Here is a 182,166-nt window from a genome sequence, read left to right as displayed (position 1 = left end):
GGAGCGTTCGTTTGTAGTAACCATTTCGACTGTTGTGCGGTCCGTCTTGATTCTCCTCCAGATGCGATTGGATCTCTGCTCGCATGATGGTCTCCAGCGTGTTTTTCACGAAGTCAGTAACAAGATTTTCAACTAGCTCATTCAGTGTGCTTTGGGTTATAGTAGTCATCGAGAAGGGTCCTTTCTTGGTGGTTTCGTCACTCCCGAGAATACCCTTCTTTTTTATGCTTTGGATAGACTCCAAATCATGGTACACAAACTACTGTATATCATCAGGTAACCAATGGTTAGTTGGCCAATAACGGAACAAATGCTCCGTAAATCTGGCAGAACCCCCGATATGCAGCGGATAACGGAATATATGCACCATAACAACATCTTACCCTAATCCTTATCCCCGCTGGGCATACGCTTGAATACTTGGGGTTCAAGCACCCCATCGACCATTCTTCCTACGATCTATAAGCCGTCATCTGTGGCAAGTAGTGTCCGAACACCATCGCCGTCAACGCTACCGTCCATAATAGCCGAAGCCATCAACGTAAGGTCGACAACATCGACCTTGCCGTCTCGGTTCAGATCAGCTTGGGCATGCTGCTCCCACGCTTCATCGTCGGCATCCAGTCCGTAGGCTGCGGCAACGATTGCCAGATCGCCTACTGACAGGACTCCGTCTCCGTTAAGATCATAGTCGACCTCCTCTGCCAGCACTTGCACCGCATCGTCCTCGGCGAGCCCTTCCTCATCCGCTTCAGACGCTTGCTCTTCTGCAGCATCCGTTGGCAGGCTACCTTCCGCTTCATTATTCTCGCGTGCTTGCACATCCTCTACTGTTCCCTCTTCCCCCGTAACCTGCGATTCCGGCCCAGCGTCCTCTTGCTGTTGTCCGAAAGCGACGGGCAGCTGCTGCCACGGTGCAACCGCGACTAGTGCCGACAGTCCGAAGGTTAGCACCCCTTGGTGCCATGTGCGTTTCATCGGTTCATCGCCTCCCTGACTGTAAGAATCAACTTCACCGCTTCGGCGCGGGTCGCATGCGCGGTTGGCGCGAACTGGCCTTGGCCGCGACCTTCTATATAGCCTGCTTGCTGCGCATAAGCAACCGCCAGCTGAGCCCAGGCTGGAATGCTCGCTACATCCGTGAAGGTCGGCTTCGCTCCGTCTACCAGCTCAGCACCCCTACTACGGGCGATCATGACGGCCAACTCCGAGCGGGTAATCAGCTGCTGCGGCCGGAAGGAGCCGTCCTCATAGCCAGTAACGATGCCAGCTATCTGTACTTGGTCAATGTAAGATTTGGCCCAAGCCGGAATCGCCGCTGCATCCAGCCACGCTGCATCCGTGGAGGCCTCGGGAAGCTGAAGCGCCCGGGCAAGCATGGTGACGAACTCAGCCCGCGTCACGTGTCCGTTCGGACGAAACGTGCCGTCCGGATAGCCGCTCACGAATCCGATAGCCGCTGCCTGCCCAATCAACGACTCAGCCCAGTGGCCGTCTGTATCCGTGAACGACACCGGCATTTCCGGCTCTGGTTCTTCAACAGCCGTAACTGCGATGGTCTGTGTAGCATTCGGGGTGAGCGTAACCGCCTGCTTGGCGCTGTCTACCAGCTTGGCCCGAATCAGCTGCACTTCCGTGTCACCCGCCGCCAAGGGCTGGAAGGTGAATGTTGCCAGATCCTTGGAGCCATTCTCCCCTGCGGAGTTGCCCAGCTTCGTATGGGCGAACGTCAGCACACCCTCCTCATTCAGCGGCACACTGAAGCCCTGCCAGTTCGCCTCGGCGCGGACATAACGCAGCTGTTCCTCATCGTACGCAAGCTGCAGCTCATAGCCGTACAATTGCTGTAATTGCTCGGCCCGCACGGTGACCTTCACTTCGGCGCCCGTCGTTGTCGAGGTCTGCCCTGTCATGAACAGCTTGGTGTCTTCTGCCGCCATTGCTGCCGTCCAAGGCAGGGCTGCTGCCACCAGCAGGATGCACAGGCTCATCAGCCCCCATTGTCGTCTCATCATCCGTCATCCCCTATCCCTCCAGATATGTAGACGAAGGAAGACGGCTCGTCGTCCGTCCTCCCCCGTAGGTTGTGTTACCTTACCATTTCAAAATGCGTTTGGCCATCTCTACGAGATCCTCGATGTCGATGATGCCGTCGCCGTTGAGATCGGCGCTCTTGACGCGATCCCAGTCCGGATCGGTACTCGTCATGCCGTACGATTTAGCAATGATCGCCAGATCGCCGACTGTCAGTTGGTGATCCTGATTCTGGTCGCCGCCGACGCTGGTGATCACCGTAGCCGAGAAGGTGCGGATCGCTGCACTGAGATCTGATTCGGCCTGTGTGATCTGTGCACCTGTCGAAGCATCGTCAAGCGCTACCGCTTTGGCTGCATCAATTGCCGCTTGCAGTGCCGCCTTCGCACCTGCCCGGTACTCGCCAACCCGGTTGCCTTCGCGCGCTACGTCATGCGCAGCCTGGGCCTGACTGATCAGGGCTTCGAGTGAATCTCGGCTCGGTCTGGAAGACTCGATGCTGAGACCGAGCGTGCGCGCTTCGTGCGTCCGCTCCACGCCTGCGCCGTTAGCTACAACAGCGGAGGCAGATACTGGCGCTGGGCCTGAGGCCGCATCGGTCTTGGCCTGCAGCGTCAGCTTCAGCAGCTTGCCGTTGGGATCCGCCTGCTTGCTGCCCAGATGGACGGCCAGCAATCGCACCGTACCCGGTGTCTCCAGATCGTAATCCACAATTTTGACCTGATCCTCATCCAGCGAGCTTACGCTCACGAAGTCGAACCTGTCCGCATCATACGTAAAGGTTACATCTTGCGCCAGCACCTCCGGGTTGGAGAGCAGCCCGTAGCTCAGATCCACCAACCCCCCTGGGGCCACTTGGAGACCTGTCTCTGCTTCGAAGATCAGATGATTCTTCAGGTACAACGGCTCCGACTTGTTACCCGCGTTGTCTTCCATTACCACATACACGGTCTGGGCATTGGAGACAAAGCTCAGGCTCGCCTTCATCGTGCGGCCGCGATGGATATACGGACGATTGCCCAAGCTGTAGGTGGTCGGGAACGAACGGATGACCCCATCTTCATAGACATACATATACCGCCAGTCGCGGGTGTTCGGCATTGGCAGGTTCAACCGGCTGCCATCCCACGACCAATTCTCGGCGTAAGGGGCAATGAATTTGTCGATAAAGTTGCCGCTGACGGAGGCATGATGCCCGCCCGTCGACACCGTCACGATATAATCGTCGCCATTGATCGGCATGCCGGAGAATGCAGCAGTGGTCGAGCCCGCAGGCATAATTACGTGCCGGACCACAGGGCGCTCCGTCGTCGTCCAATTCAGCGAACGGATCGATACACTAATCGGTCCGGACTGTGCTGTCGGATTCGTCCAGGACACCATCAACTGGCCATTCTCCTGTGAATTCACCTGGAGTCCTGACACGGCAGCATTCAGGTCATAGGCGATGGTAGCTGCTTCGCCTTCCACACCATCCGCGCCTACTGCGGCGACTCTTACCTGTCCGGAATCTGCCGGCAGGTTCTTGATGTAGAACACTTCGTCATATTTGCCACCAACGAATACATCGTTCACATAAACATTGTAGTTCTTCACCTGTTCATAGTTGGCATCCAAATTCCAACGGATCACCATTTCATCGGTATCCGTATACGCTTCGCTGATTGTCAAACCGCTAGGAGCAGCCGGACGTACCGCAGAACCGTCGTGAATACGAATTTGGCCTACATTCATCTGATAATCTGCAATGGCACTGTCACCTGGTTGGAAGACAAGACCCATAGCTGCGATCGTCTTGCCAGCATAAGCGCTCAGATCCAGCTCGCGCGTCACCCAGCCATCAGTCTGCTTGCCGCTCTCCGGCACAGCGACGTGCACGACATTCGTCGGATCGTCTGCCAGGATGAGGCCGACCTGCATGATCGAGCTGTCGTCTGCGGACGTTTTGTTGTAAGCAATGGACAGCTTGGACGCGGCGTTCACATCCAGGTCCGTCTTGTAGAGACGCAGAAAGTTGTCCGCATCCAAATTTCCGTTTACGACCAGCGAGCTGCCGCCTTCATAGCCACCGATCTGCTCATAGTCAAACCTCGTCGTGTCGTCAATGTTGTATTCCGGTCCATAATCAAAATCCACCGTAAGGCGGCTGCCCGCCGTCTCCTGCCACCACTGCCAGGTAACCGGCACGTCCTGCAAGCTCATGTTGGACCACTCTTCCGCATTGGACAATTCGCCGTCGACATAGTAAGACAAGCCGTGTCCCGTGTTGAAGCTCGTGTAGAAGTTGGTATCACCAATGACAGAACGCTCAGCCATCACCGATGCAACGCCAGGCCAATACCGATTGTCTGCATACACATCTGTGACAGTGTTCGTTGCTGCTTTAGCTGTGTTCTTGGGATCCAGGTTAGGTCCTGACCACCACAGCTGCTCGCGAATCTTGGTCATCCACTGGTAGTCATTCTCCGCCCGGTGACGGTTCGGCCACGGCAGATTCATGTCCTCATCCAATCCGGCATGCACAAAATCCGCACCCAACGAGGCAATGCTGAGTCTTGGCAAGCCGTTATTGTCCAGCTTATTGGTCAGCGCCGTGCCTTGGACATTCTTGAACCGGTCGCGTCCCGCCTCCAGACCAGCGAACCCAACATCGAACAGATCATAGCTCGTGCCGTATTCAGCGTTAAGATTGGTCAAATACGTGTTGGCCGTGTTGATCTGGTTATTGCCGACGCCGTAGTCGAAGAAGAACGACTGAGATACTTTTTCCCCTGCTGCCCGGTCATACAGGAACGATACATTGTTGTTATTAAACGTGCGGGCGAACTGGTTGGCGCCTGTGCTGGTGTTGAGCGAGTCGTACCATTGGACGTACAAACCGCCCTCCTGTAGCGTTTTCATAAATCCGATGTAATCCGGAATATCTGCCACAGCTACATTGGGATTCTGCTCTTCCTGATTAATGAAGTACCCGTCGAAGCCAAAATAATTGGCCATCTCGATCATCTTCTCGGCCACCGGGTAGTTGCCGTCTTCATCCTTGATGATCATCTGCTTGTAGGTTTGCTGACCGCGGTCATTATTGGAGAAAAACACACCAGCCAGTGACCTCACGCCATTTTTGTGCGCTGCGTCCGTGTAGGTCGGATTAGGAATATTCAGCATGCCGAATTCAAACCATTTCTGCTGCCAGTCCCGCTGGGCCAGATCGTCATAATATTCCGGCGGCGTATAAGCGGTTGCGGTACCGTGCCAATAGGAATAGTAGTCGATGTACTGCCAGAAGTTGAAGTGATATTGTGCAAATTTGTTCGTGTACGGCGCGTTCTCAATGAAGGCGTTCCCATAATCGCCCGCAACGTTCATGTATTGTACCTTCGAGCTCAGATTGGGATTGGCCTGCGTCGCCGCGAAGGGTTCAATCCGCTCCTGCAGCGGCACACGCGAACGCAGCATCTCGGATCCCCTGTCCCGCTCCGGGGACCAATTCAAGATATGATCGCTGGTGTAGCCATGCACATTGGGCTGGTTGGTACCATGGGCGCTGTCGCCCTGGAACGGCCACGTATCGCCAGCCTGTGCCGTCAGTGGCAGGACGCCCACCACCATTGCAGTAGCCAGCAGCGTGGCCGTCGTCTTGCGAACCGCAGCTTTGCTTCTCTTCTTCATTCGCTCAACTCTCCTTATTATGTATGATTTCTTCCCTCCGCATCTGTGCGCAGTTCCTGATCTCCACCCCCGTAACTGACTTGGTACGCAACGTATTGTCCTGTTCCTTCTAAACGATACCCTATGAAAGCATTTTCAATAAGAAGAGAAAGTAAAGATCCAGTGTTCAAAGTAAAGAAATGCATCTAGTGAAGCTATTCCATTAGTCCTCATAAGAAAAAAGCTGGCGCGAAAACGTCGTGTTTTCGTTCCAACTTTTCTTGGGCTGCTGCCAGGGGTAAAATGTTACTTGGATCGCATCATGAGGCAGAATTCCACCCAACCAGGGGTAAAATGTTACTTGGATCGCATCATGGAGCAGAATCCCACACAACCAGAGGTAAAATGTTACTTGGATCGCATCATGAGGCGGAATCCCACACAACCAGAGGTAAAATGTTACTTGGATCGCACCGCTGGAGAGGCACCCGTCTCAATCGAGATATTAACATGTATACTAATCTACACACGAAACGCTACAATGAGCTCAATCTCCACCGGGGTGTCGAAGGGAAGCTCGTTCGTACCAACAGCCGAGCGGGCATGCCTGCCGCACTCACCGAAAACATCGATGAATAGCTCTGAAGCACCGTTGATGACTGCTGGCTGCTCATTAAATCCAGGGGCGCTGTTGACGAAGCCGAGCATCTTGACCATCCGTTCGATTCGGTCCAGATCGCCAAGATGCTGCCGCAGAATTGCCAGCAGATTAAGAGCCGTCTGCCGGGCGGCCGCTTGGCCCATCTCCATTGTAATCTCATCGCCCAGCTTGCCCCTGTACATGAGTGTTCCGTCGATACGGCAATCTGCTCCCGAAGTGTAAACCAGATTACCTGTCGTCACCGCGGGAATATACTTGGCTACTGGCGGTGGCGGCTCAGGCAAGACGATGCCAAGCTCTGCCAGCCTCTGTTCAATGGTACTCATACTCTCTCCTCCGTTCTGTTCCTCCCTATGCTACTGTTGCGCCAGCAGACCGCCGTCCAGCACTAAGGTCTGACCGGTGACAAAACCCGAGACGTCCGAGGCCAGATAGGCGCATGCCCAACCGATATCCTCCGGTTTGCCGAAGCGCTGTTGGGGGATGTGTTGGCGAAATTGCTCTAAATAATCGGGGTCCCACCCCGAATCCTTCATATTCAACTCCGTTGCGATCGAGCCGGGACAGACGCAGTTAGCACGGATTCCCTGTGTAGCAAATTCTACAGCCAGTGTCTGCGTGAGCGAGACCAACGCGGCTTTACTGGCATTATAATGGGCCATCGTCGGCTGCCCGCGCATACCATTAGTCGAGCCCATATTGAGGATGACTCCGCCACCATGTGACAGCATCCCTGGCAAGAGGGCCTGCGTGCAGTAAACGGCTCCCTTGAGATTGACGTTCATGACGCTGTCCCAGATGGCATCCGTTAACTCCAGGAATGGTGTGCTGGCACCGATACCTGCATTGTTCACAAGGATATCAGCTGGTTTGCCGCCGTACGCAGCCTCAAGTTCACGTGCCAGATTATCCACTGCCTGTCGGTCGCTCACATCCAACTTCTTACCTTGTACATGGCCAAGTGGCTGCAACTGCTCCAGCGCTTCCTGTAGTCGCTCCTCATGAATATCGCACAGAATCACCTCAGCGCCCTCCATTAGAAACCTCGATGCTATGGCCAGCCCGATGCCGCGTGCACCGCCTGTGACGACCGCGCGTTTATTTTCCAGCAGCATACGTATCCCCCCTCACGATAAACGATGATATAAAGGTCTGCAGTCGGCCAGCAATCAGTTCAATGAGCGCTTCGCCCTTCTCTCGGCTAGCTTGCGTCGCATCACCCAACGAACCGTCCGTCGTCAGATATTGCCACGGGTACGGATAGTCCACCTTGGGTCCCGCCTCCAGGCCGGAGTAGGGCATCGGGTATTCATGCAGTGTGGATGTCCTTAACTTGTCGCTTCGTACGATCGATGAATCAAGGTAAAGCCCGAATGACGCTTCGATCTCGCAGGCATGTCCGTAGCGTTCGGTAACCGCCGCTTGCTTAATCTCTTCGGTCGCCAGATTCCAGTAGAAGACATTAACAACCTCGACCTCCAACTCATGCAGCGCAACAGTCGCTGCCGAGGACAAAGCGCTCTGGTTGCCGCCATGGCCGTTCATCAGGATGAAGCGCTGTACCCCATGCTTCTTCATACTGCGGATATAGTCGAAGAGCACCGCCTGCAGCGTCGCCGGTGATAGCGTCATGCTGCCGGCAAAGGCCATATGATGATAGGAGATCCCTACCGAAATCGGTGGCAGGACGACCAAGTCGGGATACATTGCCGCGCCAAGCTTAGTGCACATCGCTTGCGCCAGTCGGGTATCCGTGTTCATCGTCATGTTGGTGCCATGCTGCTCCGTGGAGCCGATCGGAATCAGGGCAGCCTTCACGCCCGATAGCAAAGCCCGGGCCTCCGCGGTCGTCATCGTCTCCAATTCGAATCGTCGGTGGTCGTTATCGTTCATGCTTACCCTTCCCCTTTCTTCAGCTGCTCTGATGGGAACAACATCTCGAAGGTTCCCGAGAACAGCCGCTCCCTGTCCAATTCGGATATTCGCAGCTTGTTCACCTTGCTTATCTCCGCCTGCGGGCTCATGCCCGGCCAGCCCGACCCGAACAGGATGCGCGATGCGCCTAGCTTGGCGACGGCATCCTCGAGGATGGTCGTAATATTGCATCCCGAGGTCTCCAGGAACAGATTATCACTTCGCAGGGCAGATGCCGTCGCATGCTGATACACCTCTGTCTTGGCCATATGACCCATGATGATTGGGAGATGCGGGTACCGCACCGCCATATCGGCTATCTGTGCGGGCATCGTGTAGGGGATATCGCCGGAGTAGATGAGCACCGGCACTTCATAATCCGAAGCCAGATCGAAGATCGGCTCCAACATCCCGCTATTAGCCACATATACGTCCCAATGCGGGTGCAGCATCAAGCCGCTGATTCCTGGCGTGCGCAGTGCACGATCCATCTTCTCCAGTGCATCCACCTGACGCGGCAGCACACGGTAGAGCCCAACGAAGCGTTCCGGCCGCTCTCTTACTGCCTCGCAGATGTGAGCCCAATTGACCTCGACCTCCTCTGCCCGACCGCCCGGGACCAGCACGGAGCGGCCGATGCCGCAGTCGTCCATTGCAGCCAGCCGCGCGCGGACCGAGTATTCCCGCAGCTGATGAAAGTACGTGTGGTAATCCGGGCCTATGTAGGCATGGGCATCGTGAATAACGCGCCTCATTCTCCCCCCTCCTTTTTACCTGGCGTAAGCTTTAACAATTTGGCGGCATTGCCGCCGATAATCTGTCGCTTCTGGTTCTCAGAAATCATCATATGCCGGATTTGCTCCAGACCGTAGGCCTGGCCTGGCCCCGCGCCGAACTCATCAGAGCCATACAAAAACTTGTGTGCCCCGAGATTCTGAATGCCCCACTCCAGAACGCCCACCAATGGATTGCCAGAGAAATCGCAGTACAGATTATCCACCTCTCGCATCACGGTAAGACAGTCGTAATAGAGTGTGGTCTTGCCCATATGGCCGATGATGACTGGGACGCGCGGATAGCGCTTGGCCAGATCGGCGATCAGCACAGGCGTCGTATAAGGCGGCGTACCGGAGTGAAAGACGACCGGAATCTCATAATGCGAAGCCCTCTCCATGATCGGGTAGACGATCGGATCATTGGTAGGGAACATCTGAAGCCACTGATGCATCTTGAGTCCGCGAAACCCCCATTCTTGGACCGCGCGGTCAATCTGGTCGCAGGTAATCCCGGGATCCTCATGGGGATCAACGCCGAGGAAGCCGACAAAACGGTCCGGATGCGCATCCACCGCCTCGCGGATCTGCCGATTGTTGTCAGCCAGTCCCTCGGCGTCAAAACCGATGCCGAGCAGCACAGACAGATCGACGCCCGCCTCGTCCATCTCCTGCAGCGCATGCTCGACAGGATTGTCATTAGCGTCGTCTGTGTATAGTCCGCCATCCATCAGGTGGGTATGGATATCAATGACGATTGATTTGTCTGCTGTCATGATTGCAACTCCTGTGTCAATGTAGTCAAATGCTCCCAGTGGGATCTGGCAACCTGTCCGTAATTGTACAAAGAAAACCCAACGAGCCAGCGGTCCTCCACCATCTTCGTCAGCACACGTGTCCGCTCCACCAGCTCAGCAGGCGAGGCGACATCCGGAGCAACAGCGCGCAGAACGAGCCTTAGTTTGCCAGGGGTGATGAGCGGTGCATAGGCGGCAGCCAGCTCTAGCGCTCCCGTCGTACCGGGAGCGTAGTGATAGCTCTCGAAGCAGTCGACATACGGATCCAGTTGCGCGTGGTCCACCCCGTACAGCCATCCCGTAGCGGGATGACCACTGAAGTAAATGAGCGGCTTGCCTTGCACTGCCTCCGCAGCTTCCCGAACCAATGCGGTCACTGCCGACTGTCGCATGGCCAAGTAGTCGGACCATCCCTGGGACTCCAGCCACTCACGAGCAGCAGCCGAAGAGTGATCGTCCGGCTCTGCACCGGCCGTGCAAGCTTCTGCCTCGGCAGCCACCCCGGCGCGCAAACCCTCCATATCGATACCAAGCTGGCTGCCGGCCTTCATGCAGGCCTCACAGAAACAGAGCGACAACAGCGCCTTGGCATATCCACTCAACGGCACACCTGTCATCTCATGATGATAGCCATGCTCGAAATCCATGTACTGAAAAGATTCCAGGAAGAGCTCGTCGATCGCCGGATGCACCGCCAGCTCTCGCAGCAAAGCCGACTGGTAGCTGCGCACGCCGACATGATTGGGACAAAGGCTAAAATAGTAGGGGTCACCGTAAGCGTTGTGCACGGCCCACTCTGGATGAAGACGGCCAAGCGGACTATTGTGCAGGCCAATTGTCCATGCCGTAACCTTCATGCCGCAGCGATCCGCCGCCTCTCGCAGCTCGTCCCAGAAGGACGGATGCTGCTCCGCCCAGAGGCTATTCCGAGATCGCAGAGCATCCCCCTCGCCGGGGAGCGGCAGATAGAAACAGCCGTCCTCAGGAAAGTATACTTTGCGCTTGGGATTGTGCGGCAGATACAGCTTGGCTGCATGATAATTAACGGCAACCGCGATGGAGTCGAATCCCCAGCTGCGGATCGCTTGCAGGGTCTTGTCAATGCCTTCATCCTGCAAATCCCAGGGATAGATAAACAGTCTCATGGTTACACCTACCCTTTCACTGCCCCACTAAGCGTACCGGCATAGAAGTAATGCTGGAGCAGCAGGAACAAAATGACTGTAGGAAGCGTAGCAATGATGGAAACGGCAGAGATATGCTGCCAGTTCGAGGTCATCATTGACATAAAGTATTGGATGCCGACCGGCAACGTGAAGCGCTCAGGGTCCTGCAGCACGATAACCGGCCAGAGGAAGTCGCTCCAGGCAGCAGTAAACGTGATAATCGCCAGGGTCGCAAGCGACGGCTTGATGAGCGGCAGCATGATTTGATACCAGATTCTGAAATCCGAGCAGCCGTCGATGCGGGCCGCCTCCTCCAGCTCGTAAGGGATGGCCATGAAGGCCAGTCGAAGCAGGTACACACCTAGAGCAGTGATGGCGGTCGGCAAGACGACACCGATTGGCGTATTGACGATCCCCAGATGCTTGCAGATCAGGAAGATCGGCAGCATGATCGACTGAAAAGGCACGACCATCGTCGCCAGGATGGAAAGGAACAGCACCTTTTTCCCGCGGAATTGCATCCTTGCCAACGGATAGGCGACCAGTGCAGAGAGCAAGAGGTTCAGGAACACCGACAGCACCGCGACAACCATACTGTTACCGAGATAGAGCGGTACATCAGCCGATTGCAGAACATACTCATAGTTAGCAAGCGTCGGATTGTCCGGCAACAGCTTGGGCGGTGTCGCAAATACCGTTTCTCCGGTTTTGAATGAAGTGGACAGCAGCCACAGGATCGGCGCCGTCATCACAATGGCCGAGCTCACGATGAGCAGCATCACCAGAATCGCATAGATGAGCAAGGAAGATTTACTATGAAACCGCATCTAGTATTTCACCTCATCCTTCTCAAAAAAATTGAGCAGCAGCATCGTGACAGCTGTCACGATCACCAGCAGGATGACAGCCATGGCACTGGAGTAGCCAAATTTGAAATTGACGAACGCTTCTTCATAGATGAAGTAGGATGTGGTCTTGGTCGAATTGACAGGACCACCACGCGTCAGGATGAAGATTTCGTCAAAAATTTTCATCGCGTTGATGAAGGACACGATTGTAACGAGCGCAATCGTATTGCGCAGCAGCGGCAGCGTAATCAACACGAAGGTCTTCCACCTGCCTGCACCGTCGACGGAAGCCGCTTCATACAACTCCTTGGGGACACCAAGCAGTCCCGAAATATAGATAATTAAATAGAAGCCGAATGAACGCCAGAAGATGACCATCAGAACACTCCAGAGCGCGACTGAAGGATCGGTCAGCCAGCGGACCGGCTCACCCAGAATGCCGATGCTGACAAGCACCCAGTTCAGAATTCCTTCCTCCGTCAGTATCCACCGCCAGGCCACTGCCGAGACGATAATCGGCGTAATGACCGGCAGGTAGAATAACGCTCGCACCCAGCCCAGGCTCCGAATGTTGCGCTCAATCATATAAGCAACCGGAATCGGCAGTACCGTCAACGTCAAGACGATACCTGCCGCCAGCAGTGCCGAGTTCACCAATGACTTGCGGAACACATCGCTGGATAGCAGCTGGTTATATTGGTCCAGAAATACAAAGGTCGGGGCATTCAATGAGTCGTACTCTGTAAAGCTGATGATTATGGTCACTACAATAGGGATCACAAGGAACAACAAAAATACCGCTAATCCCGGCAGCATGAACAGCCATGCCTTCCAGCGTCTCATCATCGCCGTACCAGTCACCGCAGACCAACCTCCTCTCCTCCCCGCCCGGAAGCGAGGAGTTGAATCATAGGCTTGTGCATCATTGTGCCAGGATGGAGGTCCACTGCTGCGCTGCATCATCCAGCGCTTGCTGTGGCTCCTTGCGGCCGAGTGCCGCCTCCTGGAATTCGACCCGCAGGGTTTCCAGCAATTCTGTCAGACCAGGAACGAGTGGCCAGTAGAACTTGGCGAGCGGCAGCCCTTCCGAGATAATCTTCAGTTCCTCCGGTCCTTCCGTAAAGTACGGATCGTCCAGCAGCTCTGTAATTCCCGGTGCCACAGGTGCTTGCTTGATCAGTTCGATGGTCGTACCGGAGAAGAAGACAGCAAAATCAAGCGCCTCTTGCTTATGATTCGATGCCTCGGGGATAACGAAGGTTTGCAGAAAGGAATTCAGATGCCCGTCCTCGCCAACAAACCCGGGATGCACCTGGAAATGATCAAAGGTCTCTGCCGAGGTATTGTCCTTCAGCCAACGCAGCATCCATGGTCCAGGAAAGATCATCGCCACCCGCTCTTCGGAGAAACGTGCGGCTGCATCCATCATGGAGCCAGTAATCGAGTCGGGATGAAGCGCACCAGACTGGTACATCTCAACATACTCGGTCAATACCGCCACGCCTTCGGGGGTGTTGAATGCAGCCTGCGTGCCGTCCTCCGAGAGAATCGGAACGCCTCGGCGCGCCAGGATGTCGATCGGGTTGCCGGAGTCGGCAAAATTGTCGATGGTCTGCATATTGCCGGCAATGCCGGTCTGTGACTTGATCGTCTCGCTCATCTCGGCAACCTCGCTCCAGGTGGTGGGCAGGATGGCAGGATCCAGTCCTGCTTCCTCGAACAGTCTCGTATTGATGAACAAGCCTGGTACGCTGCCATAGAATGGTATGCCGTAGGCATGGTCTCCGACTACGCCTGCTTGCCAGAAGGCATCGACGAACGTCTCCTCTACGCCTGGCTGCAGCTCATCAATGGCGGTGAGCGCACCGCTTTTCACAAATTTGGGGATCATAAACGGCGTCAGGTTGACGACATCCGGCGCATTGCCGCCGGAGAGCGCCGCCAGCAGTCTGGCATCCGTCTTCTCGATATCTGGCACGTCTACCCATTTGATTTTCACTCCGGGATGATCCGCCTCATACTGTGTGATCTGGCTGGTAATATACTCGCTATAGCCTTCCTTGAGGTTGATCGTCCAGAACTCCAGCTCCACCTCACCGCCTGTCTGACTGGCAGCATTCCCATTGGTGCCTGTTCCTGTCGTGCGCTCGCCATTCGGACCGCCACAAGCGGACAAGAGCAGTAAGATGCTGAGTAACAGCAACACTGACTTTCTCATGGTTTGTTCCTCCCCTTTGTTCCTAGTTGACGCTATAATGGCGGAGCTTCTCTTCATCAATCGTCACGCCAAGTCCCGGGCCCTCCGGCACGATGACTTGGCCGTCTCTATAATGTGTCGCGGTAGTGATGATATCGTCGGTATGGTATAATGGGCCTATGATGTCTGACGGGTAGGTCAGGTCATCGATTGTCTCATGGGCAATGCCGAGATGGGCCATAGCTGCGGATCCGATTCCCAACTCAAGGTTGGATCCCAGCAGGCCTGTTTTTTTTGCCATGCCAGCGGCACTTAAGATTTGCATGCTTTTGTAGATACCGCCGTTCTTGGCCGGATAAACGGAATAGATATCTGCCGCCTCGGCCTGAAGTGCGCGCCATGCCTGCCCTGTTGTGAAGATACTCTCGTCCATGACGATCGGGCAGGAAGTGAATTGGCGTAGCTCCCGGAACCCGCCGTAGTCCTCACGTGCCAACGGCTGTTCGATGAACAGAAGCTCGTACTGCTCCAGACGCTTAATCATTCGCTTCGCTTCATCCAGCCGCCAGGCGTTGTTGGCATCGATAGCCAGCGACAGCTCTTTGCCGTATGCATCATGCAGAATCCGCAGCCGCTCCAAATCCTGCTCTGGCGTCATCCCGACCTTCACTTTGATCGTGCGGATCCCCCGTTCCATCGCATAGTCGACAATGGTCCGCAGCCGAGCCTCGTCATTGATGGCCGAAATGGAGAATTTGACAGGAATGGCCTCCCGCACTTTACCTCCCAGCAGCTTGTACAGGGGCACGCCAAGCGTCTTGCCCATCAGATCCAGCACCGCCATCTCCACAGCAGCCTTGCTCGCATGATGTCCATAGATCGCCAGATCCATAGCCGCCAGCATCCGCCGGATATCGAATAGCTCATACGGCAGAATAGCCGGAATCAGGACCCGCTGGATCACCTCTACGGAGCCTGCTTGCCGCTCACCTGACCACACATCCGTGAAGCACGCCTCGCCGATGCCTTCCAGTCCTGCCTCATTTGTGATTCGAAGCACGACGTATTCCGATGTCTGCTTCCAGCCATAAGCATCCTTAATTCGCATCGATTCCAGGATGGGCATGTGCACTGGAATAACCTCTATGCTAGATAGTTTCATTTTTTTCACCTCCTTTCATGGTTCATGTAGCTATATCTGTTGCTGCTCAATTTGGGCTAGACGATAAATTTTGCGTGGTCGCCCCTTGGGATAAGGTCGCTCCATACCCACTTCATGCAAGTAGCCCGCATCGGCCAGCTTCTTGAAGATGTTGCGGATGTTGCGGGTGGTCACTCCCAACACACTCGCAAGCTCATCAGCGGTAAACTGACCCTTAATACGGGAGTACGATTGCAGCTTGGTCACGGTGTCCATGCTCAGATTGGCTCGTTGAGCCATCTCGCCCAGCAGTGGATTCTGCGATTTATAGCTGTATTCTAATGTTACACTGCGGCCAAGCGGGCCAATTACCTTACCGTCGTCCCGAATCAGAAAAGCACATCCAGATGGTTGTTCTTTTGCACGCTCCAACCCGGACTTGGCATGATGCTGTGCCGAGAGCGCCGTTCGTCCGGCTCCGAAACCGGCGTATACCCGGGCGGACAGCTCTTGCTCAAGCTCTTGTATGACCATCGTCTGCGTCCACAAGCGGGTCAATTCCTCCAGCAGCCCTCGGTTGGTATAGAGCAAGAACTCATACCCGCCCAAGGGTAGAATTGATGCATTGACACGCTGAGCGATATCGACCAACCAGCGATGAAAATCAAGACTTAGCTTCTCTTGTGAATAGTCTCCTGCGGTTCCGCCTGTAGCTTCGGGAGTAATTTGAAAATGCCCGATTGCGATCTGGGAGCTGGTGTTTTGCATATTCTCACCCATTAGAATCGCTTTGGCTATTGAGTTCCGGATATTGAACAAGGAGGGAAGAATCTTGGTGGTCGGTACGCCTAGTTCCTGCAAACCGTTGTAGACCGAACGCCTGCAGGTCAGCACATGCTGGATTGCGCCCTCCTCCCAGAGCGCGTGGTGGAATGCAATAATCTCTTCGGGTGATTGCTCCTGGCGGTAAGGTCTGACATAGGTGTCCAGATGCGGGTATCCCGTCTCTGCCAGCACTTCATGCACGGTCTGCTGAGAGAACGTATCTAGTGAAAGTCCTCGAATCTCTTGATTACTGCCAAGTGAGAGCTGAAGCAGACCCATTAACAGTTCAGTCTCCCGGTATTCAATACTGAGCGCCGGCATATCCTCGCGGACGTACTTTTTGTTCATGTAATAACTGAGCGGCCCCCCGAACAGAATCACATCTACCTCCTGTTGGTGCTGCTCGATCATCTCCCGGATTTCCTCGTCACGATGATAGATGATCAGCCGGCCCTCTGTCCCTCCGAACTCCTGCAACACGTTTTGGAAGACCCCCTTTCCCTCGGGGGAAGTGATAATGCCGATACGAATGGTCGAATGTGTCATATAGGTTTAGCCACCTTTTTAATTAAGGAAATTTCCTTTAATGTTCTTTATATAAAGATAGCAAGCCTCAATGCCTACGTCAATAGATTTCATGTCAATTAACTTAACACAAAAAAAAGCCTGTGCTTGTCGCATAGGCTTGTTCGATATCATAATTAGGGTAAACGATAGGCCAGCTCATACTTGTTTCCATATGCATCCTCGAAGTAGAAGCCATAGTAGGTTGGGCTGATAGGAAATGAGCGCGGGCCCTCCGTAATTCTTCCTCCATGCAACGCAAGCTGCTCCGCCATCCGATCCACCTCCGATTGGCTGCTCGCCCAGAAGCCGATGATCTCTTCCTTGGGCTTCTTATACCCCGGCTCTTCCATAATTGCGAAGAAGGATGCGCCCTGCTGTCCTGCAGTGGCAAACACTTTCCATTTGTCCGTTTGATGCTGCAGCTTGTAGCCCAGGGACCCTAGCAGCACCTCGTAGAAAGAACTCACTTTGTCCCAAGACGTCACCCGCACATCGACTCGGCTCATCTGGCTCATCCGCTCCCCGCCTCAAATACGAATTGTAGTTATTGTACTACAATAAGGCCAGGAACCAAAACGAGTAGAATCATTCAAGATGAATTCCCTCCAAGAAAGCTTAACATGCTATACTATGAAACAGAAAAAATAAGCAGGGAACAGGAGCAAACGAGATGGAATTTTCACTTAGCCGCATTGAGAACAAGGTTGAATTTTTTCAGGCCTACGACCTGAGATCGCTGGAGCAGCGCATCGATGTCCAGATTGAGAACAACAAAGCACTGATGCTCGACGTCGCGTCTGTCCAGCATCAAACGGTGTTTGACCCTAACGCCAATAAAATGCTGTACACGGCAGTTGTACATTTCAAAGCCAAGCTGTAGCCCTTGAAACTGACGTAGCGTCATCTTGTATACTGGTACGTAGGAAGGAAGTGATCCTATGATACCCATACATGAACTTGCACGACAGACGGGCATTACCGTACGCACACTACGCTATTATGATCAAATCGGCCTGGTGGAGCCGGGCGGGAAAACCGAGGGTGGACACCGGTTGTATGGCGAGCAAGAGATCAAACGCCTGCAACAGGTGCAGTTTCTCAAATCCGTTGGCTTCCGGCTGCAGGAGATCGCTACCATCCTGAGCGACGCCAAATGGGACTGGACACGTGGACTTAAAAAGCAGATGGCTTATATCCGGGAAGAGCAAAAAAAGTTATCCATGATGGAGAATGCCGTACGGGGGCTGATGCATAGCGAAACTATCGAAGGTGGCGTCAAGCTGTCCACGATCGAGCAGCTGATTCAACTGTCCGGTCAAAGCGCCGAGCAAAAACGCCGTTATCGCAGTCACATCTTTGACGAAACGGAGCTGGAGCTGTGGGAACGGCTGCCCAATGTGAGCAGCGATGATCCCGATTCACTGGAATGGATTGCGCTGATCGGCCAATTGAACCGGCTCCAAGCCCAGGACGTACCACCGGCGGATGCTCGCGTTCAGCGCATTCTTCGCCGGATGGATGAGAAGGCGCAGGAGACCTTTGGAGACGCGCCTGAATTTTTGGATAAGCTGTGGGCAGCACGCATGTCCCCCGATGAGTCGCAGCGATTGCAGCTGTATCCGCTTGATCCACCGCTGCTTGCCTTTGTGGAGACGGCTTATGCGGTCTACGAGCAGGAACGCCAGCAAAGGGGGGAATGAGCTATGATGCTACCAGCCCCCTATGTGTGGATGACTGTTCTGTCCCTTCTGGTCATCGCCGTGTTGTTCGTGCTTCAGCGCTGGCCGAAACCTGCGGTTGTCGTGGGGCACATCAGTTGGCTGGCGCTGAGCCTTTATTTTCTTATAGAGTATCTGGTCATCCGGGCAACCACCCTGCCCTATGACCCGCTCCATCAGCCGATGAGCGATCTTGGCGTAACAGGCTGCGGCGAATCGTTGTATGAACTGTCAGGACATGCCATTTGCTCGCCCCTGCATCTGACCATGAACTGGACCTTCACCATTGCGGGCTTGGCGACAATTGCCGGAGCCTTGAGCTTGCGGTTCTGGCTGCCGCCCGGACGGAAAACCCGCGCTGCCACAATTCTATGGATCATCCATGGCCTGAGCAGTGTCGCAGCCGGCGTCGTGCCGGCCGATCTCGATTTCTGGCTGCATACGCTGGGTTCGATTCCGAGCATGGTGGTTCAGATTCCTGCGCTCATCCTGATCGCGCTGCTTGTCAGAGGTTCCAGACCCGCGCTGGCTGTATGGACCTGGACCGCGGCTGCTGTGACGACAGCTGCTCTCCTGCTGCTGTTCGTGCAGGCGGGTCCGCTCAATGTGCCAGGCGGCCTGCTTCAGCGTATCCTCTACGGCTCGGTCTATGTGTGGATGAGCGTCACCGCAATTGCAGTATGGCGGGGGCCGCGGAGCTGACTGGATTGACGGGCAGTGGTAGATGGGCGGAATAAGTGTGAAAAAACGAATACATTGGGTGCGGGCGAGCTACTGTGGCGCAATGGATATGAAATTTCGTGCTTATTCGATGGTTGTGAGCCGGGATGAGCTCAATAAGGTTGAAAAAACGAATACATTGAGTGCGAGGCAGCAACTGTGGCGAATTGTATATGAAATTTCGTGTTTATTTGGCGCTAGAAGGCCGGGATGTGCTGAATAAGGTTGAAAAACGAATACATTGGCAGCGAGGCAGCAACTGTGGCGAATTGTATATGAAATTTCGTGTTTATTCATTGGTAGATGGCACTCGGGGACGGAACGAGGGTCCCGGGGATGATCCAGCGAGAAAACACTAACGAGCAAACGCCCGCTCCCGGCCATGAGGCCGAAGAGCGGGCGTTGTTTCTTCTTGCGTTGTTACTTTTGGTTTTATTGGAATGCAGGTACAACCGCACCTTGATACGTTTCTTCGATGAACGACTCCACCTCTGGCGAGTGCAGCGCCTCGATCAGCTTGCGAATCGCTTCGTCGTCCTGATTGTCCGGACGGGTGGCGATAATATTCACATAAGGAGACTCTTCGTCCTCAATAAACAGCGCGTCTTCCGTTGGATTCAGATCGGCTTCGAGCGCATAGTTGGTATTGATTGCCGCCAGAGCGACCTCATCCAGGATACGCGGCAAGGTAGCTGCCTCAAGCTCGACAAACTCGAAGTTGCGCGGATTGTCGGTAATCTCCGCTACCGTGACATTAACGCCAGCCGCTTCATCCAGCGTAATCAGTCCATGCTGGGCCAGCAGGAGCAAAGCCCGGCCGCCGTTGGATGGATCGTTAGGAATCGCGATCTTGGCGCCGTCCTCCAGCTCATCGATGGATTGCAGGCTATCAGAGTAGACGCCAAATGGCTCGATATGAACACCTGCCACGCTTACCAGATCATATCCGCGTTCTTCATTGAAGGTCTCGAGGTACGGGAGATGCTGGAAGAAGTTCGCATCCAGATCGCCTTCATACAACTGAACATTGGGGAGCACATATTCCGAGAATTCGATAATATCGAGCGTGACACCCTGCTCTTCAAGCGCAGGCGCAATGGCCTCCAGAATCTCAGCATGCGGCGTTGCACTCGCACCAATCTTCAGCGTAACGGGATCTGCCGACGGCTCTGCAGCCCCATTGTTTTCTTGCTGCGCAATGTTATTGTTCCCTGCATTCGGTGTGTTAGCCCCGCCCTGTGTATTATCCGGCGTATTGCCTTGTCCGCAGCCTGCCAGCACCAGAAATGCCGCGAGTACAAGTCCACTTACTTTTTTCATTATGAATTCCTCCATCCAATTTGATATAATCTCTATCTACTTGCGGCTATACTTCCTCACCAAGGCGTCTCCAATCATCTGAAGTCCCTGAACCAGAATAATGAGCAAAATGACCGTTATAATCATGACGTCCCACTGGAATCGCTGGAAGCCAAATCGAATCGCGAGGTCACCCAGACCACCGCCACCGATCGTACCAGACATCGCCGTGTAGGACACCAGTGTTACGGCAGTAATTGTGGTCCCGGCCAATAGCCCTGTACGCGCCTCCCTCAGCAATACATGCCAGACAATCATGCCTTTGGAGAACCCCATCGCCTGGGCGGCCTCCAGCACGCCCTTGTCCACCTCACGCAGCGCAGCTTCTACCAGCCTGGCAAAGAACGGGGCTGCAGCGATAACGAGGGGTGGAATCGCACCCTTCACACCGATGGAGGTGCCAACCATGATTTTGGTCAACGGCATGATCAGAATCATCAGAATAATAAAAGGCACCGAGCGCAAAATGTTGACGACTAGCGATAAAATCCAATAAACAAAACGGTTCTGCAGCATTTGCCCTCTGGACGTAAGAAACAGCAAGATGCCGATGGCAAGTCCGAGGATTACCGTGAAGAACATGGAAGCCCCCATCATGACTAGCGTTTCCCGCGTCGCTTTGTTGATGGCATCCCAACGGATATTCTCAAAAAAGCTCAATACCTCATTCATCACAGCACACTCACATCCAATCCTCGGTGCCGGAGCTGCTCAATAATCTGGCTCGTGTCCCGGCTATTGCCACGCAGCTCGACGATCAGCTGCCCATAGGGCGTATCCTTCATGCGGGATACCGTCCCCTGGAGGATGACAAAGCTTGCTTCCGTACCTTTCACCGTCTCGAACAAGATCGGCTCGTGGGCCAGGTCTCCCTGATAATTAATTCGGACCACGACTCCCTCCGGCCGCAGGCCCTGCGCCTGCACATCCACGGTCTCCGCGACCTGACTGACAAAATCACGGGTCGTCTTGTGGTGCGGATTGAGGAACACCTCCAGCACCTCGCCCAGTTCAATAATGCGGCCGCCTTCCATGACAGCGACCCGGTCGCAAATTGAGCGAATGACATTCATCTCATGCGTGATGAGTAGAATCGTAATGCCCAGCTTCTGATTGATATCCTTCAGCAGTGTCAGGATCGACTCGGTCGTATGCGGATCCAGCGCAGAGGTCGCTTCGTCGCACAGCAGCACGTCGGGATGATTGGCCAGTGCTCTGGCGATGCCCACCCGCTGCTTCTGTCCGCCAGACAGTTGAGCCGGATAGCTCTGCTCATGCCCTCGCAGACCGACCAGATCGAGCAGCTCATCGACACGTCGTCTGACCTTTTCCTTGGACAAGGTCGACATCTTCAGAGGAAAAGCAATATTATCCCGGACGGTTGCTGTGGAGAGCAGATTAAAATGCTGAAAGATCATGCCAATCTTCTGACGGCGCTGCTGCAGCTCTTTCTCGCTCAATATCGTCAGCTCATGTCCGCCGACAGAGACACTGCCCAGCGAGGGCCGCTCCAGAAGATTCACGCAGCGCAGCAAGGTGCTTTTGCCGGCGCCTGAATGCCCGATAATGCCGAAGATTTCACCTTTCTCTACGGTCAGGTTGACATCCGACAGAGCATCCACGGTCGTCGCGGCTGTCTCGTAGGTTTTGGCTACACCTCTCAGTTCAATCAGCGCGACTCCCCCTCTCTCTCATTTCTTTAAATCCTATTGGAATAGTCTAATATAAACGTTTGCGTATTTCAACACCCAATGAAAGTAAATTTTGGCGGAAGTGTGGCGGCTGGCACATGGACAACAAAAAAACACCCGACCGCCAGATTGGCCAGTCAGGTGCCGAAACGTTATTATTTTGCAGCAAGATGCTCGTCCAGGCGATCCCATGTTTCGGAGATGCCCTGCTCCATACCCATATCGAGCACAGCTTTAAGTCCCTCAGCAGATGCATATTCTGCGCGGTTGATCAGCTTGGTCCCGCCTTCGTGTTCTACAAAGCTAAGCGTAACTTCGGTTGCAGGCATCTCAGGATTCTCGTTTCCTTCGGCATCCGAGAAATAGTCCGTGTACACAATCTTCTCATTCGTAACAATCTCGTGGTAGACCCCCTTGCCCCAAGACTCCATGCCATAAAAATCACCTTGCTCGCGGTCCTCACACTTCATACAGTAATGCCATACGCCACCAGGACGAAAATCAATGTTACATACGGTAAGCGCCCAACCGCGCGGGCCCCACCACTGCTTCAAATGCTCGGCTTCGGAGAAAGCTTGAAACACCAGCTCGCGCGGGGCTTGAAACTTTCTCTCCAGAATAAGTACATTTCCCTCTACACGGCTCGTCATTTTGTTCGTCATCTCTCATTCCTCCTATAAGTTAGGTTGTCTATAATCTCAGGACTCTTCCGGCGTCGGTTCCGATGTCCTGTCATTGCTCTGATCCTGCAGACGCTTCAGATAGATGTCCAGATTGTCGAATCGTTCTTCCCACAGGTCCCGGTAGGACGCTAACCAAGTGGTCAATTGTCTAAAAGGCTCCGGCCGCAACCGGTACTCTCTTCGATTGGCAATCGCCTCTACTTCTACCAGTCCTGACTCCAGCAGTACCTTCAGATGCTTGGAGGCTTGCGGCTGACGTATATCCAAACGCTTGGCTATCTCGCCTACCGTCAACGGTCCCAGTAAAAGCAGCTCTACAATGCGCAACCGATTCGGTTCGGATAATGCACTGAACGTCGTCGTTTCCATACTCACCATCCTCTTGAGCCGTTATATCCACGCTTCGCTAACTGCGAAGGCCGGCCCGGATTCTCACCTCGCCTTGCTCATTTTGTTCTTTATGAATTAAATATACCACACATGGAATATTCCTGTAAAGGAATATTCAAAATACACTCCGCCTTCTCATGCTATACTGAAGTCAGGAACAACTGTGCTCAGAGGAGGGGAACAAATGCTGTTTAAGAAGAACATTCTTGAAGGAATTGCCGCAGGTAAGGTAACCCAGGCCTTTCGCCGCTGGCGGCGACCCAGTGTAAAATTAGGCAGCCAACTGCATACATCTGCCGGGTTAATTGAAATCGTAGCGATGGAGGAAATTCAGGAGTCTGTCATTACGGAGGAAGACGCAACCAGGGCAGGGTATGCTTCATTGCCAGATCTCCTAAAAGAACTGAATGGATTCAGCATGGAAGGCATTGTCTACCGTATTGCGATTCGCCGGATCGGAGATGATCCCAGGGAAGCGCTCCGGGAAGACACGGCGCTTGACGCGGAGCAGTTCACGGAACTGCGAGAACGGCTTAGTCGCCTGGACCGTGCCAGTCGGCAGGGCCCTTGGACGGCTAAGTTTTTGCATGTCATCGTCCAGCACCCAGCCGAGCGAGCCGCCAATCTGGCAACCCTACTCGGCTGGGATACAGACAAGCTGAAGCTGAATGTTCGCAAGCTCAAGAACCTCGGACTGACGGTGAGTCTGGGGACTGGATACCGCATTTCACCACGGGGGGAGTCGTATTTGCGTCAATCTGGACTTGCCCCTGCCACAGCGGACGACGATCCCCCTACTCCTGATTCCAAAATATAGCGGTTCCACTTGCGCTGCCAAGCGACATCCTGCCAGAACGGATGATGAGGTGCACAGTTGGAGCATAACGTCATTCCCCAGAATCCCAGTGCTATCCCCTTGCGGATCGCGTATTCGGCAATAAATTTCCCAACAGGTCCCTCTTCAAAGCCTGCATGCAGCGGCGTATAGCCGACATATCCCTCACCAATTACGATGGGCAGCTCTGAGCGGCGCGCCCACTCCCAGGCTTCATCGAAGCGGAGGTCGGCTTTTTGCAGCATGGCCAGCTTATGTGCGCCATACCGTTCATACAGGTACAAGTCCCAGCGGTCAGGGTCGGCCCAGTCATGCAGGTAGATGAGTCGCATCCCTACCGGATTTCCCTCCATCCGCCATTCTTGTCCGGCCGGTAGCGTCCAGGACGTGAAGGGCGGCGCGTCATCACGGAGCAGGGATTGGACAAAATGATTAGGAAATTCCCCTTCGCCGTACAAATCCGCCTTGTCCATCAGCTCCTGCAGCACACCCTTAATGTACAAATGAAAATGTGCGACCTGCAGATTATTAGCCATGTAAGCCTTCGGATAGGCTTCATTGAGCGTGTAGCTTGCGGTCATCAAAATATCTGGGTGCTCGTCACGCAAGTAGCCGACAGCTTCCTCAATATACGGCTGCATTGCTTCTACAAGGGCAGGCGTATCCGTTGCCTCAATCCCACGACTCGTCCCCACCTCGGTCAGTTGGCCGAATTCCACCTCATTATGCAGCTCGGCGTAAACAATCTGACTGCCATACCCCGCCGCCTTGACGTAACGAATTAATTGATCCAGCGAGCGGGCAAGCGCCATGAAGCGATCCTCGGGTGGAATCGCTTGCAGAAGATCGCGTAGTTCTGGATCGGCCAGAAAGCTGGGGCTCTGCTGGTACTCCCAGGACGAGAGCATAATGTAGCAGTCATGCGCCTGAGCCTGTCTGAATAGCTCGAGCAGCTGGGCATGACCGTCCAAGGCTGCGCCGCCCTCGCAATTGTACCAGCGTGTCCGCTGTCCGACCTCGCCGAGATTGCCGAAGCGAAGCGGCCCCGGGCGTGGGCCCTCCGCCATAAACAGCATGAACGGCATCGCACAGATACGGATCGTATTGTACCCCCGCTCCACCGCCTCCGCAAAGCGAGCTGCCAAATCATGATACGGCTCCCCGGGCTGCGTCATCGTATACCAGGAGAAATCCCACATGGTGATCGTCAGTTTGTGCGGAAGATGATCCATCCTTGTTGCCATTCGTTCGCTCACTCCATTCCCCATTAAATACCCCCAGCGTAGCGAACATCCCTGAGGCATGGCAATAAACAATTGTCGGGAAATGATGGAGAATAACCTTATTTCTCTGCAAACCAGGCGTCGATTTGTTTCTGTACCTCAGCCTGCACTTTCTCAATGCCTGCCGCCTTGAACTTGGTGTTGCGCTCATCAATCAACTGCGATGGATTCGGAATGGCGCCCGAGCTGATCGTTTTGTATTCGTTGATGATGGCTACCAACTGGGACAACTCGTTTTTAACTGACGCATCATCGAAGACGAAACCAAGCAGTGGCGAACGTGTAGCATTGTCATTGAACTCCTGCCATCCCGTGTACAAGTCATCCGGCTGGCCGGGCTTCAAGTAGTTCAGCAACTGGTTGCCGATGACCCAGAACAGCGCTGTGGAGCCGTAGCCGGAATCCGCAATCGGTTCAATGCGGTTGTCGCCCACCTTTTTATAATGCTGATCCTCAATGCCGTTAACGATTAGGTTGATCAAATACGGATCGGTGTGCAGGTAGTTCAGCACCATCATGGCGCGCTCCGGGTTTTTGGACGTACGGGCGATAGACATCATCGATCCGGTCGCGAGATCCGTGGTGACAATTGGCTCTTCGACTACATGAGAGACAAAATCGTATTGATTGTCTGTTGCGATCTTCAGCTCGATATCCGCTCCTGGCTTCCACACGGCGCGCTGCATCCAGATCTTGCCCTGCTTGCGCAGGTCCGAGACGTTCGTCGTTGTCGTCGCAGCGTCGCTGTTGATATAGCCTTTTTCATAATATTTGCGGTAGAGCTCATATTCTTTCTTGTTGATGTCTACAATCTCCGGGTCCAGCACAGATTTAACCTCAACGTCGCCAGTCGATGTGTAATCGTAGAGGAACAAGGTCATTTTCTCCGGTGTCGGGCCGATTGGACGGTAGTTGGATTTGGTCTCATACATCAGGTTATCGCCGCCGCCAGCCACGTAATTCAGAATCAACTGCGGCTCCTTCTCCTTGAGCAGCTCGAACCACGGCTCCAGATCGTCCATCGTATTAATGTCTTCAATAGGGATGCTGTATTTGTCGACGATGTCCTTGCGATACGTCAGCGACAGACCTTGCGTAATTTCTTTGTTTGTTGGAACCGCATACAATTTACCTTTGTAGCGTGGAGCTTCCAGGTAGAGCGGGTGGATGGTTTCCTTGATGCCCTGGCCATGCTGGTCTAACAGTTCATCCAGCTCCAAGAAGGCGCCCTTGGTCACGTTGCTGGTGAAGCCCAGCCATGAGGCCGTGAACATCAAGTCGACTGCTTCGCCAGTATTCAGCATCAGCTCCGTCTTCTGCTTGTATTCACTGGAGGCAATTGGACGCAGGTCGACAGTGGTGTTGATTTTCTCCTTCAGATACTCGTTAATCTTCTCTTCGACCAAGGCATCATCGCGCTGCGGGGTGCCAAAGTAAACGATCGATACCTCATACGGCTCCAGCTCTTCCGCCTCGGCTCCGGTTGCCGGAGGCTCCTCCGTGCCGCTTGCGGCCGGTGGATTGTTGGTGCCCGCATTAACCGGTTCATTGTTCGCCGGACCGCCGGAGCAGCCCTGCAGCAGCAAGGCCAGCAGTAGCGTCAGCACCATTGTTCCTTGCCATCCCCATTTTGTTCGTCTCATGTGAACCCTCCTGTACATGTAAGTTCTATATAGAACACTCCGTCCCCTGCAGGCCGAAGAGGCTCTAACGGTATTCGCAAAGCATTAGCCCTTCACGGCGCCAATAGTCAGACCTTTGACAAAATACTTCTGGAAGAACGGGTACACCAGCAGGATTGGCCCCATGCCGATGACCGCCATCGCCATCTGCAGCGATTCGTTGGGCAGGTTGCGCAGCAGCTCCGGATTTTGTGCCGCCAGCTCGACGTTGCTCCGGAGGAACTGGACATCGCTGAGCACCCGCATCATCAAGTATTGCAGCGGATATTTGTGTTCGCTGTTGATGAACAGCAGCGCGTTAAACCAGTCGTTCCAATAGTTAATGGTGCTGAACAGTCCCATCGTCGCCAGCACGGGCAGCGATAACGGCAGCACGATCCGGAAGAAAATGCGCAACTCGCCAGCTCCGTCGATCCGGGCGGACTCAATGAGCGCCGGGTGGATGGTCGTCTGGAAGAAGGTCCGCATGATGATGACGTTGAACGGAATGATCAGCAGCGGCAGTAGCAGTGCAATGTATGAATCCCGCAGTCCAAGTAATTGGGTATAGACGAGATAGCGGCTCACGAGTCCGCCATTGAACAGCATGGTGAAGAACAAAAAGAAGGTGAAGAAATTCCGGTACGGATAATCGCTGCGCGAGATCGGATACGCATACAGCGCCATCAAGATGACACTGGCCACAGTGCCCACAATCGTGAGCAGGATACTCACCGTGTAGCCACCCAGAATCATGCCGTAGTCTTTGAAGATGGACGTGTAGGCGATGAGCGAGAACTTCTCGGGAAAGAAGCTGTAGCCTTTGTTCAGGATAGAATCGCCATCGGTAAAGGAAACGATCGTGACCAGCACGACCGGCAACACACAAGCCAGGGACAGCAGGACAAACAGCGTATGAAGGATGGTATTCGGCAGCATCGCAATGCTGTTGTCCCGGCGCGAGACACGGCTACTCATAGGGATCACCTCTTCTGGATATGGACTTGCAGCTGGCAGTTCGGGTCAAAAGAGTGCCTGCTCGCGGTTGATGCGCCGAACCGTCGCGTTGGTGGCCAGCACCATGATGAAGCCGACAACCGCCTGAACGAGCGCCGCAGCGGAGGACATGCCGATGTCATTCATCTTCATGAGCGCCCGGTAGACGTAAGTATCGACCACGTCCGTCACCGGATAGAGCGCGCCGGAGTCCAGCGGCACCTGGTAGAACAAGCCGAAGTCGGCGCTAAAGATACTCCCCATCGAGAGAATGGTCATGATGATGATGACGGGCTGGATGGACGGCAGCGTGATATGCAGCAGCTGCTTCCATTTGGATGCGCCGTCGATGACCGCTGCTTCGTAATACTCCGGATCAATGCCGGCAATCGCCGCAATATAGATGACCGCGCCGATGCCGATGCCTTTCCAGGCGTTGACCAGCACGAGAATGTACGGCCAGAACGATTTTTCGGTATACCAGTACACGGGGTCCTTGCCCAGTCCCTCCAGCACGAACGCATTGATCAGACCATGCTCGGGATGCAGAAAGGCATACACCAGGTAGCTGACGACCACCATGGACAGAAAATGCGGCATAATGATGAAGCTCTGATAGCCCTTCGCCAGCAATCGGCCCCGCAGCTCATTGATCGCCACTGCGATTCCTACCGACAGCAGCAGATTGACGATCATGAACACCAGACTGTAAAGCACCGTGTTGCGCGTGATGCGCCAGAGCGAGCCCGAGGTAAACAGGAAGTTGAAATTGTCGGTGCCGACCCACGGACTCCCCCAGATACCATCAATATAGTTGATGTTCTTGAAGGCAATGAACACGCCGAACATCGGCAGATAGCTGTGCACCAGGATGATCAAAGCCGAGGGCACCAGCATCAAGGTCAAATAACGATATTTCAAAAAAAGTCGCATCACGCAGCCTTCCTTTCCTCTCGACCGGGTATAGTTCAAGTATAGGACCGCCCCCCTCCGATAGCGATGATCTATTCCTGTGCAAGTGTGACGTATAGTGATGGGGTACGACAGCGAGAATTAGGCGGCATCGGGGGCGCCTGCAGAGGAAGAATGGTGCGCTACTGTGGGCACGTGGCGGGGATGCGAGCAATTAGAGGAAGAAAGGTGTGCTACTGTGGGCGCGTGGAGGGAATGTGAGCAAACAGAGGAAGAAAGGTGTGCTGCAGTAGGCGCGTGGAGAGAATGTGAGCAAACAGAGGAAGAAAGGTGTGCTGCAGTAGGCGCGTGGCGGGAGTGCGAGCATTTAGAGGAAGAAAGGTGTGTTATAGCGCGCAAATGTGTGGCAATGGCGCCCCAGCGAGAAAAAGGGAGCTGCCCGCATCGGGCCCGCCCTTCTCTCTCCACATCCATGTCCTGCCGAGCAGCGCCCGCCTGTTCCATAACGCCTCAATCCATGCCGCCTGCAACCGAGGCTACCTCCCACTACTCCCCCCTGCAACCATGCTCGCTCACGACTCCGCCTTCCGCGCCGGGAGACGAACCATGGCCTTCAGCCCCCCGCCCTCGCGGTGGCTGTAGCTCAGGCCGTAGCTCTCGCCGTAATGCAGCTGAATCCGCTGATGCACATTGCGAATGCCATAGCCGCGCTCACTGTCGGAACCGGAGAGAATGGCCGTCAGCCGCTCCAGGTCGACCGGGAGAAAGCCGTTGTCCTCCACTCGCACGCAGAGGTCCTCGCCTTCCAGCGCGACGCGCACCCAGATGCAGCCTTCACCGTCCATATGGCTGACCCCGTGGAAGATCGCGTTCTCCATGAGCGGCTGGAGGATGACCTTGGGCATCTCATAAGCCAGCGTCTCCGCTTCAATATCCCAATACGCCTCGAACGTATCCGGATAACGCTTGGCCTGGAGCCGGCTATACGCCTGCACATGCTCAATCTCTTCAGCGACCGTAATGATGGTCTTGCCCTTGCTGAGTCCGATCCGCAGCAGCTTGGAGAGGTCCTTGACCATCTCGCCGACGTCGGTGTTGCCGCTCTCCAGCGCGTACCAGTAAATCGAATCGAGCGTGTTGTAGAGCAGGTGCGGCGTAATCTGCGAATGTAGCGTTGAGAGTTCGTTTTCTTTTTGCTTGATCTTCATGAGGTAGTTCTCTTCAAAGGTGCTATCCAGCCGCCTCATCATCTTGAGGAACGCCCCATGCAGAATGCCCAGCTCATCCGCGCGGGGCGGCTGCTCCGCGGGCTCCAGCTGCTTGCCCGGCTCGTAAATTTTGGTCCAGGCCACGAGCTGGGACAACGGCTTGACCACCACCCGCAGCAGCACCAGCACGAAGAACAGCACCAGCGCCAGATAGATCGCCGATACCACCATCATCGTCACCTGAAAATTACCCTGACTGCCCGCCAGCGTCTCAACGGGAATCCGGTAGATCAGACTCGTACCGAACAACGAGCTGCGAGAGTACGCATACAGCCACTCGGTGCCGCCCTTGGCATTGAAATAATATCCCTCCTGGCCAGGCGGCAGCGAGGCGGGATCCACGATTGGCGCATCTGCCTCGCCGCTGTGCATCAGTTGCTCGCCCCGCTCGTTATACAGATAAATATTCGCGTGGTCCTGGAGCTTGACCGAGACCAGATCGCGCGTCAGCAGCACCTCCAGCCTCGAGACAACCAGCAGCCCCAGCGTGTCATCGTAAGCATCCGGATTAAGTATGCTGCGCATGTAGCTGACCGTCTCGTTGCCATTGGCATCTGGAACCACGCGCAGCGTGCCCCGTCCGCCCTCCGCCATGACCTCGGACGCCCATTCAGGGACAACCTCCCCTCGCTCATCCATATACTTGAAGCCTCTGGTCTTGTACGACAAATCCATCGGCGGCGGCAGGCCGGAGCGGTTATGCATATAGAGTGTATATTCGGTGCCGTCGCTGGACCAGCGCTCCAGTATCGCATCCGCCTCCAGCATCTGACCGAGCGTCCGGATCCCGGTCCAGAAGGCGTAATTCCGGCTGTCGCTAAAGAAGTAATTGTCCAGCAGCGTCACCGTCTTGTCGTTGACCAGAGAGAGCGTCTTCTCCAGCGTCAGATGATTCTGCCGCACTAGCTGCTGGGTTGTCCGGCCAAGCTCATCCTTCATGGCGTTCGAGGCGGTATAAGCCGAAATCCAGCCGACGATCAGGAACGGCCCCACAATGAACAGCAGAAACGCCAGCGTCACTTTGTACTTGAGCCTCAGTCCGCTCCCCTCCGTTCCTCCTTGCGGAAATCGGCGGGACTGAGACCAGCATAGCGCTTGAACATCCGGCTAAAATGCTCCGGCGATTCATAGCCGACCTCATAGGCGATCTCATACCGCTTCTTGTCGGTGCCCGTCAGCAGCCGGCGGGCCTCCTCAATCCGTTGCTCCGTCACATAATCCCAGACGTTCTTGCCGGTCTCCCGTTTGAAAAGCGCGCTTAAGTACGCCGTGCTGAAATGCACTTCACTGGCGATGTCCTGAATCTTCAGCGCAGGATTGCGGAAGTGCTGGCGGATGTAGCCCGTAATGCGGGAGAGGATCGTCTGATCCCGCTCCTTGGCGAGCATGCGGGCCATCTCTGTTGCTTCACGAATGTACTCCGGCAACCGACCCAGCCGATCGCGGCCCTCCGACGAGCGGAAATAGACCGACGGATCGAAACGCTGCAGCGACAAGCCTCCGTCCAGCCCATTCTCCAGCAGCCAGCCATACAGACGGTAGACCAGCATACCGAAGCAGCTGTTGAACAGCTCCTCCGCCGGCAGTTGCTCAGCAAGCGTTGAGAGAAGCGGCGAAGGATCGGCGGCTTCCCCTGTCCCTAGTCCGGTCTTGAGTGCCTCCATGAAATCCCCTACCTGGACGATCCAGGCCGAGATGCCACTGTTCTCCCGCTCCAGCACATCCTCGTAATAGAATACCTTTTGACCCGGGTGCAGGCGCCACCACTCGACAGCGGCATTGGCCTCTTCCAGGAGCTTGGGCAGCATGGGCAAGTCGCGGTGCAGTGTGCTGATGCCGACAATGGCTTCAATATTGAGATACTGCTTCATATTCATCATAATCATCTGTCCAATCAGATGCAGCTGCGACTGCGTATCGAGCCGTTGTCCGGAGACCGTCTGGTCGCTGAGGCGGATCAAGCCAATGAGCGTATTGCCGAGACCGCTCAAGGTTAGCCCCTGCCATTCATACAGACTTTCCTCTACAATATTCATGGCGGCATACTTGAACAGCTTGCGGTCCGCCAGCGAGATGCCACGGCTGCTGAAGCCGGCGTGACTCAGATCAAGTCGGACGGAGACAATGCCGAACGGCTCTCCCTCCAATAATCGACTCAGCTCACTTGTCAGCTCCTCGTAATCCCGCCCGCTCACATGCTGCTCCGTCATCAGCTCCAACAGCCATTCATGATGCCGATCGCGCCGGGGCGCTTCGCCAGCTCGTCTGGTCAGCTCCAGCGAACGGCTTCCGGCCTCTCCCCGCTCCTGCAGCACCTGGCCCACGACACGTAGCATCTCCTCCAGCTCTACCGGCTTGACCAGATAGTCCCGAGCCCCCAGTTGAATCGACTTCTTGGCAAAATCAAACTTCTCATGCGCTGAAATCACGATGATAGGCAGCTGCGGCTGCTCGAGATAGATCGTCTCCATTAGCTCAAGCCCGTTCATCCGGCTCATCTGGATATCTGTCAGCAGCAGATCGTACGTGTCCATGCGCAAATAATCGATGGCTTCAAATCCGTTGCACGCGGTCTCGACATGGCTAATCTGCAGGCTCGATTCCAGAAGCACCTTTTTGATACCCATACTAACGCGGGGCTCATCATCGACGACCAGAATTTTATACATAGCCAGCCTCCGTTACCCAAATAAATTAACCGCTTACATATCCATCCTCTGTGAAGTGCACGAACTTCACCGGTCCGGTCGGTTTCATAGCTTCAGTATACTACACTGGCCATAAGCCAGGATGATGTTTTCTGCGACGATTGTGATGTATTGCCAAGGTAACGAGAATACATCACAGATTGCTCGGGATAGATCATCGCCGCGCCTCAGACGATCCTCTATGATCAGTTTTGTAAGCGAATACAAATTGTGAAGGAGGATCTTTATGCTGTCATGTGTTTCCGGATGGACAAGTGTCAGGCGGATGCTCTGCGCAGGACTCAGTGCTCTGCTGCTTCTGCAGGTGCTTGCCATCTCCCCTGTGCCCGTCGCTGCGGCCGCGCCCCCCTTGCCTGGACCAGGCACACCGCTGATCTATGATGATTTCGGGGGCGGCGGTGTATTCAAGCAAAACTGGATGAACTGGTTCAATCAGGCCGGCGGCACCGGCGCATTCTCGCGAACAACGGCAGATGGACGCAGCGTAGGCGTGTTCAGTCAGACGCCCGCTACCGCCTCGTCATGGGCCAAGTTCCAACCGTGGAATGAGCAGGTTGATCTCTCGGGTTACCGCTATGTCAACATCACATTGAGCAATCCCGATTACCCGGATGCCCGGTTGCGAGTTGCGGTACAGGACGGGACCCGCAGCGTCAACTTGACGGATGGCTGGGTTGCTGTAGACGAGGACTGGACCACCCTGACCCTGGACCTCGATACCCTCTCTCCCGCACTCGACAAGAAGAAAATCCGCTTCGAGATTTGGCTGCGCCAAACCGGCGGCGCATACGGCGAGATTCTCGTCGACGAGCTTACCGCAACTACCGCGCAGAGCGGCTCAGCGCCCGTCCTCTCGGATTACGGCGTCACCGCAAACACCAGCGGCGCCTACACGCAGAATACGAACTTCTCCTTCCATGCTACCTATACCGACGCAGACAATGAACCTCCTTATGCCATACAAGTCGTTATTAATGACACTCCCTATCCCATGAGAGAAGCGGACCCTGGTGATCTGGACTATACCGATGGCAAAGCTTACACCTACACCACGCAGCTGCCGCCTGGCGGACATGCGTACTACTTCCGCACCACCGACACCACTTCAGATGGCGATCAGACAACGATACAGCCAGGTCTCACCGTTATTCACGCCGAGCAGACCATTGATGTCGTCGTCAGTCAGGCCGGCTACAACGCCGGCGACCTGAAGACCGCCCAAGTGATCGCGTCCCAGCCGCTCACCGATGAGAGCTATGAGGTGCGCAGCGGCGGCACGGCCGTCCATACCGGTACCTTGAATTATCAGGGCATCGTCTGGGACAAGCATGTCTACACTGCCGACTTCTCGGCGCTTTCCTCCGCGAGCGGCAGCTTCACAGTGGTCAGCAATGGCATCTCCTCGTATGCCTTTCCCATCCAGAGCAATGTATGGGACAACTACCGCGACGAGATGACAGCCTTCTACCGTCTGTTGCGCTCCGGTGTCGCTACGGAGGATGCTTATCCGGCAGGCTACAGCACGGCAGCCCCCTCAGCCAAGCTGTACCACCCGGCCGGTCATCTGGATGACGCGGCTTCTACCGACGGATCTCAGCATTACGATCTGACTGGCAGCTGGTACGATGCAGGCGACTATGGCAAATACGGCGGCAATCAATGGGTCGGGGCCCAGATTGCACTGGCCTACATTAGGCATGCCGGTGATGCGGCTGTCAGCTACGACCTGGATGGCAACGGCATCCCGGATCTGATCGACGAGGCGGTCTTCGGCAGCGAATACCTGATCAAGTTCGCCGATCAGCTGGACGGTGCAATGTTCAATCTTCGCAACAATGCCAGCTTCGTACATCCGCACAAAGCGACCGACAACATCCCCGGTACCGCCGACGACCGGCGGCTGACCGATCCCGGCGTCGGCGGCTCGGCCAAATCCTCTGGCACGCTCGCCGCAACCGCACGGGCGATCCGGATCGCCATTGTCAATGGCGACATTCCTGCCAGCTTGGCAACGGAGATGGAGGCTTTTGCCCAAGCAAGTGAGGAAGCAGCGCTTGTATTCTATGATTATGTGCTGGCCAATCCAACCGCCCCCATCGGCAGCTACAGCACGCAGGGCGGTATTGCGAACTCTCGGCTGCTCGCCGAGGTCCAGCTCTACCTGCTCACCGGTGACACGGATTACCGGGACGCCGCCTCTACCCAGATTAATAGTCTGACGCTGGCGGATCTGGCATCCACAAACTACTGGGATATGCGACCGATGTCGATGGCCGAGCTCTATCCCCAAGCCGATAGTACCACCCAAGCCCATATTCAGGATTTGCTGAGACAGCAGGTGGACTATTTCCTTTCGCTGGCCGACGATACGCCCTATGGCGTACTGAACCGTTTTGGCAACTTCGGGGTTAACGAGCCCCATGTTTCGTACCTCGGTGATCTGATGCGCTACTATGAGCTGTTCGGGGACGAGACCGTGCTAGAAGCCATTCATCGCGGATTGTATTGGATATTCGGCCAAAATCCGTGGAATATCAGTTGGGTGTCCGGCATCGGAACCGACTACACCCGCTTCCTGCATACGCGTTATGATGAAGAGGCCAACACCGCCGGTGGCCAGGGCATCGTGCTTCCGGGCGCCATGGTCAGCGGTCCCAATATGAAGGATCCGGCGAACCGGCAAAGTGTCAGTCCTTGGTATGAAGACCGTTCGATGTACGCCGACAGTATTAACCAATGGCGTTACAACGAGTTTAGCATCAGTATTCAAGCCGGCTTGCTGTATACCATCATGGCATTGAGCGCAGCCGACACCTCGACCTCAACACCTGGCACGCCGCCGACCGCGCTGCCGATTCTCACGCCGGGCTTCGGCGACTATGTGCGGGGGCAAGTTACTGTACAGGTGCCTGTTGTCGCCGGATTAAGCGATTATGCTTTCTTTACGCCAGGAGCGGCTTATACCCCCATGACACTGGAGGGTGACGTCTATACCGCGGTTGTCGACGAATCAGCGACTGCCGCATACACCAACAAACGTGTCGAGGTACGGGCCCGGGATAGCGCAGGCCGCTATACCTATAGCTCCGTGCAGTATACCGTCGCACCGCCGCTGCCAGGACCCTCCTCGCCTCTTGTCTATGACGACATGGGCGGCGGTGGCTGGTGGGGCACCGTTGGCGGCAACAATCAGTGGGTCAACTGGTATACGCAAAATGGCGGCAGTGCCACGTTTGCCAAGGAGACGGTTGACGGTCGTACCGTGGGGCGCTTCACGCAAACACCGGGCTCCGCAACCTCGAATGCAAAGTTTCAACCGTGGCATGACACCGCCGACTTCTCGGGCTACCGCTATATCCGTCTCACCGCCAAAAACCCGGGCTACTCCGACCTGCGCATGCGTGTCGAGCTATCGGATGGCACCCGCACGCACAACCTGACCGGCGGTTGGGTACCAGTGCCCGACACCTGGACGGACCTGCAGTTTGATCTGAATGCATTGGCGCATCCGGTCAACAAGAAGACCTCCAAGCTGTCCGTGTGGCTGAACCAGTCAACCGGAACGTATGGCGAGCTGCTCATTGATGACATTCGGGCAGTCAACGCAGCCAGCGGAAGCGCGCCTGTGCTGTCCGATGGCACGGTAACGCCAGCCACCGGTGATGCAGAAACGGACTATACCTTCGCTGTGACGTACACGGATGCTGACAATGAAGCCCCCTATGCGGTTGAATTGAATGTGGGCGGCGTCTTGCATCGGATGAGTGCTGCCGATCCAGGTGATACGAATTATGCCGATGGCAAGAGCTATGCCCTGACGACAAAACTGCCGCAAGGCATGCATACGTACACCTTCCAGACCACAGATACCACCTCGGATGCTGTCGCTACCCTACCGGCCAGCCTGACGGTCAGCGCTGACGGAGATGGCGAGCCTGAACCGGAGCCTGGGACAGTCGTGCTATTCGCTGATGACTTCAGCGCTGGCGACGGTGCCTGGACAACAACCAGCGGCACCTGGAGCATCCAGGACGGCGCCTATGCGGGCCAGGCTGGCAGCGGCATCTCACTGGCTCTCGCAGGGGATGGCACGTGGAGCGACTACACCTACGAAGCCCGCGTCAGCATTACCAATAATGCCGGTGGCAACAAGGACGCGGGACTGGTCTTCCGTCACACCGATGCGGACAACGGGTACATTCTTTACCTCAAAAACAATGATCGCAGCGGCCGCAAGCTGGAGCTGGTGCGCAACGTTGGCGGGGTCCGGACGACCCTTGCTTATGCGAACCCGAGCATTGCTGGGGACACCTTCTATGCGTACAAAATCGTGGTCGAGGGCGACTCCATTGAGGTGTACCAGGATGACGTGCTGCAGGTAAGCGCTACGGACAGCACCCATGCCACCGGCTCCATCGGTCTTCGGGTCTACGCCAATACCAAAGCGTTTTTCGATGATATCGTGGTCACGGAATTAAACAGCTAAAGTAAGAGGCCCTGCAGCGGATAGTCTCCTCCACTGCAGGGCCTGCTCTTATTCTTATCTATTAGTCTGAGGTGTGCGGCCGCTGCGGTTCTCCGCATCGGCTGTCCCTCTTTTGTCTGCTCGGGACTTGCCTTGCTGCGGCGAATGCGCCGCCTGCTTGCGCTGTGCCTCCCTCGCAAGCGAGTCGTAATACGACTCGAGATCATCATGATGCGTGCGCTTGTCAAGCGGAACCCGGGTCCTGTAAGCCGATCGTGCGATCATCAGGGCAGCGACGGGCGTCGTCAATGCCACGAATATAATAACGAGCAGCAGCTTCCAGACGGCCCAGCCATGGCTGTAGGCAAAGTAAATAAATGACGCTCCCATTAGAAAGACAACGGCGGTAACTGAGCTCTTGCCGGTCGCATGCAGCCGGGAATAGACATCCGGCAGCCGAATCAGGCCAATCGCAGCCACGATGCTGAACAAGCCGCCGATCACAGCCAGTACGGCAATCAACCATTCAGTCGCGCTCAAACAAATCCCCCCTCTCCAGGAAGATCGCCAGCGCCGCCGATCCGGCAAAAGCCAGCAAGCCGACGACCAGAATAATCTCGGTGTAAGCCGTTGTGTCCTGGATGATCATAAGAATTCCTATAAAGCCAATCAATAGCATGCCCAGCGTATCCAGCGCAGCCACACGATCAGGCAGCGTAGGTCCGGCAAAAACACGGTAACAGCACAGCAGCGCCGACAGCACAATCATCATGAGCACACCTGTCAGAATGGTGTTAAGCATGGCCTCGCGTCACCTCCAGGATCCGCTTCTCGAACGTATCTTTCACTTCCATAATGGCAGCTTGCCGGTGACGAACATCCAGATAATGCACGAATATCCGGTCGCCTTCCCGTGAGAACTCCATGGACAGTGAGCCTGGCGTCAGCGTGATGCATGCCGCGAACAGCGCACGCTCCAGCGAAGACTTCAGACGCGTCGGCACCTCCAGAATGGCAGGCTCAATGTTCAGATTCGGGCGCAGCACGATTTTCATCACGACCCAGTTAGCAACTGCCATCTCGCGAATCAAGACCACCAGCAGCAGCCAGGCTGCCCAGACGCGGCGAAGATACAGCTTGTGCCCGCGCCATCTTACCACCACCATGACCACCAGCAAGCCTGCCAGATACCCCATCAGGGCGCTACCTGTGCCAAAGCTGTTGCTGAGCAGCATCCACGCGGCGGTGATACCCAGGTTCAATACAATCTGATACAGCATGGGCCTCTACTCCTTTAACACAGTTTGGATGTAGCCTGCAGGATTAAGCAGCTCCTCGGCGACGGTCTCGGCATAGGTGAAGAACGGCTGAGCGCCAAAGCCCAGAGCAATCGTCAGGATCACCAGCACGCTTGCCGGAGCCAGCAGCTTGCCCACCCGCACCTGGGCCTGATCTCCCGTATGCTTCTGCTGACCCCAGAAGGCGTACATGAAGATTTTCATCATGGAGATGAGCGTCAGTAAACCGACGACCAGTGCGACAATCGCAATGACATAGCTCTGCTCCTGGAACGCTGCAACGATTAGCGGGAACTTGCCGAAGAAGCCGCTCAGCGGCGGAATGCCAGCAATGGACAGGGCCAGAATCAGGAAGAACCAGGCCATGTAGGGATGCGTCCGCAGCAGCCCGCCCATCTTTTTCAGATCCGTCGTTCCTGTCACCTTCTGAGCCGCTCCGGCCATCAGCAGCAGTCCTGTCTTGATGATAATATGATGGGCCATATAATAGATGGCCCCGGCCAGCGCCAGCTTGGTGAATAGCCCCAGGCCCATAATCATGTAGCCCAACTGACTGATAATGTGGTAGGCCAGGATTTTTTTGAAATCGTATTTGGACACCGCACCCAAAACCCCGAGCAGCATCGTCAACCCGGCTGCCGCCGCAATCAGAATATGATGGGTAAACGCAATATCGTGATTGAAGATCAGCGTAAATACGCGAATCATGGCATACACGCCAACCTTGGTCAGAAGCCCACCGAAGAGGGCTGTAATAACCGCCGGAGGTCCATAATAGGAGCGCGGCAGCCAGAAATATAACGGAAACAATGCTCCCTTGATCCCGAAGACGAGAAAGAACAGGATCGCGATGACCTGCAGAATGCCTGTCTGCTCCAGCTCCCCTACCCGCTGGGCCAGATGGGCCATATTCACCGTACCGGCGACGCTGTACAGATAGGCAATGGCGACCAGAAAGAGCAAGGAAGAGAACACATTAATGACCGCATATTTCATCGTCTCCCGAAGCTGATACTTGGTTCCCCCAATCACCATGAGCGCGTAGGAGGCCAGCAGCATCACCTCGAAGAAGACGAAGAGGTTAAACAGGTCACCTGTTAAGAACGAACCGTTCACCCCGGTAATAAGAAAGAAATAGAACGGATAATAATAATGGCGCTCCCGCTCGGTATGAATCGTTGCGAATGAATAAAACAGACAGACCAGTCCCACGATACAGGTTAGTACAACCATCATGGCCGCGAGATTGTCAGCAGCTAGGACAATGCCGAAGGGAGCCTGCCAGCCGCCCACAGCCAAGGTTTTCATACCGTTCTGGTAGATGTCTGCAGCCAAGTATAAAGAGAAGCCCGTTAATATGATCATCATCAGGCCTGCCACTATTCGCTGCAGCATCGGTCTTTTGACAAACAAAATCAGTACAGCACCTGTAATAAAGGGAAGCAGCACCGGCAGCATGATACTATTACTCATTTGGTTCCCCCCTCAGCTGCTCCAGATCTTCTGTGTCATGAGCTTTGTACGTTCGGTAGGCCAGCACGATCAGGAACGCCGTCAGACCGAAGCTGATGACAATGGCCGTCAGAATCAGCGCCTGCGGCAGCGGATCGGTCGCGCCTGTGCCACTCTCGTCCAGCAGGGGCGGCGCCCCTTCGCGAAGCCCGGACATCGTCAGAATGAGCAGATGGACGCCATGCGATAGCAGCATTAGCGATGCCACCACCTTCAACAAGCTTCGGGAGAGGAGCAAATAGGTGCCGACTCCGAACAAGACAGCAATAACGATCAACATCAGCAGTTCCATTAGTCCTCATCCTCCGATATCGTGACGATCGCCGCCATCGTCGCGCCGACGACAACCAGATACACGCCAAAGTCAAATGGGACTGCAGTTGTCAGCTCAATCTCCCCCACCAGCGGCAGCGTCACATAGTCAAAGTACTGGGTAAAAAACGCGTCGCCGGCGAGCAATCCGATCATACCGACAACGACAGCCACAAGCAGGCCAAGCGAAATGACAACAGGATAGGATAGACGCATGACGCGGCCCGCTTCTTTTGCGCCAAAAAACATATACATCAGGACGATCGCACTGGCGGTCATAAGCCCGCCGATGAAGCCCCCGCCCGGCCGGTTATGACCGGCGAAGAAGAGATACCAGGAAAACGCCAGCAGCAGACAGATGACTACGGTAATCCAGACCCGCTGCATTACATCATGTTCACGGGTGAACCTCATACGTCCTCTCCCCCTTTGAACCGGTGCTTCACCAGCATGATAATGGCAAGGCCAACGATGCCCAGGACGAGCACTTCCAGCAGCGTATCCAGGGCGCGGAAGTCGACCAGGATGACGTTAACCATATTTTTGCCGCCACCCAGCTCGTACGTGTTCTCTTTAAAAAAGTCTGAAATCGAGGCGAAGCCTGTCTCATTCCGGAAATGGAAGGCACTGACGCCGACAAGAAACACACCGATAGCTACCGCGCTGGAAATCACGAGCTTCACAATCCGGCTGAACACCGGAATTCGCTCGGGTGTGATCTCTGGCAAGCGCCGGAAAGCGAGCAGCAGCAGGATGACCGTCACGGTCTCGACCAGCAGCTGGGTAAGCGCCAAATCCTGACCGCTGAAGATGGTAAACAGCAGCGACACCATTAAGCCGATTACACCAAGCACAATGATGAACGAAATGCGGTCCTTGATACGCAGCAGCGCTACGGTTGCCAGAATCATCAGGAAGGCTACGCCATACAGATAAAGCGGCGCATCACCTGCTATGGCCGAAGGCGCCACGAGAGAGTCGGAACGGAAGAACACATACGTGGCCAATCCGATCATGAAAATAAGCATGTACGCCAGATAATCCCGGAGTCTGCCGGTCATCTGGATTCCAGTCACTTTCTCCGATCCAACAGCTAGTGCATCCAGTCCGCCGTCATAGAGTTTATTAAGCGGATCGCGCTCACGGCTGAAGAACCACCATCCGGACACCCCTGGCAGACTTCTGTACAAGAGCACCCCGAAGACGATTACGCCAATGGACATCCATAGTTCCATGTTGAAGCCGTGCCATAAATATAGCCGGAAGGAATACAGCTCTGGATCCAGGGCCGGCAGAATCGAAGCCACCGCCGGTTCAATCAGGCTTGGCACCATCAGGTTCGGGAACAAGCCAAGTAGCAGGACCAGTGAGCCAAGGATAATTGGAGAGATCAACAGGCCGATCGGTGCCTCGTGCACTTCCTGATCAAAATTGAAACGCTTGAACTCGCCGGTGAATGTCCGGAACAGCATCAGCGCACAGTATCCGAATGTAAAAATACTGGCCAGCCAACCGATCACGGGCACCCAGAGCATCGCTGAACCCCAAGAGAGCTCTTGCAACGAGATCATTGCGGTAAAGAACATTTCTTTACTAATAAAGCCGTTAAAAGGCGGCAAACCCGCCATTGCAGCCAGTCCGAACAAAGCCACGGTAAAGGCAATCGGCATGACTGTCATCAGGCCGCCGAGCCGCCGGATATCCCGTGTGCCCGTCTCATGGTCAATAATCCCGACAATCATAAACAGACTGCCCTTGAAGGTAGCATGGTTGACGAGATGCACCATCGCCGTCGTTATGGCAGCGGCATACACACTCTCCATGGCGTCTCCCCCCACGAACATCGCCGCAGAACCAATGCCAAGCAGCATCATCAGCAAGCCTAGCTGACTGATCGTGGAGAAGGCTAGAATCCCCTTAAGATCATGCTGCCTGATTGCCGAGACGGAGCCCCAGCACATGGTAACAAGTCCGGTCAGCAGCAGGATCCAGAACCAGGCCTCCGACGCCCCGAAGACGGGGATCATGCGGGCCACTAGGTAAATGCCGGCTTTGACCATCGTAGCCGAGTGTAGATATGCACTGACTGGCGTCGGGGCTTCCATTGCGTCCGGCAGCCAGATATGGAACGGGAACTGCGCCGATTTGGTGAACGCACCGAGCAGTACGAGTACCATGGCAGGATAGAACAACGGACTACCCAGCAGGCTGTCTGCCTGGGCAATCAGCCCCTGGATGCTGAAGGTCCCAGCTTCGATGTACAGCAGGATGAAACCCGCCATCATGGCGAAGCCGCCGAATACGGTAATGAGCATCGACTTGCGAGCACCGTAGATGGAACGGTCGCGATCATACCAGAAGGCGACCAGCAGAGATGAACTCAGGGAGGTCAGCTCCCAGAAGATATAGAGAATAATCAGATTATCCGAGAGCACGATACCAAGCATCGCACCCATGAACATGAGCAGATAAAAATAAAAATGATGCAGCTGTTCCTTGCGTTTATCCAAATAAAAAATCGAATACAGAACAACCAATGTGCCTACGCCTGTAATGAGAAGGGCAAACAGCAGACCGAGCCCATCCACATAAATATCAAAGGAGATGCCCAGGGAAGGCACCCACGACATCTCGCGGGAAATCGACTCTCCCCGTCCAATCGCAGGCAAGTAAGTCGCAAAATACGCAAATAGCGCAGCCGGGACCAGCAGCAAGCCCCAGCCAATCTGTCTCGCACGTGTCCATCTGAACAGCACAGGGAGCAAGAGTGCGATGAAAAAAGGCGCTAAAATGGCTAAGTACAGCACAGATGAAACTCCCCCTTATTCCAAAATAAATGGTACGAAAGCAGCCTCCTTCCTCATATAGGAATATCCGATAGAATACCCCTATTTCTCTAAAAAAACACAAAAAGAGCCCGCTGTTGGCAGGCTCCTCCGGTCATGCAATTATGCAGTTTGTTTTTTGCTCATTTCTTAATGATACACGCTGGAGCGATTGATGTAAAGAGTAAAACCTCATCCCACGCTGGAATGTCTCCGATATCCATTGACATTTGTAACTCATTTCGTTACAGTTGCTTAATGCGTTGTTCTTATATATAGAGTTTTAAGTGGAAGGATTGCTGCACCTCATGACCAAAAATCCACATCCGATCCGGTTTGCCCTGCTGCTCGGCATGATGTCCGCGCTCGGGCCGCTTACGATTGATATGTATCTGCCCGCCTTTCCGGCTCTGGCCACAGACTATGACACCAGCGCCTCGCTGGTTCAGTTCAGCTTGACGGCCTGCTTGCTCGGACTTGGCGTGGGCCAATTGTTTACCGGACCGCTCAGCGATGTGAAGGGCCGACGCAAGCCGGTACTCCTCTTTATTTTCTTCTATATGCTGGCATCCGTCGCCTGCGCCTTCGCGCCGACGATTGAATGGTTTATCGCTGGCCGCTTCCTGCAGGGACTCGCGGCATCTGCTGGTATCGTGATCTCACGGGCAATCGTGCGTGACGTCTATCACGGCAAAGAGCTAACCACCTATTTCTCGCTGCTCGTGCTCGTCGGCAATTTGGTGCCGATTCTGGCGCCGATGTTCGGCAGCGGGGTGCTGCTCTACACTGACTGGCAGGGCATCTTCCTGGTGCTCAGCGTGCTGGCCCTGTTGCTCCTGATCGTCGTGACCTTGCGCCTGGAGGAGACGCTGCCGCAGGAACGCCGTGTACCAGCCAATCTCGGGCAGACGTTCCGCAACTTCGGCGACCTGCTGCGGGACCGGGAGTTTGCCGGGTACGCCCTGACCCAGGGCCTGATGATTGCCGGGGTATTCGCCTATGTGGCAGGTACGCCATTTGTCTATCAATCGATCTATGGCGCCTCGCCGCAGTTGTTCAGCATTCTGTTCGGCATGAATGGCATCGGGCTCATCATCGGCAGCCAGATGGTCGGCCGGCTGGCTCACCGTATCTCAGAGCTGACCTTCATGAAGACCGGCTTGATGATAGCCGGCGTCTCCAGCGGCTTGATGCTGGTAGCCGTGCTGCTGCACGGTCCATTGTTCATGATTGTCGTGCCGATGTTCTTCTTCGTCGGCTCCATCGGCATGGTGGCCACTTCTTCCTTCGCCTTGGCGATGGCTACCAAAAGCCACGTTGCTGGCAGCGCGTCGGCCCTGCTCGGCCTGCTCCCGTTCGCCCTCGGTTCGGTGGTCTCACCGCTGGTCGGTATCGCTGGCGAGTCAACGGCAGTGCCCATGGGCGCGGTCATCTTCGGCACCAGTCTACTGGCGCTATTCGCCTTCTATGGACTGGCAAGACCGGGTTCCCGCTCCATCTCTGCGGACTAATTGCTCCTGAAATAACGTTCCTATGGCCGTTACGAGGAAAGGGGACTTACGATCGCTGTTGTCCCTTTCCACACCTAGGTACGATGCTCTCCTCCGAGCACGGTTGTCTTCTGCGCCAGCCCCAGCAGGTCGCGGACATCCTGCTCGGTCAGAGCACCTGAAGCGTTCTCGCCGGGTTCCATGATTTCGGCGACGAGCGCTTTTTTCTTCTGCTGCAGCTCGTACATCTTCTCTTCCACCGTTCCCCGCGCCACCAGTCGAATGACCTGCACCACACGTTTCTGCCCGAGCCGATGCGCCCGGTCCTCTGCCTGCTGCTCCACCGCCGGATTCCACCACAAATCGTAGAGGACCACCGTATCCGCGCCCGTCAGGTTCAGCCCGGTGCCACCGGCCTTAAGCGAAATCAAGAACACGTCGCGCTCACCTGCATTATAGCGGTCGCACAGCTCAACCCGTTCCGCTGCAGGCGTATTGCCATCGAGATAGAAGTAGGGCACGCCCCGGTAACCAAGCTCCCGCGCAATCATCTCCAGCATCCCCGTAAACTGTGAAAACACCAGCAGTCGCCGACCGGAGCGTCCGCACTCTTCAACAATCTCCAGCAGCTGATCAAACTTGGCAGAACCGCCCTGATAATCCTCCAGGAACAGGGCCGGATGACAGCAGAGCTGGCGAAGCCGAGTCAAACCGGCCAGAATCCGGATGCGGCTCTTCGCAAAATCCTCCTCATCCAGATGCTTGAGCGTATCATGCCGAAGCTTGGCCAGATATGCGGCGTAATGCTTGCGCTGTTCGGGCAGCAGCTCGGACACATGAACGGACTCGATCTTCTCCGGCAGCTCGCCGAGTACCTCTCGCTTCATCCGGCGAAGCAGGAAAGGCCGAATCAGCCGGGCTACCGTCTCACGACTTAGTTCGCCGAATGCCTTGCGCTCCGGGAACAACCCTGGCAGAATCGCATCCATAATCGACCATAGCTCTTCAAGTCGGTTCTCCACCGGGGTGCCGGTCAGCGCAAACCGATACCGTGCAGCGATGGCTTTAACAGCCTTGGCTGTCTGGGTGGTATCATTCTTGATCATCTGCGCTTCATCGAGAATTAGTGTATGCCAGCCCAGCTCTGCATATCGTCCGGCATCCCGGCGCAGCAGTGGGTACGAGACAATAACCGCGTCATATTCGCTGGAACGGTCCAGCAGGCCATGCCGGTCGCTGCGGCTGCCATCGGCAACAACGACGCGCAGCTCTGGGGCAAACCGTCGCAGCTCGCTGAGCCAATTGTACATCAGCGAGGCCGGTGCCACGATGAGCGCAGGTTGACGATGCTCCCGAATCTGTGGCAGGACGGAGACGAGATACGCAATGCTCTGCAGCGTTTTCCCAAGACCCATATCATCGGCCAGAATGCCGCCAAGCCCATAGTGAGCCAACGTTTTGAACCAGCGATACCCTTCCACCTGATAATCCCGCAGTACGGGCTCGACCGTCTCCGGCACCTCGACGTCCAGCGCGTCAGGATGACGTAAATGCTCCAGCAAGAGTCGCAGCGACTTGTCCATACGAAGTGGGGAGTCTGACTGGGCATCGCTGCTCTCCATGAGATGAATGCCCCTGACGAGCGGCAGCCGGAAGACCGGCTGGCTCAGCTCTGGGAGTGGTAGGCCCGTCGCGTTGAGCGTCTGGACGATGCGCTGCATCTCCTCCGTCTCCAGCGGCATCAGCGCACCTGTCGGGAGGCGGTGGTATTTGCGTTTTTCGACTAGGGACCGGATGACTTCGCGGATCTGATCCTCGGGGATGTCATCCATCCGGAAGCGGAACTCCAACCAATGCGTCCGCTCATCGGCTTTGACTTCAATTCGCGGCGGTGGATGCTCTACAAACAGCCGCTCTTTGACTGCTGACGTGGCATAGATCCGGGCCAGCTGCTCCAGCTGCGGAACCACCCGGTACAGGAACTCATACTCCGCCTCCTCATCCTGCATAATGTAGCCGCCCTCTGTGCTGACAAATCCGGACGAAGCCATCAGCTCCAGAATCTGCGCCTCCCGCTCGCCTTCGCGGACTAAAATGCGGCCCTCGCCCCGCCGGTCCTCACGCTGCTCCAGCGGGTGAATCACAATATCGCCATACTGGAATTCTAATCCGGCCAGTAGCCGGTCACGCACCCGGTCCAGGTACACCCGAGCAGCCAGCTTGGACTGCATGACGCGATCGTTAATAGTCTGGGCAATCCTCACCTCGCCCAGCTGCATTAGTCCCGGGATCACCCGCTCCATGAACGGACCGATCTGCTGTTGCGGCACACGAATGGCATCCGCTTCCCCGCTGCTCTTCAGTACAGCTTGCAGCTCTGTCAACCTGCGGCATGCGGCTGGCTGGAGCCGGACAAGCTTGCCTTCCGCTACTGCCAGTCCGTACGAAGGCAGCACCAGCAGCTCGCGCAGCCCATCGGCAACCAGCTGGCACCCCTCCTCCTGCGTCTGCTCGAACACGAACCGGATCGGAAGTGCATCGTCCCATCGAAGCGGATGGAGCCGCTCGCCGCTCTTTAGTTTGGCATGCGAGGCAGTGGCCAGCTTGGGTCCCAGCAGCTCCCAGGCTGCCGGGGGTACGGGAAGCGTCCTCGGATCGCCAACCTCACCGGTGTACAAAGCGCCTGCCGCCTCCCGCTGGAGCCGCTCGCTGCGCCAGATCTCCAGCAGCTGCCGGAACACCTCATCCTCGGCGGGGCCGAAGCACTGAAGCGTCGGATCATAGGTGAAGTGCCGCGAAAAATCATACGCTTCCCCCCGCTCGAAATGCCGCAGAAACGCCCGCAGGTCGGGGACGACGTAACGGCTCTCGTCCCCCACCTTAAGCTCGACGCCCAGTAGGCCACTGCGGCTGCCCTGCGTGTAGGGCACAACGAGGAATTCCGCCGCGATGGGGCGGCGCGTCTCAATTAATCCGCGTTCGCCGCTGCCGGCTCGCGCCTCATACCGGAAGGCATCCAGCAGCCGGCTGACCAGCTGGAGCTCACCGGATTCCGCTATGGCTTCCTTGCTTCTCGGCTGTATCTGTGATTGTGGCGTCTCATCTTCATCTTGCTGCATGAGCATAATCTGCCGCAGGGCGGCGGCAACATGCTTGCAATATTGGTCAAATGCAAAATGGATGGAACAGGGGCAACTGGCCGCCACGGCACCGTCCGCCCGTAATTCCACCCTCACCCGGCTGCTGCCGCGGTCTTGCACCGCCGCCTCATAAACCACCCAATCCTCATCCATTTCGATCAGCGCCACGGTCACTTTGCCCGCCCGACACAGCGCCTCGCCCTTGCGGAGTGCGCTCTGCCCGCACAGGGACTGAATATTGCGCATCGTCAGCTGAACCTTCATCCGTTCCTCGCCCTTCTCTCCAAAGTAACGCCATTATAGCATACTCGCTCCCCCCATCCGATGGGTGGTCATGGCAGAGGGGCAATTCAAGTAACATTTTACCCCTGGTTTGGCGCACCCGTCGGCTTTTGCCCGATTCAAGTAACCTTTTACCCCTGGTTTGGCGCACCCACCGACTTTTGCCCGATCCAAGTAACCTTTTACCCTTGGTTTGGCGCACCCACCGACTTTTGCCCGATTCAAGTAACCTTTTACCCTTGGTTTGGCGCACCCACCGACTTTTGCCCGATCCAAGTAACCTTTTACCCTTGGTTGGCTCATCCGCCGACTTTTGCCCGATTCAAGTAACATTTTACCCTTGGTTGGCTCATCCACCGACTTTTGCCCGATCCAAGTAACATTTTACCCCTGGTTTGGCGCACCCGTCGGCTTTTACCCGATTCAAGTAACCTTTTACCCTTGGTTTGGCGCACCCGTCGGCTGTCGCCCGATTCAAGTAACCTTTTACCCCTGGCATAAAAAAAATCATGTCCTCATTCGGAAAGTGGTTTACTTACCCGAATAGAACATGATTTTGTCTTTATGGTGCATGCGTGTTGCTCCAAGGTAACCGTTACTAGAGAGCTTGACGTTCCTGCCTCCCAGCAGCTACCTACCTATAACCCAGCGCCGCCAAATTGGTGTAGCTGGTCTGGAGCGAATCGAAGGGGCTGCCCTGGCAGGTGTCCTGCTCGATGAGCAGATACTTGGTGGAGCCTGCCTTCTCAAGCGCTTTCAGAATGGCGTGGAAATTCATGTTGCCCTCCAGCACCGGGGCCATCAGTTGGGTCATGCCCTGGACCGTCATATCCTTCAAATGCACGCAAGGCAGCCGATCGCCGAGCTGCTCGATCCACTGGACGACATCCGCACCACCCGCATGCACCCAATACGTATCCAGTGTGAAGCCCATCTCGTCAGCGGCAAAATCTTCAGCCAGCCGCTCGATCAGCCGCTTCCCGCCAATTTTCTCAAACTCAAAATTATGGTTGTGATACATGAACAGCTTGCCTGCGGCCGCCAGCTTCTTGGCCGGCTCCCGGAAATCCTCGGCAAAGTGGCTGTACCACTCCGCTGTCCGGTATTTGTCCGGCATGCCGCCAATTCCGATGTAGTCGCAGCCCAGCACCTCATGCTCGCGAATCACTTGCTCGGTTTCGTTTAGCAGCCGGTCGGCGGGGATGTGAGTGAGGACAATCTTCAGAGATAATTCATCGCAGATCTCGCGAAGCCGCTCCGGGGCAATTGGCCCCAGTGCCGATGCCTGTACGGTGGTATAGCCCATTTCGGCGATTTTCCCCAGCGTATAGCGGATGTCCTGTTCCGTCTTGACGTAATTGCGAACCGTGTACAATTGAGCGCCCAACAGCATATGCATGCACCATCCTTTAGGAATCTATACTTGCTTCTTCCACTATACCGGATGGCAGACCGTTGTACATGGCTATAAGCCAGAAAGCGAAGGAGAATTAAATCTCGTATAAGGTTGCCCAGTTAGAGTCAATAAGCCCAGCCGCAGAAGTGCCTGCCAATGCCACTCTCTAGGCTGTCACACTGTCTTAAAACAGCTTAAGCAGCAGTGTCACAGCCTCTGCCCGAGTCGCTTGTTCGAGTGGCGCGAAGCGGTTGTTACCCCTGCCTTGCACCATGCCCGCATCGACCGCAGCCGCTATATGTGGCACTGCCCAGCCAGGCACATCGCCCGCATCTGCAAACGACAGCACTGCCTCCTGCGGCAGCTCAAGACCGGCGGCTCTGGCTACCATTGCAGCAATCTCTGGACGGGAGATCGGCTGATTCGCCCGGAACGTGCCATCCGCATACCCTTGGATATAGCCGGCCTCCACCGCCGCAGCTACAGCGTCACTAGCCCAGGCGGGGATGACGTCCGAGAATGGCGGGGGAGTCGCTGCATGCTCCTGATCCAGCCCCCTCACCAGCATGGCGGCAAATTCCGCACGTGTTACCTGCGACTGGGGCTTGAAGGTGCCGTCCGGATACCCGGTTACCCAGCCCTTGCCTACAGCCTGTATAATCTGCTGCTCCGCCCAATGGCCTGCAATGTCGGTGAATGCAATCCGGTCACCGGCAAGAGCCCGGACATCCAGCGTCAGACTGACCTTCTCAATGTCGGAATCGACCAGTTCTGCCTTGTACAGTCTGATCTCCGTCTGGCCCGGCGCAATCGGCGCAAAGACGAAGCGGGCCAGCTCTGCTTGCCCGTTCATACCAGGCGTGCTGCCCACTTTGGTCAGCGCATACGAGACATTGCCCTCCGTCTCGCTGCCCACGAAGCCGAAGCCCTGGACCGAACTATCAGCGCTGACGAACCGCAGCTTGCTCGCATCGTAGGCCAAATAAACCTCGTACGCATACACATCGCTGAGCTGCTGTCCCTCCACGATGACGTGAAGCTCCTCTGTTGACTGGGGTTCTACATGCAAGTGAAAGACAGCCGCAGCCGCCGCACGGGCTGAATACGGATGGAGCCACGAAGCCAGAACCACACATACGAGTATCAGGGGAATCATGTTCTTCCTCATCAAGTCTGCTCACCCTTCCATAGTATAGGGCAATGGAGACGTATCCCCATTGCCCCGTATTTGTTATTGGTCCATCCAAACATCCAGAATCAGTCGGGCAATACCGGCCAGCACCTTAATGTCGATCCGGCCCTCACCCGAGAGATCCGCTGCCTCAATTTCGTTCCACTTGCTGTCACCGGAGACCGTTCCGTAGTATTGCATGACAATGGAAAGATCCCTGATGGTAATGCGGGTCGCACCCGGAACGAGTGATACCAGACTCCTCGTAAAGACCTGAACGGCCGATTCGAGCGCGGCTGTCGCCTGATCAATGGTCGCCTGCGACGCATAGCTCTGGTTTCTAACCGCCGCAGCAGCCTGAATGGCCTGTGTCAAAGCATTCTTCGAGCCCACGGCATACTGACCGACCTTGCTGCCTTCGACCGCATTATCCAAGAGCGCCTGCGATTGTTGGAGCAGGCCGATCAGCGCAGTCTTGTCGCCTGGCACCGGCTGGACAACAATAACACTCGCTCTGAAGGTTGCCACCGCCTGATTCAAGGCTACCAGCGCAGCGTCAATCTGCGCCTGGGTGGCGCCTCCATTCTCGCTTACCGCCTCTGCAGCGCGGATAGCAGACAGCAGCGTTGCCTTGGCCCCCTGCGGGTATTGTCCAGGCGAGACGCTCTCTGAGGCACCGTCGTGCAGGGAGCGAGCGGCTCGGATCGCTTCGCTCAGCTGACTGGCATCCGCTGCGGCGATCTGGATGACATGCTGCGCCAGATCGGTATCGACCGGGATCGACTCGCCCTCCAGCGACAGCTCGGCACTGGCTATACGCACCACCGTGTCTCCAGGCTCGGCGCCTGCTCTAGCATGACCTTGCAGCTTGAACCATTCGCCATCCCCGGAGAGCGGGGTGGACTGGCCCAGAATAACCTTGATTCTGCCTTGCTCCGGCTTGATGGCTGTACCCAGCACAGCCAGTTCAGGGTGCAGCGGCTGCACCACATCCTGGGCCAGCTCCTCTCCATCATGCTGGAATTCCAGCGCAGCCGGATCATAGTGCACCTCGACCTCCACTACAGTGTAGCTGACGCTAGGCAGCGTGACTCCGATCCGTAGCTCCACCGGAACGCCGGCCCGTGCAGTCTCCGTACCCGATACCCATGCGGCAGGCACCAGGAGAACCAGGCCTTCGATGGCCTCCCGCAGCTGTCCCGTCGCCTCGTCAATCTCCGCTTGGGTCGTATCATCGCTCTCCAGCGTGGCTTGGGCGGCACTCACTGCGGCTTCCAGCAGGGCTGCGGTTTCTGACGTATACAGCGACAGGTCGATGGCTGCCGCGTCCGCCAGTGCGTCCCGAAGAGCCGAATCATCCACTTCTTCGGCTCCAGACGCCTGAACCTTGCCATAGAGCTTCAGCTCGCCCAGATTCCCGAACCAGTTGCCCGGATTGGTCAGTCTCAGATAGCGGTAGGCCGTCTCATCCGAGACGTCGAATACCTGCCACGGCGCAATGCCTTGCACGCCGGAGATCAGATTCGTCCAGTTCTCCTGGTCGTTGGAGCCCTGGAGCAACGTCCCGCTGGCACGTCCGAGCTGATCCTGACGCGCAATCAGCTTCACCTGGGACAGCTGCACCGTGCGCTCCTGAAAGTCCATGATGACCCAGCCGGCGCCGTTGTTGCCCGGACCGCGGAAGTCGGAGTTGGTCCGAATATTGCCATCGAACAGGTAGCCGACCTGCGTCAGCGTCGCCTCAGGCGAGCGGCTCGGCGTCGAATCGATGAAGCGGGCAAGTGAGGTTACCTCCTCGATGAAGCCCGGCTCCTCCAGCACCTCCACTGCCGTACCGTCCGTCGTCTCCTCAATTGGCCACCCATCCTTGTAGTTAATCGTGAAGGAGACGGGGCCAGGCATATCGGTTTTGCTGACAGTAAAATCTGCCTTCCAGTTCAGTCCATCCTCGGATTGTGCCGGGGCCGCCCGATCGAAGAGGACGACACTCACATCCTCCAGGACATTGTCCGCCACAAAGGAAAGGGTGACCGTATCCCCCACCTCTGCAATACCCGGATCGGCTTCATTGTCGGAAGCCAGCGAGGCGGTGTGAATATCCTTGCGCAGGTCCAGATCCGTGAATGTACCATACAGCCTGAGCTCGCTCAGGTTGGCATACCAGCCGCCGGAGTTGGCTGCGCGGATATAGCGGCAGGCCGTCTCCGTGTCCCGGCTGAAGAACTTCTGCAAGGCATCCGTGTTCGCTGCCGGGTCCGTCAGTTGTGTCCACTGGGTGCCATTATTGGAGCCCTCAATGCGGACGCCGGCAATTCTGGAGCCCCACTGCGGCCTGGCCAGAATCTTCGCGCGATCCAGCGTGAAGGTCGTCCCCACGCCAAAATCGAACATCGCCCACTGATTGCTGCCCTGCCATTCGGTATGGGTGGTTGGCTTGTCGTCGAACCAGACCGAGATGATATTTTTTGCCGTCTGTCCCGTATTGCCATTATTCAGCGTGACATTCACGCTCTTGCCGAGAATATCCGCCGCTGGAATCGGCGTTACGGTGTCCAGCGCCTGCTTCAGGTTGTAATATGCAGTTCCCGCTTGTGCCTGCGTAGGTGAAGGCAGGGCGACGATGGCCTGGGATGCGGTAAGCGCATCTATGATGATGCTCCAGCCCTCCGGCGTGTAATCGTCCTCTTCGAGCGCCTCGGCGACCGGGTGCAGAGCGCGAGCCTCCTCGATGAGTCTCGCAATGTAGGCGTCGGACGCCAGCACCGTATAGTTCACCATGAAGACGGACGTATCGATTCCGTCTGGAGCAGTGGCTGCCAGCGTGATATAGCCTTCACCCGCTGGCTGCTCCGCAGGCACCTGCCAGGTCAGCTCTCCCGAGTTGGCGTCATAGGTTGCCGTACCGGGGAGACTCGTCGGCACCAGCTCGAGACGGCTGCCGGACGCATCGAACGCTTGCACCTTGTTCTCATACGTCGCGCCCGGATAGAGTAGAATTTCGCGTTCACTGTGCTCAAGCTCCAGACGCGGATAGTCCCCGCCCTCGCCAAGCAGGAAATCCTGCAGCTCTACCGTTCCGCTGTCTGTGCTGGAAGCTGTGAAGCGCAAGAAGTTGGTGACTCCCGCCTGAGTTTCATACCTGCTGTCGGCAAGATGGTATTGAATCGTAATCCAGCCGTCCTCACCCAGTCCATCGGTCTTCGGAATACTGTACTCCGCAACCTGACCCACCGGATTGCCCAGCATATTCACCTGCAGCCTCGCGTCGGTATCACTTTTCACCTTGATGCGCAGCGCGGGACTGCCAGTTTTGAAATCCACATTGCTGTACGTGATGGAACTGCTGGAGCTAGGGGCTACGCCCAGCTTGACAGAGCCTTGTCTGCCCTCCTCCCGCACCGCCTCGCCTTCAAGATGATAGGTGTAGTTGCCGCCGCGCACGGGTACAAAATCGTTGTTGCTCATCTCCGGCATCGCGACAAACGTATCAATCGTGATGGAGCTGTCTCCCTCGTATACCAGGTACAGCTCATTGTCGCCGCCGTTGCGTCCGACCACTTGCTCCGCTTCACTATGGGTGAACGTGAGCCCGCGCATCAGCTCGCCTGTGCTCTGCAGCTCGTAGGTCTTGAACGGTGTCCCTTCCGGCGAGCCGAGCATCAGCTTCAGCGAACCGCCGCCCGTGCGGGCGTTCACCAGGAAGCGACTGATGCCCCTGTCAAAATCCATGTTCTTGAATCCAATGTAGCCTCCGTTGGTCAACGTCACTGTGCCATCCGGCCTTTTCTCCGAGGCCGCCCGGCTGAACACCTGGGCATCCGCAGCTCGCGTCTCGAAAGCCAGTGTAGACGGAGCAAACTTGAACCACATCGTATTGCCGTGGAAGTTATATCCGTTAGCTGAACCGTAGAAGTAGAAGTAGACGGTCTTCTTGCCTGTCAGCAGCTCCGGCCGAGTCGTCAACTGGCCGACATTGGTTCTGAAGATGTTGTACCAGGTCGAGTTGATGACCTGAATCGACCCAGCCAACAGAGAGCTGTTGTAATGATTGACGGTTGGCTTCTCCACATAGGGGCCAACCCGGACATCGATGCTGCCGCCGATATTGGAATTCATGCCGAAGCTGATGACCAATTGATCCGCCAACTGCTGCGGAGTAGAGCCAAACTGGTCAAAATCGACCGTATAGGCTGTCCAGGCGCCATTTTTGACATTACTCGTGGCAAACCGCGTGACCCCATCCTCGTCTACGAAAGGCTCCGTAATGACGCCGCCTTCCGTACCGCCGGTCGCAGTGTAGCTGTAGCCTGGAATTCGATTCCACAGCTCATAGGAATCGTCTGCCGGCTCCGGCGCTGCAGGAAGGCCTGTTCCGGTCTGGCCAAGGCTGACTGTCCAGGGTGTCGTCAGCATCTCGTCGATGCCTACCGTGCCTGACGCTTCATAGGCGGCATCAATATAGTTATACAGGCTGCCGTATGTATTGCCGCCGTACAGCTGCAGATATCTCCCGTCCTCATGGTTCATATAAAGGTCGTTTCTGACATCTTCAGCCTCGTACCCTTGCTGGTGCTTGTAATAATTGACGAGACCTCCGTAGGCATAGAAGATTCTTCCTCTCCCATCGGTCGTAATCTTGTCGAAGGGCGCCTGATCGCCTGTGCCGTTCATATTCGGCTGCCAGATGACATCGCTGCCCAGATTGTACTTGGCGAAGTAGGCGGCATACTTCAGCAGCTTCTGGTCATGCACCTCAAACAGATTGACGCCGCCCGCCTCGGCAGGCGTGAACTCGCCTTCTTCATTGACCAGCGTGCCCTGAATGTACGATGTCCGTGCCATGGCCGCCCATGGCCGCATGCTGTCCTGCGCATGAGGAATATCCCGGCCCATCTCCACCTGCTGCCCGGAAGGCAGAATCATGGCGTTGAGGGAGTGGTTGTAGGTCATGCCCGAGACACCGACCTGGGCCTTGTTATGGACGATGCGTTCAATCGCTTTTTTGTACATCTCCAGATCGTCGAGATAGATGGCAATCGCCATGTAAGCCTCCGTACCGAAGTTGCCCTGGTTGAAGTAGCCGTCGGTCCGGTCAACTCCGGGAATCAGAAGCCGCAGCATCCGCTCGAAATTGGCCAGCTCGGTTTCGCTTCCCCATCCCGCGCTCGGCGTGTAACGGAGAATTTCTGCTGCCATCACAAGCATCGGGCCTGCTATGCCGTTACGGATAATATCCCGCTTGGCATCCGCCTCCAGCGTGCTAGCCCAACTGTTCAGAATGGACTTGGCCTTCTCTGCGTAGGCGTCATCGCCGGTAATATACCACATTAAGGATAAGTTGTAGGCGGCATTCCCGTCGCGAATCAGCGCATAGGTTTCCCTGTCGCTCGTCAGCGTCGTGAACGGACCGCTCATGACATAATCCAGACTGGCAAACGCGCTGTTGCGGAACACCTCGAAGGATTCCTTCCACGGCGACATCCCCTGCCAGATCATATCGCGCATCACGTTCAGATCCTCCCGACTGATGTAATAGCCGGGGTGGACAAGTCCGGAGTCCGAACGAACGACCAGATCGTCGTAGTCTCGATTGTAATCTGGATTAATCCAGCTGCTATTCTGCGGAGTCGGTACTGTGGATGTATACCCCTCACGCGGCGTATCCGGCGCGGCTTGCGCCTTGCTGCCTCCAGTAAACGACAAGCTCTGTAACAGTAAGAGGACGGCCAAAACGCATGCGCCTGTTTTGTTCAGACGATTTCCCATTTGCTGTTCATCTCTCCTTCTGAATGAATTTTTGAAACGCTTTCAAATGTCCATTCACACTCTATCATGCTTCCTCTTTCAACAAAATGAAGTTTTTTAAGGCGGAGGTCAGGTTTTTTAGGCATCTCTGCTAGGCATTACAAACTCCCTGCAGACTAAACTGCAGGGAGTTTCTTAACGATTTACAGATGCAGCAGCAGCTCAAGAATGACTGCGGCCTGGGCCCGGGTCGCTGTGGCCCGCGGCGCGAATTCACCGCCTGGCAGACCATTGACGATGCCAGCTTGCTGCATGGCACTGACGGCCTGGCGCGCATAATCTGCAATGGCATCCGCGTCGCCGAAGGCGGCCGTCCCTTGATTGGTGTCCAAGTGGCGGCCTGCAGCCTGCAGTGCGCGATAAGTCATCACCGCCAGATCCTGACGGCTAATCGAATCATGGATACCGAATGAGCCGTCCTCACGGCCCTTGACGATACCGAGTGACGATGCAATTCCAATTGCCTCGGCATACCATGCCCCGTCTTGAATATCGTTAAAGGCGTTAAAGGTACCCGTACTGGCTGCTTGTTCCTCCAGATCCAGCAGACGAACCAGCAGCTGTACGAATTCAGCGCGAGTGACCGCCTTGGCAGGGTCGAAGCTCTGCTCCGTTACGCCTTGGACCACGCCTCGCGCGGCTAATGCGGCAATCGCGTCAGCTGCCCATGGGGCAGCGTTCAGATCGGTAAAGGACACATCGACATGCAGGGCTAGGAAGCTACCCAGTTGCCTGGTGTCGAAGGTGATGAGACCTGTCCCGGCGTCATAACGACTATTCTTGATAAGATAGCGCTGGCCGTTATCCGCCAGCTGATAGACCACGATCTGTCTGGCGTGCTCCCCATCCTGCAGAGAATAAGGATAGGACACACGGATTGGGCCGTATTCAGCAGTATTCCTAATCGTCTCGTTGCCGACAAAGATACGGAGGTCGATGGCAGCTCTATTCGTCTTGCTCACTTCGATGACCGCATCCGCCCCATCGGCGTCCAGCAGGGCGATCGGCAGGTCAAGCGAGCCCTGCTTCGTACGTATATGGATGAAGGCAACCTTGGCTTCCACAGCCGCTCGGATCTGGTAGGCCTTCAGGTAGAGGGCTACCACGGCGGCGGTCTCCGCGCCAGCCACTTCAATGACGAGCCGGTTGCTCCGAGCGTCGGACAAGGCCTTCTCATAATCGGCTTCGCCGATAATGACAGACGCCTTGCCTTCCTCATCAATCGTCACTTCGGTCACCAGATCGGGCTGCTGCTCCTTGTCAGGAGGAGTTGGAACGCTGCCTGTTCCATTGCCATTGTTGCTGCCTGTGCTGCCTCCGGTTCCTTTTACAGTGAGAACAAAGAGCTTGGTATCCGTGATCGTGCCTGAGGACAGGGTTGCGGTCAGCGTCACTTGCTGATCCTGTGCTCCGCGTGTCACCTTACCCGAATTGGATACCGCAGACGGTTGACTGGAGGACCATGCGATGCGGCTACCCTGCTCCCCTTCGCCTGGTAGCTCCAGATTGCCAGTGACGGAATCGGCCCGGTCCCCTGTTGCATATCCGAGCTGCAGCGCGGCCTTGTCAGCGGCGATGATTGTCGAGCGGTCCGCTACATAATCCCCGAACATCTCCAGCTCCGAAAGATTGCCGAACCAGGAGCTGGGATTGATGATCCGGATGTAGCGGTAGTAGGTCGGATCATCGATCAGCAAGCCCTGCCAATCCCATACCAGGCGAGTCCGGGGCGAGATGACGTTGAAGTTTACCCCGTCGTTTGAGCCTTCGACATAGGCGCCCATCATGCGATCGGCCAGATTGGTCGTCATTCTGGGCACGACTTCGACACTGCTCAGCGAGACGCCGCCGTCGCCAAAATCAAACCGATAGAAGACGCCATTGCCTGCGCTCGCGTTATTGCGGATGTCGATAAACGTGTTCGGATTCTTATCAAACAGATTCGGTCCGATCACCGAACCGAGGTCCGTAGACCGGTTGAAGCTGAGCGTCGCTTTGTCCAGCACGTGATCGATCCGGCGGCTGACATCCGACACCAGCACAGTTGACAAGTCTGTGGTGTCTACCATCGGCAAGCCTTCAGTTTCCGCCCCGCCGTTCTTTCCGTCCAAGTACGAATAGTTGATCTCAAAAGCCGCATTGCGGCTTGCATTCCCTCTCGCTGCGGCCTCGGTCAGTGTGACTGTTGCCTTATAGTTGAGCTCATCTACCTGCACGACATCGGCATCCAGCCCGGCGATCGTCACATGTATCGAGGACAGCGGTTGCTTCGTTCCGATATCGAGCGTAATGGCATCCCCTGCAACTGCCTTCTTCACCGGCACCTGCGTGTTGGCGCTATTGGAGAGATGCTGTGTAAGCGGAGCAGCATCCGTTCCGATCGATACTCGCTCCAGACGGCTGGGAATCTCTGACCGGTCGCCGAAGATACGAAACTCGCCGACGCTCAGGATGTTGTTCGCCCGGCCATAACGGTCGGTCGTGTCCAATGTTGATACCTTGAAGTACCGATAGGCCTCTCCCATATACGCCTCACGTACCTCAAGCGTCTGCATCTGGGAGCTGTAGGCCGCTTCGCCTGTCAGCTGCACCCAGCTTTCTCCATCATGCGAGCCGTAGACGATCGCGCCTGACATGCGGTCCTGCCAGTTATTGCGCGGCTGCATGGCAAACGCCGACGGTGAAACGCGAAAGTTTGGCCCGAAATCCATCGTGAAGTATTTGTTCGTCAAGTCGCCGCTAAACGAGACGGTATTGTTATCGATTAGATAATCGTCGTACCCTGTCCGCAGGGACGTCGTCACGTTCGCGGCAACAAAATTCAAACTGTCGTCGCCAAGTCTCGGATTAAGCAGCCGCAGTCCATGGACTGCGCGCGCCAGCCGGTCCAGTGCTGCATAAAATACCTCGTCCGAGCTGTCATCGGCAATCGCCCCCAACTCCTCGTAGACTTGCTCGAAATATTCCAGTGAGGTCGACTCATAATCGGTGTCTTCGTCATAGCCGGAAATGACATCCGCAATCGCTTCCCCCCGACTGCCGGACACCTGGATCGTCAGACGAACTGTTGTCACTGCTGTTCCGTCCCCAGCTACCACGAGCGCTTCATAGCTGCCGGCATGCGCAGCTTCAACCGTCCAGTTTAGCCTGCCCATAGATGGATCGAGCACCGCGCCAGGCAATGAATCGCCTTGTAGCTCGTATGTGATCGTATCCGCGCTGCTGCTGTCTGTTGCAGAGAAGTCGTATTCGACTGTACTGCCGGCGAACAGCGACAAATTCATCCGGTCTTCCGTGATGTTGTTGAAGGTCGGCGGCGTCAGAAACTGGTCGGCCCGGATATCCATATAGTCGATATCGACCTGGGTGCCATCCCCTACAAGATTGAAGTAAGCCAGGAAGGTCCGGTTGGAGAATTCACCATAGGAGACCTGGCTCTGCCCCATGTCAAACGAGATATACTGCCATTCTCCTTTTGTATCGGGGAGGTCCAGCGTCTGGAACGGTGCCATCTCGCGCTCGCGCTTCAGCTCCAGCTCGGCCCGACCGTTTGTGCGGATCTTCAGCGCAACGCGGGCAGTATCATTGCGGTTGATGAAGAATAGCTTGTATGCCGCAAACAGCGTGTGATTGTCGCTGGCCTCCGCCCGGATGAAGCTGCTCTCCCCTTCTGTCACGGTACGAATAAGATCCGTGTCGTACACCACTGCATTGGATCCGTCAAGAATACTGTAGCCTTCCTCCAATTGGATCTTATAGCGATTCTCATGAGCGACAGGCTCTCTTACGAATCGGACCATGCTGTCCTCAGCCTCATCGGCGACGGCCTCAGGAATGTGCAGCCACCAATCCGCACCGGTCGCTCGCCGGGTAACATCGCTATCAGATCCGGAGCCCGCAAAATAAAAATTTGGCGCGACCCGCTCCTTGAAGCCTTTCATAAAATAAGGAGCGATCGCCTCCAGCTCTTCATCCGAATAGCCGAGTTGATACCTGTACACGTAGTAGAGATTCCACCCCGTTTCGGCCGTATACATGATACGTCCTTTGTATTCATCTGAGACGATTGCATATATGCGGGCCGGATCAGCTGCCGTCTCCATGGCCGTGATTGCTGGCGTCCATTGAATATCGTACCCTTGCTGGAACTGGAAGAAATAATCGACTCCCGCAAGAATCCGATGATTGAGAAAGGCATAGACCGACACCCCTTGATCGTCCTCGGTTACGGTGCCATCTACCGGATGGACACGTGTTCCCTGTGCTTCGATCATCCGGGACAGCGCGATCATATTGGATACGTCCCCGTCACTGTGGGCCAGGTCGCGCCCCATCTCCACCAATTGGACATGCGGCTCTACCGGCTCGCCTGTCTCGTCGTTTTGCGTCATTTCCCGGAACAGCCAGTAAATGGAGCCGGTATAGGTTTTGTCAGGCGCCGTATCATTGACCGTAAACCATTCAATCGCTTTGTCGTAGTTCGACTTGTCATTCTTGAAAATATACGAAGCGATTGAGCCGTATAACGGATAATTATGCTGGTTCATGAACTTGTCGTTGAAGTCCAGGAATGTCCGAACCGTCGGGTCGATGACGTTGTCCGTAAATTTCTCTGTATCTTCCTCTGTCCACTGCCACTCTTCGGAGGAGGTTGTGTAACGCAGAATCTCTGCCGCCATCACCATGTAATAGAGTGGAATCCCCGTATGAATATGTGCATCTGCAAAATATTGATATTGGTTAGGGTCCATCTGCTGCCAGATGCGGAGAATCCGCATCGCATTGGAGCGGTAGACCTCATTGCCTGTAACATAGTACAAGAACGCTTGCGTAAAGGCCCGCTTACCGTCGGCAAATGCCATATCCTTGACGTTGCTCGCATTGTAGCTATTCTGTCGGACGGTTACGCCATCCAGCGAATTACTCATGGTGAAGCTCGTTTTGGCCTGATCCGTCTCCAATAAAGCTACGTAATAACTGTACCAAGGCTCCTGCTGATTATCGATCTGATGCCGTACATTCTCCAGCACCTCCTTCGTGAAACCGACTCCTGGGTGGATGAAGCCCGTTTCGCTCACGACGCTAATAATCTGCACCTCTTGTTTTAATCCGCTGATGGCTTCCTGGACGGCAGCGGTCAATCGATCCAGTTCCTCCTGTGTGATACCTGCTCCATGCTCCCCTTCCAGTTCATCGATGGCCGCCTGCCCTTCCAGGCAGGCTTGCATTAGCAGGTTCCAAGCTGCTTCAGCATATGCCCCTTGACCACCCTGGACGATTTCCTGCGCACGGCCCAGTTGATAGAGCAGATCGTCCGTGAAGAGCTCGCCTGGCTGCCGCTTTGCGCCATAGAGCTTTAACTCGGCTACATTGAGATGCCAGCGGTTGTCGTTGGTCACCTTCAAATACCGATATGTCCCGCGTTCGGTCATCGTCAGTGTCTCCCACTGTCCTGTCGCTGCAGCGCTGCTGCTGATCTTATGCCAGGTCAGGCCATCATGAGAGCCTTCAAGATAAGTACCCGCGAGTCTGCCAACCTGGTCTGCTCTGGGCAGGATGTAGGCGCGCGAGGGCGATACGGCCCGGCCTTCGCCCATATCAATGACGAGGTAGGGTCCGAACCCGGTATTGTCCGGACCATTCCAGTTCGCATGCGTGCCGGTGTTGTGGTCCATCATGGCCTGTGCCAGCGATAATCCGGATGGTGTGGCATGCGTGCTGTAGTCCACCGTGAGTGTGCCATCCGTCCCTTTCACGGGAATTCCAAAACGTGAAGCATCGGACAGGAGGTCAAGATAGTCTGCCGGCTCCCGTACCACGACGGCGCTCCCATCCGTTGTCGCGGTAGCGGGAACGCCTACATTGCCGGCTTCATCCGTATAAGTAATCGCAAAGCTGACCGGCTGTGCAAAGGCATACGGGCTCACGGTATGACTCACTGTCCATGACAAGTTGTCCGAACTCGTCGCCTGTGCCGTAGTCCCACTTATGATTGCGTTTACATTTTGCAACGGAGTCATTGCTTGAAACGTCAACGTAACCGTATCGCCGGCTATAGCCATCGCCTGATCGGCATTGCTGCTCGAAATCGATACACTCTGAATCAAATCAGGTATCGCTTCCAATTCACCGAACAAACGAAGCTCGCTAAGATTGAAAATATTATTGTGTCCATCAGCCGTTATTTTCAAATAGCGGTACGGAGTTGTCTTATACCCTTCGCCCACTGGCAGAACCTGTTTATCCATCGTCGACACTGCACGACTGGTTGTAATCTCCGTCCATTGCAGCGCGTCCTCCGATCCTAACACCCGTGCGCCATTAATCCGCCCCGGGAAGCTCTGAGTCTCGCTGTTGCGGCGAGCCTGCAGATGAACCTCCGTGAGCTTGACGCCGTTGCCTGCCCCAAAATCAAGGGAGAAGGAACGTTCGGATTGCTCCCAATACAGGTCTCCGATATGCGTGATATCGCTTCCATCTGTCAGATTGCCAATATTAGCGATCGGACCAACAGGGTTGCGTGAGATGCTGCCGGTCGCTGCAGCGAGCAACGGATAGTTAAGCGACCCGTCAGACAGATAGGTCTCTTCAGCAAAGGCCGGGGCTGCCGGCAGCATTGGCACCAGCATGGCGATTGCGAGCAGCAGGGCTACCCATTGCCTTGACCTGAAACCCTTTGCGTTTTTGTTTCGCTTCATTTCATCATTCCCCTTTATGGCAAGTTTGACGTTCCCTGAGCGCAAAGAGCGAGCTCTTGCAAACCTAGCAAGAGCCCTTAATCCCACTCACTTATCCTTTAATCGCGCCCGAGGACACACCTTTAACAAAATACTTCTGCAGCGTCAGGAAGGCGATCAGTACCGGGATAAGCGACATGGTCGTACCCGCAAAGATCATATCCCAACGCGAGGAAAACTCACCGACATAGTAGAACAACTCGACGATCATCGTCTTCGGCTGACCGGACGGCAGCACGAGCATCGGCATCAGAAAGTCGTTCCAGATTCCCAGGCCCTGCAGCACCACCATACTTGCCGTAACCGGGCCAAGCAGCGGGAATACGACGCGCCAGAAGATGCCCATTCGCGAGCAGCCATCAATCTGTGCCGACTCCTCGATCTCCCGCGGCACGCCCTTGAGGAAGCTCGTGAACAAGAGAACGCCGAAGCCGACCGAGCCTGCAATATAGATCATGATTGGACCGGCAAGGTTGCCGAAGAGCCCCATCGCCTTCAACTGCCTGAACAGCGGAATCATATACACCTGGAACGGCACCATCATGCCAAACAGGAAATAGATGTAGACGCCGCTGGTCCATCGATTGCCCGTCCGCTCGATAGCGTAAGCCGCCATCGGGATAATGACAATCATGGCGATAATGGAGCCGATCGTCAGAATGGCACTGTTCAGGATCGCGCGCGGATACTCCGTCTCTGTCAGCAGGTAAGTAAAGCTCTCCGTATAAAAACCCTTCGGCAAGGCAATGGCATCTCGCAAAATCTCCCCATTGGTCTTGAAGGCCGACATCAGATTAAAGAAGATTGGGAACGCAAAGATAACAGCAATAACCAGCGTGACAGCAAACAGAATGACATCGGAAGCCTGGATTGGTTTTTTGATTCTTGCCATCTACATTTGCACCTCCCTCTTGCGGAGCACACGAATCTGAATTAAGGAGATGATTACGATGATGAAGAACAATACGATACCCAACGCTGTACCGAAGCCCTGTCTTCCCTCACCAAATGCCACCCGATATATAATGTACGTTAACGTCTCGGTCGCAAAGCCGGGACCGCCGTTGGTCATGACAGCAATCTGGTCGAACAGCTTGAGCGAGTTAATCATCGCCAGCATGATGCAGACGGTCATCGCTCCGGCAAGCAACGGGAAGGTAATATGACGGAACTGCTTCCATCTCCCGGCACCGTCAATACTGGCCGCTTCCAGCAGCTCCTGCGGAATGCCTTGAAGGCCTGCCAGATAAATGATCATATAGTAGCCTGCGGATTTCCATACCGTTGACAAGATAATCGAAGCCATCGCATAATCCGGATTCCCCAGCCAATCGGCCTTGATGGCGCTCAGCCCCGTCATGTCCAATAATTGGTTGACCACGCCGAAATTATAGTTCAGGATAATCATCCAGATGAAGCCCATGATGATTCCGCTCATAAGAACGGGGAAATAGAAAATACTACGAAACAAATTGCGGAACCATCTAACTTTATCTACAAGTATTGCTAATCCCAGTGCAACGACATTTTCCAGTACAACTAGCGCAATGGCCAGCAGAATGGAATTCCAGATGGCATTGTGCACCCGGGGACTATTCCAGATTTCGCGAAAGTTCTCCAGCCCGATGTAACGGATGTCGGGATTAATCCCGTCCCACGAGGTAAAGCTTAGGCTTATACTGCTGAATGTCGGCCACATCACAAATGTGGTGTACAGTACAAACGCCGGCAATATAAACCAGAAAGCATAACCTAGCCGCCATGTTTTCTTTTTTTTCTTTTCCAGTGTGGCGTCCATGTTCTCTCCTCCTGCCTTCCATTAAGAAATCCCACAAATGAAGACAACCTCTGCCACTCGGGCAGAGGTTGTCTTCATCATTACTCGCCTGAGTCACTCAGTTGATGTTAAAGCGCATTGGCTCTGACGTTGTTGTCATATTCGGTATCCGCTTGCTTCATGTACTCTACGATATCACCGTCTTTGACAACGAGATCCTGCAGCTGTTTGTAGAACCAGTTACGGAATTGCGGCGGAATCGCATTCTCGCCAAACCACTGATTAATCATCATTGATTTCTCAATCGAAGAGTCCGCAACAATATCCAGAACCTGCTGCATCTCTTCACTCGTTTCAATCTGAATCTTCTCGGCAGTCGACGGAATGCTGCCGCTTGCTTCAAGGAACGGCTTGTAGTTCTCTGCATCGAAGAAGAACTGGACAAAAGCCGTGAACGCTTCAACCTTGGCCGGATCCTTGGCTGCTTCAGCCGACAGCGACCAGCCTGCCAGGGTAGGCAATCCATTGACCGTTACTTTGCCCTCTCTGTCCGGAATCGCGTAGAAGCCAAATTCAAAGTTAGGATCGGCTTCCTTGATCTGCGTGATCATCCACGGACCGGAGAACAGCTGAGCCGCCTTGCCCGATACCAGAATGGATGCGGTCTGATTGTCGGCCGTGCTGAGCCAGCCTTTATCTACATACGTGGTGAACAGATCCTTGTAATCGGTAATCGCCGCTACGACCTGCTCATCTGTGAAGCTTGCCGTCTGAGCCGTGCGCTTCGAGTTCCAGTCCGGGTCGTCAGCATAGACATGGTTGATCAGGAAGTAGTTGACCCAGAAGCCCATATGGAACAAATCCTTACCGCCGACCACGATCGGCGAGATGCCGGTTGCCAGCAGTTTCTCCTGAATCTCCAGGAATTCATCGTACGTTTGGGGCAGCTCGGTTACACCAGCATCGGCATAAGCTTGCTTGCTGTACAGGATGCCGTTAGGCGCATTGGCCGCAATCGGTGCGTTGTAGAATTTGCCCTCGTACTCCGGCAGGTAAGCAAAGAGATCATGCAGTTCCTCCGGCAGCTCGGCCAGCTTGCCAGCATCGACAAACACCTTGGTGTCGCGCATCTCGATGATGTCCGGGAACTCGCCCACCGCGTCCTTCGTCTTCAGCCAGTCAAGATATGAATCGCTTGTCGTTTCGCTGTAATTGGTAATCGTGATGTGCGGGTATTGCGCATTAAAGTCGTCCAGCATGTCTTCGAGCGCTTTTTTGCCTGCCGGGTCTCCGGTTGCATAGCCGATGGAGATCGTGACCGGATCTGGGCTGTTGTCTGGCGTTTCGGCGCCTTCCACAGGCGGATTGTTCGTCCCCTGATTAGCTGGCGGATTGTTCGTGACGTTATTGCCGCCGCAGGCCGACAGAACCAGCGATCCGGCTAACAACAGCGTACCCAGTTGCACAGATTTCTTACTCATCTGTTTGTGTGCCTCCCTTTTAGTAAACCTTTAGTTGATGTGATTGCCTTGATACAAGATTACCATTACAACTGGTGGCGTTGAATGAAGTTTTTTAAGCCTTGTGTGCGGCATTTTTAAGCATTCCCCAAGGTGTAGCACCAGGAGACTTTCCAGGACGCCATAATTCTAAAAAAAACAGACCTAGTCCCTTAAAAAACTTCATGCCGGTTTTAACAGCGCTATGATACGCTTGCTTCGACTCCGAACTTACTGATGGCAACGCAACTGCACCCTTTTGACGGAGGATCCTTCAAGAAAGGAGGCCATTGGAGTATATTATTTTGTTAACGCTTACAATATTTAAGGAGGTTTAATAAACCATGAAACATCCCGTACATCGATGGATTTCCCTCCTCTTAACTGTCGCATTACTCGCAGTGCCTTGTTCTTTCTTCATTCTGCCTTCCGCCGCAGCAGCTGCAACGATGACCATCTCCCCCAATCAGAGCATACAACAAGCGATGGATCAGCTAGCCAGTCAAGGCGGCGGCACGCTTTACCTTAATCCGGGTACGTATACCGTAGGCTATGGCGTCAAGGTCTGCAACAATTGCACCTTGCAAGGCGTTTCTGCCACGAACCGTCCGATTGTCAAACTGGCCTCGGGTAAAGACGAGCCTGTCATTACGACAGCGACTGTGCCTTTTACTAATGTTGGTGTCCGCCATGTCATCGTAGACGGAGGGCTGGCCGCAACCGAGCAAAATTACCCAGAATACTTCCATAAAGGTTCGGATGAATACAATCAGCGAATCTCCAGCGGCGCCGAGTCCAAAGCTGCCCTGGATGCCCGAATTGAAGCTGCGCGAATCAATGTCGTTGGCATTGACTTCTCCGATCGACACGCAGGTGTCATGAGCAGCGGGGCGACGATCGAGAACGCGCGGGTCCAAAACAGCGCTATGGGCGTAATTATTGGGCGTACGCACCAAGTCACTATCAAGGACAGTCAAGTGACCAACAACGGGGGGATAAACAAGTATTTCCACGGGCTCTATTTAAGCATTGTGGACCATGTGCTGGTGGAAGGATTGGATGCCTCCAATAACAAAACGGGGATGGGACTTAAGGTCACCGACTTTTATGATACCAACAACGAAGCGAGCATCATCATCCGCAACAGTAAGTTCAACAATAACTATGATCGGGGAATGACGGTCTACCACATGCAGAATCTTGTCGTGAACAATAATGAAGCGAAGGATAACGGCAAATCAGGCATTAATTTGATTAATTGCAAAAACGGTTCGTTAACGAACAACACCGCGTTGAACAACCCGCTGGTCGTCAATGTATCCTACGATATCTGGCTGAATACGACGACAAACTTTACAATTAGCGGCAATGTGTTCGGCTCTAAGAGAGGCTTCTAGAGCTTAAGCAAAAAGGGGAACCTGCAGTGGCCGCATGCCGGTTCCTTTTTGTTTATCTCAATCTCAATTCCTTCCAGCGTCCTGCCCCGCAAGCGGTATAAAACCCGAACGTCCCCGGTACCATCGCCCTTCATCCAGCAACCGGTGAGCACCTCGCTGAAGCGTGGTCACCGCCTCATGTGACTTGTACGACTCCCGCTCCTTGTCCATTCCGAAAATCCATCGATAGATCAGGCTGTGCTCGCCCTCTCCTCCCGCACATCGGGTGAACAAGGCGGAGAATCTCACCAGATTGGACTCTGGCGATAGTGTCTCTGCCAGCTCGTCGCTCAAAAGCCAGCTTGCGCATACGAATCCCTTATAGGCGATCTCCGGATAATATCGCTCTGCAAAAGCCAGGGCTTCGTCCAGGGAAGAACGGCAAGCCGCCATATCCAGCTTGCCCTCGGCCGGGATGTGAATGTCGATCACTGGATCGCCGTCCCGCAGCAGACACTCATATTCCTGTAGATCCAGCACCGTCTGGTCGCGGAGTACGTCGCCGTGCACGTTGATCAGATGGGCAGTAATCCGCTCTTCGTTTTCTGTTAAGACCGTATGGAACGCCGGGTCCACATCAGAGATGAAGCCTCGGCAATTAACCGGCTGCCCCCCTTCCGCTACGACAACCAGCGAGCCGTCCCGTCTGCTCCGGTAGATGCGTGTTCCGTAATTGGCGTGCTTGTCGAAAATAAACTGCAGCCGGCCCAATTGCACAAGCGATGCTGTCATATGCAGGGTCAGCCAGTTGTAATCGTCGATACCGGCATATCCGTACATCCCCCAATAATTGTGCACACGTATATTGAAATCGCGCAGTGTTGCCGCCAGGACCTGTTCTGAATAATCACGCTCCCGATAGCGAGCAACCAGCTTGGGATACGCACGCTCGTACACATAGGCCAGATAGCAGTCGGCGTCTTTCCCAAGGGCGTGTCCTACTTCTTCACGCCTGGTTGAATAATGCGTCCAGAAGGTGGTAGCTCCTCCCTGCCTATACAGAAGATCGATGAGCTCCTCGGCGAGCATACCCAGCCAGGGGGTTGTCATAGCTGCCGCCTCAACCCGCGCCATCGCCTCCAGCATGGCGGGATCAGTAATGTGGTCGGATAGCTTGTTCATCCTTTCTCGCCTCGCATTCCTTGTCAAGTTGCGGTAATTTTACCAGAACGGCGGCCCCCTGCGCCAGCATAATTTGAGCACAAAGAAGAGGAACTCGCCAGCAGGCAAGTTCCCCAGGTCCATCTACAGGCTAATCGTGTTGTTCTGCGTACTCAAAATAATCAAAGTCGGCATGCTTGCGGAAGCCGGTCAGATCCTGGCAGCACAGACCAACGAAGGCCCCGGTAAACCACCCTTCCCGGCACGCTTCATCAGAGAGCGTACTCGCGTCCAGAACAGGCCCGATCGGCTCATACTGGTTCTCACCGCTGGTGGAATAGTAGAATTGCAGCTTGTCATTATCGACCTCGGCCCGCAGCCACACCAACGACGCGTCCTCTGGCAGCGCCACATAACCGACCGGATCATTGTATACCTTGTTCACCGCCGACAAGATGCTGATGCACTTGCCCTTGTCCTCATGGTGGGTGACATGGAGATAGTAATAGTTCTCCGTATCATAGAGGCAGATCAGGCCAGCCAGATGCTTGTAGCTTGTCGGTTCGAACGCCAAGCAAGTGCTTGCGCTAAACTCGAATTCCTGCCAACGCCTGGCGATCAGGCTCTGACGATACTTGGAGCCTAGCCCCTCCCTGCCATAGAGCCGCAGATGACCTTCTCTGGCAGTGAGGGAATAGAAGGTTTCATCCAGCGGAATACGCAGCGACTGAAAATGGATATCCAGTGTCTTGCTATCAAAATCATCGCGCGCCGGCCGGCTCGGAAACGGATGCAGCGGCAGGTTCGGAGCCGGCACCTGTGTATCCGGCAGCACCGTCCCATTCGCCAGCCGCAGCCAGCCGTCCTCGGTCCACTCAACCTTCTGAATGGCAGTCTCCCGGCCAAGCGTGTACTTGCGGTCGCCCTTCTCTGTCCGGTTCTCCAGTGCCCGGCCGCACAGATGGATCATATACCACTCGCCGTTTTGAGTCTCCACCAGGTCCCCATGCCCTGACTTCTGGAGCAGCAGCTCCGGATGCTCACGCGCGGTCATCAGGGAATTCCCGTCATAAGCCTCATAAGGTCCGAAGAGCTCTCGGGAGCGCAGGATGGATTGACCATGCCCCTCGCCCGTGCCCGTATCGGCGGCGAACAGATAGTAATAGTCGTCCCGCTTGTAGATGTGAGGACCCTCCAGATAGATGTCCTCGCTGGCATAGATGGTGACCGGCTCGTCAATCATTTGCTGCTCCTGCACATCATATTCCTGGAGGACCAGATGGCCACGGTAGCGTTTCGGTATCCGGTGATCAGTCACCATGCTGACGATATACTTACGTCCGTCATCATCATGGAAGAGCGACGGATCGAAGCCGTAGCTGTTCAGATAGATGGGCTCCGACCATTCACCCGAGATATCGTCTGTCGTCACCAGATAGTTGGGCGTATCGTACATGTTGACATAAAAAGAATTGACGACCGTGTAGACCAGATAAAAAATGCCGTTGTCGTACGTAAGGCAAGGCGCCCAGATGCCTTGTGAAGCGCCGACGCCCCTGAGATCAAGCTGTGACACCCTGTTCAGCGGACGGGTCAGCAGCTGCCAGTGCACCAGATCCTTCGAGTGATGAATCTGGACGCCGGGAAACCATTCAAAGGTCGAGGTCGCAATATAATAGTCGTCTCCAACGCGGATGACCGAGGGGTCAGGGTTGAAGCCGCGCAGCACCGGGTTCTGAATCGTATGGCTTGCTTGCGGGCACCGTCCTACCATAGGTACAGATCACCGCCTTTGAGCTTGAATATCGCTTCCATAAAGTAGTAATCCCCATAAATAATCGACGTATGACGGTTCGGGTTATGGTACGCTGCCGAGCCATGCGTCAGGATTGCGTCACTGCTCTCGCTCCAATCGGCACGGGACTCGTCCAGTCTGCGCAGCAGCTTGAGCGCCGGGCGCAGATACATGTCGCGCTCCAGTTCCCCGACTGCGTTCGCAATCTCGATCAGACCGCAGGCCGCAATTGCCGCAGCCGTTGAATCCTCATACGCCGGCTCCTTGGGCTGACGGAAGTCAATCGGGATAATGCCGCTCTCCGGGATGTTCGCAATGAAATAATGGGCAATCCGCTGGGCGGTCTGGAGGTATTTCTCGTTGCCCGTATGGCGGTAGCTCATCATGAAGCCGTACAATCCCCATGTCTGCCCGCGCGTCCAGGACGAGCCGTCGCCATAGCCTTGACCGCCGTGGGCGCGCACGAAGCCGCCATGGAACGGGTCAAATTCAACTATATGATGCACCGAGCCGTCCGGGCGGACAAACGTCTCCATCACCGTGTCGGCATGCCGTTCGGCAATCTGGCGATACCGCGGATCGTTCGTTTCCTTGCTAGCCCAGTACAGCAGAGGAATATTAAACATGCAGTCGATGATCGCCCAGCCGCGCGTGTCACCCTCCTCCAGGTCGTCCCAGGCCCGAATGAAGCTACCGACAACATTGAAGCGCCCCGCCAACAGGCTAGCCGCATGGAGCGCCCGCTTGCGCGACTCCCGATTGCCTGTCACCCGATAGTTGGCTACGCTCGTGGGCAGCCACATGAAGCCTACGTCATGATGCAGGCCGTGAAACTGTTCGAAGCAGGCATCCAGCTTCGCCTCGGAGATTTCGGCAATCTCCCGGTACCGCTCCTCTCCCGTCTCGTGATGCATCAGCCACATCATGCCGCCCCAGAAGCCGTTGGTCCACCAGCAGATGCCATCCGCATCATAACCACTCGGGTTATCTGCAGACCGGTCATCATGCGTGCCGTCCTTTGTGGTGTAGGGAATTTTCTCCCGCGACTTCTCACTTACCCAGTTCATCTTGTTTGATAGTTTCTGTATGACGCTCTCCACCCAGAGTCGATCTTGTTGTTCCAGCATTTTGTGCTCCCTGCTTTCTTAATAGACTTCCTCTATCTTTTCACAGAGAGCAAAGGAACAAAATGATCTTTCTTTAGATTGAAGTGCGGTTTTTTTAACTTATTTGCGTATCTCTTGCCGATAATCATTGGGCAGCTGTCCGTAGAGCTTCTTGAACATGTCGCTGAAATGCCGGGCGTTGTTGTACCCCACCCGTTCTGCAATCTCATAGACCTTCAGGTCGGTACGCGACAGCAGCAAGAGGGCATGCTTCATTCTCACCCCGGTGACATACGACTTGAAGTTGTGACCCGTATGCTTCTTGAAGAACGTACTGAAATAGTAAGGGTTCATATACGCTTGGCTCGCCATCGACTCCAGTGTGATCTCCTCAGCATAATGCTCCTCAATGTGCTGCTTGATTCGGGCAAGCACCAGATTTTCCCGATGACTGCCATCGGTATGAATGGCCTCGTGAACTGCACGAAACATAGCCTTGAACTCCTGTCCTAGCTCCTCGAACGTCCGGCTGGTTGCTAAGCGCTGCTGGAGCGTGCGTTTGTCCAGCGTCTCCTCAGGCAAGGTGAGACCCGACTTGGCCAACTCCTGAATCATAGTGACAATCGAAGACAGGCAAGCACTAATGGCCAACTGCGGGTGCCCCCATGTCTCATGTCCAAGCTCCTGCAGCCAGCCGTTGAGGGCAGCCTCAAGCTCCGGCCACCCGGTCGACGTCAAATCACCAAGCGCCGTCCAACGCAGCTCGTAAAGCGGCTTGTCGGTGCGACCTGAAGGCGCCTGCGCCGTATAACGCAGAACCTTGCCCAAGCCGGCAAAAAATTTCAAATGCAGCATTTGCTCTGCCTGAGCATAAGCCTCCTCCAACCGATTAATACCTGCTGCCGCTCCGCTCACAGCAACCGTCGCCTCCAGCTTGAGAATGGCAGAAATTTGCTTGCGAATGTCCTCGGCAAGCATGCCGGCAGAGGTCTCTGTCCGGTGATGGACGATCAACACATGCCGCTCATTCTTCTGAAAAACAAATCCCCTGTTCGCCGCCGTCACCATTTCCTCCAGGATGTTGCCGATGGCAAAAGCAATCAAACGGCTCTCCTTCTCTCCCCAGCGCTCCGTACTGTGATCCATCTCCGCTTCCAGTAACAACACATTCAGATACGGTCCTGGCAAAAGTGTCTCCAGACGCAACCGCTCTTCCGTATTGCGAAGGGGGACCCCGTCAACAAGCTGGCCAAGAGCCGCCTGGAGCTCCTCATGCCGATGCTTCCGCTCCAGATGCTCCAGCTTGCCCCGACGCTGCTCCTCTTGCAGGTCCTCATCGATAAGCGAAGCGGCATGATGCAGAGACTTTTCCAGCTGCTGCTTGACGACCGGTTTAATCAGATAATCGATCGCCCCATAAGCAATCGCATCCTTGGCATACGTGAATTCCTGGTAAGCACTTATGAAGATCACCTTGACGGACAGTCCCCGCTCTTTGACCTCCCGAATGATATCAATTCCACTCCGGTGCGGCATACTGATGTCACTAATGACAATATCCGGCTTCAAGGTCTCGATATGCTCCATCAGCTCCGCTCCGTCATACGCGCATCCGACAATCTCCATTCCAAACGCAGACCAGTCAATCAGCTTACGCAGTCCTTTGATAATGATGGGCTCATCGTCCGCCAGCACGACCCTGATCATCGCTGTTCCCCCTCCCTCAGCGAAAAAAGCATAATCACTGATGTACCGGTATGCGCCCGGCTGCTCACACTGAGCCCGTATCCCTCACCGCATACGGAACGGATTCGCTCATGAACATTCTTCATTCCTACATGACCCGCAGGCGGCCCGGGATCAGCAAGCGTCTCATGAAGCCGCTGCACTTCCTCCGCCTCCATACCGACACCGTCGTCGTAGACCGTCACGCAGAGGGCTTCCTGCTGTCTCTCCATACTGACACGGACCGTTCCTTTCCCCTTGGGACGAAGGCCGTGCTGAATGGCATTCTCTACAATCGGCTGCAGCGACAGCTTAAGAATTCCCCAGTTTAAATCGACCTCCGGCGCGATATCCAACTGAAACATAAACCGCTGCTCGAAACGGACCTCGATAATATAGAAATAATCCTTCAGGTGCGCTAGCTCTTCCTGAATCGTTACCCAGTCCTCCCCGTAATCAATAACATACTTTAATTGATTGGAGAGCGACAGGATCATATCGGCTACCTCGTCGGCATCACTATGAACGGCATTCATGCGAATGACCTCCAGCGTATTATATAGATAATGCGGTCGGATCTGGCTCTTCAGTGCATTCAGCTCCGTCTGCTTCTGCTTGATTTCGGCGACATACGCTTCATTAATAAACGTCTGCAGGCGGTCAATCATGCGGTTGAAGCCGTGCGCGAGCCGGCCCATCTCATCCTTCCCCTTCACTTCCACCTGAATCTCCAGATTGCCGGATTCCACCTTGGCCATCTGACGGATCAGACTGCGGATTGGCGCCGCCAGCCGGCGCGAGAACCAGGTGCCCATGACAATCAGAACCAGCGAGCAGATTAGAATCGCCAAATAAACGGCCGAGCTGGTCGTCTCCAACTGCTCGTACAGTTCGTCAGTAGCCAGCTCCACTGTAAGATCGCCGCGGATGAAGGGAATGGGCTCCTGCAGGACGAGCCGGTTCGGTTGAGGCTTGCCTGTGAGACGCTTGTTCGCCTCCTCCAGCTCCAGATTACTGAAATAGATTTGCCCCTCCCCATCCCTTACAAATAACTCATCCCGCTCTCCCAGTCTTAGCTCCTGCAGGAACTGGTCCGCCACAGCTGCCTCGACATCAAAGAACAACGTCCCGACAACTTTGTGCTCTGGCATCAGGATACCTGATGTGTCAATGAGATTACGGCCGATTGTAATGACCTGTTCATCTGAGTTGAAATAGTAGGTATTGGCATGCGTCGGGTAGATTTTCAGCTGATTGGGTTGCTCTGCCATCCCCGCAAGCCACTGCTCCAGTGGCAACTCTTCCTGCAGCAAAATCATGTTCTCCTTGGCCTGGCTGTAGAGCTTGCCGTCAGAGCTGCGTACAAAGTAAGCACTGCGAATATAGCTGTCGCTATAGGCAATCATCTTCAAAAATGCATCGATGGGCACCGAATTAATCTGCTCCAGCTCGTTCACATTACGCGTTTGGTTGTTGGCGAAGCTCTCCAGCATGCCCTCATAGCGTCCTGTATACATGAGCATTGATATTTCGTTATAGTTGTTAAACGCCGAATTGAGATTATAGCTGGCGTAAAGCACCATCTGTCGCAGATTGTCCTTGGTATAGCTCTCCACATGGCCCTTGAACGTCTGAACGGAGAAGAAGCTCAGGGCAAACAGCGGGACAAGCCCGACAAGGATAAAAGCAGCCGAAAATTTGACAAAAACACTGTTCCAGCGCTGACTCCACAAGCTCATCCCACAACGCTCCGTTTCTTGTTGATATGGCGTTAGTATACTAAACAATAGTCAAAAACGCCCATAGCGGGCGTTTTTGGAGTCTTTGCAGTTAGCGTACCACGGATCGATTGCTGCGCCTATGAAGTTTTTTAAGACTAAGGTGCGGCTAACTTAAGATGGTCTGGGTTCCACCCGGAAATAAACACCATACGGCTGATCCACCACATCCATCAGTGGGATAAAGCGCAGGCCCACCGCTTGTCCCCGCGTCCGGTAGCTGCCCGTCCTCCACCAGCTATGGTGCCGCTCTCTGTCGGGAATGAACAGCACATTCGGTTCGTCGGGGTCACCGTACAGTGTGCGGTCCTCCTCGGTCAATCCGACCAGCACTAGCGGTCCATCCAGCAAGGCGTAACGCGCCTCGCTGCCCGGCAATCGTTCCATTGAGAGTCGCTTCGGCAGTTCAATGCGCAGCTCGTGGGTTTGCTCCCAGTGTCTATGCAAATGAATGAAGGAATCGATAACCGCCGCTTCCACAGCTTCCCCGTCAATGGATACGCTCGGCGTACCTGCAACCCACCACGGAATGCGCAGCCGCAAGTCGAACTCAGCCGCCTGACTCACCGTCAACTGCAAGGTATACACCTTCCGATCTGGGCGATGTGCAGGAATTGCCGGGATATCAAGCTTGGTAATCTGATGCATTCCCCTAACCGACCAGCCATCCGCCGGCTGGACGCCATGCTGGCCATCCTGCTGGAGTGACAGCTTGACCCCCGTGCCGGTCTTGGTTTCCAGTTCAACGTCGGCTGGCAGCCACTGGCTTACGACAAGGCCTGCCTCATCCTTCAAACAGATCTGCTCGTCATAGCCGGCATGCGCCTGCATCAGAGTCCCGTGGCAGCACCAGAAGTGCCGGGTCCGTGTGCCCCACTTCTTGCGGCTGCCGGGTGCAACGCCAAGGAAATAACTAACCATGCCGTCCTGTCCTGACTGCTGGGCCATCGCGCCATTCCAGAAGCGCCGCTCCCAATAATCGGCGTACTGGGCTTCTCCAGTCCAGCGCGTCAGGACATGAGCAAGCCGCATCATATTGTAATTGCAGCAGTGCTCTTGTCCGACACCCAGCCGCTCGGCCATATCTTGCGGCGGCATCCACAGCTCCCCATCATCAGCCGCACCGGTCGCTACAGATCCCCGCTCCGTCACCGCGCATCTCCAGAAGGCCTCCACGATGTGCCGGAATCGCTCGTCGCCGGTCACTTCCCAGGCCCGGGCCGCGCCCAGGATTTCAGGAATCTGCGTGTTGGCATGCTTATTCGTCAGCACATCCTCACCCGCCAGCAGCCGGTCGAAGAAGCGGCGCCGATCATACCGGTAGATCAGCTCCCGATGCGTGGCATCCCCGGTAACTGCGTACAGATCAGACCAGGCCTCCAGCATGCCCCCCGTTTCCATATCCAGTACCTCGTCCATTTGCTCCTGCGAGAGTGTCCCGGTCCACGCATGGAACCAGGATGCAATACCTGTCATGATCTGCAGGGCCTGCGCGTTATCAGCCAGCGTGTGCATCTCGTGCAGACCCATGAGCAACTTATGGATGGTGTAATGCGGCGCCCATACCCACTTTCCCTTCGTCAGCCGGTGCATCGCCGATTCGGAAAATGCCGCCAGCCACCTGCCACCCATGGCCTCCTGGCAGCGCGCTAACTCCGCTACGATGGTATCTGCCTTGGCCTTAACCATCGCATCACCGCTGCGCGCATAGATCCGCGCTGCAGCCGACAGCCAGTGTCCCATGATATGCCCCCGCAGCTCGCAGGTCGGCGCCTCCCACCCCCAATGCCAGTGCTCCGGGCTATCGGATACCGTGGACGTTTCCGTTGTCGTGCCCCCGTCACCGCTATAACTCCATAGCCCTGCCTCCAGATAGAAGCTGCGCAGCAGATTCTGGTTGGTCAGACTCATGATGTAATCGGTGTTCAGCTTCTGTCTCGCTTGCAATGCCGGGGCGGTCACATTTACCTTTCCTGATGGGATGGTCTTGAACTTGATCTTCATATCAATCTCCTCCTCACTACTACACTTTATTTGGCTCATGAGTTCATTGTATATATGCTATGATGAGGATGAAATGCAGGAAATATCATTTACCTGTCTTTTTTTTGGGTTCTAATCGGAGGAGGGAGGCACGTTCGTGGATACTGATATCTATCTGGCCGCCGACCGCCTGCCGCTGGTCCAGGATATCGGCTGGAATCTGAGCGAGGAGCGGTATACGCATCCTGATCGCAGGCTTGCCTTCGACGTCTTCGTATTTGTCGTATCGGGCCGGATGCAGGTGATTGAGGAAGGTGTTGAATATTGGATAGGTCCGGGGGAGCATCTATTTCTCAAAAATGGGGCGCATCATTACGGTCTGCCCCGCTCGGATCCGGGGACCGGCTGGTACTGGATTCATTTTCGCACCCCGGGGCTGGACGCCGAGGCGTATGAAGGAGCCGAGCCCCTGCCCGGCTTGGATTTCTATTATCCAGAGCATTACCGCTACCGGCTGGCGCTTCCCAAGCACGGCTCCACGCCGTGGCATGTGATCATGGCACAGCGTCTGGAGCAGCTGCTCCGCCAGAGCCGCGACCGCAGCCTCCCGCATCGCATGACTTGGCTCAGCGTTCAGACGCATGCGATGTTTCTGGAGCTCCAACGTGCGGCTGCGAGTACAACCAGCGAGGTGGCGCAAGGGAAAGCTGCCTCGCTTCCTGGCAGAGTGATGAGCTACCTGAGGCAGCATGCCTGCGAGGAGCTCGATGCCACGCAGCTGAGTGCCGAGCTCCAGCTCAATTACAGCTATATCTCGGCCACCTTCAGTAGGCTGACCGGTCAGACCATCGTCCAGGCACACACCAAGCTGCGGGTCGAGCAAGCCATCGCCTTGATGCGGGATACCAGCCTCAACATCGGAGAGATTGCCAAGCGCGTCGGCTATGCCAACCCGTTTTATTTCAGCCGAATCTTCAAAAAGACGATGGGCGAATCGCCATCGTCTTATCTGAATCATTTTTATCGGACCTAGCAGGCGCGCGTGATCCGGTAGTAGAGACTTAACGGGAAATCGCATGGTCAGCGGGCTGGTCACTGCCGCCGAAGATCAGCCGCGAGGTCCAGTCCCGATTCGGGGCTGACCAGAACGGGTCGGAGGACGGAAGGCCGAGCGGCAGAAAGACGGCCATACATAGATAGAGGCTGCCCGTATTGATATACCCCTCAGCCAGGGAAGGCTGATGCCCGGCTACACCTGGCTGCAGCCAGCCCTCGGCATCCAGGGTGCCTGGCGCTGCCATCGTTCGGCGCATGACGGCAGTCAGAGCGCAGCGCACCTGCTCAGGCGCCAGCTCCGCGGGCAGGAAGTGCTGGAGTGCGGCTTGGGACAAGAGCTGGAAGGCTCCGAACCGGTACGTGAGCGAGCGGCCGATCGGCGGATACGTGCCTTCCGGAGAGATCATCCGCTCCAGCACACCCGCGTAACGCTGGGCCCGCTCCATGACCACCGGCTCCAGCGCCCGCAGATCGCCCATCTCACTGCCGAAGAGGCGAATCAAATCGACCAGCATCGGCTGAATGACGAAGCTGTTGTAATAATCCCAATGGAACGGTTCCCCGTCACCGTATACGCCGTCGCCCTTGTACCATTTCATGAACATATGGACGGCGTAAGCCACCCGCATCCGGTCATAGGTCTCGTCGCCCAGCACATGGAGTCCCGCCTCCACCATGGCGCTGAAGAACAGCCAGTTGCTGCCGTGCGGGACCTGCCGACGCGTCTTCCGCAGAGCGGCAATGACGCGCACTCTGGCCCCTGGCGACAGCCCTCCCGCCAGACGGTTGGGAGCCCGCAGCAGTGCGTGCGCCAGAAAGGCTGCATCGACCAGCGGCTGGCCCCCGCTCTCGAAGTTCATCGCATCCGGCGAGTCCAGGTCCGTGGCCGAGTCGATTCCTTCCAGCAGCTGACGCGTGGCCTGCTCCCGCAAGCGCTCCTCTGCCTCAGGCATGCCCTCCAGCTCCAGCCAGGGCGCGATGCCGCAGGCCAACCTTCCCAGTGCCTCCAGCGGAGCGAACTCGCTGCGGTCGGCATGGAATGCCGGGAGCCGCTGCTTCAGCTCCCTTCGGGACAAGGCCTCCAGCACCGGGCGAGCGATGCGCAGCATCGTTTCCACCCAATATGCCCTCGTATGCAAGTGTTCCGTCATCGTATTGCCCCCTTGAAGTGATCCCGTATCGCGCCTCTTCTCTTACGGACGATAATCGCTGCCTGTTGTAATGCCCACACCCGATCCCAATTCCTGCACGGATGCTGACTTCTCATAGAAACGCGGTGCCTGAGCCACGATGCCCTCGGCAGTATAACATGGATCCTCAGGAGCAATCGGCAGCGTCACGGTGCGTTCCTCGAAGCCGGCCTTGTAGATTGCCGTAATCAGCTCCAACGTCATTCGTCCGCTCTCTCCTGTCACCAGTGGCTCGCTGCCCGTCTCGATGGCCGTCAGCACATCGTCGATCTGCCCCTTATGCCCCATGTGCTCGACGACCGGCAGCTTCGACCGGTCCAGCTCCAGCTCGGCCTCCAGATCCGGATTGCGCTCCGGAAAGCCATTGCCCAGCGATTGCGAGGCATAGACCTTCCACGGGGCAGAGATACGGGCATACTCGCCCTGGAAGATGATCTGCTGCTCCTCGCCATGATGAATGACCGAGCTCGTAATCTGGGCCATCCCTCCGCCCGGATACTGCAAGGCCGCCACGGAGATGTCCTCGACCTCGGCATTGTCATGCGCAGCATTGCTCAGCATCGCAGATACTTTGGTCGGCAGCCCCATCATCCAGCCCAGCATATCGATATGATGCACAGCATGGTTGAGTGTCGGGCCCCCGCCCTCCTTGGACCACAGGCCGCGCCACCATAGATCATAGTAGCAATGGCCCCGCCACCAGTAGGAATCGACCTGGGCATGGACGACCCGGCCGATCTTCCCCCCATCCAGCAGCTGCTTGAGCTGCATGATCGGATCGCGGAACCGGTTCTGGGCGACCACCGACAATACCTTGCCGCTCGTCTCGGCAGCACGAATCATCCGGTCGCACTCGGCAAGCGAGGCCGCCATCGGCTTCTCTACCAGCACATGCTTACCGTCCCGGAGCAGCGACTCCGCCAGATCGGCATGGGTGAAAGGCGGCGTACAGATGCTTACCAAATCGATGTCTTCCCGCCCCAGCAGGGCATCGTATTGCTCCAGGATGTCTACCTCGATGGCATGCTGCTCCGCGGCAGCCGCTGCCTTGCCAGGCTGGATATCGACGATGGCGACAATTTTGCAACGTTCCGGGAACGCCTGATAGGCCTTAATATGGGCGGATGAAATATTGCCTGCTCCAATGATGGCTACATTGATCATGATTACGCCTCCATTTCACGAACTTTTGGCTTCATTATATCACCGGCTTTCTGCCTGCTTGAATGGAGCAATTACAGGATATTTGTGCAAATTAAAGATTGCCATCTTGCTTCAGTACAGGGTCTTGCGGTAGATCCTGTATCTGGATATTGCCTCTGGTGCCTGCTATACTGAACGCATACGCAGTAACCCAGAGCAACTCCCATGCAGGAGGGATATGTCCATGCAAGATTTACTACAGCCTTTTCTCAGCTATTTCGTCGTGAAAACGTGTACACCCAACTGGCGCTTGGCGAACCCTTTTATCCCTTTTCACTCGCTGACTTTTGTCCTTGAAGGTGAGGCCAATTTCCTCGTGCACGAGGAAGAAATACGGGTGCAAGCGGGAGATATCTTATATATCCCCGCTGGCAGCGACCGCTGGGCCACCACCTCCGGCATGCGTTGTGCGGCGATGAATTTTGACCTGGCGGACGGCCAGCGATTACCATTGCCCGCGCGCATCTTGGGCCGGGAGATGGAGGAATTCGAGACGCTGTGCCGAGAGATCAACTATGAATGGCTGCAGCGCCGCAGCGGCTATCAGTTGAAGTGCCAAGCGCTGTTCGCGCTGCTGCTGCACAAGCTCATCTATGAGGAGGAAGCGAATCGTCCGGGCAACCTGCACGTGGAGCGGATGAAGCGTCATATTGCCGAGCATTATGAAGGCGTCATTACAGTACGGGTACTGGCTGAACTGGTTGGGCTGCATCCGGTCTATTGCGGCGCCCTGTTCAAGCAGACCGAAGGATGTACGATTGCCGAATACATTCACCGGGTACGGCTGAACAAAGCTGCCGCCCTGCTGGTCAGCGGTGAATACACCGTAGGCGAGGCGGCGGAGCGAGCGGGGTTCAGTGACCCTTACTATTTCAGCACCCGCTTCAAACGGCATATGGGCGTGACTCCGAGTGAATACCGGAACCGGCGAGGCGTGGATGCGTTATAGCGAGGACAGATCATCGATAGAGGAAAGGTGACTATGGAATATATAAAGGAAGATGAAGCGCTGGCGGTATCTCTTGTACAGGCCATTCAAACGGGCAATACGCGATCCCTAGAGCAGCTACTCATTAATCATCCAGGCCTGGCAAGGGTAAGAATTGTGCAAAAGGACAACAGCAGCCATGGGACCGGGATCACCCGGACACTGCTGCATGTGGCCACCGACTGGCCGGGGCATTTCCCGGGCGGTGCGGCTACTGTGAACCTGTTAGTCCAGTTCGGCGCAGAGGTGGACGCCCCGTTCACTGGTCCACACACCGAGACGCCGCTTCATTGGGCTGCGAGCTGTAATGATATCAGCGTGCTGGATGCGCTCCTTGATGCCGGTGCCGACCTGGAAGCTCCAGGTGCAGTCATCGCTGGCGGTACGCCGCTGGACGATGCCGTCGCTTTTGGACAATGGGACGCGGCTCGCCGATTGGTGGAACGAGGAGCGCGGATGGCACTGTGGCATGCAGCAGCTCTTGGGCGGATCGATGTTATAGAGGCCCATTTTGCCGGAAGCCGTCTTGAAGAACGTTATCCTTGGGGAGCCTCCAGTGATTCTCCGCCGGATAAGGTGACCGTTGCTTTCTGGTGCGCTTGTCACGGAGGACAAACGGACGCAGCAGCATACCTTCTCCAACAGGGTGCGGAGCTGAATTGGCGAGCGGTATGGGATGGACTGACGCCACTGGACGCGGCGAAGCGGAGTGGTGCCACTGACACAGTGTCGTGGCTGGTGAGCCAAGGAGGACAATCGGCTCAGGATGGAGGCGTGCCTCGCTCCTGATGCCCGCGGGGTGGCATCATCGTTGGGCTAATTACAAGATAGGAGGCTGGATTCATGAACCAAACTGTTGCATCATCACCGGGATTAACCGCCGTCGTTGCGGGAGCAACTGGACTGGTGGGCCAGGAACTCGTGCAGCTGCTGCTGGAGGATCCGGCCTACAGCCGCGTAATTGCACTTGTGCGGCGGGAGCTGGGGCTGACGCATCCGAAGCTGGACGAGCGCAAGATTTCCTTTGACCGGTTGGGAGAGGAGATAGATGGCGCGTGGCTGCGGGACGCTGACGTCTACTGTACGCTAGGCACGACCATCAAGAAAGCCGGCAGCCAAGAGGTCTTCCGGCGGGTCGATTACACGTATCCGGTCGAGCTGGGACACATCGCCAAGCGCTCCGGCGCGGCCCGTTACCTCATTGTGACGGCCATGGGTGCCAATGCGCGCTCCAAGGTCTTCTACAGCCGGGTCAAGGGAGAGGTGGAACGCGACTTGACTGCGCTCGCCCTCCCCCGCCTGGTCATCCTGCGGCCGTCCCTGCTGCTGGGCGAACGCGGCGAGCGCAGGCCCGCCGAGCGGTTGGCCTCTGTGCTGGCGCGGCCGCTCGGCGCCCTCATGGTCGGTCCGCTGGCCAAGTACAAAGCGATCGAAGGCCGCGACGTGGCGCGCGCCATGATTGCGGCAGCACGCAAGGACGGCCCCAGCCTTGAAGTGCTGGAGTCGGATGGAATTGCCCGGCTTGCGGCGTCAGCCCAGTAGACAGGTTCGTGAGCCCCACGGGTAAGTGGCGTTCGCACGGATAGTTGGCCCGCCGACCGTTCCCCGGCGCATCCAACTGCCGGTTCGGCAGTTATTTCGGAGCGCTCCCCACTATCTAGTATAAAAAGCTGCCCCAGAACTTCATAGGCTCCGGGACAGCTCTTTTGGCATACAATGTTCTTTCATTAGGTCAGCGTAAAGGTAATCGTCACTTCCTCTTGATCCGCCAGCTCGCAGCGAATATGAGCGGATCTGCCCTCCCCTTCCACTTGGACAGTACGACCGTTGACCGCAGCCCCGGTCCAAGGGACACCCGCACGAATCCGCACAGAGTTATCCGCCTTGCCGGAACGAATTACCAGCTCCGCCGTCCGTCGCTCCACGTCCCACGAGAGGCTGCGCACCTCGATCAGCGTCCGGGTGAGCAAGCCGCGAATGCTGCCCGCGGTCCAATCAGATGGCAGAGCGGGCAGAATCTCGATTACTCCGGTATGGGAGAACACCAGCGCTTCGTGGACAGCCGCTACCAAGCCAAAGGACGTGTCCGTACAATACGTGTGGTTGCGCCGATTGGTATCATGGTCGGTCATGAGAGACGGATAATACGCAGTTCCCGCCATCATCGGCAGCAGTGAAGCAACGACGCCTTCGCCATCCTTCAGCCTAGCCTCCACGAGCGCCTGATGCATCCAGCCATGACCCGCTGTCGCATCGCTCCTATTGTAAGCCTTGCGGTTGCGAATGGCCTGGGCGGAAGCTTCGGCAAGCGCCGCATTATGCTCTGTCTCATAAGCCGGCCAAGCTACATAAAGGTGACTCAGGTGCCGGTGATCGTTGTTCTCCTCATATTCGCTCATCGCCCATTCGCGAAGCGCGCCATCGGCATCGTATTGATAATCAGGCAGCAGCGCCAGCAGCGCCTCCCACTTCGCGATGGCCGTCTCATAGCCTTCCCGTTTCACAGCCCGCTCCATCGCGATCACCATGCCGAGTCCATCCCGTGCTGCCGAGATGTCCATTGTGGCGTTAGCCGTGATCGTGCTGCTATAGCCAATCGGGTGGTTCTCCGGCGAATAAGTTGGGATAAGGATGTACTTCTCTCCTGGCAGCAACTCGGATTTGCCCCGCTCGTAACGTGCGTTGCCCTCCACGTCTGTATAGTACTCCGGCGTACAGAGCTGTTCCCAGAAGTTCGCCTGCTTCGTCAGCAGCGGCAACAGGATATCCCGCTCCAGATCGAGGAAGCCCTTCGCCTTCAAACTCGCTAGCTCGTCATCCGTCAACCCGCCATCCCGCACGGAGAGAATCGGCTGCAGTTCACTTACCCGCATCTCCTCGCGAATCGGGATCTGGCGGTTCCCGTTGCACTGCCAGAATTCAAAGATCGGCAGCAGACACCAGCTCGCGCCTGCATTCCAATATTGAAACGGATAGTCATTGTCATATTCAATGTGCATGCCCCGGTCACCATCCGAATTAACCGACACCTGCAAGGCATCATGCATCCCATAAGCCATCCTGGCGTTGTCTGCAAAGTCCGGCGTATTCCGCAGAAAAAAGGTGATGTAGCCCAGCGGCGCATGCGTCAAATGTCCCGTGTTCATCGCGGCGACCTGAAGGTTCACATTGGCGTCGAGGGTATAGATCCCGCGCCATCCCGGATTCCACTCACCGGTCCAGAGGCCGCACAAGCGTGGCGCGCTGGTTCCGCCAGTGCACACCATCGCATATCGGCCCTGGTGGTAAATCTGCTCCAGGAAGGCCTGATTAATCCGGTCTGGGGAGCTCTGCTGCAGCCTGATCAGCGACTCATTATCCAGTCCTTTGTCAGTGTCATCGCCAGCCAGGCTCAGCTCGACCGCGTTGAATTCCACTTGATGGAGTCGGGCATGGGCCCCTACAGCAGAGTCGTAATCCAGCCCTCCTGCCTCATCAGCATAACGGTCCATAACGGCTTCCGTCTGCGCGAGCAGCCCGTCCAGCAACGCGTATTCGTTCATTCCGGCGAATGCCTCAAGCGGTCCCATGTCATGCGTTCGCCCGCTGCAGCTGATGAGATATACCGCATCGGCGTCGGTAATCTGTACGGCAGGATTTCGCGTATCCCCTTCCCCTACATTCATCCGTTCCCCGCTATCCTCCAATTTGATTCTCTCTTTTGTCCCACCAACAGTAACGACCCGCGTCACACCAGCATACCCGCCCTCTGCTAGTTCACTTCCCTCGTAAGATGGGTAATGAACGACCTGAGCAATATAGTCCGCACTGTCATTGACCAGCTTCTTGTAGCGCAGCGCATCGACCTCGGACATACCGTTCTGAGCCCGGCTCATTCCCGCAATATCGTCAATGGAGATCACCAGGTTGAGCTTGGCCCCTGTCGAGGAGCGGCTCAGTCGGGTGATCGTCACATGATCAGCCCGGGATGTAAAGGACCTTCGCTCCCATGCTCCATACTCATCGGTGTAAGCTACGCCGGTCTCGGCTGTCTCGTAATTGGTCCAGCGCTCATAAGCAGCCAGACTGCCCCGGCGCTGCATCGACAGTCTGAGCTGATGGCCCGGATGATAACTATAATAGAAGGGTCGACGACGGCGTCCGCCTTGCTCATCTTGGATCGTCCACTGGTCATCCAGCGCGAAGACGTGACTTCTGGCCTCTTCCAGCTGACCTGTCAGCTCCTCCGGGATAAACCTGGGATCACCAGACGGGAAGTTATACCACATATATTGAAAGATAAACGTATCGGAATAGGGTGAGCCCGATGTGATGTATCCGTTTTCACCATTGCCGCTAACCATCCCGTCCCGCCAGGCATACCCTGGATTGGTTGGCGGCACCTCCGTCCAAGTGAAGGCGTGATTGCCCTTGTGATATCTATGATTCATATTCCCTCTCATCATCTGCTTCCTCCCTGTTACCTCTAATCTGGGCGACGCTGTGTGCCTCTCCCTCCCCCCGCTTTCTGCGCAATAAATACTTGTTAGCCATCCAGAATCATTCATGCTATCCTATCCAGTATAACGCCACGCAATCCTTTCCGTTAGGCAAGAAGACGACTAGACGCATACTCGAGGTGTCGCATGATGATAGATAAACGACAGGGTTTGAAGCTACCCGACATTGACATTGGCAATCTGGATATCAAGTTTCCGCTGGACGGGCTTGTCCTGAACGTATTGTACGTGAAATATGGGGTATTCCATAGGTCGATGCGAGAGCATAGTCATAGTCTCGGAAGCTATGAGCTCCACTACATCCCCAGCGGCCAGGGCACGCTGCTCGCCAATGGGGCACGATACCCGATCGAACCCGGAACGTTATTTATGACCGGTCCCGGAGTCTTGCATGAGCAAATTACAAACCCAAGCGATCCCATGGCAGAATACTGTATCTTCTTTGAGGTGCTCTCTACAGATACGAAGCCTGCAGATGTCCACTACCCTGGTGATTCATCAAGCACCCTTGCAGATCGACTATGCGGTACACCGTTCTGGATCGGCCAGGACAAGGAAAACTTGATGCCCTTGTTCGAATTGCTGGCCGGAGAGCTGGCGAACAAAAGCCTGGGATACCACCGGATGGCGACCAGCATTCTCGAAATGATCGTGATCCGAGCCATCAGACAGTATGAGGCTCATCCCCCTCTCGAAGACGCCGTACCCACAAAAACGCTGGATGACAACAGGCTGTTAACCATTGAAAATAGCTTCCTGTATGATTATGCTTCGATCTCGCTCCAACAGCTTGCTGACAAGCTGGGACTCAGTACGCGACAAACGGAACGAATGGTGCACAAGCAATATGGCGTCTCTTTTCAGGAGAAAAAAAAGCAATCGAGGATGAGCGCCGCGGCAGAGCTCCTTGCAGCCACGGAAATGCCCATCGGCTCGATTGTCGAACGCGTCGGGTTTGCCACACACGAGCGCTTCAGCCATTCGTTCAAACAGCAGTACGGCATGACCGCTTCCCAATATCGGTCACTCCGGAGAAGATGAAGCGATTCCCCCTGCTTGACGCTCACGATACTCGCCTGGCGTAACTCCGCACTGCTGCTTGAACACCTTGTAGAAATGGCGATGGTTCTCATAGCCTACGCATTTCGCTACGGTTGCAAGAGGCAGCTGACGGGCCTGAGTTAGCAGCTCCTTCGCTTTGGTCATCCGCAGCTGGGTCAAATACTGGACAAAGGTTGTGCCCGTCTCCTTCTTCAACAGCTGGCCCATGTAACTGGGGTGGAGTCCGAGGTACTCCGCTGCCGACGACAACGATAGATCCTGCGCGTAGTTGTTCTCCACATACTCCTTCAGCAGGCGGATATATTCGTTGTTGGGGCGGGCAGGAGGCGAGCTCTCGCTCCTGATCTGAGGTCCCGCCTCCTCCCGCTTGCGCTCCAGCAGGTCCACTGCCATTGACTTCAGGAGCCGCCCAAGCTCGGCCTGATGGACAGGCTTGAGCAAGTAATCCTCTACATGCAGCCGAACGGCCTGCTGCGCATATTCGAACAGATCATAGCCCGACAAGATGATGACATGCGTCACCTGCTTCTTGCGCGCCTCGCGAATCAGCTCCAGTCCGTCCATCTCCGGCATCTCGATATCTGTAATTAGCAGATCCGGCAGAAAATACTCCATTTTGTCCAGCGCTTCCCTGCCGTCAGAAGCCGTGACGATGTGAGTGAACGCCGATTTCTCTTGCTCAATCATATCCAGAATCCCGTCACGGATGATGGATTCGTCATCGACGAGCATCAATTTCAACATCGCTTATCGCCTCCGCAGCCATTTTCAGTGTGCAACAGGTTCCTTCGCCAGGGGAACTCTTGATGGTAAGACCTGACCCGGCACCATAGAAGGCCGCCACCCGTTCATGAACATTGGCTAGACCGATGCCCGAGCCTGTCGAGCGGTAGGCTTCCGGCGCACGCGTACCCCATAGGGTCTCGTTCACTTCGACCAACCGTTCAGCCGTAATCCCTGCCCCATTGTCCCAAACCTCTACATAGACATATTGTTCTTGTTCATAGACGCGAATCACGATTTGTTTCGCTCCCTTTTTCTTGGACAAGCCATGGAGGATACTGTTCTCCACTAACGGCTGCACGATGAGCCGCGGACACTTCAAGACGAGCAGCGATGCTTCAACCTCCCATGTCATCTCCAGCCCATCCAGGCGGATCTGATGAATCGCAAGATACCGCTCGGCATTCTCCAATTCCTCAGCCAGCGTGACCTCGTCCTTCCGGGACAAGCTGTAGCGCAGCAGACTGCCGAGCGAGAATGCCATCTCCGATACGGTGTGGGCTTTCTCTTTCCTGGCCAGCATTCGCATCGTTTCCAACGTATTGTACAGAAAATGGGGATGGATCTGGGCCTGAAGCATCTTGAAATCGGCTTCCTTCTTCAACCGCTCCACCTTCTGAACCCGGCTGACGAGCTCGTCAATGCGCTGCAGCATGGCATTGTAATTGCGTATCAGAAATCCAACCTCATCCGTTCCCGTAGGACCTGTATATTGGCCGGAAACCGTATCGTCACCGATCCGCCGCATATGCCTGGACAGCAGGATGACACGGTTGGTTAACGACGAAACCACCAGGTAATAAAGTACGGAGAACAGCAGCAACAGCGCGAGGCCAGCCCCTGCCATCAGCTCCTTGCTCTGCAGCGTATGGAACAGCGTACCCATCCGGTTGACCTCTACCACCCTCAAACCGGCCCGCTCCAGCTCCGCAATATTGACCATCCAGGACTGTCCATCCATCTTGATGAGATGTGCTTCCTTGCGGTCAGCGTGACCTAGCAGTTGCTCCACCTGGTTGCTTGTGAAGTCGGACTGGAGCCGACTCAACAACAGGCTGCCGTCGGTTCCGGTCAGGAGGAGGTCGTTATCGGGATGAACGTTGCGCAACCCCTGCATCAATTCATGGAGCAGCTCTGGCCCCAGGTCGACGCGCAGAATTCCCAGCTCGGTCGTGTAGCGATCATTGTATAGTTTGTGATAATACGAGAGCGTTAGCTCATTGCCTCCAGGCCCTGATGGCTGATGGACCCATAGTCCCCGAGTCGGAGTCAGCCGGGCCAGCTGTTCGCCGCTCAATCGTTCGTAGATCTCTTCATATGGAGGAAACACGGTGACCGTCGCGAGACGGTCTTGCAGACGGGGATAGACCATTACCTCCGAGATCATGGGATCCCCCAGATACGCAAATGAAAAAGCCGGGCTAATGTCTTTGTTGAATGCATAGATGAGATCCCTGTCTTCGATGTAGTCATCATTCAAAAAGCTAATTAGGGCCGGATTATTTTGAAACACCGAATAAACGGACTCTACTTTCAGCAGACTGGTATCGACATTGCTCGTAATCTGCTCAATGCTCTGCTGATTAGCCAGCTGATATTGAGTAATCAGCTTGTCGTACAATTGATAATAGGTGAAGATGCCGAACAGGACAAAGGGAAGAAACACGATAACGATGTAGCCCAGCACCATCTTGGTACTGATCCGCAGGTTGAACCGGTTCTCGGAGAGCAATCTTGTTAGTCTGGACATCATGATGGGCTTCGCCTCGCTTCTCTTCATCCCCGCTAGTCATGAGCCAAGCGGAACCGAGGCATGGCCACGATTCCGCTTGGGGGTACAACTAGTTTACCATACCATCGTATTGCTCTTTATACTCGCCATACTGCGAGTTGGCCCACGCCTCCAGCTTCTCCATCCCGATGTTGTCCGCCTTGGCGATGATTTCCTCATACGCCTTCACCGCCTCTTCCTCGGTTGGCGCCAGATAAATCTTGGTGATCTCGTTGCGGAGCATGTTGTCAATATTGGTGCGGATAATTTGTTCGTCCGAGTCATTCTCTGGATTGACCATTCCCAGTGCCGGATTGTATTCTACAATTTCCCTGTACTTCTCGCCCACACGTGTCGTCTCCGAGCCCGGGTTGTAGGCTGATAACGACATGCCAACTCCAGTCTCGGTAGGTACGCCCCACCAGTAAACGCCCAGCTCCTTCATGACTTTCTCGTCATTATTATCATAATTGAACACCGGGTACCCCTCTTCATGCATTTCCCAATGCTCACCCTCAATCCCCCACTGAGCAGTCTGCCAGCCTTCTTCGGAGAACAGGTAGGAGACCAGCTTCATCGTTTCCTCCAGATGCTTGTTGCTCTTGGTCACATACAGTCCGAAGTATCCGTTGCCAGAGTTGTGGATTTTGGCATCGGGGCTGAGCGGATCGGCGAGCTCGGCGAAGGTCATGCCACTGTCGCCAACTGCCGCATTGAGACGGTCGGCCCCCTGGCTGGTCCACGTGTACGCGAATCCTTTGCCGCCGGTCATCATCTCTTGCGTCTGAACTTCATTCTTATAGGCAAAATTCTCTGACGTCACCAGCCCCTCTCTGTACAACCGGTTAATGAACAGGAACGATTGCATGAGCTCCGGCTGTCTCAAGTGGTGAATTAATTGCCCTTCTTGATCAGCAAATCCCGACGTCACTGCACCAAACTGGGCGGAGAAGAACGGATGCGTCCAGTTCGGATTAAGAACCAACGGCGTCATGTCAGGATACTGAGACTTCACTTGCTGGAGTACCCCAACCAAGTCGTCCAGCGTTTGAATCTCGGGATTCCCCATCTCCTCCATCAGATCTTGTCGCACCTGCAAGCCAGGGGTGATTGGGAAGGCATGAGGTGCAGCCTGCCACTCGGCTTCGGTCGAGAAGTCATTACGAATCGTATAGTAATTGCCGTCCTTCGCTGTGTTCACAAGTTGCTTAATGGGGTCAAAAGACAGCTCAGGTGCGTATTCAGGAATGAGATCATTAAACGCATGGCTGAGATTGGCATCGGACATCAGCTGCCAGTTCGGCGACAGCACCAGATCAGGCAGGTCGCCGGAGGATACCATCAGCGACAGCTGCTTGTCATCGGTTGCCACAGAAATCTTCGGTCGTACGCCAGTTGCGGCTGTAATGGCCTCTGGAATCGGGCCTGTCCAGTCCTGGTACGGATACCAGGTCGCATCTACGAATAAGGTAATCTCGGTCGGACCCGCGGATCCTCCGGTTTGTTCGGTAGTGCCACCTTCGGTCGGCGCGTTGCCGCCGTTGTTGGAGCTGCAGCCTGTAATGGCAAGTGCTGCTGCCAAGGGCAGCGCCAGCCATCGGGTATTGAAGTGGTTTTTAGGTGTTGCTGTCATGTGAGTTCCCCCTCTTAAATTCCTAGTTTAGCCCTTTACAGAGCCGATCATCATCCCCGAGACAAAATAACGCTGCAGGAATGGATAGACACACAGGATCGGTACAATCGAAACCACCATTGCAGTTGCTTGCAGTGATAGCGGTGTTACACTGAGCCTGGCCATCGAGGCGGTTGCATCCGCGCTCCCCGTCGGCATCATGCTCTGATTAATGACCTGCATCATACGATAGGTCAGGGTACGCAGCTCCTCGCTCTGGACGAAATAGGCTGAATCCAGCCAGGAATTCCATTGTCCTGCACCCAGAAACAGACTCATTGTTGCCATGAGTGGGAGCGACACCGGCACCATGATCCGGGCGAAGATCCGCAGTTCACTCGCTCCGTCGATGCGGGCCGATTCTGCCATCTCCTCCGGAATCTCCCGGAAGAACGAAATCGCGATGAGCAGGAAGAAGATGTTGAGCATGGACGGGATGACATAGACACCAAACGAATTGATCAAGCCCAGACTGCGGAGCACCACATAGAATGCGATCAGCCCACCTGAGAAGTTCATCGCAATGATGACAAAGATAAAATAGGCGTTGCGCAAGAGCAAGTCTTTTTTGGCCAGCCCGTAGGCTACCATACTTGTAAAGCCCACTCCGAGCGCGGTGCCGATGAGCGTACGCAGCACCGTTACGCCAAATGCATTCATCCAGCGGGCATCATCAAAAAAGTAAATATAGTTATCGAGTGAAAAGGATCGCGGCCATAAATATACCCCGCCAAAGCTCGTGTCGGTTCCCGCGTTGAACGTCATGATCAGGATATAGTAGAACGGATACAGGGTGACAAATGAGATGATGATGAGTAAGGTGGTGATTCCGGAATCCAGAATCCAATCTTCTGTCGTTCGTTTCCTGCCTCGTCGCATTGTTGTACGCCTCCCTTCTAGGTGTTAGAACAGGCTCGATCCCGAAACCCGCTTGGCAATATAGTTACTGCTAAAGATGAGAATGACCGAGATGACAGATTGCATCAGATCAATCGCCGTCGCGAACGAGAATCTGCCTTCTGCAAGCCCGACATTAAACGCGTAGGTCTGTATAATCTGCGAGGTATCACTGTTGAGAGGATTGCCAAAAAGCATCGCTTGCTCGAAGTTGGAGCCTACCAGCCCACCGCCCAGGATACTGCCGATTGTCAGAATCAGCACCACAATGCTGGCGCCTTTCAGGCCAGGCAGCGTGATGTACCAGATCCGCTTGATCCGGCTCGCCCCGTCAATCTCAGCCGCTTCGTGCAGCGCAGGATCAATGCCCGTAATGGCAGCCAGGAAAATAATTGTCCACCACCCCGCTTCTTTCCAAATGGCACTGGATACAGCGAATCCCCAGAACGAATCGGGATTGGTCAAAACATCGAGCGGCTGATTGATTATACCGGTGGAGAGCAGCAAATCGTTGACAATGCCATAATCTGCGGAGAAGAACGTATAGGCAATGCCCGATACGACGACCCAGGAGATGAAGTGTGGCAGATAACTCACCGTCTGCACGAAGCGCTTGAAGAAGGCGTTTCTCACTTCGTTGAGCAAGATAGCCAGCAGAATCGGGATCGGATAGGAGAAGATCACCTTCAAGAAACTGAGTGCCAGCGTATTACGTACCAGGTTGTTGAAATTGTAATCATTGAAGAACGCCTCAAAATGCTTCCAGCCTGCCCAGGGGCTTGAGAAGATTCCCTGAATGCCTGTAGAAATTCGATAGTCCTTAAAGGCGATGATGATGCCGAACATCGGCAGGTAATGGAACAGGAGTAAAAAGAACAGGCCGAGCCAGACAAACATTTGAAAGGAAAGCTGTTTTTTGAACTGTTGGAAAAACCCTTGTTTTTGCGTGGTCGATGTTCCCGTGACCGCTTTCATTTGTCTCCACCCCCTCGTTGACTTATTTGGTGTATCCAAATTATAAACAGCGGGAGGATGCTATGAAAACGGTTTATTTTCTAGGTTTAAGGGTCATTTTGCAAGGTCAATCAAGAACAAAATCACCCTGCGGATGATTCTAAGAGACTCATCCCCTTGCTCTAACGACCGACCAGCGGGTTGCCGAGCAAATAGAGGAACAAAGGTGCGTTACAGCTGGTGCTGAGTGGGGATTCGTGCAAATAGAGGAAGAAAAGTGCGTTGCAGCGGCCGAGCAGCGGGTTGCCATGCAATTAGAGGAACAAAGGTGCGTTACAGCTGGTGCCGAGTGGGAATCCGTGAAAATAGAGGAAGAAAAGTGCGTTACAGCGGCCGAGCAGCGGGTTGCCAGGCAAATAGAGGAACAAAGGTGCGTTACAGTGGCCGACCAGCAGGTTGTCAGACAAATAGAGGAACAAAGGTGCGTTGCAGCGGCCGAGCAGCGGGTTGCCATGCAATTAGAGGAACAAAGGTGCGTTACAGCTGGTGCCGAGTGGGAATCCGTGAAAATAGAGGAAGAAAAGTGCGTTACAGCGGGCGAGCAGCGGGTTGGGACACATCTTATCCACAACATAAAAAGCGACCCTGAGGGTCGCTCCATACTTTTCATGCTCTGCTAACGATAGGACTGGTACAGCGCAGCCGTATAATACGGCACCGGCTTGATCTCATGAAATACAGCGATCTCGACGCCTTCGAACCGTTCAACGAGCGCCTGATTGACAAAGGTGTGTACCGTGCCTTTGCGCAGCGGCGTAATCGACAGATGCAGCTGTTGCCCCTCCAGCTCCTCGCGGAACTGCTTGAGCCCGATGGGCCAGGATTCGCCATAATGAATATGGTCGGTAAGCATCCGATCACCCAGGTAAGCCGCCGCCACATCGCCGTCATAGGCAACATGCAAGAACACATCAGATACCTGTTGCGGCCACTCCGTGTCAATCGTCAGCAGAGCGCTGCGCTCCATAGGATGCTCGACCTTCACTTCGGGCGCATAGTCCGCAACCTGCAGCTCCAGCGTCTGAAAGACACCTTCCGTGCCATGGCTCACTGTGCCTGTACTTGTCTGCACTCTCTCCTCCGGGAGTCCCGGCCATAGGGAGACCTGCCACAACGACGCGCCTTCCGATGTACTGATCAGACGCTCATCCTTGACATAGATCCGGCTGGAGCTGATCACCAGGCGCTCCTGGCCCCAAACCTCCACCTTGTAGGTCTGCAGCGCCTCTTGCCGGCTCAGTACAATGACATGAATTTCCTGACCATTGGTTAGCTCCAACACAAGTCCATGCTGCTTGCCGATTGCCGGCTTGATGACCCAGCGCTGCTCCGTGGCAGTCACGTCTGCGGAATCACTGTGAATGGCAGCAACCGTGCTCCGGTCCCACACGAGCTCCGGCGCCAGTCCTGGTTGTACATAGAACACCAGCGTAGGATCATTCTGCTCCAACCGAGTGAGGGGCTGCACGGTGGCCGATATAAGATGCGCGCCATACAAGTCGAGGTGGAACGGCAGCACGGCACTTACGTCCCGGCTGAGCGTGAAGGTCCCTTCCTGTGGAAAAGCAACGGCTCCCTGGGCCGTCTCCAGCTCCAGGCGCACGCCGCTGCGTTCCGGCATCTCCTGATGATCCTGGAAATTGTTGAGGAAGACAAACCCGCCGCCATCCTTGTGACGGACACACCAGCGCAAGCTATCCATATCCTCGGGATCAATCGTCTCCTGGCCCTGTGGCAGCAGCGTGCCCATCGGTGCCAGCAGCTCCCCATAGGCCTCCATGAACAGTGCCAGCGATCGAATCCGGTCATAGGACTTGCCTACCCGGCCGAACTCTCCCAGCGGCGATTGATAATCATAGGTGATTTTCGGCAAGCCGTACTCATTCAAATAACCGCCGCGTTGACCCTCGGGATTGGAGCCACCGTGATACATGTAGTAGCCAAGCAAATTGCTGCCGCTGGCAAGCTTGACCAGGGTCATCGCCTCCACGCTCTCCGGACTGACATTCGGCCGTGCCGTGTAGCTGACCTGCATCCCGCCAGCCATCTCACAATACGCCACAGGAACCTGCTCCGAATCGTAGTTGACCGCCTCCATCGGCGTCACGTGCAGATCACGGAAAATATATTCGCCGCTCGGCGGCTGATTAGGAATCCAGGGCGTGTAGGCGTAGCCTGCCAGCATTGGCAGCGTATCCTGCGAGGACACGGCTGCACCGCCCCAGGCTGTTGCTGTGAAGAATATCGGGCGAATACCTTCCCCCTCGGCGATGCGGCGCAGCTCATCTAGATGCGCCTCGCCGCCTGTGCCAGACGACATGAAAACACCCGTTTTGTACCCCCAAGAGTCCTGTGGTGCGCCGCAGTGCATGTACTCGTTCTCCAGCTGTACCGCAATAACCGGTCCTCCCTCCTGGAACAGCGAGCCCTTCACCTGACGGGCAATCTGACGATACAGCCGCTTGGCATAAGCCAAATAGTGCGGATCGTTGGAGCGGATGTCGAGCGGCTTGTGGAAAACCCAGTCCGGGATACCGCCGTTGCGGACTTCGCCGTGGCAGAACGGACCAATCCGCAGCACGAGCGGCAGCTCATGCTTGGCGCAGAGATCGACGAAATGACGGAGATTGCGGTTGCCGTGCCAGTTGAAGACCCCTTCTTCCTCCTCGTGATAATTCCAGAAGATGTACGTGGCGACAATATTGACGCCCCCCGCCTTCATCTTCAGCAGCTCTTCCTCCCAGTGGAGATAAGAGAATCTGGCGAAATGAAATTCGCCGACAACGGGAATGAAGGGCTTGCCGTTGCGCAGCATATAGAAATTCGTAAAGCCGTAGCTGCCTCCCTTGGGGCTGCTCCCACCGTTACCCGCCAGTTTGCCAGGACGGATCTCTTTGTTGGGCTGATCAATGTGCAGTGAATAAGGCGTCATGGACTATCCCTCCTCTTTACTCGAAGCCTGCCGCTGGTGGATGGACGCGCCCTGATGTCCCGGATCAAGCGCCTGCACAGTCTCGAACTCCGCTCCTGCTTCCTGTGGTCGCTGTAGACCCAACAGGCCCAGTCCCCGCATGAACCGGCAATGGATAACGTTCCGCTTGTTCAGATCCTCATCGAAGACGAGGAAGTCCGGCAGCGACACGGCGAAGTAGTCAATTTTCACATCATCAAATAGATGTTTCTCGGCATAGTCGATGAGCTTGTTGAATCGTTTGTTGGCTTCCTTGGGATTGCCCAGCTTCTCCCATGCCAAGCCTTGATAAAAAATCATCTCCGGCGGTTGATCATTGTAGTACATCGCACTGGCAGGTTCATCGAGGCCCTGAGAAGCCGTACGGAAGGCCGTCTCCGCCTCTTGCTCTCTGCCCTGATCGGCAAGCGCGCAGCCGAGATAATAGTACACATTGTTCTCTTGGGCACCAGCCAGCTTGGCTTCGCCCAGGTTGACCGGATTGTGCAGCGCCTGCATCAGAAGCTCCTCTGCCTCGGCATAACGCTGCGCATCGAGCTCCTGCTTGGCCAGCTCGACATGCGCCAGCACATACTGCCCCAAGGTCTTGCCTTCCCCGCCCTCCCACGGGTGGAAGGTCCGGCGGGCCAGCAACTGAATCGCCTCTTCATACCGGCTTAGGGTATTGTGCAGCGTGACATATTCAAGATAAAGGTCGTCCCGGGCCTCCACCAGATCCAGATGGCCCGCCAGGAAAGCCAGCCGCTCCTCTGCCAGATGACCAAGCTTTTTACGCAGCTGATCCAGCTCGTAGGCTACCCTTGCGTCGGCAGGATCGCAGCGGAAGGCCAATTCAAGCGCGTCCAGCGCGCGCTCTGCGTCCTGCTGCTTATTATAATAGGCGAGCGCCAAATTGCGATGAACCGTGGCCAGTGACGGATCGGCTGCCGCCGAGCGCTCCCACGCCGAGATGGCAGCCTCGCCCCGCTTGCAGTCATAATACAGGTTCCCCAGGAAATAAGGCACGCGCGCATCCTCTGGCTGAAGCAGGGCGGCATGCTCCAGCACCTGCAGATCGAATAGCGTGTTCGGGAAGCAATAATCGGGCTTGGCAGCACTGCCAGCGCGAACGCTCTCAGAGGCCTGCTCGGTCTCACCGAGGCGGCTAAGGCAAAGAGCCCGTCCATAATGGACCATCGGGTAATCTGCAGCCTCCCCCTGCACGGAAGTTACCTTCTCCAATACGCCAACCGCTTCGTGGTAGAGACCAGCGGCGGTATAATCCGAAGCCAGCGCAAGGTAGTTATGCACATCTTCGCGCATCAGACGCTCCAGCTCGCTTCGCACCGCACCGGCTGCTTCCTCGTCACCGGCGCTCTGCAGACTCAGCGCCAGCTCCCAGGCTGCACCGAAATCTGCTTTGTCCAGCTCCAGCGTCTGGCGGGCATAAGCGGCAGCCGCCTCTGGTTCACCAGCCAGACGCAGCACAGCTGCCCGGAGGTGACGCGCTTTGTAGTTGTGGGCATTACGGATCAGCCCGCGGTCCACCAGCTCCAGCGCCTCCTCATAGGCTCCGCGTGAAGTGGCAATCTGGGCAAGCGAGTAGTAGCCGGCATCCTGCCAATCGGCAGACCAGACCGCTTTGTACAAGGCGGCGAACGCCTCATCTAGCCGGTCCTGGTACTTGAGCGCCATTCCAAGCTGGTAATAGGCTTCGCTGTTGTAAGGGTTCGGATTACGCCAGGTCAGCCGGCTGATCGCCTGGCGAAAACAGGCTTCCGCCGCTTCCCACAAGCCGCGTCGCAGCAGCAGCGTGCCATACGCCACATTGATCCGGCTGTCCTGCGGGTCCCGCTTCAACCCTTCGAGGTAATACGCCTCCGGCTCGAAGGTCGCATGCCGATACTGCTCCAGATGCAGGCCAGCCAGATACAATTCCTCCTGTGTCTTCAGCTCCTCCGGCTGGGGCAGCGGCTTGGCGGCGTCCGGCACCTCCTCGATCGAAGGTGCAGCAGGCCGGTACCGAACCAGCGTGCGGCCTTCCCTGTCGTAGACCACTACCTCGAGTTCATGCGGCTGTACACCTTCTGGCAGCCCAACCTCTTCGGAGAAGACCGTCTCCGGCGAGAGATGGCTGTTGCGGCGAAGCAGCGCTTGCCCCCGATGCGTGAGGGAGACGACAGCTCCTTCTCTGTCGGCTGTCACATAGACGAGAATAGCCGCCTTGCTGCCGTCCTCGCTGATCTCGAGATTAACTGCAGCGTCGATAGTCGCATTTTTGACCACGCCTACTCCTTTGTAAGGCATGAAGTATTGGGTGAACGACTTCTCTTCATACGGCTGCAGCCAGGTGAAATCCGGCTGGTTGTCCGTATAGACACCGGTCATCAATTCAATATATGGGCCATCCTCATCCGTCAGCGCGCGATCCCAGGCCTGGCCGAATTCTCCATTGCCCCAGGTCCATTGCTTTTTGCCGGGTGAGATATGATGGTTGGCCACATGCAGAAGACCCGCACCTACAGCGTGGTCGTACCCGCCTACGAAATTGTAGTCGGACTTGTAGGCCATGTAGGAGGTAGGCACTGGGATATTCTTGTAGCGGGAGATATCGACGCCTTCGGAATAGTCCATCTTGTAATAGGTGCCTGTGGCAATAGGGAACCGGGAGACATCCCGCTTGCCATGATCGAATACGGCATTCACATCCGGCGGGAAGACCGACTGCGTGTGATCATTGACTGCAACGGCAGGATTGGCCCACCACAGAAACGTCTGCGGCTGCGCCGTACGATTGTACAATTGAGCGTTGATCTGAAGATAAGCTTTGTCCGGATGTAGCGTGAACCCGGCCGTTACCTTGGTCCCGTACATGCGGTCAATCTCACTGATCCAGACGGTCGCCGTCCCATCCTCCCCCTGCTCCAGCTTGTATTCCACCGGCCCGAATGTGTTGGGGCGATGATGCTGGGGCCAGTTGAACTCGATGCCTCCAGAGATCCAAGGTCCAGCCAGACCGACAAGTGCCGGCTTGATGACTTGATTATAGTAGACAAAATCATAGTTGTTGGTCTTGTCCACCGCACGATAGATGCGTCCGCCGAGCTCCGGCATGATCTCGATTCGCAAGTAATCGTTTTCGAGAATGAGCATCGTATAGTCCTTCAGCGTCTTCTGATCCTCAATCTTGTCAATGACGGGATGCGGATAGACTCGGCCCGAGCTGCCCTGGTAGACCCGCTTCTCCAGAAACATGGGGTTGCGGTCCGGTTGGCCCACGCCATAGGTAGGGATAGCGGCAACCGTCTCCCGGACTTGGGCTGGTTGATGCGACTGACTCATGAACATTCACTCCTCGGCTTGGTAGTTGATAGCTCTACCTTACCGAATCCCAGACTGGCAGGCCATGAATGATCCGCTGTTCATGATGGACAATAGTCTGTTAGACTGGAATCAAACGGATATCTGTATAGGGGGCATCGCATGATTCGCAAAGCAGAAGGGTTTCAGTCGGAGAAAATCATTGTCCTCCCCAGCTATCAACTGGAGGAGCTCGCCTCCCACCCGCTGATCAACCAAATTCATATGACCGATATCGGCTATTATCCCAGGGCTGCTGATCATTACCGCGAACGTCCGCATGGCTGCGATTCACACATCCTAATCTATTGTGCCGGCGGTCGGGGCTGGATTCGCCTGGGAGACGGCAGCCCCGTCCAGGTCGTGGAGCTGAGCGTGGCCATTCTGCCTGCCGGCATTCCCCACGCCTATGGCGCGGATGCTGCAGCGCCATGGAGCATTTACTGGTTTCATCTGCAAGGGGAGCAAGCAGGTCCGCTGTTGGCTGGCATTGATACGCCTGACGGTGTCCGCCAACTGCCCTCGGCAGCAGACGGGGAACGGCTGGTGGAGCTGTTCCATCAGTGCTATGACCTGCTCTCGGCCCGCGCCTATTCGTTGCCCCATCAATTGCATGTGTCGCACACCGTCCGTTACCTGATCAGCTATATCGGACTCCTGCCGGAACGCCAGGCAATCAAGAGCCAAGCTTATATTGAGCAGGCGATGCTGCTCATGCAGGAGCGTCTGGAGTCACATGTGACCATTGAAGAGCTGGTCACCTACACACGCATCTCCAAGCAGCACCTGAACCATTTGTTCAAGCAGCATACCGGCTTTGCTCCGATCGATTACTATCTGCGTTTAAAAATGCAGCGGGCCTGCCAGCTGCTTGATCTGACGGATGATAGCGTCAAGTCGATTAGTCTTACCCTCGGGATGACGGATCCCTACTATTTTTCCAGGCTGTTCAAGCAAATTATCGGTGTCTCCCCTTCCGCTTATCGGGGCAAGCTTAAAGGATAATCGCCATCTCCGAAATGACTGCTTTGTTGCGAGCAGTCATTTTTTGTCGTGGGATGATTGACCTAACAAAAACCGGGTTAATGGATACATGTGCTAGTTCTGCGAGAAAACATCAGACGAAGGGCACAAAACTTTGTGACCCTGCTATCATGACTTCCATGTCAACTCGTGGAATAATAAGAAACCGTAGCGGGTTTTGGTAAATCGAGGCGAAGAGAGATGAAAGCCAAAATTTACTTACCAAATAAAAAAAGAGAAACCAGTGGGAGGAAACAACGTTGAAAAAATGGTCTATGGTAATGGTGATTGTGATGCTGGCAACTGTGCTTGCGGCATGTGGCGGCGGAAACAACGCAACAACAAATGATACACAGGGGACTGGCGGAACAACTAACAATGTAACAGATAATGCTACGAATACAGAGACAAATGAGCCTGACGCCACAGAAGAGCCTTCCGGCGATGTGCCGACGGCAGAAGAGCTGATTACTAACATTGCTGCAGCCTCTGCAAGTATGGAGAGCTTCACGATGGAGATGGTTTCCGAGCAAACCATCGACATGAACGGTGAAACACAAAATGTGAAAACATCGGTCAAAAGCGACATTATCCAAAACCCTCTTACTGCTTATCAGGAGCTGACAATGGAAATGCCGGCTGAAGCTGGCGGTAACCAGGAAATGATCCAGTACATGACTCCTGAGGGCATGTACATGCAGGTATCCGGCCAATGGATCAAGATGGCTGGCCCAGAGCAAGGCGCAATGATGGAGCAACTGCAGCAGCAAGCAAGCCCAGAAGCCCAACTGGAGCACTTCAAGACCATCACGAATGAAACCACGGTTACGGAAGAAGGCGACAACTACATCCTGACCGCAGACGTGTCTGGTGACAACGTGAAAGAACTGTCTAAGAACATGCTCGAAGGCATGGGCGGCGGTGCAGATGCAGGTGGTATGGACCAGCTGATGGATCAAATGGGTATTGAAAAAATGCTCATCGTTTATACCGTCCGTAAAGACGACTACCTGCCTGTATCGATGAACGTGGAAATGTCGATGACAATGGAGCAGGAAGGCATGACGATGAAAATGAACAACAAATCGGAAAGCACGTTCTCCAACTACAACGAAGTCGGTGAAATCACCGTTCCTGAAGAAGCACTGAACGCGCCTTCGATGGACGAAATGATGCCGGAGATGCCAGCTCAATAAATCTTCTACCTTTAAACATGAACGACGGCGCCAGGGGATGACCCTTGGCGCCGTCGTTTTTGTCTTTCTTACCGCTATCCCCGTTCAGTCGCGCTTCAGCGTCCCTTGCAAGAAAACCTCTATAGCCTTTCGATGCATCACAAGCGCGTCGGCTTGCGGCAGACGCTTCGCCATCTCGGCCAGGCCCATCAACGTGGCTTCGAGAATGATCGCCAGCTCTTCAGCGTTCCCCTGCTGCAGCTCCCCCTTGTCCATGCCTTCCTGCAGGAGCTCCCGGTTAAAGCGCAGATGCTCGTCCATATAGCCGGCCACTACCTGTTGTACGTCGTTGCTCTCCAGCTCCGTGGAGAGAAATTCGTCCATCGCTTTGCTCAGCGGATGATTGAGATCATCCACCACCAGACGTTCGACCAACCCGTACAGCTTGTCTACTACTGTCGTGTAGTTGCCTTGCTTAGCGTCCCACTGCTCGCTCCACTCCTCATACCACTCATCCAGCAAATAGCGGAACAGCCCTTCTTTACTCTGAAAGTGATAATAAATATTGCCCTTGCTCGAACCCGTCGCCGCTACGATATCTTCAATAGAAGTTGCCTTAAACCCCTTCTGGGCAAATAACGACCGAGCTGCCTCGGCCAGCCGGGCCTTGGTCTGTTCGCTCTGCTGGCGTTTTTTGTTCATCGTCTTCCCCTCCTGCTTCATCGGTCCGCTCCCAACCGGGCAGGACTTGTGATGGCACCATATTTTCTATAGTACACCACGATGGTCAGCAAGACGATAGCTTCGGAGAGCGGGACCGCCAGCCAGACCCCGGTAATGCCGAGCCAAGGTGGCAAAATGAGCAGGAACAGCAGCATGATGATAATTTCCCGCGCTGCTGTAATCCAGACCGCCATCCGCACATGGTCGACCGACTGAAAGTAGGTCATCATGACAAAGTTCATGCCCATGAACGCGTAGGCGAATACGAATATCTGAAAGCCATCCACGGCTGTTTGCTTCACAGCCGGAGTGAAGTCACCGAAGATACCGACGATCCAAGGCGTGAACAGCTGAATAAATACCAGTAACGCCACGCCTGCCCCCGCTGCGGTCCAGAGTGCGATCCGGAGGGTCTGTCGTTTACGCTCCTCTTGGCGCGCACCATGATAGTAGCTCACCAATGGTTGGATGGCCGAGCCCATGCCCAGAAAGGTTAGCAGGACAACACTATGCGTATAGTTAATGATCGAGAAAGCCGCTACACCTGATGTGCCGGCCAAATGCTCAAGAGACAAGTTGTGCGAGATCGTGAACACGGAGATGCCGACCTCCGCCAGAAAGCTTGGAAAACCGATGATCACAGCAGATACGAACAGGACGCGGTCCCATTTGAAACGGCGTAAATGCAGATTATTGGCTTTCCGTGTAAAGTGCGTCAATAACACAAGCAAGCCGAGCGAGGCTGCAATGATTGTACCTGTCGCTACGCCCGCCACACCGAGATCGAGCACATAGAGAACAATATAGTTAATGCCGATGTTGGAGAGCGCAAATGTGATCTGCGCCGCCATCGCCAGGTTGGGATTGCCGTCGTTGCGTACGAAAATGCTGAGCGCATTCTCTACCGTGAACACAAAACCTAGCAGCAGCATGACTGTAATATAAGCCATCGCATGCGGGTAGGTGTCACTATTGGCCCCGAGACCATAAACGAGCGGCTCCCGGAAAATAAAAGCCGTCACCCCGATGATCAGAGTCACTGAGAAGATCACCGTAAGCGACTGCGCAAATATCCGTTTCGCCTTGTCCGTATCTCGGGCACCCATGGCCTGAGAGTATAGTGTCGCGCCGCCGATACCGAGCCATAGTGACATGGCAATCAGCAGGGTATACACCGGACTGGCAATGCCGATTCCTGCCAGCGCCTCAGCACCAAGCTTGTTCCCGACCATGATGCCATCGACGACAATATTGACTGCGACGAGAAGCATGCCTAGCAGCGATGGAATGAGATAGCGCAGAAACGCGCGTCCAACGGACTGATTTTCTAACGGGTTCAACATTTTTTGTGATTCCATGATGATTGCACCTGTCCTATTATTATTTATACTGAACGTTCATTCAGTATTATAAGACCTTTAAGATAACAATGCAACTGGATGCTGTTTCCCGCTAACTGACTAATTTCAATCCGACCGCCGAAGCCAATACCAATCCGATAAAGAAGATCCGCAAGGCCTGCCGCGGCTCCCCATAAAAGATCATTCCCAGCACCGCGCCCCCCGATGCCCCGATCCCGGTCCACACCGCATAGGCTGTACCCATCGGCAAATGCTCCATGGCATAAGCAAGCAGGAGGAAGCTGAGACCAAATGCCAAAATAAGCTGGGCCAAAGCTGCCAACGAACGCTGATGATTAAATTTGTTGATCATGAGGACGCCTGCCATTTCACATAACCCTGCCAGTATTAGCGCAATCCAGCTCATGCGTGATCCACCTCCACAATCTCTTCAGGCTTCTCATGGCTTACCAGCTTCAGTCCAATGACGCCAATCAGAAGCAATCCGATCATCGCCAGTTTGCCCAGCTCCGCCTGTCCACCGAACAGAATGATCTCCGCCATTACTGTACCAGCTGTTCCTAATCCCACAAAAACGGCGTAGACTGTACCAACCGGTAACGCCCGCGAAGCTGCAATCATCAGCGTAAAGCTGACAATAATGGCGATTACCGTCGCTCCCCACTCCAGCCAACCCGTCGCATGCTTCAAACCTATCACCCATCCGACTTCAAATACTGCTGCGATGATGACCATCAGCCAGCTCTTGCTCATCCTTCCTCACGCTCCTTGGTTTATTTTCCCCGGGAACTCTCCCGGCATACGTCAACGCCACTGCTGCCAGCCTTCTCCCGTAACCATAGCAAAAGCCCGGGATATAAACTGCTGGCGCAGTCTATCTCCCGGGCTTTTATCCCTCCGTGTCACAGCCTTGCGGCTGCCGTTTTCTCTCGGTCCAGTCCACGCAGCGTGCGGAACCCTAGAAAACTGTGATCCTATGACGTTCCCTCCATTATACACAGATATCTGCCATGGTCAAGTCAGGTTTGAAATGGGTAATCGTCTCCAGCTACTTGTCGGATAATCCTTAATATTGTGCTATCATCCCCAAAATCCTTTTATATCTTCTCTAGCCGATACCTTTTATACTGTGAATATAGCTGTATTCAATCGTAAGGGAGAGAGATACTATGCGAACCAAATTTGTCCATCAACCGCCAAGCAATGGCTATCCCGAGTGGAATAACAACCCTGAGATCTTTCAATTAAACCGTCTGCCCGCCCATGCTTCGATGATCGGATACCCGACTGCCGAGCAGGCGCTTGCAGGCCAGAAAGCCGCATCTCCCTGGCGCCAGTCTCTGAACGGACAATGGAAATTTGCCTGGTCCCCGAATCCTGATGAGCGTATCGCGAACTTTTACGAAAACGATTACGATACAAGTGAATGGGCCGAGATCGCGGTTCCTTCCCACTGGCAGCTCCAAGGCTATGATTATCCGCAATACACGAATATTCGCTATCCATGGTCCGAATCTGAACCGGAGCTGAAGCCCCCGTACGTACCAACCAAATACAATCCCGTCGGCTCCTATGTGCGGACGCTGACCGTCCCCGAGGCTTGGCAGGGCCAGCCGGTCTTCATCAGCTTCCAAGGCGTAGAGTCGGCTTTCTACGTATGGCTTAATGGTGAGCTGGTGGGCTACAGTGAGGACACCTTCACGCCTGCCGAGTTCGATCTGACGCCTTATCTCATTCCCGGTGAGAACAAGCTGGCCGTAGAGGTCTATCGCTGGTGTGATGCGAGCTGGCTGGAGGATCAGGATTTCTGGCGCATGAGCGGGATTTTCCGTGAAGTCTACTTGTACACGTCCCCTCCTGTCTTCATCGCTGATTTCTTTGCCGTGCCGCATCTGGACGAGAATTACGAGCATGCTGAGCTGCGCGTGAATGCACGGCTCGAGGATTACAACCTGGCAGCCGCAGCCGGCTACCAGCTGTCGATGCAACTGCATGATAAAGATGGCCGTTCTGTATGGGCACAGTCACCTGGCGAAGGCGTTGCTTTTACGAACGGAGCCAGCCAGTCGGTGCAATTGACAGCTTCCGTTGAGCGACCACTACTCTGGAGCGCCGAGACTCCACACCTGTATACGCTCGTCCTGTCACTGACAGATGCAAACGGCGAGTTAGTGCAGACGGTCAGCTCCAAAGTTGGCTTCCGCTCCTTCGAGCTCAAGGACGGCCTGATGAAAATCAATGGCAAGCGCGTCCTCTTCAAGGGCGTCAACCGCCACGAATTTTCTTGTGATACGGGACGTGCGCTTGGCGTTGAAGAGATGATCACTGATATTTTGCTGATGAAATCGCATAACATCAATTCCGTTCGCACCTCGCATTATCCTAACCAGTCGGTATGGTACGAGCTGTGCGACGAGTACGGTCTGTATGTCATTGATGAGACCAACCTGGAGACACACGGAACGTGGCACTACCGTCAGGGCGAGTTGAATGAAGGCAATGTACCAGGCAGTCGTCCGGAATGGACAGCCAATGTACTGGATCGCTGCAACTCGATGTTCCAGCGCGACAAGAACCACCCGTCCATCGTCCTGTGGTCGCTGGGTAACGAGTCGTTCGGCGGTGATAACTTTATCGCCATGCATGATTTCCTGAAGGACGCGGATCCGTCACGGCTTGTTCATTATGAGGGGATCTTCCATTACCGTAAATCGGAAGCCGCATCCGACATCGAGTCGACCATGTACATCCGCCCTGATCAAGTCGAGAAGTATGCGCTGGAGGATGCGAGCAAGCCTTATATTATCTGCGAATACAGCCATGCGATGGGTAACTCCAACGGCGGACTGCACCTGTATACAGAGCTGTTCGACAAGTATGACATTCTGCAGGGCGGCTTCATCTGGGACTGGGTGGATCAAGCGATCCGCACGACAACCCCGGACGGCACGGAGTATCTCGCTTATGGTGGTGACTTCGGCGAATCGCCGCATGACGGCAACTTCAGCGGCAACGGCCTGATCTTCGGCGACCGCTCGATCACGCCGAAGCTGTTGGAGGTCAAGAAGTGCTACCAGTACGTGGATATCCGCGCCGTGGATCTCGCCGAAGGCCGCATCGAGGTTCGCAACAAATATCTGTTCCTTGATCTTGAGGCGTTCGACCTCACATGGGAGATTCAGCTGGGTGGTGCTCCTGCGCAGCAGGGCAGCCTGACGCTGGCATTGGCACCAGGTGAGACCCTGGAGGCCGTCCTGCCATACGAGGCAATCCCGGTAGATTCAGCAGAAGAAGCGCTGCTGACCGTATCCTTCCGTCTGAAAACGGCTGCGCCTTGGGGTGATGCCGGGCATGAAATCGCCTGGGATCAATTCGTACTCGCCCCAGGACTGCCGAAGCTGCCTGCGGCTGACCACTCCGATGCCTCCCTGGATGCCCAGGAACAGGATGGACGCCTGGTCGTGTCGGGCAGCGGCCTGGCTGTCGCCTTCGATCTGGCGACTGGGGAGCTCGTCTCCTATGCGGCAGATGGCCAAGAGCGGCTGCTGGCGCCAGCAGCGCCTACCTTCTGGAGAGCCATTACCGACAATGATATCGGCAGCCGGTTGAACGAGCGCAGTGCCATCTGGCGTGAAGCGTCGCTGAGCCGCCGCCTGAGCCGCTTCCATTGGACCCAGGACGGTCGGCTTGTGCTAGTCCGGGCGGACTATACGCTGCCAACTGCACCGGTCAGCTCGCTGACGGTCAGCTACACCGTACGTCCGGATGAAGCGGTGGAGATCGAGCTGTCCCTGACGCCAGGCAGCAGTGATTCGCGTCTGCCGGAGATCCCGGCGGTCGGCATGCAGCTCGTGCTCAACGGCTCGCTCGACACGATCGCTTGGTACGGTCGTGGACCGCACGAGAGCTATTGGGACCGTCAGACCGGCGCCCGTCTGGGTCGCTTCATCGGACTCGTCACTGATCAGTATGTGCCTTACTTGCGTCCGCAGGAGTGTGGCAACAAGACAGATGTGCGCGAGGCTTCGATTACAGCCGGCACCGACGGAGCAGGTCTCCACGTCACTGGCCCAATCCCGCTCGAAGTATGTGCGCTGCCTTGGACCTTCGAGGAGCTGGAAGCGAACGATCACGGCTACAAGCTGCCTGCCTCCGAGAAAACCGTGCTGCGTGTCAACTACAAGCAGATGGGTGTAGGCGGCGACGACAGCTGGAAAGCCCCGACGCACAGCGAGTACCTGCTCCACGCCAACCGTCCGTACACGTACCGCTTCACGCTGTCTCCGCTTCGCTAGTCTAACGTTACTCCGCGCTTGGGCGGACGCCTCGTGGTCCGTCCAAGTGGGGAGATACTTTGACGGCTTAGTTAGTTTAGCCTAGTATGCAGAAAGCCGGCCCAACTGATTTGGAATCAGTCGGGCCGGCTTTTTTAGGTGCGTTGCGCTGCAACGCACCTTTCTTCCTCTATTTGCCGCCACCCTCGACTTTCGCCTGCGGTAGCGCACCTTTCTTCCTCTATTTGCTGCCACCCTCGACTTTCGCCTGCGGTAGCGCACCTTTCTTCCTCTATTTGCCGCCACCCTCGACTTTCGCCTGCTATAGCGCACCTTTCTTCCTCTATTTGTCGCCACCCTCGACTTTCGCCTGCTGTAGCACACCTTTCTTCCTCTGGGCACGCCGTTATGAACGTGCTGGCTCGCTAGACGGCGCCATCCGTTCGACGGACCGGGCCATCCAGGCCAGAATCAGGCCGCCGAGACAGACTGACAGCACGGTGCCGATTCCAATTGGGCCGCCAAGCAGCAGCGCCAATCCGAGGAATACCAGGTAGATCAATGTCCGCGCGACACCCAGCGTCATCCGGGCGCGCTGGCGCAGTACCAGCATCAGTCGGTCCACCGGGATCGGCGCAATCCGTGTATACAGATACAATGCCGTGCCAAAACCGATACAGAGCAGGCCCACACCAAATCCCGCCAGCTGCTGTCCCAGCAATGTCGGCTCGACATGCCTTAGGGCCAACAGCCACCCGTCTATGCCAAGCCCGGTCACCAATGCGGTGCCCAATCCGGCAAAGTCCGGCCGATGGCGCCCCAACAGCGCATTGAAAAAAATCAGCACAAACGCAATAATAATCTCCCAACTGCCCACGGTCAGGCCTACGCTCCGTGTCAGTCCGACCAATGCCGCATCAAACGGCGACACACCCAGGCCGCTAACAATCGTCAGCGCAATGCCCAGACTGAGTATGCCGATGCCTCCCAGGAAGAACCCCCACTTGTACTTGCTTTGCATCCCTTGTTGCTCTGTCATTCTTCAAGTCTCCTCTGCTGTCCTCGTGCTGAAATTCGTCCCTTAACCATCCATCTAATTAACTATCCACCCCATTAACCTTCCATCCGAAACTAATAGAGCAACCGCCACATATAAAAAGTCGCGTACGCCTCCCAGCCGGACCAGCCGCCCGCCAGCTCCCGGATCTCAGGAATCGTCGGCTTGCGGTCCCAGCCCAGCGCCTGCTTGAGTGCCAGGTGCAGCCCCACATCGGCGATGGGAAAAGCCGTCGGCATTTGCAGACAACGCATCAATACATAGTTGGCCGTCCATGGGCCAATCCCCCGAATCCGGACCAGCGCCTGCTCCATCCGCGCCAAATCCCCCTCTGCGAGCAACCCTTCCCGGCTCAACTCCCCCCGTCCAATCAACTGGGCGACATGGATGAGGTATTCACTCTTGCGACTAGACAGCTGTAGCGGTCTCAGCTCCTCAACGCTTAGCCCCGCGATCCGTTCCGGAGTTGGAAACATAGCGTAGCTCTGATTACCGGCCTCCAGCCGCCGTCCATACTGCTCTATTAATCTGCGCTTCAGCGTATAGGCAAAGGGCAAATTGATCTGCTGACCGAGGATGCCCCAGCTAATCGCCTCGAACAAATCGGGGATTCCTGCAATCCGCAAGCCCCGGTACAGACGGGCTGGTTCCTGAAGCAAAGTATCTTTTTGAGCCATCTCATCAAAGGGGCGCAAATCCGTATCCAGGTCGAACCACCGCCTCACATATCGGGTAGCCGCTGCCCTAACAGCTGCTCCCGGTGGCGGCCCGTCTCCAAGGAAGCGTACCAGCAGCGCTGAATCATCCGCCGCCATCCCGATTTCAACGACTAATGCCGTCCCTTCCGCGTCAATGGCCCTGTACACTTTGCCATTCTGTACAGTATACAGGATTTCCAGAGGCGAGCGTTCCAGATAGCTCAGGTTCTGCGCGAAACTGAAAAGCTCCGGCACAGGCAAACTCAGTTGCACGGCCATCCCCTCCTTTTCCTTATCTCAGTTATACCATACTTTCGCCTGATGGCACTTTCGTTATCTTGCGCTTCCATCTTCCGAACGTATCATTCTCGTTTCTACAGAGGTATACTTGAGCTACGGAGAGGAGGAGGTCACTAGGATGGAAATTGACGAGGAACTGCAATGGCAGGCCGTCCTCAATAATGATGCAAGTCACGACGGACGATTCTGGTATGCGGTGCGGACGACCGGTATTTTTTGCCGACCCTCTTGCAAATCCAGACCTCCCAAGCGAGCGCATGTCCAGTTCTATGATACAATTGCCGCAGCCCAGCGCGAGGGCTACCGCCCCTGCAAACGGTGCCTGCCCCACGAGCACAAGCTCCCCGAAGAAGCCTGGATTTCCCGCGCTGCAGCCTATATGGACAGACATTATGCCGAGGAGCTGACACTACACCGGCTGGCTGAAGCCTGCCACGGCAGTCCTTATCATTTGCAGCGCACCTTCAAACGGATCATGGGGATCACCCCGACGGCCTATCTGCAGCAGCTACGGATCAGCCGCGCACAGGAGCTATTACGTTGCTCGACGCTATCGGTCAGAGCAATCGGTCAGGAGCTTGGTCTGAGCAATCTTCCTTACTTCATTACACTCTTCAAACGAATGACCGGGAGTACGCCGGCCCGGTACCGACAGGATAATGGCGTGCACGCACAGGAGGCGGTAACGAATGAATAATACACAACACCCCGTATATTGGGACCTATTAGAATATAAAAATTGGCGGCTTTACCTGGCAGCTGAGGAGAGCGGGCTTTGTTTTGTGGGGTCGCTGAATGGAGCTTTTGAAGAGCTGTCTGCCTGGGCGGCTGCCAGGCGGCCTAACGAGCCCTTGCTGCAGGACCGTGAGCGCTTGCGTCCTTACGTTCAAGAGGTAACGCAGTATCTGTCTGGGGAAACCACCGTTTGGGATCTGCCGGTGGCGTATCGCGGAACGCCATTTCAGCAGGCAGTGTGGGAAGCGCTCCGGGAAATTCCTTATGGCGTGACTCGAACCTATAGCGAAATTGCCCAGCAGATCGGTCGGCCCGCCGCCGTCCGTGCTGTCGGTGCAGCAATTGGTGCCAATCCTGTCATGCTCTACATCCCCTGTCACCGGGTCATCGGCAAGGATGGCGCCTTGACCGGGTTTCGCGGCGGTTTGGAAATGAAGTCTCTACTGCTCGAGCTGGAGCGCCGGTAACGGCGCTTTTTTGGTCTTCAGAAGTGATTGACATCAATGGATTGGCGGCGTATAGTCTAATTAATAAAACACTTATTAAAACTATTTTAATAAAGGAGCTGCCCGCATGTCGCTCTTCGCCAATAATGCCTCCCGGGTCAAAAAGATCAACACCGAGCTTATTAAAAATACGCTGCGAAGTCTGGATTACGCCACCAAAGCACAGGTCGCCTCAGCAACAGGGCTGAGTGTAGCCACCTGCGGGACCATTCTTAATGAACTGCTGGAGCAGGGCGAGGTGCTGGAGGCTGAGCTGGAAGAGTCCAGCGGGGGACGTCCCGCCAGGCGGTATCGTTACAATCCGGATTACGCTTATATAGCTGTGCTGCTTGTACGTACGGAGGGCGGACGGCATTCCATTCAGGCTTCCGTCGCCAATCTAGCCGGGGAGCTTATTCATGACGAGCTACGTGTGCTCGAGCATATCGATGCCGAGGTGATCGACGCCCGCATTGAGGAGTTATTGGCTGCTTATGAGCAGATTCGTGCTGTCGGAATCGGCATTCCCGGCGTTGCCCATCACGGAGTGATTGGCGTATGTGACGTGCCTGCGCTGGCTCATCGTGCTTTAGGTCCGGAGCTGCAGGACAAGCACGGCATAGAGGTTCTGATCGAGAACGATATGAACATGACCGTGTACGGACTGTATCACCGCCAGCAATACGACGAAGAAGCGGTGTTTGCTGCCATCACTTTAGTCGAAGACCACTTTCCTGGTGCAGGCTTCATGGTGAACGGCCGGCTCGTGCGTGGCCATACCACGTTTGCTGGCGAGATTTCTTTTTTGCCACACGTCATGTCCCGGGCGGAGCAGCTGCGTCGGATCAACCAGCCTGATGAGATGCTGCCGCTGGTCGTCTCCATTATCCTGTCAATTGTATCGATACTCAATCCAGCAACGATTGCTCTCACCGGTACGATGTCAGCAGCCCTCTCACTCGAAGAGGTCACGGAAGGCTGCCTCAAGCATCTGCCCAAGGAACACATGCCGGAGTTGTTCGTCAATACGGAAACCAGTGAGGAGTACAGGTTTGGCTTGCTGCAAGCCACCCTGGAACGACTGACTTACCATCTGCAGCTCATTGAGCGAAAAATATAGAAACGAGGGAACCTCATGTCCAGCCCAACCCAGCTCCACACGGTTAATCTCGCCAAGTGGCGTTTGGCCGTCTTTATCCTGTTCGCCCTGCCCGGTCTCTCTTTTTCCACGTGGGTATCCCGCACACCGGTGATCCGTGACCTGCTTGATGTAAATACTTCGCAAATGGGGTGGATCATCTTTGGTCTGGCCGCCGGGTCGATGATTGGCCTGACATTCGCTGGCCATATCGTCGCCCGTTACGGGGCCCGGCCCGTTATCATTTCGTGCGGACTTTTATTTACGGCTGGCCTTGGTGCTGTCGGTGCATCCGCATCGTTTTCTTCGGCCATTGCTGTTTTTATCAGTCTGCTCTTCTTCGGACTGGGCTACGGTCTGGCTGAAGTTGCGCTTAATGTCGAGGGTGCTGCCCTGGAACGGGCTACTGGCAAAACCTTGATGCCAGCGCTGCACGCCGGTTTCAGCGCAGGCACCCTGCTCGGCGCGGGGATCGGATCGGGCGCTGATGCCCTGGAGGTGTCTGTTCTTGTGCATCTGAGCGGCATTGCGGTGCTGGTCACCATCATTGTGCTGGCGTTCTTTCGCTTCCTCCCTCTGGCCACAGGCAAAGATGATGAAAATGATGCAGATGAAGCGCCAATGTCCTTCACTGAGCGGCTTGCGATCTGGAAGGAACGGCGACTCATTCTGCTTGGTCTCATTGTACTCGGTATGGCATTCGCCGAAGGCTCGGCCAGTGATTGGCTGCCGATTATGATGGTCGACGGCTATCAAGTGGAATCTGCGATGGGCTCGTCCATTTATGCGTTGTTCGTGGGTGCCATGCTGATCGCCCGTCTCTCCGGTGGCTACTTCCTCGACCGCTACGGCCGTGTGCCGGTGCTACGCGCCACAGCAGTGCTGGCCATTATCGGCATCCTGCTGGTCATCTTCGGCCAACATTACCTGGTCGCTGCAGTTGGCGTCGTCTTCTGGGGCCTCGGTGCCGCACTCGGTTTCCCTGTCGGCATGTCGGCCGCCGCGGATGTGAAGCGCGGTGCAGCAGCCCGGGTGAGTGCCATCGCCACGATCGGCTACCTCGCCTTCCTGGCCGGTCCGCCGTTCCTCGGCCTGCTTGGCGAACACTTCGGCTTGCTGCGGGCCATGCTGGTCGTCATGGTATTCGTCATCATCTCGGCCCTGCTCTCGCAGGCGGCTCAGCCCCCAGAACGAAAAGCGAAAGCTGGGGAAGCCTCTTAAGGTGCGAGGTGCCTGCGGTAGGTCGAATGTTACTAGTAGCCAGAAAAAGCAGAAAGCCGCTCCTCCTCCGAAAGGATGGAGAGCGGCTTTTTTGGTGCATTCCAGTGGTGGCACGAGCTGCGATCGTGGCCTAAACGAGCGTCGCTTGGTGCGATCCATGGAAAGCTGGTTTCGTTAGAGTAGATTTCGCGTCGCAGTGGGCGCTCCAAGTAAACTTTCTAGACTTAGAGCGGAGTTCCACAACGCTTGGCGCCCTCCAAGTAAAGTTTCTAGACTTAGAGCGGGGTTCCACGACGCTTGGCGCCCTCCAAGTAAAGTTTCTTTCGCTGCAGACCCACCAAACCGCCGCTCGACGCCTCCAAGTAAAGTTTCTTTCGCTACTGACCCCACCCACCGCCGTTCGACGCCTCCAACGAAAGTTTCTTTCGCTACTGACCCCACCCACCGCCACTCGACGCCTCCAACGAAAGTTTCTTTCGCTACAGAGCCCACCCACCGCCGTTCGACGCCTCCAACGAAAGTTTCTTTCGCTACTGACCCACCAAACCGCCGCTCGACGCCTCCAACGAAAGTTTCTTTCGCTACTGATCCCACCCACCGCCGCTCGACGCCTCCAACGAAAGTTTCTTTCGCTACTGATCCCACCCACCGCCGCTCGACGCCTCCAACGAAAGTTTCTTTCGTTGCAGCCCCGCCAAACTGCCGCTGGGCGCTTTTCTTGCCTGGTGCGCAGATCCCAGCGCGCGGGGGGCGGGGCATCCGAGCTCCCGGCGAAGCAGCGAGAGGCCCATTCGTTCAGGCGGCGCCGAGCCGGATCCGGGGCCGAACTCCTGTGTCGGATTCCAGCCATCGCCGCCCAGCCCCGCCGCCCGCAAAGGCCCAGCCCCCCCCCCCCCCAGCCCCCGGGGGCTACTCCGGGCGTCCGACGGGGAAGCCGAACAAGGAGGCAAAGGCCTCCTGCAGCCCCTCGGAGCCGAGCTGTTCGCGAATCCGAGCGGGGGTGCCCTCCAGCTCGATGACGCCGCCGCGCAGGAAGGCGATTCGGTCCGCGAGCCCTTCAGCCAGCGGCAGCTGATGCGTTGAGAAGATGACCGTCTGCCCTGCAGCGGCGGCCTGTCTCACCAGCTCAGCGAAGCTCTCCATCCAATACGGGTCGAGACCATTGGTCGGCTCGTCCATTATGAGCAGCGGCGGCCGGGCCAGCAGCGCCTGAGCGAACAAGATGCGCTGGCGCATCCCTTTGGAGAAGGCACTCACCGCCTTGCGCCCCGTCTCCGTCAGGCCGACCTCCGACAGCACTTCCCGCGCGCGTGCCGCTGACAATCCTCGCAGACCGGCCCAGAAGCGCATGGTCTCCGAAGCCGTCAGGCCCGGGCTAAACCGGTAGTCATCCGGCATGTATCCAATCTGCCCCGCATAGTCGAGTCGATTCTCCCGCCACCGCAGACCACCTACCACAATATCGCCCTGGTCCGGCTGCATCACGCCCGCCAGCATCCGCAGGATCGTGCTCTTGCCGGCACCATTGCCGCCGCATAGCGCAACGATCTCTCCCCGCTCTGCACTCAGATGCAGGTCTTGGATAATGACCTGGCGCTGCATGGTTTTGCGAATGCCGCTTAACTGTACAAACGGCTCACCCACGCGATCGCCTCCTCTCCCAGAACCAAGCCGATGCTCCTGCCGACAATACAATCCATAGCGCTGAGACTGCCGCGAAGCCTAAAGTCCCCGCTGGCTGACGAATCCATCGCACCCACGCGTAGTATTCCGGGCCCAGTATGGACCCCGCTCCCAGCTTGACCACAACGAACAGCCGGGTCAGCTCTGCCGGGTTCAATAGCGTTAACGCCGTCACCGCCGGCTTGACCCACAGATAAGGCAGCAGCCCGAGCACAGCAATCAGCAGCGGGGCCCAGCCAATGACGGCGAAGAACCAGATCGCAACGGCCATCGTCAGCGCCTGCCAGCGGTTGCGAGCCAAGGTGCCCACGACCAGCGAGACAGCGAGGAACAGCAGAGCTAGGCTGCCGGCAAAGACCAGCAGCAATCCATACGTTTGCAAGTCAAATCCGCCGCCTGTCAACCAGCCGGCCACACCCGCTAGGCCAAAGCCAGTAGCGATAATAGCCAGCAGCACGACCGCCAATCCACCGTACTTGCCGGCAATCCAAGACCAGGTCCGCACCGGATAAGAAGACAGCAGCTCCCAGTTGCCATCCTCCCGCTCCCCCGTTAAGGAGAACGAGCCCAGCATGAGCGTCATCAGCGGCAACAGATACACAATCAGGTTGAGCATCGTCCCTGTCACACCTGTGTAGCCCTGCACGTAGCCTTGCGACTGAATCAGGAGTAGACTAAGCATGAAAAGGGCGAACAGCGCCATGAACGAATACGCCCACGGATTTCGGAGACCCATCCGAACCTCCCGGAGCGCGATCTGCAGCGTGTGACTCATGCCGCCGTCCCAGTAGCTGTCGCTCCGTTTGCTGTCATGCCATACCCCGTACCCTTGGCATCGCCGTTTCCTGTACTCCCATGTCCCGACGCATTGGACCGACTGTTAGCCTCATGCGTGGGCTGATCAACCTCGCCATCTTTATTAGCACCCTGCCCCGCCGCACCAGCATCGTTTCCGGCACCGTGTGTATCAGCTTCGTGACCAGCCTGTCTATCCCCATGCGCCTCCTGCTCATCCTCATGCGCGCCCATCGCGCCGTTCTGTTCATCATCATGCTGGCTCATCTCGCCATCCTGCGAGTCGCCATGCGCATCCATTTCTGCTTCCCCATCACTACCATGCGCATTCACCTCACCGTCGTGGGAGTGGCTGTGCCCCTCCATGCCGGACATCTCCATCATCTCGCGATTGACCTCCCAGCTGTGATTCGCCAGATCAGCCGCGGTCATCAGCTCACCTGCCCCGTATTCAGCCATGAACGCCTCGGCCTCGGCTTCTTGCTCAAACGAGACAATCCCGTACGCCATTGGCGTCTGGATGGTCGCATCGTATACATAGTAGGCATCCTCATATTTGAGCCATTTGCTATTGGTATAATCGCGGACAAACTCGGCCCCCACCGTATCCGTGCCGTATTCGGTTTTCCATTCATTCATACAGCCAATATCATCGAATTTCAGGGACTGTCCGTCTTTGGTAATGATCTGCGTTGCAAACTCGTCATCCTTGATGGCCATATTGCAAATTGCGCAGCGGTCGGTTGCTTCATCAATCGGATGCGGCTCGTACGACGGACCACCACAGGCAGCTGCCAGAACCATCGTTAGCAGAAGCACTGCCCAGACATTCACCTGCTGTCTTTTCACTCGTTTTATGTATCTCATGTTCCTCTTCTCCTTGCCAAATAGTATAAAATCCCCGTTCCCGCCAGCAGCACCGAGCCTGCCACGCCAACAAGCCAGCCACTCTGCCGATCCGGATCTGTCTCTCTCATGTCCAATGGCCTCATCAGGGGCGACGCATCCGTCGTCCAGGATTGCCGGTCCGCCTGGTACAGATCCTCCAGAAACAACATGCCCGGCGATTGAAACAACAGCTGCAGCTGCGGCCGTCGTTGGACAATCCCGCTAAACAGCGGATTAACAGCATAGCTGATGTCACTATAGCCGTCCCCGTCGATATCGACGCCGCGGTGAGCATCCCAGTAGTTGCCGGAAATCGTATTATCGACGCTTCCCCTCGCCTGCGCATCCGCCATATTGCCGATCCATTGATTTCCCGTCAATGTATTGCCACTGGCCGAGATTAATTGGATGCCGATGAAATTATCCAGCATCCGGTTGCCCTCCAGCTGATTATCTGAAGACTGCTCGACATAGATTCCTACCCGATTGCCTTCCAGCTGGTTATCCCGGACGAGGGTAGCGTGCGCATCGAATAACAGCAGGCCTTGCGAGTTCACGTTTTCGTTTTGCTTGGCAAATGTATTGCCGGTAATCTCGACTTCCCGTGTATTCATCACCATCGCGCCCGTCACATTGCCTTCGCCCCGGTTACCCAGAATTCGGGTGCCTACCGTGTACATGCAGTGCACACCATAGCGAGAATCGGCAAGATCATTATCCGTCACTTCATTATGATCGCTGTTCTCCAGATAGATTCCATCATGCATATCCCGAATCCGGTTGCCTGTTATCAGGTTGTCGTGGGAATCATATAGGTCGATCCCATTGCCTTTGGCAGCCAACCGCACGGCCTGTGCAGCCGCCTGACTGCTCCATACCACCAGATTTCCTCGCAGCTCGCCGCCTTGCGCCCCTCTCAGCTGGATCCCGTCGGCTGCCGTAATAATGGTGAGGTGGCTCAATTGCACCTGGTCGCCTGTTACCAGAATCGTCGGCTCGTTCTTGACCGTCTCATCCACGATGCGCAAGCCATCGACCGCTACCCCGTCCGCTTCAATCCGCAGGGCCTGACCCTCACCTGTGTACTTCAGCAACACTTCGCCCGTTTGGTCAGCTATCAGTGCAAGAGGCTTGGTGATGACAAGTGGTCCTTCATATGTACCCTCCGGAATGGTCAGGCGATCGCCTACTGCAGCTTGGTCTATCAGCGTCTGCAGGGATGGGCTTGAAGCCGATGCTTCAACCTGGTGATTCGCCCCGGCTATCCACAGCATCGCCACACCTGCCATCAGAGCCAAGACTCCCCCCTTTAGCGTTCGACCGCTTCTGCGCTGCATGGCTCGTGTCATTGAACATCAACCTGTGCTTTTTTGGTGAGATGCAGATCGTCCACATACAGATGGACAAACGTTTCATAGCTACCTGGATCGGCAAAAGTATACGTCGCCTCAAAGCCGCCCTCGCCGTCATACGTCGCATCAATCAGCACCGGCTCACCTTCCACCCGGATATCCAGTGTCACATCGGCCCGGTCCGTAATCTCGGCACCCGTAAATTCCGCAACCAGTGTCACTGGCGTGCCGCTACTAGCCGGAGCCGGTTCAGTCCGGACTGTGGCTTCCACCAGTGCCGGATCAATCGGCACCGCCGGTTCGCCGCCGCAGCCGCTAAGTCCGATACCAAGCACGCCTAGCATCAGCAGTTGACGCCACCTTGCTTTCATCCCTTCACGCCCTTTCCTTATTCAATCATCCTGCTCCCGTCTCTACACGCTCCTGCGAAACTCACCAGCCCCAAGGACCGCTCAGCCATCCCAGCCTGACCCCTGCCACTTGCCAGAGCATCATGGACTGCGGCTCCATCAACGCTGTCGTGCATGCCGACTCCGGCTTGTAATTGTACGTCTGGGCCCCCCGCCAATTGATCTCCCCGAGATAATTGGTCGCTTCCGCCTGATCAAAGCACGGAGGCGCGATATACGTTTCCAGCGTATGATCCACCACCATCCGCGTACGGTCCGGTGGTCCAGTCGTGACCGGCACGACCGCAATGACGCACAGCAACACGATCAGCCCCGGCAGCCACCACCGTCTGATCCGCTTCATCCTATTCTCCTTTCCCAACTGCATCCTGCAGCTGCCTTGTGAACATTCCATGAAGCCAGGCCCCTATCTAACAGAATAGTAGCCCTATCGGGTTATAGCCCCGGCCAAATAGTGAATGCTACACTAGAATCAAACACCGGCATGCCTTATTTGAATAACCTCATTTCGATAACCTCTATAAGAACTAGGAGTGATACGATGTCCAGCCATACCAAAGCCGCGCGTCCTTACCTCATTGCGGCGATTATACTTGTGGCGGCTTTTGCCGCTTACCTGCTGTATCCGCTCTTCCAGAGCAAAAGCCTGCCTGTCGTCATGGCCTCTCCAAACTTCCAAATGCCTGATCATGAAGGTAACATCGTGACGCAGAGCGATTATGACGGCCAAGTGCGCCTCATGTCCTTTATCTTCACCCGCTGTCCTGACATCTGTCCTGCCACAACCATTCATATGGTTGATATGCAGGAAGAGCTGAAGGCTAGAGGATGGTATGGCGATCAGGTCTCTTTTGTCAGTGCCACTTTTGACCCAGACAATGATACGACCGAAGTACTGGAAGGGTATGCCGAGCGCCTGGGTATCGATCAGACAGGCTGGACGCTGCTGCGAGGCGAGGAAGCCGATACGATTGCCCTCGCCGCTGAATACGGCAACAGTGTGCAGCGTCTGGATGACGGCCTCTATGTGCATAGCATTACGTCTCTGCTGTTGATCGACGGCGAGCATCAAGTACGCAAGATTTATCGCATGGGAGATGACATCAATCAGGAGGAAATTCTCGCTGACATCGCGACCCTCGTCGAAGGACGCTAATCTTCGTTCTAGCATGGGCTCCGGGTTCACGCCGCCAGCAGGCAGCATGTGCCCGGAGCTTTTTGCATGAGCGTCCCTACAAACGTATGCTGTACGCCAGTTATTGCTGCACCGCCAGCCATTCGGCAAGCGAGCCGATTTCCTCTTCGCTCAGTTGTCTGCCGAAGGCCGGCATCCCGCCCTGTCCCTCCGTAATGATCTGGGCAATCTGCGCTTCGTCATACTTGGCACCAACCTGCTGCAGGCTTGGCGCCGAGCGGCCTTGCAGCTCCGCACCATGGCAGCTCAGACACTTCTGTCGGTATACCGACATCGCTTCACTGTACTCCGAGACTTCTTCCCCTGCTCCTGTATTGTTGGGTGGTGCCTCAGAGCCTCCACCTCCGCCGCAACCGCTAATCGCAAGCATGGCTGCCAATGCAGTTGTTGCAATCGACCATTTGCATCTGTTCATTTGCAATCGCTCCTTCATTAGTAATTAGTCTTCCATTTTCTACCCTTTCCTAAGCCACCCCTGCTCATACGCATATCTGGCCAGTTGCACACGATTATCCAGATGCAGCTTGTGCAGAATATTCTTCAGATGGTTCTTCACCGTGTGCTCCGAGATCCCCAGCGTATGCGCAATATCCCGATTGGCGGCCCCTTTTGCCACTTGACCGAGAATCTCTCGTTCTCTGGCTGTGAGCGGATCGCTGCCCGGTGCAGCTGTCTCGATGGGTGAGAACTCCTTGAGCAGCCGGAACGCCAGCTCCCGCGTCATCGGCGCTTCATCCAGTGCGATGGCCCGAAGATATTCGTGCCAGGCAGCAGGCGAGAGGTTTTTGAGCAGATAGCCCTGAGCCCCTTTCTTCAGCGCCTCGAACAGATGCGTAATATCGTCGGACACGGTAACCATGACAATTTTCACATACGGATACTTGTCCTTCACCCGCTTGGTTGCCTCCAGACCGCCGATTCCCGGCATGGTGATATCCATCAGGATCAGGTCCGGCATCCACAGCTCGGTCAGCGGCAGGGCCTCCTCTCCGCTAGTGCCTTCAGCCACAACAACAAAAGCGGGATCGCCCCCAAGAATCATCCGGATGCCTTCTCGCGCATGGTCACTGTCATCAATCACCAGTACGCGAAAGACGGGACTGTTCATCAGCTGCCCCTCCCTTCTATTCCCCTTTATCCTACTGTACCTCTGGCTCTGGCACATGACCCGAAGGAGTCAGAAGCGGTGAACGTTGTATGTCAACCGGATGATTTTCGCTGTGACGCAGCTTACAAGCTTGGCTCAGCGCCGTCACAGAAGCTATAGCGCCACCTTCTCTAGGGATGTTATAATGTAAGCGCAAACATAGCATAGAAATCAGGGGGCTTCCATGTACAAGCTGATGATCTGGTTCTTTATTCCTTATATCATCATCATGATTATTACGCATGCCATCAGCATGTACTCCTACTACAATACCTTTGTTGCAATGAAAGAAGAGATTGTAGCGGTCAATATTCAGGCACTGGACCAGACCAAAGAAATTCTGGACCGACGGCTGGCCGAGATCGGTCTGCCGCATTCCTCCCAGGGAGAAACCGTCGTTTTGATCGGTGAGCAGCAGATCCGGCAGCTTCTGGAGGGACTCGTCCAGGCCCCTGAGGGCTGGGCCTATATTACAGACAAGCAAGGCCAAGTCCTTGTCTCGACCGCAGCTCAGGGAACGGAGGGGCAATCGCCCAGACCACGCACGATCTCCACACCCGGGCCGCGCCAGGGTGTCTTCGAGAAGACCGTGGACGGCAATGCCATGACGGTTGTCTACAACACCTCAAGCCACAACAACTGGCAATATGTCGTCGTCCAGCCGACCGGTACGGTGATGGACAGCGTCAGCGCCGCTCAGCGGACCACGCTGACTGCGCTGGCAATCTCTTTTGTGATCGGGGCCTGCATTGTACTGTATATGGCTTATCGCAACAGCCGTCCGCTTCAAGCGCTTCTCCGGCGTGTCATGGAAGGGCTGGAAGGGGAGACACCCACGGGCAAGGATGCCTATGGACTAATAGAAGAGAAACTTCGCGCGCTCACGGTGGGCAAGGCCCAGCTGGAGCAGCGGATGACGGAGCAGCTGCCGAGGCTGCGGCATAGGTTCATTGACCAATTGCTCAAGGGAGAGTTCAGCTCAGAGGATGAGATTCGGCAGCGACTGGGCCATGCCGGCATCTCGCTCGGCAATGGTCATTACTGTGTCACCGTATTGCAGCTCCATCTCTATGAAGATGAGGCAAGCTCGCAACCCGAGTTGAAGCGGCTGGATAAGGTACGCATGATTGCCCGGGAAGTCCTGCTGAGCGTCACCCGCGCTGAAGATTACCTGTACGATATTGATGAAGACAAAATCGCACTCCTGTATGCTTGCAAGAAGGAAGGGGATGAAGCCTGCCAGGATGGGCTGACACAGCTCCTATCCCCTGTCAAAGAACTGTTGGAGGAACGTCTAACGGTGCGTTGTCTGCTGGCTGCCGGCTCGATGTCGGGAGGACTCTCTGAGATCTCCCGCTCATATGAAGAAGCCCGGCAGGCTCTTGCCGCCGGTGATCCCCTGAATCCGGATGGCCCCATCGTGTGGTATAGCGACCTGCCGCGCGGTATGCATTCCTACAGTTACCCAGCTGATCTGGAGGGACGGCTGGTCAATTTGATCAAAGCCGGCAACGAGACGGAGACACACGCCCTGCTGATGGAGCTGCAGGAGGAGAACTTCATCCGGCGTCAGCTGACCCAGCCGATGCTGCAGTTATTCCTGTATGATCTGATCGGTACGGTGATGAAGCTCTCCGAACAGCTGAACCAGCACGAAGGGGATACCCGCGAGGCTTATGCCGAGGCGCTGCTGCTGCAATTGGACGAATACGCGAATATGGGATCCATCTTCCTGCTCGTCGAGGAGGCCTGCCTGCAGCTGTGCCATTCCCAGCATGCGCGCAAGCGGAGCCGTAACGTAGGGCTGCGAGACCAAGTCGTCGACTTCGTCCGTCAATCGTATGCGGAGCCGGGTGATTGACCCTCATCCATTCCCGTAACGTTGCCCAACAGCCCTGCCAGCCCCACTCCATCACCTTAACGACAAAAATACCACTATTTTCACATACTTGGCCTCATTTAGGCTCCCTAAAGACAAAAATACAATTAAATCACCCGAAATACCCAGTATCTAGAAATTTCGTCCGGTTTAACTGCACTTTTGACCTTATCCCTGTCCGATGCTCCAATTCGCGCCTTACTAACTGCACTTTTGTCTGTAGTATCGGTTATAGTGATAGCAAACTACCCCCACATCAAGCATCCAGCTTGATGTGGGGGTAGGGGAGCCGTTTTTGTTATCTCCAATCGTGTTTCTTTAGCACACTCTGCAAGTAAGCGATGGTCTCTTTGGCATACCAGTCAGGCTCGCCCGCCCGTTTATCGAATCCAACCTCAGCGGTTAAGTAACCCGAGTACCCTGTTTCCTTGAGTGCCTTCAGTACTGCTTCCATATCGCATCGCCCCATCCCCGGCGGTAAACGATCACTGTCCGCCAGATGGATATGATGCAACTTATCGCCCATCCGATATACATAATCGCTTGCAACCTCATTACGATACAGGGCATGGAAGGTGTCAAACATTACCTTGACGTTGTCTTGTCCCGACTGCTCGGCCAACATTAGCGCATCGTCAGCGGAATCAACTAGATTGCTGTCAGTTGGCGTCGGTTCAACGACAAGTGTAATGCCCAGCTCCTTGGCGTAAGGAGCCAAACCGGTTAATGCCTCCAGACTGTGACTCCAGGCATCCGATTGTGATGTTCCAAACACCGCCCACCCGGGCAGATAGATGACTGTCGGACACTCCCAGTCGTGCGCCAGTCTCAGGATATCCTTGTAGTGTTCAACTGTTAACGCACGCTCCTCCACCACTGGTGAGCTGGGGTTATTGCCCGGTCCCCCGCCTGGCGCCGGCAGCATCGAAGATACGGCGAGCCGCTCTTTGCGCAGCAACTGCAGAATATCCTTGCGGCGCTCTGGGGTGAGGGCCGCTGGCCAGGCATGCGGACTGGCACAGCCAATTTCAATAGCGTCATACCCGAAACTGGCTAGCCGGCGAATCACTTCCTCCAACGGATACGAGGGTACCCATACCGGAAAACTACTATAGGCCCAAGTGTTAAACGATATGCCTTTCATGACATCCCCATCCTTTCTTGCTGATGCCTACCGATATCGGTACGCAAGCCTTATTCCCACACAAACACTGCTTTCTCCGTTTCTCTGGCATCGAACATCCGGAATGCTTGTTCGGCCTCCTCCAGCTTGAACGTATGGGAGACCAACTTCTCGACTGGCAGCTTGCGGTCTAGAATAAAGCGGGTGATCTCATCGTATTCGAAAATGGGAAAGTACCATGAGCCCATGACGGTAATCTGCTTGCGAATCAACTGATCGCTCGGGTTAATGGTCAGCTCCCTGCCCTCACCGATGAATGCTGCCCGACCGTGCGCCCGAAGACTGTTCAACGCTGTATTCTGCGCATGTGGGCTGCCGGAGCAATCAATCACCGCATCCGCGCCGCGTCCGCCGGTCAGTTCCATGATGCGGGCCAGCACATCCTCCTTGCCGTTTATCGTATACTCGGCTCCGAGTTCCTTGGCCATCTCCAACCGTTCATCCAGCATGTCCACTGCGATGACCGTCGCGCCAAGACCTCGAGCCACCATTACGCCCGCGCCGCCCATCGGCCCCATGCCGAAGATGACAAGCGTGTCTCTGCCGTTGATCGCCAGACGCTTCTGTGCATGATATAGCGTTCCTACGGCATCCGTCGAGACGGCAGCGACGAGGTAGCTCATCTCGTCGGGAATACGCATGCAGTTCTCCTCCGGCACGACGACATAGTCGGCATCGCCGCCATGCTTGTCAAAGCCGATGCACTGCCAATCGGTACAAAACATTTTATAGCCGCTTTTGCAGTGCGCGCATTCACCGCAGCCGATCGCCAGATAGACTGCGACGCGATCGCCATTCTTAAACCGCTCTACCCCTGCTCCGATCTCTACGATCTCGCCCGCCGGCTCGTGCCCAGGATGGATGCAGCCAGAGGTCGCCGCTTCTCCGCCGACCACGGGATTGCCATAGTACAAGCTCATATCGCTGCGACAAATCGCCGACGCTTTCATCCGGATCAGTACTTCGCCTTGTCCCGGCTGAGGAATCGGTACCTCTCTCACTTCAACTTTCTTGTCCCCTGGAAATATGACCGCCTTCATAGTCATTGCTGTCCCCTCCGTTTGTTTAAGTTGGTTAATGGTCAAAGCTCGACCGCTGCCCATTGTTGCCGCTCATGACTCTTCAAAATGGCATCGGTAATGCACATGGACAGGTGACCGTCAGCAAACGTAGCAAATCCGCATGGATCCCGCTCCGGGTCCTTACCGTCTCTAATATAGCTGTAGAAATGAAGCATCATGTTCTTCAGCGAATCCGGCCATCCTTCATGATGCCCGCCCGGATGATGAATGGAAGACCTCGCCTCTTCGAGAAACAGGGCCGGATCGGCAAGCATCATCTCGTTGGAACGATCCCGGTGACCAATCCACAGACCTGCTGGCTCCTCTTGCTTCCAGGCTGCCGATTTGCGGGTGCCGTTCAGCTCGAAGCTCAGCGCATTTTTACGTCCGGCGCTCACTTGGGACACGGTAAACACCCCCTTGCTACCGTCTTCGAACCGCAGCAGCACCGAGCCATAATCCTCCGTGTCGATGGGTACCTCTTCGTATAGCTGATGGTTGTCAGCCCCGTCCCCAAATGTCTCCCCGCTACCGGAGACAGGCTTCTTGCGTACCGGCAGCACCGTCCAAAGATCGGCGAACACAGCGGCTATCCGCTTCCCCGTTACATACTGGATGCTATCGCACCAATGGGAGCCGATGTCGGCCATGGCCCGCGAACGCCCACCCGCCTGGCTGTCAAGTCTCCAGTTGTAATCTGTATCATACAACAGCCAATCCTGGAGGTAACTGCCGTGCACCAGCCGGATATCGCCGAATTCACCTTTCTTGACCATCTCCGAGAGCTGCTTCATCATCGGGTATTGACGATAATTGAAATTGACACCGTGAATAATCCCACGCTCTCTCGCCAATTTCACCAGCTCAGCCGTCTGCATACTGGATGTAGCGAGCGGCTTCTCTGAGAGCACATGCTTGCCAGCGGCAATAATCGCTTTGTTAATGTCATAGTGAAGATAGTTAGGTGTGCAATTATGCACAACATCGATATCCGGGTTGGCCAGTAACTCGTTATAGTCGCCGTAGGCGAGCGGAACGCCAAGCTGCTCTGCCTTGCGGTCTGCCTTCTCTTGCGTATCCTGCGCCAGCGCAGCAACCTCGACGAATTCCAACCTTCGGATCGCTTCAATGTGCGCCGAGCCGATGAACCCGCTCCCGATAATGCCTGCTTTCAGTTTGCGGCTCATTTCCTGATCGCCTTCCTTCCGAACACGACCGCCAGGATAATGATCAGCCCCTTGATCATCATCTGTTGGCTGACGTCAAGTCCCATGATGATCAATCCGTTGTTGATCGTGCCCATCATCAGCGCACCGACCAGCGTACCGATAATGGTCCCCACCCCGCCGAACAAGCTCGTCCCGCCTAAGATTACAGCCGCAATAACGGACAACTCGTCGCCTTCGCCGAACGAGAAGCGCCCGGCATTCATCCGCCCGGCATAGAGCAGTCCGGCCAATCCGGCCATTAGGCCTGTCCCCAGGAAGACAAGTAGCTTGATCCGTCCTGTCTTGACGCCGGAGAAGCGCGCTGCATTCTCATTGCCGCCTGTAGCCAGTGTCTGCCGGCCGAATGCCGTCTTGCGAAGGAGCACATGGGCGATGACCGTGAACACCACCATCCAGATGAGCAAGACGGGGATGGTGCCGAGATTGCCGGACCCGAACCAGAAATTAAACGTAGCATTGGTAATTGGCACCGGGGCCGTATCGGTTACCCACATCGCCATCCCTTTCACCGCTCCCATGGAAGCAAGGGTGACGAGGAAAGAGGGAATCGCTGCCTTCGTGACCAGCAGGCCATTGACTAAACCGACAAGCAAGCCCGTCCCAAGACCCGCAACCACTCCGCCAAGGACGCCAAGGCCCGATTGCAGGGCATAGGCTCCCGTAAGCGATGCAAGAGCGGCTGTAGAGCCGACAGACAAATCGATCTCACCCGTACTAATGACGAACGTCATCGCAAGTGCCATCAATGCGATGATTGCCGTCTGCCTGATAATGTTGAGCAGGTTGCCGGTTGTCATGAACCCTTGATCAAACAAAGAGATTGCAAAATAAGCGAATACCCCGACGAAAGCAATATAGACGATATAATTGCGCCACGGGAAGTGTTTCACAGCTGCCAGCATTCCCTGCTTAGACTCACGCAGCTCAGTATCCCTGGATTGCATATTGCAGCCCCTCCTCCGATTCAATATCTTGGCGTTTCATTGATTTGCCCATCCGCCCTTCATGCATGATCAGCACACGATCGCTGAGCGCTAGCAGCTCCTGTAGCTCCGAGGAGACGACGAGGATGGCCTTGCCACTCTCCGCCAGTTCCCGGATGATGTCTACAATTTCCGTCTTGGCACCGATATCTACACCAATCGTCGGCTCATCCAGAAGCAGGACCTCCGGATGGTTGGCAAGCCATTTGGCCAGCACAATCTTCTGCTGATTACCGCCGGAGAGCAGGTTGCTGGCCTTGGAGATAGAGTCTGTTTTAATGTTGAGACGCTTCACCAGCTCCCGGCTCAGCTCATTCATCTTCTTGCCGTCCAATAGCGGACCTCTGCGAACCTTCGCAAGAATCGGTAAGATCATATTGTCCCGCACACTATGCTGCAGGACCAGCCCTTGCACCCGACGGTCCTCTGGGATCAATGCGATGCCCGCGGCGATTGCGTCAGACGGATTGCGGATGGCACATCGGCGTCCCCTTACGTAGATCTCGCCGCTGTGTATCCGGTCGATGCCGAATATCGCACGCAGCAGCTCCGTCCTGCCGCTCCCCATGAGCCCGGCGATGCCCACAATCTCCCCCGGCTGGATCCGCAGACTTACCTGCCTCACCTTATCGCCGGCCGTGAGCTCGCGCACTTCGAATGCTGGCTCACCAGCCTCATCGTACGGGCGCTCGACCCATTCGAACGCCTTGCCCGATGCCACACCGACGATGTCTGTGATCACTTGATCCATCGATGTCTCAGAAATCTGAGATGTACTGATCTTGCGGCCGTCCCGCATGATTGTGATGCGGTCGCAGACGCGGAAGATCTCATCCATCCGGTGCGAGATATAGATGATCGCATAGCCTTTTGCTTTTAGCTTGTTCATAAACGTGAACAGGACTTCCGTCTCCGTCTTCGTGAGCGAGGAGGTCGGCTCGTCCATGATAAGAATCTTTGCTTCTTGAGACAGTGCTTTGGCAATCTCGGTCATCTGCCAATAGCCGACGCCCAGGTCCTGAACCAGGTCGGAAGGTTGTATATCAACACCAAGCTCGGCAAGGAGCTTTGCAGCTTTTTTCTCGTTAGCTTTGTCATCGAGCAATCCCAGCGAAGTCTTGGATTCACGGGTCAGATAGATATTCTGTGCGACCGTTAAGGTCGGGATCAGACTGAATTCCTGAAAAATCATCGAGATGCCGTTGGATCTTGCATCCTCATAATTGCGGATCGCAACGACATTATCGTCCAGCTTCACTTCGCCGCGGTCTGCCGAATAGACACCTGTCAAGATTTTCATCAGTGTAGACTTGCCTGCGCCATTGCCCCCCATCAGGGCATGGATCTCGCCTTGCTTGACCGAGAAGTCAACATCCTTCAGAACCGGGATGCCATTAAAGGATTTAAAGATACCGTTCATCTCCAGAATAGGCGGTTTCATCGCTTCACCTTCTTTATGGATACGCCTTGTGTTCCCGGATTTCACGAAAGTTCAAGCTCTCAGGGGCGAAATCCGGGAACAATTCAACGTCCTACTTGATTGCGTCTTGCACAGTAGATGGAGCATCCGTGCCGTAGATAAGCTTCCAGCTCTCCAGCACGTTCTCTCGTGTCACCTTGATTGCAGGGGAGGCTACATAAGCGGGAGCTTCCTTGTCCAGCAGAGCGTATCCGGCCAGAATCGCTTGGGCCACGCCTTGATCGTACGGCAGCTGGGCACCCAGCCCCTGAACAATGCCGTCGGAAACGATAGAAATGGCGACATTGGTCCCCAGATCGACGGTGGTCACGATTAGGTCATTGCGGCCGGCGGTACGGGCAGCGGCCATGACGCCTTCAGCAGGCACATCCCACGGCGCGAAGATGCCATCGATGTCGGGATGCCGGGTCAGCATGGCGGAGGCCACCTCTTCCCCTTTGTTGGGATCCGTGATGCCGCTCTGCGCCACGATCTCGATATCCGGATATTGTTCCTTGATCCGGGCTTCGAAGGCATCGGAACGGTTCTTGGTAACAAAGAAATTGACGTCATGGTAGACAATGCCGACCTTGCCTGAGCCGCCCAGCTTCTCGGCCATGATGTCGGCTGCTACCGCGCCGTTGCCGTAGTTGTCACCGGAGACGATGCTAATGTAATCCTCGCCTGCTGTCATGCCCTCGGCTGCTCCGTCCATGAATACAAGCTTTACGCCTTGTTCGACAGCACGTTTGTAAGCCGATGCCGTAGATACCGCATCAACAGGTACGGAGATCATAATATCCGGATTTCTGGCAAGGACGGTCTCGATATCATTGACCTGCTTCTCCGCTTTGAACTGTGCGTCAGTCACTGCGACGACCTCGATGCCCATCTTCTCGAAAGAATCGCGCATAGCGCCAACTGCGGCTGTCATATAGTCCGTTCCGGAATAATGCATGACAATAGCTGCTTTATAGTTACCGTCTTTGATCTTCTGCAGTTCCTCTTCACTGAGGCTCAAGTCTTTGGCAGATACAGCCTGTTCGCCGTTAGGACCTACATCTTGTACTTCGAGATCGGGTATATCCGGGTTAATGGTGAGGGGGCCGCTTGTCTCTGTGTATCCATTGTGCGGCTCTGGGGTAGGCTCATTCCCGCCCGGGGTTGCGTTTGGTGGGGCTGCATTGCCGCAGCCGGCAAGTACCATCCCGCAAACCATAAGTAACGCGAGCGGCTTCGCCAATTTTCTGTTCATTGTAGGTGTCCCCTTTCTATATCTCCAGGTTATATCAGGCGACATTCGCAAGCGATGCGCCTGATGTACTTTGAGTATAGAGGGGCGAAGGAGGGAGAAGTAGAGGAGTAATTTAACCTGCAGGGGGGAACTTTTTAGTGCACCGGGGTGTCTTCCAGCTGCCGGATCTCCTCTGCGGCTTCCGATAGCGCCGTCCTGGCATCCTTGGTGAAACTCAGGTATTGCTGGACCGCTGTCTGGATCGCCTCCGACAATTGGTCATAATGGATGGTTCTCGGTCTGCCAACACCGACGCTCAGCGACTCACCCAACACCCGATAATATTCGCGCTGCGAGGCATCCTCCAACAACTGGGCAGCCTCGTATGCCGACTTGCGAGTGACGTGCTGACGAAAACGCAAATACTTCTTCTGCACAGCAGAACTGGTTAGATACTCCGCCAATTCAAAAGCGCTCTGCTTCCGTTCTGAATACCGGTTCACCGCCAGCCCCCAGGAACCAAAATGCGGTCCTCGCACCAATTCCCCGTCATGGAGCATACCCGGCATCATGAAGTAGCCCACGGTTCCGTTCACCTGGGGATTCAGCCGCATATCGTGGTAATTCATGCCCATTGCCACTTGCCCAAAACCAAAAGCGATCTCCACCTCATCCCAAGTGTACGACAGTACGTCAGGGGGTGTGACCCGAAAGTCGTGAATCCAACTCCCATAAGCTTCAAGCGCTTGCACACCTTCCTCCTGATGGAAGACAGGCTCGTTATCGTCATTCAACAGACGCCCGCCATAGACGCTTAAGAACGATTTGAAATCAACAAAGTTCGATTCGTGCTTCGCCGACATCAGCGTCGTTCCGTAAATCCGTTGTCCATCATCCGAGAGCTCCGTCGTGAAAAATCTGGCGATGTCAAGATACTCATCTAGTGTATCTGGAATTGTCAGTTCACGGTTAAAGCGATTTCGAAACTGTGTCCGATTGGTTTCGTCATCGAATAAATCCTTGCGATAGCTGACGACAAGGACATTGGACTGAATCGGAAAGCTCCAGATGTCAAAACCAGCTGCTGTAATGTCATCCAGCTTCACGGGGTCCATCACGGGAGGTGCTTGCTGTGGATTCTGTTCATTGAACACGGACGTATCCAAGAAAAGCTTGGCGATGTAGTCCTCCATGTCGAATCGTTTCCAAGCCGGGATGTATTGGCTCAGCGGTTCTAAATGCTGGATAATTCTCGGTATCCAAGGCGTATCTATGGCGATAAGATCATAATATCCACTCTCTCTCGCCAACTCCGAAAAAACACGTTCTTGCAGGCTATTATAGGGGAATGCATTGACCTCCACCCGCACCCCCGTCACCCGTTCATACTCTTCTGCTGCACTGATGACTGCTTCCGAGCCAGCCTCCGCTGCAGCATACAACACGCGCAATACAGGATCTGCTTCGTTCTCCTGAACAGTTGGCGGCTCGGTGTCCGATCCACCGAAACAACCTGCCGTAACCATGGATATCCAACCAAGCATGAACAATGTGCCGATGCTTCTTTTCAGCTGTTTCACCTTGAATTCCGCCCTCCTCTTGATTCGCTTTGCCTACGCAGCTCGGAAGGGGAATATCCGAACTCTTTCTTGAACAAGCTGCGGAAATAAGATTGATCCGTATACCCCATCATCTCAGCGATCTCTGTGATCCTCTTATCCGAAGTCAGTAACAGCTTCCGTGAAGCATTCATCTTTTTCTTAGTCAGAAAATGCACGAAATTCAACCCCATCCGCTGCTTGAAGGTCCGGCTGAGCGTAACCGGATGAACATTAACCGCATCGGCTACCATCTCCAGCGTCAGCTGCATATCCTCCGACTGTGCGATGATATCTAGCGCCTGCTGGAACCAACCGGATGCATGCTCGTCCACAGGACTGCCCACGGCAGACACATCCTGAAGGGCCTTAACGCCGCCCAGTACCATCCGCTGAACCCCCTCCCGCAGCTGCTGCCAATTACTATGGCGAGTCACCCATTCATACCAGTAGCTCCACGCCGCTTCATCGATGAAGATCACCTCTCTTCTCATCAGTCCCTCATCGAGTTGGGCCATCAAAGTCGCACATTCCTTTACGAGTTCCGTAAAGCCGGGACGCTCCAGCTCTGCTAGCCATTGAGCGAGCGCAGACCCCAGCTCGTCCTGCTGGCCTGCTCGCGCGGCATGTATGACCTGCAGCCGCAGCTTATGCACCTTCGCGGACCATGCTTTATCTCGCACCACGGGACTGCCAACGCTCACATCTCTAGCAGTCCCGAAAAACCGCTGCTCCTGTTCAACAGCAATTACATGCTTCAATACTAGTGTAAAGCTGCGCTTTTCCCGAAAACAATCGGCCTGCAATCCGGTCTCTGTCCTTACTATGATGAGCTCAAGACCCTCCCGTACCACGATCGTTAACAAAACGTGCTTAAGCTCCGGTTGTGCTATTTTGTCCGACAACACAACGATCCGCTTCGCTTCTCTCTCATCGAACCACAGACTAGCATTGTATAGTCTTATCTGATCGACGGAAATATAAGGCATAGGATCTGCAGCCAAACATTGTCCCATTTCCTGCAGAGCGGCCTGCTCCTGCTCTACTTTGATTTTCTCCACAATTTCCCGTAACTTGACTCTATCCGCCGGCTTCAACAAATAGTCGGTCGCCCCTAGTTGTAAAGATTGACGGGCATATTCAAATTCGTCATACCCTGATATAATGACCACATAAATCGCAGGGTAGTTTCGCTTGACCTGCTTTAGAATGTCAAGCCCGTCGACGTCCGGCATTCTGATATCAAGGAAGATCAGATCCGGACGGATCAGTTCGATACGATCAAGTGCCAACAAGCCATACTCGCCATTGAACACCTTGGCGTCGGGAAACAGCGCAGTCAGCTTCTGAATGATGCTTGTCCGGACTCCAAGCTCGTCATCAATGACACATATTTTCACTTGAATCCAACTCCTTTAAGAAACTTTGAGATGATATTTTGCACAAGAGTAAGGAGGGAATCTTTCGTTGTTTCGCTTCCAGCCTGTTACCCGTATCCTAAACCGCTTATCTCTGAAGTTCAAGTTGTTTGTGTTATTAATTCTTATTTCCATTATCCCCATTACGCTCGTCAGCTACAGCTCCGAGTATTTCATGTATCGTTCGGGCACAGAGTACTCCGCCACCATCTCCGAGCAATATGTCGACTTCGTCTCGCGGGAGATGTCCGGTTATCTTGACAGTCTAAACCAATCATTTGATAGTGTATTTATGAATCCCAGTTTTCAGAGTTTTATGACAACACCTGCGGATCAGTTGGATATGCAGGCCACACACATGATGCGGATTCGTCCGATCGTACGTAACACCTTGCAATTTCACCCTGAAGTAGCCGGTATCCTCTATCTGGATCGGCTGGACAAGCATTATTTTGACTCTTACCAGAAACAACTGGATCTTGCATTCGATTTTTCCACCAAACCTTACTACCAAGACATCCTCACGCTTGATCGCCCGGAGCTGACAGGACCGCGCACGCTGGACTATATCGCATACAGCGAAACCAATGTGTTCTCGTATGTTCGGCCGATCTTCCATACACTCACTGGTACTACCCAAGCTGTGTTTATTATGGAGATCCACGAGGACAAACTCCGCAGCATGCTGAGTGAAGGCGATCAGGATCAGCAAGGGCAAGTGATGCTTCTGCATGAGCCTAGCGGTACTATCGTATCCGACCTTCCCCAAGCCAAGGCGTTGGTCGACGACTTTCGCGCGGCACGGGATGAGCATAGCCAGCAATCTATAGTCGTGTTTACATCTGACAATACGCAATATCAAGCCAGCTACGCTTCCTTGACGAATAGCGATTGGAGTATCATCTGGACCTCGCCTCTCAGCAGTATCCGGGAAGGGGTACAGCAAACCTATCGGCTGACATTGGTAATCGCCGCCTTAAGCTTAGCCGCCGCACTGATCATCGCCTTCCCTGTCATGAACGTCATCCTCTATCCACTGTACCGACTGAAGGAGAGTATGTTGAAGATGGGGCGCGGGAAAAGACAATACATCCAGGTAGAGCTTGGACACAACTACGATGAGATTGGTTTTCTCATTCACAGTTACAACCGAATGATTCAGCGGCTTGAATGGATGGAAAGCGAAGTCTATCAGGCAAATATGCGTGAGAAAGAACGGGAACTTCTTCAGTTACAAGCGCAGATTAATCCGCACTTTCTGTTCAACACTTTGGAGACGATTGAATCGTACGCAGTGAGTAACAAAGGGGAAGCCGTAGGAGAGATGGTACAATCCGTATCACAGATGATGCGTTATACGGTACGCAATGACGATGGTTTTGCAACCTTGCAGGAAGAATTGGACTATATTCGTAATTTCTTAACGATTCACTTCTATCGCAATGGCAAGGCCGTCCATGCCGATTTACAGATTGACTCTTCTGTTTTGGATCTGTCCGTGATGAAGCTCAGCATTCAACCGTTTGTCGAGAATGCCATCAAGTACGGGTGGGGTCCGCATCTGGGCCCGGACGACTTTACCCTGCGGGTCGATGTCATGCGAAGCGATACCTATCTGCACGTACGAATATATAACTCAGGCTCTAGTATTCCATCCCATGTGCTTTCGAAGTTGCACAGCTTGATTGCTAAGCGCGGCGAGACCCAAGACTCGTATTTCCGCAAACATACAGGTATTTATAATACCTATCGCCGCTTTGTCTTGATGTATGGTGAGGAATTGGTTTTCCACATCGAAAGCGATTCTGATACCGGAACTGTTTTTGAGTTTCATCTTCCCTTTCATCAGCGAAAACTATCCGACACAGAGCAAAAAGGGTAGCCTCCTCTAAAAACTCAGGCTACCCCACACTACCCCTTCTTTTTCTTATACCATTCCCAAAAGTAAAAGATCCAGATAAAGATGACAAGTAATACGATAGCCCAATAAGACACAGGACTATCTGTGAAATTATCCATGTACCACAGAAACGCAAGTAATATAGCAGCTCCTACATGAGCAAATAGGAGTTTGTTTTTCATCCTATTCCTCAAATACAAAACGAGTGAAATCATTAGGATGGCAATTCCTATAGCAGGAAGAATTGAATCTTCAGATCCAACAAGCAAGGGGATACCTATTAGCGAGATTGCAACAACCAAAATTATCGTAATCATTATGGTATTTGTATTTTTCATTATAACAACCTCCTTACACAAAAAATGTCAGTAACATGTTAAGATTAAACAATGTCACTGACCGTTTCATCCCTCTATTTTATATGTACACCCGTGACCGCCTGTCCAAGAGACTTGTATTTATTAGTAAAAGGGAATCAAGTCCCTTAATCTTTTGCTAAATGTTCTCTTCTCCTTTATCCCCCACGTTAGATTCAAAAGTACTGGTGGTAAATAAGTGGGATCATCCCACTCATAAGTTCCATCTAAAGTTAGCCTTCCGATCCAAACCTCTCGATTTTCGTCCACCTTCATGGCCCACTTGCCACTATAAATTATACTGTCTATATTTTTCTCCACATATTTTGAGGCTTTGCCAAAATTAAATGTCTCTGCAAGGGAAGCGTCCACTTCACGAATCAATGATTCATATTTCGCTTCCTGCTGTTGCCACGAGAACTCTGAATCCCAGATATCAATCAATTGATATCCCGTTAGATGGGTTTCGATCCATTCTTTAAGCTGATCTGATACATAGAGATAGGGTTGAAGCCGGTCCCCCTCATGCATTTGAATTCGAAACATATCATGCCCTTTTACAACGTCCTCATAAAGACTAATTTCCTTGTAACCCATTAATCGCCCATCAGGCCTTCCTCCCACTCTGTCTACCAATGACTCCTCGCCATTCACGCAATCCAGAACAGTGAGTGCATTTAGAATATAGCAATCCATGGATGGGTTTAAAGGTAACAATTCAACATTTAAGTTCGGAAATTGATTAAATAGCTCCTTTGCTTTTCCATTAATAATTAGCGCTCCCGAGATCCTCCCTAAGAAATCCGTCGGCTGGTTATAATCCTTCAACTCAAGCTCACAGGTTTTAAGCTTTCCTTGCAGCGTTTTGGCCTGACTTGTCATTTCGTAAATGAGTGAATAATCTTCATGGTCCACGAATTCAGTATGATGCTTAAAAGGATCATAATCTAACAGCCACACTTTCATCAACTTGCTCCCCTTAACAAATAGTAGTTAACTAAATATCACCTTCTTATTTTACCATAATTTGTTTATAAATCACTCATTAATTTGTGCACAAAAAACGGGCGCCAGTATTGGCACCCGTTTCTTTTAATATCATAAATATCTCTTTTGCTTGTAATCTAAATCTTATAAGCCTTCATAGCCTTACGAATTTCCTTCCACGATGGGCGCTTGCCGTACATGAGAACGCCGGTACGGTAGATTTTGGCGGAGAGCCAGCCAAAGATCAAGATGCTGACGAGCAGCAGGCCGATGGACAAGGCAATCTCCCACAGTGCCGGATCGGTCAGGCCAACGCGGAGGAACATCGCGAATGGCGCAAAGAACGGAATATACGACGCTACCTGGATCAAGGTCGAGTCCGGTGCCGTCATCCCGAAGATACCGATGTAGAAGCCCGCCATTGAGAGGATCGTCACTGGCGTCAGCGCCTGTGCCAAATCCTCGGTGCGACTGACAATCGAACCGACAGCTGCGAACAGGGTTGCGAACAGGAAGTAGCCGCCGAAGTAGAAGATAATGGCATAGACATACAGCATTGGATCCAGCTCAGACAGATTAATATCGATACCCGCCAGCATTTCTTGGTTATGTGGCAGCATGACATTGATTAGGAAGACCAGGATAAAGGTACCGATCTGCATCGTGCCCACGAGGAACATCCCGAAGATTTTGCCGAACATCTGAGTGAGCGGCGCCACGCTTGTGACGAGGATTTCCATAACACGCGAGCTCTTCTCTGATGTAACCTCTGTCGCAATCAATTGACTTGTAATAAAGATACCCATGAACAAGAGGATAATGACCACATAGACAAAGCCCATGGCCAGACCGCTAGGTCCTGTTTCTCCACCAACCGTTTCCGTACCGGTCTCCGTCGAAATCTGTGTCGAGTTGAGGTTAATCGGCTCAAGCAGCGCCGCGCGTTGCTCCGCTGTCAAACCTGATTCCTCCAGGATGATATCGTTCCGAACGGTTTGCAGAGCTGACATTAGCGATACGGATGATCCGCCGCTAAGGGTCTCTGCCTTATACGTGACAGCGGGGAATGCCTGGCCTGCTTGCTCTTCAAAAATGAGGTAGCCACGAATCTCACCTTCACTGATCGCCTCGCGAAGCGCTTCTTCATTAGCATAGCCCGCGAGCTGCAGATCAGCTTCCTCGCCAAGATTATTATAATAAGTAGTTAGCGCGTCCGTCACCTGCGGCGCTTCGTTCTCGACATAACCGATGACTGTCGACTCTGTGGCAGCGTCATCTCCTGTGAATTGGCTGATAATAAAAGGCAAGTTAACGCCTAAACTCATGATTGCAGCAATAATGACGGTGGTCACAATAAACGATTTGGTACGGATTTTATTCTTTACTGTAAAGCCAACAACATTCCAAAAATTACTCATTTCTTCCACCTACCGATCGGATAAAGATTTCATTCAATGTGGGCTCTAGCAGCTCAAACCGGGTCAGCTCCGCCTGGGCCATTGCATGCCGCAGCAGATCCTGTGCCGTTTCTGGACGTTCAATCAACACTTCATAGCCATTTTCCATCCGCTTCACCTGACGGACACCGCTCAGGCCCTCCAGTCCGTTGAGCTCACCTTCGGTTCCCAGAATGACGCGCTCACGCGGGAATTGCTTCTTGATCTCCTTGATATTGCCCTGCAATACCGTATTGGAACGGTGCAAAATCGTGATGTTCCGGCACAGCTCTTCGACATGCTCCATCCGGTGGGTGGAGAACAGGATTGTAGTTCCGCTGTTGCGCAGCTCTTTGACCGTCGCCTTTAGTTGTTCTACGTTAACCGGGTCCAATCCGCTGAACGCTTCATCAAGAATGACGATGCTTGGTTTGTGGATGACCGCCGCGATAAATTGAATTTTCTGCTGATTCCCTTTGGACAGCTCTTCAATTTTCATGTTGTAGTACTCGGTAATGTTGAAGCGCTCCAGCCAGTCCCTCAGGTTCTTATCGGCATCCTTCTGCGACATTCCCCGCAGCCGGGCCAGGTACGTAATCTGTTCATTAATCTTGACCTTTGGATACATCCCTCTTTCCTCCGGGAGGTAACCAAGCATTTGCAATTGCTCCCGGCTGTAAGGCTTGCCATGATACAAAATTTTGCCTTCATCCGGGAAGATCAGTCCCAGCACCATACGCATGGTCGTCGTCTTACCCGCACCATTAGCGCCGAGCAACCCGTAGATTTCACCTTTTTCTACCTCGAAACTGATTTTGTTAACTGCTGTTTTGTCGCCATATTCCTTGACTACATTGTCTACGATTAACGGATTCATTGTCATACCCCTTTCGTTCTTGACGCTGAGTGCAAGGCGCGCTGCGCCATCAATTCAGCTAATATCTCATCGAGTTCCAATGGTTGTCTACCTTGAATGACAATGTTTCGCTCCTGCAGCCACACTTCGGACTGTTGAGCTGCGCTTGTCATGAGCTTGACTGTGTTGGAACCCGTTTTCTCCTTGCTGCTGTAGCCCGGCATCTCTTCCCATGGAATGTTCGCGTCTGGCACTTGCACATACAGGCAATGCCAACTGCTGAACAGCTCATCTTTCTCGTAAATACCCATCACCTGTCCATGTATCATAAATACGATGAAGTCGGCCAATCGTTTCACTTCTTCCACGATGTGGGAAGCCATCAGAATCGTCCGATCGCCACGCTCCATATGGCGGTGCAGAACATCGATCATCTTCCGCCAAGCCAGCGGATCCAATCCGGATGAAGGCTCATCGAGCAGCAGCAGCTCAGGATCATGGGCGATGGCCATCGCCAGCTCGTACTTGCGCCGCATCCCCTTGGACATCTTGCCCAGCTTCAACCCGTCGTCCACACCGAACAGATGCAGCAGCTCACGGTACCGGTTCACGTCCCAGCCTGGATACCAGTGCCTGGCGAAGGCTGTCTTGTCTTTGGCGCGCAAGCCATGATCATGAGACGGTGCATTCTCCTCCAGATAGCCAATTTGCTGCTTGTAATCCACCCCCAAGCCTGGTTTCACGGCCTGACCCAGCACCTCAATCTCGCCATCATCCGGCTGTACCAGACCGAGGAGCATACGAAATGTGGTGCTCTTGCCTGAGCCGTTCGGCCCTACAATGGCTGTAATATAGCCCTGTGGCACATTCAGGTTCAAAGGCCCCAATTGAAAATGCTCCCGGGTCAGCTTGACGCCGGATAGACGAATTACCTGCTGCTCCTCCATTATTCATCCTCCTGTTCATCCATCATCTCTTCGAAGAGCTTCCCGGAATAGCGCCTCCAGCTCTTCATCACTGCATTGTACTCTTCGGCCAGCATCGACCGCTTCTTCCATCGCCTTCACCACAGCCTCCAGCCGGTGTCGGTCCCGGTCAGCCGAGTCCACCTTGGCCACAAAGGTGCCGGTTCCCTGCTTGGTCCGCAGCAGCCCTTGGGCCTCAAGATCCTGATACACTCGGCGGATGGTGATGACGCTGCACTTCAGCTGCTGGGCGAATTCGCGGATCGACGGCAAGAGTGTCCCCTCCTGCAGTTGGCCGCTGACAATCAGCGCCCGGAGCTGGACCTCGATCTGATAGTAGAGCGGCTCAGCACTCTGTTCATTGATCTGGATTGTACGCCACACACCTTCACCACCTTTATCCTAAGCTCCCTATTCTCCTACAGGAACAAGCTCCGCCGTTCTATTCTGCTGTGAATCGCCGTATAGATCAGCCACATCAATCCCACTGCTGCAATCATTAGTACAACCGGCAGCCACCAGGTCCCCTCAATCATCAACAAGGCACTCTTGCGTATCAATCCGATCTGGGTGACTTCCAAGCCGAGGGTTACGAGACCGAAGAAGGCCATAAACACTAACGTCATGTACATGTATTGCTTACCTGAAACACCGAGCTCGAAACAAATATAGATACTGCCAATGACGACGCCGTAAGCGTACCAGATAAGGGCAAATCCCAGAAAAGCAAGCAGTTCCATCTCCCCGGCCCAATCCACAATCAAATAAATCATGGTGAAAAAGTAGAGCCAGCCGACAGTAAAGAAAATCGTGAATTGCAGCAGCCTGCTGCCGGCAATTTGACGTGATGTGATGGGCATACTACGCATATCAGCCAGTTTGTAGCTGTAGGTATCCTCTGACCATACACGCATCATTGTCCGATTCAAGGTGAAGCCGAACATGGGCATGAGGGTTAGGAAGAGAAAGTTCTCCACCCAAACCGTATATTCGTTCAGAGGTGCAGATTGATGAATCACAGCAATGATCATAAACGTCGTATAGTTCACTAACAAAAAGCTGAACAGAATGGATCTCCGTTCATTAAGCAGTTCATGCTTGGCAATCAGCCATATGCCCTGCCATGTCTTCATCTCTTCACCGCCTTAGGTCATCATACTGTATATATCTTTATACACAGTATAATCACACCTTGTTTCTTTGTCAAACAAAAAGCAAAACAAAAAAACGGCCCAAAGGCCGTTCATGTTCGAACTATGCAGTACCAGGATTCGGATTGGAGCTTGGCAATTCATCCGAATCTTTATTTTCCTTCTGGTACCATTCCTTGAAGACATAGATCAGGATAGCGCCATACATAAGCTCTTGGACGAGCTTCATCACTACGCCACCCAGCTGTTGGTCTTCAATCGGAGGCAGGAAATTGAAATACTCGGGTCCGCTGAATTGTTCAAGCAACCAGGTTGTGTCCCCTGGCAAACAGTATCCCATCGCTTGTACCCACACGTTCGGATCATTGTACATCGGATACAGTGGCTCTGGCGAGAAAATAATGAGGGCACACGCCGGTGTTAGCAGCACCCCGTTAGCAAAGATGAATCCCATCTTCTTGACCCCGCTCAGACGACTCCATTCCGGGACAGGGCTGACGATCTGCCACCACATCATGAAGGCGGAGATTAGCAGCACGAAGAAGTAAATCCGATGTACCGTGAAGTTCAACATAACATACTCATGAACCTCAGGGACATGATAAATTGAGAACAATATATTAAAGAGAATTAGTGAGATCAACGGGTGCATCATTGGCCGCAGGCGTTTCCAGAATGGCTTGCTGAAGGCAGCCCGCCATAAGAACGTAGGAACACCTAGCAAAATCATCGGTGGAACCACCAAGTAAGAGATCGCCATATTGGTCATATGAAACGAGAAAATCAAATGACCCAGGAGCTCCAATGGCCCGCCATTGGCCAAATAATATAACACCACGCCGCCCACAAAAAATGTTTTCTGTTTTAGCGTTGCGGCAGCCTCCATGGGATAATGACGCTCTCGCCATGGTCCGATTAGATAGAAATAGAGTATGACTATAGCTGCGAATATGAAAAATACGATCGGGCTCCACAATTCCTCAAAGCTGAAGTATTGCAATCCAAGCATCATGGATTCCCCTTCATTCTTAGAATTTGAAAAAAGAGGGGGTCACATGATGACCCGCCTCTCTTCAAGCTATTCCGACTTGACCTTACCACCAAACCCAGAACTCGGCCATAACTACGCATGTAAAGACTACGAAGACGCCGAAGAAAATGCCGATAATCGGTAACAAATGTCCACGGTCCTTCATGTGCATCCAGAAGGACATTTGAACGAATACCTGCAGAGCCGCCATAACGACCAGCAGGATGTACGTAAAGGTAGAGTTGATCTCTCCGGCTGCAACGGTGGCAAACGCCAGAACCGTCAGCAGAATGGAGAAGATGTAAGCGACAATATGCTTTTGCGGCCCTTCGACCCGATGTCGCTTGCCTTTGCCTTCAGCAGCAGTGTTGGAATGGTTGCCTGCCATCGCTTAGCCCACCTTTCCCATCAGATAGACGACCGTAAAGATGAAAACCCATACGACGTCGACAAAGTGCCAGTATAGACCAGCTACATAGATCTTAGGAGCGGTAACAGTGTTAAGACCTTTCTTGTACACTTGACCGATCAGGAGTGAAATCCATACGACGCCCAAGATAACGTGAGCACCATGGAACCCGACGAGCGTATAGAAGGACGAACTAAAAGCACTGGTCGTAAAGCCATGACCCATATGCAAGTAATGAATGAACTCATAGACCTCTAGAACCAAGAATCCCAAGCCAAGAGCAACGGTAACGATTAACCAGTTAATCATCGACTTGACATTATTCCTATGCATTGCCTGAATGGCGAATACACTTGTCAAACTGGAGGTCAGGAGGATAAACGTAGCCGCCGCGACCAGTGGCAAATCAAACAACTCATTGGCTGAGGGGTTACCCTCCAGCACCTGGCCACGAAGTGCCAGATACACGGAGAACAACGTACCGAACAATACCGTCTCGCCCCCCAGGAACAACCAGAAGGCAAGGACTTTATTGCGTCCTTCCAGGGTGGCCTTTTCAGGCTCATGAGGCAATTGACCATCTACGTGCGAGTGTGCGCTCATGCTTTCACCCCTTTCTCAAGCTCTTCAACCTCGATATGGTAACCATGATCGTCGTAGAGGGAACGCAAGATCATACACGTGAATGTGATGAGCAATCCCACGCCGCCGATAATGTATTGGTGATACATGAACCCAAAGCCTCCGATAAAGAGACCGACAGACATAAAGAATGGCAGAATTGATGGCGACGGCATGTGAATCGGTCCTACTGGTTCAGCAGGTGTAACTGTCTTGTTGCCATCCATTTTTTCTTTCCAGAGTGCATCGAAACCACGCACGAGCGGTGTTTGCAGGAAGTTGTATTCTGGTGGTGGCGATGGAATCGTCCATTCCAGTGTACGGCCGTCTCCCCATGGATCTGCGCCGAGCTTTTCTTTGCTTCTGGAAGTCACAATGATGTTAACGACGAACAGGATCGAACCGATACCCATCAACAGCGCACCAATGGTACTGATCAAGTTCATTTGATTGAAGCCGAGACCGTCGAGATATTGGTAAATCCGACGAGGCATCCCCATCAGACCAAGGAAATGCTGGACGAAGAACGTCAGATGGAAGCCAATATAGAACGTCCAGAACGTAATTTTGCCCAAGGTTTCATTAAGCATCTTGCCGAACATCTTCGGCCACCAGTAATGGAGACCTGCAAAGATACCAAGCACCAAACCACCCACGATAACGTAGTGGAAGTGAGCAACAACAAAGTACGTATCATGATACTGGTAGTCAGCTGGCGCTGCCGCCAACATGACGCCCGTGACACCACCCATAACGAATGTCGGTACGAAGCCGATCGCATAGAGGTTGGCACTATTAAACGTAATGGATCCACCCCACATGGTGAAGATCCAGTTAAAGATCTTGATCCCTGTCGGAACTGCAATTAGCATCGTGGCGATGGAGAACAACGCATTCGCTACCGGTCCGAGGCCGGTCGTGAACATGTGGTGAGCCCATACCATGAAGCCCAGGAAGCCGATCAGCACGGTAGCGAATACCATTGAGCTGTAACCGAACAGACGCTTACGCGAGAAGGTCGCGATGACTTCCGAGATGATGCCGAAGGCCGGCAGGATGAGGATATATACCTCAGGGTGACCAAATATCCAGAAAATATGCTCCCATAGCACGGCGTTACCGCCCATCTCTGGATTAAAGAAGTTCGCGCTGAATAGTCGGTCGAACATCAAGGCCGCCAAACCGACAGTCAGTGCCGGGAAAGCGAACAGAATCAGAGCCGAAGTTACAAAGATCGACCAGGTAAACATCGGCATCCGCATGAAGCTCATCCCTGGTGCACGCATGTTAATAATGGTAACCAGGAAGTTAATACCGCCGATCAATGTCCCGATACCCGAGATTTGTAGGCCTATGACGTAAAAGTCAACGCCATGCGTATCACTATATACCGGACTTGCGAGCGGTACGTACGACGTCCAGCCTGCATTTGGCGCTCCGCCTGCGAACCAACTGATGTTCAGCAGCAAGCCGCCAAATAGGAACGTCCAGAAACCCAGTGAGTTCAGGAACGGAAAAGCAACGTCGCGCGCGCCGATTTGAAGCGGCACGATCGCATTCATCAAGGCGAATAATATCGGCATCGCCGCGAGGAAGATCATCGTTGTTCCGTGCATGGTCAGAACCTGGTTGTACATATCCGCACTCAAGAAATCATTCATCGGCTGCCAGAGCTGAATCCGAATCAGAATCGCCTCAAGCCCCCCGATCAGAAAAAAGAAACCGCCGGCAATCAAATACAGAATGCCGATTTTCTTATGGTCAACCGTTGTAATCCAGTCCATTATACCGGTGTAACGCTTGACCGTGTGTCCATGAGCCAAAGTAGGTACCTCCTTCTAACACCGTTAATTAATATTCTAATTTCTGCTCCGCCAAGTAGCTGGCAAGCGCATCAATTTCTTCTTCTGTCAGGTCCATTTGGCCCATTTGGTTACCCGGTTTCACGGCTTCAGTATCTGTAAGCCAGCGTTTCAGGTTTTCATAAACAGTACCCTCGTTCGTGTACTCAGCTTCACCCTCTGGTACATTCACAAGAATACCAGCTACGGATTCCCGACTACCGATACCTGTAAGGTCAGGATATAACGAGATACCTTGGTCTCCAATCGCATGGCAAGTCAGACATTGGCTTGCCAACAGCTCTGCAACAGCAGGATCCTCAGGCAATACCGCAGGGGCTGCCATAGCAGTTGTCCAACGCTGGAACGAAGCTTCGTCTACAGCTTTAACCTTGAAGTCCATGTTGGCATGGGAAGGTCCGCACAGCTCCGCACATTTGCCGAGGAATACGCCTGTCCGATCCGCTTGGAAGAACATCCGGTTGACGTTGCCAGCCGGGTTCGTGTCGATCTTGCCTGCGAGCGAAGGAATCCAGAACGAGTGGATAACGTCAGCTGTTTGCGCTTCGATCGAAATAATCTTGCCTTCCGGAATAACCAGATCTTGTGCAGTTGTAATTCCGTACTGCGGATACTCAAACTCCCACCAGTATTGATGAGCTGTTACTTTGACCTGTATTGCGTTCTCATCTTGGCTGTAGTCCTTGGCCAGGCCGAATACCGATTGAATGGTAGGCACGCCGAGTACGACCAGCAGCATCAGAGGAATAACGGTCCAGATGATCTCCAGCTTGTGGTTACCCTCGACCTGCACGGGAATCGTATCATCTCCCTTGCGGCGACGGAAACGGATCAGTACATAGATCGCAAGCGCGAATACTACGACGACCACGATAACCATAATGGAAATCGACAATTGCATAAGTCCAAATTGTTCTCTTGCTACCGGCCCCTGCGGTCTGAGCGCGGACAAGTCCTCCCGGCCGCAGGCGGACAACAGAAGCGCAAGCCCTGCCAGCAGAGGCAGAAGCCGTGTTACTACAGGCCACCGTTTCATCATTGATCTACCCCACTTTAAACGTTTTCTACAGTTGCCTGAGCAATGCCTGACGGCAGACCTCAACAGCCAATAACCGCCTCCACAAAACGTTAGCCCCGACTATGCGGAGCTTGTGGGCCGGAGTCGTCACGACTCGACAGCGTTATCGATTGTTGAAGCGGTTGCCCGCCCTGTTTATGGCGTGTGCGGCATGCAGCATACTGCGTGTTTTACCCAGATGACATGGCTATCCCAGCAAACAGAATCACTTTATTAAATATAAAGTTGATGCCCCCTTTTGTCAATGATCACACCACAGTTCACAAATTGTTCTCAAAGCTGTCAAATCAGCGGTTTTTCAAGCCTCGGCAGACGGCCTGAGAGACGACGCAGGGCCCTTTCTCTTCTTTCATTGTGCACCGATTCCATGGTCAATTATGTATGCTGTCCCGGCGCATTATTTCAATCGATGCTGTGTACCCTAAGCCTATCCAGTATGACATAAGGAGGGCCCTGCATGAATAATACCCTTGACGATCCCTGTCGAACCGATTGTGACAACAATCACAGTGGCTGGCGCCGATTACTCATCTGCATGATGGCGGTGTGTGTGACGCTTGCGCTCGCGAGCGGTTGCAATTATACCCGAAAAGTTCAGGACAGCGAATATGATTATGGCTCTCAGCAGGCAGACGATCCCAAAATGATGGGCAGCCGGATGTTCGGACCTGTTGGCAATCAACCGGATCGTCACAACAACAGCCATGTGGAATACAGTTATATGTTATCCAGAAAACTATCTAAAACTCAGGGCATTGCAGCAGCTGTGGTCATGCTTACGGATAAAAATGCTTATGTTGGCCTGGTTCTTGACTGGACAGCCCTTGGTACCAAGCGGGCTGGCGGAGAGAAGATGCGAGAGCAGAACAACACCGGAACAACTAAAGGCGTCTACAATATTGAAAATGGTAGTCCATATTGGGATAACCGGGATCTCGTCAGGCCCTACAATTCCTATTTCTCCGTCAGCGATCATGAGATGATCTCTGCCGAATTAAAGCAGACGGTTGCGGTCAAGCTGCGCCAGCTCAGCCCTTACGTTCAGGAAGTCCATATCTCGGCAAACCGCCATTTTGTGAACGAACTGGTTGACTATGCACGGGAAACCTGGATGGGACGTCCCCTGCAGCCATATTTGACCGAATTCAACAAGCTCGTCGATTATGAGTTTGGCGAAGGCACTGTTGTGCCGCTGCGCCTGAGACAAATGAAAGAACAAGCAGCTGCTCAGGATTAACGAGCTGCTCGCTTCGGAAGACGGGTCAAAATCCGTGCCCCCTCCTTGCCGATTGCGACGGTGTGCTCAAACTGAGCGGTCCTCATCCCATCACGTGTCCGGACGGTCCAGCCATCGGGCGCAATCCACACTTCAGGTTTACCTAATGTCACAATGGGTTCAATGGTCAGCACCATGCCCTCCATCAGCTTCGCACCCGTTCCGGCCGTGCCGGAAGGAGGCACCTGCGGGGGCTCGTGCAGTGCCCGCCCAATTCCATGGCCCACGAAGCCCGGGATGATCTGACAACCACTGCGCTGGACGAACGAGGCCATGGCATGACCGATATCGCCGATGGTATGGCCCGATTTCGCTGCCGCGATGCCATGGTATAATGCCTGCTTCGCCGTGCGGAGCAGATAGGTCCCACGAGGGTCTGCTTTACCTACGGCATAGCTCCAGGCGGAATCCGCCAGCCAGCCCTTGTAATCCACTACGAGATCGATCGTTACAAGATCTCCGGCTTGCAACGGCTTTTCATCAGGAAAACCATGACAGGCGACATCATTGACGCAAGCACAAGTTGCATAGGGATAGCCCTTATAGCCCTTTTGCGCAGCTCTCCCTTGGCGTTGCTGAATATAGCCTTCTACGAAGCGGTCAATGTCTGCCGTCGTGGTGCCAGGCTTCAAACGCCGTTCAATTTCACGATGGCACGCGGCAACGATTTGTCCAGCTTTGGCGATTCGTCTGATTTCCTCAGTAGTCTTTGCTTTCCCCATTCCTCGACCTCCTATACCGCTTTATCCCACGCTATTCGGAAGTCGAAGCAAATATCCATGAGTTAAGGAACTATAGCTAGTAGAAAGCAAAGAAAACCGCATCGCTAGCGATGCGGTTCAACCTATTATATTGGGTTATCGCACACGGCGGTTTAACCGACCGAATTCATCTTGCCCATCTCTCGCTCAACAAGCATCGTCAGCTCTTCTTCGTATCCGCCGGTGATCCGGTATTTGCGGATATAATCCTTAACAAATTTTTTGGGGTCTTTCGGCTGAAAAATTCTCGTTAATTCACTCAGACTGTCCTTGACTTCATTATGGCTTCGTTTGGCCATGAAATCCCCTCCCGTTTATGTCGGATGGTCGTCCTAATGCAATGTACGAGTATACACAACACATCTTTCAGTTCAAGCGATCCACACGTTTGTGAAGGTAATCCATGGACTAAGTTAAGTTATCTGCCACCATTATACCATTTCTTCGGCCTAATGAACAGACCGACAGTTGCCCGCCTACCCTTCCTTGCGGTCGGAAAAGTGTTGCGCCGTCTGTTCCTCCCGATCTGGCACTTGACGCTGCTCCTCCTTATTAGACGTTTGCTGGTCGACTGAAGTTGCGGAGATCAAGCGAAAGTAAGCATAGACGCCGGCAATGGCCACGATAATACCGAACGCTACCAGTACCCAGGTAATCCATCCTTCCACCATGTTCCATCGCCTCCTCGTCCAGCTTATCATGCCCGATTTATATAACGATAATTATAGCAAAAAAGACACAAACGTTTCAATCGGAGGTCCGTATCATTATATGTGTCCATCGCTCGGAGGATGCGCTTCCTAGTCGCAAAACCTGCCAGCTTGTCCCAACAGCCGAACAATCCAGCTCAGACGATCTCAGGGAAGGAGGTCCAGCAAATCCTGAAGATTCACATCGCTCTCCAGCTCGAACCGGATCGAGTCCGTCTCAAACGTCACCTCCCCAATCTCCAGGAAATTGGGCAACTGCCCGGCAACTGGCACGCGAATCGTATCCAGCATCGTGTAGGGCAGACGAATCGAACGGATGTGTAGCCCCTCCGGTATGGCTACCAGATTAGGGTGCTCCCAAGCCAGTCGATACGTAGCCACCGCGCCAACAGGAATCTGATCCCGGTATTTTAGATTGACATGGGCAATCAACCGGTCCGTCGACAGCTCGATACGTGCGCCAGTCAGCAGCACATCCGGAGCCAATTGCGGATCCTCCTGAAGCTGGGTCTTGATCAACGACTCCACATCCGACTCGGTCAACTCGAGCGCCAATTCGCCAGATGTAATTAAATCTTGCGCTTTGTTGTCGAGCCTGATTGGCTGAGCGGTCAGGTCCAATTCCTCTTGGGGAGCTGCGTAACGCAGGGCACCCCATACGCCCAGACCGGCCAATACAATTAACACTAAAATTAGCATTAGCAGTCGTCCGAGCCATTTTCTCATCTCACGCATCCTCTTTCGTTTCGTGTGTTGTCGTTAGTTCTACTTCATATATTAACTCGCTGGCACACATTCGAAACGCAAATTATGGGGTTGGCACAAAATGGACAATATTGAGTTCCTGAACCGAGCTTAAATCGATAAACTGCTCTCCCGTCCGCACCAGCGGATTAGCAGGATCATGAGGATGCACGGATAACACGGTACCAATTCGTCCATCGCTGAGAATGACCTGGCTGCCGATCATTGTCTCCATCATCTTGCGGGAGAACACGGTTACGACACGGGCATCAAACTGATCAAAAGCGGATTGCCCAATCTCCTTGATCACCTGGTAGAAGGGCAACTCATTCTTGTAGACCCGCTTGGACAGCATGGCATGAAACACATCAGCGACTGCGATGATCCGGCTGGGCAGATCAATCAACTCGCCCTGCAAGCCATAGGGATATCCGCTGCCATCCATCCGTTCATGATGACGCAGTGCTACCAGCGCAATCGGCTCATCAATGCCTTCTTGCCCACGCAGCATTTCATAGCCATAGAGCGTGTGCCGCTTCATCTCTGCAAATTCCTCTGCCGTTAGTTTGCCGGGTTTATTCAGAATCTCGGCCGGGACATGCAGCTTACCTACATCGTGCAGCAGACCAGCTGTTGCGAGCAGAGCGAGCTGTTCATCGTCCAATCGCAGCCACTGCCCGATTAGCACCCCGACCATGGCAACTGCAATGCTATGCCTGCATGTCACGTCATCCTCCAGCTGCAGCTTGTTCAGCAGTTGATAGAGCATCCCCGCCTCTGCGGTTTGACGGATCATCGGTACGACCCGGGTTCTAATATCATCGACAACGAGTTGGCCGTCTTCTCTGGCAAAATGAAAGATATCCTTCATTTCACTCATTGCATGCTCCACAACCCGGTCAATGGTATGCGAGTGCGGCTCCACATCCTCCTCGTGCAGCTCAACGCCCAAAGCATACAGTTTGCGCAGCACTTGTTCCGTGATCATCGTATGGGCCGGCCAGGCGAGTACATTTTGTTTCGTATACACATTTTTGTTGAAACAACGCCCTATATAGGGGTGATTGCGGGTCCATTGGTCAGCACACACGATCCGATTCTCCGTTTCTGTCAGATATAGAGTTCATCACTATTCGATTCTGTCGCACGCGAAATTCCACATGCTCGACGGGTTCCAGGATATCCTGGGCAAAACGACCGACCACCACCCGGCCTTCATAGAGCCGGGAGACGACCACCTTTTCGCCGGCCTTGAGCTGCGTACTGCCCCCCGATTTGCCGCCGACGATCATCGCAGAGATGGAGCCTTCCGCCTCTAGCTGCGACCCCCGGCAGACCGAGTCCGGTTCATGGAAGACAATATTGCCTTTGGAGAAGAGCTGGCTCTGTACAACCCCCTGCTTCTTGATAACAATATCGCCTCCCGACATAATACTGGTCATGTTGCACTGCTCCAGCTCTGTACGCACTTCCATTTCCTCGCAACGCTTGATGGAGTCAACGGTTTCGATCAGAATGAACTGTAGTTCGTCGAGCATCTTATTCAGATTGAATTCGACCATGATGGGGCGCTGCATCAGCTCCAGCAGTTTGTTCTTCAGCTCCCCTAACTGACCGTTCTGAATCTGCTGTATATTGGAGATGCAGAGCAGAATTTCTTTGATGGTAAGGGGAATTTGTTTGAATTTGGTTTCCAGCAACAGCTGGAACATCTGCCTGGTCGATACCGACTGCCCACGGGATTCCGCCATGGTTCCCAATTGTTTGATCGTACCGCGCAACAGCTGAAGTTGACTGTTCAGACTGCTGGAGTGGGTGCAGAGTCGGTTGAACAAGACGCCATAGTGGCCGGAGTACAAATGACTGCCGATAGCATTTCCTTTTATATAGATACTGCCAGTAGCCGTTGCGGTTGCCCGGTACACATTGCCCATCACATAAATATCGCCGAGCGCTTCCACAATCATGCCGTCCGTAATATTGCCATAAATAATCACGTCACCGGAGAAGACAATATTACCCGTCTTCATATCGACATCGCCCGGAACGACATGTGTCGTTGTAATGTCAATCAGCTTGATGCGCTCTCCGGTAATCCGTGGACGCCCTTCCTTGAGGGCATAAGCTTCATGATGCGCCAATCGGATGTGATTTTTGGCGACCAGCATGATGTCCTTGGGACGCGGCGGATCAATTGGCGTACCAAAGACATCATAACCCGGGGTGCCGGGGATCAGCGGAATTTTGCGGGCTACGAGGTCTCCCCCTTTGACCGACGGGATCTTCAGGTGGTTGCGGTAATCAATCAGCCCATTGACCTCTTCAAATTCGCTGACAATCTGTTCATTGAAAAAAATCTCCAGCGCGGCATCCCTGCCCTGTGTCGGTTCTTTGCCCATTGTAATGAGGACGGGTTGAAAGGACGGACGGTCAAGCTCGCGCTGAATGGCTTGATAGTCGACATGAACCAGCGAATATTGCTCCAGCTCTGGCACAATATCAATCAGCGTCAGTCTCACGGGGAGTGCATAAGGGACCTGTACAGCCTTCACCATCAGATCCGTACTCACTGTTGTGTCTTCCAGCTGTAAGAGGTGACGCTCCCGGGCGATCAGAACAAACCAGGCACGCATCCGGTCCGGTGCGAATTTAATCTTGTACTGCGGCATCTCCTCAAGCTCCCACTGCACTTGATCACCAGGACGGACCTGCCGTCTGCCCTGCACCACATCCCCGTTAATCTTGAGCAATACAGGAGCAGTTGCTTCAATATACGGGTCTTCCCCTGTCTCCCCTGTCGAGACTAACTCAATACGATTGTCCTCTACCTTCAGGTAAGCGCGCATGCCAATAGAGGGACCCGTCTGCGGTTCACGCAAGGCTCCCTGATTCTCTTCAAGATCAAGCTCATTAATCAGCTCGAATAACTGGTCTTCCGACATCCGAGAAGACATGGGAATCACATTCCTTCCACGCAAAATAAACAGCAAAGCCAACCCCTATAGACAGGGATAGCGTTGCTGTTCGGCTAGTCCCTACTATTCGGTAACTCAGCCACCGATAGAGTCCGAGGACTCCTTAGGTCTGTAGCTTTGCGTCCCCGGCTTTCGCCGGGTTTGCCTTTTTCGCAGTAGAATTCATATGATGTAGTACTTTATAACCATTCAATTCACGCCAAATTTCGACATGATAGTATATAAGTATTATAGACAACCCTGAAAATGGTGTCAATCGCCAATTCACATAATAATTGCCATGCGATGATAGCCTACACTCCTATGCCTTTAGTCTGCCATCTTCAGCTCTGGAAAACGCTCGGTGAGAGCTGCCCGGGCGGCCTCAGCATCATAGGCTGATCCTCCGGAGGATCGCCCATAACCGGTGACCAGCAGGGTCATTGCATAGCGGCTCCCGGTGGCTATCGCCGGTCCAGATGCACCGGCAGTCGCATCACCAGCTACTGGGGACACGGAGGCACGCTCAAAAGCCATGACATCTGTCTCTCCGGCAGCCAGCTGCCGATAATTCCACCATTTTACTGCATACAGCCGCTCCGATTGATGAATACGGTCCAGCATCTGCAGCATCCCGGTCAGCGATCCACTCAGGGTGAGTTCCACAGCAGCTTCCATAGCTGATGACCCATTGTTCAGCTGCATATCTGGCTTGTTCTGTTTCATATCCTGAAGCTGCACGTCCGAGGCCTCGGCCAATTCCATGATCTCATCCAGCATGCCTGCAACATCCAGGCCCTCTGGCAGACGTGAAGCCAACTCGTCATACTCACTGCCCACGCCCCGAGTGGACGCCTCCTGACGCAACATCCCGACCTCCTGCTCCAGAACGCGGAGCTCCGATGTCATAGACGCCCGTTCTCTGGCTTGCGGCAGTACGACCCACAGCAGCAGGATCACCAGCGCGAACAGCGCCAATCCGGCAGTAGCGAACAGGAGCGTAGGCGCATGCTTGCTGCGCAGCCGTTCCCTGAGCGTTTGTAAATGGGACATCGTCCTCGCCTCACTCTCCTGTTGTAGGGTCTGCCAGCATCATAGACAGAATTAACCGGATGACCTGTACCGATTCGCCTCCGCCTGCCGGTGTCACCTGCCTGCTCGTATCCGGCTTCAAGGTACTGACGTACACTTGTGAAAACAGGGGCACCTGCTCAACCGAACGGACAAAAGCCAGCGCCGCCTGCTCATTGTCAAATTCATATTCAGCACTCAGCTCTCCAGCTTCATTGATCCCCATATTGGTAATCATTGCGTCTGCCGGGAGCGGCTCGATCAGCGGCGCCAGTACAGACAGCCAATCCTGTCGGCCTGACTCCAGACGCCCGAGCATCGCTGTTAAATCTGCCTGTTCCTGTGCGGGCGGCAAGGCGAGCAGCTGGCTCTCCAGCGTGGCTCGCTCCTCGGCAAGGGCTGCCAGCTGCCTGACTGTCCCTTCGCGCTCTGAGCTCCAAGTATGGAGCAGCACCCCCTGCCAAGCTAGCAGCAGCACGGTCAACAGTCCGATCCCTACTTGCAAATGGAGTCGGTACCGCACGTAGAAAGGCTTGCGGGGCAGCAGATTGATTGGCCTTATCATCGCTGATTCCCCCTTAATGCCAGTCCCAATGGAACAGCATATCGGGAAATATCCCACATCTCTGCTCGCTCAGCTGCTTCCAAGCTACTCCAAGCCAGTCGAATGACCTGCTGGGTCATGCCTTGTGTCAGCACATCTGTTAGCCGTTCCATGTCCCCGATGTCACCAGTCACGACAACCGCATGAAATTGTTCTTCCCGGTGATGAAGGGAATAGCGGTAGAAGTTAATGAGCCGCTCCAGCTCGGAGATCAGCTCCTGCGCCGCGTTCTGAAACGTTTGCTCTGGACTGGTCCAGGCCGAGAAGGGATCATCTTCTGCTTCTGCAGCTGTAGCAGCTGTCTCCGGGTGGCCAAACCGAATTTCGATGTTCCGGGTCACCTTAATAATCCCCTGATCCACAATGGAGAGATCACAGTTTTCCTGCTTGACGTCTACCAGCAGCCAGACTCCGCTTTGTTCCATCCGGGCATGTTGGGTTAGCCGAAGCAGGGAAAAGGCCTTCACCTCCATGCTGACGGGTCTTAGTCCAGCACCCTCAATCAGCTGCGAATAGGTATGAAGCAATTCCATGGGTGCGGCCAGCAGCATTACGTCCCGCAATTGGGCTGCCACTGCCTCTTGTTCCTCTCCGCCTGCCAGCCAACTTGTGTCGGTCCCGATGGGTGCTTCTTCTTCGGCAGGTTGTCTGAGCGGCTGGATCACAAAGTCGAAGCTGGGCTCTTCAAAGGGCAGGTGTAATTTGTGCTCGAGTTCAAATTGAATCAGCTTCCGCATCTCTTTTTCCGGTACATCCGGCATTCGAATCATCCGAATCATGACCGATTGACTGGGCAGCGCCAGATGGACGGAACGATTGCTCCATTTGACTGACTTCGCTACGTTGTTCAGTGCCGCAGCCAACGCTTCGGCATCTACGATCCGTCCGTCATGCATCGCACCTGGCGGCAGAGGCTCGGATACATAATTGAGAACCCGGATATGCCCCTGCTTCTCCTGTACCTCGCAGATGCGCACATGTTCATCCGCTATTTCCAGTCCCAGTGCGGTATAGCCGCCGCTCCATCGCTTCCACCATGTCTGGCTCATGTCATTCACCTCTGCTCACAATCTGGATGTCAGGTGTCTTGTACTGAATGCACACCGTGTCCTTGCCTGCTCCCCACTGATACCAGTTCGGGAAGATCGTCCGGTTCCCCGCGTAGAAGCCTCCCAGCCGGTTGGTAGCATTACTTATATTGTTGTTGAAGGCGATGTCCTGCAGCGCCATCAGAAAACCATCAGTTCGCAAGGTGCGGGAGATGGTCTCAAAGCTGATCAAGCCATAGCTGATCATATCTTTGCCAACCTCGACGCGAGATACGGTATTCGTGAAGCGGATATCGCCTTTGGCAATAATGGAGCCCCCCACTGTCACTGCATCCTTCACATCCGCAAACATCAGACGCTCGCCTGTAAAAACCGACTTGCCAACCTGCAGCAGCCGCATGGAGCGCAGATCAATGGTACCACCGACAACCAGATGCTCGCCAATTTGCCAATCCACAATCTCTGAGGCAACCGTTATGCCACTGTTCGTTATAAGCGAGCCGCCGACCTTGACTACCTTGACCTCGCCGCGAAACGTAACGACTGGTGCGCTCAGATTCCCGCTTACTCGCATCGTCCCGGTGCCGTTCATAGTCAGCTGCGTACCGGAAATCAGCGAACCAGCCGGTGAACCGGCGACAATGACACCTGACTGCCAACGTCCCACCGTGAACTCGGCCACGTAGCCGCTGAAGGTCAAATCGCTCTGCGCGCTAATCGAGCCTTCGACCGTCATGCTGCCGATTCTAGGGAAAGTAAGACGGCCGGCAGAGATCAGATCGCCTCTGACCGTCAGCTTCTCCATATTGTTGTTGAACGCCGCATGCCCCTGTACCTGTATGCTGCCGCCTACCGTCATTTCGTTGTAGATCTGCATAATGTCCATCTGACCTCCGACGCGGATATTGCCCAGCACGGTCAGCTTGCGGCCGCTTACGCTCAGCTTGCCGCCCACAATCAGATCCCCTTCGATAATGACTTCGTCTCCAATCTGGCCGAGCGTCATGTCTCCGCGAACGATTAGATCCCCCTGCACAACGAGCTTCTTGCCATCCGCGCGGAAACTACCGCCGACATGCACGCTGCCCGCGAACGTAGCCTGCTCCACATATCCGTCGAAGGTGACATTACCAGCTGCGGTTAGCGCCCTTTTGTCAGCATAGGGTGAGATCACAATTGGCTTATAGGTATCACCGAACGTAACATGTCCCGCATAGCTGAGCCCTGCTCCTGACTCCCGGATGATCCGAGTTTGGGTTTCTGTGATCGTATTCGGTACATCCACCGTAACTGGAGGCACCTGAAGCGGAGATATGATCTCCGGCTTGCCGCTCTGACGATTCAAGGCATCGCCATAGAGCCGCTCAAGATAGTAAGACGCATACAGTTCGAACTCTTCGCGGTACAACGCCCGATCATACGTATTGTCCATGAATTGGACGGTAGGCGGCAGCCCGCTACCGCAGCGGGAATAGTTCTGATTGTGCACAGCATTGTCATTCACCACGGCTCGGGTAAAATAGAACTCCCGGCCGGTGGCGCCGCCCTCTGAAGGCGGTTCTGGCTCAGGCGGTGTCCCAGGGCCGGGCTCATCGGGCGGATCACCGGGGCCGGGATCGACAGGCCCGGGGTCTACGGGACCAGGTCCGCCGGGATCTGGGGGCTCGGGCTCAGGCTCAGGTTCAATCGGCGGACTGACGAACGGCTGCAGTCTGACCCGTGCTGCGCTGTCCCGGATTAACCTCCCTGATCCGCCTTGTCCAGTGAACTCAACCGCCGTCAATCCACCCTCGGCATCCCGAATCAACGACTGCTGCACGTCCAGCTGAGAAATGGCAGCAATTTCTTCAGCAAGCTGGATCACCTGAGCTTCCTCCAGGTAGCCCTCATGCTTGTAATAGAGCTCCCGGTACACCCGGCTGAAGATCGCTGCAGCCGAGCTTGATTTGGCGTAGGCCTTCTCCGTATTCCCGCCCGTCACGGATTGCAGCATCCCCGTATTTATGTAGGCAAGCAGCGGTGTCACCAGCAAGGAGAGCATGACAATGAGCGCAAAGACCAGCAAGAGTGTATTGCCCTTGTCGGATCGTATCGAATTATGCATTGCCAATCCTCTCCTTGTCCCTTATTGTTAGAAGTAACAAATGTTATGGCATGTGAGGTGTCTTCACCCATGAATAATCAACGCGGCGTTACGCTCATTGAAGTGTTGGGATCGGTCGCGCTGCTGGCCGTCGCCATTTTGACAATTACATATGCTCTCCAGCAGTCCACCGTCTTCTCCAAGGACAACGAGCAGATCGATCAGTCGGTCCAGATCACCCGCACGGTCATGGAGGAGCTGCGCGGTCATCTGAGCGATCCGGCTCTCCGCACCATAGCCATCTATGATCAGGTTGTCGACCTTGATCAGCTACGGGAAGGCACGAGCTCTCCGATCAAGCTGTACTATCCGGACACGACACAAGTCCAATATACGTTGTCCATCTCTTCCGCCTCAGGAGGACTCCCTGCTGTCGGGACGGGGGACGATACAATGGAGCTGGACAGCAGCTTCAAGCAGATTACGATCTATTGCGAATCACCGGGCAAGAATAAGCCTTATGAGCTGCAGGCTTATCTGGAGGTTGATTAAGGATGGAGGGATCTGAAATGAAACAGCTTCTCAAAATGAAGACGTTGGCGCCCTCCACCGCAGGGGAAGCAAGCTCCAAACCAGAACCAAGCCAGTACAAAGGCGGGGGCTTGTATCGCTTCGCGGCCTCGCAGAGGGGCGTTACCCTGATTGAGGTGCTGGCAGCCCTCGTGCTGACGACGCTCGTCTTGGGTACCCTCTTCTATCTGGTGAATCAGACCCACTCCAGTGCGGCTCAGGTGCAGACGCGGGAGGTCGTCCTCCAGCAATCGCGTGATATTATCCAGCATATGGTCAGGTCCGCGCGTGGCACGATGCAGGCCTCCCAGACGTCCTCAGAGGAGCTCTGGCTGCACGGGGATCACGATGCCTATGTTCACTACACATGGGACCGCGCATCCAGACAGTTCAGCGTCGAGCAGCGACTAGCAGATGACCAAGGTCAGCTAGGATCACTGACGAGCCATGTGTTCTCCGAGCACGTAGCCAACATGCAGATCACGGTTGCTGCCAATGGTCGGATCGAGCTCGAACTGACGATGGATCTGCCCAATAACCAACAGCACACCCTCTCTACTGTCGTCTATACCAACGAATCTCTCTAGTTCGCAGCGTTTATGACTAATAGGATGAATAACAAACCGAGTGAATGACAAACGCCATGAATGATCAACGGGATGAAACGTAGATGCCGTTAATCATGAATGGCGTTTATTGTATAATGGGTTAACCATTCACCTATTTAAGCAGTCTACGAGCCTGCCGGTCGGCGTTTTCACCCGGCCCCAGCCATAGCCCTCCGTGGATTTAAACTACCCCACACTGAACATCCTGCTGACCCACGCCAAGTAGCCGTGCAGCCAGCCTTCTCCCCACAGATAAGCACACCAGGCCCCCACCGCAATGTACGGCCCAAAAGGCACCAGTTCGCCATACGCTCCCCTGCCTGCCAAACGCAGCACGACAGTAACCAACAGACCAATCAGACTTGCTACAAACAAGCTTAACAGCGTTAGCTTGATGCCCAGCATAAGCCCAATGACGATGTACAGCTTCACATCGCCGCCGCCCATCGTCTCCTTGCCCAGCAGCCGTTCTCCGACGATTCCAATGACGAGCAGCACACCGCTGCCAATCAAGGCGGCGAGGATGTAATTCCAATACGGGAGGGGCTGACTCCACAGCCTGAGCAGCAGCAAGCCAACCACTCCAATCAGTACTATACGATCCGGAATGATTCGCTCTGCCAGATCGGTCTGTACAATCACGAGTAAAATCGAGACAAAAAACAGCAGCGGCACCAGCTCAGCCACCAGCCCGAGCGAGGCGGCAGAGATGACGTAAACAACTGGCGCAGCCAGCTGACCGGAGAGATAGTGGCGGGGCTTAGTAGCTGCTGGGCTCCGGCCTAGCGCCCCAAATCGGCTATCCCACCGCATAGCCACCTGATTGAGCACGCCACCCATCAACAACCCGCCAATTCCCGCCATCACCGCCAGCCACATGCTGCTGTCTCCTTTCTCGTGCTGCTACTCCCCGAGTGGTATCCCAGGGAGGGCGTGTTGTGGAGTTGTAACGAAACTACAGATTCTTATTGAGCCTAAATTTCCAGAAAAGAAATTCTTACGAAACTGAGACATGTTATTCGTTCAAAATCGCACCGTTTTGAGAGAAATGACTTAAATAAGGTGGCTCAGTTTCCTTAGAAAACGAAAATGTTGGAATAAGGGTAAATAAGGGGTTGTGGTTTCGTGGGCCCGGTTCCTAAATTAACCACCGCTGCCCGGTACACTTGCTGTACTTGGAAACCGCGCTGAAAAACTTCCGTTTTCTGGATCTCTAGTAATTGAAACAGAAGAATTATCAGGGTATGTCGTCTTGTCATTGAATTCAGGTTCGGCATTCAAATATCCTTTATCCCCCAAGTCTTTCAGACTTACTGTCACTGTATTGTTGTTAGCAAATAAATTATCGTTGTCCATCGCATAACGAACTGCGGTTTCCTTAATAATTGTCACACTAGCGTCATCAGCCTTCTTCTCCGAGTTCTTAATCGTTGCCCCAATAGCCGGGACCGCGATGGCCGCGACGATGCCGATAATGACGATGACTGCCAGAAGCTCGATGAGTGTGATCCCTTTTTGATTGCGTAATGCTTTTACCATTGTGTTGTTCCCCTCTCAATTGGTTCTTGATCATGCTTTATCAAATCAGCAGCGGCTTCCCTATCGGGTGCGTGCTGGGATTTGCTTTCATTCTACGTCCCACAGCCCAACTACATATTCTGCATCAGCTTGAACGACGGCATGAGGACGGCGAGGACGATCAGGCCGACCACGCCGGTGAGGGCGACGATCATTAGGGGCTCGAGGAGCACCTTGAGCCGGTCGGCGAGAGTGTCGACGTCTGCCTCATAGAAGTCTGCGACCTTCTCCAGCATCGTGTCCAGGGAGCCGGAGCGCTCACCGACGGCGATCATCTGCACGACCATCGGCGGGAAGAGCCAGGTGGCCTGCAGGGGCTCCGCGATCGAGTTGCCGCTACGGACTTCCTCCCGGATGTCGGAGATGACCTTGCCAATCGCCGCGTTGCCCACCACGTGCGAGACGATGGTCAGGCTCGGCAGGATCGGAATCGCAGCCACATAGAGCGAGCTGAAGGTACGACTGAAGCGGGCGATGGCCTGCTTATGCCAGAGCTTACCGAAGACGGGCACCCTCAGCTTCCAGTAATCGAGCTCCCTGCTCGCCCGCTCGTTTCCGCGAATCACACGGAGCAGCAGTACGGGCAGGAGCAGCAACAAGAGGAGCGCGTACCAGTACGTCTGCATCCAGTTGCTCATCCCCATAATGAGGACCGTCGGCAGTGGCAGCTCGATTTCCATCATGGCGAAGCTCTCGACGTAACGCGGAATGACGAACAGCATCATGAAGGTAACGACGAGCACCATAATGACCATCATAATGACCGGGTACACCATGGCGGATTTGACCTTCTCCCGCGTAGCACGCTCTTTCTCAAAAAAGATCGCCAGTCGCTCCAGCATCTCATCCAGATTACCGCCCGCTTCACCAGCCCGTACCATGTTCACGAAGACCGGCGTGAAGATCTTGGGATGGGCCGCTACCGCAACCGAGAATGCCGTCCCGCCCTCCATCTCAGCCGTAATCACGGCCAGAATCTTGCGGAAGGGCTTGCCGGGCGATTGCTCACTCAGGATTCGGACGGCCTCCACCAGGCTGATGCCCGAGCGATACATCGTCGCCAGCTGCCTGCAAAAAATGGTGAAATGCTCCGTCTTCACCTGGGGCCCGCCCAGTTCGATGTCCCGGTAGAGTAGACTACGGCTCAGATCCGTCAGGCTTGATGCCCACAACTGCTGCTCACTAAGCTTATCCAGGGCAATTTGCTCAGAAGCCGCCTCGATCGTTCCGGTCATCTTCTTGCCGGTAGCGTTGACGGCTTTGTATCGGAACTTGGGCATTGGCTGCTCCCTCCTGTCTGTACCTGATGTTGTGCCCTAAGCGTGCAGCTCTCCGAAGCCGAACAACGCCTGCTTGGCCTCTGCGGGTAGAATGCGCCCTTGCTGGAGCAGTTCACGCAGCGCGTTCTCCATCGTTGTCATGCCTTGCGCCCGTCCGGTCTGCATGATCGAGCGAATCTGATGCACCTTCTCAGAGCGGATCAGATTGGCGACGGCCGGAGTATTAACCAATGTCTCTATGGCGGCCACTCGGCCACGGCCATCGGCTGCAGGCAGCAAGCGCTGCGCCATGATTCCGAGCAGCACCGCTGCCAACTGAACACGTACCTGCTGCTGAGAAGCGGGTGGAAACACATCGATAATCCGATCAATCGTCTGAGGCGCATCGGCCGTATGCAAGGTCCCGAACACCAGATGGCCCGTCTCAGCTGCCGTAATCGCCGTACTGATCGTCTCCAGATCCCGCATCTCGCCAACCAGAATCACCTCGGGGTCCTGCCGCAGCGCGGCCCGCAGGCCCGTGGCAAAGCTGGCCGTATCCGTCCCCACCTCACGCTGATTGACGATGCAGCGCTTGTGATGATGCTCGAACTCAATGGGATCCTCGAGGGTGATAATATGGTCACTCCGGTTCCGATTAATATAATCGATAATGGCTGCCAAGGTAGTCGACTTGCCGCTTCCCGTTGGTCCGGTCACCAGAACCAATCCTTGTCGCTTGCCTGCGAATTGCTCTGCTATCGACGGCAGCCCAAGCTCCTCCAATGCCGGGATGCGGCTCGGAATCAGACGGATGGCCAGCGACAGCGCGCCTTTGCGCTTGTAGGCGTTGATACGAAAGCGCGACAAGCCGGGCAGACTGTAGGAGAGATCAATCTCCCCCCGCTCCAGCAAGCTCTGATATTGCTCCGAGGTGAGCAATTCCTTGGCATAGCGCGCGGTGTCCGCAGCACTCAGATGCTCGCCTTCGATCGACTTCAGCTTGCCGTCCACCCGCAGCTTGACGGGCGAGTCGACAGTCAGATGAATATCCGATGAGCCTGCCTGGCAGGCCATGTGCAGCAGCGTCTCTGCAGAATGCATAGCCGTCTCCTTCTTTCTTCTAGTTGACTGCTCCGCGTTCGTGCAGAGGCTAGTCTTCCTTACTAATAACACGGAAAATCTCACTGATTGTTGTCTTGCCGTCTGCCGCTTTGCGCAGCCCGTCAACGATCATGGGCACCAATCCACGGGCGAGCGCGTGGCGATGATAATCGCTGTCCGAGCGCCTGGACAAAATCATCGAACGAAGCTCATCATCCATCACCAGGACTTCGTGAATGGCCAGTCGTCCCCGGTATCCCGTACGTCCGCATTCACTGCAGCCTTGTCCCTTATGTAATTGGGTCGCCTCGATCTCGTAGCGCTGCAGCAGTTCCCGCTCGTCCCTACTTGGCTCATACGAAGCTGTGCAGGATGGACAATTGAGCCGGACCAGGCGCTGCGCCACAATCGCATTGACCGCTGATGAAATCAGGAACGGCTCCACTCCCATATCAATAAGCCGGCTGATGGAATTGACTGCATTATTCGTATGCAGCGTACTCATCACCAGATGACCGGTCATCGCCGCCCGGATCGCTATCTCCGCCGTATCATAGTCCCGGATCTCTCCAACCATGATAATGTTGGGATCCTGCCGCAGGATGGCACGCAGTCCCCGGGCAAAGGAAAGATCCGTTACATGATTGACCTGCACCTGATTAATGCCTTCCAGCTGATACTCCACCGGATCCTCAATCGTAATGATATTCACATCTTCATGATTGAGATGAGAGAGCGCCGAATACAGCGTGGTTGTCTTGCCGCTGCCCGTAGGACCGGTAATGAGGACCACGCCATACGACGCCTCGATGCTGCGCAAAAAAGCTTCTTCATTCCGTGGCGAGAAGGCAAGCTTGTCCACCTCGGTCAGCGTACTGCCAAGATCGAGGATCCGCATCACTACCTTCTCGCCGTGAATGGTCGGCAGCGTCGAGATCCGGATATCAATCTTGCGATAGTCTACCTCCTGTTCGACACGTCCGTCCTGTGGCAGTCGCCGCTCGGCGACATTCATGTCTGCCATAATCTTGATCCGGGCTGTGATGACGCCGTGCATGTTGGGCGGCAGCGTTCGCTCGGTTCGCATAACGCCATCCACACGGTACCGGATGCGAAAGCTATCCTCTTGCGGATCCAGATGAATATCGCTGGCCCCGAGCTGGACGGCTTGGGTTATCATCTGGTTGACGGTCTTGACGACCGGTGAATCATCATCTTGACGCGGCAGGTCATAGTCTACCTCTTTGGCCTGCAGCGTCTGACTGATCTGCTCAATCGTCTCCTGGAGTCCATAGTAACGGTTGATTGCACGGGTGAGCTCGTCCTTGGAGGCGATAACCGGGTCCACACGCATACCAGTCGCGATACGAATTTCATCGATTGCAAAATAATCCAGTGGATCCGACATGGCCAGGATCAGCTTGCCGCCATCCACTCGCAGGGGCAGCACACCATGCAGGGTTGCCATCTTCTGCGGGATGAGTGCGATAATCTTCGGCTCAATCTTCTGCCTGAACAATTGAACATGCGGAATGCCAAGTTGGAACTCCAGCACCTCGATGAACTGCTGCTGCGAGATGTACCCCTCGGATATCAGGACATCGCCCAGTCTTTTCTTCATTTCTTTTTGCTGATGCAAGGCTTGCTGGAGCTGATCCGGCGTGATGACGCCAGCATCGACGAGCAAGTCGCCGATTCGTTTGCGGGTTGTGGCCATATTCATCACCCTTTAAGGAATAATCTTCTGAGGAACTGTCGGCTTGTCGAAAGGTGAGAATGAAATTGCCCATAAAAAGGAGGTCACGGGACTTAGGTTGGAAGTTATTTCTATTAAATCAAATGATTCTGAGAAAGTCAACATCCCAAGACCTATTTTACATTCCTTTAATAGAACCTAAGAACTATATTTTTTTGAGCGAATATCTGCTTTTTGAATAACTTTTTATAAATCAGCTATTATAATTTATTTATCGGCAGCTCTCAGTAAAATTTGAAAGGTAATTTAACCCATAAACCGACAAAAGCCCCGGTTGACTTTTGGGAAATAGGGGCGTATAACAGAGATAACTAATACCATTTCGTTGACGGGAATCAGTACGCCCCGGAATTGGTCTCTCCAGAGAGTCGACTGCAGCTGTGATGTCGATGGGACCACCCAGGCCGAATATCCTCCCCGAGAATGCAAGCCCAACCCGGTATGCTCTGGCATGCTTCAGTAAGCTTGGACGGCATCCTCCGTTATCAGGAGCACGTATGACTGTACGTGACAGAGCGCCGCGCGTCCTGTCTGCTAATTGCAAGCAGAGACCGCGGAACAAGGGTGGCACCGCGAGTTGATCTCGTCCCTTCGGGACGGGATTTTTTTGTGTATTTTTATATCACTGGAAGGGAAGATCGAGGATGAATGAACATGCAGGTGGCCACAAACCGGCCGTTGCCTTAACCGATATTGTCTTTGCTCAGCATCTGCTTAAAGATGTCGTCAATCGTACCCCGCTTCAATACAGCCGCGTTCTGTCCGAGCGTTACGGATGCAAGGTGCTGCTCAAGCGAGAGGACCTGCAGGTGGTACGGTCCTTCAAGCTGCGAGGCGCGTACCACGCCATGAAAACATTGGATGCGGAGCAGCTTGCTAGAGGCGTGGTCTGTGCCAGCGCGGGCAACCATGCCCAGGGAGTCGCCTACTCATGCCAGGTGCTTGGCGTACAGGGACGCATTTTCATGCCTTCGACGACGCCACGCCAGAAGGTGAATCAAGTCGCCTTTTTTGGCGGTCCCCGGGTTGAAATTGTGCTGACGGGCGATACCTTCGATGATGCATATGCCGAAGCCATCGCCGTGAGCCAGCGTGATGAGTTGGCGTTTATCCATCCCTTTGACGATCCTGGCATCATCGCCGGCAATGGCACCATCGGCTTGGAGATTCTGGAGGCGGCATCGGAGACGCCCGACTACCTGTTCATGACCGTCGGCGGTGGCGGTCTTGCGGCTGGGGTTGGGGCCTATATGACAGCCGCGGCGCCAGGCATCAAGCTGATTGGTGTAGAGCCTGAAGGCGCCCCTTCGATGCAGGCATCCCTCGCAGCCGGAGAAGTGACGCCGCTAGCGGAGATCGACAAATTCGTCGATGGCGCTGCCGTGAAGCGGGTTGGCGATCTAACGTTCGCTATGTGCAAAGAATATTTGGACGACATCGCTGTGGTTTCGGAAGGACGGGTGTGCACCACACTGCTGGAGCTCTATAACGAGAGTGCCATTGTGGCCGAGCCGGCTGGCGCGCTGCCAATCGCAGCGTTGGAACAATATCGTGATGCAATTATTGGCAAAACGGTTGTATGTATTGTCAGCGGGGGTAATAATGATATAGACCGGATGCAGGAAATCAAGGAACGCTCGCTCATTTATGAGGGTCTGAAGCATTATTTCATGCTGAACTTTCCCCAACGGGCTGGTGCGCTACGCGAATTTCTGGATGATGTCCTGGGTCCGAACGATGATATCACTCGATTTGAATATACGAAGAAGCACAACAAGGATAACGGCCCTGCGCTTGTGGGTATCGAATTGAAGCAGCGCAGCGACTATGAGCCCCTGATCGAACGGTTGAATCATAAAGGATTCCAATACCTTGAGCTAAATAAGGATCCACTGTTGTTTAACTTGTTGATTTAAGATCTGGGCGTAACGAACGGAGAATTACAGATGAGTATGATTAAAGACTGGATTCAGGAATTATCGACGACTGATCCCGATACCTTGCAGCAAGCGCTCGAAAGCTACTCCGCTTACGGGCCCTTGCCAGGCATTGTGGCTCCGCTGCTGGAAGCCCTGCTGCCCTTTTTGCCGTTATTGCTCATCATCGCGGCCAACGCCAACATTTATGGCCTCGGACTGGGCATCCTGTATTCCTGGATCGGCGTGTCGCTCGGATGCGTCCTCGTGTTTTGGCTTGCTCGCAAGCTGGGCGGCCGGCTCGGCGCCTGGCTGCAACGCAAGTATCCGGCGACGGCCCGATTTTTTCACTGGATCGAACGCAAAGGGTTCACGCCGATATTCCTGCTGGCCTGCTTCCCTTTCTCCCCGTCGTCCCTCATTAATATTGCCTCGGGGCTAAGCAACGTCCCATTCCGTACATTCCTGATTGCGGTCTCACTGGGCAAAGCTGTTATGATTATCTGCGTCTCGCTGCTCAGCTTCAACATAACGGATCTGGTGGACGAGCCCTGGCGCATCGTGCTGGCAGCAGGCGTCATGTACATGATGTGGTATGGCGGCAAGCGGCTGGAGCGGCGATATCAATATTAATTGGCACAGGCTTATCATAATCGCATCCTTCTTGTGAAATGCTAAGGTAGAGATTCCATCATAAGGAGCGATGTTACCCGTGAGCGAGCATTCCAATGAATATCATGACATGCTGCCGATGTCCGGAGAGCCTGTCGAGACTGATGGCATTTACCGCAACGAATGGGGCGGCGAGACGCCGTTGAAGCGCGGCGATGTCTTCCCTGCTGATCCCCAGCTCGGCACGACTACCTGGGAGATGGTGGAGATGGATTTTGACAACCATCATCAAGGGCGTACGGATCAGCGTCTGATTCCAGAGAAGAAGGTCAGCAATCTGGAGGCTCATCTGCAGCATCCCCGCCGTCATCCGGACGATCAGGATCATAAGCATTAGTATTGCGAATAGCAATGCCGTCTGCGCACGATACGCAGACGGCATTTTTCGTAGAGTAGCTTGCTACTCAGCCTTGAGGGATGTAGCTGCTGGCGAGCCGGCGGATGGTGCTTCCCGGAGTTTGAGCGTTACCAGCGATGCTGCCATCAGTAGCAGACCAGCCGTCAGAAACACCACTGTCAGTGACGTAGCTTGCATATAGACGCCGGACAACGCCGTCCCGATCAAGATAAAACCAGTAAATATCGGCGTGAATAGTCCATTGATTCTGCCAATATAGCTCTCTTGTATGGACGTTAGCATGATAGTAGCCAGAATCGTCTGCATGAAGGCCAACAGAACCCCGGTCAACCAGCGCATGCTGCCGGTCAGCAACGGCCAGAGTGAAAAGCCTTCAATCATCGTTGCGATGCCGAATACCAGGGTGCCCAGCAGCAGAATCATGCCCTCCTTGCCCTTCAGTTTCCCGCCTGACGACCAGATCCCGGCAAGAATACCGCCCATCAGCATCCCGATGCCGCTGACAGCCGTGAACCATTGCAGGCTCTCCTCCGGCAGCTGCAGCCTCTCGGTGACCAAGAAGATTTCTAGCGGCTGAATTAAACCGACAGACAATGCTATTAGGGCAAAAAGCGAAAATAACACCATCAGCTGCCGATGACTGCGCACATAGGCAAGCCCGCTTTTCCATTCCTGATACAAACCCGTATGTTCCGTGCGTTCTACCGGCTCTGACTTCGGAAGCATCGTGAGGCATAGCGCCGAGAGGGAGAACAGCACAACGAGACTCCCCAGTGAAAAAGAAATGCCGTATTGGCTGTAGAAAAACGTCCCCAACACCGGCCCCCCAATAATGAACAAGGACATCATCGTCTGGGAAATCGCCATTGCCCCTGCTACCTGCTCTTCCGGTACGTAACGTTTGAACATCTTCATCGAGGATGGCTGGGAAAATTGGGACACAATAGCCGATACCGCTGTGGCCGCAAATACGGCTTGCCAATAGCCTGCCTGAACAGCCCATAGAATAGGCAGAATGGAAAGCAGACTCAGGATATCGCCTGTAATCATCGTGCGCTTGGGCCGCCAACGGTCGGCCAACACACCGCCAATTAGAGAAAAGATGAAAATTGGCGCATATTCAGCCAACGTCAGCAGGGAGACGGCAATCGGATCCCCATTCGTCTGGGCAACCACGTAGTAGAGCAAGGCCATATTACGGATCCAGATGCCAACCTGCTGCAGCAGATCGGAGGTCATGACGATAACAAACACCCGATTGCGAAGTAATTCTTTCATATATTGAACCCCCTTAGAAAATCTGACCAGTCGGTTTATTTTTCGCTAAAACCTGACCGGTCAGTTTAATTTAGTGCTAGGCTGAGAGCTGATTCCCCAGACTCCCGCCTTGACCTGCTTAGCTGACCTGCTCCCGCAGTACGCCGTTCAGGAAACAATCTACCGCTAGCTTATAGATCCGTTCAATCTCGTCGCTGTTATATTCATAATAAGTAATACTGAGTCCATCCAGCACAGCTGCGAACAGCAAGGCCAGTTCCTTAACAGGAATCTCGCGCAGTGCGCCCTCTCGGACACCCTGCTGCAGAATTTCTTCATAGCTTCGCCTCGGGGCTTGCGTTGTTCGCACCAGACGATCCAGCATCTCTTGCTGCTTCTGGGCCATGCCGAACTCCTCAGCCACCTTGAGCAGCGGATTGTAGAAATCCTCGACGTAATAGGAGGCGATGCCATAGAGCTTCTCTCTGAACCCCTGATACTTGCCTTCCCGCTCTCTCCACGCGATCCACCAGTCCTCGCTATGCTTCTCCAGCAGCTGCAGGAACAATTCTTCCTTGCTCTCAAAGTGGTAGTAGATGCTGCCTTTGCTGATCCCGCTGTAGCGAACCAAGTCTTCCATTGTCGTAGCCGCATAGCCCTGACTAATGAATAGCTCCTTGACTTTGCTGAGGATCAGTTCCCGTTTGCGCTCTCCTTTGGTACCCGTAGTCATGATGTCATTCCTCCTTTCCCACTATTAAAAACCGACCGTTTGGTTTATTTTATTATAAAAGAAAAAGCTGCCTCATGGCAACTCTTCTTTTTCCTGGGCTTCCACCTTACGCAGTTCCACCTGCTCGACCAGCTTTTCCAGACGCCGGAGGTGATAGGCATATTCAAACATTGCGGCCCCGACGAATATTAATCGCTGCCGCTCCTTGGGATCAATGCTCAAATACGCAGACAGCTGCTCGACCAAGCGGCTGCCCTGCTGCCCGTCCGGACTAATTTCGGCCCCAGCTTTGATCTTGCCCTCGGCCTTAAGCAGAATGTGCTCGTGATACTTGGTCAGATCCTCGATATGTCGGTCAAAGGCCTGGGCCCACTCTACTGACTCGGGAGCGGCAAAATAATGCTCCTCCACAGCATCCAGCAGATCTTCCCCTTTTTGGAGCGCCTTGATCAATTGCTTGGAGAGAACCAACTGCCTGGCCCTGCTCAGCTTGCTGCTGGCTGTAATGGCCCGCTCCTCATCGAACAGGCTGTATTGCTCGTCCAGCTTGCGCAGCATCCCATGCAGCTGCTCCCGTTCCTTCTTGTAGATCTGCTCCTTCATCTCATTGGAAATCGCTGTCCGCAGCAGCAGCGACAGCTGCTGATTGGCCTGTGTGACGTGCACGTTAAATTGGTACCGCGGGCGCGGCGGGAACAGCACGATATTGACAGCAAAGGCCGCTCCCATGCCCGTCAGAACCATCAAGAACCGGTCAACGGCATACCACCATCCTGAAGCGTGGGCTTCCATAACCGCTACGACCGTCACCAGGGTCAGGCCGATTGTGCTCTCCATCTTCAGCTTGATATTAATGACAATGACCACGATACAGACCAATCCGACAGCAATTGGCGTGCTTCCGAACAACTGGACGGCTGCCAGGGCGATTGCCGCGCCAATGAGGTTCGCTTGCACCTGATCCAGCATTTGCTTCCAGGAGCGGTAGATGGACGGCTGGATGGTGAAGATCGCAGCCACCGCCGAGATAATCGGCGACGGGAATTGCAGCCACTCACTAAGAAAGATGGCTAGCGCGACAGCCAGTCCGGTTTTGAGTACGCGCGCGCCGACAGTCATTGACCCTCACTCCCCACTGCATCCTGCGGCATCAGCAACAGCTCTGCCTCGGCTACAGCGAAGCCATTGACGAGCAGCCGGATCAAGTGCAGACCTGGATAGTGCTTGCGTGTCGTCAGATCAGCCCAGCTGTGGCCGCGCCGCCCCTGAAGTCTGGTGCCGCCGGCGACCGTACGGTCAGAGAGCAGAAACCGCTTCGCCGTGCTCTTGCCGTTCGACTTGACGAAGCCAATCTCGTATTCCACCCGAATCCGAACATCCTCACCTTCGCGGACGAGCAGCTCATAGGCAAGCTCCATACGATCACCAATGGCAGCCTCCTGCTGAGACAACTGCAGTGACGCCTCCTCTGCCAGTCCCTCCAGTTCAGCACTATACCCGAAGAGGGCCATAATGTGAGGATCGTCCTTACGTATCAGTGTCCGGCAACCGTGCCTTACAATCCAATCCGTATAGGGATGCTTTCCCTTCCAGCGCACTGCGATATCGCGTACCACTTGCGGGTTATCCTTGGCGATATCATTCAGATTATTCGCTACGCTTTTGCGTACATAGAGCGACTCATCCTCCCTGAGCTGCTCGAGAATGGGCAGGACCGGCGCTGGGTCCTGCTTGAACATCGGCAGCGCCCCGCCCCAAGGCAAGCGGGGCCGGCAGCCTTCACTGGCCAGGCGCCGGATGTGCTCGTTGCGATCGCCCGCCCAGATGTTCATCTGACGCATCATCCGCTCCGGATCGGACATGATAAATGGTCGCACCGCAAATTCGGACGTTGATCCTTGAGTAAAACGCGCCAAGGCCGTCATCGACAGCTCCCAATTCTCCGGGTCTCGTCCGTACTGTTCAACATAATCCGGAAAGATCAAATAAGGCAGCCCGGTGCATGCCTGATCGATCTTATATAGAACCTCCAGCGCTTCACTGTAGCGCTGAGGCAGACAACGGCCTAGCGCCTGCGTAATGATGCGCATTCTGGCCTTTAATGGGCTATCTTCCCACGTATCGTTCAGGACCAGATCCAGGAAGCGCTGCTCCTCAAAGCCGTCCCAGGCTTCGTGAAGGCGTGATGCAAGTTGTGTAAGAAAGGTTATATGATAGATATTTTTGAGCGCTTCAGCCATCGTTGATCTCCTCCTGCGACTATTATAGCTGATGCCGCATCAAAAAGCACAGGACGGTGTCAGTCTGCGTTTTTTTCTCGATCGGGCTGGAAAGCTGTTGCCATTAAGGCGCACTCCTGAGCATACGGAAGCTTGATAATGCACGTCGTCCCTACTCCAAGCTCACTGGAGATGGCTATTTTCCCTTTATGATTATCTATAATCTTAAAGCTGACCATGAGACCCAGCCCGGTACCACGGTTCTTGGTCGTGTAGAACGGTTGTCCCACCTTGGCCAACTGCTCTTCATCGAGGCCAGGTCCTTCATCTTCAATGCGAATCTTAACCTGGGATTCTGAGAGCATCGCACTAATTCGGATACTGCCCCCGCCCGGCATGACCTCAATCGCATTTTTCAGGATGTTGATCAACACCTGCTTGATTTGATTCTCTACACAGCGGACCCAGAGCGGCGACTCACTGTATTCCGCATCCAGGATGATATTGTACAGGTTGGCCTGAGGCTCCAGCAACGCCACCGTATCCTGCACAATCTGGCGGGCATCGCAATAATTGAGCTCGACCAGTTGAGGCTTGGACAACATCAAGAGCTCACTGACAATGGATTCAATTCGGGTGAGCTCGGATTTCATGATGTCGTAGTAACGTGTCTGATCACTGCGGCCTGTGGAAATGAGCTGCAAGAAGCCCTTCAGCGACGTTAACGGATTGCGGATCTCATGGGCAATGCCGGCTGCCAGCTGACCTGCCACATAGAGCTTCTCCGAGTTAATCAGCAGCTCTTCATTCTTCTTCCTCTCCGAGATATCGCGCACGATTAATTGCGTGGCCGGACGCCCCCCAGCGAGCGTTGCGTTGGCTGTCACCTCGGTATGCAGGGTTTTGCCGCCAAGGGTGAACCACTCTTGTTCCAATGGCGTGCCTGAGCCTCCAGCATTCCCTTTTCCCATTTGCATAATCATCTCTTGATGATGCCTTTTGTGCAGCAGCGGCCATACCTCGGTGCCCAGCACTTCACCCGCATGGCCCGCTTCCAGCAAACGCAGACCGGATCGGTTCATATAGATCCACTTGTCCTGCTGGACAATTGCGATCATGTCCAATGAATTTTCTACCAGTAATCGGTATTGTTCATCCACCTGTCCCAGGCGCCTTCTGACCAGGATGACCATCAGACAGACACTCAGGATAAGCAGCGTTCCTACGCCCATCCCGCCCGCCAACACCCGGAGCTGATCAGTAAGCAGGTCAGCTGTCATAATCTTTCCATATTCGACAGTGAGCGCCTCGGTATTGATCATTTGCATGATCATCGCGGAGCAGCCCATCAGGATCGCACTGGGGAGCAGACTGAACCCTTTGCTGCGGTGATAAGCATAACAAGCGAGAATCGTTCCCGCCAGATGAATCAGGAATGCGCTGATAGCCATCCCGGGGTGGAGGGTAAAACCGCGGTGTGAGAAAGATAGGATCTGCCCATAGTGCAGAATTAAGTGAGCCAGAGTAAGCAGGAGACCGGTTGTTAACCATCGCATAAACAAAGCTTGTGTTCTATAGCCAATCATTAGCGAAGCCTTAACGACACCCACTGCCAGTAGATAGGAAAGAACCAGCGTCCAATCCAGGCCGATCAGACTGTCGGAGGCCAATTGAATCAGGAGCTGCATGACGCCAAATCCCAGGACGAATAAGGCAGCAGTGCTCAGTGCCGCATGCCATCGCATGCCCATCTGAACTTGGCTAATCATATAAAAAAATGTGTACGCAGACAGTACGCCTATGGATAATGCCAATGCCAGCAAGAAGAGCTCGCTGGACTCAAAATACGTGCCCATGATGTCCCTCATTCACATGCTATTTCTATTCTGATGTTAAAATTCGACATTTTACCATAAAATCCTTTTTTAAGTAAGGTTTTTTGCGTCAAATCTCGACACTGTTTTTGATGCCTGGAGACCCTGAAAAAACGTCCTAAATCGGTTATACTTATTCCAGAGCTTGTACAGAAAGGAGACGAGAAGTTGAAAAAGATTTTTCAGGAATTTAAGGAGTTCGCGGTAAAAGGGAATGTGATTGATCTTGCCGTCGGAATTATCATTGGCGCGGCTTTTGGCAAAATTGTTACGTCCGCCGTCAATGACCTGATTATGCCTCCAATTGGCAAAGTGCTCGGAGGGATGAATTTCTCCGACCTTTATATTAATCTCGATGACGAATTTAGGTTAAGCGGTCAACCCGCGATGTCATTGGCAGAGGCTCAGCAAGCCGGGCATGCTGTCGTCGCTTACGGGCAGTTTATTAATACCGTCATTGATTTTCTGATTGTGGCTCTATGTGTCTTCCTGATCGTCAAGGGTGCCAATTCCCTGCGGCGCAAGCAGGACGCTCCCGAAGAGCCCCCAGCCGCGCCTACGGAGAAAAAATGCACCTACTGTCTATCCAACATTCCAATCGAGGCAACCCGTTGCGGACACTGCACCTCGCATTTGATTGTCGAGAAGGGTGCCACAACCTAGGGTACAGCCATTAATGCCGCCCCTTTTGGGGGACTCTGCGGCGCCCCTTGCTGCCTAATGGTTTCTTGGAGCTTTTCTTATTGGCTCCCAGCAGACCATGCACAAGGGGGCCTCTTTTTGTCTGGCTGCGGCTTGGACTGGCTTTTCGCTTCCCCCGTCCGGGAGGTCGACTGGCTGCTGGCCTTCGCGAGCTTTGTGGTGCAGACGGCTGTGTATCAGCTCGCTGCTCCCGGAGTCTCGTGGCCGGTGCGCCAGACATTCCGGATGCGGCCAGCCATTCGGCGTACCAGCGGTCAATCATACCGTGAATCTGATAGAATACGGTACTGCCTGGGGCAATATCCAGATCGTTAAGCGCAGGCTCGTTATAGTAGAGAGCGGCCTGCTGATGAATGCAATTGTGCAGACCGGACGCCTCAATGAATCGTCCTAATTCGTCAGCACTGGCAAAGGAGCGCGGGTTCATCGTAATTCGCTGCTCAGCTGCCACATCGTAGCAGGGCGACCGACGAATCTGCTCGGGCGGCAGACCCCACGGCTGGATAAGACCGGGATCGTAGCCTTGTTGCAAATACCACTGCCGGGCCTTGGCAATATATTGACGATGAAACTGCAAGAAATCCAGCCCATAGCCCGGTGGCGGGTTGTTCGTATTCACTTGATGCCTCGCATGATGCCAGTTCCGGTGCTCAGCTAGCAGCTCCGGCGGAAAATTGGGAATGGCCGGCATACTCATTCCTCCTCTATTTTTTAGACGCTTCTTGTGCTTTAGTGTATGATGATGTTTGCCCGGCTGTGAGCAACCGAAGCGCATGCAAGTTATTTTAAAAAAACCTGTTGACACTTCCCACACTTCCATGCTAATATCTTTCTTAGGGTTCGCAAGATAAATTACTTGCCGTTGTAGCTCAACTGGTAGAGCAACTGACTTGTAATCAGTAGGTTGGGGGTTCAAGTCCTCTCGACGGCACCATTTAAACTGCTTCAGAACGGTTCACCTAATGATGCATGTGTCGCAACCCATACATAATGACCACTCCTCGCGGAGTGGTTTTTTTGTTATTTATATATCTTCTTGGTTTGAAGTGGTATCGAATGTCCGATTCAGGGGTTACGCGTACGGGTAATATAGAGAATCAATGGAATCCAACCATAATTGGGGGTAGATGAGGATGGCTTATCATAATCTTCTCGTGGCCTATGATGGCTCCGAGCAATCCATTCGTGCGCTGAAGACGGGAATTGAGATGGCCCGCAGCTGGAACGCCAAGCTAGAAGTGGTCCATGTCTTCGACATCCCGATGCTGATCGTTGGCGAAGCAATGATCCCCCCGCCGGTGGAGAATTCAGTCGCTATCGCTCAGGAAGCGGATAACCTCGCAGCTGAGGCTCAATCCATTCTGAGTGCTTCGGATGTACAGGCCGAAGTAACCGTATTACAAGGCGACCCTGGACGCCGGGTTATTGAAATGGCGGAGGAGAAAGGAATCGACCTCATTATTCTGGGCAGCCGAGGCATTAGCGGTATTAAGGAAATGTTCCTGGGCAGCGTGAGCAATTACATTGTCAAACATTCGAATATTCCGCTTCATATTTTGAAGTAACGGCATGCATTCATTATCCAACAGATAAAAGCCTCTGATTCTCTTAGGAGAACCAGAGGTTTTTTTTTACGGTCAGTTTATGATTTCGGCTGGAGCTCCACGTTTTCCTTGAGTACGATCAACTGTCCGTCTTTTTCGTCGATCGTCAGGGAGTCGCCTTTGGAGATGTTGCCCATCAGCAGCTCTTCCGACAACCGATCCTCAATATGCTTCTGGATCGCTCGACGGAGCGGACGTGCACCATACTGTGGATCGAAGCCTTCCTTAGCCAGGAACGACTTGGCCGAGTCCGTCAGGGTGAAGGCTACTTCTTGTTCCAAGAGACGCTTACGCAGCTCTTCGGACATGAGCGAGACGATCTCGTTGATGTGCTCTTGCTCCAACGAGTGGAACACGATCGTATCGTCAATCCGGTTGAGGAACTCCGGACGGAAGCTCTTCTTGAGCTCGCCCAGCACTTTATCCTTCATCTGACTGAATTCATGGCCTGCATCATGAACGGCCGTGAAGCCCAGTGTCGAATTACGTTTAATCTGATCTGCCCCAACGTTAGAGGTCATAATAATCAGCGTATTGCGGAAGTCAACGACGCGGCCTTTGGAATCGGTTAGACGGCCATCCTCCAGCACTTGCAGCAGGATGTTGAATACCTCGGGATGCGCCTTCTCGATCTCATCAAGCAAGACAACAGAGTAAGGCTTGCGGCGTACTTTCTCGGTCAGCTGACCGCCTTCCTCGTACCCGACATATCCTGGAGGCGCGCCTACCAGGCGGGATGTCGAATGCTTCTCCATATACTCCGACATGTCGATGCGGATGACCGCATTCTCTTCTCCAAACATCGCTTCGGCCAACGCACGTGCCAGCTCGGTTTTACCGACCCCTGTAGGACCCAGGAAGATGAACGAGCCCATTGGACGCTTCGGATCCTTCAGTCCAGCACGGGAACGGCGTACAGCACGGGATACAGCCTTAACCGCTTCGCTCTGACCAATCACACGGCTGTGGAGAATCTCTTCCATCTTCAGCAGACGTTCGGACTCTTCCTCGGCGAGCTTGCTAACCGGAATACCAGTCCAGCTGGCCACCACCTGTGCGATGTCCTCCGGCGTAACCTCTGAATCCGTACGGCCTTGTTTTTCTTTCCACTGATTTTTGGTAACATCCAGCTCTTCACGGATTTTTTGCTCGGTATCACGCAGAGCCGCTGCCTTTTCGAACTCTTGGCTTTGTACAGCGGAGTCTTTTTCCTTCCGGATATCATCCAGACGGTTCTCCAATTGCTTCAGGTTCGGCGGTACAGTGTAAGAGTGCAACCTTACCTTGGAGCTGGCTTCATCGATCAGATCGATTGCTTTATCGGGCAGGAAGCGGTCCGTGATATAGCGATCCGACAGCTTCACTGCTTGCTCGATGGCGTCGTCTGTAATTTTGACCCGGTGATGGGCTTCATAACGGTCACGCAATCCATGGAGGATCTGTACCGCCTCTTCCGGCGAAGGCTGATCCACCGTAATCGGTTGGAACCGGCGCTCCAGCGCGGCGTCTTTCTCGATGTATTTGCGATACTCATCCAGCGTGGTTGCACCGATGCACTGCAGCTCACCACGAGCCAGGGAAGGCTTGAGGATGTTGGAAGCGTCGATCGCTCCCTCCGCTCCGCCTGCGCCAATCAGCGTATGCAGCTCATCGATAAACAGGATGATGTTATTCGCTTGACGAATTTCGTCCATGATCTTTTTGAGTCGGTCCTCGAACTCACCACGGTATTTGGTACCCGCTACGACCGATCCCATATCCAGCGTCATGACACGCTTGTCACGCAGCGTCTCTGGAATCTCATTGGCGATGATTTTCTGAGCCAGCCCTTCAGCGATGGCTGTTTTACCAACGCCGGGTTCACCAATCAAGACCGGGTTGTTCTTGGTACGGCGGCTCAATACCTGAATGACCCGCTCAATTTCCTTGCTGCGGCCAATGACCGGATCGAGATTGCCATCACGAGCAATTGCCGTGAGATCCCGTGCCAGACCATCCAGCGTTGGCGTGCTTACATTAGTAGGCGTACCATGGCTGCTAGATACAGCTTCACTGCTGCCCAGCAGTTGAAGGACTTGTTGACGAGCTTTGTTCAGGCTGATCCCCAGGTTATTGAGGACACGTGCGGCTACGCCTTCTCCTTCACGAATCAAGCCGAGCAGGATATGTTCTGTCCCTACATACGTATGACCCAGCTTGCGGGCTTCGTCCATCGACAGCTCAATGACTTTTTTCGCCCGTGGCGTGTAAGCAATGTTGGTCGGCTGCTCCTGTCCGCGGCCAATCAGAGATTCGACCTCGTCCTGGATTTTCTCCAAGCCCAGTCCCAAACCGATGAGAGCCTTGGCAGCAATGCCTTCCCCCTCGCGGATCAGACCAAGCAGGATATGCTCTGTACCGATATTGTTATGCCCCAGCCGTACGGCTTCTTCTTGAGCCAGTGCAAGTACCTTTTGTGCGCGTTCCGTAAATCTTCCGAACATCATGTTCAAACACCTCCGTGCTTAGGTTTTGGGAGATAAATATCGTCTAATCAATTCAGCACGCCGGACATCCCGTTCTTCGGTATTCAATGGTTCACTGAATACTTGCTGCAGGAAGCCTGGCTGTGTAAGTACCATTAATTCATTCATTACCTGTGGAGAAAGACTTTGAATCAGCTGTAGGTCAATCCCCAGTCTCACATCCGACAATCGCTGAGCCGCTTCCTTGGAATCCATGATTGTTGCGTGGGAGAGAATGCCGTATGAACGTTGTACGCGGTCCTCGATGCGAATCTGCGATTCCGCCATCAGCCGCTCCCGTGCAGCCTTCTCATGCTCAATGATTTGCCTAGCGACGCTGTACAGATTGTCGATGATCTCATCCTCGGATTGACCGAGAGTAATTTGGTTCGAGATTTGAAACAGGTTACCTATAGCTTCGCTGCCTTCCCCGTATAATCCTCTAACCGCCAATCCAACTTGGGTAATTGCAGATAAAATTCTGTTAATTTGCTGTGTCAGCACCAGTGCCGGCAGATGCATCATAATCGATGCCCGGATGCCTGTGCCCACATTGGTTGGACAGCTTGTCAGATAGCCTCGTCGTTCACTGAAGGCATAGTCGACTTCCTGCTCGAATATATCGTCGATCTCGCTGGCCAGCTGCCATGCTTCCCGGATTTGAAATCCCGGGTACAAGCACTGGATGCGTAGATGATCTTCTTCATTAATCATGATGCTAACCGACTCACTGCCGCTCAGCACCAAAGCCCCGCCACGCGATTCATTAGCTAGATTGGGGCTAATCAAGTGTTTCTCCACCAGCACCCGCTTTTCAAGCTCGCTCAGATCGCTTAAGACGAAGGTCTCAAAGGCGCCTAGCTCATCCAGCTTGCCGGAGCGGGGCACTTCGGTCAATTGCTCCATGACCTCGCGTGATTGCTGGTTGGTCGCCAGCATCGGAAACGGATGGTGACGCAGATTGCGAGCTATGCGAATCCGGCTGCTGATCACGATCTCCGAATCGGGGCCATCCTCTCTCATCCATTCGCTCAGGGCATCCTGGGCGAATCGCCGCTTTTCCATTCCCAACCCTCCTGCTCATAAGCTTCGTATAATATGCGTCCGTCTACAAATCCGTGATTTTACTCTCTAGCTCCCGAATCTGGTCCCGGATGCTGGCTGCTTGCTCGAACTCCTCCTGCTCAATATGCTGGTGAAGCTCCTTCTTGAGCTGCTCGACCTCTCGCTTGTACTTGATCTGACCACCTGAGCGCTTGGGAATCTTGCCCACGTGACTCGCGTTGCCATGTACCCGTTTGAAGAGCGGGTCCAGACGGTCGGAGAAATGCTTGTAACACGAGCTGCAGCCGAAGCGTCCAATCTTGCGGAATTGAGAATAAGTCAACCCGCATTCATCACAGCGGATCGTTTGAGGCTTGGGACCCAGGCCTGCAGAGGGCTCAAATTCCAGCAAACCAGACAACAGGCTGTGAATAGAGAACCCGTTGGCTGTACCAGGGATGCCTTCTCCTTTTTCACGGGCGCACGATTCACAGATATGAAATTCCGTTTTCTCACCATTAACGATCTTAGTGAAATGCAAGGTGGCTTGCTTGGTTCCGCATTCCTGACAAATCATTGTTGCTGCCTCCCTCCTCTCGCGCCTGCGTTATTTCACAAGCAAGGATATAAGCATTGCCTTAAGTATCTTAGCCCGAATTTCATCTCGGAGCGGTAACCCAACGATGATAACATCCCGGGAAACAGCCGCTTTCAACAGATTGGCCTCGCGGGATGAAATCCTATCCGCTTCTCTTAGCTGATAAATCAGCCCTTCTGCTGCTGCCTGATCCACCCGGTCTCCGATGGTGCTGTTAATGTAACCTTGAATCGCCTTCAGCAAAGGCAACTCTACACGCTGAATCCGGATATATCCGCCTCCGCCTCGCTTGCTTTCGACCAAATACCCCTTCTCAAGGGTGAATCGTGTGCTGATCACATAATTGATCTGCGAGGGAACGCATGAAAACCGGTCAGCCAGATCATTGCGCTGGATTTCGACAGCCCCTTCGGCACTCTCTTGCAACAGTTGCTTCAGATATTGCTCCAGAGTATCGGAAATGTTGCGCATATCACCAACCTCCCAGAGTCGTTCACCAACCTGCACAACGTTTCTTTGATTGACTTTGACTTTCTTTGACTTTAACCTTATTATACGCAATTTTCTAAAAACGTCAAGCGTTCTTTAGCAACCCTTCATTAAAAGAAGTCCATTAAGTATGTGGTCTTGGCCGATATACACGCTTCTAGGAATTGTATCGCTTGATGATCGCCTTGCAATTGCATCAACTCCCTCAGCTCAAGCGGCCGTTTGAATCCAATCATCATGGCAGACAAGGACTGGATCGAGCAGCTGATTTGTGCCTCAACTGCATTTGGCTGATTATATTTTGTCACAGCGTGGCCGTTTTCATTAAACTCGATTTGATACACGCCCTCATTCCAAGGCGCATACTCATCCGTGACCGCGATTGTTACGTTCCCCTGCTCCACCGTTGGGGCAAAGGGATAGGTCGTCAAGAAGGATTCGACATCCACGATACGCCCCATGAAATAAGGAATTAACTTCTGTTCAAAACGTGGATTCGACAGCAAGTAAGACAGCGAATCATCCGACGGCGCTTTCAATTGCACACGCTCGATCATGGAGTCATGATTGCTTATGAAGTTCCATAAGCCCTGGCGCGCTTCAGGAGTCAGATACACCATTTCATGCACGATGAACTCGCGATTATCAATTTTGTAAAACAGATAGCCAGTTATTTGATTCTCAGCATCCGTATAGACCGCTACATACCCTTGATTGCGCTTAAATATCGATTGGAACCACCAGTCACCGGATCGAGCTAAAGTGCCATTATAGCGGCTCGCGTAACGCTCATAGACCGGAGCAATCCGATCCACCAAGCTTTGATTCAACTCGCTATATCTCTTGACCGTGCCATCAACAGGACTGCGAGGCGGCAACAATTCCGTCTCAATCGTATACGCTTTGTACTCCACATACATTTCCCATCCGTAACGGCGGTAAAACTGGAAAGCGAACGGGGTCAGAAAGGAGATGGTCTGTCCCTGATTACGCATATGCTTCAACGAGTGAACCATCAGTTGCGCTACTGCACCTTGACGACGATGCTCCGGCCAAGTCGACACACCGGCAATCCCGCCCATAGCCAGCGATTTGCCTCCAATATAAGTCTGTAGCGGCAGCAGCGTGAGCTGAGCAATCAATTGCCCTTCTTCAAAAACACCCCAGACCTCTTCCACATTGACACGTGCTTTCGCTTGCTCCAGTTCGTTCTCATCGAGCTTGAACTGAAAGGCATACATCGCAAGCTCCAGACTAGCCTCCACTTCATCTGCGGTTATATTTCGCAACTCCACAAGAGCACCTGCTTTCCTCTAGATACTGGTATTATGTCATAAGGAGACGCCAGGGTTCAACCTGAGCGAGTAGAGGTCATTCACATTGAACTGACAACTTGCTCTTTTGGCGGCTTAACTGTAGTTAAGCGTACGCTGGACCTGTGATGAAGCTAGGCGCGACTTAGTGAGAAAGGGTCTACTTGGGGGGAGAACGTGGGGGTAGCTCCTAAAGACAAAAGTACAACTAATTTCTCACTTTCATCTTAAATTGGGTAGCGTCAAGAAGTTTGTGTAAGCAGGGAACAACTCCCAACGAGTGGCGTGTAATTAGGTGTTGAAATAGATAGACGAGTGTAGCCCAAGCGAAGGCGCGGGAGCCCGAAGGGTGGTTTAGGTTTCCTCCTCCCTTGTCGGATAACGCTCCTCAAAGAGCGCCTGGAGTTTCTCCTTCACCAGAGCATCATTAAATCCACGGATGACGCGGCTCTCAAAACGCTCGTTGTAGGTTGTCACCTCTAGGTAAACGATCTTCTCCGCCGCGTCCATATTGGTCAGACTGTTCAT

148 protein-coding genes, 1 tRNA gene, 3 pseudogenes, 2 riboswitches and 1 other annotated feature are annotated in these 182,166 nt (G+C 54.5%); of the genes and pseudogenes, 31 read left to right on the top strand and 121 right to left on the bottom strand.

What is annotated here, in order from left to right:
* The 16 genes and pseudogenes from F556_RS39295 to F556_RS0125580 all read right to left on the bottom strand — a co-directional run.
* Positions 1-169, bottom strand: a pseudogene (locus tag F556_RS39295) (IS256 family transposase); the annotation flags it as partial.
* Between the two features lie 290 nt (positions 170-459).
* Positions 460-978, bottom strand: a complete 519-nt coding sequence (locus F556_RS0125650; protein ID WP_020619874.1) for a dockerin type I domain-containing protein — start codon at positions 976-978, stop codon at positions 460-462.
* Entirely contained in the window at positions 975-2,015 is a 1,041-nt protein-coding gene (locus F556_RS0125645) for an S-layer homology domain-containing protein (protein ID WP_083938133.1), read from the bottom strand. The genes F556_RS0125650 and F556_RS0125645 overlap by 4 nt, the downstream gene beginning before the upstream one ends.
* 79 nt (positions 2,016-2,094) lie before the next feature.
* Positions 2,095-5,703, bottom strand: coding sequence for an endo-beta-N-acetylglucosaminidase (locus F556_RS35205; protein ID WP_020619873.1), 3,609 nt, complete (start codon positions 5,701-5,703; stop codon positions 2,095-2,097).
* A gap of 501 nt (positions 5,704-6,204) precedes the next feature.
* On the bottom strand, positions 6,205-6,669 hold the full coding sequence (locus F556_RS0125635; RefSeq protein ID WP_020619872.1) for a RidA family protein: 465 nt from the start codon (positions 6,667-6,669) through the stop codon (positions 6,205-6,207).
* Between the two features lie 30 nt (positions 6,670-6,699).
* Positions 6,700-7,458: an SDR family NAD(P)-dependent oxidoreductase gene (locus F556_RS0125630; RefSeq protein WP_020619871.1), complete on the bottom strand. Its 759-nt coding sequence runs from the start codon at positions 7,456-7,458 to the stop codon at positions 6,700-6,702.
* Positions 7,442-8,236, bottom strand: a complete 795-nt coding sequence (locus F556_RS0125625; protein WP_020619870.1) for a creatininase family protein — start codon at positions 8,234-8,236, stop codon at positions 7,442-7,444. The genes F556_RS0125630 and F556_RS0125625 overlap by 17 nt, the downstream gene beginning before the upstream one ends.
* 2 nt (positions 8,237-8,238) lie before the next feature.
* The gene (locus tag F556_RS0125620; RefSeq protein WP_020619869.1) at positions 8,239-9,012 is read right to left on the bottom strand and encodes an amidohydrolase family protein; all 774 of its coding nucleotides are present in this window, start codon (positions 9,010-9,012) and stop codon (positions 8,239-8,241) included.
* Positions 9,009-9,806, bottom strand: a complete 798-nt coding sequence (locus F556_RS0125615; protein ID WP_020619868.1) for an amidohydrolase family protein — start codon at positions 9,804-9,806, stop codon at positions 9,009-9,011. The genes F556_RS0125620 and F556_RS0125615 overlap by 4 nt, the downstream gene beginning before the upstream one ends.
* Positions 9,803-10,972 carry a hypothetical protein gene (locus tag F556_RS0125610; protein ID WP_020619867.1) on the bottom strand — a complete coding sequence of 390 codons (1,170 nt, stop codon included), beginning with the start codon at positions 10,970-10,972 and terminating at the stop codon, positions 9,803-9,805. The genes F556_RS0125615 and F556_RS0125610 overlap by 4 nt, the downstream gene beginning before the upstream one ends.
* 8 nt (positions 10,973-10,980) lie before the next feature.
* On the bottom strand, positions 10,981-11,820 hold the full coding sequence (locus tag F556_RS0125605; protein WP_020619866.1) for a carbohydrate ABC transporter permease: 840 nt from the start codon (positions 11,818-11,820) through the stop codon (positions 10,981-10,983).
* A complete protein-coding gene (locus F556_RS35200; RefSeq protein WP_020619865.1) occupies positions 11,821-12,702 on the bottom strand; it encodes a carbohydrate ABC transporter permease in 882 nt (293 codons plus the stop codon).
* A 61-nt stretch (positions 12,703-12,763) separates the two neighbouring features.
* Positions 12,764-14,059 carry an extracellular solute-binding protein gene (locus tag F556_RS0125595; RefSeq protein WP_020619864.1) on the bottom strand — a complete coding sequence of 432 codons (1,296 nt, stop codon included), beginning with the start codon at positions 14,057-14,059 and terminating at the stop codon, positions 12,764-12,766.
* A gap of 22 nt (positions 14,060-14,081) precedes the next feature.
* A complete protein-coding gene (locus F556_RS0125590) occupies positions 14,082-15,200 on the bottom strand; it encodes a mandelate racemase/muconate lactonizing enzyme family protein (protein ID WP_020619863.1) in 1,119 nt (372 codons plus the stop codon).
* Positions 15,201-15,230: 30 nt separating this feature from the next.
* Positions 15,231-16,550, bottom strand: coding sequence for a helix-turn-helix domain-containing protein (locus F556_RS0125585; protein ID WP_020619862.1), 1,320 nt, complete (start codon positions 16,548-16,550; stop codon positions 15,231-15,233).
* 155 nt (positions 16,551-16,705) lie between these two features.
* The gene (locus F556_RS0125580; RefSeq protein ID WP_020619861.1) at positions 16,706-17,086 is read right to left on the bottom strand and encodes a VOC family protein; all 381 of its coding nucleotides are present in this window, start codon (positions 17,084-17,086) and stop codon (positions 16,706-16,708) included.
* A gap of 155 nt (positions 17,087-17,241) precedes the next feature.
* Between F556_RS0125580 and F556_RS0125575 the strand changes: the two genes are divergently transcribed.
* The 3 genes from F556_RS0125575 to F556_RS0125565 are packed head-to-tail and all read left to right on the top strand — an operon-like array spanning position 17,242 to position 18,991.
* On the top strand, positions 17,242-17,451 hold the full coding sequence (locus tag F556_RS0125575) for a YrzA family protein (RefSeq protein ID WP_020619860.1): 210 nt from the start codon (positions 17,242-17,244) through the stop codon (positions 17,449-17,451).
* Positions 17,452-17,509: 58 nt separating this feature from the next.
* Positions 17,510-18,271 carry a MerR family transcriptional regulator gene (locus F556_RS0125570; protein WP_020619859.1) on the top strand — a complete coding sequence of 254 codons (762 nt, stop codon included), beginning with the start codon at positions 17,510-17,512 and terminating at the stop codon, positions 18,269-18,271.
* A gap of 3 nt (positions 18,272-18,274) precedes the next feature.
* On the top strand, positions 18,275-18,991 hold the full coding sequence (locus F556_RS0125565; RefSeq protein ID WP_020619858.1) for a DUF998 domain-containing protein: 717 nt from the start codon (positions 18,275-18,277) through the stop codon (positions 18,989-18,991).
* Between the two features lie 450 nt (positions 18,992-19,441).
* Here the strand turns inward: F556_RS0125565 and F556_RS0125560 are convergent, their stop codons facing one another.
* From F556_RS0125560 to F556_RS35195, 5 genes are all read right to left on the bottom strand, one after another.
* A complete protein-coding gene (locus F556_RS0125560; RefSeq protein ID WP_020619857.1) occupies positions 19,442-20,329 on the bottom strand; it encodes a MetQ/NlpA family ABC transporter substrate-binding protein in 888 nt (295 codons plus the stop codon).
* A 36-nt stretch (positions 20,330-20,365) separates the two neighbouring features.
* Positions 20,366-21,040 carry a methionine ABC transporter permease gene (locus F556_RS0125555; protein ID WP_020619856.1) on the bottom strand — a complete coding sequence of 225 codons (675 nt, stop codon included), beginning with the start codon at positions 21,038-21,040 and terminating at the stop codon, positions 20,366-20,368.
* The gene (locus F556_RS0125550) at positions 21,040-22,041 is read right to left on the bottom strand and encodes a methionine ABC transporter ATP-binding protein (RefSeq protein WP_026297488.1); all 1,002 of its coding nucleotides are present in this window, start codon (positions 22,039-22,041) and stop codon (positions 21,040-21,042) included. Before F556_RS0125550 ends, F556_RS0125555 begins: the two co-directional genes overlap by 1 nt.
* Before the next feature lie 173 nt (positions 22,042-22,214).
* The gene (locus F556_RS0125545) at positions 22,215-22,721 is read right to left on the bottom strand and encodes an SRPBCC domain-containing protein (RefSeq protein WP_020619854.1); all 507 of its coding nucleotides are present in this window, start codon (positions 22,719-22,721) and stop codon (positions 22,215-22,217) included.
* Between the two features lie 36 nt (positions 22,722-22,757).
* Positions 22,758-23,111, bottom strand: a complete 354-nt coding sequence (locus F556_RS35195) for an ArsR/SmtB family transcription factor (protein ID WP_020619853.1) — start codon at positions 23,109-23,111, stop codon at positions 22,758-22,760.
* A 205-nt stretch (positions 23,112-23,316) separates the two neighbouring features.
* Between F556_RS35195 and F556_RS35190 the strand changes: the two genes are divergently transcribed.
* Entirely contained in the window at positions 23,317-23,949 is a 633-nt protein-coding gene (locus tag F556_RS35190; RefSeq protein ID WP_020619852.1) for an ASCH domain-containing protein, read from the top strand.
* Here F556_RS35190 and F556_RS35185 read toward each other — a convergent pair.
* The 6 genes from F556_RS35185 to F556_RS0125500 all read right to left on the bottom strand — a co-directional run bounded on the left by F556_RS35185 (position 23,886) and on the right by F556_RS0125500 (position 32,756).
* Complete coding sequence (locus tag F556_RS35185; protein ID WP_020619851.1) at positions 23,886-25,211, bottom strand: cellulase-like family protein; 1,326 nt, start codon at positions 25,209-25,211, stop codon at positions 23,886-23,888. The two genes, F556_RS35190 and F556_RS35185, sit on opposite strands and share 64 nt — an antisense overlap.
* Before the next feature lie 98 nt (positions 25,212-25,309).
* Complete coding sequence (locus F556_RS0125525; protein WP_020619850.1) at positions 25,310-26,893, bottom strand: ABC transporter substrate-binding protein; 1,584 nt, start codon at positions 26,891-26,893, stop codon at positions 25,310-25,312.
* Between the two features lie 84 nt (positions 26,894-26,977).
* Positions 26,978-27,889 (bottom strand): carbohydrate ABC transporter permease, encoded by a 912-nt coding sequence (locus tag F556_RS0125520; protein WP_020619849.1) that lies wholly within the window; start codon positions 27,887-27,889, stop codon positions 26,978-26,980.
* A 45-nt stretch (positions 27,890-27,934) separates the two neighbouring features.
* The gene (locus F556_RS0125515) at positions 27,935-28,840 is read right to left on the bottom strand and encodes an ABC transporter permease (RefSeq protein ID WP_020619848.1); all 906 of its coding nucleotides are present in this window, start codon (positions 28,838-28,840) and stop codon (positions 27,935-27,937) included.
* Positions 28,841-29,391: 551 nt separating this feature from the next.
* Positions 29,392-31,107: a sensor histidine kinase gene (locus tag F556_RS0125505; protein ID WP_020619846.1), complete on the bottom strand. Its 1,716-nt coding sequence runs from the start codon at positions 31,105-31,107 to the stop codon at positions 29,392-29,394.
* A gap of 14 nt (positions 31,108-31,121) precedes the next feature.
* Positions 31,122-32,756, bottom strand: a complete 1,635-nt coding sequence (locus F556_RS0125500; protein WP_020619845.1) for a response regulator transcription factor — start codon at positions 32,754-32,756, stop codon at positions 31,122-31,124.
* A gap of 265 nt (positions 32,757-33,021) precedes the next feature.
* Between F556_RS0125500 and F556_RS0125495 the strand changes: the two genes are divergently transcribed.
* Entirely contained in the window at positions 33,022-37,281 is a 4,260-nt protein-coding gene (locus tag F556_RS0125495) for a glycoside hydrolase family 9 protein (RefSeq protein ID WP_020619844.1), read from the top strand.
* A 54-nt stretch (positions 37,282-37,335) separates the two neighbouring features.
* Here the strand turns inward: F556_RS0125495 and mnhG are convergent, their stop codons facing one another.
* Genes mnhG through F556_RS0125460 form a run of 7 tightly spaced genes read right to left on the bottom strand, consistent with a single transcriptional unit; the run spans position 37,336 to position 43,189 of the window.
* On the bottom strand, positions 37,336-37,800 hold the full coding sequence (gene mnhG, locus F556_RS35180; RefSeq protein WP_020619843.1) for a monovalent cation/H(+) antiporter subunit G: 465 nt from the start codon (positions 37,798-37,800) through the stop codon (positions 37,336-37,338).
* Positions 37,787-38,062 (bottom strand): Na(+)/H(+) antiporter subunit F1, encoded by a 276-nt coding sequence (locus F556_RS0125485; protein ID WP_020619842.1) that lies wholly within the window; start codon positions 38,060-38,062, stop codon positions 37,787-37,789. The genes mnhG and F556_RS0125485 overlap by 14 nt, the downstream gene beginning before the upstream one ends.
* Positions 38,055-38,540 (bottom strand): Na+/H+ antiporter subunit E, encoded by a 486-nt coding sequence (locus F556_RS0125480; RefSeq protein ID WP_020619841.1) that lies wholly within the window; start codon positions 38,538-38,540, stop codon positions 38,055-38,057. Before F556_RS0125480 ends, F556_RS0125485 begins: the two co-directional genes overlap by 8 nt.
* Positions 38,541-38,546: 6 nt before the next feature.
* A complete protein-coding gene (locus tag F556_RS0125475) occupies positions 38,547-40,031 on the bottom strand; it encodes a Na+/H+ antiporter subunit D (RefSeq protein ID WP_020619840.1) in 1,485 nt (494 codons plus the stop codon).
* Positions 40,024-40,362, bottom strand: a complete 339-nt coding sequence (locus F556_RS0125470) for a Na(+)/H(+) antiporter subunit C (protein ID WP_020619839.1) — start codon at positions 40,360-40,362, stop codon at positions 40,024-40,026. Before F556_RS0125470 ends, F556_RS0125475 begins: the two co-directional genes overlap by 8 nt.
* The gene (locus F556_RS0125465; protein WP_020619838.1) at positions 40,362-40,796 is read right to left on the bottom strand and encodes a Na(+)/H(+) antiporter subunit B; all 435 of its coding nucleotides are present in this window, start codon (positions 40,794-40,796) and stop codon (positions 40,362-40,364) included. The genes F556_RS0125470 and F556_RS0125465 overlap by 1 nt, the downstream gene beginning before the upstream one ends.
* Complete coding sequence (locus tag F556_RS0125460) at positions 40,793-43,189, bottom strand: Na+/H+ antiporter subunit A (RefSeq protein ID WP_020619837.1); 2,397 nt, start codon at positions 43,187-43,189, stop codon at positions 40,793-40,795. Before F556_RS0125460 ends, F556_RS0125465 begins: the two co-directional genes overlap by 4 nt.
* 326 nt (positions 43,190-43,515) lie before the next feature.
* On the opposite strand from F556_RS0125460, the gene F556_RS0125455 reads away from it, so the two are divergent.
* Positions 43,516-44,718: a Bcr/CflA family multidrug efflux MFS transporter gene (locus tag F556_RS0125455; protein WP_020619836.1), complete on the top strand. Its 1,203-nt coding sequence runs from the start codon at positions 43,516-43,518 to the stop codon at positions 44,716-44,718.
* 74 nt (positions 44,719-44,792) lie between these two features.
* Here F556_RS0125455 and F556_RS0125450 read toward each other — a convergent pair whose 3' ends face one another.
* The 8 genes from F556_RS0125450 to F556_RS0125415 form a co-directional block, all read right to left on the bottom strand.
* Complete coding sequence (locus tag F556_RS0125450; RefSeq protein ID WP_020619835.1) at positions 44,793-48,101, bottom strand: DEAD/DEAH box helicase; 3,309 nt, start codon at positions 48,099-48,101, stop codon at positions 44,793-44,795.
* 652 nt (positions 48,102-48,753) lie between these two features.
* The gene (locus tag F556_RS0125445) at positions 48,754-49,518 is read right to left on the bottom strand and encodes a sugar phosphate isomerase/epimerase family protein (protein ID WP_245583136.1); all 765 of its coding nucleotides are present in this window, start codon (positions 49,516-49,518) and stop codon (positions 48,754-48,756) included.
* Between the two features lie 181 nt (positions 49,519-49,699).
* Positions 49,700-50,671: an S-layer homology domain-containing protein gene (locus tag F556_RS35175; RefSeq protein WP_020619833.1), complete on the bottom strand. Its 972-nt coding sequence runs from the start codon at positions 50,669-50,671 to the stop codon at positions 49,700-49,702.
* Between the two features lie 75 nt (positions 50,672-50,746).
* Positions 50,747-56,452 carry a discoidin domain-containing protein gene (locus tag F556_RS0125435; RefSeq protein ID WP_020619832.1) on the bottom strand — a complete coding sequence of 1,902 codons (5,706 nt, stop codon included), beginning with the start codon at positions 56,450-56,452 and terminating at the stop codon, positions 50,747-50,749.
* A gap of 182 nt (positions 56,453-56,634) precedes the next feature.
* A complete protein-coding gene (locus F556_RS36640) occupies positions 56,635-63,189 on the bottom strand; it encodes an S-layer homology domain-containing protein (protein WP_020619831.1) in 6,555 nt (2,184 codons plus the stop codon).
* Positions 63,190-63,280: 91 nt separating this feature from the next.
* Positions 63,281-64,120: a carbohydrate ABC transporter permease gene (locus tag F556_RS0125425; RefSeq protein WP_020619830.1), complete on the bottom strand. Its 840-nt coding sequence runs from the start codon at positions 64,118-64,120 to the stop codon at positions 63,281-63,283.
* The gene (locus F556_RS0125420; RefSeq protein ID WP_020619829.1) at positions 64,121-65,026 is read right to left on the bottom strand and encodes a carbohydrate ABC transporter permease; all 906 of its coding nucleotides are present in this window, start codon (positions 65,024-65,026) and stop codon (positions 64,121-64,123) included. It abuts the gene before it with no gap.
* A gap of 107 nt (positions 65,027-65,133) precedes the next feature.
* Positions 65,134-66,486, bottom strand: a complete 1,353-nt coding sequence (locus tag F556_RS0125415) for an ABC transporter substrate-binding protein (protein ID WP_020619828.1) — start codon at positions 66,484-66,486, stop codon at positions 65,134-65,136.
* 362 nt (positions 66,487-66,848) lie between these two features.
* Between F556_RS0125415 and F556_RS0125410 the strand changes: the two genes are divergently transcribed.
* The gene (locus tag F556_RS0125410) at positions 66,849-67,901 is read left to right on the top strand and encodes a right-handed parallel beta-helix repeat-containing protein (RefSeq protein WP_020619827.1); all 1,053 of its coding nucleotides are present in this window, start codon (positions 66,849-66,851) and stop codon (positions 67,899-67,901) included.
* Between the two features lie 63 nt (positions 67,902-67,964).
* On the opposite strand, the gene F556_RS0125405 is transcribed toward F556_RS0125410, so the two are convergent.
* The 6 genes from F556_RS0125405 to F556_RS0125380 all read right to left on the bottom strand — a co-directional run bounded on the left by F556_RS0125405 (position 67,965) and on the right by F556_RS0125380 (position 77,449).
* Complete coding sequence (locus F556_RS0125405) at positions 67,965-69,062, bottom strand: acyltransferase domain-containing protein (RefSeq protein WP_020619826.1); 1,098 nt, start codon at positions 69,060-69,062, stop codon at positions 67,965-67,967.
* Positions 69,063-69,192: 130 nt separating this feature from the next.
* Positions 69,193-70,815, bottom strand: a complete 1,623-nt coding sequence (locus tag F556_RS0125400; RefSeq protein WP_020619825.1) for a glycoside hydrolase family 43 protein — start codon at positions 70,813-70,815, stop codon at positions 69,193-69,195.
* Positions 70,809-71,963 (bottom strand): glycoside hydrolase family 88 protein, encoded by a 1,155-nt coding sequence (locus tag F556_RS0125395; protein ID WP_020619824.1) that lies wholly within the window; start codon positions 71,961-71,963, stop codon positions 70,809-70,811. Before F556_RS0125395 ends, F556_RS0125400 begins: the two co-directional genes overlap by 7 nt.
* Before the next feature lie 99 nt (positions 71,964-72,062).
* Positions 72,063-73,649: a response regulator transcription factor gene (locus F556_RS0125390; RefSeq protein WP_020619823.1), complete on the bottom strand. Its 1,587-nt coding sequence runs from the start codon at positions 73,647-73,649 to the stop codon at positions 72,063-72,065.
* Positions 73,646-75,406, bottom strand: a complete 1,761-nt coding sequence (locus tag F556_RS0125385) for a cache domain-containing sensor histidine kinase (protein ID WP_020619822.1) — start codon at positions 75,404-75,406, stop codon at positions 73,646-73,648. The genes F556_RS0125390 and F556_RS0125385 overlap by 4 nt, the downstream gene beginning before the upstream one ends.
* A gap of 153 nt (positions 75,407-75,559) precedes the next feature.
* A complete protein-coding gene (locus tag F556_RS0125380) occupies positions 75,560-77,449 on the bottom strand; it encodes a beta-L-arabinofuranosidase domain-containing protein (protein WP_020619821.1) in 1,890 nt (629 codons plus the stop codon).
* Between the two features lie 136 nt (positions 77,450-77,585).
* Between F556_RS0125380 and F556_RS0125375 the strand changes: the two genes are divergently transcribed.
* On the top strand, positions 77,586-78,461 hold the full coding sequence (locus F556_RS0125375) for a helix-turn-helix domain-containing protein (RefSeq protein WP_020619820.1): 876 nt from the start codon (positions 77,586-77,588) through the stop codon (positions 78,459-78,461).
* Between the two features lie 28 nt (positions 78,462-78,489).
* On the opposite strand, the gene F556_RS0125370 is transcribed toward F556_RS0125375, so the two are convergent.
* Together F556_RS0125370 and F556_RS0125365 are read right to left on the bottom strand one after the other, a co-directional pair.
* Positions 78,490-79,635 carry a DUF2264 domain-containing protein gene (locus F556_RS0125370; RefSeq protein WP_020619819.1) on the bottom strand — a complete coding sequence of 382 codons (1,146 nt, stop codon included), beginning with the start codon at positions 79,633-79,635 and terminating at the stop codon, positions 78,490-78,492.
* 42 nt (positions 79,636-79,677) lie between these two features.
* Complete coding sequence (locus F556_RS0125365) at positions 79,678-80,838, bottom strand: Gfo/Idh/MocA family protein (protein ID WP_020619818.1); 1,161 nt, start codon at positions 80,836-80,838, stop codon at positions 79,678-79,680.
* Between the two features lie 223 nt (positions 80,839-81,061).
* On the opposite strand from F556_RS0125365, the gene F556_RS0125360 reads away from it, so the two are divergent.
* The 3 genes from F556_RS0125360 to F556_RS0125350 are packed head-to-tail and all read left to right on the top strand — an operon-like array spanning position 81,062 to position 83,407.
* The gene (locus tag F556_RS0125360; RefSeq protein WP_020619817.1) at positions 81,062-81,826 is read left to right on the top strand and encodes a helix-turn-helix transcriptional regulator; all 765 of its coding nucleotides are present in this window, start codon (positions 81,062-81,064) and stop codon (positions 81,824-81,826) included.
* 33 nt (positions 81,827-81,859) lie between these two features.
* Positions 81,860-82,654 (top strand): ankyrin repeat domain-containing protein, encoded by a 795-nt coding sequence (locus F556_RS0125355; protein WP_020619816.1) that lies wholly within the window; start codon positions 81,860-81,862, stop codon positions 82,652-82,654.
* Between the two features lie 54 nt (positions 82,655-82,708).
* Positions 82,709-83,407, top strand: a complete 699-nt coding sequence (locus F556_RS0125350; RefSeq protein WP_020619815.1) for an oxidoreductase — start codon at positions 82,709-82,711, stop codon at positions 83,405-83,407.
* Between the two features lie 185 nt (positions 83,408-83,592).
* Here F556_RS0125350 and F556_RS0125345 read toward each other — a convergent pair whose 3' ends face one another.
* Positions 83,593-86,310, bottom strand: a complete 2,718-nt coding sequence (locus F556_RS0125345; RefSeq protein WP_020619814.1) for a glycosyl hydrolase family 95 catalytic domain-containing protein — start codon at positions 86,308-86,310, stop codon at positions 83,593-83,595.
* A gap of 180 nt (positions 86,311-86,490) precedes the next feature.
* Between F556_RS0125345 and F556_RS0125340 the strand changes: the two genes are divergently transcribed.
* Entirely contained in the window at positions 86,491-87,405 is a 915-nt protein-coding gene (locus F556_RS0125340; protein ID WP_157272941.1) for an AraC family transcriptional regulator, read from the top strand.
* Here the strand turns inward: F556_RS0125340 and F556_RS0125335 are convergent.
* The 9 genes from F556_RS0125335 to F556_RS0125300 all read right to left on the bottom strand — a co-directional run bounded on the left by F556_RS0125335 (position 87,388) and on the right by F556_RS0125300 (position 99,855).
* A complete protein-coding gene (locus F556_RS0125335) occupies positions 87,388-88,170 on the bottom strand; it encodes a response regulator transcription factor (protein WP_020619812.1) in 783 nt (260 codons plus the stop codon). The genes F556_RS0125340 and F556_RS0125335 overlap by 18 nt on opposite strands.
* A complete protein-coding gene (locus tag F556_RS0125330) occupies positions 88,145-89,959 on the bottom strand; it encodes a cache domain-containing sensor histidine kinase (protein ID WP_211222639.1) in 1,815 nt (604 codons plus the stop codon). Before F556_RS0125330 ends, F556_RS0125335 begins: the two co-directional genes overlap by 26 nt.
* A 91-nt stretch (positions 89,960-90,050) precedes the next feature.
* Positions 90,051-91,613, bottom strand: a complete 1,563-nt coding sequence (locus F556_RS35165) for an extracellular solute-binding protein (RefSeq protein WP_020619810.1) — start codon at positions 91,611-91,613, stop codon at positions 90,051-90,053.
* A gap of 27 nt (positions 91,614-91,640) precedes the next feature.
* Positions 91,641-92,531, bottom strand: coding sequence for a carbohydrate ABC transporter permease (locus tag F556_RS0125320; protein WP_020619809.1), 891 nt, complete (start codon positions 92,529-92,531; stop codon positions 91,641-91,643).
* A gap of 24 nt (positions 92,532-92,555) precedes the next feature.
* Positions 92,556-93,524, bottom strand: a complete 969-nt coding sequence (locus tag F556_RS0125315; protein WP_020619808.1) for an ABC transporter permease — start codon at positions 93,522-93,524, stop codon at positions 92,556-92,558.
* 161 nt (positions 93,525-93,685) lie between these two features.
* Positions 93,686-93,817: a hypothetical protein gene (locus F556_RS39105; RefSeq protein WP_281167921.1), complete on the bottom strand. Its 132-nt coding sequence runs from the start codon at positions 93,815-93,817 to the stop codon at positions 93,686-93,688.
* Positions 93,818-94,021 (bottom strand): hypothetical protein, encoded by a 204-nt coding sequence (locus tag F556_RS38045; RefSeq protein ID WP_157272940.1) that lies wholly within the window; start codon positions 94,019-94,021, stop codon positions 93,818-93,820.
* Positions 94,022-94,179: 158 nt separating this feature from the next.
* Positions 94,180-96,495 (bottom strand): beta-galactosidase, encoded by a 2,316-nt coding sequence (locus F556_RS0125305; protein ID WP_020619806.1) that lies wholly within the window; start codon positions 96,493-96,495, stop codon positions 94,180-94,182.
* 3 nt (positions 96,496-96,498) lie between these two features.
* Positions 96,499-99,855 carry a DUF5107 domain-containing protein gene (locus tag F556_RS0125300; protein ID WP_020619805.1) on the bottom strand — a complete coding sequence of 1,119 codons (3,357 nt, stop codon included), beginning with the start codon at positions 99,853-99,855 and terminating at the stop codon, positions 96,499-96,501.
* Positions 99,856-99,996: 141 nt separating this feature from the next.
* Here F556_RS0125300 and F556_RS0125295 point away from each other — a divergent pair, with 141 nt between their 5' ends.
* Together F556_RS0125295 and F556_RS0125290 are read left to right on the top strand one after the other, a co-directional pair.
* Entirely contained in the window at positions 99,997-100,878 is an 882-nt protein-coding gene (locus tag F556_RS0125295; RefSeq protein WP_020619804.1) for an AraC family transcriptional regulator, read from the top strand.
* Between the two features lie 299 nt (positions 100,879-101,177).
* Complete coding sequence (locus tag F556_RS0125290) at positions 101,178-102,092, top strand: DUF6612 family protein (protein ID WP_020619803.1); 915 nt, start codon at positions 101,178-101,180, stop codon at positions 102,090-102,092.
* 84 nt (positions 102,093-102,176) lie between these two features.
* On the opposite strand, the gene F556_RS0125285 is transcribed toward F556_RS0125290, so the two are convergent.
* The 4 genes from F556_RS0125285 to F556_RS0125270 all read right to left on the bottom strand — a co-directional run bounded on the left by F556_RS0125285 (position 102,177) and on the right by F556_RS0125270 (position 104,908).
* Positions 102,177-102,773 carry a TetR/AcrR family transcriptional regulator gene (locus F556_RS0125285; RefSeq protein ID WP_020619802.1) on the bottom strand — a complete coding sequence of 199 codons (597 nt, stop codon included), beginning with the start codon at positions 102,771-102,773 and terminating at the stop codon, positions 102,177-102,179.
* Between the two features lie 17 nt (positions 102,774-102,790).
* Positions 102,791-104,152: an MATE family efflux transporter gene (locus F556_RS35160; RefSeq protein WP_040717946.1), complete on the bottom strand. Its 1,362-nt coding sequence runs from the start codon at positions 104,150-104,152 to the stop codon at positions 102,791-102,793.
* 94 nt (positions 104,153-104,246) lie between these two features.
* Positions 104,247-104,561, bottom strand: coding sequence for a DMT family transporter (locus tag F556_RS0125275; protein WP_020619800.1), 315 nt, complete (start codon positions 104,559-104,561; stop codon positions 104,247-104,249).
* Positions 104,558-104,908: a DMT family transporter gene (locus F556_RS0125270; protein ID WP_020619799.1), complete on the bottom strand. Its 351-nt coding sequence runs from the start codon at positions 104,906-104,908 to the stop codon at positions 104,558-104,560. Before F556_RS0125270 ends, F556_RS0125275 begins: the two co-directional genes overlap by 4 nt.
* A 123-nt stretch (positions 104,909-105,031) precedes the next feature.
* A riboswitch (guanidine-I (ykkC/yxkD leader) is annotated at positions 105,032-105,128 on the bottom strand.
* Positions 105,129-105,324: 196 nt separating this feature from the next.
* Here F556_RS0125270 and lacZ point away from each other — a divergent pair.
* Positions 105,325-108,450 (top strand): beta-galactosidase, LacZ type, encoded by a 3,126-nt coding sequence (lacZ, locus tag F556_RS0125265; RefSeq protein WP_020619798.1) that lies wholly within the window; start codon positions 105,325-105,327, stop codon positions 108,448-108,450.
* Positions 108,451-108,835: 385 nt separating this feature from the next.
* On the opposite strand, the gene F556_RS0125260 is transcribed toward lacZ, so the two are convergent.
* The gene (locus F556_RS0125260; RefSeq protein ID WP_020619797.1) at positions 108,836-109,468 is read right to left on the bottom strand and encodes a YczE/YyaS/YitT family protein; all 633 of its coding nucleotides are present in this window, start codon (positions 109,466-109,468) and stop codon (positions 108,836-108,838) included.
* 92 nt (positions 109,469-109,560) lie between these two features.
* A complete protein-coding gene (locus tag F556_RS0125255; protein ID WP_026297486.1) occupies positions 109,561-110,463 on the bottom strand; it encodes a DNA-3-methyladenine glycosylase family protein in 903 nt (300 codons plus the stop codon).
* Positions 110,464-110,602: 139 nt separating this feature from the next.
* On the opposite strand from F556_RS0125255, the gene F556_RS0125250 reads away from it, so the two are divergent.
* The 4 genes from F556_RS0125250 (at position 110,603) to F556_RS0125235 (ending at position 114,063) form a co-directional block, all read left to right on the top strand.
* Positions 110,603-111,181, top strand: coding sequence for a bifunctional transcriptional activator/DNA repair enzyme AdaA (locus F556_RS0125250; RefSeq protein ID WP_020619795.1), 579 nt, complete (start codon positions 110,603-110,605; stop codon positions 111,179-111,181).
* Positions 111,174-111,686: a methylated-DNA--[protein]-cysteine S-methyltransferase gene (locus F556_RS0125245; protein WP_020619794.1), complete on the top strand. Its 513-nt coding sequence runs from the start codon at positions 111,174-111,176 to the stop codon at positions 111,684-111,686. Before F556_RS0125250 ends, F556_RS0125245 begins: the two co-directional genes overlap by 8 nt.
* Positions 111,687-111,792: 106 nt before the next feature.
* Positions 111,793-112,824 carry an ROK family protein gene (locus tag F556_RS0125240; protein WP_020619793.1) on the top strand — a complete coding sequence of 344 codons (1,032 nt, stop codon included), beginning with the start codon at positions 111,793-111,795 and terminating at the stop codon, positions 112,822-112,824.
* Between the two features lie 15 nt (positions 112,825-112,839).
* A complete protein-coding gene (locus tag F556_RS0125235; protein ID WP_020619792.1) occupies positions 112,840-114,063 on the top strand; it encodes an MFS transporter in 1,224 nt (407 codons plus the stop codon).
* Positions 114,064-114,972: 909 nt separating this feature from the next.
* On the opposite strand, the gene F556_RS0125225 is transcribed toward F556_RS0125235, so the two are convergent.
* The 6 genes from F556_RS0125225 to F556_RS35145 form a co-directional block, all read right to left on the bottom strand.
* Positions 114,973-115,707 carry an ABC transporter ATP-binding protein gene (locus F556_RS0125225; protein ID WP_020619790.1) on the bottom strand — a complete coding sequence of 245 codons (735 nt, stop codon included), beginning with the start codon at positions 115,705-115,707 and terminating at the stop codon, positions 114,973-114,975.
* Positions 115,700-116,521, bottom strand: coding sequence for an ABC transporter permease (locus F556_RS0125220; protein WP_026297485.1), 822 nt, complete (start codon positions 116,519-116,521; stop codon positions 115,700-115,702). Before F556_RS0125220 ends, F556_RS0125225 begins: the two co-directional genes overlap by 8 nt.
* The gene (locus tag F556_RS36925; protein WP_020619788.1) at positions 116,518-117,408 is read right to left on the bottom strand and encodes a nitrous oxide reductase accessory protein NosL; all 891 of its coding nucleotides are present in this window, start codon (positions 117,406-117,408) and stop codon (positions 116,518-116,520) included. The genes F556_RS0125220 and F556_RS36925 overlap by 4 nt, the downstream gene beginning before the upstream one ends.
* On the bottom strand, positions 117,405-118,718 hold the full coding sequence (locus F556_RS0125210) for a right-handed parallel beta-helix repeat-containing protein (protein ID WP_020619787.1): 1,314 nt from the start codon (positions 118,716-118,718) through the stop codon (positions 117,405-117,407). The genes F556_RS36925 and F556_RS0125210 overlap by 4 nt, the downstream gene beginning before the upstream one ends.
* A gap of 56 nt (positions 118,719-118,774) precedes the next feature.
* Entirely contained in the window at positions 118,775-119,152 is a 378-nt protein-coding gene (locus tag F556_RS35150) for a hypothetical protein (protein ID WP_020619786.1), read from the bottom strand.
* Between the two features lie 61 nt (positions 119,153-119,213).
* Complete coding sequence (locus F556_RS35145; RefSeq protein ID WP_020619785.1) at positions 119,214-119,534, bottom strand: hypothetical protein; 321 nt, start codon at positions 119,532-119,534, stop codon at positions 119,214-119,216.
* Positions 119,535-119,732: 198 nt separating this feature from the next.
* Here F556_RS35145 and F556_RS0125195 point away from each other — a divergent pair, with 198 nt between their 5' ends.
* Entirely contained in the window at positions 119,733-120,347 is a 615-nt protein-coding gene (locus tag F556_RS0125195; RefSeq protein ID WP_020619784.1) for an SCO family protein, read from the top strand.
* Positions 120,348-120,447: 100 nt separating this feature from the next.
* On the opposite strand, the gene F556_RS0125190 is transcribed toward F556_RS0125195, so the two are convergent.
* Together F556_RS0125190 and F556_RS0125185 are read right to left on the bottom strand one after the other, a co-directional pair.
* Positions 120,448-120,801 carry a c-type cytochrome gene (locus tag F556_RS0125190; RefSeq protein WP_020619783.1) on the bottom strand — a complete coding sequence of 118 codons (354 nt, stop codon included), beginning with the start codon at positions 120,799-120,801 and terminating at the stop codon, positions 120,448-120,450.
* A 39-nt stretch (positions 120,802-120,840) separates the two neighbouring features.
* Positions 120,841-121,494: a response regulator gene (locus F556_RS0125185; protein WP_020619782.1), complete on the bottom strand. Its 654-nt coding sequence runs from the start codon at positions 121,492-121,494 to the stop codon at positions 120,841-120,843.
* A 223-nt stretch (positions 121,495-121,717) separates the two neighbouring features.
* Here F556_RS0125185 and F556_RS0125180 point away from each other — a divergent pair, with 223 nt between their 5' ends.
* Positions 121,718-123,394: a hypothetical protein gene (locus F556_RS0125180; protein ID WP_020619781.1), complete on the top strand. Its 1,677-nt coding sequence runs from the start codon at positions 121,718-121,720 to the stop codon at positions 123,392-123,394.
* Positions 123,395-123,710: 316 nt separating this feature from the next.
* Here the strand turns inward: F556_RS0125180 and F556_RS0125175 are convergent.
* The 8 genes and pseudogenes from F556_RS0125175 to F556_RS36635 form a co-directional block, all read right to left on the bottom strand.
* A pseudogene (locus F556_RS0125175) lies at positions 123,711-124,415 on the bottom strand (sugar phosphate isomerase/epimerase family protein); the annotation flags it as partial.
* Between the two features lie 191 nt (positions 124,416-124,606).
* On the bottom strand, positions 124,607-125,641 hold the full coding sequence (locus F556_RS0125170; RefSeq protein WP_020619779.1) for a zinc-dependent alcohol dehydrogenase family protein: 1,035 nt from the start codon (positions 125,639-125,641) through the stop codon (positions 124,607-124,609).
* Positions 125,642-125,676: 35 nt separating this feature from the next.
* Positions 125,677-126,843, bottom strand: coding sequence for a Gfo/Idh/MocA family protein (locus F556_RS0125165; protein WP_020619778.1), 1,167 nt, complete (start codon positions 126,841-126,843; stop codon positions 125,677-125,679).
* Positions 126,840-127,829: an ABC transporter permease gene (locus tag F556_RS0125160; RefSeq protein WP_020619777.1), complete on the bottom strand. Its 990-nt coding sequence runs from the start codon at positions 127,827-127,829 to the stop codon at positions 126,840-126,842. Before F556_RS0125160 ends, F556_RS0125165 begins: the two co-directional genes overlap by 4 nt.
* Positions 127,810-129,309: a sugar ABC transporter ATP-binding protein gene (locus F556_RS0125155; protein WP_020619776.1), complete on the bottom strand. Its 1,500-nt coding sequence runs from the start codon at positions 129,307-129,309 to the stop codon at positions 127,810-127,812. Before F556_RS0125155 ends, F556_RS0125160 begins: the two co-directional genes overlap by 20 nt.
* Before the next feature lie 91 nt (positions 129,310-129,400).
* Positions 129,401-130,582 (bottom strand): substrate-binding domain-containing protein, encoded by a 1,182-nt coding sequence (locus F556_RS0125150; protein ID WP_020619775.1) that lies wholly within the window; start codon positions 130,580-130,582, stop codon positions 129,401-129,403.
* 134 nt (positions 130,583-130,716) lie between these two features.
* Positions 130,717-132,141 carry an ABC transporter substrate-binding protein gene (locus F556_RS0125145; RefSeq protein WP_020619774.1) on the bottom strand — a complete coding sequence of 475 codons (1,425 nt, stop codon included), beginning with the start codon at positions 132,139-132,141 and terminating at the stop codon, positions 130,717-130,719.
* Positions 132,138-133,559: a response regulator transcription factor gene (locus F556_RS36635; RefSeq protein WP_020619773.1), complete on the bottom strand. Its 1,422-nt coding sequence runs from the start codon at positions 133,557-133,559 to the stop codon at positions 132,138-132,140. Before F556_RS36635 ends, F556_RS0125145 begins: the two co-directional genes overlap by 4 nt.
* 67 nt (positions 133,560-133,626) lie before the next feature.
* On the opposite strand from F556_RS36635, the gene F556_RS0125135 reads away from it, so the two are divergent.
* Complete coding sequence (locus F556_RS0125135; protein WP_020619772.1) at positions 133,627-135,459, top strand: sensor histidine kinase; 1,833 nt, start codon at positions 133,627-133,629, stop codon at positions 135,457-135,459.
* Between the two features lie 29 nt (positions 135,460-135,488).
* Here F556_RS0125135 and F556_RS0125130 read toward each other — a convergent pair whose 3' ends face one another.
* From F556_RS0125130 to coxB, 12 genes are all read right to left on the bottom strand, one after another.
* A complete protein-coding gene (locus tag F556_RS0125130; RefSeq protein WP_020619771.1) occupies positions 135,489-135,815 on the bottom strand; it encodes a hypothetical protein in 327 nt (108 codons plus the stop codon).
* A 123-nt stretch (positions 135,816-135,938) separates the two neighbouring features.
* Complete coding sequence (locus F556_RS0125125) at positions 135,939-136,799, bottom strand: imm11 family protein (protein WP_020619770.1); 861 nt, start codon at positions 136,797-136,799, stop codon at positions 135,939-135,941.
* 158 nt (positions 136,800-136,957) lie between these two features.
* Positions 136,958-138,238, bottom strand: a complete 1,281-nt coding sequence (locus F556_RS0125120; protein WP_020619769.1) for an ABC transporter permease — start codon at positions 138,236-138,238, stop codon at positions 136,958-136,960.
* A complete protein-coding gene (locus tag F556_RS0125115) occupies positions 138,231-139,133 on the bottom strand; it encodes an ABC transporter ATP-binding protein (RefSeq protein WP_020619768.1) in 903 nt (300 codons plus the stop codon). Before F556_RS0125115 ends, F556_RS0125120 begins: the two co-directional genes overlap by 8 nt.
* A gap of 2 nt (positions 139,134-139,135) precedes the next feature.
* On the bottom strand, positions 139,136-140,059 hold the full coding sequence (locus tag F556_RS0125110) for an ABC transporter ATP-binding protein (protein WP_020619767.1): 924 nt from the start codon (positions 140,057-140,059) through the stop codon (positions 139,136-139,138).
* A 15-nt stretch (positions 140,060-140,074) separates the two neighbouring features.
* Positions 140,075-140,461: a GntR family transcriptional regulator gene (locus F556_RS0125105; RefSeq protein WP_020619766.1), complete on the bottom strand. Its 387-nt coding sequence runs from the start codon at positions 140,459-140,461 to the stop codon at positions 140,075-140,077.
* 35 nt (positions 140,462-140,496) lie between these two features.
* Entirely contained in the window at positions 140,497-141,210 is a 714-nt protein-coding gene (locus F556_RS0125100; protein ID WP_020619765.1) for a hypothetical protein, read from the bottom strand.
* Between the two features lie 121 nt (positions 141,211-141,331).
* Positions 141,332-142,237, bottom strand: coding sequence for a cytochrome c oxidase assembly factor CtaG (gene ctaG / locus F556_RS0125095; RefSeq protein ID WP_020619764.1), 906 nt, complete (start codon positions 142,235-142,237; stop codon positions 141,332-141,334).
* 85 nt (positions 142,238-142,322) lie between these two features.
* On the bottom strand, positions 142,323-142,646 hold the full coding sequence (locus tag F556_RS0125090; RefSeq protein WP_020619763.1) for a cytochrome C oxidase subunit IV family protein: 324 nt from the start codon (positions 142,644-142,646) through the stop codon (positions 142,323-142,325).
* Between the two features lie 3 nt (positions 142,647-142,649).
* Positions 142,650-143,270: a cytochrome (ubi)quinol oxidase subunit III gene (locus F556_RS0125085; protein ID WP_020619762.1), complete on the bottom strand. Its 621-nt coding sequence runs from the start codon at positions 143,268-143,270 to the stop codon at positions 142,650-142,652.
* Positions 143,267-145,072 (bottom strand): cytochrome c oxidase subunit I, encoded by a 1,806-nt coding sequence (gene ctaD / locus F556_RS0125080; RefSeq protein ID WP_051108793.1) that lies wholly within the window; start codon positions 145,070-145,072, stop codon positions 143,267-143,269. Before ctaD ends, F556_RS0125085 begins: the two co-directional genes overlap by 4 nt.
* Before the next feature lie 67 nt (positions 145,073-145,139).
* On the bottom strand, positions 145,140-146,189 hold the full coding sequence (gene coxB, locus F556_RS0125075) for a cytochrome c oxidase subunit II (protein WP_020619760.1): 1,050 nt from the start codon (positions 146,187-146,189) through the stop codon (positions 145,140-145,142).
* A 496-nt stretch (positions 146,190-146,685) separates the two neighbouring features.
* Here coxB and F556_RS0125070 point away from each other — a divergent pair, with 496 nt between their 5' ends.
* Positions 146,686-147,465: a hypothetical protein gene (locus tag F556_RS0125070; protein WP_020619759.1), complete on the top strand. Its 780-nt coding sequence runs from the start codon at positions 146,686-146,688 to the stop codon at positions 147,463-147,465.
* Here the strand turns inward: F556_RS0125070 and map are convergent.
* The 10 genes from map to F556_RS0125020 form a co-directional block, all read right to left on the bottom strand.
* Entirely contained in the window at positions 147,462-148,226 is a 765-nt protein-coding gene (map, locus tag F556_RS0125065) for a type I methionyl aminopeptidase (protein WP_020619758.1), read from the bottom strand. The genes F556_RS0125070 and map overlap by 4 nt on opposite strands.
* A 152-nt stretch (positions 148,227-148,378) precedes the next feature.
* Positions 148,379-148,564 (bottom strand): hypothetical protein, encoded by a 186-nt coding sequence (locus tag F556_RS0125060; protein WP_020619757.1) that lies wholly within the window; start codon positions 148,562-148,564, stop codon positions 148,379-148,381.
* 177 nt (positions 148,565-148,741) lie between these two features.
* Positions 148,742-148,936 carry a hypothetical protein gene (locus F556_RS0125055; protein ID WP_020619756.1) on the bottom strand — a complete coding sequence of 65 codons (195 nt, stop codon included), beginning with the start codon at positions 148,934-148,936 and terminating at the stop codon, positions 148,742-148,744.
* A 186-nt stretch (positions 148,937-149,122) separates the two neighbouring features.
* Positions 149,123-149,701, bottom strand: coding sequence for a hypothetical protein (locus tag F556_RS0125050; RefSeq protein WP_020619755.1), 579 nt, complete (start codon positions 149,699-149,701; stop codon positions 149,123-149,125).
* 82 nt (positions 149,702-149,783) lie between these two features.
* Positions 149,784-150,707 carry an HD-GYP domain-containing protein gene (locus F556_RS0125045; RefSeq protein ID WP_211222638.1) on the bottom strand — a complete coding sequence of 308 codons (924 nt, stop codon included), beginning with the start codon at positions 150,705-150,707 and terminating at the stop codon, positions 149,784-149,786.
* A gap of 91 nt (positions 150,708-150,798) precedes the next feature.
* Positions 150,799-152,673 (bottom strand): flagellar assembly protein A, encoded by a 1,875-nt coding sequence (locus F556_RS0125040; RefSeq protein WP_020619753.1) that lies wholly within the window; start codon positions 152,671-152,673, stop codon positions 150,799-150,801.
* An 87-nt stretch (positions 152,674-152,760) separates the two neighbouring features.
* A riboswitch (cyclic di-GMP riboswitch) is annotated at positions 152,761-152,850 on the bottom strand.
* Between the two features lie 153 nt (positions 152,851-153,003).
* On the bottom strand, positions 153,004-153,726 hold the full coding sequence (locus F556_RS0125035) for a hypothetical protein (RefSeq protein ID WP_020619752.1): 723 nt from the start codon (positions 153,724-153,726) through the stop codon (positions 153,004-153,006).
* Between the two features lie 10 nt (positions 153,727-153,736).
* Positions 153,737-154,309 carry a hypothetical protein gene (locus tag F556_RS0125030; protein ID WP_020619751.1) on the bottom strand — a complete coding sequence of 191 codons (573 nt, stop codon included), beginning with the start codon at positions 154,307-154,309 and terminating at the stop codon, positions 153,737-153,739.
* Entirely contained in the window at positions 154,306-155,397 is a 1,092-nt protein-coding gene (gene pilM / locus F556_RS0125025) for a type IV pilus biogenesis protein PilM (protein WP_020619750.1), read from the bottom strand. Before pilM ends, F556_RS0125030 begins: the two co-directional genes overlap by 4 nt.
* Position 155,398: 1 nt before the next feature.
* Positions 155,399-157,501, bottom strand: coding sequence for a bactofilin family protein (locus F556_RS0125020; RefSeq protein WP_020619749.1), 2,103 nt, complete (start codon positions 157,499-157,501; stop codon positions 155,399-155,401).
* A 69-nt stretch (positions 157,502-157,570) separates the two neighbouring features.
* Between F556_RS0125020 and F556_RS0125015 the strand changes: the two genes are divergently transcribed.
* A complete protein-coding gene (locus tag F556_RS0125015; RefSeq protein WP_020619748.1) occupies positions 157,571-158,032 on the top strand; it encodes a type IV pilus modification PilV family protein in 462 nt (153 codons plus the stop codon).
* Positions 158,033-158,049: 17 nt separating this feature from the next.
* Positions 158,050-158,637: a PilW family protein gene (locus tag F556_RS0125010; protein WP_169447640.1), complete on the top strand. Its 588-nt coding sequence runs from the start codon at positions 158,050-158,052 to the stop codon at positions 158,635-158,637.
* A 207-nt stretch (positions 158,638-158,844) separates the two neighbouring features.
* Here the strand turns inward: F556_RS0125010 and F556_RS35135 are convergent, their stop codons facing one another.
* The 5 genes from F556_RS35135 to F556_RS0124985 all read right to left on the bottom strand — a co-directional run bounded on the left by F556_RS35135 (position 158,845) and on the right by F556_RS0124985 (position 164,316).
* The gene (locus F556_RS35135; protein ID WP_020619746.1) at positions 158,845-159,537 is read right to left on the bottom strand and encodes a prepilin peptidase; all 693 of its coding nucleotides are present in this window, start codon (positions 159,535-159,537) and stop codon (positions 158,845-158,847) included.
* Positions 159,538-159,801: 264 nt separating this feature from the next.
* The gene (locus tag F556_RS39100; RefSeq protein ID WP_020619745.1) at positions 159,802-160,197 is read right to left on the bottom strand and encodes a prepilin-type N-terminal cleavage/methylation domain-containing protein; all 396 of its coding nucleotides are present in this window, start codon (positions 160,195-160,197) and stop codon (positions 159,802-159,804) included.
* A gap of 110 nt (positions 160,198-160,307) precedes the next feature.
* Complete coding sequence (locus F556_RS0124995; protein WP_020619744.1) at positions 160,308-161,516, bottom strand: type II secretion system F family protein; 1,209 nt, start codon at positions 161,514-161,516, stop codon at positions 160,308-160,310.
* A gap of 36 nt (positions 161,517-161,552) precedes the next feature.
* Positions 161,553-162,599 carry a type IV pilus twitching motility protein PilT gene (locus tag F556_RS0124990; RefSeq protein WP_020619743.1) on the bottom strand — a complete coding sequence of 349 codons (1,047 nt, stop codon included), beginning with the start codon at positions 162,597-162,599 and terminating at the stop codon, positions 161,553-161,555.
* 49 nt (positions 162,600-162,648) lie between these two features.
* Positions 162,649-164,316 (bottom strand): GspE/PulE family protein, encoded by a 1,668-nt coding sequence (locus F556_RS0124985; RefSeq protein WP_020619742.1) that lies wholly within the window; start codon positions 164,314-164,316, stop codon positions 162,649-162,651.
* A 355-nt stretch (positions 164,317-164,671) separates the two neighbouring features.
* Positions 164,672-164,949, top strand: a binding site (T-box leader).
* A 50-nt stretch (positions 164,950-164,999) separates the two neighbouring features.
* On the opposite strand from F556_RS0124985, the gene ilvA reads away from it, so the two are divergent.
* The 3 genes from ilvA (at position 165,000) to F556_RS0124970 (ending at position 167,280) form a co-directional block, all read left to right on the top strand.
* Positions 165,000-166,271: a threonine ammonia-lyase IlvA gene (gene ilvA, locus F556_RS0124980; RefSeq protein WP_020619741.1), complete on the top strand. Its 1,272-nt coding sequence runs from the start codon at positions 165,000-165,002 to the stop codon at positions 166,269-166,271.
* Positions 166,272-166,301: 30 nt separating this feature from the next.
* Positions 166,302-166,904, top strand: coding sequence for a TVP38/TMEM64 family protein (locus tag F556_RS0124975; RefSeq protein ID WP_020619740.1), 603 nt, complete (start codon positions 166,302-166,304; stop codon positions 166,902-166,904).
* 70 nt (positions 166,905-166,974) lie between these two features.
* Positions 166,975-167,280, top strand: coding sequence for a hypothetical protein (locus F556_RS0124970; protein WP_040717808.1), 306 nt, complete (start codon positions 166,975-166,977; stop codon positions 167,278-167,280).
* 63 nt (positions 167,281-167,343) lie between these two features.
* On the opposite strand, the gene F556_RS0124965 is transcribed toward F556_RS0124970, so the two are convergent.
* The 5 genes from F556_RS0124965 to F556_RS36630 form a co-directional block, all read right to left on the bottom strand.
* Complete coding sequence (locus F556_RS0124965) at positions 167,344-168,579, bottom strand: MFS transporter (RefSeq protein WP_020619738.1); 1,236 nt, start codon at positions 168,577-168,579, stop codon at positions 167,344-167,346.
* Positions 168,580-168,697: 118 nt separating this feature from the next.
* Positions 168,698-169,291, bottom strand: coding sequence for a TetR/AcrR family transcriptional regulator (locus F556_RS0124960; RefSeq protein ID WP_020619737.1), 594 nt, complete (start codon positions 169,289-169,291; stop codon positions 168,698-168,700).
* 72 nt (positions 169,292-169,363) lie between these two features.
* Positions 169,364-170,410 (bottom strand): FUSC family protein, encoded by a 1,047-nt coding sequence (locus F556_RS0124955; RefSeq protein ID WP_020619736.1) that lies wholly within the window; start codon positions 170,408-170,410, stop codon positions 169,364-169,366.
* Positions 170,407-171,531, bottom strand: a complete 1,125-nt coding sequence (locus tag F556_RS0124950; protein ID WP_020619735.1) for a DNA alkylation repair protein — start codon at positions 171,529-171,531, stop codon at positions 170,407-170,409. Before F556_RS0124950 ends, F556_RS0124955 begins: the two co-directional genes overlap by 4 nt.
* 59 nt (positions 171,532-171,590) lie before the next feature.
* Positions 171,591-173,366: an ATP-binding protein gene (locus F556_RS36630; protein WP_020619734.1), complete on the bottom strand. Its 1,776-nt coding sequence runs from the start codon at positions 173,364-173,366 to the stop codon at positions 171,591-171,593.
* A gap of 186 nt (positions 173,367-173,552) precedes the next feature.
* Between F556_RS36630 and mscL the strand changes: the two genes are divergently transcribed.
* Positions 173,553-174,047, top strand: a complete 495-nt coding sequence (gene mscL, locus F556_RS0124940) for a large conductance mechanosensitive channel protein MscL (protein ID WP_020619733.1) — start codon at positions 173,553-173,555, stop codon at positions 174,045-174,047.
* A gap of 10 nt (positions 174,048-174,057) precedes the next feature.
* On the opposite strand, the gene F556_RS36625 is transcribed toward mscL, so the two are convergent.
* On the bottom strand, positions 174,058-174,777 hold the full coding sequence (locus F556_RS36625) for a hypothetical protein (protein WP_020619732.1): 720 nt from the start codon (positions 174,775-174,777) through the stop codon (positions 174,058-174,060).
* Positions 174,778-174,944: 167 nt separating this feature from the next.
* On the opposite strand from F556_RS36625, the gene F556_RS0124930 reads away from it, so the two are divergent.
* A tRNA-Thr gene (locus F556_RS0124930) sits at positions 174,945-175,020 on the top strand.
* Between the two features lie 199 nt (positions 175,021-175,219).
* Positions 175,220-175,651 (top strand): universal stress protein, encoded by a 432-nt coding sequence (locus F556_RS0124925; RefSeq protein ID WP_020619731.1) that lies wholly within the window; start codon positions 175,220-175,222, stop codon positions 175,649-175,651.
* Positions 175,652-175,728: 77 nt separating this feature from the next.
* On the opposite strand, the gene clpC is transcribed toward F556_RS0124925, so the two are convergent.
* The 6 genes and pseudogenes from clpC to F556_RS39290 all read right to left on the bottom strand — a co-directional run.
* A complete protein-coding gene (clpC, locus tag F556_RS0124920) occupies positions 175,729-178,176 on the bottom strand; it encodes an ATP-dependent protease ATP-binding subunit ClpC (protein WP_020619730.1) in 2,448 nt (815 codons plus the stop codon).
* Between the two features lie 18 nt (positions 178,177-178,194).
* Positions 178,195-179,259: a protein-arginine kinase McsB gene (mcsB, locus tag F556_RS0124915; protein ID WP_020619729.1), complete on the bottom strand. Its 1,065-nt coding sequence runs from the start codon at positions 179,257-179,259 to the stop codon at positions 178,195-178,197.
* Positions 179,260-179,302: 43 nt separating this feature from the next.
* On the bottom strand, positions 179,303-179,815 hold the full coding sequence (mcsA, locus tag F556_RS0124910) for a protein-arginine kinase activator protein McsA (protein WP_020619728.1): 513 nt from the start codon (positions 179,813-179,815) through the stop codon (positions 179,303-179,305).
* 30 nt (positions 179,816-179,845) lie between these two features.
* Positions 179,846-180,307 carry a CtsR family transcriptional regulator gene (locus F556_RS0124905; protein ID WP_020619727.1) on the bottom strand — a complete coding sequence of 154 codons (462 nt, stop codon included), beginning with the start codon at positions 180,305-180,307 and terminating at the stop codon, positions 179,846-179,848.
* Between the two features lie 128 nt (positions 180,308-180,435).
* Positions 180,436-181,620: a GNAT family N-acetyltransferase gene (locus F556_RS0124900; RefSeq protein ID WP_020619726.1), complete on the bottom strand. Its 1,185-nt coding sequence runs from the start codon at positions 181,618-181,620 to the stop codon at positions 180,436-180,438.
* Between the two features lie 372 nt (positions 181,621-181,992).
* Positions 181,993-182,166 (bottom strand): annotated as a pseudogene (locus F556_RS39290) (IS256 family transposase); the annotation flags it as partial.

Origin of the sequence: Paenibacillus daejeonensis DSM 15491, from assembly GCF_000378385.1 — a bacterium.
In the GTDB taxonomy this organism is placed as follows: domain Bacteria; phylum Bacillota; class Bacilli; order Paenibacillales; family Paenibacillaceae; genus Paenibacillus_D; species Paenibacillus_D daejeonensis.
The sequence above is the reverse complement of the archived record's forward strand: the minus strand, read 5'-3'. Positions and strand labels throughout refer to the sequence as shown.

Bases quoted from the DNA above. Each gene is read 5' to 3' on its own strand.
- F556_RS0125650 (WP_020619874.1), bottom strand. From the start codon at position 978: ATGAAACGCACATGGCACCAAGGGGTGCTAACCTTCGGACTGTCGGCA.
- F556_RS0125645 (WP_083938133.1), bottom strand. From the start codon at position 2,015: ATGATGAGACGACAATGGGGGCTGATGAGCCTGTGCATCCTGCTGGTG.
- F556_RS35205 (WP_020619873.1), bottom strand. From the start codon at position 5,703: ATGAAGAAGAGAAGCAAAGCTGCGGTTCGCAAGACGACGGCCACGCTG.
- F556_RS0125635 (WP_020619872.1), bottom strand. From the start codon at position 6,669: ATGAGTACCATTGAACAGAGGCTGGCAGAGCTTGGCATCGTCTTGCCT.
- F556_RS0125630 (WP_020619871.1), bottom strand. From the start codon at position 7,458: ATGCTGCTGGAAAATAAACGCGCGGTCGTCACAGGCGGTGCACGCGGC.
- F556_RS0125625 (WP_020619870.1), bottom strand. From the start codon at position 8,236: ATGAACGATAACGACCACCGACGATTCGAATTGGAGACGATGACGACC.
- F556_RS0125620 (WP_020619869.1), bottom strand. From the start codon at position 9,012: ATGAGGCGCGTTATTCACGATGCCCATGCCTACATAGGCCCGGATTAC.
- F556_RS0125615 (WP_020619868.1), bottom strand. From the start codon at position 9,806: ATGACAGCAGACAAATCAATCGTCATTGATATCCATACCCACCTGATG.
- F556_RS0125610 (WP_020619867.1), bottom strand. From the start codon at position 10,972: ATGAGACTGTTTATCTATCCCTGGGATTTGCAGGATGAAGGCATTGAC.
- F556_RS0125605 (WP_020619866.1), bottom strand. From the start codon at position 11,820: ATGCGGTTTCATAGTAAATCTTCCTTGCTCATCTATGCGATTCTGGTG.
- F556_RS0125595 (WP_020619864.1), bottom strand. From the start codon at position 14,059: ATGAGAAAGTCAGTGTTGCTGTTACTCAGCATCTTACTGCTCTTGTCC.
- F556_RS0125590 (WP_020619863.1), bottom strand. From the start codon at position 15,200: ATGAAACTATCTAGCATAGAGGTTATTCCAGTGCACATGCCCATCCTG.
- F556_RS0125585 (WP_020619862.1), bottom strand. From the start codon at position 16,550: ATGACACATTCGACCATTCGTATCGGCATTATCACTTCCCCCGAGGGA.
- F556_RS0125580 (WP_020619861.1), bottom strand. From the start codon at position 17,086: ATGAGCCAGATGAGCCGAGTCGATGTGCGGGTGACGTCTTGGGACAAA.
- F556_RS0125575 (WP_020619860.1), top strand. From the start codon at position 17,242: ATGGAATTTTCACTTAGCCGCATTGAGAACAAGGTTGAATTTTTTCAG.
- F556_RS0125570 (WP_020619859.1), top strand. From the start codon at position 17,510: ATGATACCCATACATGAACTTGCACGACAGACGGGCATTACCGTACGC.
- F556_RS0125565 (WP_020619858.1), top strand. From the start codon at position 18,275: ATGATGCTACCAGCCCCCTATGTGTGGATGACTGTTCTGTCCCTTCTG.
- F556_RS0125560 (WP_020619857.1), bottom strand. From the start codon at position 20,329: ATGAAAAAAGTAAGTGGACTTGTACTCGCGGCATTTCTGGTGCTGGCA.
- F556_RS0125555 (WP_020619856.1), bottom strand. From the start codon at position 21,040: ATGAATGAGGTATTGAGCTTTTTTGAGAATATCCGTTGGGATGCCATC.
- F556_RS0125545 (WP_020619854.1), bottom strand. From the start codon at position 22,721: ATGACGAACAAAATGACGAGCCGTGTAGAGGGAAATGTACTTATTCTG.
- F556_RS35195 (WP_020619853.1), bottom strand. From the start codon at position 23,111: ATGGAAACGACGACGTTCAGTGCATTATCCGAACCGAATCGGTTGCGC.
- F556_RS35190 (WP_020619852.1), top strand. From the start codon at position 23,317: ATGCTGTTTAAGAAGAACATTCTTGAAGGAATTGCCGCAGGTAAGGTA.
- F556_RS35185 (WP_020619851.1), bottom strand. From the start codon at position 25,211: ATGGCAACAAGGATGGATCATCTTCCGCACAAACTGACGATCACCATG.
- F556_RS0125525 (WP_020619850.1), bottom strand. From the start codon at position 26,893: ATGAGACGAACAAAATGGGGATGGCAAGGAACAATGGTGCTGACGCTA.
- F556_RS0125520 (WP_020619849.1), bottom strand. From the start codon at position 27,889: ATGAGTAGCCGTGTCTCGCGCCGGGACAACAGCATTGCGATGCTGCCG.
- F556_RS0125515 (WP_020619848.1), bottom strand. From the start codon at position 28,840: ATGCGACTTTTTTTGAAATATCGTTATTTGACCTTGATGCTGGTGCCC.
- F556_RS0125500 (WP_020619845.1), bottom strand. From the start codon at position 32,756: ATGTATAAAATTCTGGTCGTCGATGATGAGCCCCGCGTTAGTATGGGT.
- F556_RS0125495 (WP_020619844.1), top strand. From the start codon at position 33,022: ATGCTGTCATGTGTTTCCGGATGGACAAGTGTCAGGCGGATGCTCTGC.
- F556_RS0125485 (WP_020619842.1), bottom strand. From the start codon at position 38,062: ATGCTTAACACCATTCTGACAGGTGTGCTCATGATGATTGTGCTGTCG.
- F556_RS0125480 (WP_020619841.1), bottom strand. From the start codon at position 38,540: ATGCTGTATCAGATTGTATTGAACCTGGGTATCACCGCCGCGTGGATG.
- F556_RS0125475 (WP_020619840.1), bottom strand. From the start codon at position 40,031: ATGAGTAATAGTATCATGCTGCCGGTGCTGCTTCCCTTTATTACAGGT.
- F556_RS0125470 (WP_020619839.1), bottom strand. From the start codon at position 40,362: ATGGAACTGCTGATGTTGATCGTTATTGCTGTCTTGTTCGGAGTCGGC.
- F556_RS0125465 (WP_020619838.1), bottom strand. From the start codon at position 40,796: ATGAGGTTCACCCGTGAACATGATGTAATGCAGCGGGTCTGGATTACC.
- F556_RS0125455 (WP_020619836.1), top strand. From the start codon at position 43,516: ATGACCAAAAATCCACATCCGATCCGGTTTGCCCTGCTGCTCGGCATG.
- F556_RS0125450 (WP_020619835.1), bottom strand. From the start codon at position 48,101: ATGAAGGTTCAGCTGACGATGCGCAATATTCAGTCCCTGTGCGGGCAG.
- F556_RS0125445 (WP_245583136.1), bottom strand. From the start codon at position 49,518: ATGCATATGCTGTTGGGCGCTCAATTGTACACGGTTCGCAATTACGTC.
- F556_RS35175 (WP_020619833.1), bottom strand. From the start codon at position 50,671: ATGATTCCCCTGATACTCGTATGTGTGGTTCTGGCTTCGTGGCTCCAT.
- F556_RS0125435 (WP_020619832.1), bottom strand. From the start codon at position 56,452: ATGGGAAATCGTCTGAACAAAACAGGCGCATGCGTTTTGGCCGTCCTC.
- F556_RS36640 (WP_020619831.1), bottom strand. From the start codon at position 63,189: ATGAAGCGAAACAAAAACGCAAAGGGTTTCAGGTCAAGGCAATGGGTA.
- F556_RS0125425 (WP_020619830.1), bottom strand. From the start codon at position 64,120: ATGGCAAGAATCAAAAAACCAATCCAGGCTTCCGATGTCATTCTGTTT.
- F556_RS0125420 (WP_020619829.1), bottom strand. From the start codon at position 65,026: ATGGACGCCACACTGGAAAAGAAAAAAAAGAAAACATGGCGGCTAGGT.
- F556_RS0125415 (WP_020619828.1), bottom strand. From the start codon at position 66,486: ATGAGTAAGAAATCTGTGCAACTGGGTACGCTGTTGTTAGCCGGATCG.
- F556_RS0125410 (WP_020619827.1), top strand. From the start codon at position 66,849: ATGAAACATCCCGTACATCGATGGATTTCCCTCCTCTTAACTGTCGCA.
- F556_RS0125405 (WP_020619826.1), bottom strand. From the start codon at position 69,062: ATGAACAAGCTATCCGACCACATTACTGATCCCGCCATGCTGGAGGCG.
- F556_RS0125400 (WP_020619825.1), bottom strand. From the start codon at position 70,815: ATGGTAGGACGGTGCCCGCAAGCAAGCCATACGATTCAGAACCCGGTG.
- F556_RS0125395 (WP_020619824.1), bottom strand. From the start codon at position 71,963: ATGCTGGAACAACAAGATCGACTCTGGGTGGAGAGCGTCATACAGAAA.
- F556_RS0125390 (WP_020619823.1), bottom strand. From the start codon at position 73,649: ATGATCAGGGTCGTGCTGGCGGACGATGAGCCCATCATTATCAAAGGA.
- F556_RS0125385 (WP_020619822.1), bottom strand. From the start codon at position 75,406: ATGAGCTTGTGGAGTCAGCGCTGGAACAGTGTTTTTGTCAAATTTTCG.
- F556_RS0125380 (WP_020619821.1), bottom strand. From the start codon at position 77,449: ATGAAGATCAAGTTCAAGACCATCCCATCAGGAAAGGTAAATGTGACC.
- F556_RS0125370 (WP_020619819.1), bottom strand. From the start codon at position 79,635: ATGACGGAACACTTGCATACGAGGGCATATTGGGTGGAAACGATGCTG.
- F556_RS0125365 (WP_020619818.1), bottom strand. From the start codon at position 80,838: ATGATCAATGTAGCCATCATTGGAGCAGGCAATATTTCATCCGCCCAT.
- F556_RS0125360 (WP_020619817.1), top strand. From the start codon at position 81,062: ATGCAAGATTTACTACAGCCTTTTCTCAGCTATTTCGTCGTGAAAACG.
- F556_RS0125355 (WP_020619816.1), top strand. From the start codon at position 81,860: ATGGAATATATAAAGGAAGATGAAGCGCTGGCGGTATCTCTTGTACAG.
- F556_RS0125350 (WP_020619815.1), top strand. From the start codon at position 82,709: ATGAACCAAACTGTTGCATCATCACCGGGATTAACCGCCGTCGTTGCG.
- F556_RS0125345 (WP_020619814.1), bottom strand. From the start codon at position 86,310: ATGATGAGAGGGAATATGAATCATAGATATCACAAGGGCAATCACGCC.
- F556_RS0125340 (WP_157272941.1), top strand. From the start codon at position 86,491: ATGATGATAGATAAACGACAGGGTTTGAAGCTACCCGACATTGACATT.
- F556_RS0125335 (WP_020619812.1), bottom strand. From the start codon at position 88,170: ATGTTGAAATTGATGCTCGTCGATGACGAATCCATCATCCGTGACGGG.
- F556_RS0125330 (WP_211222639.1), bottom strand. From the start codon at position 89,959: ATGTCCAGACTAACAAGATTGCTCTCCGAGAACCGGTTCAACCTGCGG.
- F556_RS35165 (WP_020619810.1), bottom strand. From the start codon at position 91,613: ATGACAGCAACACCTAAAAACCACTTCAATACCCGATGGCTGGCGCTG.
- F556_RS0125320 (WP_020619809.1), bottom strand. From the start codon at position 92,531: ATGCGACGAGGCAGGAAACGAACGACAGAAGATTGGATTCTGGATTCC.
- F556_RS0125315 (WP_020619808.1), bottom strand. From the start codon at position 93,524: ATGAAAGCGGTCACGGGAACATCGACCACGCAAAAACAAGGGTTTTTC.
- F556_RS0125305 (WP_020619806.1), bottom strand. From the start codon at position 96,495: ATGACGCCTTATTCACTGCACATTGATCAGCCCAACAAAGAGATCCGT.
- F556_RS0125300 (WP_020619805.1), bottom strand. From the start codon at position 99,855: ATGAGTCAGTCGCATCAACCAGCCCAAGTCCGGGAGACGGTTGCCGCT.
- F556_RS0125295 (WP_020619804.1), top strand. From the start codon at position 99,997: ATGATTCGCAAAGCAGAAGGGTTTCAGTCGGAGAAAATCATTGTCCTC.
- F556_RS0125290 (WP_020619803.1), top strand. From the start codon at position 101,178: ATGGTGATTGTGATGCTGGCAACTGTGCTTGCGGCATGTGGCGGCGGA.
- F556_RS0125285 (WP_020619802.1), bottom strand. From the start codon at position 102,773: ATGAACAAAAAACGCCAGCAGAGCGAACAGACCAAGGCCCGGCTGGCC.
- F556_RS35160 (WP_040717946.1), bottom strand. From the start codon at position 104,152: ATGGAATCACAAAAAATGTTGAACCCGTTAGAAAATCAGTCCGTTGGA.
- F556_RS0125275 (WP_020619800.1), bottom strand. From the start codon at position 104,561: ATGAGCTGGATTGCGCTAATACTGGCAGGGTTATGTGAAATGGCAGGC.
- F556_RS0125270 (WP_020619799.1), bottom strand. From the start codon at position 104,908: ATGAGCAAGAGCTGGCTGATGGTCATCATCGCAGCAGTATTTGAAGTC.
- lacZ (WP_020619798.1), top strand. From the start codon at position 105,325: ATGCGAACCAAATTTGTCCATCAACCGCCAAGCAATGGCTATCCCGAG.
- F556_RS0125260 (WP_020619797.1), bottom strand. From the start codon at position 109,468: ATGACAGAGCAACAAGGGATGCAAAGCAAGTACAAGTGGGGGTTCTTC.
- F556_RS0125255 (WP_026297486.1), bottom strand. From the start codon at position 110,463: ATGGCCGTGCAACTGAGTTTGCCTGTGCCGGAGCTTTTCAGTTTCGCG.
- F556_RS0125250 (WP_020619795.1), top strand. From the start codon at position 110,603: ATGGAAATTGACGAGGAACTGCAATGGCAGGCCGTCCTCAATAATGAT.
- F556_RS0125245 (WP_020619794.1), top strand. From the start codon at position 111,174: ATGAATAATACACAACACCCCGTATATTGGGACCTATTAGAATATAAA.
- F556_RS0125240 (WP_020619793.1), top strand. From the start codon at position 111,793: ATGTCGCTCTTCGCCAATAATGCCTCCCGGGTCAAAAAGATCAACACC.
- F556_RS0125235 (WP_020619792.1), top strand. From the start codon at position 112,840: ATGTCCAGCCCAACCCAGCTCCACACGGTTAATCTCGCCAAGTGGCGT.
- F556_RS0125220 (WP_026297485.1), bottom strand. From the start codon at position 116,521: ATGAGTCACACGCTGCAGATCGCGCTCCGGGAGGTTCGGATGGGTCTC.
- F556_RS36925 (WP_020619788.1), bottom strand. From the start codon at position 117,408: ATGAGATACATAAAACGAGTGAAAAGACAGCAGGTGAATGTCTGGGCA.
- F556_RS0125210 (WP_020619787.1), bottom strand. From the start codon at position 118,718: ATGGCAGGTGTGGCGATGCTGTGGATAGCCGGGGCGAATCACCAGGTT.
- F556_RS35150 (WP_020619786.1), bottom strand. From the start codon at position 119,152: ATGAAAGCAAGGTGGCGTCAACTGCTGATGCTAGGCGTGCTTGGTATC.
- F556_RS35145 (WP_020619785.1), bottom strand. From the start codon at position 119,534: ATGAAGCGGATCAGACGGTGGTGGCTGCCGGGGCTGATCGTGTTGCTG.
- F556_RS0125195 (WP_020619784.1), top strand. From the start codon at position 119,733: ATGTCCAGCCATACCAAAGCCGCGCGTCCTTACCTCATTGCGGCGATT.
- F556_RS0125190 (WP_020619783.1), bottom strand. From the start codon at position 120,801: ATGAACAGATGCAAATGGTCGATTGCAACAACTGCATTGGCAGCCATG.
- F556_RS0125185 (WP_020619782.1), bottom strand. From the start codon at position 121,494: ATGAACAGTCCCGTCTTTCGCGTACTGGTGATTGATGACAGTGACCAT.
- F556_RS0125180 (WP_020619781.1), top strand. From the start codon at position 121,718: ATGTACAAGCTGATGATCTGGTTCTTTATTCCTTATATCATCATCATG.
- F556_RS0125170 (WP_020619779.1), bottom strand. From the start codon at position 125,641: ATGACTATGAAGGCGGTCATATTTCCAGGGGACAAGAAAGTTGAAGTG.
- F556_RS0125165 (WP_020619778.1), bottom strand. From the start codon at position 126,843: ATGAGCCGCAAACTGAAAGCAGGCATTATCGGGAGCGGGTTCATCGGC.
- F556_RS0125160 (WP_020619777.1), bottom strand. From the start codon at position 127,829: ATGCAATCCAGGGATACTGAGCTGCGTGAGTCTAAGCAGGGAATGCTG.
- F556_RS0125155 (WP_020619776.1), bottom strand. From the start codon at position 129,309: ATGAAACCGCCTATTCTGGAGATGAACGGTATCTTTAAATCCTTTAAT.
- F556_RS0125150 (WP_020619775.1), bottom strand. From the start codon at position 130,582: ATGAACAGAAAATTGGCGAAGCCGCTCGCGTTACTTATGGTTTGCGGG.
- F556_RS0125130 (WP_020619771.1), bottom strand. From the start codon at position 135,815: ATGAAAAATACAAATACCATAATGATTACGATAATTTTGGTTGTTGCA.
- F556_RS0125125 (WP_020619770.1), bottom strand. From the start codon at position 136,799: ATGAAAGTGTGGCTGTTAGATTATGATCCTTTTAAGCATCATACTGAA.
- F556_RS0125120 (WP_020619769.1), bottom strand. From the start codon at position 138,238: ATGAGTAATTTTTGGAATGTTGTTGGCTTTACAGTAAAGAATAAAATC.
- F556_RS0125115 (WP_020619768.1), bottom strand. From the start codon at position 139,133: ATGAATCCGTTAATCGTAGACAATGTAGTCAAGGAATATGGCGACAAA.
- F556_RS0125110 (WP_020619767.1), bottom strand. From the start codon at position 140,059: ATGGAGGAGCAGCAGGTAATTCGTCTATCCGGCGTCAAGCTGACCCGG.
- F556_RS0125100 (WP_020619765.1), bottom strand. From the start codon at position 141,210: ATGAAGACATGGCAGGGCATATGGCTGATTGCCAAGCATGAACTGCTT.
- ctaG (WP_020619764.1), bottom strand. From the start codon at position 142,237: ATGCTTGGATTGCAATACTTCAGCTTTGAGGAATTGTGGAGCCCGATC.
- F556_RS0125090 (WP_020619763.1), bottom strand. From the start codon at position 142,646: ATGGCAGGCAACCATTCCAACACTGCTGCTGAAGGCAAAGGCAAGCGA.
- F556_RS0125085 (WP_020619762.1), bottom strand. From the start codon at position 143,270: ATGAGCGCACACTCGCACGTAGATGGTCAATTGCCTCATGAGCCTGAA.
- ctaD (WP_051108793.1), bottom strand. From the start codon at position 145,072: ATGGACTGGATTACAACGGTTGACCATAAGAAAATCGGCATTCTGTAT.
- coxB (WP_020619760.1), bottom strand. From the start codon at position 146,189: ATGATGAAACGGTGGCCTGTAGTAACACGGCTTCTGCCTCTGCTGGCA.
- F556_RS0125070 (WP_020619759.1), top strand. From the start codon at position 146,686: ATGAATAATACCCTTGACGATCCCTGTCGAACCGATTGTGACAACAAT.
- map (WP_020619758.1), bottom strand. From the start codon at position 148,226: ATGGGGAAAGCAAAGACTACTGAGGAAATCAGACGAATCGCCAAAGCT.
- F556_RS0125060 (WP_020619757.1), bottom strand. From the start codon at position 148,564: ATGGCCAAACGAAGCCATAATGAAGTCAAGGACAGTCTGAGTGAATTA.
- F556_RS0125055 (WP_020619756.1), bottom strand. From the start codon at position 148,936: ATGGTGGAAGGATGGATTACCTGGGTACTGGTAGCGTTCGGTATTATC.
- F556_RS0125050 (WP_020619755.1), bottom strand. From the start codon at position 149,701: ATGAGAAAATGGCTCGGACGACTGCTAATGCTAATTTTAGTGTTAATT.
- F556_RS0125045 (WP_211222638.1), bottom strand. From the start codon at position 150,707: ATGATCACGGAACAAGTGCTGCGCAAACTGTATGCTTTGGGCGTTGAG.
- F556_RS0125040 (WP_020619753.1), bottom strand. From the start codon at position 152,673: ATGTCTTCTCGGATGTCGGAAGACCAGTTATTCGAGCTGATTAATGAG.
- F556_RS0125035 (WP_020619752.1), bottom strand. From the start codon at position 153,726: ATGTCCCATTTACAAACGCTCAGGGAACGGCTGCGCAGCAAGCATGCG.
- F556_RS0125030 (WP_020619751.1), bottom strand. From the start codon at position 154,309: ATGATAAGGCCAATCAATCTGCTGCCCCGCAAGCCTTTCTACGTGCGG.
- pilM (WP_020619750.1), bottom strand. From the start codon at position 155,397: ATGAGCCAGACATGGTGGAAGCGATGGAGCGGCGGCTATACCGCACTG.
- F556_RS0125020 (WP_020619749.1), bottom strand. From the start codon at position 157,501: ATGCATAATTCGATACGATCCGACAAGGGCAATACACTCTTGCTGGTC.
- F556_RS0125015 (WP_020619748.1), top strand. From the start codon at position 157,571: ATGAATAATCAACGCGGCGTTACGCTCATTGAAGTGTTGGGATCGGTC.
- F556_RS0125010 (WP_169447640.1), top strand. From the start codon at position 158,050: ATGAAACAGCTTCTCAAAATGAAGACGTTGGCGCCCTCCACCGCAGGG.
- F556_RS35135 (WP_020619746.1), bottom strand. From the start codon at position 159,537: ATGTGGCTGGCGGTGATGGCGGGAATTGGCGGGTTGTTGATGGGTGGC.
- F556_RS39100 (WP_020619745.1), bottom strand. From the start codon at position 160,197: ATGGTAAAAGCATTACGCAATCAAAAAGGGATCACACTCATCGAGCTT.
- F556_RS0124995 (WP_020619744.1), bottom strand. From the start codon at position 161,516: ATGCCCAAGTTCCGATACAAAGCCGTCAACGCTACCGGCAAGAAGATG.
- F556_RS0124990 (WP_020619743.1), bottom strand. From the start codon at position 162,599: ATGCATTCTGCAGAGACGCTGCTGCACATGGCCTGCCAGGCAGGCTCA.
- F556_RS0124985 (WP_020619742.1), bottom strand. From the start codon at position 164,316: ATGGCCACAACCCGCAAACGAATCGGCGACTTGCTCGTCGATGCTGGC.
- ilvA (WP_020619741.1), top strand. From the start codon at position 165,000: ATGAATGAACATGCAGGTGGCCACAAACCGGCCGTTGCCTTAACCGAT.
- F556_RS0124975 (WP_020619740.1), top strand. From the start codon at position 166,302: ATGAGTATGATTAAAGACTGGATTCAGGAATTATCGACGACTGATCCC.
- F556_RS0124970 (WP_040717808.1), top strand. From the start codon at position 166,975: ATGTTACCCGTGAGCGAGCATTCCAATGAATATCATGACATGCTGCCG.
- F556_RS0124965 (WP_020619738.1), bottom strand. From the start codon at position 168,579: ATGAAAGAATTACTTCGCAATCGGGTGTTTGTTATCGTCATGACCTCC.
- F556_RS0124960 (WP_020619737.1), bottom strand. From the start codon at position 169,291: ATGACTACGGGTACCAAAGGAGAGCGCAAACGGGAACTGATCCTCAGC.
- F556_RS0124955 (WP_020619736.1), bottom strand. From the start codon at position 170,410: ATGACTGTCGGCGCGCGCGTACTCAAAACCGGACTGGCTGTCGCGCTA.
- F556_RS0124950 (WP_020619735.1), bottom strand. From the start codon at position 171,531: ATGGCTGAAGCGCTCAAAAATATCTATCATATAACCTTTCTTACACAA.
- F556_RS36630 (WP_020619734.1), bottom strand. From the start codon at position 173,366: ATGGGCACGTATTTTGAGTCCAGCGAGCTCTTCTTGCTGGCATTGGCA.
- F556_RS36625 (WP_020619732.1), bottom strand. From the start codon at position 174,777: ATGCCGGCCATTCCCAATTTTCCGCCGGAGCTGCTAGCTGAGCACCGG.
- F556_RS0124925 (WP_020619731.1), top strand. From the start codon at position 175,220: ATGGCTTATCATAATCTTCTCGTGGCCTATGATGGCTCCGAGCAATCC.
- clpC (WP_020619730.1), bottom strand. From the start codon at position 178,176: ATGATGTTCGGAAGATTTACGGAACGCGCACAAAAGGTACTTGCACTG.
- mcsB (WP_020619729.1), bottom strand. From the start codon at position 179,259: ATGGAAAAGCGGCGATTCGCCCAGGATGCCCTGAGCGAATGGATGAGA.
- mcsA (WP_020619728.1), bottom strand. From the start codon at position 179,815: ATGATTTGTCAGGAATGCGGAACCAAGCAAGCCACCTTGCATTTCACT.
- F556_RS0124905 (WP_020619727.1), bottom strand. From the start codon at position 180,307: ATGCGCAACATTTCCGATACTCTGGAGCAATATCTGAAGCAACTGTTG.